The following is a 183,220-nucleotide window of genomic DNA, read 5'->3' as shown; positions in this document are numbered from 1 at the left end:
TCAGTTGTAAGTGTCTACCATGTCCCCGAACAAGTGTTCACTATGTCCCCGGACCGTACACCCTGTGGGAGAGGGGAAGCAGAACCCCTTCTCCCTATGGGAGAAGGAGGGCCGATCACCGACGACGATAGTTTTTCTGCGCCGTATTCACCTTATACAGGTATCGGCGGGATTCCGCAGACGGGTGGCGGGTGGTGAGGGTGGAGTAAACATCCCCCGGCGCCATGCTGTTGATGATGTTCGCAGCCTGCACTTTGTCATTCGAGAAGACGCGCAGCACGCTGCCCGCGCCGCCGTTATAGGCGGTGATCACCGCATAGCGACGCGACGTCGGGTTATCAATTCCGCCGAGATAGACATTGTTCAGCATCGCCAGATAGGCCGTGCCGGTATCAATGTTGCTTTGCGGATCGAACAGATAGCTGCGGCTCGGCGTGCCGGATTTCCCCTGCGAGCGGAAGACGTCTTTACCGGCGCTGTGCTGGACAACCTGCATCAGCCCCAGCGCGTCGGAACGGCTCACCGCGTACGGGTTGAACGAGGATTCGGTCTGCATAATCGCCAGGATCAGCGACTCGTCCACGCCATACTTACGCGACGCCTGACGCACCATGCCCAGATACTTATGCGCACGCTTGTCGAGGTGGTTCGGGACAAGGTTAATGGTAACGCTGTAGATAATCTTCAGGCCGTTAGAGCGGCTCTTCAGGCGCGTCTGCAGCAGGTAGTCGGCAAATTTCGTGGCGCGACCTTCCCAGCGGATCGGCTGTCCGGTCTGGTCGACAACCTGACCGTACAGGAACGGCTCTTTCGAAATGGTGATGTCGTCCGCATCGGAGTAGAGATCGATAGATCCCGGATCGTCACCCATCAGCAGGGTTTTGACGATCGCCTGACGCAGCCGTGCCGCAGGGTCGGTGCCTGCGATGGTCTCAATGGTGATCGTACCCTCATCAAAGTTGATGTGGCTACGGGTCAGATAGGCGTCGGTGTACTTAACGTAGTCCTTCGGTCCGGCAATAAGAACTTCGTTAAATCCCCATATGTTCTCGATGTTATGGGCAAACTGCCCCATCAAAATGTCAAAACCGTTGGTGTCCTTGACCCAGGCTTCATTGTAATCATCGCCTTTTTTGGACGAGCACGAGACCAGCAACGGCGCAACAAGGGCTAGCGCTAAAAGTTTTTTCATCATTCCGGGAGTGCGTGTTGTGTTTGCTTTAACGGCGGGGTTTCACCCGCACGCTGTTATTTTTCCGGCGGCGTATAGCCTTCGATGTGGACGTCTTTGCCCTCGAACAGGAAGTTCACCATCTCCTGCTCCAGCAGCTTGCGGTGCTCCGGGTTCATCATGCTGAGCTTTTTCTCGTTGATCAGCATGGTCTGTTTTTTCTGCCACTGTCCCCAGGCTTCTTTGGAGATCTCGTTATAGATGCGCTTGCCCAGGTCGCCCGGGTAGAGCTGGAAATCCTGGCCTTCAGCGTCGCGCTGCAGGAAAGTACAAAAAATGGTTCTGGCCATACGTATTCCTCTTTGTGTTGCCGATGCTAAACCATTGCACCGGCACGTAATTGCTGTAACAGGCGCTCCACGGGAGCCGCCAGCCCGACTGATGGCGGTTGCGCTAAGTTATACCAGAGAGCGGTGCCTTCATCCATGCAGGAGGTGAATGAGGACACGGGAAGCCACATCGGTACTATATCCAGATGGAAATGGCTGAAGGTGTGGCGAAACGCGGTCAGCTGCGTCAGGGTATCTGCCGCAATGCCGCGCTGTTTAAGCCATTCACGCAGCAAGTTTTCATCTTCAAACTGTGGGAAGCAGTATAGACCACCCCACAGACCGCTCGGCGGGCGCTGGGAGAGGAAGACCTCGTCACCGTGCTGCATCAGCAGCATATAGCCGGTGCGCTCCGGCAGCGTCTGTTTGGGTTTCTTACCCGGATACTGCGCCCATGACTGGTTGGCATACGCTACGCAGAGGTTGTTCACCGGGCAGAGTTCGCACTTCGGTTTTGAGCGCGTGCAGACCATCGCGCCGAGATCCATCATCGCTTGGTTAAAACGCTCTACGCCCTTCGCCGGGGTGACCGCTTCAGCGATCTCCCACAGGCGTTTTTCAACGTCTTTCTTACCCGGCCAGCCGTCAACGGCGTAGCAGCGTGCGAGCACGCGCTTCACGTTGCCGTCGAGGATCGGGAAATGCTTGCCTAATGAAAGGGAGAGGATCGCGCCTGCGGTTGAACGTCCGACGCCGGGTAAATCGGCCACCTCGTCGAAGGTTTCCGGGAATTTACCGTTGTGGCGGGTGGCGACCTGCTGCGCGGCCTTGTGCAGGTTGCGCGCGCGGGCGTAATAGCCCAGCCCGGTCCACAGGTGCAGCACTTCGTCCAACGGCGCGTTTGCCAGGTCGGTGACCGTCGGGAAGCGTGCCATAAAACGCTCGAAGTAAGGGATCACGGTGGCGACCTGCGTTTGTTGCAACATCACCTCGGAGAGCCATACTTTGTAGGGCGTTTTTTCAATTTGCCAGGGCAGGGTTTTACGCCCGTATTTGTCGTACCAGTCCAGCACCTGGGCTGAAAATTGAGAGGCTTGCATGGTCATCGATTCGCATAATCAGGGACGCAGATTGCAGCACAGCGTCAATCTGCTGTAAACCGGATCTTTCCCATGCTTGCATAGAAGCCTTAACTTTGGATAATGCCCGTTTCCCGAACATTCTCACAAGCAGACAACTCTTTTATGAAAAACGACGTCATTTCACCGGAATTTGATGAAAACGGTCGCCCGCTGCGCCGTATTCGCAGCTTTGTCCGCCGTCAGGGCCGCCTGACCAAAGGGCAGCAACACGCGCTGGACAACTACTGGCCGGTGATGGGCGTTGAGTTCAGCGAGCAGCCGCTCGACTTTACCGAGCTGTTTGGCCGCGACGCGCCCGTCACGCTGGAGATCGGGTTTGGTATGGGCACCTCGCTGGTCACTATGGCGAAAGCGCGCCCGGAGCAGAACTTCCTCGGCATTGAAGTACACTCCCCGGGCGTCGGTGCGTGCCTGGCAACGGCCCACGAAGAGGGCGTTGAGAACCTGCGCGTGATGTGTCACGACGCGGTGGAAGTGCTGCACAAAATGATTCCTGACAATTCTTTGAACATGGTTCAGCTCTTTTTCCCTGACCCATGGCACAAAGCGCGTCATAATAAACGCCGTATCGTTCAGGCACCGTTTGCCGAGCTGGTGAAAAGCAAGCTCAAGCTGGGCGGCGTTTTCCACATGGCGACCGACTGGGAACCTTATGCGGAACACATGCTGGAAGTGATGTCGTCGCTGGACGGGTACAAAAATCAGTCCGAGAGCAACGACTACGTACCGCGTCCGGAATCGCGTCCGGTGACAAAATTTGAACAGCGTGGCCATCGTCTTGGTCACGGCGTATGGGACTTAATGTTCGAGAGGGTGAAATAATGGCAAAGAATCGTAGCCGTCGTCTGCGTAAAAAGATGCACATCGAAGAATTCCAGGAAGTGGGCTTCTCCGTCGCCTGGCGTTTCCCGGAAGGCACCAGCGTTGAGCAGATCGACCAGGACGTTGATGCGTTCATCAACGAGGTGATCGAGCCTAACAAGCTGGCCTTCGACGGTAGCGGCTACCTGGCATGGGAAGGTCTGATCTGCACCCAGGAAGTGGGCAAATGCACCGAAGAACATCAGGCCCTGGTTCGCAAATGGCTTGAAGAGCACAAGCTGGAAGATGTCCGCGTGAGCGAACTTTTCGACGTTTGGTGGGACTAATAAAGCAGTAAGCGGGCCAGCATTAGCTGGCCCATTTTGTCTGAGGGAGTGTTTAAGATGCGCAAAACGTTGCTGGCTGTTGCTTTGATGGCAACCGGATTCACCGCCCATGCGGATTATCAATGTAGCGTCACCCCGCGTGATGACGTGGTGTTAAGCCCGCAAACCGTGCAGGTCAAAGGCGAGAACGGCAATCTGGTGATTACGCCGGAAGGGAACGTCACCTTTAACGGCAAACAGTACAACCTGACTGCCGCACAGCGTGAGCAGGCGAAAGATTATCAGGCCGATTTGCGTACCGCGCTGCCATGGATTAATGAAGGCGCCCTGACGCGCGTCGAAAAGAGCCGCGTCGCGCTGGACAAAATCATCACTAAAGAGGTGGGGGAGAGCAGTAATATGCGCTCCCGCCTTACGGAGCTCGACAAGCAGCTCAAAGAGCAGATGAACCGCATTATCGAGACGCGCTCTGATGGCCTGACGTTCCACTATAAGGCGATCGATCAGGTCCGTGCTGACGGCCAGCAGCTGGTGAACCAGGCGATGGGCGGCATCCTGCAGGACAGCATCAACGAGATGGGCGCCAAAGCCGTGCTGAAAGGCGGCGGTAACCCGCTGCAGGGCGTGCTGGGCAGCCTGGGCGGCTTGCAGACTTCCATTCAGAACGAGTGGAAGAACCAGGAAGATGATTTCCAGCAGTTCGGCAAAGACGTGTGTAAACGCGTGGTGTCGCTGGAAGACAGCCGGAAGGCGCTGGTGGGGACGCTGAAGTAAGTTCCCCTCACCCTATCCCTCTCCCTTTCAGGGAGAGGGCAGGAGTGAGAGTTGCAGCATTTGCAGCGTCTCAAAGATCCTCTCTAGCCCACCTCTTCGTATCCCAGAGTTCGTTGTTCCAGAAAACGAATAATTTCCATCCCCATACTCTGCCAGCCTTTCCCTTAGCCGGCAGAACGGGATGCGAAATCCTGAATCAGCCTTCAGGAATCTTCGGCGAGGAACAGCTCAAGAAGGGAGTTTAAGAACAGCTTGCCCTGCTCGGTGATCTGCCAGCATTCCTCACTCTCGGTGAGATACCCCTTTGCCAGCGCTTCGTCAATCTGCGGACGAATCACCGATTCCGCCAGGCCAGTGTACAGCGAAAACTCCGCGCGCGGCGCGGCTTCCAGCAGGCGGAAACGGTTCATAAAGAACTCAAACGGCTTATCCGCCGCCTCAACGTCGTGCTGACGCTCAAGGTAGCGTCCTTCCATAAATCCGCGCGGGTGGCGGGTTTTGGCGGTGCGAAGGATGCGACCATCCGGGAAGGTCACCTTGCCGTGGGCGCCGCAGCCAATCCCCAGATAATCACCAAAACGCCAGTAGTTCAGGTTGTGCTGACACTGGAAGCCCGGCTTCGCGTAGGCGGACGTTTCATACTGCTGATACCCGGCAGCGGTCAAAAGCGTGTGGCCCTGCTCGAAGATATCCCACAGCGCGTCGTCATCCGGCAGCACCGGCGGGCGCGAGCCAAACAGCGTGTTCGGCTCAATGGTGAGCTGATACCACGACAGGTGCGGTGGATTCAGCGCAATGGCCTGGCGCAGATCGTCCAGCGCCTCTTCCAGCGACTGATCCGGCAGGCCATGCATCAAATCGAGGTTAAAGCTGCGCAGCCCAAGCCCCGTTGCCAGGTTCGCCGCGCGCTTCGCCTCTTCCGGGCCGTGAATGCGACCCAGACGCTTCAGCTTCGGCTCGCTAAAGCTCTGCACGCCGATGGAGATGCGGTTCACGCCCGCGCGCTGATACTCGACAAAACGGTCGGCCTCAACGGTGCCAGGGTTGGCTTCCATCGTAATTTCCGCATCCGCCGCCAGGTTCAGGCGCGCACGCACGCCGTCCAGCAGCGTCTGCATTGCCGGGCCTGACAGCAGGCTCGGCGTACCGCCACCAATGAAAATGGTCTTAACTTCACGTCCCTGTGCGTACGGCACATCGGCGTCCAGGTCGGCCAGCAGATGCGCGACGTAGTCATCGTGCGGCACTTCGCCCTTCAGCGCGTGCGAATTGAAATCGCAGTACGGGCATTTCTGCACGCACCACGGGATATGAATATAAAGACTCAGAGGCGGCAAATTAGCCATTACGCAGTGCTTCCAGTAACAGTTTCAGCGCGCGTCCACGGTGGGAAATCGCACTTTTCTCTTCGCGGGTCAGTTCCGCAGCGGTTTTGCCCTCGGTCGGGACAAAGAAAATCGGGTCGTAGCCAAAGCCGCCGTTGCCCGCCGCTTCACGGGTAATCACGCCCGGCCAGCTGCCGTGACAGACGATCGGCGTCGGGTCTTCTGCATGACGCATGTAGACCAGCACGCAGTGGAACTGCGCGGTACGCTGTTCGTCGGGAACGTCCTTCAGGGCCACGAGCAGCTTTTCCAGATTCTGCTGGTCGGTGGCGTCCACCCCGGAATAGCGGGCGGAGTAAATCCCCGGCGCACCGCCGAGAAAATCCACGGCCAGACCGGAGTCGTCGGCAATCGCGGGCAGGCCGGTTACCTGCGCCGCATGGCGCGCTTTCAGAATGGCGTTTTCGATAAACGTCAGGCCCGTCTCTTCGGCGGACTCCACGCCCAGCTCGGTCTGAGCCACCACGTCCAGCCCAAAATCATTTAATAGCGAGGCCAGCTCGCGCACTTTACCGGCGTTACCGGTCGCGAGAACAACTTTCTGCATGGTTTAGTCCTGTTCTGTCAGAGCCGCGACTTCCGTCGGGATAGATTGCGGATTAAGGATTTTTACCTGTTTATGCCGCCCAAGTTCACCTTTTTCAATGATGACCTGGCTTTTGGCGACGCGAAACTGTTTTGCCAGATATTTGGTCAGATGCGCGTTCGCCTGGCCATCGACCGGTGGGGCGGTGATGGCGACCTTTAGCTCGTCGCCATGCAGCCCAACAATACTGTCACGGCTGGCTTTCGGCTGAATATACAGCCGTAAAACCAGCCCGTCGGTGCAGGTGCTTACTGCACTCATAGCGCCATCCACAGCCCCGGCAGCAGCATATCGCCCGTAGACTGGAGCAGTTCGGCGATCCCCATGTTGATCACATAGAGCAGCAGCACCAGGATCATCGGGGAGAAGTCGATGCCGCCCATGGACGGAAGCAGGTTACGGATCGGACGCAGCAGCGGCTCGGCCAGCTGAATCAAGGCATACTCTACCGGGCTACGTCCCTGGCTTACCCAGCTCATGATCGCCATCACCAGCAGTACCCAGAAGATCAGCAAACCGACGGTTTTGATCAGAATCAGGACGGCGGCAATCCAGATAATCGGCTGGAAGGTGATAACCATAAACAGCACGATGGCTTTGAGCACGCTCAGAATAAACGCCACCAGCAGCGAAGCGCTGTCGATGGGGCCCATGGCCGGGATAATACGGCGCAGCGGTCCGACAACAGGTTGCGTGATTTTCACGACAAACTGGGAGAACGGATTGTAAAAGTCACAGCGGGCCCACTGCATCCAGACGCGCAGCAAAAGCGCCATCGTGTACAGCTCAATGACCGTTGAGAGCAGGAAAGTCAACGTCTTCATGGCGTTCCTCAGGTTTCCTTATTATTTGGTGTAGTCGCGCGCACCGAAAATGGCTGTGCCGATGCGCACCATAGTGCTGCCTGCCGCGATGGCGGCTTCCATATCATCCGACATGCCCAGTGAAAGCGTGTCTACCGTTTCATAGCGCGCTTTAAGCGCCTCAAATGCTACAGCCATTTGCTGTGCCACGGCAAACTGCCTTTCATAACTTGACTCAGGTGCCGGAATGGCCATCAGCCCGCGCAGGGTTAAGCGCGGCAGGGCGGCCACCTCTGCGGCCAGCGCATCCAGCTCGCTCAGCGCAATGCCGGACTTGCTGTTTTCATCACTGATGTTGATTTGAATCAGCACGTTAAGCGCAGGCATCTCCGCCGGGCGCTGGTCGCTCAGACGGGAAGCAATACGCAGACGGTCGATGGTATGGCACCAGTCAAAGTGCTCTGCTACCAGACGGCTTTTGTTCGACTGCAGGGGACCAATAAAGTGCCATTGCAGATCGGACGTCTCCTGCTCCTGGAAGTAGCGAATTTTATCCACTCCTTCCTGCACGTAGTTTTCGCCAAACGCCCGGTGACCTGCAGCAATCGCTTCTGCGATGGCGCTCGCAGGCTTGGTTTTGCTGACTGCAAGCAACGTAATTTCTTCTGAAGCACGGCCGCAACGCGTTGCAGCGGCTGAGATTTTGTCCCGGACCTGTGCCAGGTTATGCGCAATGTCGTTCATTTTCCGAGGAGTAGTCTATGGATGTGGAAGAAATTGTGGCCCTTAGTGTAAAGCATAACGTCTCCGATCTACACCTGTGCAGTGATTCACCACCGCGCTGGCGCAGATTGGGCCGCCTTGAGCCGGCCCCGTTTCCGCCGCCGGATGTCGGGGCGTTGCTAAAGGCGTGGCTCAACGACGAACAGCAGGGCGCATGGTGGGCAAACGGGCAGGTCGATTTTGCCGTGACGGTCGCAGGAGACCAGCGTCTGCGCGGCAGTGCGTTTAAGCAGATGAAGGGCATCTCCGTTACCCTGCGGCTGTTGCCGCGTTCCTGTCCGCAGCTCCCTTCGCTTGGGGTGCCGCGCGCTATTCCCGAACTGTTGTCCAGCGACAACGGGTTGATTCTGGTAACGGGAGCGACCGGCAGCGGTAAATCCACCACGCTGGCCGCAATGGTCGACTTCCTCAACCGCCATACTGACGGCCATATCCTCACGCTTGAAGATCCGGTGGAGTTTATGTACCAGAGTGAACGTTGCCTGATTCAGCAGCGGGAGATAGGCCAGCACAGCCCGTCATTTGCAGAGGCGCTGCGCAGTGCGTTACGCGAGGACCCGGACGTTATTTTGCTGGGGGAGCTGCGCGACAGCGAAACGATCCGCCTGGCGCTGACGGCGGCGGAGACCGGGCATCTGGTGCTGGCGACGCTGCACACGCGCGGGGCAGCACAGGCGATTGAACGGCTGGTCGATACGTTCCCGGCGCAGGAGAAAGATCCGGTGCGTAACCAGCTGGCTGGCAGCCTGCGGGCAGTGCTGGCGCAAAAGCTGCTTCCCGATCTTCAGGGCGGGCGCGTCGCGCTGTACGAGCTGCTGGTAAACACCGCGGCGGCGGCGAATCTGATTCGTGAGGGGAAGACGTGGCAGCTGCCCGGCATCATTCAAACCGGCCAGCAGGCGGGAATGCAGAACTTTGACCAGAGCCTGGCGGAGAGACGGGCACAGGGGCGGCTGTAGACCCCTGCGTTAAAAGCCCTGTTCGAAGTAGCTTTCAAGGATTATAACGGCTGAAGCGGAGTCTACGCTGCCTTTGTTGAGCGCCCGGAAGCCACCGTGTTCAAACAGGCCTGCACGCGCTTCGACGGTGCTGAGACGCTCGTCGTGAAGCTTCACGGAGACGCCAAAGCGGCCATGGATTTTATTGGCGAATTTACGCGCGCGGGCGGTAAGCGGTTGCTCGGTGCCGTCCATGTTCAGCGGCAGGCCGACAATCACGTCGTCCGGCTGCCACTCTTTGAGCAGGCGCTCAATCAGGTTCCAGTCCGGCGTGCCGTCGTTAGCTTTCAGCGCCGTGAGCGGGCGAGCGGTGCCCGTGATCCGTTGACCCACGGCGACGCCGATGCTTTTGGTGCCGAAGTCGAAGGCGAGAAGGGTGCCGCTCATTACGCGTGCCCCGCTACGCCAGGCATGGTCAGAATATCAATGCCAATCAGCTTTGCCGCGTCACGCCAGCGATCGGCAATAGGGGTTTTAAACAGAATATTCATGTCCGCAGGTGCGGTAAGCCAGGCGTTATCGAGGATCTCTTGCTCAAGCTGGCCTTTCTCCCACGACGAATAGCCCAGCGCCACCAGCACTTCGGAAGGCTGCTCAGCGGTGCCCAGCGTTTCAAGCACGTCGCGCGAGGTGGTGATCACGGTGTTATCGGAGATGCGAATGCTGGAAGAGAATACCGGCGGGGTATGCAGGATAAAGCCGCGATCTTCGGCAAGAGGTCCACCCAGCATCACCGGTTTATCAAGCCGGATTTCCGGCAGGCGCGCTTCAGCCGAGATTTTCAGCTTGTCCAGAATCCCTTCAACCTGCAGGTTTTCCAGCGGTTTGTTGATGATAATACCCATCGCGCCGTCTTCATTGTATTCACAAATATAAACCACGGCGCGGCGAAAAATCGGATCCTGGAGAGCAGGCATGGCAATAAGAAAGTGATGCTGTAAATTCATTGTCAGAGGTACTGTTTCCTGGTTTAAAAAGCGACAGCGCCCAGTATGGGGATAAACCCAGGCGCTGTCACAGTTTATTTCTGTAAACGTTTTTCGATAGCGTCCATCAGCATTCCGGTGATCGAGATCGGGAACTCCGCTTCGATTTCGCGAATGCAGGTTGGGCTGGTGACGTTAACTTCAGTCAGGCGATCGCCGATGATATCCAGGCCAACGAAGATCAGGCCTTTGGCTTTCAGCGTTGGGCCAACGCGGCGGGCAATTTCCCAGTCGCTTTCGGTTAGCGGGCGCGGCTCGCCGCGGCCACCTGCCGCCAGGTTACCGCGGGTTTCGCCACCCTGTGGGATACGCGCCAGGCAGTAAGGCACCGGCTCACCGTCCACGACCAGCACGCGCTTATCGCCATCTTTGATCGCTGGAATATAGTTTTGCGCCATGCAGTAACGCGTGCCCAGCTCGGTCAGCGTTTCGGCAATCACGCCAATGTTCGGGTCGCCTTCCTTCACGCGGAAAATAGACGCGCCGCCCATGCCGTCCAGCGGCTTCATGATGATGTCGCCGTGCTTCTGCCAGAATTCTTTCAGCTGCGTTTTGCTGCGGGTGACCAGCGTTTCCGGCGTCAGGTCAGAGAACCAGGCGGTGTAAAGCTTCTCGTTGCAGTCGCGCAGGCTCTGCGGCTTGTTGACGATCAGCGTCCCTTTCTCTTCGGCACGCTCAAGGATGTAGGTGCTATAGATGTATTCGGTGTCAAACGGCGGATCTTTACGCATCAGGATGACGTTGAGGTCGGCCAGGGCAATGTCCTGCTCGGTGCCGAATTCGTACCATTTATCGTAGTTCTGCTCGACGTTAACGATGCGGGTGCGTGCGCGGGCTTCACCGTTGATCAGATAAAGATCGTTCATCTCCATATAGTGGAGCTCATAGCCACGACGCTGCGCTTCCAGCAGCATGGCGAAGCTGGAATCTTTCTTGATGTTAATGTTTGCGATGGGATCCATCACGATGCCGAGCTTTATCATGTTCTTCTCCGTTAATACTTCAACCCAGATCGCCAAACCGTACCTGTAGCGCGGTTATGGCCGTGAGTGCCGTTGTCTCAGTGCGCAGAACGCGAGGTCCCAACAGAATATCAGTAAACTGGTAGCGCGCCGTCATCGCAATTTCGTCCGCCGACAGGCCGCCTTCGGGGCCAATCAGCAGGCGTACGCGCTCAACGGGCAGCGGCAGCGTATTGATGCTGGCGCTGGCGCGCGGATGAAGATTGAGCTTCAGCCCGCTATCCTTTTCTGCACACCAGTCCTCCAGATCCATCGCCGGGCGGATCTCCGGAATACGGTTGCGGCCGCTCTGTTCGCAGGCCGCAATGGCGATTTTCTGCCACTGCTGGATCTTTTTGTTCAGACGTTCCGCATCCAGTTTAACGCCACAGCGCTCGGAAAAAAGTGGCGTAATGAGGCTTACACCCAGCTCAATGGATTTTTGAATGGTGAACTCCATCTTTTCTCCGCGCGACATCACCTGCCCAAGGTGGATGTGCAGCGGCGATTCACGGTCGTCCACTTCGCCGCGCAAGACATTCACATGCACGCTTTTTTTATCCGCCCGCGTGATTTCCGCGTCGAAAACCTGATTAGAGCCGTCGAACAGCTGTATTGCCTGGCCAGCCCCCATGCGCAGCACGCGACCAACGTGGTTAGCGGCGTCGTCAGACAGGACGATCTCGCGGCCTGCGGTAATCAGTTCTGGGTGGTAAATGCGGGGAATGCGCATAGTCAAAAATTCCATATGTCATGCGGTATAAGCGAATTGCCGTAGTGTAGGTTAGCTCTTTTGCGCCTGGCAAGCCCGCTGGACGTAAGGGTTATGATTCCCCTGGACCCTGGCAATGCGTTCGTCGCGCTGGCACTCCCACTCCGTCACCGGGTACTGCTTGTCCCAGGCGTTGAATAACTGCGTCTGCTGGCGGGAGAGGTTGAGGTCGTAACGGTCGCGCATATAGAAATAGGTGCGGGCAATGCTGCCGCGCGCGCGGGCAGGCGGCTCGGCGACTTTCTCTTTAAAATCCACCTTCATTCCACACTGGCCGTACTGGCCTTCGCCACCGTTCCACTGGCTGTACATGAAATTGCCGCGGTCACCGTTCACTTCACCCACGGCGGGCTGCAGGTTATGCATATCGCTTTCCATCTGACGGTAGACAGGATCTTTAGAACAGTTTTTACGTCCGCCATCCTGCCAGCACTGGCGCTGGTGGCCAAACTGCCAGGCCGGAACGACATGCTCCCACTCGATGCGGCTGGCGCGGTTTTCGTTTTTACGCACCTTATAGCCGCAGGATTCGAGGTCAACGACCCCTTTTTTGCCCTGCCAGTTAATTTTGCAGCCGCAGTAGAAATCGCCCGGCACATCGGCGTTCACCTTCACGCCTGCTGCCTTGGCCTGGGAAAAACTGTTGATACCGTCGGCCAGGGCCTGACCGGAAAGCGCCGTCGCCAGAAAAGCGACCGCGAGAGAAACATTACGGGACATCTTACACTCCGTGTCAAAACGAGCCCGCAACGTAACGAATGTTGTTCCTGTATGCAATCAGTCAGATCAGGAAAGTTCCTGAAAGTTCAGGTGATTACTCTGCAATCAGCGGTTCGCCGCATTTGAGGCAGCGGTAGGTCGCCTCGCCGCGCACCACGCGGTTATGGCGGCGGACGGTAAGCTGGTGCTGCTGACACTGGCAGCGATAGGGGAAGGTATTGCGGCGTACCGATTCCAGCTCGAACTGATGGGTACGGCGCGCCGGAACGCCGAGCACCGCCTCCATCATCCATTTCCACTCTTTTCCATGCGGCGCGACGCGGCCAAAATGCTTCCATACCAGAAGGTGCGCCAGCTCGTGCGGCACCACTTCTTCAATAAACGCCTGCTGGTTTTCCATCATCAGCACCGGGTTCAGGCGGATCTCGTACGATTCCAGCCAGGCGGTGCCGGCTGCGGTGCCGCGCTGCTGATAGACCAGCTTCGGTTCAGGGTAATTGCGGCCGAGTTTCAGATTCGCCTGGGCAAGTTTTTCCCGCAGGCTGCGCATAACGGCTTGCTGAATGGCGATGGGGAGACGGGGAGCTTTCATAGGGGCAGAGCATAAAGCGGGAAGCGGGGAGGCGCAAGAGGCGCCTCCCGCAAGAGGATTAGTCGTGGGCGCCGATTTCGCGCAGCGGACGACCTTTCATCAGGTTACGTTCAATATGTTCCAGAGAAACATGTTTGGTTTCTGGAACCAGCCAGATGGTCAGCACAATAAAGAAGATATTCAGACCGGCGTAGACCCAGAAGGTGTTGGCATTGCCCAGGGTGTTGAGCATGGTCAGGAACGTTGCGCCGACGATCATGTTGGCAATCCAGTTGGTTGCGGTAGAGCAGGTGATACCAAAATCACGCCCTTTCAGCGGCTGGATTTCAGAGCACAGTACCCAAATCAGCGGACCGGCGCTCATCGCAAACCCGACGATAAACATCAGCAGCATACCCACCGCGAAGTACTGGGCGGTTGGGGAGTGGATGCCCACATGCATCATCGTACCGAGAACGCCCATACCCGTCGCCATCACCAGGAAGCCCAGGGTCAGGGTTGGCTTACGACCCCAGCGGTCCACCAGGCCGATGGCGATAAAGGTCGCCAGCACGTTGGTCAGGCCCACAATAACGGTGCCCCACATCTGCTCGGTGGTGTTGGTGTAGCCCGCCAGTTCAAAGATTTTTGGCGCGTAGTACATGATGACGTTCATCCCGGTGAACTGCTGCATCACCTGCAGCAGCACGCCGAGGAACACCGCCCGACGGAAGTTGCTGTTCTCTTTAAACAGCGCCCAGCCGGACTGTTTTACCTTCAGGCTTTCGCGGATCTCTTCCAGCTCGTTTTTCGCTTCCGCGCTGGTATCGCGCAGGCGGAGCAGCACGCGTTCGGCATCAACGAAGCGACGTTTGGCGGCAAACCAGCGCGGGCTGTCCGGCAGGAAGAAGACGCCAATCAGCAGCAGAATAGCCGGGATGATGATCACGCCGAGCATCCAGCGCCATGCGCCGCTGTAGCTGAACGCGGTATCGGACAGGTAAGCGCCGAGAATACCGATGGTGATCATCAGCTGGTACATGGAAATCATGCTGCCGCGGATTTTCTCCGGCGCTATTTCGGAGAGGTAGAGCGGGGCGGTGTAAGACGCCACGCCCACCGCAAGGCCCAGCAGCACGCGGGAAAGAATAAGCACTTCAACGTTAGGGGCGGCAGCGGAGAAGAGCGAACCGGCGACGAAGAGGATCGCACCGATCATCAGGCTCTTTTTGCGTCCGAGCTTGAAGGAGAGCCAGCCGCTGCCGACGGCCCCAACGGCCGCACCGAACATCATGGAGCTAACCACCCATTCCTGGGTATGCGCGTTAATCTGGAATTCGTCTGCGATAAAGGGAAGAGCGCCGGCAATGACGCCGATATCCAGGCCAAAGAGTAATCCTGCCAGGGCGGCGAGGAAGCAGACGAAGAAAGTCATCGCCTTGTTGGACGTACGCCCCTGTTTTTTATTGTCAGGCATTATGCCCTCCAGTTGGGTTATCAGTTTTATTGATGATAAGGGTAGGTGAGCGACCCGTAAAAATATGTGAGATTAATCACAATAGTGTAATCGGTTACACTAACGTGCAACCGTAAAAATTATTAAAGCTTTGAAAATATAGAGGTAAACGAGGTGATGCGCATCGCGTTTGTTTGAATTTCAGACTTAACTGAAAGGAAATGTAACAGCAGAAGAAAGGCGAACATGCAAAGAGATTATTCTGAAAGCGGAGTGGTGCCGGTGCGGTGTAATCGCTTTCAGTTGTGCGGCTTTAGCCGCCACCCGACATAAAAAAAGCCAGCACAAAGGCTGGCCTGTTTAATACTCTCGGCTGTCGATTACTTCAGACCGGCAGCCTCACGCAGCAGAGCGGCTTTGTCGGTTTTTTCCCATGGGAAATGTTCACGACCAAAGTGACCGTATGCAGCGGTTTCCTGGTAGATTGGGTGCAGCAGATCCAGCATCTGAATCAGGCCGTATGGACGCAGGTCGAAGAACTCGCGCACCAGCAGGGTCAGCTGTTCTGAAGGCACTTTCTCCGTGCCGAAGGTTTCCACCATGATGGAGGTTGGCTCAGCCACGCCGATAGCGTAGGAAACCTGAATTTCACAGCGGTCAGCCAGGCCGGCAGCAACGATGTTTTTCGCCACATAACGTGCAGCATACGCGGCAGAACGGTCAACTTTAGACGGATCTTTACCGGAGAACGCGCCGCCACCGTGACGCGCCATGCCGCCGTAGGTATCAACGATGATTTTACGACCGGTCAGGCCGCAGTCGCCCATTGGGCCGCCGATAACAAAGCGTCCGGTTGGGTTGATGAAGAATTTGGTTGCTGAGCTCAGCCATTCGGTTGGCAGAACCGGCTTGATGATCTCTTCCATCACTGCTTCCTGCAGGGATTTCTGATCGATCTCTTCGGCATGCTGGGTAGACAGCACCACCGCATCAATACCGACGATTTTGCCGTCGTCGTACTGGAAGGTGACCTGGCTTTTCGCATCCGGGCGCAGCCACGGCAGGGTGCCGTTTTTACGCACTTCAGCCTGACGCTGCACCAGACGGTGTGCGTAGGTCACAGGTGCTGGCATCAGCACGTCGGTTTCGTTGGTTGCATAACCGAACATCAGGCCCTGGTCGCCCGCGCCTTGTTCCAGCGGATCGGCACGGTCAACGCCCTGGTTGATGTCCGGAGACTGTTTGCCAATCGCGCTCAGTACCGCGCAGGAGTTGGCATCAAAGCCCATATCAGAATGTACATAGCCGATCTCACGCACCGTGTTACGGGTGATCTCTTCGATATCAACCCATGCGCTGGTGGTGATCTCACCGCCAACCAGAACCATGCCGGTTTTGACATAGGTTTCACACGCTACGCGCGCTTTAGGATCCTGCGCCAGGATCGCATCCAGCACCGCATCGGAGATTTGGTCAGCAATTTTATCAGGATGTCCTTCTGATACGGACTCGGACGTAAACAGGTGTTTTGCCATGTTTTATTTCACCTAAGAGGAATTTGGTTAGCTCAAGCTGCTGTGTGGAATAGCCAAAGGAGATAATTCTACCAAGGCCTGCAGGTTTTTGACACTGGCAGTATGAGTGTTAATCAGTATAGATGGATTAACATCTGGATGGCTATTTTAGGTCACTTCTTCGCCCGATTTCCAGTTTTTTTTGATTCATCTCTCACTGCGTTGAAATGGCTGCTGGAAATTTTTCCTGACGCTGCTGGCAACACGCGTATTTTTGTTTTGCTTTTTAGCCCCCTTCTCGGTATAAAACGCGGCGCGCGGCTCATATAAAATCAGCGCTCGATGAATACATCGTGTCGCCACTTCCAGCCGGGTTAAGCAGTGAACTTTTAGCTTTGGCTTGGGGTCCGTTTCATCAGAGGCGGCCGTGGAGGTGATACGAGATAATGAACCATCGTTTTCCGCTAATTCAGCGCTGCCGTTCTGGCGCGCCATTGATTCCCGCAACCCGCATTTCTAGTCTGCAAACCTGCCGATGTTATACCCATCTCGGCGCTTCTCAGGATTCAAGGGCCGGTTACGCTCTGTGAAAACTGAACAAGGGCGCTCTTGTTAATACAAGAGTTTTCTCGTGGTTTCGCCGAACCTTGTCATACAGAGTTCGGATACGTGTTTTACAATGATATGAATAAGAAACCGGTCGCACGGTCTGGATTTCAGCATACTCTGCTGGGAAACGGAGCCGTTTATGGGTTGTTATCGCCGTATAACGCTGCGATAGTAGTCAACTGTTTTACACTTAATACAAAGAGTTGAGGTTCGCTATGTCTGACGACATGTCTTCTTTTTCGCCTTCGTCAGCGGGCGAACAGGGTGTACTACGTTCTATGCAGGAGGTTGCGATGAGCTCCCAGGAAGCCAGCAAGATGCTGCGCACCTACAATATTGCCTGGTGGGGCAATAACTACTACGACGTCAACGAGCTGGGCCACATCAGCGTCTGCCCGGACCCGGACGTCCCTGAAGCGCGCGTGGATCTCGCTAAGCTGGTGAAGGCCCGTGAAGCTCAGGGCCAGCGTTTGCCTGCACTGTTCTGCTTCCCGCAGATCCTGCAACATCGCCTGCGTTCGATTAACGCCGCCTTCAAGCGCGCGCGTGAATCCTACGGCTATAAAGGCGACTACTTCCTGGTTTACCCGATCAAGGTGAACCAGCACCGCCGCGTAATCGAATCCCTGATCCACTCCGGCGAACCGCTGGGACTGGAAGCAGGCTCCAAAGCGGAGCTGATGGCGGTTCTGGCGCACGCGGGCATGACCCGGTCGGTGATCGTCTGTAACGGCTATAAAGACCGCGAATACATTCGTCTGGCGCTGATTGGCGAGAAGATGGGCCACAAGGTCTATCTGGTTATCGAGAAAATGACCGAAATTGCCATCGTGCTGGAAGAGGCCGAGCGTCTGAACGTTATTCCACGCCTTGGCGTGCGTGCGCGTCTGGCGTCGCAGGGTTCCGGTAAATGGCAGTCCTCCGGCGGTGAAAAATCCAAGTTCGGCCTCGCGGCGAACCAGGTGCTGCAGCTGGTGGAGATCCTGCGCGAGCGCGGTCGTCTGGACAGCATTCAGCTGCTGCACTTCCACCTCGGCTCGCAGATGGCCAATATCCGCGACATCGCCACCGGCGTGCGTGAATCCGCGCGTTTCTACGTTGAGCTGCACAAGCTTGGCGTTAATATTCAGTGCTTCGACGTGGGCGGCGGCCTGGGCGTGGACTACGAAGGGACCCGCTCGCAGTCCGACTGCTCGGTGAACTACGGCCTGAACGAATACGCCAACAACATCATCTGGGCGATTGGCGATGCCTGTGAAGAGCACGGCCTGCCGCACCCGACGGTGATTACCGAATCTGGCCGCGCGGTTACCGCGCACCATACGGTGCTGGTGTCTAACATCATCGGCGTCGAGCGCAGCGAAATCACCGAAGCGACGCCTCCGCAAGATGATGCCCCGCGTTCCCTGCAAAGCATGTGGGAAACCTGGCAGGAGATGCACGAGCCGGGCACGCGCCGTTCCCTGCGCGAATGGCTGCACGACAGCCAGATGGATCTGCACGATATTCACGTCGGCTACTCGTCAGGCACCTTCAGCCTGCAAGAGCGCGCGTGGGCGGAGCAGCTCTATCTGAACATGTGCCATGAAGTGCAGAAACAGCTCGACCCGAGCAACCGCGCGCATCGTCCGATTATCGACGAGTTGCAGGAGCGTATGGCGGACAAAATGTACGTCAACTTCTCCCTGTTCCAGTCGATGCCGGATGCCTGGGGTATCGACCAGCTGTTCCCGGTTCTGCCGCTGGAAGGGCTGAACCACGCCCCGGAACGTCGCGCGGTGCTGCTGGACATCACCTGTGACTCTGACGGCGCGATTGACCATTACGTTGACGGTGACGGTATCGCAACGACGATGCCAATGCCGGAGTACGATCCGGAGAACCCGCCAATGCTGGGCTTCTTTATGGTGGGTGCGTATCAGGAGATCCTCGGCAACATGCACAACCTGTTCGGCGATACCGAAGCGGTTGACGTGTTTGTCTTCCCTGACGGCAGCGTCGAGGTTGAGCTGTCCGATGAAGGGGACACCGTGGCGGATATGCTGGAATACGTGCAGCTGGATCCGAAAAAACTGCTCACCCAGTTCCGCGACCAGGTGAAAAACACCGGTCTGGACGATGCCTTGCAGCAGCAGTTCCTGGAAGAGTTTGAAGCGGGTCTGTACGGGTACACCTACCTGGAAGACGAGTAGTAAAACCTCCCTCTCCCGGTGGGAGAGGGTTGGGGTGAGGGCATCAGACCGCACAATGCCCTATACTCACTTGAACCCGTATGAATTAACGGCGATAATTCGCCCCAATATGCGATTTACGAATCAATCCCTTCCTCGTCGGGTTTAACGACGCGGAGGGGATTTTTTTTCATCTGTTTTTAATGTATCGACGTTAAAAGAGGTCAGGACATGAGCACTTTAGGTCATCAGTACGATAACTCTCTGGTATCTAACGCGTTTGGTTTTTTACGCCTTCCAATGAACTTCCAGCCGTACGACAGCGACGCGGACTGGGTGATCACCGGCGTGCCGTTCGACATGGCAACCTCCGGTCGTGCGGGTGGACGTCACGGCCCGGCGGCAATCCGTCAGGTTTCCACCAACCTGGCCTGGGAGCACAACCGCTTCCCGTGGAACTTCGACATGCGCGAGCGCCTGAACGTGGTGGACTGCGGTGACCTGGTGTACGCCTTCGGCGACGCGCGTGAGATGAGCGAAAAGCTGCAGGCGCACGCCGAGAAGCTGCTGGCGGCCGGCAAGCGCATGCTCTCCTTCGGTGGTGACCACTTTGTCACTCTGCCGCTGCTGCGCGCTCACGCGAAGCACTTCGGTAAAATGGCGCTGGTGCACTTCGATGCGCATACCGACACCTACGCGAACGGCTGCGAGTTCGACCACGGCACCATGTTCTACACCGCGCCGAAAGAAGGCCTGATCGATCCGAACCACTCCGTGCAGATCGGCATCCGTACCGAGTTCGACAAAGACAACGGTTTCACCGTGCTGGACGCTGGCCAGGTGAACGATCGCGGCGTGGACGATATTCTGGCTCAGGTTAAGCAGATCGTCGGCGATATGCCTGTATACCTGACCTTCGATATCGACTGCCTGGATCCGGCGTTTGCACCGGGTACCGGTACGCCGGTTATTGGCGGCCTGACGTCAGACCGCGCCATCAAGCTGGTGCGTGGCCTGAAGGATCTGAACATCGTTGGAATGGACGTGGTGGAAGTGGCGCCAGCCTATGACCAGTCCGAGATCACCGCGCTTGCCGCGGCGACCCTGGCGCTGGAAATGCTCTACATCCAGGCCGCGAAAAAAGGCGAATAAGCCTTACGCGCTGATTGCTGCTGCGCGACGCATGCGCAGCAGCAACATTCCCCCGGCAAGCAGGGTGATTACCTGCGAGACGACCAGCACCGAAAAGCCTGAGCTGACCGACCCTACCGACCTCATCACCATCCCCATCAGCAGCGGAATAAACGCCGCGCAGATATTGCCGATCCCGTTGATAATGCCGTAAGCGCTGCCCACCGCTTCCCGCGCGGCGTGATGCTGGATCACCGCCGGAATAGCCGCCCCCTGTAGCCCCCAGAAGATATTCGCCGAGAGCATAAACAGCGCCAGCCAGGCAGGCTGATGGCTGAGCATCAGCGCGACCACGGACAGCGCCGTCAGCGCGCCGCCCACCACAAACAGCATTGGCGCCTGTTCCGGGCGCATTCTGTCGAGCAGCACCCCGCCGAGGAACTTCGAGCCCAGACTCAGCAGGAAGGGAATGGCCGCAAGCATGCCCGTGGCGTGCAGCGAGAAATGATGCTCGTCGCGCAGCCACGCGGGCAGCCAGGCGCTGCTCCCCCAGAGATAGCTCAGAGTGGCAATCTCCACCAGCAGGATCCACCCGAGCAGCGGCGTTTGCCAGGCCAGCGAAAACGTCTCTGTAAAGCCCGGTTTTTTGATTTTCTCCGCACCCCGCGGCGCGGGCAGGAAGCGCCAGACAAGGCCGCCACCCAGCACCAGATTTAATACCGCCAGGGCATAAAACGATCCGGCCCAGCCGAGATGCGCCATCAGCCACGTCACCAGCGGAAAGCCCACGGCCAGCCCGAGCGAGACGCCCAGCGCGGTCACGGCGTTGGGTTTGCCGATCTCCTGCGCGCTAAAGTGATCGCTGATGAAGCGCGTTTTCAGCGAAAAGAGCGGCCCCTCAGCGATCCCCAGGATCGTGCGCGCGACGAGCATGCCCATCAGCGATCCGAGCAGCGGTGAAATGGCGCATACCGCTGCCCACATCGCTATGCTGCTCAATAATCCCTGTCGATAATGGAGTCTGCTTTCAATAACTGGAGTTAATAATAAAGCTGAAAATCCATAACCCAGCAGAAAACAGGTCATAAGCATTCCCTGTAACATTCTGTTTTCATTTAGCTGAAAATGCTGAGCAAATTCCGGGTTTAAAATCATTACAGAAATATTCACCCGGTCAACGTAGGAAATAATAATCAGTAATAACAATGCCACTGTGCCTTGCCATCTTGCCGTCATAACGCCTGCCTTATGTTTTCGCTTATTTCTATTTTTATGCGCGTGATTGTCACGTGGGTAAAATGGTTCACCTGTGAAACTCATTGTTTATTAAAGAAAAAATAAAATTAAGTTTCACAGATGAAACACCATGTTTTTCACTTCTTTTATTTTTAAGGAACAAAAAGAAAAGAAGTCAATCACTGTTTATTAAATTTTAAGGCCATCTATAAATCGTATTCTTTCACACCGAAATAATGAAAATTTCATATCGCTGCATTTTTTCGTGATCCTTTGCACACTTAGTTAATTAATTGCCGTTTGATTAACAAATTCGTCACATTACGGCTTGACGAAACATTCATCGCTTTTATATTGACCGTATTAAATAAGAAACAGAGTTTCATATATGAAACAAAAGCCTGGAGGATCGTGATGAGCTGGATAGGCGTATGTGACGCAGAACAAGTACAGGAAGATTTCCCTTTTAGCGGCAACGTCGACGGTAAAGAGATCGGCGTGTATTTGATTGACGGTGAATATTACGCGCTGGAAGACGTATGCCCCCACGCCTATGCCCTGCTGAGCCAGGGCTTCGTGGAAGACGGCAAGGTGGAATGCCCGCTGCACGAGGCGGTATTCGACGTCAAAACCGGTCAGTGCCTGCACGGCCCCGGCGGGCGCAACCTCAAACGCTACCCGGTTCGGGTTTTTGAAAACCAGATTCAGATTACCTTCGTCGAGGAGACCGTGGCATGAGCGACACCCTGAACTACAACCCGGCGCTGCCGGAAAGCCGTCAGTTTGCCCCACCGGCTGAGGGCGGTAACGGTGCGATCCATAAGCCGGGTGATTACCAGAACCTTATCTGGCAGACCCGCAGCCGCGAGCCGGAAAGCTGGGAAGTGAACCTCATCGCCACGCTGGAAGATCTCTTCGAGCAGGGAGTTGAAACTTTACCGGAGCTGGTGAACGGGCTGAACGCGGTGCGCATGCACGATCAGCAGGGCGAGCCGTGGAGCGAGGCCAGCTTCCAGGCATTCTTACAGGTTAACGGCTACTGAGGGCAACGCGATGACGACTACCGTACAACACTATCTCGATAAAGGTCTGCGCGGCCTCTGGTATCCGGTGCTGGCGAGCTGGGAGGTGCAGTCTGCACCGGTGGGCATTACCCGCCTGGGCGAACAGATTGTGGTCTGGCGCAACAAAGACGGCCAGGTGCAGGCGCTGGAGGACCGCTGTCCGCACCGCGGCGCGCGCCTGTCGATGGGCTGGAACCTTGGGGACCGCATTGCCTGCTGGTATCACGGCGTGGAGGTCGCGGGCAACGGCGAGGTGAAAGACGTGCCCGCCGTGGACAAATGCCCGCTGGTCGGCCAGCAGTGCGTGCGCAGCTACAACGTGCAGGAGGCGCACGGCGCAATTTTCCTGTGGTTTGGCGTCACCGCGGACCAGCAGCCGGACGAGCTGACCTTCCCGGACGAGCTCGCCGATACGGACAGCTTCAGCAACTTCCTCTGCACCGCCGCGTGGAAATGCAATTACCAGTACGCGCTGGAAAACGTGATGGACCCGATGCACGGCACCTATCTGCACTCCTCGTCGCACTCGATGGCGGAAGGGGATCGCAAGGCCGACATGGTGCTCCAGCCGACCAAAACCGGCTTTATCTTCGAGAAGAAAGGGCAGAGCGGCGTCAACTTTGACTGGGTGGAGCTGGGCAACAGCGGCACCTGCTGGATGCGCCTCTCCATTCCGTATAAGAAGCGTTTCGGGCCGGGCGGCCACTTCTTTATCGTCGGCATGGTGGTGCCGGAAGATAACGACAACTGCCGCGTCTTCTTCTGGCGCATTCGCCGGGTGCAGGGCTGGCAGCGCGACATGTGGCGCTTCATGTACCGCAACCGTCTGGAAAAACTGCACTGGGAAGTGCTGGAGCAGGATCGCGTGGTGCTGGAAAGCCTGGCGCCAAACGCCCGCGACCATGAATACCTGTATCAGCACGACGTCGGCCTCTCGCGCCTGCGCCGCATGATGCAAAAGGCCGCCAAAGAGCAACTGGCGATGCGCGAAGAACAGCAGGGAGCCGCCTGATGAACGGGCTGCTGAGCGGCAAGCGCATCGTCATAACCGGCGCCGCGCGCGGGCTGGGCTTTCACTTTGCCAAAGCCTGCGCGGAGCAGGGCGCGGCGGTGGTGATGTGCGACATCCTCAAGGGCGAGCTGGCCGAAAGCGCCCACGCCCTGAGCGAGCGGGGCTATGCGATCGAATCGCATGTTATCGATCTGGCCGATCCACAGTCCATTGAGCAGGTGTTCAGCGCGATTGGCGAGCAGGGTCAGATCGATGGCCTGGTGAACAACGCGGCGATGGCGACGGGCGTCGGCGGCAAAAATATGCTCGATTACGATCCGGATCTCTGGGATCGGGTGATGAGCGTCAACGTCAAAGGCACCTGGCTGGTGACGCGCGCCGCGGTGCCGCTGCTGCGCGAGGGCGCGGGTATCGTGAACGTTGCGTCCGACACCGCGCTGTGGGGCGCGCCGCGCCTGATGGCCTACGTCGCCAGCAAGGGCGCCGTGATTGCCATGACACGCTCAATGGCGCGCGAACTGGGAGAAAAGCGTATACGCATTAATGCCATCGCGCCGGGGTTAACCCGCGTCGAGGCGACCGAATATGTTCCGGCCGAGCGCCATCAGCTCTACGAGAATGGCCGCGCGTTAACCGGCGCGCAGCAGCCGGAAGACGTTACCGGCAGTATAGTCTGGCTGTTAAGCGATCTGTCGCGGTTTATCACCGGGCAGCTGATCCCGGTCAACGGCGGTTTTGTCTTTAACTAAGGTGTAGCGATTATGGCAAACGATCAGGAAGTGAAGTATCTGGTGCCGGGGCTGGAGCGCGGTTTACAGCTGCTGTTGGCCTTTGGCGAGCAGCATCGCGATCTGACCTTTGCCGAGCTGCACCGGCTGGTGGATATGCCGAAGGCGACCGCCTATCGCGTGGTGCAGACGCTGGAGTACATGGGCTTTCTGGAGCGCAACGCGCGTACCAATACCTTTTCGCTGGGCATGAACGTGCTGCGTCTCGGCTTTGAGTACATCGCCTCGCTGGACGTGGCGCAGGTCGGCCAGCCGGTGATTGAGCAGCTGCGCGACGTCAGCCAGTGCAGCAGCCATCTGGCGATCCGCGACGGGCGCGACATTATCTACATCGCCCGCGTCAGCGCCGCCGGGTCGCGCATCAATCAGGTCAGCATTGGCACCCGCCTGCCGGTGCACTGCACCTCGCTGGGCCGCATGTTGCTGACCGATATTTCCCGCGCCGATTTCGAACAGTTGTTCCCGCACGAGCGCCTGCCGGGCAACACGCCGGGGCAGCTTCACGACCGCGAGGCCCTGTGGCAGATGGTGCAACAGGACAAAGCCCGCGGGTTTGTCATCGGAGAATCCTTCTTCCGCCACGGCATCTCCTCCATCGTCTACCCGGTGTATGACCGAAGCGGACGCGTGGCGGCGGTGGTCAGCATTCTGGTGCCGTCGGAAGAGATCCCGCAGACCGACCGCGAGCGTCTGCAAAACGAGGTTCGCCTCGCGGCGGATAAAATTTCTGGCTTCTTAGGCTATTTGTCACAGGCCAGCTAAATCAGTGAGTTAACGTCAGGCGCTTGACTGCGTCGGGCATGTTTTACGCCCAATTTGGGCCAGATGAGGCAACGAACGATGAGTGTAACCGGAATTGAAAAGCTGGAATTTGGCGTGGAAGACCTGACGCACTGCGCCAAATTTATGCGTGATTTTGGCCTGACGGGCGATGCCAGCGGCCAGCGTTTTACCACCCTGAGCGGCGCGCGCGTGGAGCTGAACCCCATCGACAGCCCCGACCTGCCGCCGGCGTTTGAAGCGGGCAACACCCTGCGCCGCATGACCTGGGCGGTGGCCGCACAGTCCGATCTCGACGCGCTGCGCCCGAAGCTGGCGAGACAGCCCGGCTTTCGCGAAGTGGGCGACGCGCTGGAATGCCTCGATCCGAACGGCATGACCCTGCGCGTGCAGGTCAGCCAGCAGACCGACGTGGAGCTGAACGTTGAGCCGATCAACCAGTGGGGCGATGCCCGCCGTATCGACACGCCCAGCCCGGTTTACGATCGTGCGCAGCCGATCAACGTCGGGCACGTGGTGTTCTTCGTGGAGGAGCTGGCGGCGGTGGAGAAATTCTACCGCGAGGTGCTCGGCTTCCAGGTTTCGGACCGCTACATCAACCGCGCCGTGTTCCTGCGCTGCGGGGCGCGCGGCGGACATCACAACCTGTTCCTGCTGCAACTGCCGAACCGCAAGCGCGGCCTCAACCACGTGGCCTTCACCGTGCGCGACATCCACGAGGTGATCGGCGGCGGTATCGCGATGAATAAAAATGAATGGAGCACCTTTATCGGGCCGGGCCGCCATCCAGTGTCGTCGGCCTATTTCTGGTACGTCAATAGCCCGACCGGCGGCGCGTTTGAGTATTACACCAACGACGACTATCTGACGGAAAACTGGCAGCCGCGCGAGCTGGAGCACTCCCTGGTCTCCTTTACCGAATGGGCGGTAGAAGGCGGGATTGACCACGACACCCGCCGCCAGCAGAAAAAGCCGGAGGCGGTATGACGTCGCGCATTGTCATTATCGGTGGCGGTCAGGCGGGCGGCTGGGCGGCGAAAACCCTGCGCGACGAGAGCTTCGACGGCGAGATCTGCGTGGTGGCGGAAGAGGAGTGGGATTTCTACGAACGTCCGCCGCTGTCGAAAGCGTCTCTGCTGGAGCCGGACGCGGCGCTCCCGCGGCTGTTTAGCGAAGAAGCACAGCAGGCGCTGAACCTGACCTGGTACCGCCCGCTGCGTGCTGAATCAATCGATCGTGAAGCGAAAACCGTGCGTTTAAGCAACGGCGAACGCCTTAGTTACAACATTCTTCTAATGGCCACCGGCGGGAGGGCGCGCCTGCCTTCACCGGCGTGGGCGGCGCATCCGCAGGTCTACACTCTGCGCCACTGGCAGGATGCGCAGCGCCTGAAGGCGCGTCTGGCGGAAAGTAAAAAACTGGCGATTGTCGGCGGCGGCTGGATCGGCCTTGAGATTGCAGCTTCCGCGCGCAAAAGCGGCGTAGCGGTCACGCTGTTCGAACAGCAGCCCGCGCTGTGCATGCGCTCGGTGAGCGGCGAGGTGTCGCAGCGCTTAGAGGTCATCCACCGCGAGCAGGGGGTGGCGATCCGTACCGGCTGCGGCGCGCTGGAGCTGGAGGACGATAACGGCCTGCCGGTTATCCACTGCGACGGCCAGCGTGAAACCTTTGATGCGGTGGTGGTGGGGATCGGCGTCGATCTCAATCTGGAGCTGGCGCGCGATGCGGGACTTCGCACCGTGCGGGGGATCGTGGTGGATGCCCAGGGACGGACGTCCGATCCGTTCATCTTTGCCGCAGGCGACGTGGCTCAGCACCATCACTACGGCCTGTGCATTCAGTCCTGGGCCTTCGCCCAGAATCAGGCGGTGGCGACGGCGAAAGCCATGCTTAACCCCGATGCGCCAGGCTACGACGACGCGCCGTGGCTGTGGTCGGATCAATATCAGCACAACATCCAGATCCTCGGCATTCCGCAGCCGGGCAGCCGAACGATAGTGCGTGAAGAGGCGCTGTACTTCTCGCTGGACGACAACGGTCGGCTAACGCAGCTGGTGGCGTTCAACGATGCGCGCACCGTCAAGCTGGCGAAGCGCTGGATGGCCGCGGAGCGAGATTTATCGAATGTGCCGCTCGCCGACCCGGCTTTTTCACTGATGTCATTGCGATAGCTAACCCGCACCCGTAGGGGGAGACATGACCACATTAGAGACCAACACCGCGCCCGTCGAGGCGAGCGGTGAGGGAACCCGCACGCCTGAAAAAGCGGTGCGCTGGGCCATCCCGCTGTCGCTGCTGGCCTGCGTGCTGCTGGCCTTTTTCGACAAAATCAGCATCGCGGCGCTCTTTTCCGACACCCATTTCCAGCAGGCGATGGGCATCGATTTTGATACCACGCGCCTCGGCATTCTGATGAGCGCCTTCCTGCTGAGCTACGGCTTTTCGTCGGTATTTTTGAGCGGTTTAGGCGACAAAATCGCGCCGCTGCGCCTGCTCACCGGGATGATGGTGGTGTGGTGCGCGCTGATGGTGGCGATGGGCTTTACCCATAACTACACGCTAATGATCGTCCTGCGCATCCTGCTGGGCGTGGCGGAAGGACCGCTGTTCCCGCTGGCTTTCGCCATCGTGCGCCACAACTTCCCGCAGCATTTACAGGCGCGCGCCACCATGCTCTGGCTGCTGGGCACGCCGGTCGGCGCGGCGATTGGCTTCCCGCTCTCCCTGTGGCTGCTGAACACCTTCGGCTGGCAGAGCACCTTCTTTGTCATGGCAATGCTGACCGTGCCGGTGCTTATCTTTGTGCGCGTTGGCCTGCGCGGGATCCGTCTGGAAGCAAAACCCGGTACCTCGCAGGTGTCTCAGGACGAGCGGCGCGCGGCGCGGCGCGAGCTGTTTGTCAGCCCGCACTTCTGGATCATCTGCATCTTTAACATCGCCTTTCTGACCTACCTGTGGGGCATCAACGGCTGGCTGCCGGGCTATCTCATCAAGGGCAAAGGCATTCACCTGGAGCACGCGGGCTGGCTGTCGTCGATGCCGTTCATCGCCATGCTGGCGGGAGAGGTGATTGGCGCGTGGCTCTCTGACCGGGTCGATAAGCGCGCGGCGGCCTGCTTTATCTCGATGGCGGGGGCGGCGGTAGGCCTGGCGGCGGTGATGCACCTCGACACCCCGCTTGCCATCATCGCGGCGATGAGCTTCAGCACCTTTATGTGGGGCACCGGCGCCCCCAACATTTTCGCCCTGCTGGCGAAAGCCACCCATCCCCGGGTGAGCGCCACGGCGGGCGGCATCTTCAACGGGCTGGGAAACTTTGCGGGCGCGCTGTCGCCGGCGGTGATGGGCGCGCTGATCGCTTTCACCCACAGCATGGATTCCGGGCTGATTTTTCTGGCGGTGATGGCGGCGGTGGGCTGCGTCCTGTTACTGCCGCTGCTGAGACGTTACTGAGGAGAGTGTCATGACTGATTCAACCGTAACCAACAAAACAGGCATCAAACCCGACCACCTGACAATGGAAGAGTGGGTCGAGTCGCGCATCGCGCGCTTCGAAGGCCGTAAATACGACTGGAACGCGCTGAAGTTCCAGGCCGATTTTGACCCGAAATACCGCCGGGCGCAGATGCGCTACATCGGCACCGGGGCAACCGGCGTGGCGAACGACACCAATACCGTGCAGGCGGACCATTTTACCTTCTCTACCATGGTGCTGCCGTCGAAGTGCGAAGGGCCGCTGCACCTGCATGACGACGTGGAGGAGGTGTTCTTCATGCTCAAAGGGCAGATCACGCTGATGATCCAGGACGGCGACAACTACACCGAAACCGTGCTGCGCGAGCGTGACCTGATCTCCGTCCCGCCGGGCATCTATCGCGGCCTGTTTAACCACGGGGAAGAAGAGGCGCTGATGTGCGTCATGCTGGGAACCAACAAGCCGGAAATCCCGACCTATCCCTCCGATCATCCGCTCTCAAAAGTGAAGCGGAACTAAGGGGGCGACATGACGGCTTTTCGTGAACAGGGAAGCGGCATCCCGCTGATGCTGCTGCACGGGATCAGCTCTGGCGCTGCGTCCTGGCATAAGCAGATGGCGCTGAACGGTTTTCGCGTGCTGGCGTGGGACATGCCCGGTTACGGCGAAAGCCCGATGCTGGCGGTTGAGCGGGCAAACGCCGGAGATTACGCCGACGCGCTGGCGGCGATGCTCGACCGCGCAGGCGTCTGGCAGGCGGTACTGGTGGGCCATTCCCTGGGGGCGCTGGTGGCCAGCGCGTTTGCGGCGAAGTTCCCTGAACGCGTCATTCATCTGGTGCTGGCGGACGCCGCGCAGGGCTACGGTAATGCCGCGCCGGAGCAGCGAGAGCAGGTCTGGCGTAATCGCGAGCAGCAGATGGCGCTCGGTGGCGACATCCTCGCCCAGACCCGCGCCGCGAAGCTGCTGCGCCCCGGCGCGCGCCCGGACGATATCGCCACCGTCGCGGCGGGCATGCGCAGGCTGCGCCCCGAAGGCTACCTCGCTGCCGCGTGGATGCTGGCGCATGACGACATTCACGGCTGGCTTAAGCGTTACGCCGGTCAATTTGAAGTCTGGTGCGGCGAGCAGGACGCGATAACGCAGCCCGAGCTGGTACAGGGGCTGGCGCTGCGCTACGGCATGCCGTTTACCGCGATTCCGCAGGCCGGACACGCGAGCTATCTCGATAACGACGCGTTTTTTAATCAACAGCTTTTACGCATTAACGAAGAGGTGCGCGATGAATGCACACATTGACGGCCGCGTAGCGGTCGTTACCGGCGGTTCGTCCGGCATTGGCTTTGAAACGCTGCGCCTGCTGCTGGGCGAAGGGGCGAAAGTCGCCTTCTGTGGCCGCGACCCGGACCGGCTCGCCAGCGCCCATGCGACGCTGCAAAACGACTATCCCGACGGGGAAATTTTCTCATACCGCTGCGACGTGCTGAACGCCGACGAGGTGCAGGCCTTCGCGGATGCGGTGAAGGCGCGCTTTGGCGCGGCGGATATGCTGATCAACAACGCCGGTCAGGGCTACGTGGCGCACTTCAGCGACACGCCGCGCGAGGCGTGGCTGCACGAAGCCGAACTTAAACTGTTTGGCGTCATTAATCCGGTGCAGGCGTTTCAGCCGCTGCTGGAACGGTCCGATATCGCCTCCATCACCTGCGTGAACTCCCTGCTGGCGCTTCAGCCGGAAGAGCACATGATCGCCACGTCGGCAGCCCGCGCCGCGCTGTTGAACATGACGCTGACGCTCTCGAAAGAGCTGGTAGGCAAAGGGATTCGCGTCAATTCCATACTGCTCGGTATGGTCGAGTCCGGCCAGTGGCAGCGCCGCTTTGAAAGCCGGGCGGATAAAAGCCAGAGCTGGCCGGAGTGGACGGCGGAGATCGCGCGCAAGCGCGGCATCCCGATGGCGCGCCTCGGCAAGCCGCAGGAGCCTGCGCAGGCGCTGCTGTTTCTCGCCTCACCGCTGGCCTCATTTACCACTGGCGCGGCGCTGGACGTTTCCGGCGGCTTTTGCCGCCATCTGTAAGGACGCATCATGAAAAAGGTAATGTTAATTGGTTATGGCGCCATGGCGCAGGCGGTGATTGAGCGTCTGCCCGCCGGCGTGGCTATCGGCTGGATCGTGGCGCGCGCGTCTCACCATGCCGCCATTCGCGACCAGTTTGGCGATGCGGTCGAGGCGCTGACCTCGCCGATGGCGTGCGCACAAACGCCCGATCTGGTGCTGGAGTGCGCCAGCCAGCAGGCGGTTGCGCAGTACGGCGAAGCGATTCTGCGCCGCGGCTGGCATCTGGCGGTTATTTCCACCGGCGCGCTGGCGGACAGCGCGCTGGAGCAGCGCCTGCTCGCGGCGGGCGGAAAACTGACGCTGCTTTCCGGGGCGGTGGCCGGCATCGACGGGCTGGCGGCGGCGAAGGAGGGCGGGCTTGAGCGCGTCACCTATCAGTCGCGTAAAAGCCCGGCCAGCTGGCGCGGCAGCTACGCCGAGCAGCTTATCGATCTTAACGCGGTCTCAGAGGCGAATGTCTTTTTTGAAGGGAGCGCCCGCGAGGCGGCGCGCCTGTTCCCGGCGAACGCCAACGTGGCGGCGACCGTGGCGCTCGGCGGCGTCGGGATGGATGAAACCCGCGTGCAGCTGATGGTTGACCCGGCAACGAAACGTAACACCCACACGCTGCACGTAGAAGGGCTGTTTGGCGAATTCCATCTGGAGCTGAGCGGGCTGCCGCTGGCGTCTAACCCTAAAACCTCCACCCTGGCGGCACTCAGCGCGGTGCGCGCCTGCCGCGAACTGGCCCTGAGCTGAGGAGTGACGATGGACGATCTGAAGATTTTTATCGGCGGCCAGTGGCGACGCGGCGGCGGTAACCCGATGCAGAGCCACTTCCCGGCTGACGGGTCGATCAATGCGACGCTGAACGCGGCAAACCTTGACGATCTGTACGACGCGATCGAGGCAGGCGAGCGCGCGTGGCGCGATCCCGTCTGGCGCAACAGCCTGCCGCACGTGCGGGCGAAGATCCTGCACAAGGTGGCGGATCTGATTGAGTCCCGCGCGGACGAGCTGGCGCAGATGCAGAGCCGGGATAACGGCAAGCCGCTGGCGGAGGCGCGCGGGCTGGTGATGAGCGCGGCGGGAACGGCCCGCTACTTCGCCGCCGCCTGCGAGCTGCTGGAAGGGGAGTTGCCCACGCCGCGCCAGCCGGATCTGCTGACGCTAAGCCGCTATGAGCCGCTCGGCGTAGTGGCGGCCATCACGCCGTGGAACTCGCCCATTGCCAGTGAGATGCAGAAGGTCGCCCCGGCCATCGCCGCCGGGAACGCGGTGATCCTCAAGCCTGCCGAAGCCACGCCGCTGATGGCGCTGGAGCTGGCGCGCATTTTTGAACAGGCCGGGCTGCCCGCCGGGCTGCTGAGCGTGCTGCCGGGCAAAGGCTCGGTGATTGGCGACGCGCTGGCGCGCCATCCCCGCGTGCGAAAAATTTCCTTTACCGGCGGCACCGCCACGGGCCGCCATCTGGCGCACGTGGCCGCGGAAAAGCTGATCCCAGCGTCGCTGGAGCTGGGCGGTAAATCCCCGATCATCGTGCTGGAGGATGCCGACGTTGAGCAGGCCGCGCGCGGGATCTGCTACGGCATTTTCAGCTCAGCAGGGCAGGCGTGCATCGCCGGGTCCCGGCTGTTTATCCACGAAAGCCTGTACGCGCCACTGATGGCGCGGCTGCTGGAATTAACTCGCGGGCTGCGCGTAGGGCACCCCTTCACCGACGGCGTTCACGTTGGGCCGCTGATCAATGAGAAACATCGCCAGAGCGTGCAGGAATACGTCGAGCTGGCGAAGCGCGAGGGGGGCCGGGTGCTGTGCGGCGGGGAGATCCCGGCGGATCCTGACCTCGCAAACGGCAGCTTCTTCCAGCCGACCATTATCGAAGGGCTGACGAACGGCGCCCGCGCCTGCCAGGAGGAGATCTTCGGCCCGGTGCTGGTGGCGATGCCGTTTCGCGATGAAGCGGCGTTGATCCGCGAGGCGAACGACTCGGTTTACGGCCTGGCGGCAGGGATCTGGACCCGCGACACCGGGCGGGCGCTGCGCCTGAGCGAGCAGCTGGAGGCCGGTACGGTGTGGATCAACACCTACAAAGTTTTTGCGATTTCGACCCCGTTCGGGGGCTTTAAAGAGAGCGGTCTGGGCCGCGAAAAGGGCATTCAGGGGCTGAAAGCCTGGATGCAGCAAAAGAGCATTTATCTGGCGACGGGTAACAGCGTCAACCACTGGTGCGACTGAGAAAGGGTGAGCAATGAGCGAAATGATAACCGTCGGCGACGCCATCGCCAGAACGCTGGAGCAGTATCAGGTTGAGGCCATCTACGGCGTCATCTCCATTCACAACCTGCCGATCGCGGACGCGATAGGGCAGCGGGGCAAAATCCGCTTCGTGCCCGCGCGCGGCGAGGCGGGTTCCGTCACCATGGCCGACGCCCACGGGCGGTTTTCCGGCCTCGGCGTGGCGCTGACCAGCACCGGCGCGGGGGCGGGGAACGCGGTAGGCGCGCTGGTGGAGGCGATGAACGCCTGCACGCCGCTGCTGCATTTAACCGGACAGGTTGAAAAGGCCTGGCTGGATGCCGACACCGGTTTTATCCATGAAACTCGCGACCAACTGACCTTCCTGAAGGCCAGTTCAAAACGGGCGTACCGCATCAGCAATGCCAGCCAGGCGATAGCGATTCTGCATAAAGCGATTCAGGAGGCGCAGACGCGGCCGTGCGGGCCGGTCTCCGTGGAAATCCCGATTGATATTCAGGGAGCTAAAATTCCGCTGTCTCTGGTGACCGCACCGGTGAAACCAGCTTCGGTTGCAGCCGTGGATCCCGCGATCGTGGATGCTTTATGGGCGCAGCTCAGGCAGGCTAAACAGCCGCTGCTGTGGCTGGGCGGCGGGGCGCTGGGAAGCGCTGACGCGGTGAAAAAACTGGCGGATGCGGGCGTGACGGTGATCTCCAGCACCCACGCGCGCGGCGTGCTGCCGGACGACCATCGTGCCAGCCTGCGGGCGTTCCACAATTCGCCGTCGGTAGAGGCGCTGATTGCGCAGTGTGATTTTACGCTGGTCGCCGGTTCACGCCTGCGCAGCAACGAAACCCGCTCCTGGACGCTGGAGTTGCCGTCTCCACGCGTGCAGATAGATATCGACCCGGCGGCGGCTAGCCGTAACTATCTGATGGATAACACGCTGATAGCCGACTGTTCAGCGCTGCTTGGCGCGCTGGCTGAAAAAGCGCAGGGCCGCGAGTGGGGCAACGCCCAGTGGGACGCGCAGGTGCAGCTGGTGGTCTCGCAGGCTGAACAGGGCCTGCGCGAGCAGTGCGGCGCCTATGCGAAGCTCAACGACGCCATTGAAAAAGCCCTGCCGCAGGACGGCCTGCTGGTGCGCGATATCACCGTTTCCGGCAGCCTGTGGGGCAGCCGCCTGTTCAGGGCTAACGGCCCGCTGATGAACATTCACTCTCTGGCCGGGGCGATTGGCATGGGGCTGCCAATGGCGATTGGTACCGCGATTGCTAACCCACAGCGTAAGGTGGTGGGGCTGGTGGGCGACGGTGGCCTGAGCCTGAATTTAGGCGAGCTGGCGACGCTGGCGCAGGAGAAAGCCAACGTGACGCTGCTGATCATGAACGACGGGGGCTACGGCGTGATGCGCGGCATTCAGGATAAGTACTTCGGCGGGCGACAGTATTATAACGAACTGCATACGCCGGACTTTACCCTGCTGGCACAGGCAATTGGCCTGCAGGCGTGGAGCGTTGAGCGGGCAGAGGATTTTGAAGCCGTGATGACGGAGGCGCTGGCGATGCCGGGACCGTCGGTAGTGGAAGTGCGGATGGGTCAGATTGGCGCGCTGAAGTTTGCCGGGCCGCCGCAGAAAACGCTTTACTAGCTGTTTTCCCTCTCCCACGGGGAGAGGGAGAAAACAGTAGTCCGGGTAAGGCGAAGCCGCCACCCGGCTTGTTTTATCAGAACACGTTAAACGGGTATTCCACGTAAGCGCGGATCTCGTCCCCGCCCACGTTATAGTCGCTGGCGTTGCTGGAGACGCGCAGCACGGAGTAGCGCAGTTTCAGCTTCAGATCTTTCGCCGGGCCGTCCTGCACCTGGTACTGGATCTGGTTAAACCACTCGTGCTCTTTGCCGTTGCTGGTTTCAGACGTCTTAATGTTGTCGCCGCGCACGTAGGCGGTGGTCCAGCTCAGGCCCGGCAGGCCGAGTCCGCCGAAGTCCAGGCCGTAGGATGCCTGCCATGAGCGCTCGTCTTCACCGTTAAAGTCAGACCAGTAGGAGTTCGCCAGCCAGATGGTGTTGCCGCCGTCACCCACGCCGCCCTTGTCGCGATAGCCGCCGTAGTTATAGCCGGTGCTGCCGCTGCTCTGCTGGTACGCCACTTTGAACGTGTGAATATCCCAGATGTAGCTCGCCGCCAGGCTCCAGATGGTGTTGCTGCGGCCCGTGTCGAGGCTGTCAGCGTAGCCCTGATCCAGACGCGAGTTATAGCCGTTAAAGTCGAGCACCAGCTGCTGCCCGGTGCTGAACGGCTGTTTGTAATTCAGCCCCAGGTACTGTTTGTTCATCACCTCTTCGTTATGAGAGGCGTATAGCGCGCCGCTGAACTGGTCGTTGAACTGGTAGCTTGCGCCACCGAAAGTCAGGCTTTTCAGGCCGCTGTCGTGGCGGTCGTCGCTTTTACGCTGCTCGTCGGTGAAATAACCGGCGTTCACTTCCAGGCCGTCGAGCTCTTTCGAGGTCAGCATGGCACCGGTGTAGCTTTCAAACAGCAGGCGGGAGCTGTCGGCGTTAACGATAGGCAGTTCAGGACGCTGGTTACCGTAGCTCAGCACGGTATTCGAGATCCGCATTTTGGCGGTAGCGCCAAATTTCGCTAAATCGGATTTGGCCCGGCCATCGTCTTCCTGTTTAAAGAAGTCGATACCGCCCGCGCCGCTCTTGCCGCGACCGCCGTCCAGGCGCACGCCGTACTGCGCGATGCCGTCCACGCCAAAGCCCACCAGCCCTTCGGTATAGCCGGATTCAAAGGTGGCGATGATGCCCTGACCCCATTCGGCTTTATCCTGCTGGCCCTGATGGTAGTCACGGCTGATATACGCATTGCGTAAAAACAGGTCTAAATGACTGTCGTCGATAAAACCCTTGCTGTCAGATTGCTGGCTTGCAGCGGCGGGTAATGCGGCGAATAAACTTAAAGCAATTAACGATAATTCTTTTTTCACGGAGGGAACGTCTCTGTCTTAATATATTAAATTGAATTACTGCGCGTTTGATAATTACCGGAAAGATTAACGATTGCAATAAATATGTGACCAGACGTTTCAGCCGGAAAGGGTAGATTTGACGGGGCTTTCAGAGGTGTTACCGATACGTGCGATTTAGTTAGCAATTCATGCGAAATAAAAAGGAGGCAAAATTGCCTCCTTCCAAAATTATTTAATTCCGTCAGCGGCCATTCGGTCGCGAATATGCTGTGCGCGCGCTTCTGAGGCCGGGTGATCGTCAAACATGGAGCTCTGGCGACCCGCTTCCAGTTTTGCCAGCTTTTCGAAGCTGGTGGCTAAACCGGATGGATTAATACCGCGTTTGCGCAACAGATCGTAGGAGTAGTCGTCCGCTTCGGACTCCTGACGCTGCGAGAACTGGGAGTTAACCAGTTTTTCACCTACGTCACCAAGCTGCGACTGGGACAGGCTGCCAACGATGCCGCCCGCAGAGGCTGCCGCCGCGCGAATGGCGTTGGTGCCTAAGGCAACCTGCATCCCTTTCTTCACGTGGCCGAGCGCAACGTGACCCATTTCATGGCCGATAACCGCTTCCACTTCGTTGTCGGTCATCATATCCATCAGCCCGCTGTAGACGCGGATACAGCCGTTAGCCATCGCGAAGGCGTTGACGTCTTTCGCCATGTAAACCTTGTAGTTCACCGGCTGGCCGTTGATGTTATCGCCGAGCGCGGAAGCAATCTTATTCAGACGCTGTGTGTAGGTACTGTCAGCCGGCGCAAGCGTGGCTTTTCCGTCCATATCTTTACAGGCCTGATCGCTCAGCGCTTTAACCTGCGCGTCGCTCAGGGAGTAGGCCTGAAAGGCTTCTGCACCTGAGGTCATCAGACCGTTAGAGTCCATATTCTGACAGCCGCTCAGCACGAGCGTTGTACCCAGGGCCAGCACTATTGCACGCATTTTCATGAGGTTGCTTCCGTACTCGTTAAACTGAATAAAATCCGAAAAGTGCCCCCGCAACGAAGCCGGGGCGGGATAAGTATAAGGAATATCTACAGGCGCGGGCGAGCAGATTGCGCAACATGCGAGCATGATCCAGAGATTTCTTAAGCTGCAAAAGAATGGTCCATGTACATGCCCTGCGGCTTGGGTTACATTGTTGGCACTTTTTTCCGGCGTAGCCCAAAACGCGCTGTCGTCAAGGGCATGGCCTTTAACAGTCCGATCTGGAGTTAAAATGTCCTCACGTAAAGAGCTTGCTAATGCTATTCGTGCGCTGAGCATGGACGCAGTACAGAAAGCCAAATCCGGCCACCCGGGTGCCCCTATGGGTATGGCTGATATCGCCGAAGTCCTGTGGCGTGATTTCCTTAACCACAACCCGCAGAACCCGGCATGGGCTGACCGCGACCGTTTCGTGCTGTCTAACGGCCACGGCTCTATGCTGATCTACAGCCTGCTGCACCTCACCGGCTACGATCTGCCAATCGAAGAGCTGAAAAACTTCCGTCAGCTGCACTCCAAAACTCCAGGTCACCCGGAAGTGGGCTACACCGCTGGCGTAGAAACCACCACCGGCCCGCTGGGTCAGGGCATTGCTAACGCTGTGGGTATGGCGATTGCCGAGAAGACCCTGGCGGCGCAGTTCAACCGTCCTGGCCATGACATCGTTGACCACTTCACCTACGCTTTCTTGGGCGACGGCTGCATGATGGAAGGCATTTCTCACGAAGTGTGCTCCCTGGCTGGTACCCTGAAACTGGGCAAACTGGTGGCGTTCTACGACGACAACGGTATCTCCATCGACGGTCACGTTGAAGGCTGGTTCACTGACGACACCGCCGCACGTTTCGAAGCCTACGGCTGGCACGTTGTGCGTGGTGTTGACGGCCACGATGCTGACTCGATTAAACGTGCAGTAGAAGAAGCTCGCGCAGTCACCGACAAACCGTCCCTGCTGATGTGCAAAACCATCATCGGCTTCGGTTCTCCGAACAAAGCGGGCACCCATGACTCCCACGGCGCACCGCTGGGCGACGCGGAAATCGCACTGACCCGTGAAGCACTGGGCTGGAAACACCCTGCCTTCGAAATCCCGTCTGAGATCTATGCTCAGTGGGATGCTAAAGAAGTGGGCCAGGCGAAAGAAGCGGCCTGGAACGAGAAATTCGCTGCCTATGCGAAGGCGTTCCCACAGGAAGCGGCTGAATTCACCCGTCGTATGAAAGGCGATATGCCGTCTGACTTCGACGCGAAAGCCAACGAATTCATCGCGAAGCTGCAGGCGAACCCGTCTAAAATCGCCAGCCGTAAAGCATCTCAGAATGCGATTGAAGCGTTCGGTCCGCTGCTTCCGGAATTCCTGGGCGGCTCCGCTGACCTGGCGCCTTCTAACCTGACCCTGTGGTCTGGTTCTAAGCCAATCAACGAAGACAGTGCCGGTAACTACATCCATTACGGTGTACGTGAGTTCGGTATGACCGCTATCGCGAACGGTATCGCTCTGCACGGTGGTTTCCTGCCGTACACCTCTACCTTCCTGATGTTCGTGGAATATGCACGTAACGCCGTGCGTATGGCTGCGCTGATGAAACAGCGTCAGGTGATGGTCTACACCCATGACTCCATCGGTCTGGGCGAAGATGGTCCAACTCACCAGCCGGTAGAGCAGGTAGCTTCCCTGCGCGTAACCCCGAACATGAGCACATGGCGTCCATGTGACCAGGTTGAATCTGCGGTGGCGTGGAAATACGGCGTTGAGCGTCAGGACGGCCCGACCGCGCTGATCCTCTCCCGTCAGAACCTGGCGCAGCAGGAGCGTACCCCTGAGCAGCTGGCAAACATCGCCCGCGGTGGCTACGTGCTGAAAGATTGCGCGGGTCAGCCTGAGCTGATCTTCATCGCGACCGGTTCTGAAGTTGAACTGGCTGTAGCAGCATGGGAAAAACTGACTGCCGAAGGCGTGAAGGCGCGCGTGGTTTCCATGCCGTCTACCGATGCGTTCGACAAGCAGGATGCGGCTTACCGTGAATCCGTACTGCCTAAAGCGGTTTCCGCTCGCGTGGCGGTGGAAGCGGGTATCGCTGACTACTGGTTCAAATACGTGGGCCTGAACGGCGCTATCGTTGGTATGACCACCTTCGGTGAGTCTGCTCCGGCAGAACAGCTGTTCGAAGAGTTCGGCTTCACCGTTGAGAACGTTGTCGCTAAGGCGAAAGAATTGCTGTAATCGCCGTTTTGCCCGGTGGCGCTTACGCTGACCGGGCCTACAAATGGCTCAAAAGTAGGCCGGGTAAGCGCTAGCGCTTACCCGGCTTTTTTTGCGTCATTATTCCAACGAAAATGTGACGCAAGTCATATAGCTCGCTTATTCATCTGGACAGACATTCCTTTTATTCCCCGATTCGCTTATTCTTGCTGAAGCGTTTCAGTCGATTAAATGTTCGACAATTGACCAATCAATCGCAGTTTGTGATAGCAAAGATTCCCCTTCGGGCGTCGCTGGATTACTCTTTCAGCCACCTCAAACTCAGGGATTGCTTTGCAGGAGATCTATGACCGTACGCGTAGCGATTAATGGCTTCGGTCGCATCGGGCGTAATGTGGTTCGTGCTTTGTATGAATCCGGACGTCGGGCGGAAATCACCGTGGTGGCAATCAATGAACTGGCGGATGCTGCTGGCATGGCGCATTTATTGAAGTATGACACCAGCCACGGACGCTTCGCCTGGGATGTGCGCCAGGAAAGAGATCAGCTTTTTGTGGGTGATGACGCTATTCGTGTGCTGCATGAGAACAGCATTTCCGGGCTACCCTGGCGTGAACTGGGTGTGGATATCGTGCTTGACTGTACCGGTGTGTATGGCAACCGCGAACACGGCGAAGCGCATCTGACAGCAGGCGCGAAAAAAGTCCTGTTTTCTCATCCCGGAAGTAACGACCTCGACGCGACCGTCGTGTTTGGCGTCAACCAGCATGAGCTGCAAGCCGAACACCGCATTGTTTCCAACGCCTCCTGCACCACCAACTGCATTATTCCGGTCATCAAACTGTTAGACGATGCGTATGGCATTGAATCCGGCACCGTAACCACGATTCACTCCGCCATGCACGATCAGCAGGTTATCGACGCCTATCACCCGGATTTACGACGCACTCGCGCGGCGAGCCAGTCAATCATCCCGGTGGACACGAAATTGGCAGCAGGGATCACCCGAATTTTCCCGCAGTTTAATGACCGTTTCGAAGCGATTGCCGTGCGTGTTCCGACGATAAACGTCACCGCAATCGACCTCAGCGTGACGGTGAAAAAACCGGTAAAAGCCTGTGAAGTCAACCTGTTGCTGCAAAAAGCGGCACAGGGAGCATTTCATGGTATAGTTGACTATACGGAATTACCGTTGGTCTCAGTAGATTTTAACCACGACCCGCACAGCGCCATCGTGGATGGCACGCAGACGCGAGTCAGTGGTGCGCACCTTATCAAGACGCTGGTCTGGTGTGATAACGAATGGGGCTTTGCTAACCGAATGCTCGACACCACGTTAGCCATGGCCGCAAAAGGTTTCAGGTAGAGCGCACCTTGCGCTTGCAAAACTTTAAGAATCAACGAGAGGATTCACCATGTCTGTAATTAAGATGACCGATCTGGATCTGGCAGGTAAACGCGTTTTCATCCGTGCCGATCTGAACGTACCGGTTAAAGATGGCAAAGTGACCAGCGACGCGCGTATCCGTGCATCTCTGCCAACCATTGAACTGGCTCTGAAGCAGGGCGCTAAAGTGATGGTCACCTCCCACCTGGGCCGTCCAACTGAAGGCGAGTACAACGAAGAGTTCTCTCTGCTGCCGGTTGTTAATTACCTGAAAGACAAACTGTCCAACCCGGTTCGCCTGGTGAAAGATTACCTGGACGGCGTAGACGTTGCCGAAGGTGAGCTGGTTGTTCTGGAAAACGTTCGCTTCAACAAAGGCGAAAAGAAAGACGACGAAACCCTGTCCAAAAAATACGCTGCACTGTGCGACGTATTCGTGATGGATGCATTCGGTACTGCGCACCGTGCGCAGGCATCTACCCACGGTATCGGTAAATTCGCAGACGTCGCGTGTGCGGGTCCTCTGCTGGCTGACGAACTGGAAGCACTGGGTAAAGCACTGAAAGAACCTGCTCGCCCAATGGTCGCTATCGTTGGTGGTTCTAAAGTGTCTACCAAACTGACCGTTCTGGATTCCCTGTCTAAAATCGCTGACCAGCTGATCGTTGGCGGTGGTATCGCGAACACCTTCGTTGCCGCTCAGGGCCACAACGTGGGTAAATCCCTGTACGAAGCAGACCTGGTTGACGAAGCCAAACGCCTGCTGGGTACCTGTGATATCCCGGTTCCAACTGACGTTCGCGTGGCGACCGAGTTCTCCGAAACCGCAACCGCGACCCTGAAATCAGTAAACGACATCAAAGACGAAGAGCAGATTCTGGACCTGGGCGACGTTTCTGCACAGAAACTGGCTGAAATCCTGAAAAACGCAAAAACTATCCTGTGGAACGGTCCTGTTGGCGTGTTCGAATTCCCGAACTTCCGCAAAGGGACTGAAATCGTGGCTAACGCAATCGCAGACAGCGAAGCGTTCTCTATCGCAGGCGGTGGTGACACCCTGGCAGCAATCGACCTGTTCGGTATCGCTGACAAGATCTCCTACATCTCCACTGGTGGCGGCGCATTCCTCGAATTCGTGGAAGGCAAAGTACTGCCAGCAGTAGCAATGCTCGAAGAGCGCGCTAAGAAGTAAGCCATTCAAGGGCAGGGAAACCTGCCCAATTTTCAGCGCGCTTTTAAGAGCTCGCACCTTTTCTAACGGCCGAAGATACAGGACTAAGCAACATGTCTAAAATTTTTGATTTCGTAAAACCTGGCGTTATCACTGGTGATGACGTACAGAAAGTGTTCCAGGTAGCTAAAGAAAACAACTTCGCTCTGCCAGCAGTTAACTGCGTAGGTACCGACTCCATCAACGCCGTACTGGAAACCGCTGCAAAAGTTAAAGCACCGGTTATCGTTCAGTTCTCTAACGGCGGCGCTGCGTTCATCGCAGGTAAAGGCGTGAAAACTGACATTCCTCAGGGTGCTGCTATCCTGGGCGCTATCTCTGGTGCGCACCACGTTCACCAGATGGCTGAACACTACGGTGTTCCAGTTATCCTGCACACTGACCACTGCGCGAAGAAACTGCTGCCGTGGATCGACGGTCTGCTGGACGCGGGTGAAAAACACTTCGCGGCAACCGGTAAGCCACTGTTCTCTTCTCACATGATCGACCTGTCTGAAGAGTCACTGCACGAAAACATCGAGATCTGCTCTAAGTACCTGGCGCGCATGGCCAAAATGGACATGACCCTGGAAATCGAACTGGGTTGCACCGGTGGTGAAGAAGACGGCGTGGACAACAGCCACATGGACGCTTCTGCCCTGTACACCCAGCCAGAAGACGTTGATTACGCTTACACCGAGCTGAGCAAAATCAGCCCGCGCTTCACCATTGCAGCGTCCTTCGGTAACGTGCACGGCGTTTATAAGCCAGGTAACGTGGTTCTGACCCCGACCATCCTGCGCGATTCTCAGGAATACGTTTCCAAGAAACACAACCTGCCGCACAACAGCCTGAACTTCGTCTTCCACGGCGGTTCCGGTTCTTCTGCTCAGGAAATCAAAGACTCCGTAAGCTACGGCGTAGTGAAAATGAACATCGATACCGACACCCAGTGGGCAACCTGGGACGGTATCCTGCAGTACTACAAAGCGAACGAAGCTTACCTGCAGGGCCAGCTGGGCAACCCGAAAGGCGAAGACCAGCCGAACAAGAAATACTACGATCCACGCGTATGGCTGCGCGCTGCTCAGACGTCCATGGTGACCCGTCTGGAGCAGGCTTTCAAAGAACTGAACGCAATCGACGTTCTGTAATTTGAGCTGCTAACAGCATCAGAAGGCCCGCAAATGCGGGCCTTTTTTTATGCTTTTTCAATATCCTGCAATACCTGTTTTTGTGATCTGTTTGGCAAAGCCGGTGCTTTTTGTTTACCCTTTACTGACCTGCCTGTCTCCATGGGGGATGGATTTTGTGTTTTGGTTTAACAAAAGGAAGAATAAATGGAACAACTCGATGTTGTAGACAGCATCAATAACGCCGGCAACTGGCTGGTGCGCAACCAGGCCCTGCTGCTGAGCTATGCCGTGAACATTGTCGCGGCGATTGCCATCATCATCGTCGGGATGATCGTGGCGCGTATCGTGTCGAACGCCGTCAACCGTGTGATGGTCGCACGACACATTGACGCCACGGTGGCTGACTTCCTCTCCGCACTGGTGCGCTACGGCATTATCGCCTTCACGCTGATTGCCGCGCTGGGCCGTGTTGGGGTGCAAACCGCCTCCGTGATTGCCGTTCTCGGTGCCGCCGGTCTGGCCATTGGTCTGGCACTGCAGGGCTCGCTTTCAAACCTGGCGGCGGGCGTACTGCTTGTGACTTTCCGTCCGTTCCGCTCCGGTGAATATGTTGACCTTGGCGGCATCGCCGGTACCGTGTTGCAGGTACAGATTTTCTCTACCACCCTGCGTACCGTCGATGGTCGTATTGTGGTGGTACCGAACGGGAAAATCATTGCGGGGAATATCATTAACTTCTCCCGCGAGCCGGTGCGTCGTAACGAGCTCATCATCAGCGTGGCGTATGATTCCGATATCGATCAGGTGAAGTCGCTGATCGCAAATATCATCGCCTCTGACGACCGCATTCTGAAGGACCGCGAGCAGACGGTTCGCCTGAATGAACTGGGTGCTTCCTCTATTAACTTCGTGGTGCGTATCTGGAGCAAAAGCAGCGATCTGCAAAACGTTTACTGGGATGTGCTGGAGCGCATCAAGCTCGATTTCGACGCCAACGGCATCAGCTTCCCTTACCCGCAGATGGACGTAAACGTCAAAAAAGTCAAAGAAGCAGAATAACGTCACCCGTAGGCCCGGTAAGCGCTCGCGCCACCGGGCTTTACTTTCATAAGCTCCGCTAATACCCAATTAATATTATCCATTTCCTCTAATGTGATTCGCGCAGTATAGTCAGCCTCCAGAACAACACTGCGAGAAAATCGTCATGCTATCTTATTATTTTCAAGGGCTTGCCTTAGGTGCGGCCATGATTTTACCCCTCGGCCCGCAAAACGCCTTCGTGATGAATCAGGGCATTCGTCGCCAGTATCATCTGATGATTGCCCTGCTGTGCGCGGTGAGCGATCTGCTGCTGATTTGCGCCGGCATTTTTGGCGGCAGCGCGCTGCTGATGCAGTCCCCCTGGCTGCTGGCGCTGGTGACCTGGGGCGGCGTGGCGTTTCTGCTGTGGTACGGATTCGGTGCCCTGAAAACGGCGATGAGCAGCAACATTGAGCTGGCAAGCGCCGAAGTGATGAAGCAGGGCCGCTGGAAGATTATCGTCACCATGCTGGCGGTCACCTGGCTTAACCCGCACGTTTATCTCGATACCTTCGTAGTGCTGGGCAGCCTGGGCGGACAGCTGGACGTTGAGCCGAAACGCTGGTTTGCGCTCGGCACGGTTAGCGCCTCTTTCCTCTGGTTCTTCGGTCTCGCCATTCTGGCGGCATGGCTGGCGCCTCGTCTGCGGACTGCCAAAGCCCAGCGCATTATTAATACCCTGGTGGGGCTGGTGATGTGGTTTATTGCTTTTCAGCTGGCAAAAGAGGGCATTCACCACGTCCAGGAATTGTTCAACTAATCCTTGTCTTATGGACAACTGAGCAAGACCCGCTAAGCTTGCTGGCATGAGCCCTGTTGTTAGGGCACTCTTCGCAACATGGAGGAATGACAGTGAAGTTTAAAGTGATGGCCCTCGCGGCATTAGTAAGTTTCGGTGCGGTGTCGGCGCAGGCAAGTGAACTGCCGGATGGCCCGCACATCGTCACGTCAGGCACCGCAAGCGTGGACGCGGTACCGGATGTTGCAACCCTCGCAATTGAAGTGAATGTGGCGGCGAAAGATGCCGCTTCCGCCAAAAAACAGGCAGACGATCGTGTTGCGCAATATCTCTCTTTCCTGGAACAGAACGGTGTTGCTAAAAAAGACATCAGCTCTGCGAACCTGCGTACCCAGCCCGATTACGACTACCAGAACGGCAAAAGTATCCTGAAAGGCTATCGCGCCGTGCGCACTGTGGAAGTGACCGTGCGTCAGCTGGACAAGCTGAACTCTCTGCTGGACGGCGCGCTGAAGGCCGGCCTGAACGAAATCCGTTCCGTGTCGCTGGGCGTTGCGCAACCGGAGAAATACAAAGACGAAGCGCGTAAAGCGGCGATTGATGATGCCATTCATCAGGCGGAACAGCTGGCGTCTGGCTTCAAGAGCAAGCTTGGCCCGGTATACAGCGTGCGTTACCACGTCTCTAACTACCAGCCAAGCCCGATGGTTCGGATGATGAAGGCGGACGCCGCGCCGGTTTCTGCTCAGGAAACCTACGAGCAGCCAACGATTCAGTTCGACGATCAGGTTGATGTGGTGTTCCAGCTGGAACCCGTTGCAGCACAGCCGAAACCTGCACAATAATCAATAAGCCGGGTAAGGCGTAGCCGCCACCCGGCTTTTCATTTTAATCCTGTCTCAACACCTTATGTCCAAATGCCAGCAGCGCATCAGTCACGTTGCGCATCATGCGGCTTTCCGGCGCAAAACGGTGCCAGTAGAGCATCCGGCGCTGATACAGCCCCGGCGTCAGGTCAATCAGCTCACCGCTTTTCAACTCTTTCTCAATCTGTAAATGCGGGATCATGCAACAGGTGGTGCCCTGACGCGCCAGCTGCACAAAGGCTTCGGACGAGTTAACGATATGACACGGCACGCTGCCCGGCGGCAGATCGAAGTTTTGCTGCAAAAACGCCTGGTGCATATCGTCCAGATGGTCGAACGCCACGGCAGGGGCTTTCAGCAGCGCGGCGCGGGTGACGCCATTCGGGAAGTAGCGCTCCGCAAAGGCTTTTGAACCGACAAACAGGTAGTCGAGCGCGCCCAGCTGATCGACAAGACAGCTTGGCAGGGCCTGAGGCTGGATACTGACCGCCCCAACCACTTCGCCGCGACGCAGGCGCTCCTGGGTGCGGGTTTCATCTTCGACCTGAAGATTCAGGCGGATAGGGGAGTCGGCCAGCACCGGCGCAAGAGCCGGCAGCAGCCAGGTCGCCAGACTGTCGGCGTTCACCGCCAGCGAGAGCAGCAGCGGCGTGGAACCCGTTTGTTCGTCACCCAGCCACTCGTCTTCCAGCAGTTCAACCTGACGCAGCAGGGCGAGAAGCTTTTGACCTTGCTCCGTTGGGCGCGGCGGTACGGTACGCACCAGCAGCGGCTGCCCGAACATGTTTTCAAGCTGTTTGATACGTTGTGATACGGCGGACTGGGTGATGCACAGCTTTTGCGCTGCGCGCTCAAAGCCGCGTTCACGAATAACTGCATCAAGTGCCTGTAGTGTTCTGTAGTCCGGACGTTTCATTGCTCTGGCTGGCTCCTAAATTTTGCTTAATCTGCACTATGACACAATTTTCCCTTCCTGACAGACGAAATCCATTCGACGTGTTCTATAATGCGCCCTGAGTTTTCACACCACAGGCAAAACGATCATGACGCAGGATGAACTGAAAAAAGCAGTAGGATGGGCCGCTCTCCAGTACGTACAGCCAGGGACCATTGTCGGTGTTGGTACGGGGTCAACGGCGGCGCACTTTATCGATGCACTGGGCACGATGAAGGGGCAGATCGAGGGCGCGGTTTCCAGCTCCGATGCGTCCACGGAAAAGCTGAAAAGCCTCGGCATTACCGTTTTCGATCTCAACGAAGTGGATCGTCTGGGCATTTACGTTGATGGCGCGGATGAAATCAACGGCCATATGCAGATGATCAAAGGCGGCGGCGCGGCGCTGACCCGTGAAAAGATCATCGCCTCCGTGGCGGACAAGTTCATCTGCATCGCGGATGCCTCCAAGCAGGTCGACATTCTGGGTAATTTCCCGCTGCCGGTTGAAGTGATCCCGATGGCGCGCAGTGCGGTTGCCCGTCAGCTGGTGAAGCTGGGCGGCCGTCCGGAATACCGTCAGGGCGTGGTCACCGACAACGGTAACGTCATCCTCGATGTTCACGGTCTGGAGATTCTCGACGCGATTGCGCTGGAAAACGCCATCAACGGCATTCCAGGCGTCGTCACCGTAGGGTTATTTGCCAACCGCGGCGCGGATGTGGCGCTGATCGGTACGGCTGACGGTGTGAAAACCATCGTAAAATGATCTGATGGGGGGAGTGCTCCCCCCGCTAAAAAATTTTTGAAAAGCTAAATTTGGTGACTTGTGTCACGCTTTTCCGCCTCTTTTGCCGATCCTGCCACGTTTGTAAATTTCCTCAGCATTTTACTCTGTCATTTTGCCCTGTATGACTTTTCTTCAGAGTGCCGACGCAAACGTTCATATTGCTGCAATAGTTTTTTTTGATATGTTGGCTACAGCGGATTTCAATCCAGCACAACATCAGTTCAGATAAAAACAGGGTCGGGGAAATGGCAAAGGTATCACTGGAGAAAGACAAGATTAAATTCCTGCTGGTCGAGGGCGTGCATCAGAAAGCGCTTGATAGCCTTCGTGCGGCGGGTTACACCAACATCGAATTTCACAAAGGCGCGCTGGACACGGAAGAGCTGAAAGCCGCCATCCGTGATGCCCACTTCATTGGCCTGCGATCCCGTACCCATCTGACTGAAGACGTGATTGCCGCGGCAGAAAAGCTGGTTGCTATTGGCTGTTTCTGCATCGGCACCAACCAGGTCGACCTGAACGCTGCCGCAAAACGCGGTATCCCGGTCTTTAACGCCCCGTTCTCTAACACCCGTTCCGTGGCGGAGCTGGTAATTGGCGAGCTGCTGCTGCTGCTGCGCGGTATCCCGGAAGCTAACGCCAAAGCGCACCGCGGCGTGTGGAACAAACTGGCCGCGGGCTCATACGAAGCCCGTGGTAAAAAGCTGGGTATCATCGGCTACGGCCACATCGGTACCCAACTGGGGATCCTGGCGGAATCGCTGGGGATGCACGTCTACTTCTACGATATCGAAAGCAAGCTGCCGCTGGGTAACGCGACGCAGGTACAGCATCTGTCTGACCTGCTGAACATGAGCGACGTGGTCAGCCTGCACGTGCCGGAAAACGCCTCCACCAAAAACATGATGGGCGCGGAAGAGCTAGCGCTGATGAAACCGGGATCTCTGCTGATCAACGCCGCGCGTGGTACGGTGGTCGATATCCCTGCGCTGTGCGATGCGCTGAAGCGTAAGCATCTGGCGGGGGCGGCCATCGACGTGTTCCCGACGGAACCGGCCACCAACAGCGATCCGTTTAACTCTCCGCTGTGCGAATTCGACAACGTGATCCTGACGCCGCACATCGGCGGTTCTACTCAGGAAGCGCAGGAGAATATTGGTCTGGAAGTGGCGGGTAAGCTGAGCAAATACTCCGACAACGGTTCTACGCTCTCTGCTGTGAACTTCCCGGAAGTGTCTCTGCCGCTGCACGGCGGTCGTCGTCTGCTGCACATCCACGAAAACCGTCCTGGCGTGCTGACCGCAATTAACCAGATTTTTGCCGAGCAGAGCGTCAACATTGCCGCCCAGTATCTGCAGACCAACTCGCAGATGGGCTATGTGGTCATTGATATCGAAGCGGATGAAGACGTGGCTGAAAAAGCGTTGCAGAGCATGAAGGCCATTCCGGGAACGATTCGCGCGCGTCTGTTGTACTGATGGTGCGATCTGTGGTGTCGGGTGGCTGCTACGCCTTACCCGACCTACGTTGAGTTTTTGTTGGCCGGGTAAGCGTAAGCGCCACCCGGCTTTATTCTACCAGACCCAGATTTTGCTGGGCGTCACCACCGCCGGCAGCGGCACATCCCATTTCTCCACCGGCAAGGCTTCTACAGCCTGGCAATCATGCGCATACCCTACCGGCTGCAACCCATACTGCTGCCAGTTTTGCAGCGTTCTGTCATAGAACCCCCCGCCCATGCCTAATCGCTGGCCCTGTTCATCAAACGCCACCAGCGGCGTAATCAGCACGTCCAGCTGTGACAGCGGTAATACGTCGCGCACGTCGAGTTTCGGCTCGGTAATTTTCAGACGATTCACCACCAGCTCGCTGTGCGGATGGTAGTGCAGAAACAGCAGATTGCCCCGGCTGAACGGATGCAGTACCGGCAGGTAAACTTTTTTCCCGGCGCGCCAGAGCTGGTCGATAAGCGGCTGTGTGTCCAGTTCGCCGTCAAACGAGAGAAAGAGCGCGACGGTGTTTGCCATCACCACGGGCGGATAGGCCATCATGCGGGCAGCGGCTTGCTGCGCAAAGTGTGCTTGTTGTTCAGGCGTCAGGGCGCGACGACGCTGGCGAATGAGCTGACGGATATCCTGGCGTGAAGCAGAAACTTCAGGGAATTGAGTCATGGTAGTCGGTAGAAGAAGAGAGAGGGAATCTCCGAGATGCCGCCGCAGGCTGTAACCCTTGAACCCTTGGTTCAAGGTGAATGTGTCGTCATAGTTTTAAGGCTTCTCGGACGAACCGAGCATGCTCACCAACCATGGAGCGCCACATTCTTGTGGTATGAAATATCGGCTCAGGGGACTGGCCCGCTTGCAAACATCTCAGAGAAATTTTGTCTTCACAGTTACTCTACCATAGTCAACTGCGAAGTGTTATTCAAACTTTGGTCCCGGTCTTTCGGGATTGCGACCTTGATCAAGCAACGCCTGTTCAATGGTCTGCTGGAGCATTTTAATGCGCTGCTCCATGCTAGCCGCGTAATCGCGGGTCTTCGCTTTTTCCTGAGTCAGTTCATAGCTGATGTTCAACGCGGCGATGAAAACCAGCTGCTCAGTATTTGTGACTCTAGTGCGTTCTTTTAGATCTTGCAACCGCTGATTCAAATCGTCCGCAGCCTGATTCAAAGCATCCCTTTGTTCAGGTGGACAATTCACTCGCAGTGAACGGCCAAAAATCTGGAGATCGACGGGTTGTGCAGACATGCCACCTTCCTGCTGATTGACTGCGCTGCCTTCGCTTACTGCCCCGGGGGCTGCGAAGGGGCGACACTATAGCTACCCTGATGTGAAGATACAAGCCCTTTTCTGGTATCACCAGGGTCCAAAGTGGTAGCATATCATGAATATCCTCCCTTTGATGACGAATGCGTATGTCTATACAGAACGAAATGCCTGGTTACAAAGATTTAAACCAGTTACTTAACCAGCAGGGAGTCGGTCTTACCCCTGCCGAAATGCACGGTCTGATCAGCGGCATACTGTGCGGCGGAAACAGCGACAGCTCATGGCAGCCGCTGATCCACGACCTCACCAACGAAGGGCTGGCGTTTGGCCACGAACTGGCGGAAGCGCTGCGAAAAATGCACGCGGCAACCAGCGATTCGCTGGAAGACGATGGCTTCCTTTTTCAGCTTTATCTGCCTGAAGGCGACGATGTCAGCGTCTTCGATCGCGCCGATGCGCTCGCGGGGTGGGTAAACCACTATCTGCTTGGCCTGGGCGTCACCCAGCCTAAGCTTGATAAAGTCACCGGCGAAGCGGGTGAAGCGATTGACGATCTGCGCAACATCGCCCAGCTTGGCTACGATGAAGAGGAAGATCAGGAAGAGCTGGAAATGTCTCTCGAAGAGATCATCGAGTACGTGCGCGTGGCGGCGCTGTTGTGCCACGACAACTTTACGCGCTCGCAGCCGACCGCGCCGGAAGTTCGCAAGCCAACCTTACATTAAGAAAAATAACGCACAGGAGGGTGTCATGGTTATCTCGCAACAAGAGTATTTGCGCCGTCGTCAGGCGCTGCTGGCAAACATGCAGCCGGGAAGCGCGGCGCTGATTTTTGCCGCGCCGGAAGTGACGCGCAGCGCCGACAGCGAATACCCCTATCGCCAGAGCAGCGATTTCTGGTACTTCACCGGCTTCAACGAGCCGGAAGCGGTGCTGGTGCTGATTAAGAGCAATGACACCCACAACCACAGCGTGATTTTCAACCGCGTACGAGACTTAACCGCTGAGATCTGGTTTGGCCGCCGCTTAGGGCAAGAGGCCGCCCCGGAAAAGCTGGGCGTTGACCGCGCGCTGGCGTTTAGCGAAATCAACCAGCAGCTCTATCAGCTGCTTAATGGCCTCGACGTGCTCTACCACGCGCAGGGCGAATACGCCTACGCCGATGAGATTGTTTTCAACGCGCTGGAAAAACTGCGTAAAGGCTCGCGGCAGAACCTGTCCGCGCCCGCCACCCTCACGGACTGGCGTCCGGTGGTGCACGAGATGCGTCTGTTTAAATCTGAAGAAGAGCTGAACGTGCTGCGCCGTGCGGGCGAAATCAGCGCTCTGGCGCACACCCGCGCGATGGAAAAATGTCGTCCCGGAATGTTTGAATACCAGCTGGAAGGCGAAATTCACCACGAATTTAACCGCCACGGCGCGCGTTATCCCTCCTACAACACCATCGTTGGCGGCGGGGAAAACGGCTGCATTCTGCACTACACCGAAAACGAAAGCGCGCTGCGCGACGGCGATCTGGTGCTGATTGACGCCGGTTGCGAATATCAGGGCTACGCGGGCGACATCACGCGTACCTTCCCGGTGAACGGCAAGTTTTCGCCAGCGCAGCGGGCGATTTATGACATCGTTCTCGAATCTCTCGAGACGGCGCTGACGCTGTATCGCCCGGGCACCTCCATTCAGGAGGTGACCGGTGAGGTGGTGCGTATCATGATTACCGGGCTGGTTAAGCTTGGGATCCTCAAAGGGGATGTCGACACCCTGATTACCGAGAATGCTCACCGCCCGTACTTTATGCACGGCCTGAGCCACTGGCTGGGGCTGGACGTGCACGACGTGGGCGCGTACGGCCCTGAACGTTCGCGCGTGCTTGAACCGGGCATGGTGCTGACCGTCGAGCCGGGGCTGTACATCGCGCCGGATGCCGACGTGCCAGAGGAATACCGCGGAATTGGCATTCGTATTGAAGACGACATCGTCATCACCGAAACCGGCAACGAAAACCTGACCGCGAGCGTGGTGAAAAAAGCGGACGATATCGAGGCGCTGATGGCAGCGGCGCGCGTATGAGCGTGATTATCGTTGGCGGCGGCATGACTGGCGCCACGCTGGCGTTAGCCATCTCGCATTTGACGAAGGGGCAGCTTCCGGTGCATCTGGTTGAAGCCGTCGCGCCGCAGGCGAAGAATCACCCTGGGTTTGATTCCCGCGCCATTGCCCTGGCGCAGGGCACCTGCCAGCAGCTATCCCGCATTGGCATCTGGCAGGCCATCGCCGACTGCGCTACCGCCATTAATACCGTGCACGTGAGCGATCGCGGTCATGCCGGGTTTGTGACGCTGGATGCCCATGATTACCGTATTGACGCGCTGGGTCAGGTCGTTGAACTGCACGATATTGGCCTGCGCCTGTTCCGCCTGTTGCAGGACGCGCCGGGCGTTACGCTGCACTGCCCGGCACGCGTTGCCAGCTTCACCCGCAGTGAAGACGCGGTCAGCGTAACGCTGGACAATGGCACCGTGCTTGACGGACAGCTTCTGGTGGCGGCTGACGGGTCGCGCTCGGCGCTCGGCACCCAGTGCGGGGTAGAGTGGCGGCAGCAGCCTTACGGGCAGGTCGCGGTCATCGCGAACGTCTCGACCGCAGCAGAACACAACGGCCGGGCGTTTGAGCGCTTCACCCAGCACGGCCCGCTGGCGATGCTGCCGATGACGGGCGGGCGCTGCTCGCTGGTCTGGTGCCACCCGCAGGAAAAGGCCGAAGAGGTTAAATCCTGGTCCGACGAACGTTTTTGTACCGAGCTGCAGAAAGCCTTTGGCTGGCGGCTGGGGCGTATTACCCATGCCGGGAAACGTGCGGTCTATCCACTGTCGTTAACCACGGCATCACAGTCTGTTTCTCACCGCGTGGCGCTGGTCGGCAACGCGGCGCAAACCCTCCACCCCATCGCCGGGCAGGGCTTTAACCTCGGCCTGCGAGATGTGATGAGCCTGGCCGAAACGCTTTCGCGGGCGTGGAGCGAACAAAAAGACTGTGGCGCTTACCCGGTGCTAAGCCATTACCAGGCGCGACGTCAGGCCGATAAAGAGGCGACGATTGGCGTCACCGATGGTTTAGTCCATCTCTTTGCCAATCGCTGGGCGCCGCTGGTTGTTGGTCGCAACCTCGGGCTGATGGCGATGGAACTGTTCATTCCGGCACGTGACGTGCTGGCGCAGCGGACCCTGGGTTGGGTCGCGCGTTAAGGAGTTATCACTGTGCAAAATGTTGATGTTGCCATCGTTGGCGGCGGAATGGTTGGGCTGGCGCTGGCCTGTGGATTACAGGGCAGCGGCCTGCGCGTGGCCGTGCTGGAGCAAAAGCAGCCCCAGCCTGTCGCATCTGATGCCCCGCCGGAACTCCGCGTGTCGGCGATTAACGCGGCCAGCGAAAAGCTTTTAACGCGTCTCGGCGTCTGGTCAGATATCGTCGCCCAGCGCGCCAGCTGCTATCACGGAATGGAAGTGTGGGACAAAGACAGCTTTGGCCATATTGCCTTTGATGATGAAAGCATGGGCTATAGCCATCTGGGGCATATCATAGAGAATGCGGTGATCCACCACGCGCTGTGGCAGAAAGCAGAGCAGTGCAGCGACGTGACGCTGGTTGCGCCTGCGCAGATCCAGCAGGTGGCATGGGGCGAAAACGAGGCGTTTATCACCCTGCAAAGCGGCGACATGCTGACCGCGCGTCTGGTGGTCGGTGCCGACGGCGCTAACTCCTGGCTGCGCAACAAGGCTGATATCCCGCTGACGTACTGGGATTACCGCCATCATGCGATGGTGGCAACGATCCGCACCGAAGAGATGCACGGCGGCGTTGCGCGGCAGATTTTCCACAACGACGGCATACTGGCGTTCCTGCCGCTTGCCGATCCGCACCTGTGCTCGATTGTCTGGTCCCTGGTGCCGGAGAAAGCGCAGCAGATGCAGGATGCGACGCCGGAGGCCTTTAACCAGGCGCTGTGCGTGGCGTTTGATAACCGCCTTGGCCTGTGCACGCTTGAAAGCGAGCGGCTGGTTTTCCCGTTAACCGGCCGCTACGCGCGTCAGTTTGCCGCGCACCGTCTGGCGCTGGTGGGGGATGCGGCCCATACCATTCATCCGCTGGCCGGGCAGGGCGTTAACCTCGGCTTTATGGACGCGGCGGAACTGGTGGAAGAATTGCGTCGCCTGCACCGTGAAGGTAAAGATATCGGCCAGCATCTGTATCTGCGGCGCTACGAGCGCAGCCGCAAGCACAGTGCGGCGATGATGCTGGCAGGAATGCAGGGCTTCCGCGAGCTGTTTGCCGGGGCAAATCCGGCGAAAAAACTGCTGCGCGATATCGGCCTCAAGCTGGCCGACACCCTTCCCGGCGTCAAACCTCAACTTCTTCGTCAGGCAATGGGTCTTAACGATCTTCCCGACTGGTTACGCTAACCTCGATCCCCGTCACACTTTATTTTCCCGGCCTCTGCGCCGGGAAAATCCCCTCGTTTGAAATATTCTAATTCCACGCCATTTTTCGCATTAGTTATTCTCATGTCGTGATTTTTACGTGACGGAAATTCGGCCCGTTTTTCCGCACGAAATATCACCATGTGCTAAATCCTGTTAGATCATTGTTAATTTTGTGCGGGGTTAATCGCATTTTTCCAGTGAATAACTCTGTAGGCTTTTCAGCGTTTTTTGGTCATAAGCTAATGTGATGACCCGTTTTACCTTATGGTTAACCGCCGGTTTCGGTGGTAAGTTCAGGTAAAAGAGAACGTTTGCGTCGGCATTCGGGAACGAGGCCGATACCGGGTTTCACGGTGAATTTTTCAACGAGGACAAGATGGCTCAACAGACTCCTTTGTACGAACAACACGTGTTATGCGGCGCCCGCATGGTGGACTTCCATGGCTGGATGATGCCGCTGCACTACGGCTCGCAGATTGATGAGCACCACGCGGTGCGCACCGATGCCGGTATGTTCGACGTGTCCCACATGACGATTGTCGATCTGCGCGGTAGCCGCACCCGGGAGTTTTTGCGTTATCTGCTGGCAAACGACGTCGCCAAACTGAAGACGCCGGGTAAAGCGCTCTATACCGGCATGCTGAATGCCTCGGGCGGCGTGATTGACGACCTTATCGTCTACTACTTCACTGAAGATTTCTTCCGCCTCGTTGTAAACTCCGCCACCCGCGAAAAAGACCTCTCCTGGATCACCCAACACGCCGAACCTTATGCCGTCGACATCACCGTCCGTGACGATCTGTCGCTGATCGCCGTGCAGGGACCAAACGCGCAGGCAAAAGCCGCCTCTCTCTTTAACGACGAGCAGCGCACCGCCACCGAAGGCATGAAGCCGTTCTTCGGCGTGCAGGCGGGGGATCTGTTTATCGCCACCACCGGCTATACCGGTGAAGCGGGCTACGAAATTGCGATGCCGAACGAGAAAGCTGCCGATTTCTGGCGTGCGCTGGTAGAGGCGGGCGTGAAGCCTGCGGGCCTGGGCGCGCGCGATACGCTGCGTCTGGAAGCGGGCATGAACCTCTACGGTCAGGAAATGGATGAAGGCGTCTCTCCGCTGGCGGCTAACATGGGCTGGACCATCGCGTGGGAACCGGCTGACCGTGATTTTATTGGCCGTGAAGCGCTGGAGATGCAGCGCGAGAAGGGCACCGAACAGCTGGTGGGACTGGTGATGAAGGAAAAAGGCGTGCTGCGCGGCGAGCTGCCGGTGCGCTTTACCGATGCTGACGGCAATCATCGCGAAGGCGTGATCACCAGCGGAACCTTCTCCCCGACGCTGGGCTACAGTATTGCACTGGCACGCGTGCCGGCAGGCATTGGCGAAACGGCGGTGGTGCAGATCCGCAACCGCGAAATGCCGGTCAACGTGACCAAACCGATTTTTGTTCGCGCCGGTAAGCCGGTCGCCTAACTATTTTTATCAGGAGAACTTCAATGAGCAATGTGCCAGCAGAACTGAAATACAGCAAAGAACACGAGTGGCTGCGCAAAGAGGCGGACGGCACTTACACCGTAGGGATCACCGAGCACGCGCAGGAGCTGCTGGGCGACATGGTGTTTGTTGACCTGCCTGACGTGGGCACGACCGTTAGCGCGGGCGACGACTGCGCCGTGGCGGAGTCCGTAAAAGCGGCGTCTGACATCTACGCACCGGTAAGCGGTGAGATTGTTGCGGTCAACGACGCGCTGAGCGATTCGCCAGAGCTGGTCAACAGCGAGCCGTATGAAGGCGGCTGGATCTTCAAGATCAAAGCCAGCGACGAATCGCAAGTTGCCGCGCTGCTGGATGCAACCGCGTACGAAGCACTACTGGAAGACGAATAACGTTGTGCCGGATGGCGCTGCGCTTATCCGGCTTACAGGGCCCGGTAAGCGGTAGCGCCACCGGGCAACAGCGTTACAGATAACTACGATTCACTGCACGTATCAGGAACCATCGCTCATGACACAGACTTTAAGCCAGCTTGAAAACCGTGGCGCCTTCATTGAACGTCACATTGGGCCGGATGCTCAGCAACAGCAGGAGATGCTGAAGACGGTTGGCGCGGATTCATTAGACGCACTGATCGGCCAGATTGTGCCAAAAGACATCCAGCTTGCCACGCCGCCTCAGGTAGGGGAAGCCACCACGGAGTTCGCCGCGCTGGCGGAGCTGAAGGCTATTGCAGGCCTCAACAAGCGCTATAAGTCTTACATTGGCATGGGCTACACCAACGTGCAGTTACCGCCGGTTATCCTGCGCAACATGCTGGAAAACCCGGGCTGGTACACCGCTTACACCCCTTATCAGCCAGAAGTCTCCCAGGGGCGTCTGGAAGCGCTGCTGAACTTCCAGCAGGTGACGCTGGATCTGACCGGTATGGATATCGCTTCCGCCTCTCTGCTGGATGAAGCGACCGCCGCTGCCGAAGCGATGGCGATGGCAAAGCGCGTAAGCAAGCTGAAAAATGCTAACCGCTTCTTCGTGGCGGCGGACGTGCATCCCCAGACGCTGGACGTGGTGCGCACCCGTGCAGAAACCTTCGGCTTTGAGGTGATCGTCGACGACGCCGACAAAGTGCTGGATCACCAGGACGTCTTCGGCGTGCTGCTGCAGCAGGTGGGCACCACCGGCGAAGTTCACGACTACGGCGCGCTGATTGCCGAGCTGAAATCCCGCAAAGTGGTTGTCAGCGTTGCCGCCGATTTTATGGCGCTGGTGCTGCTGACGGCGCCGGGCAAACAGGGCGCGGATATTGTATTCGGCTCTGCGCAGCGCTTCGGCGTGCCGATGGGCTACGGCGGCCCGCACGCGGCGTTCTTCGGCGCGAAAGATGAATTCAAACGCTCCATGCCAGGCCGTATCATTGGCGTGTCAAAAGATGCTGCCGGTAATACCGCGTTGCGCATGGCGATGCAGACCCGCGAGCAGCATATCCGCCGCGAGAAAGCGAACTCCAACATCTGTACTTCCCAGGTACTGCTGGCAAACATCGCCAGCCTGTATGCGGTATTCCACGGTCCGGCTGGCCTGAAACGCATTGCCAGTCGCATTCACCGCCTGGCCGATATTCTGGCCTGCGGCCTGCAGCAGAAGGGCCTCAAGCTGCGCCACGCGCACTACTTCGACACCCTGTGCGTGGAAGTGGCAGACAAAGCCGCCGTGCTGGCGCGCGCGAATGCAGCAGAAATCAACCTGCGCAGCGACATCCACAACGCGGTCGGCATTACGCTGGATGAAAGCACCACTCGCGACGATATCCTGAACCTGTTCAGCGTGTTGCTGGGCGACGCTCACGGTCTGGACGTTGATACGCTCGACAAAGAGGTCGCGCTCGACAGCCGCTCCATTCAGGAAAGCATGCTGCGCAATGACGCGATCCTGACTCACCCGGTGTTCAATCGCTATCACAGCGAAACCGAGATGATGCGCTATATGCACTCTCTGGAGCGCAAGGATTTGGCGCTTAACCAGGCGATGATCCCGCTGGGCTCCTGCACCATGAAGCTGAACGCCGCGGCAGAGATGATCCCGATTACCTGGCCTGAATTCTCCGAACTGCACCCGTTCTGCCCGCCAGAACAGGCGGAAGGCTATCACATGATGATCAACCAGCTTTCAGACTGGCTGGTGAAGCTGACCGGTTACGACGCGCTCTGCATGCAGCCGAACTCCGGCGCGCAGGGTGAATACGCGGGCCTGCTGGCGATCCGTCACTATCACGAAAGCCGTAACGAAGGTCACCGCGATATCTGCCTGATCCCAAGCTCCGCCCACGGCACCAACCCGGCCTCAGCCCAGATGGCGGGCATGGAAGTGGTGGTGGTCGCGTGCGATAAGAACGGCAACATCGATTTGGCCGACCTGCGTGCGAAAGCCCAGCAGGCGGGCGACAAGCTCTCCTGCATCATGGTGACCTACCCGTCCACCCACGGCGTGTACGAAGAGACCATCCGTGAAGTGTGCGAAGTGGTGCACCAGTTTGGCGGTCAGGTATACCTCGACGGCGCGAACATGAACGCTCAGGTGGGCATTACCTCTCCGGGCTTTATCGGCGCGGACGTGTCGCACCTGAACCTGCATAAAACCTTCTGCATTCCGCACGGCGGTGGCGGCCCGGGCATGGGACCAATCGGCGTGAAAGCGCACCTGGCGCCGTTTGTGCCGGGGCACAGCGTGGTGCAGATTGAAGGCATGCTGACCCGTCAGGGCGCGGTCTCTGCGGCACCGTTCGGCAGCGCATCAATCCTGCCAATCAGCTGGATGTACATCCGCATGATGGGCGCGGAAGGGCTGAAGCAGGCGAGCCAGGTGGCTATTCTGAACGCCAACTACATTGCGACTCGCCTGAAGTCTGCCTTCCCGGTGCTCTATACCGGCCGCGACGGTCGCGTGGCGCACGAGTGCATTCTGGATATTCGTCCGCTGAAAGAGCAGACCGGCATCAGCGAGCTGGATATCGCCAAGCGTCTGATCGACTACGGCTTCCACGCACCAACCATGTCGTTCCCGGTTGCGGGGACGCTGATGGTGGAGCCGACCGAGTCTGAAAGCAAAGCCGAGCTGGACCGCTTTATCGACGCGATGCTGGCCATCCGCATGGAGATCGACCGCGTGCAGGACGGCGAATGGACGCTGGAAGATAACCCGCTGGTCAACGCCCCGCACACCCAGCACGAGATGGTGGCAGAGTGGAACCACGGTTACTCCCGCGAGCTGGCCGTCTTCCCGGCAGGCGTGGCAAACAAATACTGGCCGACCGTGAAGCGTCTTGATGACGTTTACGGCGACCGTAATCTGTTCTGCTCCTGCGTGCCGATGAGCGAATACCAGTAAGTATTTGCCATACTGTAGGCCGGGTAAGCGTAAGCGCCACCCGGCTTTTTTTTATCTGGAGGTTGTGAATGGCAATTGCACTGGTCACCGGCGCGAGCCGGGGCATTGGGAAAGCCACCGCGCTGCAGCTGGCACGTGAAGGCTACACCGTGGCGGTGAACTATTACCACAACATTAAAGCCGCGACGGACGTTATCAATCAGATCGTTGAGGCCGGCGGTAAAGCGTTTGCCGTGCGTGCGGACATCAGCGATGAAGCTCAGGTGCTGGCGATGTTTGACAGCATCGATCGTGAAGGTGAGCCGCTTCGCGCGCTGGTCAATAATGCAGGCATTCTGTTTGAGCAATCCACCATTGAGAATCTCTCCGCAGAGCGCATTAACCGCGTGCTGGCGACCAACGTCACGGGCTACTTTCTCTGCTGTCGTGAAGCGGTGAAACGCATGTCCATCAAGCATGGCGGCAAGGGCGGGGCGATTGTGAATGTCTCTTCCGCCGCGTCTCGTCTGGGCGCGCCGGGTGAATATGTCGATTACGCTGCTTCTAAAGGCGCGGTAGATTCGCTGACAACCGGGCTATCGCTGGAGGTGGCGGCGCAGGGTATTCGCGTGAACTGCGTGCGGCCTGGGCTGATTTATACCGATATCCATGCTTCCGGCGGAGAGCCGGGGCGAGTGGATCGCGTAAAATCGTTACTGCCGATGCAGCGCGGCGGCCAGCCGGAAGAGGTCGCGCAGGCGATTGTCTGGCTGCTGAGCGAGAAGGCGTCTTACGTGACGGGCAGTTTTATTGAGCTGGCTGGTGGGAAGTAACCCTCTCCCAAAAGGGAGAGGGAACGGCACCCGGCGTTAAAGTTTCTCGCCGTTGCTGGCAATCACGCCTTTATACCACTCGAAGCTCTTCTTACGGGAGCGAGACATGTCGCCCGTGCCGTCGTCGTGCTTGTTGACGTAGATAAAGCCGTAGCGCTTGCTGTACTGGCCGGTGGTGAACGACACGCAGTCGATACAGCCCCATGGCGTATAGCCCATCAGATCCACGCCATCGTGCGTGACGGCTTTGATCATCTCCTCCACGTGGGCACGCAGGTAGTCGATGCGATAGTCATCGATGATGCTGCCGTCTTCTTCCACCTTGTCGTAGGCACCGAAGCCGTTTTCAACGATAAACAGCGGCTTCTGATAACGCTCGTACAGTTCGCACAGGGAATAGCGCAGGCCCACCGGGTCAATCTGCCAGCCCCAGTCGGACGCCTTCACGTGCGGGTTCGGCACGCTGCCTTCAAAGCCGGAAATGGCGTCACCTGTGCCGCCTTCCGCCTTCACCGCGTTGGTCATGTAGTAGCTGAAGCCTAAGTAGTCGCAGGTACCTTCACGCAGGATCTGCTCGTCGCCCGCCTCCATTTTGATGGAAAAGCCGCGGCGCTCCCACTCGTTCAGCACGTAGGACGGGTAGTAACCACGCAGCTGGACGTCGGTAAAGACATAGCGCTCGCGCATGGATTCCTGGGCGAACATCACGTCTTCCGGCTTGCAGGAGAACGGATAGAGCGCCACCATCGCCAGCATGCAGCCGACTTTCATCTCCGGGTTGATGCGGCGCGCGGCTTTCACCGCCAGGGCGCTGGCCACAAACTGGTGGTGCAGCACCTGGTACATGGTCTCTTCCGGGTTGTCATGTTCGGTGTAGACCACGCCCGAGCAGCAGTAGCCGAACAGCGGGGCGCGCCAGTTGCGCTGGTTGTTGATTTCGTTGAAGGTCATCCAGTATTTGACCTTGTGCTTGTAGCGCTCAAACACCACTTCCGCGAAGCGCACGAAGAAATCGACCACTTTGCGGTTGGTCCAGCTACCATACTCCTGCACCAGGTGCAGCGGCATTTCGAAGTGGGAGAGAGTGATCACCGGTTCGATGTTGTACTTCAGCAGCTCATCGAACATGTCGTCGTAAAACTTCAGCCCTTCTTCGTTTGGCTGCGTTTCGTCACCTTTCGGGAAGATGCGCGTCCAGGCGATAGAGGTACGGAAACACTTGAAGCCCATCTCGGCAAATAGCTTGATGTCTTCTTTATAGTGGCCGTGGAAGTCGATGGCTTCGTGGTTTGGGTAGTATTTACCCGGCACCACCTCCTGCGTGATTTCGCGCGGCACGCCGTGTGCGCCGCCGGTCAGCACGTCGCAAATGCTTGGCCCTTTGCCGCCTTTGTTCCAGCCGCCTTCAACCTGATGAGCGGCAACCGCGCCGCCCCATAAAAAATCTTTCGGTAAGGTTATTTTTTTCATCGCTGCTATTCTCAATAAATGGCTTATTGGCATTGAGTCTAGCAAAGCGAAATTGAATGTCACGATATAACAATTTGCGAAAATTGTGATTTGTCACATCGAAAAAACAGGATGTTTTATTCCGTCAGTTTTTTCGCCAGCTTGCGTCCGAGAGATTCCAGAATATAAATGACGGGAATTTGCGTGGTGATATCGTAGACGCCGCCAATTCGCGTCTGGGGAACATGCCAGGAGAGATTAAAGTCCGCCAGTTTTGCCAGGCGCGAGTGCTCGTGGCTGGTGATAGAGAGCACCTTGCAGTGATGCAGGCTGAACTGGCTGGCGAAGCGCAGGATCTCCTCGGTTTCGCCCGAGACGGAGAGCACAATCGCCAGCGCATTTTTCGCCATATCATTGGTGACCGGGAAATAAGGGTCATCAATATGATTACTGAATTTACCAATATTTGAAAAGAAGCGTGCGCCATATTTGGCCAAAGAGCCTGACGTGCCCGCCCCGACAAATATAATTCGCTCGGAAGACAAAATGATATTTACCGCGTCATTTAATAGCGCGTCGAACTCTTCATTATTCACGCTTTTAAAGAAACTGATAATTTCGCTGGCGCCGAAATTCGCCTGCTGGGGCTCGTTCTGCTCAAGATAGAGCTTAAAGCGCACGCGAAATTCAGAATACCCTTCGCAGTTGAGCTTGCGGCAAAAGCGCAGGATAGTGGTGGTTGAGACGTCGGCCGCATCCGCCAGCTCGCGGATGGTCATGTACATCACTTTGTCCCGGTTTTTGATGACATAGTTGTAGACCATCATTTCCAAGTTATTGAGACTGGCAATGGCGGAGTGGGTGAACATACTCACAGTGGCAAAACTCTCATTCAGACCTCATTTATCCATCATATCATGCAGCCAGACGGCAGGAGCCAATTTTATGCCATTGATTAGTAACGCTTAAATTTTTATGTGAACAAATGCCAGGTGAATTTTCCGTTTATGTTTTTGATTTTTATTATAAAAATTTACTTTAAAATTATTTTAGCTAACAGGTGTTCACTGGAATCATTCTCAGTTAGCATAGGCATGCGATGAATAATCATCTTTAGTTTTCCCGGAGTTTAGTATGGCGAGCAGACCATTAATCGCACAGGGATATTCGCTGGCTGAGGAAGTAGCCAACAGCATCAGCCACGGCATTGGCCTGGTGTTTGGGATTGTCGGTTTAGTGTTATTGCTGGTACAGGCGGTGGATACCAATGCCAGCGCGATGGCCATTACCAGCTATAGCCTGTATGGCGGAAGTATGATCCTGCTGTTCCTGGCCTCGACGCTCTATCACGCGATTCCGCATCAGCGGGCCAAAATATGGCTTAAGAAATTTGACCACTGCGCTATCTATCTGCTGATTGCGGGTACCTATACGCCTTTCCTGCTGGTGGGGCTAAACTCACCGCTGTCGCGCGGCCTGATGATTGTTATCTGGAGCCTGGCGCTGCTGGGGATCCTGTTTAAGCTGACCATTGCGCACCGGTTTAAAGTGTTGTCGCTGGTCACCTATCTGACGATGGGCTGGCTGTCGCTGATTGTGGTGTATCAGCTGGCGATTAAGCTGGCGGTCGGCGGGGTCACGCTGCTGGCGGTGGGCGGTGTGGTCTACTCGCTGGGCGTTATTTTCTACGTCTGCAAGCGCATCCCATATAACCATGCCATCTGGCACGGCTTTGTGCTGGGCGGCAGCGTGTGCCACTTTTTGGCGATTTATTTGTACGTGGGGCAGGTTTAGTTTGTTGTCGGGTGGCGGCTTCGCCTTACCCGACCTGGATTTGCACCCGTAGGCCCGGTAAGCGCAGCGCCACCGGGCGATAGAGCATCACTCTTCCAGTGAATACGGTAGCGGCTCAATACTCAACGTATTCGCGTCGTCGCGCACGCGGAACACGCTGTCCGCTTCCATGTCGTTGTTCATTACAGCCTGTACCAAAAGACGGCCATCGTCCAGCTGGACTGCGGCTAACACGGTACCGGTGCGGCGCCAGTTGTCGCCCATCTTCAGTTCTAAGTCTTCACCTGCTTCCGGTACGCGGCTGGCATGACCTGCCAGTGTCCACAACGCGCGTTTGTTTGCCCCACGGAATTTTGCACGCGCGACCATTTCCTGACCGGTGTAGCAGCCTTTTTTAAAGCTGATTCCCCCCAGCGCCTGCAGGTTAGTTGCCTGAGGAATAAACTGCGCGCTGTTGGCTGCGTCAATTACCGGCAGACCCGCTTCGATGTTCAGCGCCAGCCACTGCTGGCTGTTGTTGAGCTGCGCTTCGCCGCGCAGCGCCTCGGTCACACGTTCGGCTGTTGCGGCATCCGTGACTAACAGGAAGCGCTCTGCCGGGTGTTCAAACCACAGGATGGAAGTTGCGCCCTCGCTGACCACCTGTTTTTCTGCATCCGGCAGTTCAGCAAACAGATTTTTCAGCGCCGCACGCGCCTGGAAGCCCGCCACGCCCAGCAGAACATGTTCATCGTCCGGGGCGATGGTGACTTTGGAAAAGACCGCGTATTTTTTCAGTTCTTTGAGCTGCGCATCGCGCAGGCTGCGGCGCTCAATAAAGGCAAAACCGTCCTGACGGCGGAAGAGACGCAGGTTGCTCCACATTTTGCCCTTAGGATCGCAGTGCGCGGCCAGCAGATGCTGGTGTTCAGTCAACTGCGCAACATCCGCAGTCACCTGACCCTGCAAGTATTTTTCGGCGTCGGCGCCGGAGAGGGTTGCCAGCGCCCAGTCATCAAGAGAAATAAGCGTCAGCGGCAGACGCGCAGAGGCGGCGGGCTGGCGAGGAGAAAATGGTGTAAAGGCCATAACGGTATCCTGAATTGCTTAACGCTTTGATAATGCCTAATGGTAAAAGAGCCTGCAGGCATTGCAAGCGCTTTCAGCAGACCATTTGTGCCATAAACGGGTTATGCGTAGCGCTACGCAAAATAGTGTAATCCGCTGTCTATGTAGGGATTATTCTGGAAGCCAGCTCGTCAAACGCAATATTCCAGTAATGAAACGGTCAAAAACACGTTACACTAGCTGGTGTCCCCGTAGAGAAATTAAGAACAGAAAACGGGGTACCGACTGTGCCAAACGTAATGCAGGAAACTGAACATGGATATTAACAACAAGGCCCGTATTCACTGGGCATGCCGACGCGGAATGCGTGAACTTGATATTTCCATCATGCCTTTCTTCGAATATGAGTACGACAGCTTAAGCGATGATGATAAGCGTCTGTTTGTTCGCCTGCTTGAGTCTGACGATCCGGATTTATTCAACTGGCTGATGAACCACGGCAAACCCGCCGACACCGAGTTGCAACGGATGGTGCAATTAATTCAAACACGGAATCGGGAACGTGGTCCTGTGGCAATCTGATCTTCGCGTCTCGTGGCGCTCGCAGTGGATGTCTTTATTGCTCCACGGGCTGGTTGCGGCCATCGTTTTACTCATGCCGTGGCCGCTCAGCTATACGCCGCTGTGGCTGCTATTACTTTCGTTTGTTGTTTTTGACAGCGTACGCAGCCAGCGTCGCATTAACGCGCGTCAGGGCGAGATCAAGCTGCTGATGGATTCCCGCCTGCGCTGGCAGGGAAAAGAGTGGGATATTCTCGGTGTGCCCTGGATGCTTAACGCCGGGATGATGTTACGGTTACGCAAAGTGGGGGGCGGACGTTGCCAGCACCTGTGGCTGGCGGCGGACAGTATGGACGCATCAGAATGGCGGGATCTGCGCCGGATGTTGCTGCAACAGCCGACGCAGGAGTAACGCGCGTTAGCTGAATTTTTCTGCCATTTCGCCGAGGATCTGCTCGCACCAGGCCTGCAGGCGCTCGTCGCTGAGATCGTACTGATTGGTTTCATCCAGCGCGAGCCCGACAAACAGCTCGCCGTCGGCAATAATCGGCTTTTTACTGGTGAATTCATACCCTTCGGTTGGCCAGTAGCCGATAAATGCCGCCCCTTTTGGTGCCAGCTTATCGTGCAGCATGCCGAGTGCGTCCAGGAACCATTCGCCGTAGCCTAACTGGTCACCCATGCCGTACATCGCAATAATTTTACCGTCGAAATTGACTGAATCGAGCTGATCCCAGATGGCTTCCCAGTCTTCCTGTATCTCACCAAAATCCCAGGTTGGGATGCCCAGAATCAGCACATCATACTGCTCCATCAAGGCGACCGAGTCATCTTTCAGGTTATGCAACGTCACCAGTTCCGGGCCAATGATGTCGCGAATTTTCTCCGCCGCCATTTCGGTGTAGCAGGTGCTGGAACCATAGAACAGACCAATATTCATCGCGTAACTATCTCAATTCTTGCTATGACTTTGCGCGTAGTGTACCAGAAACCGGTCGCAATCAGGCATAATGGCCTGACTGCAAAATCAAAGGGGCTGATGTGGAAAAGGATCTCGCACTCGTTGAACAGTTTCTCGACGCGCTGTGGCTGGAGAAAAATCTGGCCGAGAATACCCTCAGTGCCTACCGGCGCGATCTCTCCATGCTGGTGGAGTGGCTGGCGCGTCGGGAGCTATCGCTTGCGAGCGCGCAAAGCGACGACCTGCAGGCGCTGCTCGCTGAACGCGTAGAAGGAGGGTACAAAGCCACCAGCTCTGCACGCTTGCTCAGCGCAATGCGTCGGCTTTTCCAGCATCTTTATCGGGAGAAGATTCGCGAAGACGATCCCAGCGCGCTGCTGGCGTCCCCGAAACTCCCGCAACGGCTGCCGAAAGATCTCAGCGAAGCACAAGTTGAGAGATTATTACAGTCACCGGCTGTTGACCTGCCGCTGGAGTTACGCGATAAAGCCATGCTTGAGCTATTGTATGCTACCGGCTTGCGCGTTTCGGAACTGGTTGGCCTGACGATGAGCGACATCAGCCTGCGTCAGGGCGTGGTGCGCGTCATCGGTAAAGGAAACAAGGAAAGGCTGGTTCCGCTGGGAGAAGAGGCGGTTTACTGGCTGGAGACGTATCTTGAGCATGGCCGCCCCTGGCTGCTCAATGGCGCGTCTATCGACGTCCTGTTTCCGAGCCAGCGCGCGCAGCAGATGACGCGACAAACGTTCTGGCATCGCATCAAGCATTACGCCACACTGGCGGGTATCGACAGTGAAAAGCTTTCGCCGCACGTATTGCGTCACGCCTTCGCGACGCATCTGTTAAACCACGGCGCAGATTTACGCGTGGTGCAGATGCTGCTGGGACACAGCGATCTTTCAACGACGCAAATTTACACCCATGTCGCGACGGAACGCCTGCGGCAGCTACACCAACAGCACCACCCTCGTGCGTGAGTGCCGACAAATTGTAACAGGATCAATTATGAAAAAGTCTTTCGTGCTGTTCACCCTGCTGGCAGCCTCATTTACCGGCTTCGCCCATGCGGATGACGCCGCCATCAAACAGTCTCTGGCTAAGCTTGGCGTCACCAGCAGCGACATCCAGCCTGCGCCGGTTGCCGGTATGAAAACCGTACTGACCAACAGCGGCGTGCTGTACGTCACCGAAGACGGCAAACACTTTATTCAGGGACCGCTGTACGACGTGAGCGGCGCGCAGCCGGTGAACGTCACCAACCAGCTGCTGATGAAAAACCTGAACGCGCTCGAAAAAGAGATGATCGTCTATAAAGCGGCGCAGGAAAAACATGTGATTACCGTCTTCACCGACATCACCTGTGGCTACTGCCACAAGCTGCATGAACAGATGAAAGACTATAACGCGCTGGGCATTACCGTGCGTTACCTGGCCTTCCCGCGCGCAGGCGTACAGAGCAAGCCAGAGCAGGACATGAAAGCGATCTGGTGTGCCAAAGACCGCAACAAAGCGTTTGATGACGCGATGAACGGTAAAGACGTTAAGCCTGCTTCCTGCGACATCGACATTGCTAACCACTACGCGCTGGGCGTGCAGTTTGGCGTGAGCGGTACGCCAGCGATTGTCCTGAGTAACGGGTATGTCGTTCCGGGTTATCAGGGACCAAAAGAGATGAAAGAGTTCCTCGACGCGCACCAGAAACAGTTTGGTGGTAAATAATTCGCGTGAAAGCCCCCATCAAATTGCGCCGCCGCGAGGCGGTTGAACACGTTGATTTACCGGACGATCTCCCGCCGCTGCTAAGGCGCCTCTACGCCAGCCGCGGCGTGCGTCGCGCAGAGGATCTTGAGCGCAGCGTGAAAGGGATGCTGCCCTGGCAGCAGCTGAACGGTATCGAAAAAGCCACTGAAATGCTCTACAACGCGCTTCGTGAGGGAACGCGCATTGTGGTGGTAGGGGATTTCGACGCCGACGGCGCAACCAGCACCGCCCTGAGCGTACTCAGCCTGCGCGCGCTGGGCTGCGATAATGTCACCTATCTGGTGCCGAACCGCTTTGAAGACGGCTATGGCCTCAGCCCGGAGGTGGTCGATCAGGCCCATGCCCGCGGTGCGCAGATGATCATGACCGTCGACAACGGGATCTCCTCCCATGCGGGCGTCGATCATGCTCACGCTTTGGGGATCCCGGTGCTGGTCACCGATCATCACCTGCCCGGCGATACGCTCCCCGCAGCAGAAGCGATTATTAACCCCAACCTGCGCGACTGCGATTTCCCGTCGAAATCCCTCGCCGGCGTGGGCGTGGCGTTTTATCTGATGCTGGCGTTGCGTACTCTCTTACGCGATAAGGGCTGGTTCGAATCCCGCGGCATTGCCGTTCCAAACCTGGCCGAATACCTCGACCTGGTGGCGCTGGGCACCGTGGCGGACGTGGTACCTCTTGATGCCAATAACCGCATTTTGACCTGGCAGGGCTTAAGCCGTATTCGCGCGGGCAAGTGCCGTCCCGGAATTAAGGCGCTGCTGGAGATTGCCAACCGCGATCCGCTTAAGCTGGCGGCAAGCGACCTGGGCTTTGCCCTCGGGCCGCGTCTAAACGCTGCCGGAAGGCTGGACGATATGTCCGTCGGCGTGGCGCTGCTGCTGTGCGACAACATCGGCGAAGCGCGCGTGCTGGCCAACGAGCTGGACGCCCTGAACCAGACCCGTAAAGAGATTGAGCAGGGGATGCAGGCCGAAGCGCTGACCCTGTGCGAAAAACTTGAGCGCAGTGGCGATACGCTGCCGGGCGGGCTGGCAATGTACCACCCCGAGTGGCATCAGGGCGTGGTCGGCATTCTGGCGTCGCGCATTAAAGAGCGCTTCCACCGCCCGGTGATCGCGTTTGCGCCTGCGGGTGACGGCACGCTGAAAGGCTCTGGCCGTTCGATTCAGGGGCTGCACATGCGCGATGCGCTGGAGCGTCTGGATACGCTTTATCCCGGTCTGATGATCAAGTTCGGCGGCCACGCGATGGCGGCAGGCTTGTCGCTGGAAGAGGCAAAGTTCGACGAGTTCCAGCGCCTGTTTGGCGAGCTGGTCACCGAGTGGATTGACCCGGCGCTGCTGCAGGGCGAAGTGGTCTCTGACGGTGAGCTGTCCGTCTCCGAAATGACGATGGAGGTCGCGCAGATGCTGCGCGATGCCGGTCCATGGGGGCAGATGTTCCCGGAACCGCTGTTCGACGGGCGATTCCGTCTGCTGCAGCAGCGTATCGTCGGCGAACGTCACCTGAAAGTGATGGTTGAGCCGGTGGGCGGCGGACCGCTGCTGGACGGCATCGCCTTCAACGTTGACACCTCCATCTGGCCGGACAACGGCGTGCGCGAGGTCGAGCTGGCGTACAAACTGGATATCAACGAGTTTCGCGGTAACCGCACCCTTCAGATCATCATCGACAATATCTGGCCAATTTAGCGGCAGTAATCTCTATAAAAAAGGGCGTGGATTCGGTACAATCCCGCTCTTATCACCGCATTTTGACAAGTCCATAAAAGAAAACAGACCATGTTTGAAATTAATCCGGTAAAAAACCGTATTCAGGACCTCACGGAGCGCTCTGACGTTCTTAGGGGGTATCTTTGACTACGATGCCAAGAAAGAGCGTCTTGAAGAAGTAAACGCCGAGCTGGAACAGCCGGACGTCTGGAACGAACCTGAACGCGCACAAGCGCTGGGTAAAGAGCGTTCCTCTCTCGAAGCTATCGTAGATACGTTGGATCAAATGGCCCAGGGGCTGGAAGATGTTTCCGGTTTGCTGGAGCTGGCCGTCGAAGCCGACGACGAAGAAACCTTTAACGAAGCCGTGGCAGAACTCGACGGGCTGGAAGAGAAGCTGGCACAGCTGGAATTCCGTCGCATGTTCTCCGGCGAATACGACAGCGCTGACTGCTATCTCGATATTCAGGCAGGTTCTGGCGGTACCGAAGCGCAGGACTGGGCCAGCATGCTGACGCGTATGTATCTGCGTTGGGCGGAAGCGCGCGGCTTCAAAACCGAAATTATCGAAGAGTCTGAAGGTGAAGTGGCCGGTATTAAATCCGTCACTATCAAGATCATTGGCGACTACGCCTACGGCTGGCTGCGTACCGAAACCGGCGTTCACCGCCTGGTGCGTAAGAGCCCGTTTGACTCCGGTGGTCGTCGTCATACCTCCTTCAGCTCCGCGTTTGTTTACCCGGAAGTTGACGAAGATATCGATATCGAAATTAACCCGGCGGACCTGCGTATTGACGTTTACCGCGCGTCCGGCGCGGGTGGTCAGCACGTTAACCGTACAGAATCTGCGGTGCGTATTACCCACATTCCAACCGGGCTGGTAACACAGTGCCAGAACGACCGTTCCCAGCATAAGAACAAAGACCAGGCCATGAAGCAGATGAAAGCGAAGCTTTATGAGCTGGAGATGCAGAAGAAAAATGCTGAGAAACAGGCGATGGAAGACAACAAGTCCGACATCGGTTGGGGCAGCCAGATCCGTTCTTACGTCCTTGATGACTCCCGCATCAAAGACCTGCGTACCGGGGTTGAAACCCGCAACACGCAGGCGGTGCTGGACGGCAGCCTGGACCAATTTATCGAAGCAAGTTTGAAAGCAGGGTTATGAGGAACCAACATGTCTGAACAACAAGCACAGGGCGCTGACGCGGTAGTCGATCTTAACAACGAACTGAAAACCCGCCGCGAGAAGCTGGCAGCGCTGCGCGAGCAGGGCGTGCCGTTCCCGAACGATTTTCGTCGTGACCACACCTCAGACCAACTGCACGCTGACTTCGACGGTAAAGAGAACGAAGAGCTGGAAGCGCTGAACATCGAAGTGGCCGTTGCAGGCCGTATGATGACCCGCCGTATCATGGGTAAAGCCTCCTTCGTGACCTTGCAGGACGTGGGCGGCCGTATTCAGCTGTACGTTTCCCGTGACGACCTGCCGGAAGGCATCTACAACGAGCAGTTCAAAAAGTGGGACCTGGGCGATATCCTGGGCGCGAAAGGTAAACTGTTTAAAACCAAAACCGGTGAACTGTCTATCCACTGCACCGAGCTGCGCCTGCTGACCAAAGCCCTGCGCCCGCTGCCGGACAAGTTCCACGGCCTGCAGGATCAGGAAGCGCGCTACCGTCAGCGTTACCTGGATCTCATCTCTAACGATGAATCCCGCAAGACCTTCAAAATTCGCTCCCAGATCATGGCCGGTATTCGCCAGTTCATGGTCAACCGCGACTTTATGGAAGTGGAAACCCCGATGATGCAGGTGATCCCTGGCGGCGCGTCTGCGCGTCCGTTCATCACCCATCACAACGCCCTGGACCTGGACATGTACCTGCGTATCGCGCCGGAACTGTACCTGAAGCGTCTGGTGGTCGGTGGTTTCGACCGCGTGTTTGAAATCAACCGTAACTTCCGTAACGAAGGTATCTCCGTTCGCCATAACCCAGAGTTCACCATGATGGAACTCTATATGGCGTACGCGGACTACAAAGATCTGATCGAGCTGACCGAATCCCTGTTCCGTACCCTGGCGCAGGATATTCTGGGCACCACGCAGGTTCCTTACGGTGAAGAAGTCTTCGACTTCGGCAAGCCGTTCGAAAAACTGACCATGCGCGAAGCGATCAAGAAATACCGTCCGGAAACCAACATGGCGGATCTGGATAACTTCGACTCTGCGAAGGCCATCGCTGAAAGCATCGGCATCAAGGTTGAGAAGAGCTGGGGTCTGGGCCGTATCGTGACCGAGATCTTCGAAGAAGTGGCCGAAGCGCACCTGATTCAGCCGACCTTCATTACCGAATACCCGGCGGAAGTCTCTCCGCTGGCGCGTCGTAATGACGAGAACCCGGAAATCACCGACCGTTTCGAATTCTTCATCGGCGGCCGTGAAATCGGTAACGGCTTTAGCGAGCTGAACGATGCGGAAGACCAGGCGCAGCGTTTCCAGGATCAGGTTGACGCGAAAGCAGCAGGCGACGACGAAGCGATGTTCTTCGATGAAGACTATGTGACCGCGCTGGAGCACGGCCTGCCGCCAACTGCAGGTCTGGGTATTGGTATCGACCGTATGGTGATGCTGTTCACCAACAGCCACACCATTCGTGACGTGATCCTGTTCCCGGCAATGCGCCCGGTGAAATAAGGCGTTACGTTGCTAAAAAAGCCCCGAAAGGGGCTTTTTTATTGCGCCGCGAACGCTCTCAATGCGTCTCGCGCGACCGTTGCTTCCTGCACCATCCACGGGCTAAAGCTCCATGGGGCGGCGTCCAGCGCGCGGAATAACGACTCCAGCGTCACCCATTCAAATGCCATCACTTCATCATGGTTAATTCGCAGTTCGCTGGTGACGCGGGCAGCGAAGACCGGGCAAATCTCGTTTTCCACGATCCCGGAAGGATCCGTTTCGCGGTAGCGGAATTCTGAGGCGACAGGCGTAATCGCGGTAATTTCTGCGCCAATCTCATCGCGGCAGCGACGGATAATTGCCTCTTCCGTCCGTTCACCAGATTGAGGGTGACCGCAGACGGAGTTCGTCCAGACGCCCGGCCAGGCTTTTTTACTTAGTGCGCGTCGGGTTACCAGACACTCGCCTTCGGCGTTAAACAGCCAGGATGAGAACGCCAGATGCAGCGGGGTTTGGGCAGTATGCGCGGCGTATTTTTCCTGAGTGCCAATTACCATTCCCTGGTCATTAACCAAAATAACGTGTTCTTGAATACTCATTCATGCTCCAGTGCCAACGATGCGGATGGTTCTGCACCATCAACAGGGAGCATTATACGGCAATCTTATACGAACGGTTTGTTTCCAGGAGCGGAAAAGGGCTGACCCATATCTCTCCGGGCTGGTATCATAGTGCGCCATTCACGCTGACCGAGGATCTGTTTTGTTTGCAGGAAGCCTGACGAGAAACCCCATCATCGCCATCTTTTGCCTGACGCTGACGCTATTCCTGGCTGGCTGTTCAGGAAGCAAATCGTCGGATATGGGTAGCTATTCCGGTTCGGTCTATATCGTTAAGCGCGGGGATACGCTGTACCGGATTTCGCGCGCAACGGGGACCAGCGTGAAGGATCTGGCGCGCCTGAATAACATCTCTCCGCCGTACACCATCGAAGTGGGACAAAAGCTCAAGGTGAACGGCAGTTCGTCCTCGGGCAAAAAATCCTCATCGAAAGGCAAAACCGCCAAAGTGACGCCGTCCTATCAGGTACCGCAATCGTCATGGCCGCCGGTTGGACAGCGCTGCTGGATTTGGCCTGCCAGCGGTAAAGTGGTCGCCCCTTACTCACTCTCTGAAGGTGGCAACAAGGGTATTGATATCGCCGCTGCGCGCGGTACGCCGGTTTATGCCTCCGGGGCAGGGAAGGTGGTTTATGTGGGTAACCAGCTTCGCGGCTACGGTAACCTCATCATGATTAAGCATGGCGAAGATTACATCACCGCCTACGCGCATAACGACACGATGCTGGTCAACAACGGGCAGAACGTGAAGGCGGGGCAAAAGATTGCCACCATGGGCAGTACCGGTACCGATTCGGTGAAGCTGCACTTCCAGATCCGCTATAAGGCGACGGCCATCGATCCGCAACGCTATCTTCCTGCGCCCGGCAGCAAACCGAAGTGCTAAGTGATTATTTAATCGCCGGTTAGTTGTGAAGAGGCTTGTATGAAGGTGCGTAAGGTCTATAATGCCTTACGCACCTCAAAGCGGGCGTAGTTCAATGGTAGAACGAGAGCTTCCCAAGCTCTATACGAGGGTTCGATTCCCTTCGCCCGCTCCAGATCTCCTGAAAAAGCAATAAGTTATAACTTATCAGTTAGTTACGTAGCCCTGCTTTAGCAGGTACAACTTAAACTACCCATTGTTCTACGCCCGTACCTGTCGCATGATTGGTCTGTGGTACAAGGGAGCATATCTTCACGCTGGCGGTGGTTCCTGGTTCTTAACGCGACAGCACAACAACGAACAAAAAGCCGCATACCTGGCATAACTCCCGAACAGATTGATCATACGCATTTAAGCCCGATGAGTGGCCTTTTGGCTGCTATTGTCTGAAATCTGATACATTGCACAAACATCATGTGGATTGCTGTAAAGTTCATCAGTATGATTGCTAGCACAATCAGCGATTGGGAAAGCACTTCTGGAAGATAAGGGACGAGACGATATGAAAGTGACTGATGAAGCTTTGTTACGTTCAGGGTTTACGCAGCCCGAATTGCAGAAGATAAAAAGCAATATTGAAAAATATGGAGGAACGCTTGGAGAGGCTATAAATGACCTTGCCAGGCGATTTGTTACCTTGGCGGGAGTGGTGGCTGTGTGTGCCTTAATCCTACTGCTACTTATCGTCTTCAGCTCACCTGATAGAGCATTTGCATGGGGGCTGGCGATGATCTTTGGGGTTGCCATTATGTCCTTCGCACAGCCGCCGGTAATTTCCTATAAATCCTGGCGTTACCGTAAAACTATCAAGGATTAACTGGTTCCATTTTCTGTTGTTAGTAGATCGAAAATCACTTTTGCTTTAACACCATAACCGACAATCTTCATTGTTAGTTTAGGAGTGCTCATTGTGCTGACTTTGCGATAGTAATCGTGTGGAAGCCAGCGGAATAATCTCCAGGCTCCAGTTTTTCGTGCGAATCCCACAATGCTGTACACACTGGCACCAAGAGTAACACCATTATAGAGAGCCAGGCCCGTGTTAGGATTAAATCCCATAAACTGGGCCGTATGCATCGCGGAGTCAGCAATGATACCTTGTGAGGGTTTATGTCCTGCTGGCTGATTAAAGTTGAGCACTTCTTTCGTTAATCCGTTCATTCCATCGGCAATCAGGACTGCCCCAGCCAGCATACCAATCGGCCCCATAGTGGATAACATCATAAAGCCACCAAAGAGAACCACGCCTGATAGCACCACATTCACAGCGGATATAACATAACCGACGATTTTATTATTTTCCTTAACAAATTCGACTTTCGCGTAAAGCTGTGCGGCTCTGGTTCTTAACAGGTGTTCTTGTTCTTGTAAATTATCTGTTTCGGCACGTAGATTTTTGATGCATGCAATGCATTCTTCATCGGTTTTAGCTCGTCGTGCTGTTTCAAATTCTTTATCTACAACCTGTTTTATCTCTTCGACAAACTTGATGCGTGTAAGACCATCTTGCAAATAGAATGCTGACAGCCGATTTGCTGTTTCGACGAGTTTCCGGGCTTCAAGATTCACCATGGTATCTGACCATGTTCTGTTCCAGCCCCTGTTGAGCAGCGCAATATCCATTAAAGACTCCTTCCCAAAATGTGTCTGGTCATTTTACGTGCAATAAGGTCGAAGACAACAGAAAATATTTTCACAACCCGCCCCCGTGGGGGGCCCGTTGCTTTATCCTTCCAGTTTACATTCTCCTGTTCAAAATATCCCCAGCTCTGTTGGTGATCTGCTAGACCGTCAGCCCAGGCCCTCGGTGGAAAGCGCTTTTCTTCGCCAAATATCGCTACTTGATGCCTTCAGCGACACGCCTCACTGCAACAAGCAGTGCAGTTACACAATGCTGCTTTGGGCTGACGCAAGGGAGATAACTTGATGTTTTGAAGTGCATCTATTCACTAATTGTACAGCTATTTAACATATTCTTTGTTAAACGCACCAGGTTTGTAGTGGCTAAATTGAGATGTCCGTCTCTGACCAAATAGACATGTCCGCGTTACAGTCTCACCACCGTGATCACTGTTTTCAAAAAATGAGACTTATGACGGCATTCGGAACGGAGTTTTTCTAAATGAACAGTGCAAAACGACTCAGGACCCTTCAGAGGCTCCTTTAGGATGTTATCGACCTGCATTTCTGACGTTATACTGAATATGCGATTACGGATAGATTTTCACAGGGGCGTATCGAATGCGCCCCTGTGAGTTTTTATGCAAAATTGATCAACCAGACAAGTACTCTAAAACCGCTGCGACAGCTGCATTACGCATCCTACGAGCTCTTACATCACCAACATAATTGGCTTCTTTTAATTTTTCCTCTGTTGCATCTAAAACTTCACGGACTGTATGAAGGCCCAATTCTCTTAATTTCTCTAACTGCCATGCTGTTAGGTCAAGAACAGTAGAGGGCCTGTCTAACTGAATATTGAGCGTGTTAGTCATGCTCTCATCTGTAATGAGTGGTGCCTGATCCATAAGACTTCTGAATGAAGGGTGGTTCAAACCGTACTCAGTCATTCGTTTAGGAGTCAGTTCTCTTGCAATTTCAAATGATGAAGTGGTTGGAGTTGCTTCTAATGCAAATATGCAACCTAAATTAATAATATAGCGTGTGCCGACCTCTGCGCGGGTTGCTTTGATGCCAGTTGCATGTTCAATTACAATTCCCGTATACGCTAAAACTCTTAAAGACTCTTTTATAATTTCAGGCGCATCTCTATGCACCCAAAAGAAGGCTGAAGTATTTTTATCTGATAAAAGATATTGATCATTTTTTGCTTTAATATCAGGAATAACTCTGCCTTCAATGAATTCTCTACCCCAGTCAATTAATGGTTTATGACCAAGATATTTTTCAGAAAGAGTTGAATGTTCTGACCAAATGTCTGTTCTATAGAACTCTCTTATAGTCTCATTAACTTGTTGAGAATTAACCTTTGGACATTTAGCTATAGTCTTGAGAAGAAGTCGCGGATTCCCCGTAGATGCATAAGCTAAGGTTGCAAAGTTTCTACCATTTTGTGCTATATTTGTCAGAGTTCCACTATCTGATTGCTTTTCAACTATTTCCCTCATATTCTCAACGTAGTCATTAGATAGAATATCGCGATCTATCGTCAACATTGTTGCATCGTGAACTGGTTGAAAAGTTTCACCAAAAGTTGTGACTCCGGGATAAACTGCAGCATTACAGGTAATGAAGTGAGCCCGCAGATCTCTAAACAAAGTGAAAAATTGACGCTGTTGCTCTGGTAAGAAAATATGAGCAGCCTCATCAAATAGGAGTGAAAATCGAGATATATTTAGGAATTCACTTAAATCTTCAAGAGCATCTTTAAATTCATCGACAGTAGGCAAGCCATCAGAATCAACATTGCTATTAGGGGACTTCCACGAAGTTTCATAGGAGTTGGCAATTTGTTCAACTTTCGTTTGCTCAATATTTGATGTTACCATTCCACCCGCTAGCAAATTTATGCTATTTGGCACCCCACCCAATAAACCTGCTCTTGTTAAACCCCTTACAATTGACGAGCATATTCTTGCAAGCATCCAGTGTTTGAACTGGTTGGGGTCTGGTGAATGAAGTAATGAGCTTCTAACGAAGCTAATATAAACTGGGAATACTCGGTCATCCTCGAAAGAGTCCATTAATTCTTTTTGCGCGACGCGGAGTAAAAATGATTTACCGACACCTCGACTCCCAACAAGAACTACTGGGTTTCTATTTTTCAGTGCATCGACAACCTGCCGATCTTTTGATGTCTCTACAAAATAATTAAGAACCTCATCTGGTCTAATATCCTCAGTTCGAAAGAAAAAGTCAGCCATAATTATAATTCCTTATGTGATTTCGAGAAGGCATCTTGAATGGGCTGTAAATGCCCAAGCACTTCCATGATGACAGGCTCAATAATTAACATTTTTTTTGGTGCAATATGATTTAAATATCTAGAGGTAAAGGCAAAAATAATAGCTATACGCATAATTGAAGCTTTTGTATGCCATGCGCTAAAGGCCTCTTCATTAAACGAGATGTTATTTGGAAGATTATGATGTGTAAAGGCGTTTCCGTGGACAAATTCTGAACACTCACGATAAACAGATTCAGCAATAGCTGAATATTGCTTTCCTCTATCGGCCAACTCTGGATTAAAAGCACGTATGAAATTAGTCGAAAAAATGCCTGTCTCTTGGTTTTTAAGTGCTGTCCAGTTTAAGTCCTTTTTGTCTTTATACCACAAATGATAATCAATTTCATGTGCCGAAAATTGGACAACAGATAACATTAACTCAAAAAACAATCTTAGACCGCCAAAGGCATATCTATATTGACCAGAGCATAGTGCGTAAAGTGCGAATTGATATTCTTTTACCGCCAAGTTTAAAACCGTGACCTCTGGCCTGTCATCGATAGCAACCATTAATTTATCATAATCAAGTAAATAATTATGTGATGTAACTAACGGTTGAGGTCCGAGCTTATTAAGCATGGTGTCAAAGACTACCTTTGACTGGTCAAAAAGAAAATTGTAATTCCCGACAACATCCATTTTATCTCTCTCATTTAATTAATTAAACGTCAATGTATTTGAGTAATTAAAGTCAAAAACTGCTTTAAAGGAATACCTAAAGTTATTAGTTATGCTAATTGAATTTGTTCTGGGTTGAAGTTTATACCTTGAATGGTTTTACATCAAGCTGGCAAACAGCTTAGGGGCATGTCAGAGTGACAATGTATCTCCTCTGCCCACGATATCTGCTCTTTGCTCTACTTTGTTGTATTTACCAAGCACAAAATTGTCTGATTCTTCATTAAATAGTTCTACTTATTAAAATGTACCTTTGAAAAGTAGACACTTTGCGGTACGCTTTTCGGTATCACTTACCTCGGTATTTCACGCAGCGCGCCGGAGGACTTCCGCCCCGGACGGGGCCCTGAATGCCCCTGATATCTGATGCTCCGGAGCTTAACCTGTCGCCAGTTGTCATTCTGCCCAATGAGAATTTCATGCCGATGCTGCCCGGAGGTAAAGGCCCGGTTAATCCTGCCCGGGCCTACCTGCTTTCCCTCAACTCCGCCCGTAGTTGGCAGACCATGGCCTCGTTCCTTAGCATTCTCGCCGACATGCTAGAGGCCGCTTCCCTGGAGTCCAACCGCAGGGGTAGCCTGCGGCGCCATTACGTAATGGCCGTCACGGAACTCCTGCGCGAGATCGGCCGTGCCACTGCCGCCATCTGCGGCAGCCCAGGGCATTCCGCAATCTCAGTAAGCCGGGCAAGTGCAGAAGTTGTTGACATCGGAAAGGTATAATTAATTAAATATTTGAGGGCGTAGGTTGCATGCTCTCACTCTGTCAAAGCAAAAAAGGCCGCATCCTGCAGCCTTTCCTCTCACACTCACCCTTTCGGGAACACCCAAACATGCTTCTCCGGCAGCGAAAGATGGCAGTGCTGCGGATCCCGCACCTCATGCCCATACGCACGAATGACAAAATCATCTCCCGGCGTGCGGAACAGGTACTCCCAGCGGTCGCCAAGATACATGCTGGTGAGCAGCGGCAGCTCAAGCTGATTTTCCCCTGGCCCCTCAACCACCGCCACGCGCTCGACCCGGATCACCGCCGTAGCGTCATTACCGCTCTGTACCCCTTCGCCCGCCTGGCCCCACAGCACCCAGCCTTTCCCTTCGATACGCGCTCTGCCGTCGCGCACTTCGGTGACCTTGCCGTGCAGGCGGTTGTTGCTGCCCATAAACTCTGCGGTAAACAGCGTTTTCGGCGAGCCGTACATCTCCTGCGGCGTGCCCTGTTGCTCAATTTTGCCGTTGTTAAGCAGCAGGATGCGGTCGGATATGGACATCGCTTCGTTCTGGTCGTGCGTCACCATCAGCGCGGATAACCCGAGTTTGATAATCAGCTCGCGCAGGAACACGCGGGCCTCTTCGCGCAGCTTGGCGTCGAGGTTGGAAAGCGGCTCGTCCAGCAAAATCACCGGTGGGTTGTACACCAGCGCCCGGCCAATCGCCACGCGCTGCTGTTGCCCGCCGGAGAGCTGGTGCGGGTGACGTTTGCCAAGATGGCCCAGACCCAGCTGGTCCAGCACGTCCTGTACGCGCTGCTGGATCTCTTTGGCCGGAACTTTACGCAGCTTGAGCGGATAGGCCACGTTCTCAAACACGGTTTTGTGCGGCCACAGGGCATAGGACTGGAACACCAGCCCCAGGTTACGCTCTTCTGCCGGGATCTCACTGCGCGGCGTGCCGTCGTAAACTTTATTGTTGCCAATGACAATCGACCCCTGCGTCGGTTTTTCCAGACCCGCGACGGCACGCAGCAGGGTGGTTTTACCACTGCCGGAGGGGCCTAACAGGGAGACCACTTCGCCGCGTTTCAGGTTCATGGAGACACCTTTTAAAACAGGATTGTCGCCGTAGGTTAAGTGCAGATCGTCAACCGCTAATTCAATCATGTATTTTCACTCCGAAACGAAGGGCAATGCCCAGACCTACCACGACCAGCAGGATGTTAATGAAAGAGAGCGCCGCCACGATATCAATGGCACCCGCGGCCCAGAGGGAAACCAGCATTGAACCGATGGTCTCCGTGCCGGGGGAAAGCAGATACACACCCGTTGAGTATTCGCGCTCAAAGATCAGAAACATCAGCAGCCACGAACCAATAAGACCGTAGCGGGAGAGGGGAATGGTCACATGACGGGTGATCTGCCCGCGCGTCGCCCCGGTGCTGCGCGCGGCTTCTTCAAGCTCTGGCCCCACCTGCAGCAGCGTGGAAGAGATAAGCCTCAGCCCGTAAGCCATCCACACCACGGTATAGGCCAGCCAGACGCTGAAAATGGTGCTGCGCAGCGAACGCAGCCAGACGATGACGTTCTCGCGCATCCAGTCGGTCCAGGCGAACCCGGAAAGCCAGCCGGATTTCAGCGAGTTGTCCAGCCACATCGGCAGGAACAGGAACACCCACAGGAACGCCAGACCGGCAAGCAGGCCAGGCACGGCGCGCGGCACCAGCACGCTGTAGTCCAGGAAGCGCGTGGTATTATCCGGTTTACGGTGCATCGCAATCCCGACGAACAGGTAGCACGCCACGGCCAGCGCGCCGCCAATCACCCCAATTGCCATGGAGTTGACGATGGCGCGCAGCAGGTTGGGCTGTGCCCAGATGGTGCGGAAAGTGCTCAGCGAAAGCTCATCCCACAGCGAAACGCCCACACCCCAGTTGGAGATAAACGCGCGCAGCACCACGCCGAGCAGCGGCACGCCGATGGTGACGGTGAGCCAGAAGGCAACCACCGCCCCGGCAACCCAGCGCCATTTGCCCAGCGGTAACGCGCGAGCCTGTGAGGCTTTCCCTTTCATCGTGACGAAGCGGTTGGCGGTGCGCATCAGACGGCGCTGGAGCATCACCAGCGGGATGGTGATGCAGATCAGCACCACGGCAACCGCCGCCATCAGGTGATAGGAAGGCGTGCCGAGCTTGTTCGTCAGCTGGTACAGGTAGGTTGCCAGCACCATATTGCCTTCCGGATCGCCGAGCACCAGCATCAGGCCAAATACTTCCAGCCCGAGGAAGAACAGCAGCACGATGGCGTACAGGATCGACGGGCGCACCATCGGCAGGCTGACGGAGGTCATCACCTGCAGCGGAGAGGCACCCGCAATGCGCGCGGCTTCTTCCACATCAGAGCCGACGCTGCGCAGCGCAGATGAAATATAGAGATAGGCATGCGGCACGTGCGTCAGGCCAGCAATGACCACGATGCTCGACATATCGTAGATGTTCCACGGCACAAAGCCAATCAGCGCCTGCGCCCACAGGGACAGAAAGCCCACGGGACCGGCAGCCACCACATAGCCAAAGCCGAGCACCATCGGCGATACAAAAATGGGGACCAGGATCAGCGGTTCAATCAGGCGGCGGCCGGGCAGATCGGTGCGAACCATCAGAAACGCCAGCACGCCACCCAGCGGAATGGCGATGATGACCAGCCCGAAGGCGAGAATAAAACCGCTTCTCAGGGCCTTATAGAAATCAGGGTCGGTGAAGATAAAGCCAAATGATTCAAGGCTCCACTCTTTTGCCGGAGAAAAGAACGGAGCGGACAGGAAGCTCTGTATCACGATAAACGACAGCGGCGTGTAGATAACCAGAGCGGTTATCAGCACGACGATGCCGCGCGGCAGGCTTTGCCACTTTCTGCGTAATGTATTCATGGGGTATCCCTGGTGTTGCAGCCCAATAAAACGAACTCAGTCGACAGGGAGCGCGACGGCGTGCGCCGCGCCCGAACGCTTATTTGGCGGCGGCTGCACGCCACTCTTTGATGTACTCCAGGCGTTTTTTCGGCTGCAGGTACTCCAGCAGCGTTTCATCAACCGGGATCGGCTTCAGCGCGTTACCGAGGATTTTGGTCAGGCCGTCAATATCATTTTTGCCTTCGATATCGTTACGGATGGAGGGAATATCCGCCTGACTGGCCAGAATGCTTTGCCCTTTTTCAGACAGCACATAGTCCAGCCACAGTTTTGCCGCATTGCTGTTTTGCGCCTGCTGGCTGATGAACGACACGCGCGAGAGCACCAGCGTGTAATCTTTCGGGTACGAAATGCCGAGAGAAGGATCGTTCTTCGCACGGGCTTCAGCATAGGATCCGAGGATGTTAAAGCCGATCAGGTTTTCACCGGAGGAAACCCTCTCCATCATGGTGCCCGTTGATGACTGCACCGCTAAGCCGCCTTTGGCGACGTCGGCCAGGGTTTTAAAGTAGTTTGGATCGGCCTTGTGATCCTGCACGGAAAGCATAAAGCCAAGACCCGATTTTTCGATGTCGTAGGTGGTGACTTTGCTCTTGAATTTGTCCGTCTGGCTGGCAATCAGCTTCGCCAGCGCGGCGTGAGAATCCGGCACGTCGCCAGCCGGGATCAGGCGCTTGTTGTAGATAAATACCACTGGCTCATAGGTGGTGCCGTATGCTTTATCTTTCCAGACTGCCCATTTCGGCAGCTGACTTTGCTCCGGCGATTTGTACTCCATGGCGTAGTCGGTGGCGAGTTTCAGCCCGGTGTCCATCGAGGAGCTCCAGACCACGTCGCCGCTCACGCCGCCGGAGGCCTGTTCGCTGATGAAACGGTTGTACAGCTCGGTGCTGTTCATGTCGTTGTATTCGACCTTAATGCCCGGGTAAGTTTTTTCGAAGCCCTGGATCAGCGGTCCCGCAGCTTTGATGTCGGTGGTGGAGTAGATAACAACCTTGCCCTCTTTCGTGGCGGCATCAACCACTTTTTGGTACTCAGCGGGATAGCCCTGCGGCAGGGCAGAGAGTGCAGAGGCAGAGAACAGGACGGTAGCGGTAAGCAGAGAAATTCGGAACGTGTTCGACATTATAGTTAACCTTTTAGTTACATTTGAGGAACTAATTGTCAACATAGCGTAAAGCGCGACTCCGACAATAGGGAGGCGCGGGCAATGATTCCGAAGTGTGATTGTCGCCGTCGTTTCAGCAATTAACACCATAAAATCCGCGAACGTTAGCCTGTGAACGATTTCGGATTACGGTTTTTCGGGGGCTTTGCGGTATAACCGGCGTGGGTGACCAATATTGCCGTACAGCATTTCAATGCTGATTAATCCGCTCTCCACGCAGTATTCAAGATAGCGGCGCCCCGTGGTTTTGCTGATCCCCACGTTTTCTACCACCTCCTCAACCGACATCGCACTGTCGGGATATTCGGCGAACAGGCGTTTAATCCGCTCCAGCGTCTGGGGTTCAATGCCCTTTGTGGACGGCGTCACGGAGGCTTCTGCGGCAGGCAGATGAAACAGGCGATCCAGCGCATGCTGGTCGACCACCTTCACCTGCTGCACGGTGTGGATGAAGCGCATAAACCGCTCCAGCGAGGCGTGCAGGCGCTGGAAAAAGACGGGCTTGATCAGGTAGTCAAACGCGCCGCTGCGCATGGCGTGGCTGCAGGTCTGCATATCGCTGGCGGCGGTGATGAAGATCACTGAGCACTCATAGCTTTTCAGCAGCGGGTTATCGATGAGCTCTACGCCTTTACCGTCCGGGAGATAGTTGTCCAGCAGGATAAGCCGCGGCTGATGCTGACGAATCAGGCTGCATGCCTGCTCAATCGACGCGGCGATGCCCACCACGCGCACGTGAAAATTCTGCTCGATATACTCGCGATGCAGCTCCGCCAGGTGCGGCTCATCCTCAACGATCACAACATCAAGTGCTCGGGTCATGCTTTAGCCCATTTGGAATAAACACGGAAAAAATAGTCCCCTGTGGCGTGTTGTCGGCAATCTCAATGGTGCCGCCAGCCTTGTCGATATATCCTGCCACCAGAAACAGGCCAATACCGTGCTCGGTGCCCACAATGTCGTTTTCACGTTCCGGTTTGCTGCTGAATCCCTGGCGGAAAATATGCGGCTTCATCGCATCCTCCACTCCGCAGCCCCGATCGGCCACCTCGATCACCAGCTCCTGGTTTCGGTCAGAAATGTAGAGTTCTACCGGCGCGGGGACCGGAGCCTTAAGGGTCGCGTCCACCGCGTTATCCAGCAGGTTACCCATAATGGACATCAGCTCCGTTTCGTTGAGCGTGGCGGGCATGCGGGTGAGCTGGCAGGCGGGATCAAACAGCAGTTCGATGCCTTTTTCGCGCGCGCTGACGTATTTTCCAAGCAGCAGCCCACACAGCGCGGGAGAGGAAAAACGGGCGGAGACAAAGTCCAGCACCCGCTGCGCGCCTTCGGACTGTACCTGGATGTAACGGATCGCCTCGTCATAGTGCTTCATCTGCAGCAAGCCCACCAGCGTGGCGGTCCAGTTCAGCTGCTCGTGGCGCATAATGCGCAGGTTATCGGCATAGCGTTTGATCTGACTGAGCTGGCTGCTGAGGGTGTTGATGTCGTTTTTGTCGCGGAAGCTGTAGACCCAGCCGCTTTCAACGCCGGGTTCGACCTCAATCGCCACGCGGTTGACGATCACCTCGCGCTGGTTTAGCACGGCAATCTGGTCGTGGCGGCCAGCGCTCACCGAGGCGTAGCGCTGGGATAAAAATCCCGGCGACGTCTGCAGAACGTCTTCCAGCGGTTTGCCGATAAGGTCTTTCTCACTTTGCCGAATATCCAGCATTTCGCGTGCGGCGCGGTTAATTAAGATCAGCTGCTTCTCTTCATTGACGGCAAATATCCCCTCATACATGGCTTCTAAAAGCGCGCGCTGCTGCAAAACCAGCTGAGCGATATCTTTCGGCTCCAGTCGGAACATCTGTTTTTTGAGATTGCGGGTAAACAGCCAGGAGAACATAAACAGCAGCAGCAGAAGAGCCGCGCCGTACAGCCCGGACTGCCAGAGAATGCGGGCATTAATATTGGCAATATAGGAGGTCAGATAGCCGACCGAGACAATACCAATCACCTGGTGCTGCGCGTTAAAGATCGGCGCTTTGCTGCGCAGTGAAACCCCAATTCCGCCCTGGCGCACGGAAATAATGGTTTTGCCCTTTAATACCTCCGTATTATCTCCGCCGATCATCGGTAAATTAATCCGCTCCGGGGATTCCGAATGATAAAGGTGCTGTTCCCCGCTATCGCCAATCACAATGTAGCTGGCATCGCTTTCGGCGCGCAGCGGCTGAATTAACCGGGCGATGCCGGGGATATCTCTGGCCGCGACCAGGGCCGCCAGACCCGGCATCAGCGCGATCTGGCTGGCCTGCACCCGGGCGCGCTGGCCGAGATCGTGATGGAGCTGCCGGTCAATAAAATGGAACAGGATCGTTCCCAGCAGAACTAACAGCAGGCAGGAGAAGCACACCAGCGCTAAAAACAGCTTTACCTGAAAAGAGAGTCTGCGTTTCATTCAACCTGTGGACGTTAGGTAAAAGTGACATTTGCCGAGCCTGACATGGGCCAATAGCGGACGCAATCTGGCACTAAAAGAGTTGTGACCTGGCTTTTCGTTTTCGGCGTTATAGCCATCAGGATCCCTTCAGGCTATTCTTCATTCAGCACGATAATAATTACAGAGGCAATGTCATGGATAAAGCGCTACTGGATGCGGGTTACCGGGCCTATACCGGCGAGAAAATTGACGTTTACTTCAACACCGGGATCTGCAAACACTCCGGTAACTGCGTGCGCGGCAGCGCAAAGCTGTTTAATCTGAAACGTAAGCCGTGGATCATTCCCGATGAAGTGGACGTTGAAACGGTTGTACGCGTTATTGATACCTGCCCGAGCGGTGCGCTGAAGTATCGCCAAAAATAAGCGAGGAACCATGGATATTCTGGAAGGCCATAACAAGTTTTACGTGAATGATGAGAACGGCAACCAGGTCGCGGAGATTGTCTTCGTGCCGACCGGCGAGCACCTGAGCATTATCGAGCACACTGATGTGGATGAGAGCCTGAAAGGGCAGGGCGTCGGTAAACAGCTGGTGGCGAAAGTGGTGGAGAAGATGCGCGGTGAGAACCGCAAAATTATTCCGCTGTGCCCGTTTGCGAAGCATGAGTTTGATAAGACGCGGGAATATGACGATATTCGGGCGTAAATAACGGCCCGGCAGCACGCCGGGCACGAGTACGTCTAGCCAACAAACATCACCGACACGCACAGCACGCCGACGACCAGCGTCAGCAGGCTGCCAATGGAGCGGTACGGTTTCAGGGAAGGGATCAGATACGTCGACAGCGTCGGCATGATAAACAGGATCATGGCGATAAGCGGGCCGCTGATGGCGTAAATCATCGAGATGGCGTTCGGGTTAATGCAGCAGACCGCAAAGGTGATTAACGACACTCCCATAATGGAAATCGCGCGGTTAAAGGCGCGGCTCTTTTTAATCCCCACTTGATTTAGCGACGACTTCACGATCTCCGTCGCCCCTTCAATCACCCCAAAATAGGTGCCGAGGAACGATTTCGACATCGCTACGATCGCCACGATAATCCCGGAAATGCCGAGCCAGGCTGGGGAAGACGGCATCATCGACAGCGCTGACAGAATCGTCACCCCCTGCTCTTTGGCGGCCATAATATAGGATGGTGGAATCGAGAGCAGGCAGCTGAAGACAAAGAACAGCACGCTCAGGCAGATAATCAGGTACGCCACCTTCATGATCTTCTTGCATTTATCCATGGCACCGTCGGCAAACTTCTCGCGACGGTCAACGGCAAACGTTGAGATAATCGGGGTATGGCTAAAGGCAAACACCATCACCGGAATTGAAATCCATACCTGATGCAGCGTTTGGCGATCGAAAGCCATCTGGCTGGTGAGCAACGAGGGCTGCCAGCTTCCGGTGAGATAGATCGAGACAAACAGGAAATAGGCAATCAGCGGAAACACCAGGAAGCCCATCACTTTTATCGTGATATGCCGTCCCATCAGGAAAATCAGATTCAATACCAGCACCACCCCCAGGCTGACCAGCACGCGAACGGTGGTGTCCACCGTCAGGTGTTTTGCCAGCTGCTCGGTTAACGAGTTGGTAATGGCCACCGCATAAATCTGCACCACCACAAAAAAGGCGATGAAATAGAGCGTGGTGATCAGATTGCCAATCTTCTTACCATAGTAGTGGGAGACGGCGCCAGTGATCCCTTCATTACCTTTTGTGTTTGACGAGAGAATAAATTGCGCCAGCGCCCGGTGCGGCCAGTAGGTTAACGGATAGGCCACGAGGGCGGTGATAAACAGGACAATAGCGCCTGCGGAGCCCAGCTGAATGGGCAAGAACAGCGTTCCTGCGCCCACGGCCGTGCCATAGAGAGCGAAACTCCAGAGAGTCTCATCTTTTGACCAAATTTTCGACATTAGAGCAACGTTTCAACTAACAAACCATCAGAATGGCGTGCAATTTACCATAGTTATGCCTGAAGAGCGCAGTTGCTTCGACGGAGTTTGGCCGGAACAGGCGTCCGGCCAGCGAGGGTTTAGCCTGCCAGAGCGCGTCGTTGCTGGCGACGCTTAAGGAATTTCTCACGCAGGTTATCGTATGCCCAGTTATAGAACATGGTGTATGGCAGGAAGAACAGGAAGAAACCAATTTCTAACGTGAATGCCTCAAGCAGGGTCACGCCCAGCACGGCGGCGACAATCGACACGCCGATTACAATAAACCCGCATTCGAACCCCAGGGCGTGCAGCGCGCGCACTTTTGCCGTACGTTTTACGCGCTGGACAGGCCAGAAACGGTCGAAGCCGAAGTTATAGATAATGTTCCAGAGCATGGCGGTGGTAGCCAGGATAATGGTTAACCCACCCATCTCCACCACCGAGCGCTGCATCAGCCATGCCGCCGTGGGGGCGAGAATTGCCGTGGCAATCCCTTCGAAACAGACAGCATGAAAGATCCGCTCCGGCAGCTTACGTTGGAGTGCATCCTGATGTTGCATAGTGTAGACCTCATTTATTCACCGGTATGGGCGTTGATGCAGCCTATTTTTATCGCTAAAGCTGATATATTAAAGATAGTATCCATCGATAAAGTAGATAGTTTATGCGCTATTCACCTGAAGCTCTTACCGCGTTTGTTGAGACCGTTGCGGCAGGCTCTTTCTCTGCTGCCGCGCGCAGGCTGCGTAAAAGCCAGTCGACGATCAGCACCTCCATTGCCAACCTTGAAGCCGATCTGGGTTTCGAACTGTTTGACCGCTCGGCGCGCCAGCCGGTGTTAACGGTCCAGGGAGAACAGGTGCTGGGCTATGTGCAGGCCATCCTCGCCGCCAGCACGCGGCTGGATGAACTGGCGGTGTCGTTAACGGCACAAACGGAGGCGCGTCTGACGTTTGTCCTCTCCGATACCCTCAACCCCGACGTGCTTGAAGATCTGATGAAGCAGTTTGACGCTCGCTTTCCCCACACGGAATTCGAATGCCTGATTGGCGAGGAAGAGGACGTGATCGATCTGCTACAAAAGGAGCGCGCGCAGGTGGGGCTGACGGAAGCGCGAGACGGTTATCCTACGGATATTGGCGCTACCCGGCTGCCGGTGCAGACCCGAATGGCGATATATGCCGCGACCACGCATCCGCTCGCCGGACAATACGAGGTGCAGAGCGACGAGCTGCACGGCTGGCGGGAGCTGAGGCTCAGCACCTACCTTGAGCGCGAGGCTGAGATCGCGCGCGGGCCCGTCTGGTCAGCGCCGAACTACCTGTTACTGCTGAGTATGGCCGTCCAGGGGTTCGGCTGGTGCGTGCTGCCGTGCGCGCTGGTGGCTGAATTCGCCGCCGCGAAGTCGCTGGTACAGCTCAATGTTCCCGGCTGGCCACGGGCGATCGGCATCGATCTGCTGTGGAATAAACGATCCCCTCCCGGCGTGGCCGGAAGCTGGCTGCGGCAGTATCTGCAGGATGCACGCTAATCCTTGTGATTAAACTCACTATTTTTAAACAATTAAGATAATTGCCAGTAACAATCCTCTACTATCGTCATGTCATTTAACACAGAGGTCGTGATGAAAGATGTCGTAATAGTGGGTGCGTTGCGTACGGCTATCGGCTGTTTTCAGGGAGCGCTTGCGCGTCACTCGGCGGTTGATCTGGGCAGCGTGGTCGTTAAAGCGCTGGTGGAACGTAGCGGGATCGCAGCCCATGAAGTTGATGAGGTGATCCTGGGGCAGGTTCTCACGGCCGGTGCCGGGCAAAACCCTGCGCGTCAGGCGGCGCTGAAGGGTGGGCTGCCCAACACCGTCTCCGCCATTACCATCAACGACGTCTGTGGTTCAGGGTTAAAAGCGCTGCATCTCGCCACCCAGGCCATTCAGTGCGGTGAAGCGGATGTGGTTATAGCTGGCGGACAAGAGAACATGAGCCGCGCGCCGCACGTTCTCACCGATAGCCGAACCGGCGCGCAGCTGGGTAACAGCCAGCTGCTCGACAGCCTTGTGCATGACGGGCTGTGGGATGCGTTCAACGACTATCATATGGGCGTGACGGCAGAAAACCTGGCGCGCGAGTACGGCATTAGCCGCGAATTGCAGGACGCCTATGCGCTCAGTTCGCAGCAAAAAGCGCGTGCCGCGATTGATTCCGGTCGCTTTCGCGACGAGATTGTCCCGGTCAGCACGCAGCGTCAGAACGGCGAGGCGATCGTCGTCGATACCGATGAACAGCCGCGCACGGATGCCAGCGCAGAAGGCCTGGCGAGACTGAATCCCGCGTTTGAAACACAGGGCTCGGTCACCGCAGGCAATGCCTCGTCCATTAACGACGGTGCCGCCGCCGTGATGATGATGAGCGAAAGTAAAGCCCTTGAGCTCGATCTCCCCGTGCTGGCCCGCATTAAGGCGTTTGCCAGCGTGGGCGTGGATCCAGCGTTGATGGGGATTGCGCCGGTCTACGCTACCCGTCGCTGCCTGGAGCGCGCAGGGTGGCAACTTTCGGATGTCGATCTGATCGAAGTGAACGAAGCCTTTGCCGCGCAGGCGATCTCGGTCGGCAAAATGCTGGAGTGGGATCCGCTGCGGGTCAACGTGAACGGCGGTGCAATTGCGCTGGGTCATCCCATCGGCGCGTCCGGCTGCCGAATCCTGGTTTCGCTGGTCCACGAAATGAAAAAGCGAAACGCGCGCAAAGGGATCGCTACCCTCTGTATAGGCGGCGGACAGGGCGTGGCGCTCGCCATCGAACGCTAATTTCTCCTCCCTTAAAAAACCTCCTTCGGGAGGTTTTTTTTATCGTTTTCTTCTCTTCATGGGAAGTAATCGTGATCCGCGCGTCATTTCTGTTATAAACAAAAATAAAAAATGAAACGTTGTTTTAATTGCAATTGAAAACCCTATTTTATGCCGCTAGTATGTGCTCATCATAAAACGAAACGTCGTTTCGTTTAATTTCTGCCTTCGGGCATGACCACATCTGGAGGTTACCGTGGACGTCAGACAAAGCATCCACAGCGCGCACGCCAAAACGCTGGATACTCAGGAACTGCGCAGCGAGTTTTTAGTTGAGCAGGTGTTCGAAGCCGATAAGTACACCATGGTCTATAGCCACATCGACCGCATTATCGTGGGCGGCATTATGCCGGTGGCGAAAACCGTCTCCGTGGGCGGTGAAGTAGGCAAGCAGCTGGGCGTAAGCTACTTCCTGGAGCGTCGTGAACTGGGGGTGATTAATATTGGCGGGCCGGGCACGATTACCGTGGACGGCCAGTGCTACGAGATTGGCCACCGCGACGGGCTGTACGTCGGCAAAGGGGCGAAAGAGGTGGTCTTTGCCAGCATCGACGGCGGTAAACCCGCAAAGTTTTACTACAACTGCGCCCCGGCGCACACCGCTTATCCAACCCAAAAAGTAACGCCCGCGGACGTTGCGCCCGTGACGCTGGGCGACAACCTCACCAGCAACCGCCGCACCATCAATAAATACTTCGTGCCGGATGTGCTGGAAACCTGCCAGCTCAGCATGGGTCTGACCGAACTGGCCCCGGGCAACCTGTGGAACACCATGCCGTGCCATACCCACGAACGCCGCATGGAAGTCTACTTCTACTTCAACATGGATGAAGACGCCTGCGTGTTCCACATGATGGGACAGCCTCAGGAAACTCGCCATATCGTCATGCATAACGAGCAGGCGGTGATTTCACCCAGCTGGTCTATTCACTCCGGCGTGGGGACGAAAGCCTATACCTTCATCTGGGGGATGGTTGGAGAAAACCAGGTCTTCGATGACATGGACCACGTCGCGGTTAAGGATCTGCGCTAGTCGCGGGCAGTTAAGCATACATCTGCCTGTTGATGACAGGCGCTGAAAGAGTAAGGAACAAACATGATTCTGGATGCATTTTCTCTGCAGGGTAAAGTGGCCGTGGTTTCCGGGTGTGACACCGGACTGGGCCAGGGGATGGCGTTAGGCCTGGCGGAAGCGGGCTGTGATATCGTCGGGATTAACATCGTTGAGCCCACGGAAACCATCGAACGCGTAACCTCTCTGGGCCGCCGTTTTCTCAGCCTGACCGCCGACCTGCGTAAAATCGACGCTATTCCGGAGCTGCTGGATCGCGCGGTGGCGGAATTTGGCCATATCGACATTCTGGTCAACAACGCGGGGCTGATCCGCCGTGAAGACGCGATTAACTTCAGCGAGACCGACTGGGACGATGTCATGAACCTGAACATCAAGAGCGTATTCTTTATGTCCCAGGCGGCGGCGAAGCACTTCATCGCGCAGGGCAAGGGCGGCAAGATCATTAACATCGCGTCGATGCTCTCCTTCCAGGGCGGCATCCGCGTGCCGTCTTACACCGCGTCGAAAAGCGCGGTGATGGGCGTGACCCGCCTGCTGGCGAACGAATGGGCGCAGCACAACATCAACGTCAACGCGATTGCGCCGGGCTACATGGCCACCAACAACACCCAGCAGCTTCGTGCTGACGAAGAACGCAGTGCGGCGATCCTGGAGCGTATTCCGGCGGGCCGCTGGGGGCTGCCGAGCGATCTGATGGGGCCGGTAGTGTTCCTGGCTTCCCCGGCATCGGACTATATCAATGGTTATACCGTCGCGGTTGATGGCGGCTGGCTGGCGCGATAACCTAACTTATGACAAATACCTCTGCTCTTCGGCGGAGGTTTTTTTTGCTTAAATTTGTCAAAGTCCATATTGATAAACACGAAAAATCCATACTTAAAAATCATAGATGACTGCCATCACATTTTTATTATTTAAAAATTAAGGTGTTAGTAAAATTAGGTGATTATCCAGCATTAGTTGAAATTGTAATGTCCATCACAGATCGCTATGCCATAGCGAAATAATCCATATCTTCACGAATTCCGGCCTGACACTTTTCCCCGCTATCTCGTAATTTCATTTAACGAATTTTGCTGTTGAGGCAGGAAAAATATGACATCTATAAATGACTCTACCCTGATGCCCGCCGCGCTGCGCGATACCCGCCGCATGAACCAGTTTGTCTCCATTGCGGCAGCCGTGGCCGGTTTGTTGTTCGGCCTGGATATCGGCGTGATCGCCGGGGCGCTGCCGTTTATTACCGATCACTTTACGCTGAGTAACCGCCTGCAGGAGTGGGTGGTGAGCAGCATGATGCTCGGCGCGGCCATCGGTGCGCTGTTTAACGGCTGGCTTTCGTTCCGCCTTGGGCGTAAATACAGCCTGATGGTCGGGGCGGTCCTGTTTGTTGCCGGGTCCATTGGTTCGGCGTTTGCCACTAACGTTGAAGTGCTGCTGCTCTCCCGCGTGCTGCTGGGCGTGGCGGTGGGGATTGCCTCCTACACCGCGCCGCTGTATCTCTCCGAAATGGCGAGCGAGAACGTGCGCGGCAAGATGATTAGCATGTACCAGCTGATGGTGACGCTGGGCATCGTGCTGGCGTTCCTGTCCGATACGTACTTCAGCTACAGCGGTAACTGGCGGGCGATGCTCGGCGTGCTGGCGCTGCCTGCGGTAGTGCTGATTGTTTTAGTGATCTTCCTGCCCAATAGTCCGCGCTGGCTGGCGCAAAAAGGGCGTCACGTGGAAGCGGAAGAGGTGCTGCGCATGCTGCGCGACACGTCTGAGAAAGCGCGTGAAGAGCTGAACGAGATCCGCGAAAGCCTGAAGCTGAAGCAGGGCGGCTGGTCGCTGTTTAAGGCTAACCGCAACGTGCGCCGCGCGGTGTTCCTCGGGATGTTGCTGCAGGCGATGCAGCAGTTCACGGGGATGAACATCATCATGTATTACGCCCCGCGCATCTTCAAAATGGCCGGTTTTACCACCACGGAACAGCAGATGATCGCCACGCTGGTGGTGGGGCTGACCTTTATGTTCGCCACCTTTATTGCGGTGTTCACCGTCGATAAGGCCGGTCGTAAGCCTGCGCTGAAAATTGGCTTTAGCGTGATGGCGCTCGGCACCCTGATCCTCGGCTACTGCCTGATGCAGTTTGATAACGGCACGGCGTCCAGCGGCCTCTCCTGGCTCTCCGTGGGCATGACCATGATGTGTATTGCTGGCTACGCGATGAGCGCCGCGCCGGTGGTGTGGATCCTGTGCTCTGAAATTCAGCCGCTGAAATGTCGCGATTTTGGTATCACCTGTTCCACCACCACCAACTGGGTGTCGAACATGATCATCGGTGCGACCTTCCTGACGCTGCTGGATGCGATTGGCGCGGCGGGAACCTTCTGGCTCTATACGGTGCTGAACGTGGCGTTTATTGGCGTGACATTCTGGCTAATTCCAGAAACCAAAGGCGTGACGCTGGAACATATTGAACGCAAGCTGATGAGCGGGGAGAAACTGCGAAATATCGGCGTGTAAGGGTTAATGCCGGGTAAGCGCAGCGCCACCCGGCGTTTTGTTAGCGTGATGCTGAATAACTACCAACTTTGATAGCAATTCCTCAGATAGTCCATTCTCGCGTTCAGATTATTCTTATTTTCTTGTATTATCGGGCAACTGAACTCACCCGGCAGGAATTTACTGCACCCGAAACAGAAGAACGGCTATGTCAGCAATGGATTTCAAAAAAAATACGGACCTCGATTTTTCCTCATATGCTCCTCCAGCAGTCAGTTCAAAAGAGATCGATCTTCTGGGCCTGTTAGATATTCTGATTACCGCGAAAAAACGCATTGCCACCATTATCTTTGTTTTCGCGCTGGCAGGTCTGGCAATTGCGCTTCTACTGCCGCAAAAATGGACCAGTAAAGCGGTGATCACTCCGGCGGAACAGACACAGTGGAACCCGCTGAGCCAGATGATGGTTGCGCTGCAGGTTCTTGATGTGAAGGTGCCGGTTACCCGTCAGGAAGTCTTTGACCTGTTTATTAAAAAATTCCAGTCGCAGTCATTGCTTGAAGAGTATATGACCTCTTCCCCTTACGTGATGGCGCAGCTCAAGAATGCGCAAGTGGACCCGCTTGAACTGCACCGTGCGGTTGTCAATATTGCAGACAAAATGAAAGCGGTGAATGATGTTCAGGGAAAAGATGCGGATAAAGCGCCTTTCGTCTCCTGGACATTGAGCTTCACCGCGCCGACCGCAGCCGATGCCCAATCCGTTCTGGAGGGGTATATCAACTATATCTCGGCGATTGTTGAGAAAGAAACGGTGCAGAATATCCGCAACCAAATCGCCCTCAAAACGAACGAGGTAGAGCAGCAGCTGACGCTCGACCGCGTTCGTCTGACCAATGTGCATAACACCAACCTGCAGCGGCTGAACTATTCGCTGGAAGTGGCGAATGCGGCGGGCATTAAGAAGCCTGTTTATAGCAACGGACAAGGGATAAAAGACGATCCGGATTACTCCGTTGCGCTCGGGGCTGACGGTATCGCGGAAAAGCTAAGGATTGAAAAAAATCTGAAGGATGTGACGGAGCTGAACGCGGACTTCCAGAACCGGGAATATTACCTGGCGCAGCTGAAAAAACTCTCCTTCGCAGACGTTAAGCTTGAGCCATTCAGGTATCAGCTTTCGCCATCGATGCCGGTGAAAAAAGACGGCCCGGGCAAAGGCATGATTGTCATTCTGGCGGCGATCCTTGGCGCTCTGTTTGCCTGCGGCAGCGTATTACTCCGTGAGGCCATGCTCAGCCGAAACCCATTGCCAGAGCCGGTAACGGAATAAATTCTGCACACATGAAGGCGCTGCTACAGCGCCTTTTTTATTTCAGGAAATCCTCGCGCACAGGCGTAAAGGTGTCCAGCAGCGTGCCGGCCCTGAGGCAGACGCAGCCGTGCATCACATGTGGTTGTTTGTAGAGGGTATCTCCCGCCGTTACGACATGCTTCTCTTCACCAATGGTAAACTCAAATTCACCAGAGAGAACATAGGTTAACTGTTCGTGCGGGTGGTTATGCAGTGGGCCAATCGCGCCCTGCTCAAACTGTACTTCAACCGCCATCATCCTGCCGCCGTGGGCCAGCACGCGACGCGTAACGCCGTTCCCCAGATCTTCAGACGCGGTCTCTTTGTGGAACATAAACATGGCTTTGCCCTTCATAATAAAACAGTGTTTTATTTAATTTACATTGGCCAGCTTAAAAAGAAAACGACGTAATAAAGAACTGGAAACAGGATCACAAGTTTGCTTCACTGGCTTAAACAGATAAGGAGCGATGATGAAAACGATTGGCCTGATAGGTGGGATGAGCTGGGAATCGACAATCCCTTATTACCGCCTGATTAACGAAGGCGTAAAGCAGCGTCTGGGCGGCCTGCACTCCGCGAGCCTGCTGCTGCACAGCGTTGATTTTCATGAAATCGAAGCCTGCCAGTCGAGCGGCGAATGGGATAAAGCCGGAGAAATCCTGGCTGATGCCGCGCTGGGGCTGGAGCGTGCGGGGGCGCAGGGCATTCTGCTGTGTACCAACACGATGCACAAAGTGGCCTCGCACATTGAAGCGCGCTGTTCGCTGCCGTTCCTGCACATCGCGGACGCCACCGGACGCGCCATTCGCGCTTCGGGAATGTCGCGCGTGGCCTTGCTGGGCACACGTTACACCATGGAGCAGGATTTCTATCGCGGGCGCTTGCACAGCGAGTTTGGGATTGAAAGCCTGATCCCGGATGAGGGGAACCGGGCGCGCATCAATCAGATTATCTTCGACGAGCTCTGCCTCGGAACCTTCAGCGAAACCTCCCGCGCATATTACGTCAGCTTAATAGATAAACTGGCGCAGCAGGGGGCTGAAGGGGTGATTTTCGGCTGCACGGAGATCGGTTTGCTGGTGCCGGCCGAACGAAGCCCCATCCCGGTGTTTGATACCGCGGCCATTCACGCGGCAGATGCCGTGGAATTTATGCTGTCATAACGGGTTTTGCAGGTCAGGTAAGCGAAGCGCCACCTGACGCGCATGCTCAACTAAGTGTTCGGTGAATGCGTCCACCAGCGCGGAAGCCGGACGGTGCAGCGGGCGGATAAGGCTTACGGTGAACGGGACGGAAACGCTAAAACGGCGGATGACGATCCCGCTTCCTGCATAGTCCAGCGCCGTAAGCGGATTGACGACCGCAACGCCAACGCCCGCGCGCACCATCGCGCATATTGACGCCGCGCTGTGGGTTTCAACGACCATCCGCCGCTTCACCTGATGCTCAGAAAAAAGCGTATCCAGCAGTTGCCGGTAGCTGTCCGTTTGCGACAGGCTAATGTAGTTTTCACCATGAAAATCCGCGGGTGTCAGCACTGCTTTGTGGGCAAGCCGATGCCCGGCGGGCAGAACGCACACTTCATCCAGCGCGAGCAGTTCCGTGCGCGCCGTTCCTGCGGGTGTCGAGAGGGTTTCGGTTAACCCGAGATCGTGCCGCTGTGCCGACAGCCACTCTTCAAGCAGAGGCGACTCCTGCGGGACGATGGTGAGATTGACCTCAGGATAGCGGGCCAGAAAAGGCTGGAGCAGCGTCGGTAAGAAGGACTGAGAGAAGACGGGCAGGCAGACAATCGACAGCTCGCCCTGACGAAACTCGCGCAGGCTTTCCGCCGCGCTGACGATTCTGTCCAGCCCGTACCATGAGCGCTGCACTTCCTCAAACAGGCGCAACCCCTGCACCGTCGGGTGAAGCCTGCCCCGGGCGCGTTCGAACAGCTTCAGCCCCAGCACTTTCTCGAAGCGCGCCAGCTCGCGGCTGACCGTCGGCTGCGAGGTATGCAGCATCTGCGCGGCTTCGGTGAGATTGCCGGTGGTCATCACGGCGTGAAAAATCTCGATGTGGCGTAAATTGACGGCGGGCATAGGGCACCTGAAGGCAAGGAACTGTCCATATCATTTTTGCATAGACTCGCGATAAAACGATATTTTTTATTCTGCTTCCGCTGTGGCGTAATCATTAAAAATGAATTGAACCGGAGAAGACCATGCCACGCCCGCTCAACCAGACGGATACCGATTTGAACGCTGAAAACCTGCTGCGCCTGCCCGCCGAGTTTGGCTGCCCGGTATGGGTCTACGACGCGCATATCGTTCGCGAGAAGATCGCCGCCCTGCATCAGTTTGACGTGGTGCGTTTTGCCCAGAAGGCCTGCTCCAATATTCATATTCTGCGCCTGATGCGCGAGCAGGGCGTGAAGGTTGACTCCGTGTCGCTGGGTGAAATCGAGCGTGCGCTGACGGCAGGCTTTGATCCGAAAACCGATCCTGACGCGATCGTCTTTACCGCGGATGTGATCGACGACGCCACGCTTGCGCGCGTGCATGAACTGCAGGTGCCGGTGAACGCCGGTTCTGTGGATATGCTGGAGCAGCTTGGGCAGGTTTCACCCGGCCATCGCGTCTGGCTGCGCGTCAACCCGGGCTTTGGACATGGCCATAGCCAAAAAACCAACACCGGGGGCGAAAACAGCAAGCACGGGATCTGGTATGCCGATATGCCTGCCGCGCTTGAAGTACTGCAGCGCTACAGCCTGAAGCTGGTCGGTATTCATATGCACATTGGCTCCGGCGTCGATTACGGGCACCTGGAGCAGGTGTGCGGGGCGATGGTGCGCCAGGTTGTCGACTTCGGTCAGGATCTGGAGGCGATCTCCGCCGGTGGCGGTCTTTCCATTCCTTATCGTGAAGGGGAAGAAGCGATCGACACCGATCACTATTACGGCCTGTGGAGCGCCGCGCGCGATCAAATTGCCGCGCATCTGGGCCATGCCGTGAAGCTGGAAATTGAGCCGGGTCGTTTCCTGGTAGCCGAAGCCGGCGTGCTGGTGGCGCAGGTACGCAGCGTCAAAGAGATGGGCTCCCGCCACTTCGTGCTGATTGATGCGGGCTTTAACGACCTGATGCGTCCGTCCATGTACGGCAGCTACCATCACATTACCGCCCTGGCTGCCGATGGCCGCGATTTAACGCACGCGCCGCGCCGCGAGACGGTTGTCGCAGGCCCGCTGTGTGAATCCGGTGATGTGTTTACCCAGCAGGAAGGTGGCAAAGTTGAAACCCGTGCGCTGCCCGAGGTGAAGCCGGGCGATTACCTGGTGCTGCACGACACCGGGGCGTACGGGGCGTCTATGTCCTCGAACTACAACAGCCGTCCGCTGCTGCCGGAAGTGCTGTTTGATAACGGCAAGGCGCGGTTGATCCGTCGTCGCCAGACCATTCAGGAACTGCTGGCGCTGGAACTCGTTTGATTAAAGTACGGCCCCGTTGTGACCGAATCGCGTAATACCAGCGTGCCGGTAAACGGCGGGATCGCATCGACCGGCTGGTTCTTCGCCAGCCGGATCGCCTGATCGATAGCCGTGACGATCATGTTATCTATCGGCAGATAAACCGATGACAGCGCAGGCTCCAGCCACTTTGCGCTTGGGGCATCGTCAAAGCCGAACAGGGAGATATCCTGCGGGATCTTAAGCCCTGCCTGATGCAGCGCTTTGGACGCGCCCAGCGCCATATCATCGTTACAGGCAAACAGCGCGCTGAACGACACCCCTTCAGCAATCAGCTCCTTACACAGCTCATAGCCCCGCGTCATTCCCGCATCACCGTACTTTATTCGACGCTCGTCCAGACGAATGCCGTGCTTTTCCAGCGCCTTACGGTAGCCCATCAGCCGCGCTTTACCCGTGGGGGTGTGGATCGGAACGGTAATGCAGGCGATCTCCCGGTGGCCCTGATTGATCAGGTAATCCACCGCCTTAAACGCGGCATCCTGTTGTTCGAAGAACACGCAGCGCTCCGGTGCCTGGCTGACTTCACGGTTGATGACCACCAGCGGCGTTTGCACGGTATTAATCAGCTTGATGATCGCTTTTTCGCTCATATAGCGCGTGTAAAGCACGATGGCATCGCACTGGCGGTCGGCCAGCATTTGCACCGCCTGCTCTTCCTGCTCTGGCGCGTCGTGACCGTCGGTGACGATCAGCTGTTTCCCGTGGGTTTCGGTCTGCCGCGACGCCTGCTGCAAAAGACGACCAAAGTAAAAGCCGTCGAAGGTAGAGACGACCAGACCAATGCTGTTGCTGGTCTGGTTAGCCAGCGAACGCGCGAGAAAGTTTGGGCGGTAGCCCAGCTCTTCCATCGCAGCAAAGACCTGCTGACGCGTGCTCTCTTTAACCTGACCTGTGCCGTTCAGCACGCGCGAGACGGTAGCCTTCGACACGCCCGCGCGCAGTGAGACATCCAGCATTGTTGCCATTCTACATTCCTGCTTCCACGTAATGGTTTGCAGTTTAACACAGACCTGACAGCGTATAAGCGATGCGGGAAGCGCAAAACTTCTGCCACGATCACGCTTTTTGGTCACGATTCGCCTGGCCTGCCGGAAGTAAAACTAAATAGTCTGACTCTGGTAAAATAATCGCCAAACCGGGCTGGAGGCGTCAGGCCAGCATATTCATTAAAAACGCAGGTGAAACGTGAAAAAGACCGTCATTCTCCCGCTTTACGAGGCACCGCGCTATGCGGAGCAGGTCACCGACTGGCTCTGGCAGGCCTTTGGCGAGGGGCTTGCGCGGGATTTTTTCCATAGCATCGTCGAGCACAGCCAGACGCCGGGTGCCCTGCCGCTGACCTTTATCGCCGTAGAGGATGAACGGCTTCTCGGGACGGTGGGACTCTGGCGCTGTGATTTGATTACCCGTCAGGATCTCTGTCCGTGGCTGGCGGCGCTCTACGTTGACGACGCGGCGCGCGGCAAGGGGCTGGCAGGAAAGTTACAGCAGCATGTTATACGCTTCGCCGCACGGGCCGGGTACGAGGAACTTCATCTCTGGTCTGCCTGCCGCGACTTCTATGAACGTTACGGCTGGCAGTATATTGGCGATGGGCTGGAGTATCCGGATAAAACGGTACACCTGTATCGCTATTCGCTCTGCGCGTCAGCGGGCGCAGCAACGGAGTGACGGCGCACTAACGTTGGGCTGAAGAGATGGGTAATCTCCGGCGGCTGGCGTTGTTCGGCCAGCGCCAGCGCCAGCTCTGCGGCCTGGGTGGCCATCGTGATGATGGGGTAGCGTACGGTGGTCAGGCGCGGGCGCACGTACCGGGAGACCAAAACATCGTCGAAGCCAATTAGCGAGATTTCCGCCGGCACCTCGATCCCGTTGTCATTCATGACGCCCATTGCCCCGGCGGCCATCGAATCGTTATAGCTGGCGACCGCGGTGAAATTCCGTCCGCGACCCAGCAGCTCCGTCATGGCCTGTTCGCCGCCGCTCTCATCCGGTTCACCGTAGGCCACCAGACGGTCATTGCACGGCAGACCGTTTTCGCGCAGGGCGTCGTAGTAGCCCTGCAGGCGGTCTTCCGCATCAGAAATGGGGTGATTGGAGCAGAGATAGCCAATCCGGGTATGACCCTGTTGAATCAGATGACGGGTCGCAAGCCAGGCGCCGTAGCGGTCGTCGAGGGCTACACAGCGTTTTTCAAAGCCGGGGATAATACGGTTGATAATCACCATGCCGGGCATTTGCTTCATCAGGTGAATTAGCTCGGCATCCGGGATCATTTTGGCGTGTACCACCAGTGCAGCGCAGCGGTGGCGGATCAGCTGCTCGATGGCCTGGCGTTCTTTTTGTTCGTTATGATAGCCATTGCCGATCAGCAAAAAATTGCCTGTCTGATAAGAAACCTGTTCAACGGCCTTCACCATAGCGCCGAAAAAGGGGTCAGAAACATCGCCCACCACCAGCCCAATCGTTTCTGTGGACTGCTGGGCGAGCGCCCGGGCATTGGCATTAGGATGATAATTCAGGGATTCCATGGCGCTTTGTACCGCCTGACGTGATGCGTCACTGGCTTTAGGTGAATCATTAATCACGCGCGAGACGGTTGCCACCGACACGCCTGCCAGACGGGCCACATCCTTTATTGTCGCCATTCATTACCTTCTTATTGGGGGTAAGCGTTTACACACCAAATAGTGTTGCGGAAAAGCGCCGTGCATTCAAGGGGGGCGGGTTTCCGCTCTCCACAAACGTGACGCAGCACACCCCTGGTGGTGTAATCGTTACACGCCCAGTCATGTCAGAAAAATGTGAATCTGAACCTTTAGTTACACTTTGCCTCAGGCTGTTGCGATTGTCCGATAGCAAGGGCGTTAAGGAGGTTGATACAGTTGAGATCCCAGAGGTATTGATTGGTGAGAATTCTTAGTACGGATTCGTACTCATCTCTTGCACCAACCTGCGCGGATGCGCAGGTTTTTTTTCGCCTCCACTTTTGCTGTCGCTCCCTTACCACTTCTCGTGTAATCTGCCACCATTTACTATCGACCCTCCACACTGGCTGGCAAAGGGAGTTGAGATGCTATTTGGGTTCTTCCGTACGCTTTTCCGTATTCTGTTTCGCATCCGCATCACCGGCGATGCCCGGGCGCTTCGCGGCGAACGCGTGCTCATCACACCAAACCATGTTTCCTTTATAGACGGCATCCTGCTGGCGCTGTTTTTGCCCGTGCGCCCGGTGTTTGCGGTGTATACCTCCATCAGCCAGCAGTGGTACATGCGCTGGCTCACGCCGCTGATTGATTTTGTACCGCTCGACCCGACAAAGCCGATGATGATTAAGCATCTTGTACGTCTGGTCGAGCAGGGGCGTCCGGTGGTCATTTTCCCGGAAGGACGAATCTCCGTGACCGGTTCACTGATGAAAATCTACGACGGCGCGGGATTTGTCGCGGCGAAGTCAAAAGCGACCGTGGTGCCGCTGCGTATTGAAGGCGCGGAGCTTACTCATTTCAGCCGTCTCAAGGGACTGGTGAAGCAGCGCCTGTTCCCCAAAATTACGCTGCATATCCTGCCGCCAACGTCGTTAGCGATGCCCGACGCGCCGCGTGCCCGCGATCGCCGTAAAATCGCCGGGGAAATGCTGCATCAGATTATGATGGAAGCGCGTATGGCCGTGCGCCCGCGCGAAACGCTGTACGAATCCCTGCTTTCCGCGCAGTACCGCTATGGCGCGAAGAAAAACTGCATTGAAGACATCAACTTTACTCCGGATACCTATCGCAAACTGCTGACCAAAACCCTGTTTGTGGGCCGTATTCTGGAGAAGTACAGCAAAAAGGGCGAAAAGATAGGCCTGATGCTGCCTAACGCGGGCATCAGCGCGGCGGTGATTTTTGGCGCGGTTTCCCGGGGCCGTATTCCGGCGATGATGAACTACACGGCGGGCGTGAAGGGGCTGACCAGCGCCATTACTGCCGCGCAGATTAATACCGTTTTTACCTCCCGCCAGTTCCTTGACAAAGGCAAGCTCTGGCATCTTCCCGAGCAGCTTACTCAGGTGCGCTGGGTCTTCCTCGAGGATCTGAAAGCGGACGTGACCACCGGCGACAAGCTGTGGATTTTTGCGCATCTGCTGATGCCGCGTCTGGCCCAGGTCAAGCAGCAGCCGGAAGATGACGCGATTATCCTCTTCACGTCGGGATCGGAGGGCAACCCAAAAGGCGTCGTCCACAGCCACAAGAGCATTCTGGCGAACGTTGAGCAGATTAAAAGCATCGCCGACTTTACTGCGAATGACCGCTTTATGTCGGCGCTGCCGCTGTTCCACTCCTTTGGCCTGACGGTGGGGCTGTTCACGCCGCTCCTGACCGGCGCAGAAGTGTTCCTCTACCCGAGCCCGCTGCACTACCGCATCGTGCCGGAGCTGGTGTATGACCGTAACTGCACCGTGCTGTTCGGGACCTCAACGTTCCTCGGCAACTACGCGCGTTTCGCCAATCCGTATGACTTCTATCGCGTGCGGTATGTGGTGGCCGGTGCGGAAAAGCTGCAGGAGAGCACGCGCCAGATCTGGCAGGACAAGTTTGGCCTGCGCATCCTCGAAGGCTATGGCGTTACCGAGTGTGCGCCCGTGGTCTCGATTAACGTGCCGATGGCGGCGAAACCGGGTACGGTTGGCCGAATTCTGCCGGGGATGGACGCGCGTCTGCTGGCCGTGCCGGGCATTGAGGACGGGGGACGTCTGCAGTTAAAAGGACCAAACGTGATGAACGGGTATCTGCGCGTGGAAAACCCGGGCGTGCTGGAAGCGCCGACGGCGGAAAACGTCAACGGCGAGATTGAAACCGGCTGGTACGACACCGGTGATATCGTCCGTTTCGATGAACAGGGCTTTGTTCAGATACAGGGACGCGCGAAACGCTTCGCCAAAATCGCCGGTGAAATGGTCTCGCTGGAAATGGTGGAACAACTGGCGACGGCCGTGTCCGCCGAGAAGATGCACGCCACGGTCGTAAAGAGCGATGCCAGCAAAGGCGAGGCGCTGGTGCTGTTTACCACTGACGCAGAGCTTAAGCGCGACAGGTTACTGAGCTATGCGCGTGAACACGGTATTCCTGAACTGGCCGTGCCGCGCGATATTCGCCACCTGAAGCAGCTTCCGGTACTGGGAAGCGGGAAGCCCGATTTCGTGACCCTGAAAGGTATGATTGAAGAGGCGGAACAGCAAAATGCGTGAGTCAGTACACACTAACACCTCCCTCACGTCGAAAGGCATGATGGCCGTCATCGCCGCGCAGTTTCTCTCTGCGTTCGGTGATAACGCGCTGCTGTTTGCCACGCTGGCGCTGCTGAAAGCCGAGTTTTACCCCGACTGGAGTCAGCCGATCCTGCAGATGGTGTTTGTGGGCGCTTACATTATATTTGCTCCCTTCGTGGGACAGGTGGCGGACAGCTTCCCGAAAGGCCGGGTGATGATGTTTGCCAACGGTCTCAAGCTGCTGGGCGCTGCCAGTATTTGCTTTGGCTTCAACCCGTTTATTGGCTACACGCTGGTGGGCATTGGCGCCGCCGCCTACTCCCCGGCGAAGTACGGCATCCTCGGAGAGCTGACCACGGGGGATAAGCTGGTCAAAGCCAATGGCCTGATGGAGTCGTCAACCATTGCCGCTATCCTCCTCGGCTCCGTCGCGGGTGGCGTGCTGGCCGACTGGCATGTTCTGGTGGCCCTGGGCGTGTGTGCAGTGGTGTATGGTGGGGCGGTCGTGGCTAACCTGTTTATTCCGAAGCTGCCGGTGGCTCGCCCGGGCCAGTCCTGGCGCTTTAAACCAATGACCGGCAGTTTCTTTACCGCCTGCCGCGTGCTGTGGCGTAACGGTGAAACGCGTTTCTCCCTGATGGGGACCAGTATGTTCTGGGGCGCGGGCGTTACGCTGCGCTTCCTGCTGGTTCTGTGGGTACCGGTGGCGCTGGGGATCACCGACAACGCGACGCCGACCTATCTGAATGCGATGGTGGCGATCGGGATTGTGGCTGGGGCGGGCGCGGCGGCGAAGCTGGTGACGCTTGAAACGGTTGCACGCTGCATGCCAGCGGGGATCCTGATTGGCCTCGTGGTGCTTATTTTCTCGCTGCAACATGCGTTATTGCCCGCTTATGCTCTGCTGATCCTGATTGGTATTCTGGGGGGCTTCTTCGTGGTACCGCTGAATGCGTTACTCCAGGAGCGTGGCAAGCAGACCGTCGGGGCGGGGAATGCCATTGCGGTTCAAAATCTCGGTGAAAACCTGGCCATGCTGTTAATGCTGGGGCTCTACTCGCTGGCGGTAAAAGTGGGTGTCCCGGTGGTGGCGATTGGCGTCGGATTTGGTGGGCTGTTCGCGGCGGCGATTGCGGGATTGTGGATCTGGCAGCGTCGCCGTTAATAAGTAGCCGGGTGGCGGCTTCGCCTTACCCGGCAAAAGCATCAGCTACGGCGCAGGATAGGTATAAACCTGATGGACCGCTTCAATCTCGGCTAACACCTCTTCACTCAGGTTCAGATGGAAACTCTCAATGTTAGTTTTCAGCTGTTCCATAGTCGTCGCGCCAAGCAGGGTACTGGCAACAAACGGCTGACGGCGCACGAAGGCCAGCGCCATCTGCGCCGGATCCAGGCCGTGGCGCTTCGCGATATCCACATAGGCAGCAACGGCTTTTTGCGTCTGCTTGCCGCTGTAGCGGGTAAAGCGGCTAAAGAGGGTATTACGCGCCCCGGCCGGTTTCGCACCGTTCAGGTATTTCCCCGTCAGGGTGCCGAAACCGAGGCATGAATAGGCGAGCAGTTCCACTTCCTCATATTGCGTCACTTCAGCCAGCCCCACCTCGTAGCTGCGGTTAAGCAGGCTGTACGGGTTCTGGATGGTGACGATGCGCGGCAGATCGTGTTTATCCGCCAGGTGCAGATAGCGCATTACGCCAAAGGCCGTTTCGTTGGACACGCCAATGTAGCGGATTTTTCCCGCGCGCTGGCATTCGGTCAGCGCCTCCAGCGTTTCCAGCAGCGTAACGGCGGGGGCGCTCTCATTCCAGCTGTAGCCGAGCTTGCCAAAACAGTTGGTTGGACGCTGCGGCCAGTGGACCTGGTAAAGGTCGAGATAGTCGGTTTGCAGGCGCTTCAGGCTCGCGTCCAGCGCGGCGCGGATATTTTTGCGATCGAGGATCTGGTTTGGGCGGATCCCGGCATCGTTGTTTCGCGCGGGGCCACTGACTTTCGAGGCAATAACCAGCTTTTCACGGTTACCGCGTTTTGCCAGCCAGTTACCGACGTAGGTTTCGGTAAGTCCCTGCGTTTCAGGGCGTGGAGGCACAGGGTACATCTCTGCGACATCAATCAGGTTAATCCCCTGGCTGACGGCATAATCGAGTTGTGCATGGGCATCGGCTTCGCTGTTTTGTTCACCAAATGTCATCGTGCCCAACCCCAATTGACTTATCTCCAGAGCGCTGTGGGGGATACGGTGATAATGCATAGCCGGCTTCCTTCAATAGACATGTAGAGCGCGTCAGGAACCTCCCGACAAAGGAATATAAACATGGCAGAGGGGAAGCAAAAGGGGAAGAAAAAAATCAAAAAGGCCAGTAGGCTACTGACCTCCGACTGTTATCGCTCAATAATTTGCGAGACTTCGTCGCGATTGATCTGCATTTTATTGCCTGCCTGGTCGTGGTAGCTGACCAGACCGGTATCATCGTCGACTTCAGGTTTACCGTCAGTCAGGATCATCCGGCCGTCTTTCGTCGCCATGACGTAATCGCTGCTACAGCCCGAAACGGCAAACGCCAACCCGACTGCTGAAATTAACACCGCCCATTTTTTCATCGTTATCGTCCTCATCTGGCTCGTATCAAATCATAGTGTAGTATTAACCCGTTATAGCTACAGGGTGAAGCGGTAAAATCTTAAAAACCAGGCGATTATGTTTGTGAGCTCGCAAAATAAGTAAAAAACTATGTTTTAAGTAAGAAATGACGAGCAAGCAGCGCGCCGGTGAAATTTTTTTTGAGATAAAAACCGCGCGGCAGCGTCAGTATGGGTTCGCCCATCGCGCCGATCGCCTCGGTAAGCGCTTTGCTGTTTGCCGCTTTCGGGCGCAGCTGTAACACTTCTCCGTGCCGGGCGGTAATTCGCTCGACCTGACCGAGCACAATCATGTCCATCAGTTCCTCCCAGTCCAGGCGCAACTGATGCTCCTCTTCTTCATCCGGGCTCCAGAGCAGCGGCGCGCCAACGCGGCGTTCAGCTAACGGGATCTGCCGTTCGCCTTCAACCGGAACCCAAAGCACGCGATTCAGCTTATGGCGCACGTGGCTGGTTTCCCACGTTACGCCGGTATTGCCGGTTAAGGGCGCAACGCAGACAAAGGTAGTCTCCAGGGGCCGACCCTGGCGGTCGATAGGAATGGTTTTTAACTCTACGCCAAGGGCCGCGAAATCTTGCTCTGGCTTGCTCCCGGCGCTTGCCCCCAGCCACAGCTCCAGAAGCATGCCGATCCAGCCCTTATCTCGTTTCAGATCCTTCGGGATCTGTAGCCCTGCCATCGCCGCCAGTTCGCCCAGCGAGAAGCCTGCAAGGCGCTGAGCCTGATGTAGCAACTGGCTTTCGCTCGAAGGCGGTGAGAGCAAGGGTGAAAGCGGATGCATGACGATAACCTTTTGATTAAAAAATAAACGAAGAAACAGTCCCCTGTGGATAGAGTTTAACTTTTTCTGTGCCAATATTCCATGTGCATGATTTATAAGTTTTTTTATGAATTTTTCACGGTTTCATCAGGGACGCAAAACGGGTTGTTCAAATCTGGTCACTGACAATAAACAGGATCTTACACCATGTTATCCACAGAAAAATGGGATAACTGGGCATAACCCTGACTACTGTTTCAATTTACAGCCTTGACGTGCGACGAAAATCCAAATTTCAGACAAATTGTGCCTAACTTATTGGCACAATCTGTGGATAAAACCGACGCTGTTCGATCTTTCATCAGCACGACGATCCCTGCTGTGACGATCGTCACGCTATTCTGCATTTTGTTTGTCGATATGAATATAAAATCATGAAAAATATAGCTTTATGTTGAAGGTGAGAAACGGGAGGGCAGAGGCCATTTCAGGTTGTTCATCGGTAATCAGACACTTCTTCACAACTATATCCACAGAAAAGGTGAATAAAATTGCCCTTGAGACCGCACATCTGTTTATAACTCTGCGCTTATTTGTGAGTTATTCAAATGTTATTAGGTTGCAGGCCTGTAAGAGAGTGGTTTACCGCCTCACTGTAGTGTGAAACAATCATTCATATATAAGGTTTAGTTTGGGGTAGTCCGGTGATTGATGACGATGGCTACCGCCCGAACGTAGGAATAGTAATTTGTAATCGTCAGGGCCAGGTCATGTGGGCCCGTCGATATGGTCAGCACTCCTGGCAGTTCCCGCAAGGCGGGATCAATCCGGGGGAGTCCCCAGAACAAGCGATGTACCGGGAGCTTTTTGAAGAGGTCGGTTTAAGCCGAAAAGATGTTCGCATCCTTGCCTCGACCCGCAACTGGTTGCGTTACAAGTTACCGAAACGTTTGGTGCGTTGGGACACAAAGCCGGTTTGTATCGGCCAGAAACAGAAGTGGTTTCTTCTGCAGTTGGTGGGCAACGATTCGGACATCAATATGCAAACCAGCAGTACGCCGGAGTTCGATGGCTGGCGCTGGGTGAGCTATTGGTATCCTGTTCGTCAGGTCGTGTCATTTAAGCGCGATGTTTACCGTAGGGTGATGAAAGAGTTTGCAAGTGTGGTGATGCAGCTTCAGGAGGTCCCGCCTAAGCCGCAGAGCGCACCTGCCTGGCGACGTAAAAGAGGTTAAGCTACGCAAATCATGCTCACCCGCTTGCGAGAAATAGTCGAGAAGGTGGCCAGCGCTCCGCGCCTCAACGAGGCGCTGAATATTTTGGTCACTGACATCTGTCTTGCGATGGAGACCGAGGTCTGTTCGGTGTATCTGGCCGACCACGATCGGCGCTGCTATTACCTGATGGCGACCCGCGGTTTGAAAAAGCCGCGGGGGCGCACCGTAACGCTCGCATTTGATGAAGGTATCGTCGGTCTGGTTGGGCGGCTGGCTGAACCTATCAACCTTGCCGACGCGCAAAAACACCCCAGCTTTAAATACATCCCTTCCGTAAAAGAAGAACGCTTCCGCGCGTTTCTGGGTGTGCCGATTATTCAGCGTCGTCAGCTACTCGGTGTGCTGGTCGTCCAGCAGCGCGAGCTGCGTCAGTATGATGAAAGCGAAGAGTCTTTCCTCGTCACGCTGGCGACACAGATGGCGGCGATCCTCTCTCAGTCTCAGCTTGCTGCGCTCTTTGGTCAGTACCGCCATACGCGCATTCGCGCCCTTCCGGCATCGCCAGGGGTGGCGATTGCGGAAGGCTGGATGGACGCCACGCTGCCGTTGATGGAGCAGGTCTACGAAGCCTCTACGCTTGATGAAGCGCTGGAGCGCGAGCGTCTTACCGCCGCGCTGGAAGAGGCGGCCAATGAGTTCCGTCGCTACAGCAAGCGCTTTGCCGCTGGTGCGCAAAAAGAGACGGCGGCCATCTTCGACCTCTACTCGCACCTGCTTTCCGACGCGCGTCTGCGCCGTGAGCTTTTTGCTGAGGTTGATAAAGGCGCAGTCGCGGAGTGGGCGGTTAAAAAGGTCATCGAAAAATTTGCCGAGCAGTTCGCTGCCCTGACCGACGGTTATCTGAAAGAGCGGGCGGGAGATCTCCGCGCGCTGGGACAGCGCCTGCTGTTCCACCTCGATGATACCATTCAGGGGCCGAATGCCTGGCCAAAACGGTTTGTGCTGGTGGCCGATGAACTTTCAGCAACAACGCTGGCCGAGCTGCCGCAGGACAGACTCGCCGGGGTTGTCGTACGTGATGGTGCAGCGAACTCCCATGCCGCCATTATGGTGCGCGCGCTCGGTATCCCTACCGTTATGGGGGCGGATATTCAGCCCTCGGTGCTGCACCGCCGCACGCTGGTGGTTGATGGTTACCGCGGTGAACTGCTGGTCGATCCTGAGCCGGTTCTGCTCCAGGAATATCAGCGTCTCATCAGCGAAGAGAATGAATTAAGCAAGCTGGCGGAAGATGACGTTAACCTGCCCGCGCAGCTGAAAAGCGGAGAGCGGATCAAAGTCATGCTCAACGCCGGCTTAAGCCCCGAGCACGAAGAGAAGCTTGGCAGCCGAATCGACGGGATCGGTTTATACCGCACTGAAATCCCCTTCATGCTGCAGAGCGGTTTCCCCTCCGAAGAGGAGCAGGTGGCGCAGTATCAGGGGATGTTACAGATGTTCAACGACAAGCCTGTCACCCTGCGAACCCTGGATGTCGGGGCGGATAAACAGCTGCCGTATATGCCCATCAGCGAAGAGAACCCGTGTCTGGGCTGGCGCGGGATCCGTATTACGCTCGATCAGCCGGAGATCTTCCTGATCCAGGTGCGCGCAATGCTGCGCGCCAACGCCGCGACGGGCAATCTCAGTATCCTGCTGCCGATGGTCACCAGCATAGATGAAATCGACGAAGCGCGGCGCCTGATCGAACGTGCTGGTCGTGAAGTGGAAGAGATGATTGGCTATGCGATCCCGAAACCACGGATCGGCGTCATGCTCGAAGTGCCATCTATGGTCTTTATGCTGCCGCAGCTGGCAAATCGCGTTGATTTTATCTCTGTCGGTACCAACGACCTGACGCAATATATTCTGGCCGTCGACCGGAACAACACCCGCGTCGCCAGTATCTACGATAGCCTGCACCCGGCGATCATTCGCGCGCTGGCGATGATTGCCCGTGAGGCGGAACAGTACGGTATTGATCTCCGCCTGTGCGGTGAAATGGCCGGAGACTCTATGTGCGTCGCGATCCTGATTGGTCTGGGGTATCGCCATCTGTCAATGAACGGCCGCGCAGTAGCGCGCGTGAAGTATTTGTTGCGGCATATCGACATCAATGATGCCCGCGAGCTGGCTGAGCGCAGCCTTGAGGCGCAGCTGGCCGCAGAGGTTCGTCACCAGGTGGCGGCATTTATGGAACGGCGCGGTATGGGCGGCCTGATCCGCGGTGGTCGCTAATCGTCTTTCGTCCTCTCCTTGTGGAGAGGGCGCCAGTGCGCACAAAAACCTATACACATCTTTTACATCTCTGGCGCATCCTCCGCGCCCGCCTTATGCTATGATTCGCAACTTTGGAGCCTCTGCTTAAGGCAGAATCGCATGTCTACCGCTGTCCACTTTCAGCGGAATAACAACATCTTGTGGTGACAGATGAACAGTGGTTATCTGCATTTTCCGGAATTTGATCCGGTCATTTTCTCAGTAGGACCTGTTTCGCTTCACTGGTACGGTCTGATGTACCTGGTGGGCTTTATTTTTGCCATGTGGCTCGCGGGCCGTCGCGCCAGCCGTCCTGGCAGCGGCTGGACCAAAAACGAAGTTGAAAACCTGCTGTACGCGGGCTTCCTCGGCGTGTTCCTCGGTGGCCGTATTGGGTATGTACTGTTCTATAACTTCCCGGTGTTCCTGAACGATCCCCTCTACCTGTTCCGCGTCTGGGACGGCGGCATGTCCTTCCACGGCGGCCTGATTGGGGTGATCCTGGTGATGGTGATTTTTGCCAAACGCACCAAACGCAACTTCTTCCAGGTGTCAGATTTTATCGCACCGCTGATCCCGTTTGGTCTGGGGGCGGGTCGTCTGGGCAACTTTATTAACGGTGAACTGTGGGGCCGCGTTGACCCAAGCGTACCGTACACGATGCTCTTCCCGGGCTCCCGCGCGGAGGATATCGCGCTGCTGCCGTCGCACCCGGAGTGGCAGTCCATTTTCGATACCTACGGCGTGCTGCCGCGTCATATGTCCCAGCTGTATGAACTGGCGCTGGAAGGCGTGGTGCTGTTTATCATCCTCAACCTGTTTATTCGCAAGCCGCGCCCGATGGGAGCTGTTTCCGGACTGTTCCTGATTGGCTATGGCGCGTTCCGCATCATCGTTGAATTCTTCCGCCAGCCGGATGCGCAGTTTACCGGCGAATGGGTACAGTACATCAGCATGGGGCAGATCCTCTCCATTCCGATGATTGTCGCGGGTGCCATTATGATGATTTGGGCGTATCGTCGTCGTCCACAGCAACAACTTTCCTGAGGAACCATGAAACAGTATCTTGAATTGATGAAAAAAGTGCTCGATGAGGGCACGCCGAAAAACGACCGTACCGGTACCGGTACGCTCTCCATTTTTGGCCACCAGATGCGCTTCAATCTGCAAGAAGGCTTCCCTCTGGTGACGACGAAGCGCTGCCACCTGCGCTCGATCATTCATGAACTGCTCTGGTTCCTGCAAGGCGACACCAACGTTGCGTATCTGCACGAAAATAACGTCTCCATCTGGGACGAATGGGCAGATCAAAACGGCAACCTGGGCCCGGTTTACGGCAAGCAGTGGCGCGCATGGCCAACGCCTGATGGCCGCCATATTGACCAGATCACCACCGTGATGAACCAGCTGAAAAACGATCCGGACTCGCGCCGAATCATCGTTTCCGCCTGGAACGTGGGCGAGCTGGACAAAATGGCGCTGGCTCCGTGCCATGCGTTCTTCCAGTTCTATGTCGCAGACGGCAAGCTCTCCTGCCAGCTCTACCAGCGCTCCTGTGACGTGTTCCTCGGCCTGCCGTTTAACATTGCCAGCTATGCGCTGTTAGTCCACATGATGGCGCAGCAGTGCGACCTGGAAGTGGGTGATTTCGTCTGGACAGGTGGGGACACCCATCTTTACAGCAATCATATGGAACAGACGCATCTTCAGCTCACTCGTGAACCGCGCGCGTTGCCGAAGCTGATTATCAAACGCAAACCGGAATCGATCTTCGATTACCGCTTTGATGATTTTGAGATTGAGGGCTACGACCCGCACCCTGGCATCAAAGCGCCTGTCGCTATCTGATGCGGTAAAGCGTGACATAACCGGTGCTGTTTAGCGCCGGTTTTTTTTCGTCTTTATTTCGTTTTCCGAGGCGTTATCCAGAAAACGTGCAACGCGCTGCAACTCTCCTGATATTTCGGATAACGCCTCGTAAAAACATTATTCACCGCTCGCCACGCCCAAGGCGAATCGCCACACTTCCCGCATGAAAAAAGAGAACGGCTTTACGCTTATCGAAACGCTGGTGGCAGTCTCGCTGGTTGTCATACTCAGCGCCTCAGGTCTGTACGGCTGGGACAGCTGGCAGCGGCAGCAGCGGCTGTGGCAAACCGCCGGCCAGGTGCGCGACTATCTGGTGTTTCTGCGAAATGATGCCAACAGGTACAACCGCGATCATCACATAACCCAGCTGCGGGTTGGGGGTCTGGAGTGTCTGGTGAGCGCTGCCGTACAAGGCTGTGAGAAGGGCAGCCCCTTTGTTCTGATTCCACTCTGGCCAGAGGTCGCGGTGAGCGAGGTCACACCTTCATTAGGGTTCTATGGGTTAAGGGATACGGCATGGGCAGGGCGGATACGCCTGCAAAGCCGTGCCGGAGAATGGCTTATCCTGGTCTCAGACGGAGGGCGCATCAGAATGTGTAAGGTCTCACAAGGAGGTTCATGTCGATGAGACAACGCGGTTTCTCGCTGACAGAAGTTCTGATTGCTACGGCCATCAGTAGCCTGTTGTTGATTGGCGCATCGCGCTTTCTACCCGGATTGCATCAGGCGGTATTACTGCAATCCGGCCAGAGAGAGCTGGAAGAAGAGGTCTGGCAGCGCCTGTTTGCTCTCGGCAAACAGCTTCAGCGTGCGGGTTACTGTGCGGGGAACTGCCAGGGGCAAGGGCTGGCGATCGCAAGGCAGGGCAGCTGCGTCATTGTTCGGTGGGATGCCAACAGTAACGGTCGCTGGGATCGCAGTGCATCAGAAAACGACAGCACCGGTTTTCGTCTGGAATCGGGCGCGCTGGAAACGCTTCGTGGGGCAACCTCGTGTGAAGGTCAGGGATGGGAAAAGCTCACGAACCCGGACAGGCTCGCCATCGCGCATTTTGTGGTGAGGAAAGTAACACACGCCGGGTTTGCGCCGGAGTTGAATATCGAACTGTCCGCCCTGCGCAACGGCGATCAAGGAGAGCCTTATCAGGCTTTGTATACGGTCACGGGGTACAACCTGTGAACCGTCAACGCGGTATGTCTTCGCTGGCGCTGGTTCTACTTTTACTGGTGCTTGGTACGCTGATCCTCACCGGCCTTAACCAGCAGCTGACAACGTTCAGCGCGCTCGTTGGCGGTGAGAGCCGTTCGCTGCAGCAGCAGGCTTCTGTACAGTCAGCGCTTGAGTGGGGGCGCGTTCAGAGCTGGTCACCCGCTCCTGAAGTCCAGTGCAAAAAGGCACCCGCCTGGCAAGTGTGTTTGCGGCGGCTGAGTGAGACCACTGTTTTACTGATTGCCGGAGTCAACGACCTGCTGCTCTGGCGTTCAGGAGAGATTATTGACGGTAATATTCGCTTTTCGCCTCACGGCTGGAGTGATTTTTGCCCGCTAAAGGAGCGTTCGCTATGCCAGCTGCCGTAAGCAAAGAAAAAGGATTTAGCATGGTTGAGGTCCTGCTGGCGATGATGCTGCTGGTCATCATCGTCACGGCACTGGCCGGCTATCATCGGGCGCTGGCGGCGCGGTTTACGCTGTTTAACCAGTATCGTCAGCTCTGGCACCATGCCTGGAATCAGGCTCAGCTCTCAACAAATGTTCTGCCCGCAGGCTGGCAGGTCAGTCGGGTGCAGACAACGCACGCAGGATGTGTCAGCATCACGGTTACACTTATTTCTCCTCTGGGGCGACGCGGTGAAATAACGCGTCTGCATTGCCCGGTTAGCCAGTAGTCGGGAGCGTCTATGTTAAGGGTCTACCACTCAAATCGTCTGGATGTGCTGGAAGCACTGATGGAATTTATCGTTGAGCGCGAGCGGCTCGACGATCCTTTTGAGCCTGAAATGGTGCTGGTGCAGAGCACCGGTATGGCACAGTGGCTGCAAATGTCGCTTTCCCGTAAGTTTGGCATTGCCGCGAATATTGATTTCCCGCTGCCCGCGAGCTTTATCTGGGAGATGTTTGTTCGCGTGTTACCGGACATCCCCGAGCAGAGCGCCTTCAACAAGCAGGGCATGAGCTGGAAGCTGATGGCGCTGCTGCCGGAGATGCTCCAGCATGATGAATTCGCCATGCTGCGCCACTACCTCAATGACGATACCGATAAGCGCAAGCTGTTCCAGCTGGCGTCGCGCACCGCCGATCTCTACGACCAATATCTTGTTTACCGTTCTGACTGGTTAATTCGCTGGGAAGCGGGCGAACTGGTTGAAGGGTTACCGGAGGCGCAAATATGGCAGGCACCGCTTTGGAAAGCGCTGGTCGAGCATACGGAGAAACTTGGGCAGCCTAAGTGGCACCGTGCCAACCTGTACGATCGGTTTATCTCAATACTCGAAAATGCGTCGGCGCGTCCAGCCCGACTGCCGTCACGCGTTTTTATCTGTGGGATATCCGCATTACCGCCTGTTTATCTGAAAGCGTTGAATGCGCTGGGTAAACATATCGATATTCATATTTTGTTCACCAACCCTTGCCGACAGTATTGGGGGGATATCCTCGACGAACGTTGGCTTGCGCGGCTGGTGACTCGCCAGCGAAAGCGCCTTTTTGAAGAACGATCCGTCCCGCTGTTTAAAGACGGCTCGACTGCCGGGCAGCTTTTTGATGAAGACGGCATCCAGAACCTGCCCAATCCACTGCTTGCCTCATGGGGGAAGCTGGGGCGTGATTACATTCACATGCTCTCCGATATTACGTCATCAGGCGAAGGTGACGTTGACGCCTTTGTCGAGATCGCCCCGGATAGTCTGCTGCATAATATTCAGTTAGATATTCTGGATCTGGAGAACCGCGCCGTCATGGGCGTGACGGCGAAAGAGTTTGAGCGCAGCGACAGCAAGCGGAAGCTGGATGCTGAGGATCGCAGTATCACGATCCATGTTTGTCATAGCCCGCAGCGTGAGGTCGAAGTGCTTCACGATCGGCTGCTGGCGATGCTGCAGGACGACCCTGAACTGACGCCGCGCGATATCGTGGTGATGGTGGCGGACATCGACAGCTACAGTCCCTTTATTCAGGCCGTATTCGGCAGTGCGACGGGTGAGCGATATCTGCCTTACGCCATCTCTGACCGTCGTGCCCGTCAGTCTCACCCGGCATTGCAGGCATTTATCACCCTGCTTTCACTGCCGGATAGCCGGTTTATCTCCGAAGATGTTCTGGCGTTACTGGATGTTCCCGTGCTGGCAGCCCGCTTCAACATCAATGAAGAAGGGCTGCGCTACCTTCGCCAGTGGGTAAACGAATCAGGCGTTCGCTGGGGCATCGATGACGATAACGTCCAGGAATTCGAGCTTCCCCCAACCGGCCAGCATACCTGGCGGTTTGGCCTGACGCGTATGCTGCTGGGCTACGCCATGGAGAGCAGCCAGGGCGAGTGGAACGAAGTGCTGCCTTACGATGAGTCCAGCGGTTTGATTGCTGACCTGGTAGGGCATTTAGCTTCTTTGCTGATGCAGCTTAACCGCTGGCGCCGTGAGCTAATGCAGCCGCGTCCTCTTGAAGAGTGGCTCCCGGTGTGCAGGGCGTTACTTAATGATTTCTTCCTGCCAGACAACGACACCGAAGCGGCGATGGCGCTCATTGAAACGCAGTGGCAGGCTATCGTTGACGAGGGCGTGAATTCCCACTATCGCGAAGTGATTCCTTTGTCGCTGCTGAGAGATGAGTTGACGCAGCGCCTTGACCAGGAGCGAATCAGCCAGCGTTTCCTGGCAGGCCCCATCAATATCTGTACCCTGATGCCAATGCGCTCAATTCCCTTTAAGGTGGTCTGCCTGCTCGGCATGAACGACGGTATTTATCCTCGGGCCCTGGCACCGCTGGGGTTCGATTTGATGAACGCAGATCCAAAGCGGGGGGACCGTAGCCGTCGTGATGATGACCGCTATCTCTTCCTTGAAGCGCTCATCTCCGCTCAAAGTAAGCTCTATATCAGCTATATCGGTCGTTCCATTCAGGACAACAGCGAGCGCTTCCCCTCCGTTCTGGTGCAGGAACTGGTGGACTATATCGGCCAGAGCCACTATCTGGCTGGGGATGAGGCGCTTAACTGCGACGAAAGCGAGCAGCGGGTGAAGGCGCACATTACCTGTATCCACAGCCGCATGCCGTTTGACCCGGTAAACTATATTGTCAGCGAACAGCAGAGCTATGCCCGCGAATGGCTGCCAGCAGCGAAAAAAGAGGGGAGAGCCCATACGGATTTTATTCAGCCGCTTGATCCGCTGCCCATCAACACTCTGACTTTCGAACAGCTTCAGCGGTTTTGGGCGCATCCGGTGCGCGCCTTCTTCCAGCAGCGATTACAGGTCAACTTCCGCTCTGAAGAGAGCGAAATTCCTGATGCAGAACCCTTTACTCTGGATGGGCTGGAGCGCTATCAGCTAAACCTTCAACTGCTTAATGCGCTGGTTGAAGAGGAAGATGCAGACAAACTTTACCGCCGCTACCGTGCCGCAGGGCAACTACCTTACGGTGCGTTTGGGGAAATCGTCTGGGAGGCGCAGTGCCAGGAGATGACCGCTCTGGCGGAGCGCGTCAGGGAGCACCGCCAGCCCGGACACAGCATCGAAATCGATCTCAGCTGCAAGGGCATACAGCTCACGGGCTGGCTAACCCAGGTTCAGCCAGATGGGCTACTGCGCTGGCGGCCTTCTCTGCTCAGCGTTTCACAAGGATTGCAACTCTGGCTGGAACATCTTGTCTACAGTGCGGGTGGGAATAAAGGTGAAAGCCGGATCTTCGTGCGCAAAGAGGGCGAATGGCGCTTCCCACCTATGGAATCAGAACAGGCGTTACGCTATCTGTCCTTGTATATTGAGGGCTATCTTCAGGGAATGAACAAACCCCTCCTGTTACTGCCCGAAAGTGGCGGTGCGTGGATAAAAGCCTGTTATGACGCGCAGAATGATGCGATGTTAACGGATGAGGCTTCGCTGCAGAAAGCACGCAGTAAATTTATGCAGGCCTATGAAGGAAACATGATGGTACGCGGTGAAGGTGAGGATGTCTGGTATCAACGTCTATGGCGAACGCTTGAGCCAGAATACTTCGAGGCTATTAAGGAAGAGGCACAGCGCTACCTGTTACCGTTGTTTAAGTTTAATCAGTCCTGAGTGCTGTATAAAAATTGCGCAGTATGGGGTGTTCATTTATGATGCACTTCTTATCACGGACTGATGTACCCAAAGAATGAGATGTTGGCGTGTCCAGCACGCAGTTTGTTAATGATGTAGCCGTGATAAAGAGGTCGTAATGCCAGGCAGCACCTTGTTTAAAGCGTTTGTTTTGTTTTTCGCCCTCTGGGCACCCGTCACTCACGCAGACTCCGGTTGGCAACCCGTTCAGGAAACTATCCGTAAGAGCGAAAAAGATACCCGTCAGTATCAGGCTATCCGCCTTGATAACGGTATGACCGTGCTGCTGGTTTCCGATCCGCAGGCGGTGAAATCCCTCTCGGCGTTAGTGGTGCCGGTTGGATCGCTGGAAGATCCTGAGGCGCATCCGGGGCTGGCGCATTACCTCGAACACATGACGCTGATGGGCTCTAAAAAATATCCGCAGCCGGATAGCCTTTCTGAATTCCTGAAAATGCACGGCGGCAGCCACAACGCCAGCACGGCACCGTACCGCACGGCCTTTTATCTCGAAGTCGAAAATGACGCGCTGGCAGGGGCGGTTGATCGTCTTGCCGATGCTATCGCCGCGCCGCTGCTGGATAAAAAATACGCCGACCGCGAGCGCAATGCCGTCAATGCGGAGCTGACCATGGCCCGTACCCGGGACGGTATGCGTATGGCGCAGGTCAGCGCCGAGACCATCAACCCGGCGCATCCGGGCTCACGTTTCTCGGGCGGTAACCTGGAGACGCTGAGCGATAAACCGGGAAGCCCGGTCATTGACGCCCTGCATGCGTTTCGTGACAAATACTACTCCGCCAACCTGATGAAGGCGGTTATTTACAGCAACAAACCGTTGCCGGAGCTTGCCGGACTGGCGGCACAAACGTTTGGCCGGGTGCCGAATAAAAATATTGACCTGCCGAAGATAGACGTACCGGTTGTCACGGACGCGCAAAAAGGGATCGTCATCCACTACGTTCCTGCCATGCCCCGCAAAGTGCTGCGCGTTGAGTTCCGCATTGATAACAACACAGCCCAGTTTCGCAGTAAAACCGACGAGCTGGTGACCTACCTGATTGGTAACCGCACCCCGGGAACCTTATCTGACTGGCTGCAAAAACAGGGGCTGGTGGAAGGGATCCGCGCCGATTCCGATCCCGTGGTAAACGGCAACAGCGGCGTGCTGGCGATCTCCGCCACCCTGACCGACAAAGGTCAGGCCAACCGTGATGAAGTGGTGGCGGCTATCTTTAGCTACCTCTCTTTACTGCGCGAGAAAGGCGTCGATAAGCGCTATTTTGATGAACTGGCGCACGTGCTGGATCTCGATTTCCGTTACCCGTCCATTACCCGCGATATGGATTACGTGGAGTGGCTGGCGGATACCATGATCCGCGTGCCGGTGGCGCACACGCTCGACGCGGTCAATATTGCCGATCGTTATGATGCCGAGGCGGTAAAAGCGCGCCTGGCGATGATGACGCCGCAAAATGCCCGTATCTGGTACATCAGCCCGAACGAACCGCATAACAAGACGGCATACTTTGTTGATGCCCCTTATCAGGTCGACAAAATCAGCGACCAGACCTTCGCCGACTGGCAGAAGAAGGCCGGTGAGATTGCGTTGAAGCTGCCGGAGCTGAACCCCTATATCCCGGATGATTTCTCGCTGATCAAAACGACTAAGGATTATCCGCACCCGGAGCTCATTATTGATGAACCGACGCTGCGCGTGGTGTATACCCCAAGCCGTTATTTTGCGAGCGAGCCAAAGGCCGATGTCAGCGTGGTCCTGCGTAACCCGAAAGCGATGAACAGCGCCAAAAATCAGGTGATGTTCGCGCTCAATGACTATCTGGCCGGTATCGCGCTCGATCAGCTCAGCAACCAGGCGGCCGTGGGCGGGATCAGTTTCTCCACCAATGCCAACAACGGTTTGATGCTTAATGCAAATGGCTATACTCAGCGTCTGCCTCAGCTTTTCAAGGCACTGCTCGAGGGTTACTTCAGCTACACTCCAACGGAAGAGCAGCTTGAGCAGGCTAAATCCTGGTATGCGCAGATGATGGATTCTGCAGAAAAGGGCAAAGCTTACGATCAGGCGCTTATGCCGGCGCAAATGCTGTCGCAAATACCTTATTTCCAGCGTGAAGAACGCCGTGCCTTGCTGCCATCAATCTCATTAAAAGAGGTGCTGGCTTACCGTGACTTGCTAAAAACCAACACGCGCCCGGAGTTTCTTATCGTCGGCAACATGAGCGAAGATCAGGCCAAAACGCTGGCAGAAAATGTTCGCACGCAGCTCGGTTCGAAAGGGGACGAGTGGTGCCGTAACCAGGACGTGCTGGTTGAGAAAAAACAGAATGTGATCTTTGAAAAAGCGGGGAGCAGCACCGATTCCGCGCTGGCCGCGGTGTTTGTGCCAACGGGCTATGATGAATTCGCAAGCTCTGCGCAGAGCGCCGTTCTGGGTCAGATTATTCAGCCGTGGTTCTATAACCAGCTGCGCACAGAAGAGCAGCTTGGCTATGCGGTATTTGCTTTCTCAATGAACGTGGGGCGTCAATGGGGGCTGGGCTTCCTGCTGCAAAGCAGCGACAAACAGCCAGCCTATCTCTGGCGCCGCTATCAGGCGTTCTTCCCGCAGGTGGAAGCAAAACTGCGGGCCATGAAGCCGGAAGAGTTTGCTCAGATCCAGCAGGCCGTCATCGCGCAGGTGATGCAGCCGCCGCAGACGCTGGGCGAAGAGGCGTCGCAGCTGAGCAAAGATTTCGATCGCGGTAATCTGAAATTTGATTCGCGTGATAAAGTAGTGGCTGAGATAAAACAGCTGACGCCGCAGAAGGCTGCCGATTTCTTCCATCAGGCCGTGATTAAGCCGCAGGGCATCACTATCCTGTCTCAGGTATCCGGTAGCCAGAACGGGAAAACGGACTACGTGAACCCGAAAGGCTGGAAAGTCTGGAAGAGCGTCAGCGCGTTGCAGCAATCTATGCCCTGGAGTAAGAAAGAATGACCGATACCGCTGAGTCCCTTGATCCCTTACGTTTACCTCTGCAGGGTGAACGATTGATTGAAGCCTCAGCGGGAACGGGAAAAACCTTCACCATCGCCGCGCTCTATCTGCGCCTGCTGTTAGGGCTTGGCGGTAACGCCGCTTTTCCTCGTCCTTTGAGCGTTGAAGAGCTGCTGGTTGTTACCTTTACCGAGGCCGCCACCGCTGAGCTGCGCGGCCGTATTCGGACCAATATCCACGAACTGCGCATCGCCTGTCTGCGCCAGAGCACGGATAACCCTCTTTACGCGAGCCTTCTGAAAGATATTGCCGATAAGCAACAGGCAGCCCAGTGGCTGCTCCTCGCAGAAAGACAGATGGACGAAGCGTCCGTCTTCACCATTCACGGTTTTTGCCAGCGCATGCTGAGCCTGAATGCGTTTGAATCCGGCATGCTGTTTGAGCAACAGCTTATTGAAGATGAATCCGTGCTTCGCTATCAGGCCTGCGCGGATTTCTGGCGTCGACACTGCTATCCGTTACAGCGGGATATTGCGGAAGCGGTACATGCGTTGTGGAAGGGGCCCGAAGCACTGCTGCGCGCCATCGATCGTTATCTGCAGGGTGAGGCGCCGGTCATCAAATCCCCGCCGCCAGCAGATGAAACCCTGGCCTCGCGGCATGAAAAAATCATCGCGAAAATTGCTGACATCAAACAAAAATGGATTGAGTCAGTCGGCGAGATTGACGCGATCATCGAGAATTCCGGGATCGATCGACGTAAGTTCAATCGCGGCAACCAGGGCAAATGGATCGAGAAGATCAGCGCGTGGGCGCAAGAAGAGACGCGCGGTTACCAGCTCCCGGATGCGCTGGAGAAATTCTCCCGGCGTTTCCTGGTTGAGCGGACCAAAGCCGACGGTATCGTGCCTGAACATCCCCTGTTTCAGGCGATTGAAACCCTGCTGGCGGAGCCCCTGACGCTCAACGATCTGATGATCACTCGCGCCATGACGGAGATCCGCGACGCCGTCGCGCGTGAAAAGCGTCGCCGGGGCGAACTGGGGTTCGACGATATGCTGAGCCGACTTGATGCGGCGCTGTGCAGTGAGAATGGCGAAGCGCTTGCCGCCGCGATTCGCACCCGCTTTCCGGTCGCGATGATTGACGAATTTCAGGACACCGACCCACAGCAATACCGCATTTTCCGCCGTATCTGGCGCCAGCAGCCCGGCACCGCGCTGTTGTTAATCGGCGATCCTAAGCAGGCCATTTACGCCTTCCGCGGTGCGGATATTTTTACCTACATGAAAGCCCGCAGCGAGGTTGACGCACACTACACGCTCGACACCAACTGGCGCTCTTCTCCCGGCATGGTGGAAAGCGTCAATGCGCTCTTCAGCCGCATGGATACGGCGTTTATGTTCCGGGAGATCCCTTTCCAGCCGGTCAAGTTCGCCCCTAAAAATACCGCGTTGCGCTTCGAGGTTAATGGCGAAACTCAGCCAGCCATGAACTTCTGGCTACTTGATGGGGAAGGCTGGGGCGTCGCGGACTATCAAAATGCTATGGCCCAGCACTGTGCGGCGCAAATTAGGGACTGGCTCAGCGCAGGCGCGCGCGGCGATGCGTTGCTGTGGAAGGAGGATAAACCAGCCCCGGTAAAGGCATCCGATATCACGGTGCTGGTGCGCAGCCGTCAGGAGGCCGCGCTTATCCGCGACGCCCTGACGCTACTGAATATACCTTCCGTCTACCTCTCCAACCGCGACAGCGTTTTTGAAACGCTGGAAGCCCTCGAGATGCTATGGCTGCTGCAGGCTGTGCTGGCCCCGGAGCGTGAAAGCACGCTCCGCAGCGCCTTAGCGAGCGCGATGCTCGGGCTGAACGCGCGTGACATTGATGCGCTTAATACTGACGAATCCGCGTGGGATGCTGTGGTAGAAGAGTTTGTGCGCTACCGTGAAAAATGGCAGAAGCGCGGCGTGATGGCGATGGTGCGCGAGCTCATGGCACATCGTCACATTGCGGAAAACATGCTGGCGACAGCGGGCGGCGAGCGCCGTCTGACCGATATTTTGCACATCAGCGAGCTGCTCCAGGAAGCGGGTACGCAGCTGGAGAGCGAGCATGCTCTGGTGCGCTGGCTGGCCCAGCAGATTGCCGACCCTAACAGCAATTCTTCCAGCCAGCAGATGCGCCTCGAGAGCGATAAACATCTGGTGCAAATCGTCACCATTCACAAGTCGAAAGGCCTGGAGTATCCGCTGGTCTGGCTGCCGTTTATCGCCAATTATCGCGTACAGGACCAGGCTTTTTACCACGATCGCGAGTCGTTCGAAGCGGTACTCGACCTCAGCAACGCGGAGTCCAGCGTCGAGCTGGCCGAAGCCGAGCGTCTCGCGGAAGACCTGCGCCTGCTATATGTGGCGCTGACCCGTTCGGTCTGGCACTGTTCCCTGGGCGTCGCGCCGCTGTTCCGTCGCCGTGGCGAAAAGAGCGGCGAGAGTGATTTTCATCTGAGCGCGCTGGGGCGGCTTATTCAGCGCGGCGAGCCTAAAGATGCCGCAGGGCTGCGCCAGTGCATCGAATCACTTTGCTCAGAGCATGTTGCCCTGCATATTCCCTCCCAGCCCGACAGCAGCCGCTGGCAGACGCCGGAGCAGGGAGAGTCAGCGCTGCATGCCCGCGAGGTGGCTCGCACAATCGCTGACGACTGGCGCGTTACCAGTTACTCCGGTTTACAGCAGCACGGACAGAGTATTGCGCAGGATCTGATGCCAAAACTGGACGTGGATGCCGCTGGGGCCGGGAGCGTGCCCGTCGAGCCGGCGCTCACGCCGCATCAGTTTCCGCGCGGCGCCTCGCCGGGCACGTTTTTGCACAGCCTGTTTGAAGAGCTGGATTTTACCCAGCCGGTATCAGAAGAGTGGGTGCTGAAGATGTTACAGAGCGGCGGCTACGACGCACAGTGGCAGCCGGTTCTCACTGAATGGATCCGCGCTGTTCTGCACGCGCCGCTCACGGCGCAGGGGATCTCGCTGAGCCAGTTGACCGCCAAAGATAAGCAGGTGGAGATGGAGTTTTACCTCCCCATCGCCAGCCCGCTCAGGGCCGAGGCGCTTGATGCGCTGATCCGCGAGTACGATCCGTTATCCGCCGGGTGTCCGCCGCTGAATTTCCGCCAGGTGCAGGGGATGCTGAAAGGCTTTATCGACCTGGTTTTCCGCCACGAAGGGCGCTACTACCTGCTGGATTACAAATCGAACTGGCTGGGGGCAAACAGCGAAGCTTATACCCAGCAGGCGATGGCCTCAGCGATGCAAATGCATCGCTACGATCTGCAGTATCAGCTTTACACCCTGGCGCTGCACCGTTACCTGCGCCATCGCATGGCCGATTATCGCTATGAAGATCATTTTGGCGGCGTCATTTACCTGTTCCTGCGCGGCGTGGATGCTAACGACCCGCGTTCGGGTATCTTCAGCACCCGCCCGGCTGTGGAGTTGATTGAAAAGATGGATAACCTGTTTGCTGCAAGCACGGAGGAGGTAGCATGACGATGCAGGCGCTACTGCTGGACGCAATTGAACAACGTGCACTTCGCCACCTGGACGTACAATTTGCCATGATGGTGGCGGGTGAAGAGCCTGCCGTTATGCTTGCCGCGGCGATCCTGAGTAAAGATGCGGGAGAAGGGCATGTCTGTCTGCCGCTTTCACGTCTGGTGGTGGATGAGAAAATGCCGCCGGCTTTACAGGCGTGTTTCGCGCTTCTGGGTGAGGCAGTGGACTGGCAAGAAATATTACTCCGCTCGCCCGCCGTCAGCAGCGCCGATACCGGTACGCCAATGATTTTGACGGCTGAACGTTTGTATCTGAACCGGCTGTGGCGTAACGAACTGACGGTGGCGCGCTTCTTCAGCGAGACCAATGCTCCGCTCCCGTGCGATGAAGCACTGCTCCGGCAAACGCTGGATACGCTGTTTACCTCTGACGACGAGACAGACTGGCAGAAAGTGGCGGCAGCAGTGGCGTTAACGCGGCGGATATCGGTGATTTCGGGCGGGCCGGGCACCGGTAAAACGACCACCGTGGCTAAGCTGCTTGCCGCGCTGATTCAGTTATCGGGTGAGCAAAAGTGTCGTATCCGCCTGGCGGCACCCACCGGTAAAGCGGCTGCACGTCTGACGGAGTCGTTAGGCGGCGCGCTGCAAAAACTGCCGCTTACCGGGGAGCGGCTTGCGCTTTTCCCTAACGAAGCCAGCACGCTGCACCGCTTGCTCGGCGCGCAGCCGGGTAGCCAGCGTCTGCGCTACCATGCCGGTAACCCGCTGCATCTGGACGTGCTGGTGGTGGATGAAGCGTCGATGATTGACCTGACGATGATGTCGCGTTTGATTGATGCGTTGCCGCCGCACGCGCGCGTCATTTTCCTCGGCGACCGCGATCAGCTTGCCTCCGTGGAGGCCGGGGCCGTGCTGGGCGATATCTGCACCTATGCCAGCCTGGGGTATACCGCTGAACGCGCTGAGGAGCTGGCGCGCCTGACCGGATGTTCGCTCGCGGCTGAGAACCATTTACTTGCGGGGGCGCTGCGCGACAGCCTGTGTTTACTGCAAAAAAGCTACCGTTTTGGCAGCGACTCCGGCATTGGTCAGCTTGCGGCGGCGGTGAACCGGGGCGACCGGCACGCTACCTGTGCGGTATTTGACGGTACCTTTACCGATATTGAGAAAAAATCGCTGCAAACCGGGGAAGAGTATCAGGCGATGCTGGATGACGCCCTGCTGGGGTACCAACATTTTCTGACGGGCGTACAGCAGCAAAGCACGCCGGAGCAGGTCATTGCCGCGTTTGGCGAATACCAGCTGCTCTGCGCGTTGAGGGAAGGGCCCTTTGGCGTCAGCGGCCTGAACGACAGGCTGGAACAGCTGCTGGCGCAAAAGCGTAAAATCAACCGTACTCCGCACTCGCGCTGGTATGAAGGCCGGCCGGTGATGATCTCCCGCAACGACAGCGCGCTGGGGTTGTTTAACGGGGATATCGGGATTGCGCTCGATCGTGGGCAGGGGCTCCGCGTCTGGTTCCAGATGCCGGACGGTAGCGTGAAGTCCTTCCAGCCGAGCCGTTTGCCCGAGCATGAAACTGCCTGGGCGATGACGGTGCATAAATCCCAGGGTTCTGAGTTTAACCATGCGGCACTTATCCTGCCCACACAGCTTTCCCCCGTCGTTACCCGCGAGCTGATCTATACCGCCATTACGCGCGCGCGTCAGCGCCTGTCGCTGTATACCGATGAACGGGTGCTGGTACAGGCGATTGCCACCCGCACGGAACGCCGAAGCGGGCTGAGCGCGATATTTGACTCCCTCTGAACGATGCCGGCAAAGAAAGGATTACCCCAGGTCGGCCATCAGCACTTTCGAACGGCGCTGATAGTTGTACATCTCTTTCTTCGTTTCCGGCAGAGAATCAATATCCACCGGCGTGAACCCGCGCTCCTGGAACCAGTGAATGCTGCGCGTCGTCAGGACGAAAAGCTTGCTCAGCCCCATCTGACGCGCCTGTGCCGCCACGCGCTCAAGCAGCATTTCGCCGCGTGAAGAGCTGCGGTAATCCGGGTGCACCGCCACGCAGGCCATTTCTCCGATTTTCTCTTCCGGGAACGGATAGAGGGCGGCGCAGGCAATGGTCAGGTTATCGCGCTGGATAATGGTGAATTTGTCGATCTCCATCTCCAGCTGCTCGCGGGAGCGACGAACCAGAATACCCTGCTGTTCCAGCGGACGGATCAGCTCCAGAATGCCGCCGATATCGTTGATGGTCGCGCGGCGAATCTGCTCCGCACTTTCCATCACAATCTGGGTGCCAATACCGTCGCGGGAGAACAGCTCCTGCAGCAGAGCTCCGTCTTCCTGATAGCTGATCAGGTGACTACGGCGCACGCCGCTGCGGCAGGCCTTCACGGCGCCACGCAGGAAGCGGACGGTGCCGGAGTGGTAATCCCCTTCGGCTTCCAGCGCTTCAACGCGGGCCTGCGCTTCATTCGGGAAGAGTTCCGGCACAATCACCCCTTCATCGTTTACGACGCCCTGGGAGGAGCAAAACCCAATCATTTTTTCCGCCTTCAGCTTGATCGCCAGCTGGGTGGCAATCTCTTCGGACGTCAGGTTAAAGCTTTCACCGGTTACGGAAACCGCCACCGGCCCCATCAGCACAATGGCACCGCTGTCGAGCTGACGGTGAATGGCCTCTTCATCAATACGACGAATGCGGCCGCTGTGGCAGTAATCCACGCCATCGTCCACGCCGAGCGGCTGGGCAATGATAAAGTTGCCGCTCACGACGTTGATATGCGCGCCCTGTAGCGGCGTGTTGTTCAGGCTCATCGACAGGCGAGCGGTGATATCCAGCTGCAGCAGACCCGCCGCCTGCTTCACCAGCTCCAGGGTTTTGGCATCCGTGACGCGGGTATGTTTGTGGTAAATCGGCTCGTGGTGGTGAGCGGCCAGGTTGGCGTCGATCTGCGGGCGCGCGCCATAGACCACCACCAGGCGGATCCCGAGGCTGTGCAGCAGGCCAATGTCATTGACGATGCTAGAAAAATTTTCATGCTCAATGGCTTCGCCGCCCAGCATGATGACAAACGTTTTTCCCCGGTGGGCGTTGATATAGGGAACAGAATGGCGGAATCCCTGGACCAGTTCGGTTCTACGTTCCTTCACCATGGCACAACCCTTAATGAATGTTTATTCGTAATTTATGTATTTTTATTCGATTGTGGGCGCGTGTGCAAGTGCAAATTTTCTGCGACCTACAGAAATTAATAAGTAATCCGTGCGTTAACGTATGATTGTTTACCCTTTTATAGATGACAGTTTATGCGTCATTCGTTAAAGTTTTCGGTCAATCTGCACTTTTGTATATCAGTTTGTTTTCTTGCTCGGGAGAAGCATGTCGGGATCCAATTCAGCAATAAGCCGCCGCCGTTTGTTAAAAGGGGCCGGGGCAATGTGGTTGCTTAGCGTCAGCCAGGTCGGTCTTGCCGCCACGAGTCAGGTGGTGGCGGTGCGCGTCTGGCCGTCGTCGACCTATACGCGCGTGACGGTTGAATCCAATCGCGTGCTGAAATATAAGCAATTTGCCCTCAGCAACCCTGAACGCGTGGTGGTGGATCTCGAAGGGGTGAACCTCAACTCCGTGCTGAAAGGCATGGCGGCGCAGATCCGCGGTGACGATCCGTTTATTAAATCGGCGCGCGTCGGTCAGTTTGATCCGCAAACCGTGCGCATGGTGTTTGAGCTTAAGCAGAACGTTAAGCCGCAGCTGTTCGCCCTGGCGCCCGTCGCGACGTTTAAAGAGCGTCTGGTGATGGATCTTTACCCGGCGAATGCGACGGATATTCAGGATCCGCTTCTCGCCCTGCTGGAGGATTACAACAAAGGCGATCTTCAGCGTCAGGTGCCGCCTGCGCAAAGCGGCCCGCAGCCGGGGAAAGCAGGGCGCGATCGTCCGATTGTGATCATGCTCGATCCCGGCCACGGCGGCGAAGACTCCGGTGCGGTGGGGAAATACCATACGCGTGAAAAAGATGTGGTGCTGCAAATTGCCCGTCGTCTGAAGGCGTTAATTGATAAAGAGGGCAATATGCGCGCCTACATGACGCGCAATGAGGATGTCTTTATCCCGCTGAAGGTGAGGGTGGCGAAAGCGCAGAAGCAGCGTGCCGATCTGTTCGTCTCGATCCATGCGGATGCCTTTACCAGCCGCCAGCCGAGCGGCTCGTCGGTGTTTGCGCTCTCAACCAAGGGCGCGACCAGTACCGCGGCGCGATACCTTGCGGACACCCAGAACGCCTCGGACCTGATCGGTGGCGTGAGCAAAAGCGGCGACCGCTACGTCGACCACACCATGTTCGACATGGTGCAGTCCCTGACCATTAACGACAGCCTGAAGTTTGGTAAAGCGGTGCTGGGCAAGCTGGGGAACATCAATAAGCTGCACAAAAACAGCGTTGAGCAGGCCGGGTTTGCGGTGCTGAAGGCACCGGATATCCCGTCCATTCTGGTAGAAACCGCGTTTATCAGTAACGTTGAAGAAGAGCGTAAGCTCAAGACGGCAAAGTTCCAGCAGGAGGTGGCGGAGTCGATTCTGGCGGGGATACGGGCGTATTTCTCAGACGGGGCGACGCTGGCGCGGCGCGGGTAGGTTTTTAGCCGGGTGAAATGCCCGGCAAATTCACAAACGACAGATACAAAAAAACACCCTTAAGGGTGTTTATTGTTTTTAGAAGTGTTGGTTGCGGGGGCCGGATTTGAACCGACGACCTTCGGGTTATGAGCCCGACGAGCTACCAGGCTGCTCCACCCCGCGTCCGTGGAAGCGCACTATACTCGGATAGGTTTGTGATGCAACCCCTTTTTCACATAAATCATTAACTTTGTATGTAAAGTGAACGGCATTGCGACATTTAGACTATTTTTTGCTCTGAATTTGCCAAAGGGCATGCGATCGCATTTCATTCGCTTTGTCGGTTTGTTATCTTCATCACGCGGAAATGGGCAACTTAAAGACGAGATATAATGAAAGGACGTTGGGCGAAGTATCTGATGGCGGGCGCAATGGTAGCGATTCTTGCGGCCTGTTCTTCCAAACCGACCGATCGCGGTCAGCAGTATAAAGACGGGAAGTTATCCCAGCCTTTCTCTTTAGTTAATCAGCCTGACGCCGTTGGCGCGCCGATCAACGCCGGTGATTTCTCCGAGCAGGTCTACCAGATCCGCAATGCGTCGCCGCGTCTGTATAGCTCACAGAACAATGTTTATAGCGCGGTACAGGACTGGCTGAAGGCGGGCGGCGATACGCGCAACATGCGCCAGTTTGGTATTGATGCCTGGCAAATGGAAGGGGCGGATAACTACGGCAACGTCCAGTTCACCGGCTATTACACGCCCGTGGTTCAGGCGCGACACACGCGCCAGGGCGAGTTCCAGTACCCTATCTACCGTATGCCGCCAAAACGCGGCCGTCTGCCGTCCCGCGCCGAAATCTACGCCGGTGCGCTGAGCGAAAACTACGTCCTGGCCTACAGCAACTCCCTGATGGATAATTTCATCATGGACGTGCAGGGCAGCGGCTACATTGATTTTGGCGACGGTTCACCGCTCAACTTCTTCAGCTATGCCGGGAAAAACGGCCATGCCTACCGCAGCATCGGTAAGGTGCTGATTGACCGCGGCGAAGTGAAAAAAGAAGATATGTCGATGCAGGCGATCCGCGAGTGGGGCGAAAAGCACAGTGAAGCCGAGGTGCGCGAGCTGCTGGAGCAGAACCCATCGTTCGTCTTCTTCAAGCCGCAAAACTTCGCCCCGGTGAAAGGGGCCAGCGCCGTGCCGCTGATTGGCCGCGCGTCGGTGGCATCGGATCGTTCTATCATTCCTGCGGGTACCACGCTGCTGGCGGAAGTCCCTCTGCTCGACAACAACGGCAAGTTCAACGGCAAATATGAGCTGCGTCTGATGGTAGCCCTGGATGTGGGCGGAGCGATTAAGGGCCAGCACTTTGATATCTATCAGGGCATTGGCCCGGATGCCGGTCACCGTGCAGGCTGGTATAACCACTACGGACGCGTATGGGTGCTGAAGGCCGCGCCGGGCACCGGAAACGTATTCAGCGGCTGATTGTGGTATTCTGAGCGCAATACGGATTACTGTTCAGGGTGAGGAAAACCTCACCCTTTTTACATCTGAGGTTTTATGTCTGTGGTAATCAGCGATGCCTGGCGCCAGCGTTTTGGCGGCACGGCACGTCTCTATGGTGAAAAAGCCCTGCAGCTGTTTGCGGATGCGCACGTCTGCGTCGTGGGCATTGGCGGTGTCGGCTCCTGGGCGGCGGAAGCGCTGGCGAGAACCGGGATTGGCGCAATCACGCTGATTGATATGGATGACGTTTGTGTGACCAACACTAACCGTCAGATCCACGCCCTGCGTGATAACGTCGGTCTGGCGAAGTCCGAGGTGATGGCGGAGCGCATTCGCCTCATCAATCCGGAGTGTCGGGTGACGGTGATCGACGACTTTGTGACGGCAGATAACGTCGCGGAGTACATGAGCAAAGGCTACAGCTATGTGATTGACGCCATCGACAGCGTGCGGCCTAAAGCGGCGCTGATCGCATACTGCCGTCGTTACAAGGTGCCGCTGGTCACGACCGGCGGCGCGGGCGGGCAAATCGATCCCACGCAGATCCAGGTTGCCGATCTGGCGAAAACCATTCAGGATCCGCTGGCTGCCAAGCTGCGTGAACGCCTGAAGAGCGACTTCAATGTGGTGAAGAACAGCAAGGGCAAGCTGGGCGTCGACTGCGTGTTCTCCACCGAAGCGCTGGTCTACCCGCAGGCGGATGGTTCAGTTTGTGCGATGAAAAGCACGGCGGAAGGGCCAAAACGCATGGACTGCGCGTCAGGCTTTGGGGCGGCCACCATGGTAACCGCCTCTTTTGGCTTTGTGGCGGTCTCTCACGCCCTGAAGAAAATGATGGCGAAGGCGGAACGTCAGGCCTGAGCCTGACGTGCGGCGTCCAGCACCGCGTCGCTGAGCGCGATCAGGCCCTGACCGCGCGAGGCGCTAAGCTGCGCGCGCAGCCCCAGCTCGTCGAACAGCGCCAGCGGCGAGTGCGTTAACAATTCCGCCGCGCTTTTCCCCTCAATGGCGGTTAACAGGACCGCCAGCAGGCCCCGGACGATGCGCCCTTCGCTGTCGCCGAAGAAATGCAGCTTCTCGCCGGAGACGCTCACGCCCAGCCAGACGCGGTTTTCACAGCCCGCAATCTCTTTCGCCTGCGCTTTAAGATCGTCGGAAAGAGCTGGGAGCTGTTTACCCAGCAGGATCAGCTGACGATATTTATCTTCCCACTGCTGGAGCGGGGCGAAGGTCTGTTTTAAGGTCTCTTCAGTGATGACCGTGCCAAACGGATGTCCGGCTAAAGCAGCGCTAGTCATTAATCCACCAGTATTTCAAGGGCGCGGTCAACGGCGCTAACCAGCGCGTCGACATCGCTTTGGGTATTATACGGCGCAAACGAGGCGCGCAGCGTACCGCTTACGCCGAGCGCCGCCAGCAGCGGCTGGGCGCAGTGCTGTCCGGCGCGCAGGGCAATGCCGTACCCGGCCAGCAGCGTCACCATATCGCTATGATGCACACCAGCAAAATCAAAGGCGAGCAGGCTGGAATCCTGAACGCGGAACGAGCGGAAACCCGGGCGTTTTTTCAGTTCTTCCTCAGCCAGCGTCGCCAGCCCTCGGCTCCAGCTTTCCGCCTGAACCACGTCCGTTTCCGCCAGCCATTCAAGTGCGGCGCTGAGGCCGATGACCCCGGCCACGTTCGGCGTGCCCGCTTCCAGACGGTAAGGCACCTCCTGCGTTTTAAAACCGTCGAAGGTCACCTCGGTAATCATTTTGCCGCCGCCGAGCCACGGCGTCATTTTTGCCAGCAGTTCTGGCTTACCGTACAGCGCGCCAATCCCGGTTGGCCCGTAGAGTTTGTGCCCGGAGAAGGCGTAGAAGTCGATATCCAGCGCCTGCACATCAGCGGGGAAATGAACCACGCCCTGAGCACCGTCGACCATCACCACCACGCCGCTGGCATGGGCAATCTCAATGGCGCGAGCCAGATCCGGACAGCCGCCGGTGACGTTGGACATCTGCCCCAGCGCCAGAATACGGCTGCGGGGGGTAATCAGCTCAGGGAGACGGGCCACGTCAGGCAGAAAGTCTGCACTCAACGGGAGCTTAATAACGCGCGCGCCCGTTTGCTCAGCCACCATCAGCCACGGCACCAGGTTAGCGTGGTGCTCTGCTTCGCTGACAATGATCTCGTCCCCTGGCTGCAGCAGCGGGCGGGCATAGCACTGGGCCACCATATTGATGGCTTCAGTCGTACCGCGCGTCCAGACGATATTTTTCCCGCTTTCGGCATTGATCAGGCGTGCAACCTGATCGCGTGCGGCTTCATAGCGCGCGGTCAGGCGCTGCGCTTCGGCAAACTGGCTGCGATGTACGTTGCCGGCGCTCAGGCTGTAGAACTGCTGCGTGGCCTCGATCACCGCCAGGGGCTTCAGGGCCGTGGCGGCGCTATCAAGATAAATACCGGCATCGGCCAGCGCCGGAAACTGTGCGCGAAACTGCGCAGGACTGAAAGCGTTCATGGAATTCCTCGTGTCGATAGAGAGATCGTCGCGCAATTTAAGCGGCAGGGCAAGGAGGTTGATATCTATCAGATTTGTCTGCTTATCCTGGCGACCTCGAAAAAGCAGGTTATGCTAAATAGTGTTAGGCGGATGTTTTAGCCTGTTATAAATCGAGGTTTGAATAGCATTAATTGCTAAAGGAGAATAATCATGAATAAGACAGCTGCAATCATTTCTGCCTGTGCGTTTACTTTTGCCCTGAGCGCCTGTTCTGGTAACAACTACGTGATGCACACAAACGATGGTCGTTCTATCGTTTCGGAAGGGAAACCGACTACCGATAACGATACCGGGATGATTTCGTACAAAGATGCTAACGGGAACAAGCAGCAGATCAACCGCACGGACGTGAAAGAGATGAAAGAGATCGAGCATTAACCGATCGCAGGCGAAAAAAAAGCACCGCAAATTGGCGGTGCTACATTAATCACTATGGACAGACAGGGTAAATGTACAGGAAGTGAAAAATTGGTAGCGTTGCTACCGTGGTCTGAATCGCAGACCAATTGCAAACACAACAACACAACATCACAACCGTAAGCCAAAAGCCCTTCAGAACACGCATTCCGAAAAAAGCTCTTCGTTCCGGCTCAGGAAGTGCCGCCACTATAGGTATTTGCTGGTAGTTCCTCAACGGACAAATTATAATGGCTCAGATAAAAAAAACTAATAGGTTAAACGTTGTTTCCTGTTTGTTAAATTCCGTTAACATCTAAGCCAGATAACCATGTCAAAGCGATTGCCACCCCTTAATGCATTACGCGTTTTTGATGCAGCAGCACGTCACCTGAGCTTCACCCGTGCGGCAGATGAGCTTTTTGTGACACAGGCCGCAGTAAGTCACCAAATCAAGTCCCTGGAGGATTTCCTGGGCCTTAAGCTGTTCCGCCGACGCAATCGTTCCTTGCTGTTGACCGAAGAGGGGCAGAGCTATTTTCAGGATATTAAAGAGATTTTTTCCCAGCTCACGGAAGCCACGCGTAAGCTGCAGGCCCGCAGTGCAAAAGGTGCCCTGACTGTTAGTTTATTGCCCAGTTTTGCCATTCAGTGGTTGGTGCCAAGACTCTCAAGCTTTAACTCAGCTTATCCGGGGATCGACGTTCGAATCCAGGCGGTGGATCGTCAGGAAGACAAGCTGGCCGATGATGTGGATGTCGCCATTTTTTATGGTCGCGGCAACTGGCCGGGCTTGCGTGTCGAGAAATTATACGCAGAATATCTGCTGCCGGTCTGTTCGCCTCTGCTATTAACAGGCGACAAGGCGCTGAAAACACCCGCTGACCTGGCGCAGCATACGCTTTTACATGATGCCTCTCGCCGCGACTGGCAAACTTATACCCGTCAATTAGGTCTTAGTCATATAAACGTGCAGCAGGGCCCCATTTTTAGCCATAGTGCGATGGTGCTACAGGCTGCCATTCACGGACAGGGCGTGGCGTTGGCGAACAACGTGATGGCGCAGTCCGAAATTGAGGCAGGCCGTCTGGTTTGCCCTTTTAATGATGTACTGGTCAGCAAGAATGCATTTTATCTGGTTTGTCATGACAGTCAGGCAGAACTGGGTAAAATAGCCGCCTTCCGGCAGTGGATACTGGCGAAAGCGGCAAGCGAGCAAGAAAAATTCCGCTTCAGGTATGAACAATAACGTTTGTGTGCCGGGCACGCATTAATTCAGGACTTAAACATGACCAGCCGATTCATGCTGATTTTTGCCGCGGTGAGTGGCTTTATTTTTGTTGCACTGGGCGCCTTTGGCGCGCACGTATTGAGCAAGTCTTTGGGCGCCGTCGAGATGGGCTGGATCCAGACCGGCCTTGAATACCAGGCGTTTCATACGCTGGCTATTTTTGGGCTGGCGGTAGCGATGCAGCGCCGGATAAGCATCTGGTTTTACTGGAGTAGCGTATTTATGGCGCTGGGTACCGTGCTGTTTAGCGGCAGCCTTTACTGTCTGGCCCTCTCGCATTTGCGCCTGTGGGCGTTTGTTACACCTGTCGGCGGCGTGAGCTTCCTGGCGGGTTGGGTATTAATGTTTATCGGAGCTATCCGTCTGAAACGCAAGGGCGTTGTTCATGAATAAGGTTGTTTTATATTGTCGCCCGGGGTTTGAGAAAGAGTGCGCCGCGGAAATTACCGATAAAGCGGCGAAGCGCGAAGTCTTCGGCTTTGCTCGCGTAAAAGAAAATGCGGGCTATGTGGTATTCGAATGTTATCAGCCTGAAGACGCCGATAAGCTGGCGCGCGAGCTGCCGTTCAGCTCGCTGATCTTCGCCCGCCAGATGTTCGTCGCGGGTGAGTTGCTGAAAGATCTTCCGCCGGAAGATCGCATCACGCCGATTGTGGGCATGCTGCAGGGCGTGGTGGAGAAGGGCGGCGACCTGCGCGTTGAGGTTGCCGATACCAACGAAAGCAAAGAGCTGATGAAGTTTTGCCGTAAGTTCACCGTGCCGCTGCGCGCAGCGCTGCGTGACGCGGGCATACTGACAAACTACGAAACGCCGAAGCGTCCGGTGGTGCATATCTTCTTTATCGCACCGGGCTGCTGCTATGCGGGCTATTCGTACACCAATAACAATTCGCCATTCTTTATGGGCATCCCGCGCCTGAAGTTCCCGGCAGATGCGCCGAGCCGTTCAACCCTGAAGCTGGAAGAGGCGTTTCACGTCTTTATCCCGGCAGATGAGTGGGACGAGCGTCTGGCTAACGGCATGTATGCCGTCGACCTTGGCGCGTGCCCGGGCGGCTGGACCTATCAGCTGGTGAAACGCAACATGTGGGTGTCGTCTGTGGATAACGGTCCAATGGCGCAAAGCCTGATGGACACAGGGCAGGTCACCTGGCTGCGAGAAGACGGTTTCCGCTATCGCCCAACCCGCAACAACATCTCGTGGATGGTGTGCGACATGGTGGAGAAGCCGGCGAAAGTGGCCGCGCTGATGGCCTCCTGGCTGGTGAACGGCTGGTGCCGTGAGACCATTTTCAACCTCAAGCTGCCGATGAAAAAGCGCTACGAGGAGGTATCCCAGAACCTGGCCTATATTCAGGCACAGCTGGATGAGCACGGTATTAACGTGGAGATCCAGGCGCGTCAGTTGTACCACGACCGCGAAGAGGTAACGGTACACATCCGTCGCTGGTGGGCGGCTGTAGGCGGACGTCGCGACGAGCGATAGTGCGTGCTTTGTTTTGCCCGGTGGCGCTGCGCTTACCGGGCCTACAAAACCGTGTTGACGTTTTAACGTTCTAACCGCAACTGCTGTAAATTCCCGTCCAGCTGTAAATCTGTCTGTAGCGTCGCCACCTCGCGGCAGATAAACGCCATCTCTTTATGCGCCTCCAGCTTCTTGCGCCACTTTTCTGGCACCTCATCCAGACGGGCGTAAATCCCTTCCAGACTCTGAAAATCGGTCAGCAACTGGGCGGCGCTCTTTGGTCCAATACCGGCGACACCCGGAACCTTAGAGCTGCTGATGCCTGCCAGACCCCAATAATCCGGCAGTTGCTCAGGCAAGACGCCGAACTCGCTGGCAATAAACGGCGCGTCCAGCCAGCGTTTTTGAAAATAGTCGCGAATGCGGATAGTTGGGGAGAGCAGCTGGCAGTAGCCTTTGTCAGTTGAAACGATAGTGGCCTGATGCCCGGCACTTGCCACTTTTACGGCCAGGGTGGCCGCGAGATCGTCGGCTTCATTGCCCTGTGCACCCCAGCAGGGGACGCCACGCTGCTCAAAGGCGGCACGCAGAGCGGGCATTTCGGCATGGAGATCGTCCGGCATCGGCGCGCGTCCAGCCTTGTAGTCGGGCAGGCGCTGATGTCGCCAGCCGCTGTTGCGCGCTTCGTCATCAAACACGGCCACGACGTGCGTCGGCTCGCTGTGGCGAATAAGCTGCTCCAGCGCGTGCAGGCAGGTGTCCTTGCAGGGCGTGCCTTGTACCGCATGGATTCGGCGAATCAGATTGAGCGCGTCGACGATAAGCAAATGAACAGCCACAGATATTCTCCCTTAAATCTAATGGGTAAAGGGTATCACTGTCGGCAGGATGAAACGAATAGCGTGAGGGAAAACAGGAAGAAGCCTCGCAAAACGAGGCTTCCTGAGAGGCTTAATCGCAGGTTACGATCTTCATCGCCAGGCCGCCGCGAGAGGTTTCGCGGTATTTGGCGTTCATATCTTTACCGGTTTCGTACATGGTTTCGATAACTTTATCGAGACAGACGCGTGGCTCACTGGTGCGGCGCAGCGCCATACGCGCCGCGTTCACCGCTTTGACGGAGGCGATGGCGTTACGCTCGATGCACGGCACCTGTACCTGTCCGGCAACCGGATCGCAGGTTAGCCCCAGGTTATGTTCCATGCCGATTTCCGCAGCGATGCAGACCTGCGCCGGGCTTGCGCCCAACAGTTCCGCCAGGCCCGCTGCCGCCATGGAGCATGCCACGCCGACTTCGCCCTGACAGCCTACTTCCGCACCGGAAATGGAAGCGTTCATTTTATACAGAGAACCAATCGCGCTGGCGACCAGCAGGTAGCGCGCCAGGGAGTTAGCGTTCACTTCACGGATAAACTTGTCGTAGTACGCCAGCACGGCCGGAACGATACCGCAGGCACCGTTGGTTGGCGCCGTGACGACGCGGCCCCCTGCGGCGTTCTCTTCGTTCACCGCCAGGGCGAACATGTTGATCCAGTCGACGACGGCCATCGGGTCCGTTGTCGTTTTGTCGGTGCTCACCAGCATACGACGTAGCGCCGCCGCACGACGCGGTACGCGAAGCTTGCCCGGCAGAACGCCTTCGGTGGTGATCCCGCGCTCAATGCCGCCGCGCATCACTTCCCAGACGCTAGCGAAATGCTGTTCCAGCTCCTCTTTGCTGTGAAGGGCCAGCTCGTTTTTCATCATCAGGCCGGAGAGGGAAAGCCCCGTCTCCTGGCAGTGGCGCTGGAGATCTGCCGCGGTTTTGTACGGATACGGGACCTCAACAGAAGAGGTGGTGGTTTGACCAAAGTGGTCTTCATCGACGATAAAGCCGCCGCCGATGGAGTAATACGTCTGGCTGTAAACCGCTTTGTCGCCGGCCAGCGCGGTAATGCGCATGCCGTTTTCGTGCAGCGACAGGTTGTCCGCATGGAAATTCATGCAGTGGTCAACCGGGAATTCAACCTCATGCTCACCGTTTGCCAGCAGCAAACGACCGTGGGTGTTCACGTCCTGGATGAAGCCAGGGATCGCGTCAATATCAACGGTATCCGGCAGATTTCCCGCCAGGCCCATGATAATGGCGATATCGGTATGGTGGCCTTTCCCGGTCAGGGAAAGCGAGCCGTACACATCGACAACCACGCGGGTGATGTCGTGCAGAATGCCGCGTGCAATCAAGTCATCCGTGAACTGCTTACCGGCTTTCATTGGTCCGACGGTGTGAGAGCTGGAAGGACCAATACCGATTTTGAAAATATCGAATACGCTAATCATGATGCGTCCATTGCTTTCAGTCAGAGGGGGAGGAGTGCGCCGCCCGAAGGCGGCGCGGGCGTTCATCAGAACATGGTGTACAGGGAGTAGAAGATCGCAGAGATAGCGATAAGGCCCATGATAACCACAAACACGTTGCTGACCTGGCCGCTGTACTTGCGCATGGCAGGCACTTTCTGAATCGCGTACATCGGCATCAGGAACAGAATCATCGCGATAACCGGGCCACCCAGGGTTTCAATCATGCCCAGGATGCTTGGGTTCAGGGTCGCTACCGCCCAGGTGGTGAGCAGCATGAACAGTGCAGTGATTTTGTTCAGCTTGTTGATTTCAATGCTCTTGCCTTTACCGCGCAGAGATTTAATCACCATACCGTTGAAGCCTTCACGCGCGCCCAGGTAGTGGCCCAGGAAGGATTTGGTGATGGCGATCATCGCGATGATCGGTGCCATCCACGCAATCAGCGGTGCGTTAAAGTGGTTCGCCAGGTAAGACAGAATAGAGATGTTCTGTTCTTTCGCTGCCGCCAGGTCCGCCGGGGAGAGGCTCAGTACGCAGCTGAAGACGAAGAACATCACGGTCAGCACCATCATCACGTGAGCGCGGGCCAGGATGCTGGAGCACTTCTTCTCTGCACCATTACCGTACTCTTCGCGTTTCGCCACGGCGAAAGAGGAGATGATTGGGGAGTGGTTGAAGGAGAAGACCATTACCGGGATCGCCAGCCACAGGGTCATCAGCAGGCCGTTACCGGTCGCAGACGCGCTGCTCAGGGACAGGGTTTCCAGCGCTGCACCGTTCCACTGTGGGATCAGGTAGCAGGCCAGCAGCATCAGCGCAGCCACAAACGGGAAGACCAGCACGCTCATGGCCTTAACAATCATCTGCTCGCCGAAGCGCACGATGGTCATCATGCCGACGATCAGGATCAGAGACAGAATGGCACGCGGTGGCGGCGTCATGTGCAACTGGTGCGTCATGAAGCTTTCTACGGTGTTGGTGATCGCCACGCTGTAGACGAGCAGGATTGGGTAAATCGCGAAGAAGTAGAGCAGGGTAATCAGTTTACCTGCGCCAACGCCGAAATGTTCTTCAACCACTTCGGTGATGTCTTCGCCCGGGTTTTTACCGGACAGCACGAAGCGGGTCAGACCGCGGTGTGCGAAGTAGGTCATCGGGAAGGCGATGATGGCCATGATGATCAGCGGAATCAGACCGCCGACGCCTGCGTTGATAGGAAGGAACAGTACACCAGCGCCGATTGCCGTGCCGTAAAGGCCCAGCATCCACATGGTATCCGTTTTGCGCCAACCACTTCGGGATTCAATCGAAGCAACGGTGCTGGTTTGAGTGGTTTCCATCTGTATCTCCTGGAGGAAGCAAATTGTCAGGTTTTTAGTCAAATCCGATGAAAAAGTGCCTGACGGTAATATGAAATTCGTTCAGTGACGGTTTTTTAATAATTTTCGCCCGTAACTATTGGCGGGCGGAAAGATACATTCTCGTTATGAATCTATCAGTGATCGCGATCCCAAATGCAATAATCCACTTATGATGTGGGCATCTTTAGACCATTTATCTGTTAAAAAAACATCAAATAGAATTTACGGGCGCGAAGGCTACCACCAACGACATGTGGGCTAAAAGAGCGGCCCGCAATATAGGTGTCTTCCGCTGTAAAGATATGGCTTTTTAGGATTTTCTTGCGGGTAATTTAGTTTAAGGCTGATAAATTACGGTTGTTAAATGGAGGTAATCGATTGCGTTCGCCGTAAGTTTGTTAAAGTTATAAGTGAGGCCTATGAATTGATTCGCTAATAAAAAAGCCGGGACCCGCTACAGGGTGCCCCGGCTTTGAGAAGAAGAAACTGAGCGTTACGTGCAGATTTCGTAGCACGGAATGTAGGCTGAACCCGGCAACTTCATGCGGTGTTGAGCCACAAAGCCCTGAAGCATGTCGTCCATACGGCGCATCATCTCCGGGTCGCCGTGGATCTTGTACGGACCATACTGCTCAATCGCGCGGATGCCCATCTCCTTCACGTTGCCCGCCACAATCCCGGAGAAGGCGCGACGCAGGTCGGCGGCCAGCACTTCCACCGGCTGGTCCGGGTAGAGTTTCAGGTTCGCCATATTTTCATGGGTCGGCTCGAACGGGATCTGCAGGTCAGGCGCAATGCGGATTGACCAGTTAAAGCTGTACGCATCACCGGTATCACGACGATTCTCTTTCACCAGCGGCATCGCTTTTTTCATCTGGCGCGCCACTTCCGCCGCATCATCAATGATGATGCGATAGTGACGACGCGCGGCTTCTCCCAGCGTATGCACGATAAACTCGTCCAGCACGCGGAAGTAGTCGGCGCTCTCTTTCGGGCCGGTCAGGATCAGCGGCAGAACCTGATCTTTGTTGGCCGGGTTCATCAGAATCCCCAGCAGATAGAGCAGCTCTTCCGCCGTTCCCACGCCGCCCGGGAAGATGATAATCCCGTGAGCGATACGAACAAACGCCTCAAGACGCTTCTCGATATCCGGCATGATAATCAGCTCATTGACCAGCGGGTTAGGCGGCTCAGCGGCGATGATTGACGGCTCGGTCATGCCGATAAACCGCCCCTCTTTGTAACGCTGCTGCGCATGACCCACGGCTGCACCTTTCATTGGTGCTTCCATTGCACCCGGACCACAGCCGGTACAGATATTCAGCTCGCGCAGGCCAAGCTGCGTTCCGACCCGACGGGCATAGAGATATTCGGTTTCGTTAATCGAGTGGCCGCCCCAGCAGACGACCATGTTTGGTGCTTCGCCAACGTGCAGGGCGCGGGCGTTGCGCAGAATAGAGAACACCAGGTTGGTGATATGAACGGAGCTTTCCAGGTCGAGATGCTGGAAGCGGCCCGCGTTGTGAATCTGCCCGTTAACAAACAGGATGTCGCGCAGGACGGCAAACAGGTTGGCCTGAAGGGAACGAATGATACGTCCGTCGACAAAGGCCTCTTCCGGCGGGTTGATCACTTCCAGTTTCACGCCACGCTCGCGGCGCAGCACGTTAATATCAAAGCTTTCGAAGCGGGACAGCAGTTCTTTACTGTTATCTGTCAGGCTTCCGGAGTTCAGTACGGCAAGTGAACAGTTACGAAACAGTTGATAAAGATCGCTGCTGGCCGTGCGTTTAAGCATGTCCACTTCCAGCTGCGACAACATATCCATTGAGCCAAGCGGGCTAATATGTGTAATCAAGTGAGCTCCTTATGGGACGATTATCGTCATTCCCTTTGATTACAATAGCCCTGGCGCGTGACGTTTCACAACACTTCGGAGGAATACCGCACGCATATTGTGAAAATATTTATATTATTGACGCACCAGCCGGCCCGTTGCCGGCACAAAATCGGTGTTAGTGCGCCACGGGTTAATGTCCAGCCCGCCACGGCGGGTATAGCGCGCGTAAACGCTCAGTTTCTCCGGCTGGCAGAAACGCTGAATATCGTTAAAAATACGCTCCACGCACTGCTCGTGAAATTCGTTGTGATGGCGGAACGACACCAGATAGCGCAGCAGTTTTTCCCGGTCAATTTTCGGGCCTCGGTACTGGATCTGCACCGAACCCCAGTCCGGCTGGTGGGTAATCAGGCAGTTGGACTTCAGCAAATGGCTGACGAGCGTCTCTTCAACCACTTTTCCGCTCGCCGCGTTTTCGAGGTAATCGGCGCTGAATTCATAATTCTCCACCTCGATGTCCTGCTCGTCGATGCAGGTTCCGTGGAAATGGGCAATGGGCTGTCCTTCCAGCTCGTGCAGGCGGTATAACGAGACGGACACGTTCCCCTGCGCGCAGGCGGCTAAATCCCGCTCCAGCGTTTGCTGAACCTCGTCCCAGCTGTTGAATCGGGTCTGGTTGAAGCTGTTGAGATAGAGCTTAAAGCTTTTGGATTCCACCAGGTTCACGCTGGCATAGTCCAGCTCAACGTGGCCCGCGGCCACCTGCGGCAAACCGCGCGCGTTAAGCCAGGAGAGTTCGTACAGCGTCCAGATATCGCCGCCGACAAACGGCAATGCGTCCGCATGCAGTCCAAGAGGATCGCGGTTCAGGCTGCGCGGCACGCCCTGCAGCAGGCTTGCATCGTAGGTATCGCGGTAATCGGTCGATTTACCCAGCGTTAGGCCGGTTAACGCCTGATGATTTTCGTAAGACATGTTTCATAGCCACTTTACAGGTACACTTATGGGCAGAGTTTATCCTGTCTTACAAGAAGAGAGAAATCGGTGGACATCGAAACTGCAAATGCCCTTACTACCTTCACAACCCGCTATTGCGACGCGTGGCATGAAAAGCACGGAACATGGCCGCAAAGCGCTGATTTATATGGCGTGCCGTCGCCGTGCATTATCTCTTCGCAGGATGACTATGTTATCTGGCAGCCGAAGCCTAATACCGCTGAGCAAAATGTAAATGCGGTTGAACGGGCTATGGACCTTGTGGTACAACCAGCGGTTCACGCGTTTTATGCCACGCAGTTTGCAGGGGATATGCTCGCGCGCTTGGGTGATTTGACGCTGACGCTGTTGCAGACCTGGAGCGAAGACGATCTGCAGCGTGTTCAGGAAAACCTGATTGGTCATCTGGTCACGCAAAAACGCCTTAAGCTTTCTCCGACGCTCTTTATTGCCACGCTGGACAGCGAACTGGATGTGATATCCGTCTGCAACCTGTCCGGGGAAGTGATTAAAGAGACCATCGGTACCCGCAATCGCGAAACTCTCGCCCCCTCTCTTGCGGATTTCCTTACCCGGCTTGAGCCACTTCTGTAATCCATGATGCTACGACGCGTGTGAGAGATCTCTTACAAGGTTTGTGAGAGATCGCTGGATCATTCAGTATTGCCTTATTTAATTCAGATTAATATCACTCTGTTTTTCAAAGAATTAGTTGTTCATCGCATCTTTTTTAGGGATTTCTTACGGCTTACAGTGCTGCAAGGGTGGGTTGTAAGACGAAGCGGAATAGCGGATTCTATCTCCGTCGACAGGACGCCGACACGAGAAACGAACATCAGGATGATGGCGTTTCTTACTCAGGACACGTCAGGATGGCGCTGCAGGAAGGCTTCAGGATGAAGCAAAAGGATAACGCAGGACGCGTAAGGGACACCTCCAGGAAGGAGAACGAGAACCGAACAGGATGGTCGGTGGGTCAGGAAGGCCAGGACGTTTCAGGACGAAACAAACACGTCAGGAAGATGTGTGCAGGATGCAAAAGGTATAAGGATGACCAGGCCTTCGGGCATCAGGAAAAGTTGTCACGGAAGAGCAGGGAGCACGAATTGTAGCTGGAATGCTGCGAAACGAACCGGGAGCACTGTTTTTACAGTGCTCCCTTTTTTATTTCTGTCTTCCGCAATGCTATGCTGCGCGCCGTTCACTTTTTCAGTTGAGGTTACTATGACGCAACACGATAGCGTTCGTGCTCAGTTGCACGCCATCGAAGCCCTTTTGCGCCAGCATCAGCTGTGGCAGGAGACCGCGCCGAATCCGGAAGCGTTTGCCAGTACCCAGCCATTCTGCCTGGATACGCTGGCACCGTTCGAGTGGCTCCAGTGGGTATTAATTCCGCGCATGCACGCGCTGCTGGAAGGCGGTCACCCTTTGCCGCAGGCGTTCGCCGTTTCTCCCTACTATGAAATGGCGCTTGAGGCGACGCACCCTGCGCGCGATGTGACGCTGGTTGAGCTGGAAAAACTGGACGCCCTGTTTGCCGGTGAAGAGGCATGACGCTGGAAATCCTCTATCAGGACGAGTGGCTGGTGGCGGTGAATAAACCGTCTGGCTGGCTGGTGCACCGCAGCTGGCTGGATCGCGATGAGAAAGTGGTGGTGATGCAAACCGTGCGCGACCAGATTGGTCAGCATGTGTTTACCGCGCACCGCCTCGACAGACCGACTTCCGGCGTGCTGCTGATGGGGCTTTCCAGCGAGGCGGGCCGCCTGCTGGCGCAGCAGTTCGAACAGCACCAGATCCAGAAGCGCTACCACGCGATCGTTCGTGGCTGGCTGACCGAATCCGCCACGCTGGACTATCCGCTGGTGGAGGAGCTGGACAAAATCGCCGATAAATTTGCCCGCGATGACAAAGGCCCGCAGCCCGCGGTGACGGATTATCGCGGCATGGCGACAACGGAAATACCGGTAGCAACCAGCAAATTCCCCACCACGCGCTACAGCCTGGTTGAGCTTTTGCCCAAAACCGGACGCAAGCACCAGCTTCGCCGTCATCTTGCGCACCTGCGCCACCCGATTATTGGCGACAGCAAGCACGGCGATCTGCGCCAGAACCGCAGCGCGGCAGAGCATTTTGGCTGTAACAGACTGATGCTGCACGCCAGCGAGCTTAGCCTGATTCACCCGTTTACCGGTGAACCACTGATTATTCGTGCCGGGCTGGACGACGTCTGGATGCAGGCGCTGTCACAGTTTGGCTGGCGGGGACAACTCCCCGAAAATGAAAGGGTTGAGTTTGTATCAGGCAACGTTCAGGATGAACGGTAAGCGCAATAATTACGGGAGCAAAGCATGGCTGAAGTAGGCATTTTTGTCGGCACGATGTATGGCAACTCGCTGCTGGTAGCGGAAGAGGCTGAGGCGATTTTGACAAGCCAGGGCCATAAAGCCACGGTCTGTGAAGACCCGGAGCTGGCGGACTGGGAAAAGTATAAAGATAAATACATTCTGGTAGTGACCTCCACCACCGGTCAGGGCGATCTCCCGGACAGTATCGTGCCGCTTTTCCAGGGCATTAAAGATCGGCTTGGCTACCAGCCGGGCGTTCACTACGGCATTATTGCCCTCGGCGATAGCTCTTACGCCAACTTCTGCGGCGGCGGCAAGCAGTTCGATGCGCTTCTTCAGGAACAGAGCGCCCAGCGCGTCGGCGAGATGCTGTTGATTGATGCCGGTGAGCATCCTGAACCCGAAAGCGAGTCGAACCCGTGGGTTGAACACTGGGCAACGCTTCTTAAATAGTTTCGTAGGCCGGGTAAGGCGTAGCCGCCTCCCGGCAACAAAGCCGCATCAAATCCTCAATTCCGTGAAGTATCTTCCACTGCTTTGGGCTTATGCCTCAAACCACGTTCCCCACACTCCTCAATGTTGTGTTTCTGCACGGTGAGCGAACCTGTCACTCCTTCATATACTTTTCCGGTCACAATAAAACGGCTCCAGGCCGTACTAAAACGACAAAACTTATCTCATTCTGATTACCCTACCGGTGCTGTACAGAATGAACAGGCGAAAGCTATGTTTCAGGAGTGCAACAATGAGTACATTAAGCCACGCAGCGAGCAGCGCTGAAAAGCGCACTAACGCCCGCTACTGGATAGTGGTGATGCTGTTTATCGTCACGTCCTTTAACTATGGTGACCGCGCCACGCTGTCGATTGCCGGCTCGGAAATGGCAAAAGACATCGGCCTTGATCCGGTGGGCATGGGTTACGTTTTCTCTGCATTCTCGTGGGCCTACGTCATCGGCCAAATTCCTGGCGGCTGGCTGCTGGACCGTTTTGGCTCTAAACGCGTCTATTTCTGGTCCATCTTTATCTGGTCTGCTTTTACCCTTTTGCAGGGTTTCGTCGATATCTTCAGCGGCTTTGGCATTATCGTGGCGCTCTTTACGCTGCGCTTTCTGGTAGGCCTGGCGGAAGCCCCTTCCTTCCCGGGCAACAGCCGCATTGTCGCGGCCTGGTTTCCTGCGCAGGAGAGGGGAACAGCGGTGGCAATTTTTAACTCCGCCCAGTATTTCGCAACGGTGATCTTTGCACCCATTATGGGCTGGCTGACGCATGAGGTGGGCTGGTCGCACGTCTTCTTCTTTATGGGCGGGCTTGGGATCGTCATCAGCTTTATTTGGCTGAAAGTGATCCACGAACCGAATCAGCACCCTGGCGTGAACAAGAAGGAGCTGGAATACATTGCTGAGGGCGGGGCGCTGATCAATATGGATCAGAAATCTGACAAAGCAAAAGTCCCCTTCAGCCAGAAATGGGCGCAGATCAAGCAGCTCGTCGGCTCGCGCATGATGATCGGTATCTATCTCGGCCAGTACTGTATCAACGCTTTAACCTACTTCTTTATCACTTGGTTCCCGGTTTATCTGGTGCAGGCGCGCGGCATGTCGATCCTCAAAGCGGGGTTTGTTGCCTCGGTCCCGGCAATCTGCGGCTTCATCGGCGGCGTGCTTGGCGGGGTCATTTCCGACTGGCTGATGCGCCGCACGGGTTCGCTGAACATCGCGCGTAAAACGCCGATTGTGCTCGGCATGCTGCTTTCCATGACCATGGTGTTCTGTAACTACGTCAGTGCCGAGTGGATGATTATCGGCTTTATGGCGATGGCCTTCTTCGGCAAAGGGATTGGCGCGCTGGGCTGGGCGGTGATGGCGGATACGGCACCGAAAGAGATCAGCGGCCTGAGCGGCGGTCTGTTCAATATGTTCGGCAACGTTTCCGGGATTGTCACGCCTATCGCTATCGGCTACATCGTCGGCACCACGGGGTCTTTCAACGGCGCGCTGATCTACGTTGGTGTGCATGCCCTGGTGGCGGTGCTGAGTTACCTGGTGCTGGTGGGCGATATTAAACGCGTCGAACTTAAACCTGTCGTGGAGCGCGGATGATGACAACACAATCAAGCCCTATCGTCACGGAAATGAAAGTTATCCCGGTGGCCGGTCAGGACAGCATGCTGCTCAATATTGGCGGCGCGCATAACGCATGGTTTACCCGCAATATCGTGGTGTTGACCGATAGTGCAGGCAATACCGGGGTAGGTGAAGCCCCCGGCGGGGAAGTGATCTACCAGACCCTGGTAGAGGCTATTCCACAGGTCGTGGGTCAGGAAGTGGCTCGTCTGAACAAGGTGGTTCAGCGGGTGCATAAGGGCAATCAGTCGGCGGACTTTGATACCTTCGGCAAGGGCGCGTGGACGTTTGAACTGCGCGTCAATGCGGTCGCCGCCCTGGAAGCGGCGCTGCTGGATTTACTCGGTAAAGCCCTTAACGTTCCGGTCTGCGAACTGCTGGGGCCGGGCAAACAGCGCGATGCGGTCACCGTGCTGGGCTATCTGTTCTACGTTGGCGATCGCAATAAAACCGATCTCCCCTATCTGGCTCGTTCACCGGGTGACCACGACTGGTATCAGCTGCGCCATCAGGAAGCGCTCTCCAGCGAGACGGTTGTGCGCCTGGCTGAAGCTGCGCAGGATCGCTACGGCTTTAAGGATTTCAAGCTGAAAGGCGGCGTGCTGCCCGGCGAGCAGGAGATTGAAACGGCCCGGGCGCTGAAAAAACGCTTCCCGGAGGCGCGCATCACCGTTGACCCGAACGGCGCCTGGCTGCTGGATGAGGCGATTAGCCTGTGTAAAGGTCTCGGTGACGTGCTGACCTACGCGGAAGACCCGTGCGGCGCGGAGCAGGGCTTCTCTGGCCGCGAGGTGATGGCGGAATTCCGCCGCGCAACCGGGCTGCCGGTTGCGACCAATATGATCGCCACCAACTGGCGCGAAATGGGCCACGCGGTGATGCTGAACGCCGTCGACATTCCGCTGGCAGATCCGCACTTCTGGACGCTCTCCGGCGCGGTGCGCGTGGCGCAGCTGTGCGATGACTGGGGCCTGACCTGGGGCTGCCACTCCAACAACCATTTCGATATCTCGCTGGCAATGTTTACCCACGTTGGCGCGGCGGCGCCGGGTAACCCGACCGCCATCGACACCCACTGGATTTGGCAGGAAGGCGAAGCTCGCCTGACGAAAAATCCGCTGGAGATCAAAAACGGTAAAATTGCCGTACCCGATGCGCCGGGGCTGGGCGTGGAGCTTGACTGGGATCAGGTTCATCAAGCCCATGAGGCGTATAAAAAGCTACCAGGCGGCGCGCGTAACGACGCGGGCCCGATGCAGTACCTTATCCCCGGCTGGACATTTGACCGTAAGCGCCCTGTTTTTGGACGTCACTAATAAAAGGATTACACGATGAGTACTTTTACGACCCCTGTCGTCACCTCCATGCAAATCATTCCGGTCGCAGGTCATGACAGCATGCTGATGAACCTGAGCGGGGCGCATGCGCCGTTCTTCACGCGCAATATTGTCATTATCAAAGACAATGCCGGCCATACCGGCGTGGGTGAAATTCCGGGCGGGGAGAAGATCCGCAAAACGCTGGAGGATGCCATTCCGCTGGTGGTGGGCAAAACGCTGGGTGAGTACAAAAATGTCCTCAACACCGTGCGCAATACCTTTGCCGATCGCGATGCCGGCGGCCGCGGCCTGCAAACCTTCGATTTGCGCACCACTATCCACGTGGTGACCGGCATTGAAGCCGCGATGCTGGATCTGCTGGGCCAGCACCTGGGCGTTAACGTCGCGTCGCTGCTGGGCGAGGGCCAGCAGCGCAGTGAAGTGGAGATGCTCGGCTATCTGTTCTTTGTCGGCGACCGCAAGCTGACGCCGCTGCCGTATCAGAGCCAGCCGGATGAGCAATGTGACTGGTACCGCGTTCGTCACGAAGAAGCGATGACCCCGGATGCGGTGGTGCGGCTGGCAGAAGCCGCGTATGAAAAATATGGCTTCAATGATTTCAAACTGAAAGGCGGCGTGCTGGCGGGGGAAGAGGAGGCGGAAGCCATTACCGCGCTGGCAAAACGTTTCCCGCAGGCGCGCGTGACGCTGGATCCGAACGGCGCGTGGTCGCTTGATGAAGCGATCGATATTGGCAAGCAGCTGAAAGGCGTGCTGGCGTACGCGGAAGATCCGTGCGGGGCTGAGCAAGGCTTTTCGGGCCGCGAAGTCATGGCGGAATTCCGTCGCGCTACGGGGCTACCGACCGCGACCAATATGATCGCCACCGACTGGCGTCAGATGGGGCACACGCTCTCTCTGCAATCGGTGGATATCCCGCTGGCGGACCCGCACTTCTGGACAATGCAGGGCTCGGTGCGCGTGGCGCAGATGTGCCACGAGTTTGGCCTGACCTGGGGCTCGCACTCCAACAACCATTTTGACGTGTCGCTGGCGATGTTTACCCACGTCGCCGCCGCCGCGCCGGGCACCATTACCGCTATCGATACGCACTGGATCTGGCAGGAGGGTAATCAGCGCCTCACCAAAGAGCCGTTTGAGATCAAAGGTGGCATGGTGCAGGTGCCGTCCACGCCGGGGTTGGGGGTTGAAATGGATATGGATCAGGTAATGAAAGCACACGAACTGTATCAAAAACACGGTCTGGGCGCGCGCGACGACGCGATGGCGATGCAGTACCTGATCCCTGACTGGACATTCGACAATAAACGTCCGTGCATGGTACGATAAACGCATTGGGACCGCTCCCACGAGCGGTTTCCTACGTGGTGTATGCTTAACGTAACGACTATGCGTAAGGATGGCTTATGAAAATTGTTATCGCACCGGACTCGTATAAGGAAAGTTTGAGTGCGCTTGAGGTTGCGACAGCGATCGAGCGCGGTTTTCGCGAGATTTTCCCTGAGGCGGAGTACGTCAAACTGCCGGTCGCTGATGGCGGTGAAGGCACGGTTGAGGCGATGATCGCGGCAACCCGGGGACGCATTGTGCACGTTCCGGTGACCGGTCCGCTGGGCGAGCGCGTGGACGGGTTTTATGGGATATCCGGTGACGAGCAGAGCGCCTTTATTGAAATGGCGGCGGCAAGCGGTCTGGAACTGGTAGCCCCTTCACTGCGTGACCCTCTGAAAACGACCTCCTGGGGCACGGGGGAACTTATCCGCCACGCGCTGGATGCGGGCGTTAAGCATATCATCATCGGTATCGGCGGCAGCGCCACCAATGACGGCGGCGCCGGGATGGTGCAGGCGCTGGGGGCGAAGCTGCTGGACGACAATGAACAGCCGCTGGGGCAGGGCGGGGGCGAGCTGGATAAGCTTGCGCGGATCGACCTGAGCGGCCTCGACCAGCGTCTGGCGGAGTGCCGGATAGAAGTCGCCTGCGATGTGACGAATCCGCTCACCGGTAAGGATGGCGCGTCAGCGGTATTTGGCCCGCAAAAGGGCGCCACACCCGAGATGATCGTCACCCTGGACAACGCGCTTGCGCACTATGCGAGAGTCATTGCCCGGGATCTGGACATTGATGTGCTCAACCTTGCTGGCGGCGGTGCGGCGGGTGGTATGGGCGCGGCGCTGTACGCTTTTTGTGGTGCGCAGTTGCGCCAGGGCATTGAGATTGTGACCGATGCGCTACACCTGGCCGACCAGGTGGCCGATGCGGATCTGGTGATCACCGGGGAAGGCCGCATCGACAGCCAGACGATCCATGGCAAAGTGCCGGTAGGGGTGGCGAAAGTGGCGAAACGCTTTAATAAGCCCGTTATCGGCATTGCAGGTAGCCTGACGGCGGATGTTGGCGTGGTACACGATCACGGCTTAGACGCGGTGTTTAGCGTGATCTACACCATCTGCTCGCTGGAGGACGCGCTGGAAAATGCCAGCGCGAATGTACAGATGGCCGCAAGGAATATCGCGGCGGTGCTGAAAGTAGGGCAGGCATTTTAACTGTGATTGCCGGGTGGTGGCTTCGCCTTACCCGGCCTACGTTAGCGCACCTGTAGGCCCGGTAAGCGTAGCGCCACCGGGCTTTTCCCTCAGCTCCCCAACACCTTCATCGCTTCCCGCGTCACGTTATCCATCTCATCCAGCAGTTCCAGGAACTCCGGTTCAAGCTCCGATTCCGGCGTACCCGCGCGCAGCTGCTGCTCCAGCAGCTGGCAGAGGTTTTTCAGACGCGGTACGCCGCTGTAGCCGCAGCTGCCATGCAGCTTGTGGATCGCTTCCAGCAGCTCTTCCGGGTTCTCGCCCACCAGCTGTTCTTCAACCTTATTACGGATCTCCGGCAGAAACGCGACCAGCATTTGCAGCATCTCTCGTGCTAAATCGGGTTTCCCTGCCGCCTGGCGCAGCGCCAGCTGCCAGTCAAAGGTCGCATTTTGATTAACGCTTACCTCAACCGGCTCGCTGAAAACCGTATATGTTCCGCCAATGTGCCCCGGCTTATAGCGTAACAGCAGGTTATGAAGCTTCTCTTCGTCGATAGGTTTCGCCAGGTAATCATTCATCCCGGCGCTCAGCAGCTTCTCTTTCTGACCGGCCATCGCATGCGCGGTGACCGCAATCACCGGGGTTTGCTGCTGATGCGGGAGCTGGTGGATCAGCTCGCAGGCACGAATGCCATCCATGCCCGGCATCTGAATATCCATCAGAATTAAGTCGAACTGCATCTGTTTAGCCAGTTCAACCGCCTGGGCGCCGCTGGTACACAGCTCAACATGCTGAACCTGGTCTTCCAGCAATACGCCGATTAGCTTCAGGTTTGCCGGATTATCATCCACCGCCATCACGCTCATGGGCAGTTTTTGCTCGTCGTTAATCAACGGCAGTGCGTGCTGGCTAAGACGGCAATACTCCGTAAGGGCGGGCAGCAGGCGGGTCGCGGTGAGTGGTTTAAGCAGGCACGCGGCCGCACCGTCGTTTTTCAACTCTTCCGCATTAAGCTGAGCGTGGCAGGGCAGCGCCAGCAGCAGATAGTCGGTCATCGACGCGGCTTTCGCCAGCCGCTCCTGCTGCATGGTCAGCTCGCCGGTGAAGGTCACCGGGATCCCCATCAGCAAAATGTCGTAATGATCAATGGCCAGGGCTGAGAAGGTTGGACTGTAAACCACCTCCAGCGGCGTGGTGCTTAAAATATCCAGCGCGCACTGCGCCGCTGCCGCGTTAGGCTCGACGTAGGCCAGGCGCTTACCTTTCAGACAGTCCGTCACCGGGCCGTCGGTCAGCACGTTCGGATTGAGGTCGAGGTTAATATGGAACCAGAAGGTTGAGCCGCGGTTTGGCTGGCTGTGGAAAGAGATATCGCCGCCCATCTCGTTTACCAGCCTCTGCGTGATCACCAGCCCCAGTCCGGTACCGCCATGGCGGCGGGAGATGCTGGCGTCTGCCTGGCGGAAGGCCTGGAACAGACGCGACTGATCCCGCTCCGGAATGCCGATACCGGTATCGCGGATTTGAACCTCAATCTGCACCTTGTTATTACTGATGGCGCGTTTTTCTACCAGGATGTCGATGTTGCCGCTTTCGGTGAATTTAATCGCATTCCCGACAAGATTGGTAATGACCTGCTGCAGGCGCAGCGGATCGCCAATAACGTTGTCCGGCACGTCGTTTTTAATATTGAGCGTTAGCTCAAGGCCCTTGTCGTGCGACGAGTGCGCGAGCAGCGTCACGACTTCATCGAGCGTGCTGCGCAGCGGGAACGGGATGCTCTCCAGAATCAGTTTACCCGCCTCCAGCTTGGAGAAGTCCAGCACGTCATTAATGATCGCCAGCAGGTTATTGGCCGAACGTTCAATGGTGTGCAGGTGATCCCGCTGAGTAGGATTCAGCTCGCTTTTCAGAGTTAGGCGGGTAAAGCCGATCACGCCATTGAGCGGCGTACGCAGCTCGTGCGACATATTGGCCAGAAACTCAGACTTAATACGCGCCGCTTCCTGAGCGCGCTTTTTCGCCAGATCCAGCTCAACGTTCTGAATCTCCATCTGCTCCAGCGTTTCGCGCAGATCAGAGGTGGCCTGGTCAACGTTATGCTGCATCTCTTCGTGATAGGCCGCCAGCGACATCGCCATCGAGTTAATGCCGTTTTTCAGCATATCCAGCTCGCCCAGCATAAACCCTTCCACGCGGCTGTCGAGCTGTCCCCGGCGGATGCGGTCAACGGTATTAACCATGTTGCGGATGGGGCCCGTGACGTCACGCATCAGACGCCAGCCGAAGATCAGCGCGATACCAATGCAGAACAGCATCATCACGCCGGAGATAAAAATTTCTTTGTACTGCTGCAGCCGTACCGACTTGAGATCCAGCTCAAGCGCTACATATCCCAGCATGTTATTGCTGGATTTGGCATCGGATTGCGCAGACTCATCGGGTGAATAGCTTTCCGACACGATCGGCGTGCGCAGGATCATGATATCGCCGCGCCGCAGTACTGTGAGGTGGCGCGGGAAGGGCGTTCCGTCCGGGATTTTCAGGGCCGCCGGATCGAGATGAAAGTTTGAGGTGACAAACAGGCGGTTATGTTCGTCGTAGACGGAAATGGCACGGACGATATCCGAGTGGCGACGATGAAGCACGCTGATTAATTGCCCAATGGATTCGCGGTTTTGCAGGTTCATGCCGTACTCGCTGGAGACGGCAAGCGGTTCGATAATGCTGGCGCCCGCGTCCTCCAGCTGTCGCTGCAAATCGTTATAGCGGTGCACCACAAAGAAGATACTCAGCAGCAAACCGATGAGAACGGTGGGGGCGAGGATCAAAATCATCATGCGCGCGCGCAGGCTGTAGTTGGTCATGGCGTTCCGTTATGGGACAATTAAGATAATTATGTTTATGTGAGAAAAATCTCGGCGATGGCGCAATTCTACTCTGCAAAGCGACGCGTGACGACGCGTCAAATCATTACTGTTGAAGCCACGGACCTTGATCCGTTTGGTCAGGGAGTGGCTCGTCACAACGGTAAGACTCTGTTTATAACAGGTTTGCTGCCAGGAGAACGAGCAGAAATTACGCTGACGGAAGACAAGCGTCAGTACGCGCGCGGACAGGTGAAGCGTCGCCTCAACGCGAGCCCGGAGCGCGTGGAGCCCCGCTGTCCCCATTTTGGCGTGTGCGGAGGCTGCCAGCAACAGCATGCGAGCACAGAATTACAGCAAAAAAGTAAAAGCCGCGCGCTGGCGCGCCTCCTTAAACACGAAGTTGACGAGGTTATCGCCGATGAGCCCTGGGGCTATCGCCGCCGCGCGCGCCTGAGCCTGAGCTATCAGCCCAAAACGGAGCGGCTGGAGATGGGTTTTCGCAAAGCGGCCTCCAGCGATATTGTTGACGTGAAGCGGTGCCCCATTTTGGTGCCCCATCTTGAGGCGTTACTTCCGGACGTGCACCGCTGTCTTGCATCGCTCGACGGGGTGCGTTCATTGGGCCACGTTGAACTGGTGCTGGCGAACAACGGCCCGCTGATGGTGCTGCGCCATACCGTGCCGCTGTCGAAAAAAGATCGCGAAAAACTGGAACGCTTTTCGCATTCTCATGAGCTTGCGCTTTTCCTCGCGCCGCAAAGCGAGATACTTGAACAGGTATCGGGCGAAGCTCCCTGGTATGCGTCAGACGGGCTACGCTTAACGTTCAGTCCGCGTGATTTTATCCAGGTCAACGACGGCATAAACCAGCAAATGGTGGCGAAGGCCCTGGAATGGCTTGACGTACAGCCCACTGACCGTGTGCTCGATCTGTTCTGCGGCATGGGTAACTTTACCCTGCCGCTGGCGCGCAGAGCGGCAAGCGTGGTCGGGGTGGAAGGCGTTGAGGCGCTGGTGGTCAAAGGCCAGGAAAACGCAGAGCAGAACGGCTTGCAAAATGTGACATTCTTTCATCAAAATCTTGAGGAAGATGTCACTCAACAGCCGTGGGCAAAGCAGGGTTTCGACAAAATCCTGCTCGACCCGGCGCGTGCAGGTGCCCCAGGCGTCATGGCGCATATTATTAAACTCGCGCCCAGGCGCGTGGTCTATGTTTCCTGTAACCCGGCAACGCTTGCCCGTGACAGTGAGGCGTTAATCAGCGCGGGTTACCAGATTCGGCGTCTGGCAATGCTGGACATGTTCCCGCACACTGGACATCTGGAATCGATGGCGTTGTTCGAGCACATCTAATTTGTTTGGCTTGTCGACTTCGACAGGCCCTGGTCCCTAAAGGAGAGGACAATGGTTGCGGTAAGAAGTGCACATCTCAATAAAGCTGGGGAGTTTGACCCACAAAAATGGATCGCAAGTCTGGGAATTTCCAGCCAGCAGTCGTGTGAACGCTTAACCGAAACCTGGGCCTACTGTCTGCGCACCACGCAGGGACACCCGGATGCCGATCTGCTCTTGTGGCGCGGCGTGGAGATGGTTGAAATCTTGTCCATGCTGAACATGGACATCGAAACGCTGCAGGCCGCGCTGCTGTTCCCCCTCGCGGATGCGGATGTGGTCAGCGAAGATGTGCTGCGCGACAGCGTCGGCAAATCCGTCGTTGCGCTGATCCACGGCGTGCGCGATATGGCGGCCATTCGCCAGCTAAAAGCCGCGCATACCGATTCCGTCTCCTCTGAGCAGGTTGATAACGTCCGCCGGATGCTGCTGGCCATGGTGGATGATTTTCGCTGCGTGGTCATCAAGCTGGCCGAGCGTATTGCCCATCTGCGTGAAGTGAAAGATGCGCCGGAAGACGAGCGCGTGCTGGCCGCCAAAGAGTGTACGAACATCTATGCGCCGCTGGCGAATCGCTTAGGTATTGGTCAGCTGAAATGGGAGCTGGAAGATTACTGCTTCCGCTATCTGCATCCGGCAGAATACAAGCGCATTGCCAAACTCCTGCATGAGCGCCGTATCGATCGTGAGCATTACATCGACGAGTTTGTCAGCGGGCTGCGCCAGGCTATGAAAGAAGAGAACGTCCGTGCCGAAGTTTACGGTCGGCCTAAGCACATCTACAGCATCTGGCGCAAAATGCAGAAGAAACACCTCGCCTTTGACGAGCTGTTTGACGTGCGCGCCGTGCGTATCGTGGCGGAGCGTCTGCAGGACTGCTACGCCGCGCTGGGGATAGTACATACTCACTTCCGCCACCTGCCGGATGAATTTGACGATTATGTCGCGAACCCAAAACCGAACGGCTACCAGTCCATACATACCGTGGTGCTTGGCCCCGGCGGCAAAACGGTCGAGATTCAAATCCGCACCAAACAGATGCACGAAGACGCCGAGCTGGGCGTAGCCGCGCACTGGAAGTACAAAGAGGGCACTTCTGGCGGGGCACGCTCCGGCCACGAAGACCGCATCGCCTGGCTGCGCAAGCTGATTGCGTGGCAGGAGGAGATGGCCGACTCCGGCGAAATGCTCGACGAGGTGCGCAGCCAGGTCTTTGATGACCGCGTCTACGTCTTTACCCCGAAAGGGGACGTTGTCGACCTGCCGGCTGGCTCCACGCCGCTCGATTTTGCCTACCACATCCACAGCGACGTGGGGCACCGCTGCATCGGGGCGAAGATCGGCGGACGTATCGTGCCGTTTACCTATCAGCTGCAGATGGGCGACCAGATTGAAATCATTACCCAGAAGCAGCCAAACCCGAGCCGCGACTGGCTTAACCCGAACCTCGGTTACGTCACCACCAGCCGCGGGCGCTCCAAAATTCACGCCTGGTTCCGCAAGCAGGATCGTGACAAAAACATTCTTGCCGGTCGCCAGATCCTTGACGACGAGCTGGAGCATATAGGGATCAGCCTGAAAGAAGCAGAGAAATTCCTGCTGCCGCGCTACAACTTCAACGAGCTGGACGAGCTGCTGGCGGCGATTGGCGGCGGTGATATCCGTCTGAATCAGATGGTCAACTTCCTGCAGGCCCAGTTCAACAAGCCTAGCGCGGAAGAGCAGGACGCGGCGGCGCTGAAGCAGCTGCAGCAGAAAACCTATGCCCCGCAGCAGCGCAGCAAAGACAACGGCCGCGTGGTGGTCGAGGGTGTGGGCAACCTAATGCACCACATTGCCCGCTGCTGCCAGCCGATTCCGGGGGACGATATCGTCGGCTTTATCACCCAGGGGCGCGGGATCTCGATCCACCGCTCCGACTGCGACCAGCTTGCCGAACTGCAGTCCCACGCGCCGGAGCGTATCGTGGAAGCGGTCTGGGGTGAGAGCTATTCCGCCGGTTACTCGCTGGTGGTGCGCGTCACCGCCAACGATCGCAGCGGGCTGCTGCGCGACATCACCACCATTCTCGCCAACGAGAAGGTCAACGTGCTGGGCGTTGCCAGCCGCAGCGATACCCGCGAGCAGCTTGCCACCATCGATATGACCATCGAAATCTACAACCTGCAGGTGCTCGGCCGCGTGCTGGGCAAACTGAACCAGGTGCCGGATGTGATTGACGCACGTCGTCTGCACGGCGGCTAAACATCCTCTTCCGTAGGCCGGGTAAGGCAACGCCGCCACCCGGCATTTTTACATCAGGACAGAACTATGACTCAAATCGACCGCCTGCTCGGCATCATGAAACGCCTGCGCGACCCGGAAAACGGCTGCCCGTGGGACAAGGAGCAGACTTTCGCGACCATCGCACCTTATACCCTCGAAGAGACCTATGAGGTGCTGGACGCCATTTCACGTGAGGATTTCGATGACCTGCGCGGTGAACTCGGCGACCTGCTGTTCCAGGTAGTGTTCTACGCCCAGATGGCGCAGGAGGAAGGGCGCTTTAACTTTGACGATATCTGTGCCGCTATCAGCGACAAGCTGGAGCGCCGCCATCCGCATATCTTTGGCGATGCCACCGCAGGAAACAGCGCAGAGGTGCTGGCCCGCTGGGAGCAGATTAAAAGCGCCGAGCGCGCTGAAAAGTCCCAACACTCTGCGCTGGACGACATCCCGCTGAGCCTGCCCGCGCTGATGCGCGCCCACAAAATTCAAAAGCGCTGCTCGGCGGTAGGATTTGACTGGGATTCCCTGGGACCCGTGCTGGATAAAGTGCATGAAGAGATCGACGAAGTGATGCACGAAGCGCAGCAGGCGGTGGTCGATGAAGCAAGGCTGGAGGAAGAGATGGGCGACCTGCTGTTCGCCACCGTCAATCTTTCTCGCCATCTAGGGGTAAAAGCGGAAACCGCGCTGCAAAAAGCCAACCTGAAATTCGAACGACGCTTTCGTGAAGTCGAGCGGATTGTGGCCTCGCGCGGCCTGGAAATGACCGGAATTGACCTCGACGCGATGGAAGAAGTCTGGCAGGAAGTAAAACGCCAGGAATCTGATCTCTAACGGAATTTTGCGATCAAGCGCAATTTGTGTGATTTTTTAAATGACAAGCGCTTGATTTGCGTCAAAAACATTTACCCAAAAGGGGCTATTTTCTCACTCCTTATGTTTGTCATGGCCTGGAATGGAGACGGAGAATGAAAGTTTGTGGCGCTCGCCGTGTTCGGGTATACTACTTTCCCGTCCTGGTTATTCCATCGTTTCACCCTAACTTCTCAGGTTCAGCATGACAACGAACTATATTTTTGTGACCGGCGGGGTCGTATCCTCTCTGGGTAAAGGCATTGCCGCAGCCTCCCTCGCAGCCATTCTTGAAGCCCGTGGCCTCAATGTGACCATGATGAAACTGGATCCGTACATCAACGTCGATCCTGGCACCATGAGCCCAACCCAACACGGGGAAGTGTTCGTTACTGAAGACGGCGCTGAAACCGATCTGGATCTTGGCCACTACGAGCGTTTCATTCGTACCAAAATGACCCGTCGTAACAACTTTACGACTGGCCGCATCTACTCTGACGTTCTGCGTAAAGAGCGCCGCGGTGACTACCTGGGCGCGACCGTGCAGGTTATCCCACACATCACTAACGCCATCAAAGAGCGTGTCCTTGCCGGTGGCGAAGGGCATGACGTTGTGCTGGTTGAAATCGGCGGTACCGTGGGTGATATCGAATCCCTGCCGTTCCTCGAAGCGATTCGTCAGCTGGCGGTAGACATTGGTCGTGAACACGCGCTGTTCATGCACCTGACGCTGGTGCCTTACATGGCGGCGGCAGGTGAAGTGAAAACCAAACCGACTCAGCACTCCGTTAAAGAACTGCTCTCCATCGGTATTCAGCCTGACATCCTGGTTTGCCGTTCCGATCGTGCCATTCCAGCGAACGAACGTGCGAAAATTGCATTGTTCTGTAACGTGCCTGAAAAAGCCGTTATTTCAATGAAAGATGTCGATTCCATTTATAAAATCCCGGGCCTGTTGAAATCACAGGGTCTGGACGATTATATTTGTAAACGATTCAGCTTGAACTGTCCGGAAGCTAACCTGTCTGAATGGGAACAGGTTATTTATGAAGAAGCGAACCCGGCAGGCGAAGTGACTATCGGTATGGTCGGCAAGTACATCGAACTGCCGGACGCCTATAAGTCCGTTATCGAAGCGCTGAAGCACGGTGGTCTGAAGAACCGCGTCTCCGTGAACATCAAGCTGATTGATTCGCAGGATGTTGAAACACGTGGCGTTGAAATTCTGAAAGATCTGGATGCTATCCTCATCCCTGGCGGCTTCGGCTACCGTGGTGTTGAAGGCAAGATCGCCACTGCACGCTATGCGCGTGAAAACAATATTCCATACCTCGGCATCTGCCTGGGTATGCAGGTTGCGCTGATCGAATTTGCGCGCAACGTAGCGGGAATGGAAAACGCGAACTCTACGGAATTTGTGCCAGACTGTAAGTACCCTGTCGTGGCGCTGATTACGGAATGGCGCGACGAAGACGGTAACGTCGAAGTCCGTACCGAGAAGAGCGATCTGGGTGGCACTATGCGTCTTGGCGCGCAGGCCTGCCAGCTGTCCGACGATAGCGTGGTTCGCAAGCTGTACGGCGAGCCGGTCATCACCGAGCGCCATCGTCACCGCTATGAAGTCAACAATATGTTGTTGAAACAAATTGAAGCCGCGGGCCTGCGTGTTGCGGGTCGCTCCGGGGACGATCAGTTAGTCGAGATCATCGAGGTGCCAAACCATCCGTGGTTTGTTGCCTGCCAGTTCCACCCGGAATTTACTTCAACGCCGCGTGATGGACATCCGCTGTTTGCAGGCTTCGTGAAAGCCGCCAGCGAGTACCAGAAGCGTCAGGCGAAGTAAAAAAGTTAGAACGGCAACGCGTACCAACGGTACGCGTTGTTTGTCTGGAGTTTTAGTTTAACTTGTACTGAGGAAAATCTAATGTCCAAAATCGTTAAAGTCATCGGTCGTGAAATCATCGACTCCCGTGGTAACCCGACCGTTGAAGCCGAAGTTCATCTGGAAGGTGGTTTCGTCGGTATGGCAGCTGCTCCATCAGGTGCTTCTACGGGTTCCCGTGAAGCGCTGGAACTGCGTGATGGCGACAAATCCCGTTTCATGGGCAAAGGCGTACTGAAAGCGGTTGGCGCTGTTAACGGTCCTATTGCTCAGGCTATCGTTGGCAAAGATGCCAAAGATCAGGCTGGCATCGACAAGATCATGATCGATCTGGACGGTACTGAAAACAAATCTAACTTCGGTGCGAACGCAATCCTGGCCGTTTCCCTGGCGAACGCCAAAGCAGCAGCCGCTGCTAAAGGTATGCCACTTTTCGAGCACATCGCTGAACTGAACGGCACCCCAGGCAAATACTCTATGCCTGTACCAATGATGAACATCATCAACGGTGGTGAGCACGCAGACAACAACGTTGATATTCAGGAATTCATGATTCAGCCAGTTGGCGCGAAAACCCTGAAAGAAGCGGTTCGTATGGGTTCTGAAGTGTTCCACAACCTGGCTAAAGTTCTGAAAGCTAAAGGTATGAACACTGCTGTTGGTGACGAAGGTGGCTACGCGCCAAACCTGGGTTCTAACGCAGAAGCACTGGCTGTTATCGCTGAAGCGGTTAAAGCAGCAGGCTACGAGCTGGGCAAAGACATCACCCTGGCGATGGACTGTGCAGCATCTGAATTCTACAAAGACGGTAAATACGTTCTGGCTGGCGAAGGCAACAAAGCGTTCACCTCCGAAGAGTTCACTCACTTCCTGGAAGATCTGACCAAACAGTACCCGATCGTTTCTATCGAAGACGGTCTGGACGAGTCTGACTGGGATGGTTTCGCATACCAGACCAAAGTACTGGGCGACAAAATCCAGCTGGTTGGTGACGATCTGTTCGTAACCAACACCAAGATCCTGAAAGAAGGCATCGAGAAAGGCATCGTTAACTCCATCCTGATCAAATTCAACCAGATCGGTTCTCTGACCGAAACGCTGGCTGCGATCAAAATGGCGAAAGACGCTGGCTACACCGCTGTTATCTCTCACCGTTCTGGCGAAACTGAAGACGCGACCATTGCCGACCTGGCTGTTGGTACCGCTGCTGGCCAGATCAAAACCGGTTCTATGAGCCGTTCTGACCGTGTTGCTAAATACAACCAGCTGATTCGTATCGAAGAAGCGCTGGGTGAAAAAGCACCTTACAACGGTCGTAAAGAGATCAAAGGTCAGGCATAATTGCTTAAGCCTTAACATGAAAATGCCAGTCGAATGACTGGCATTTTTTTTGATTATTTAAAATCGACCGCCATCTGCTCGGGAATGGTCAGTCCCCGGGTGGTTTGCACGCAGCGGGCGATATAATCCGTAAAACGAGGTGGCTTCGGCATCCCCATGCTGAGCAGCTTATCGTTGCTGAAGCGCACGTTCAGCGTGGCAAAGGCACCGTATAAGCGCATCGCTCTCAGCATCAGACGTTCGTTGCACGGACCAAAAATGGTTTTCAGTTCACGGCGCATTTTGACCAGCGTTTCGTAGCTGACCTGCGCGTACTTATCGCCAACGGGCGCTTTCTCCAGCGCCTGCGCCATTGCCCGATCGATATCCGCAAAGCGAACGCTGTTCTCTTCCCCGGCTGAAATGTGTACCACTTCCCCCGGACGCGCGTTGCTGCTCAGCAGCATTAACATTGCGTCGGCGCAATAATCTACCGGGACAACGTCGATCCGGTCTTCCATCGAGCACATAAACTTCTGCAGCATCAGGCCCATGCTGAAGACCCAAAAGATACTGCTCGACGGCGTGCAGCCGTGGCGGGTATGGCCGACGACGATGGACGGACGGGCGATGAGCAGCGGCAGGTTAGGACATTCCTGGCGCATCAGCTGTTCGATGGTTGACTTCGAATACGTATATTCCACCAGGTGCTCAGCGTTTTCTCTGAATTCCGCACTTTCGGCGACCAGCGAATCCTGCTCCGGCGTGCATGACATTGCGGTGCCTACATGCAGGAAACGCTGCAGCCCTGCGACCTGCTCCATGCGGCGCGCCAGCGCTAGCGTACCCTCTACGTTCACCTTCCAGATCAGCGGGTTATTGCCAAAAGACGCAACTGCCGCGCAGTTAACGACATGCGTAACCTGATCCAGACGGGGATCGTTCAGAAAGGCTTCCGGCTGGCTGAGGTCGCCGATGAGGATATTATCCACGCTCAGGGAGGCCAGTTTCTCCTCAGAAATGTTGAACTTACGCATGTTCTCCTGCACGCGCGCCAGCCCGCTTTGCGGATCGCCGGCACGGGCAAGCAAAAGGAGTTTTACGGATTGATCGCTGGTCAGGATTTTTTCAAGTACTGCACCGCCCAGAAACCCGGTCACGCCTGTAATTAATAACATCTTCATTATTACCGTCTCATTATGATTGATGAGGCGGATTGTAGGCGCGCAAAAGTAAACGGCGTTTAAATAATAAAACGTCGGGACCGACAGCGTCTTAAGCTTATTTTAAGGAAAGGAAATCAGGTGAAAATATTGGACATTGCAGAAAGCGTAAAAATTCAATTTATTCATGTTTTTATTTTAACTTGATGATTTTAATCTGTTTTTTCATCTTGGGGTAGCGCATGAAAAATAATTCAAACTGTAATAAATAAAATAATTTGTTACACCAAGCATTTATCATATAAATGAATTGAGCCCTGCTTAAGTTAAATTGAGGAAAAATAAAACGCAGGCTATTTTATTTAGCCTGCGAATGGTTTTCAGAGCAGAAGAGGAAGCGTGGCGCTGGCCGTTTGCTGGCTGACGTCAGCGTAATGACCATCCAGCGCAATCATGGATGTCGTAAGTAATTCGACCAGCAGCATCACCCCAACTTTGGCATTGAGCGCGCCCGCGCTAAGAGGGCCTTCTGGCTTGGCGGCCACCAGCAGCATATCGCTAAGAGACGCCAGCGGGCTGCGGGGCGTGTTGCTGAGCGCCAGAACCTTCACCCCGCGCTTGCGGGCAAGTTTCACCACGTGAAGTAAATCTCGCGTTGAACCGGAACTGGAGATCGCCACCACCAGCGTCTCTGCCGAAAGCGTGGTCGCATTCATGGCTGCGCGGTGCATATCGCTAAACAGCTGTGCGGATTTACCCAGCCTTAATAACTTGTAATGCAGATACTCCCCGAGGATCGCGCTGGCCGCGACGCCATAAATCTGCACGGACTGCGCCTGATGCAGCGCCAGTGCGGCTTTTTCAAGCAGCGCGCGGTCAAGGAGTCTCGCGGTATCCTGCAAAGCCTGCACCGATTCATCCACCACGCTGTCAATCTCATCCCCCGCCTGACGCGCGGGCTGGCCCTGCTGAATATCCAGCGCCAGCGCCATTTTGAATTCGTTATACCCCTTGCACCCCAGCGTCCGGCAAAGACGCGTCACGCTGGCCTCGCTGGTGTGGCTCTCTCGCGCCAGTTCGGTGATGGTCAGGTAGAGCACCCGGGCAGGGTCGCTGAGGACAAACTCACCGAGTTTTTGTTGCGTTGGGCTGTACCCGGAAGCCTCCTGGCGGAGCTTCAGCAGCAGGTTTTCATGGTCCGACATGCCACGTCCTTAATGTGTTTCACTGCGACTAGTGTGGCGGAAAGCGGGGGAAAGATGCCAGTCATTTTAAAAAAGTATGATCGGCCTCCTGGTTTGTGATGATAATTTTCACTATAAATATTTATATGGTAAAAATTTTCATCTTTTAATGGGGGGATGAAAAAATGATGCAAATATTCAGTGGCGCTTCGTCGGGTGGATGGTTTGAAAAAGCGCAGCGCTTTGGCAAATCCTTTATGTTGCCTATCGCCGTATTGCCCGCGGCGGGTCTGCTGCTCGGTATCGGCGGGGCGTTATCGAACCCCAATACGCTGGCGGCCTATCCGTTTTTAGATGTGAGCTGGCTGCAGGCCATTTTCACCATCATGAGCAGTGCGGGTTCGATTGTGTTTGCGAACCTCTCGGTGCTGTTTGCGGTTGGGGTGGCCGTCGGGCTGGCAAAAAACGATAAGGGCACGGCGGGGCTGGCAGCGCTACTCGCGTTTCTGGTGATGAATGCCACCATCAACGCGCTGCTGATCCTCACAGGCAAACTGGCGCACGAGAACCCGGGCGCTGTAGGGCAGGGCATGACGCTGGGTATTCAGACGCTGGAAACCGGGGTGTTTGGCGGCGTGGTGATTGGTCTCGTGACCTGCGCGCTGCATCATCGGTTTAATAAGATAGCGCTTCCGCAGTTCCTGGGCTTTTTTGGCGGCTCGCGCTTTGTCCCGATTATCAGCTCGCTGGCGGCAATACTCGTTGGCGCGATCATGACCGTGGTCTGGCCGCATTTCCAGAAGCTTATTTTTGGTCTGGGCGGGCTGGTGGATGCCACCGGTTATCTTGGCACGCTGCTGTACGGCTTTATTTTGCGCATGCTTGGCCCGTTTGGTCTGCACCACATCTTCTATCTGCCGTTCTGGACCACCGCGCTCGGCGGCAGCGAGATCGTCAACGGCCACCTGGTTGAGGGCACGCAGCGGATCTTCTTCGCTCAGCTCGCCGACCCGAACACGCAGCATTTCTATGAAGGCACGTCACGCTTCATGTCCGGGCGCTTTATCACGATGATGTTTGGCCTGCTCGGCGCGTGTCTGGCGATGTACCACACGGCGAAACCGGAGAACAAAAAGCGCGTTGCCGGGCTGCTGCTCTCCGCGGCGTTAACCTCATTCCTGACGGGAATTACCGAGCCCATCGAGTTCTCCTTCCTGTTCATTGCCCCGGTGCTCTACGTCATTCACGCGCTGTTTGACGGGCTGGCGTTTATGCTCGCGCACATGCTGCACATCACCATCGGGCAGACCTTCTCCGGTGGTTTTATTGACTTCGTGCTGTTCGGCATTTTGCAGGGGGAGGCCAAAACCAACTGGATGTTCGTTCCGCTGGTCGGCGTGCCGTGGTTCTTCCTCTACTACTTCACTTTCCGCTACCTGATTAACCGCTTTGATTTCGCCACGCCGGGCCGTGAAAAGGAGGCGATGGTTGATGACGTCAGCCTGCCGCAAAGCGAGCGCGCTGCGGCGGTGATCGCCGGGTTAGGCGGAAAAGACAATCTGGAAGAGGTGGACTGCTGCGCCACGCGGCTTCGCGTGACGGTCAAAGACGGCAGCAAAGTGAATGACGCGGCGCTGAAAGCCACCGGCGCGCGCGGCGTTATCGTGCGCGGTAACGGTGTACAGGTCATTTATGGCCCGCACGTCACGATTATCAAAAACGAAGTGGAAGAGATCTTATCGTAATGAAAAATGTACTGGATAACCTGAAGGGAAAACTGGTCGTCTCCTGTCAGGCGCTGGAAAACGAACCGCTGCACAGCCCGTTTATCATGTCGCGAATGGCGCTGGCGGCGGCACAGGGCGGAGCCTTCGCCATTCGCGCCAACAGCGTGGTGGATATCGAGGCCATTAAGCAGCAGGTGTCTTTACCGGTTATCGGCATCATCAAACGGGACTATCCAGGGAGCGAAGTATTTATCACCGCTACGATGAAAGAGGTGGATGAGCTCATGGCCGTCTCTCCGGAAATCATTGCCCTTGATGCGACGGCGCGGGAACGTCCTGGCGGTGAATCCCTGGAAACACTGGTCACGGCCATCCGCTCACGTTACCCCTCGGTACTGCTGATGGCAGATATTTCCACCGTAGACGAAGCCGTGACGGCGCAGACGCTTGGCTTTGACTGCGTTGGCACCACGCTGTACGGCTATACGGCGGAAACGGCAGGCCATACGCTTCCGGAGAATGACAGTGCGTTCCTGAAAGCGGTGCTGGCGGCCGTGACGGTCCCCGTGGTTGCCGAAGGCAACGTGGATACGCCCGAGCGCGCGGCCCGGTGTCTGGCGCTGGGCGCGCATACTGTCGTTGTCGGCGGGGCGATCACCCGCCCACAGCAAATTACCGCGCGCTTTATGGCGGCGATTAGCGCGCAAAGCACCGATGGAGCATGACCATCCGACGGGGATCTGCGATACTTATCGTTTATCCCCTTTACTGAGATGACTATGCAGTACCCGATTAACGAGATGTTCCAGACCCTGCAAGGCGAGGGTTACTTTACCGGCGTTCCCGCTATCTTTATTCGTTTACAGGGTTGCCCGGTTGGCTGTGCCTGGTGTGATACCAAACATACGTGGGATAAGCTCGCAGATCGGGAAGTGTCGCTGTTTAGCATTCTGGCGAAAACCAAAGAGAGCGATAAGTGGGGCGCGGGCAGTGCAGAAGACCTGCTGGCCATAATTGGTCGCCAGGGCTGGACGGCTCGCCACGTCGTCATCACCGGCGGCGAACCCTGCATTCACGATCTGACGCCGCTGACCGAGCTGCTCGAAAAGAACGGCTACAGCTGCCAGATTGAGACCAGCGGCACCCATGAAGTGCGCTGTTCACACACCACCTGGGTGACGGTATCGCCAAAAGTGAATATGCGTGGCGGGTATGACGTGCTGTCTCAGGCGCTGGAGCGCGCGGATGAAATTAAGCATCCGGTAGGACGCGTACGTGATATCGAAGCGCTGGATGAACTGCTGGCAACGCTGACGGATGAGAAGCAGCGGGTAATCGCCCTGCAGCCGATCAGCCAGAAAGAGGATGCGACGCGCCTGTGCATTGAAACCTGCATTGCGCGCAACTGGCGCCTGTCGATGCAGACGCACAAGTATCTGAATATTGCCTAAAAAAAAGCCCGGTTTTGCCGGGCTTTTTTTACTCTCCGCGATACACGCAGCCTGCCGTGCAGGTTTCTTTGATCATCACCGCGCTCAGCAGCGGTACCAGCGGCTTCATCTGATCCCAGATCCATTTTGCCAGCACTTCGCTGGTCGGGTTTTCCAGACCCGGAATATCGTTGAGATAGTAGTGATCCAGACGATCGTAGGTCGGCTTAAACGCGGCCTTCAGCTCGGCAAAGTCCATGATCCAACCGGTATGCGGATCAACTTCACCGGTGATCTCAAGACGCACCATAAACGAATGCCCGTGCAGGCGGCCGCATTTATGTCCTGCAGGAACGTGCGGAAGGTGGTGGGCGGCTTCGAAGGTGAAATCTTTAAACAGTGTGGTGGACATGATCGCTCTCAGTAATGCGGAAAAAACCGCCGCATAGTACCGGAAAGCACAATTTTTAGCATTAACTAAAACGGCTCTGAACGATTAACGCCCGGCATTCAGGGTGATTATTGGTTTTTATTCTTTTATTTCAAATGTTTATTCAATCGTTTTTATCGCTAAGAACGATAACTAAAACAGGTTAGTCCATTTGGTTATTTATTATTTCCATCCCTTCTTTAATTGTTATTATCCACGCCGTTAACCTTATCTTCAGTTTGGATTTATTCGCTTAAAGTCCGCTTGGCTACTGGAACATAACGACGCATGACAACACAGGCCCCACCTTCAAATTTGCTTCCCCTTAACCCGGAGCAACTGGCGCGCCTTCAGGCTGCCACCTCTGATTTTTCTCCCACTCAGCTTGCCTGGGTCTCCGGTTATTTCTGGGGAATGCTCAACCAGCAGCCTGGCGCTGTGGCTGGCGCACCGGCAACGGCCGTGGAAATTCCTGCCATTACGCTGATAAGCGCCTCGCAGACGGGCAACGCCCGCCGCGTGGCCGAAGCGCTGCGTGATGATCTGCTGGCCGCCAAACTGAACGTGAACCTGGTCAACGCCGGGGATTATAAATTCAAACAAATCGCGTCAGAAAAACTGCTGGTGATGGTCGCCTCGACACAGGGGGAAGGTGAACCCGCTGAAGAAGCGGTGGCGCTGCATAAGTTTCTGTTCTCGAAAAAAGCGCCGAAGCTGAACGGCACGGCGTTTGCCGTCTTTGGCCTGGGCGATACCTCCTATGAATTCTTCTGCCAGTCCGGTAAAGACTTCGACAGCAAGCTGGCGGAGCTGGGCGCGGAGCGCCTGCTGGACCGCGTGGACGCGGATGTGGAATACCAGACTGCCGCCGCTGAATGGCGTGCGCGCATCGTTGAGGTATTGAAAGCCCGCGTCCCGAAAGAGACGCCAGCGCAGGCCGCGGTGACCGCTGCGGGCACCGTCAATGAGATCCACACCAGCCCGTACACCAAAGAGTCGCCGCTGACGGCGAGCCTGTCGGTGAACCAGAAAATTACGGGCCGCGACTCGGAAAAAGACGTGCGCCATATTGAAATCGATCTTGGCGACTCCGGCCTGCGCTATCAGCCTGGCGATGCGCTGGGCGTCTGGTATCAGAACGATCCGGCGCTGGTGAAAGAGCTGGTGGAACTGCTGTGGCTGAAGGGTGACGAGCCCGTCACCGTTGACGGCAAAACCCAGCCACTTTCAGAGGCGCTGCAGTGGCATTTCGAGCTGACGGTGAACACCCCGAATATCGTCGAGAATTATGCCACCCTAACGCGCAGCGAATCCCTGCTGCCGCTGGTGGGCGATAAGGCGAAGCTGCAGCATTACGCCGCGACGACGCCGATTGTCGATATGGTGCGTTTCTCTCCGGCACAGCTGGATGCCGATGCGCTGATCGGTCTGCTGCGTCCGCTGACCCCACGCCTGTACTCTATCGCCTCTTCCCAGGCGGAAGTGGAAAGCGAAGTTCACGTTACCGTCGGCGTGGTGCGCTACGACATCGAAGGCCGCGCCCGCGCGGGTGGGGCATCAAGCTTCCTGGCGGACCGCGTGGAAGAAGAGGGCGAGGTGCGCGTCTTTATCGAGCACAACGACAACTTCCGCCTGCCGGCGAACCCGGAGACGCCGGTGATCATGATTGGCCCGGGCACCGGCATCGCGCCGTTCCGCGCCTTTATGCAGCAGCGTGCCGCGGACGACGCGCCGGGTAAAAACTGGTTGTTCTTCGGCAACCCGCACTTTACCGAAGATTTCCTCTACCAGGTTGAGTGGCAGCGCTACGTCAAAGAGGGCGTACTGACCCGCATCGATCTGGCCTGGTCCCGCGATCAGAAAGAAAAAGTATACGTACAAGACAAACTGCGCGAACAGGGCGCAGAGCTGTGGCGCTGGATCAATGACGGTGCCCACATTTATGTCTGCGGCGACGCCAATCGCATGGCGAAAGACGTTGAGCAGGCACTGCTGGAAGTGATTGCCGAATTCGGCGGTATGGATGCCGAAGCGGCGGATGAATTTTTAAGTGAGCTGCGCGTTGAGCGCCGTTATCAGCGAGATGTCTACTAATGAGCGAAAAACATCCAGGGCCACTGGTGGTCGAAGGTAAACTGACAGACGCCGAGCGCATGAAGCTGGAAAGCAACTATCTGCGCGGCACCATTGCTGAAGATCTGAATGACGGCCTGACCGGCGGTTTCAAAGGCGACAACTTTCTGCTGATCCGTTTCCACGGCATGTATCAGCAGGACGACCGCGATATCCGCGCCGAGCGTGCAGAACAGAAGCTGGAGCCGCGTCACGCGATGCTGCTGCGCTGCCGTCTGCCGGGCGGGGTGATTACCACCAAACAGTGGCAGGCGATCGACAAGTTTGCCGGTGAAAACACGATCTACGGCAGCATCCGCCTGACCAACCGTCAGACCTTCCAGTTCCACGGGATTCTGAAGAAGAACGTCAAGCCGGTGCACCAGATGCTCCACTCCGTGGGTCTGGACGCGCTGGCGACCGCCAACGACATGAACCGTAACGTGCTCTGCACCTCGAACCCGTACGAGTCCGAGCTGCACGCCGAAGCGTATGAGTGGGCGAAGAAAATTTCCGAGCACCTGCTGCCGCGTACCCGCGCCTATGCGGAGATCTGGCTCGATCAGGAGAAAGTCGCCACCACCGACGAAGAACCGATCCTCGGTCAGACCTACCTGCCGCGTAAGTTCAAAACCACGGTGGTGATCCCGCCGCAGAACGACATCGATCTGCACGCCAACGACATGAACTTCGTGGCGATTGCCGAAAACGGCAAGCTGATTGGCTTTAACCTGCTGGTGGGCGGCGGCCTGTCTATTGAGCACGGTAACAAGAAAACCTACGCCCGCACCGCGAGCGAGTTCGGCTTCCTGCCGCTGGAGCACACGCTGGCCGTGGCGGAAGCAGTAGTGACCACCCAGCGCGACTGGGGCAACCGTACCGACCGTAAAAACGCGAAAACCAAGTACACTCTGGAGCGCGTGGGCGTTGAAACGTTCAAAGAGGAAGTGGAGCGTCGTGCGGGGATCAAATTTGAGCCGATCCGCCCTTACGAATTCACCGGTCGCGGCGATCGCATCGGCTGGGTGAAAGGCATCGACAATAACTGGCACCTGACGCTGTTCATTGAAAATGGCCGTATTCTGGATTATCCGGGCCGCCCGCTGAAAACCGGTCTGCTGGAAATCGCGAAGATCCACAAAGGCGAGTTTCGTATCACCGCTAACCAGAACCTGATCGTCGCCAGCGTGCCGGAAAGCGAAAAGGCGAAAATTGAGGAGCTGGCGCGCGAGCACGGGTTGATGAATGCGGTGAAGCCACAGCGTGAAAACTCCATGGCCTGCGTGTCGTTCCCGACCTGTCCGCTGGCGATGGCCGAAGCCGAGCGTTTCCTGCCGTCATTTACTGACAAAGTGGAAGCGATTCTGGAAAAACACGGTATTCCGGACGAGCATATTGTTATGCGCGTGACGGGCTGCCCGAACGGCTGCGGTCGTGCGATGCTGGCCGAGCTGGGGCTGGTGGGGAAAGCGCCGGGTCGTTATAACCTGCACCTGGGCGGTAACCGTATCGGCACGCGTATTCCACGTATGTTCCGCGAGAACATCACCGAGCCGGAAATTCTTGATTCCATCGACGAGCTTGTCGGGCGCTGGGCGAAAGAGCGCGAAGCGGGTGAAGGCTTCGGCGACTTTACGGTGCGTGCGGGCATCATTCGCCCGGTGCTCGATCCCGCCAGGGATTTCTGGGAGTAACCACGAGAGGTAATTATGTCCGTACTCGATCTAAACGCCCTTAATGACCTGCCAAAAGTCGAACGCATTCTGGCCCTGGCAGAAACTAACGCTCACCTTGAAAAGCTGGACGCCGAAGGGCGCGTGGCGTGGGCGCTGGAAAACCTGCCGGGAGAGTATGTGCTCTCATCAAGCTTTGGTATTCAGGCGGCGGTCAGTTTGCATCTGGTGAATCAGATCCGTCCGGACATACCGGTGATCCTCACCGATACCGGCTACCTGTTCCCGGAAACCTACCAGTTTATCGACGAGCTGACGGACAAGCTCAGGCTGAACCTCAAAGTCTACCGCGCAACGGAAAGCGCGGCCTGGCAGGAGGCGCGCTACGGCAAGCTGTGGGAGCAGGGCGTTGAGGGCATTGAGAAATACAATGAGATCAACAAAGTTGAGCCGATGAACCGGGCGCTGAAAGAGCTGAACGCCCAAACGTGGTTTGCCGGCCTGCGCCGCGAGCAGTCCGGGAGCCGCGCAACCTTACCGGTACTGGCGGTACAGCGCGGCGTGTTCAAAGTGCTGCCGATTATCGACTGGGATAACCGCACGGTGTATCAGTATCTACAAAAACACGGGCTCAAGTACCATCCGCTGTGGGACCAGGGCTACCTGTCCGTGGGCGACACCCACACCACGCGCAAATGGGAACCGGGAATGGCGGAAGAAGAGACGCGATTCTTCGGGCTGAAGCGCGAGTGCGGGCTGCACGAAGGGTGATCCTTTATCCTCCCTCTCCCTGTGGGAGAGGGTTGGGGTGAGGGCATCAGGCCCCGCTATACTTAAAAACCTCAGGCTTTGCCCGCTTTCGCCAGCTCCTTCACCAGCGGTAGCATCACTTTCACGACATCCCGGCTGCGGTGCTCAATCCGCTGCGGCAGCGTTTTATCAATGTGCTGCTGATTATCCAGCCGCACGTCATGCCAGCTGGTCCCGTCCGGGAACGCTTTCGATTTAGCGCGCTGCTGATAGCCATCCTTTTTGCCCAGCGCCCAATTCGTCGCCTCGACGTACAGCACCGGAATGCCTGCCTTATCAAACACTTCCCCGTCGTTACAACAGCCAGTGCCTTTTGGATAATCCGGGTTACCGCCTGGGTTTGTTGCGGCATAGACGCCATGCGTACGGGCAAGCGCCAGCGCACGGTCGCGGGTGAGTTTACGCACGCTGCTCGGCGTGCTCTGTCCACTATTAAAATAGAGCTTATCGCCCACGATCAGGTTATCGAGGTTAATCACCAGCAGCGTATTTTTCTTCTCCTCAGCGCTCATCCGTTTAAGGAGATTCTCAGCGCCGAGTTTTCCTTCTTCTTCGCCGCTGGTCGCCACAAAGCGAATACCGTATTTCGTCGGAATATTTTTAAGGCGTTCAGCCAGTTCAAGCATCACGCCGAGACCCGCTGCGTTATCGTCCATGCCCTGCAGCGTCAGTCCACCGAGGTTATTATCAATATCGGCGTCGCTCATTGGCGCATAGGTATCCAGGTGCGCCATGATAATAATCTGCTCAGCTGCTTTCCCCTCATGCGCCGCAATCACCGTGCTGCCGGTCACGTTATGCCAGTTTTGCGTTTTATTGCGTGAGGTATAGATGTAGCGGCTGTGAAACGAGCGTATGTCACTCTGGTAGCCCATCAGTGCAAACTGCTGGCGAATATAGTCGGCGGAGAGCATCTCCGCGGGTGAACCGGTCATGCGGCCAGGGAAAACCGTCGCAATATGTCGCGCCTGCATAGTGGCGATTTCACCATAAGGTTGATTTTTTGCCTGAGCCGGAAGGATAAAGCAAACGCCGAGCGCCAGGGCAGCAATACGGTGGCGCGTTGCGGAAAACATAGTGAGTCCTTAAAAACAGAGCAAAATAATAACGTGCATAGTATGAAACTGTGATCGTCCATACACAATTTGAATTGCTCTTAAATGCCCGAAATTTCGCGTGTTAAGCATTTTTTGGTATTTGCTTTTTCACGGCGTTATTCCATTGAGTAACTACTCATTCCAATTCGTAATTTCATTCGATCTAAGCCGCCCCCTATAGTCCCTCTATTCCTCGTTGTTAGTGAGTTGTTGCCTGTGGACTATCTGCCCCTTTTTGCCGCCTTAAAAGACCGACCGGTACTGGTTGTCGGCACGGGAGAAATTGCCGATCGCAAAATCGCGTTTTTGCAGCGCGCAGGGGCACAGGTGCGGGTTGTTGAAGAGGCGGATTTCGACGAGTCACAGATCGACAGCGTGGTGCTGGTGATTGCGGCGACTGAAAATCGGGAACTTAACCGGCGGGTCTCCGACGCGGCCCAGGCCCGTTACCGTCTGGTGAACGTGGTGGACGACCAGCCTTTATGCTCGTTTATCTTCCCGTCGATCGTTGACCGCTCGCCGCTGCTGGTGGCGATCTCCTCCGGCGGCACCGCGCCGGTGCTGGCGCGCGTGCTGCGGGAAAAGATCGAAGCGCTGCTGCCGACCAGCCTCGGGCGCATGGCGGAGAAAGCCAGCTACTGGCGCAACCATCTGAAAAACCGCCTGACCAGCGTGACGGAACGCCGTCGCTTCTGGGAGCGCGTATTTCGCGGCCGCTTTGCCAGCCTGATGCAGGCGGGCAATGAGACGGCGGCGCAGAAAATTCTCGAAGACGAACTGGATAACCCCGGCAGTACGGGCGGGGAAATTATTCTGGTGGGAGCCGGGCCGGGGGATGCCGGTTTGCTGACGCTGCGCGGCCTGCAGGTTCTGCAGGATGCGGACGTGGTGTTCTACGACCACCTGGTCACCGATGGCGTGCGCGAGCTGATCCGTCGCGATGCGGAGCAAATCTGCGTCGGCAAACGGGCGGGGGAACACTCCGTGCCGCAGCACGATACCAACCAGATGCTGATTGACGCCGCGAAAGCGGGCAAAACCGTGGTGCGCCTGAAAGGGGGCGACCCGTTCATTTTCGGTCGCGGCGGTGAAGAACTGCAGGCGGCAGCCGAAGCTGGCGTGCCGTTCCAGGTGGTGCCCGGCATCACGGCGGCGTCAGCCGTGACGGCCTACGCCGGCATTCCGCTGACCCATCGCGATTACGCCCAGAGCGTCACCTTTGTGACCGGGCACTATAAAGCCGACAGCACGCCGTTCGACTGGTCGCACCTCGCCCAGAGCCGACAAACGCTGGCGATATACATGGGCACGATGAAGGCGGCGGACATCAGCGAACAGCTTATTCAGCACGGTCGCGAGGCGACGACGCCCGTTGCCGTCATTTCTCGCGGTACGCGCGTCGATCAGCATGTCGCTATCGGCACATTACAAGACCTTGCAACCCTGGCGAAAGACGCCCCGATGCCTGCCCTGATCGTGGTGGGAGAGGTGGTGCAGCTGCACAGCACCCTCGCCTGGTTCCAACACACAACCGATACAGAAGGCTTTGGTTCTTCTGTTGTAAATTTGGCTTAAGGAACGGTTATGGACCAAAAACGACTTACTCACCTGCGGCAGCTCGAAGCGGAAAGTATCCATATTATCCGCGAAGTGGCCGCCGAGTTCTCTAACCCGGTGATGATGTACTCCATCGGTAAAGATTCCAGCGTCATGCTGCACCTGGCGCGTAAAGCGTTTTATCCTGGCACGCTGCCGTTCCCGCTGCTGCACGTGGATACCGGCTGGAAATTCCGCGAAATGTACGAATTCCGCGACCGTACCGCCAAAGCCTACGGCTGCGAGCTGCTGGTGCACAAAAATCCGGAAGGGGTGGCGATGGGCATTAACCCGTTCGTCCACGGCAGCGCCAAGCATACCGACATCATGAAAACCGAAGGGCTGAAGCAGGCGCTGAACAAGTACGGTTTTGACGCGGCCTTCGGCGGCGCGCGGCGTGACGAAGAAAAATCCCGCGCCAAAGAGCGAATCTACTCCTTCCGCGACCGCTTCCATCGCTGGGATCCGAAAAACCAGCGCCCGGAGCTGTGGCACAACTACAACGGCCAGATCAACAAGGGCGAAAGCATTCGTGTCTTCCCGCTCTCTAACTGGACCGAGCTGGATATCTGGCAGTACATCTATCTGGAAAACATCGAGATTGTTCCGCTGTACCTGGCCGCCGAGCGCCCGGTGCTGGAGCGCGACGGCATGCTGATGATGATTGACGACGATCGTATCGACCTGCAGCCGGGTGAAGTGATCAAAAAACAGATGGTCCGTTTCCGTACCCTCGGCTGCTGGCCGCTGACCGGCGCGGTGGAATCGAACGCGCAGACGCTGCCGGAGATCATCGAAGAGATGCTGGTGTCCACCACCAGCGAGCGACAGGGGCGCGTGATTGACCGCGACCAGGCAGGCTCCATGGAGCTGAAGAAACGTCAGGGTTATTTCTAAGGAGCCGCCATGAACACCACTATTGCTCAACAAATTGCCAACGAAGGCGGCGTGGAAGCGTATCTGCACGCCCAACAACATAAAAGCCTGCTGCGCTTTCTGACCTGCGGCAGCGTGGATGACGGGAAAAGTACCCTTATTGGCCGCCTGCTGCACGACACGCGCCAGATTTATGAAGATCAGCTCTCTTCCCTGCATAACGACAGCAAGCGTCACGGCACCCAGGGCGAAAAACTTGACCTGGCGCTGCTGGTGGACGGCCTGCAGGCGGAGCGCGAGCAGGGCATCACTATTGACGTGGCCTATCGCTATTTCTCCACCGAGAAGCGCAAGTTTATTATTGCCGACACCCCGGGCCACGAGCAGTACACCCGCAATATGGCGACCGGCGCATCCACCTGCGATCTGGCGATCCTGCTGATGGACGCCCGTAAAGGCGTGCTGGATCAAACCCGTCGCCACAGCTTTATCTCCACTTTGCTGGGGATCAAGCACCTGGTGGTGGCGGTCAACAAGATGGATCTGGTGAACTTCAGCGAAGAAAAATTCGAGGAGATCCGCCAGAGCTACCTGACCTTTGCCGAACAGCTGCCGGGCAACCTGGATATTCGCTTTGTGCCGCTCTCGGCGCTGGAAGGGGATAACGTCGCCTCCCAGAGCGCAAACATGCCGTGGTACAGCGGCCCGACGCTGCTGGAAGTGCTCGAAACCGTTGAAATTCATCGCGTGGTCGACACTCAGCCAATGCGCTTCCCGGTGCAGTACGTGAACCGTCCAAACCTCGATTTCCGCGGCTTCTCCGGCACTATTGCTTCCGGTTCCGTGAAGGTGGGGCAGCGCGTTAAGGTGCTGCCATCCGGCGTGGAGTCGGCAATCGCTCGCATCGTGACGTTCGACGGCGACCTGCAGGAAGCCGGGGCAGGGGAAGCGGTCACGCTGGTGCTGAAAGACGAAATTGATATCAGCCGCGGTGACCTGCTGGTCGACGCGCAGGAGACGCTGGCGGCGGTGCAGGGCGCTTCCGTGGACGTGGTGTGGATGGCCGAACAGCCGCTGACCGCAGGCCAGAGCTACGACATCAAAATTGCGGGCAAGAAAACCCGCGCCCGCGTGGACGGCATTCAGTTCCAGGTGGACATCAACAACCTGACCCACCGTGACGTGAGCGAGCTGCCGCTGAACGGTATTGGCCTGGTGGATCTGACCTTCGACGAGCCGCTGGTGCTGGATCCGTATCAGCAGAACCCGGTGACGGGCGGGCTGATCTTTATTGACCGCCTGACCAACGTTACCGTCGGTGCTGGCATGGTGCGCGAGCCTAACGCGCAGGCGAGCGTGACCTCTGAGTTCAGCGCCTTCGAGCTGGAGCTGAACGCGCTGGTGCGTAAGCACTTCCCGCACTGGGGCGCCCGCGATCTGCTGGGAGGCAAGTAATGGCCGCCCATGATGAGAACGTCGTCTGGCATCCTCATCCGGTCACCGTCGCCCAGCGCGAACAGCTTCACGGCCACCGTGGGGTGGTGCTGTGGTTTACCGGGCTGTCTGGCTCCGGTAAATCCACGGTGGCGGGCGCGCTGGAAGAGGCGCTGCATCGGCAGGGAGTAAGTACCTACCTGCTGGATGGCGACAACGTGCGTCACGGCCTGTGCAGCGATTTGGGGTTCAGCGACGACGACCGCAAAGAGAACATTCGCCGGGTAGGTGAAGTCGCCAGCCTGATGGCTGACGCCGGGCTGGTGGTGCTGACGGCGTTTATCTCGCCGCACCGCGCCGAGCGCCAGATGGTGCGCGAGCGCGTGGGTCAGGATCGCTTTATCGAAGTTTTTGTCGATACGCCGCTGGAGATCTGCGAAGCGCGCGATCCGAAAGGGCTGTACAAAAAAGCGCGTGCCGGCGAGCTGCGAAACTTCACCGGAATTGACTCGGTTTACGAAGCGCCTGAATCGCCTGAGATTCACCTGGAAGGTCAACAATTGGTAACAAATTTAGTAAGCCAATTATTAGACCTGCTCAGACGGGACGATATTATCAGATCCTGAGGCGGTATCGTTCGGGAGCTGTCTTCCCGAACGATGAGTCACGGTCACAGGATTAGCTATGCGCAACAGTGAAAACTACATTATCACCACCGGGTCGGAACCGTTAACCACCGACAATGAGACGACCTGGTCCTTCCCTGGGGCGATAGTCGGCTTTGCGTCGTGGTTACTGGCGCTGGGTATCCCGTTTTTGATCTATGGTGGTAACACCCTTTTCTTCTTTCTCTACACCTGGCCCTTCTTCCTGGCGCTGATGCCCGTTGCGGTCGTTGTCGGGGTTGCGCTGCACTCTCTTTTCAACGGCAAGCTCCTGTACAGTACGGTTATCACGATTGCCACCGTTGTCGTCATCTTTGGCCTGCTGTTTTTATGGCTGATGGGCTAACTTGCGACATAATTAAAACCCCGCAGTAGAGTCGAACGGAAAGTTATGGGATGATGATGCCGTTTTTTCAGGGGGCAGGATGGGTAAACTAACGCTGCTGTTGCTGGCTTTACTGGTCTGGCTGCAATATTCGTTGTGGTTCGGTAAGAACGGGCTGCACGACTACAGCCGGGTGAGCGATGACGTCGCGGCTCAGCAGGCAACAAATGCCAAACTTAAGGCGCGTAACGATCAACTCTTTGCTGAAATTGATGACCTCAATGGCGGCCAAGAGGCGATTGAGGAGCGCGCACGCAATGAACTCAGTATGACTAAGCCGGGCGAAACCTTTTATCGTCTGGTTCCGGATGCGTCTAAACGCAATCAGGGCTCAGCACAAAACAATCGATAATCAGGCCCAGGATTACGACATGGCAGCAACTTTTTCGGACGTATGTGCCGTGGTGCCGGCCGCAGGTTTTGGCCGGCGCATGCAGACAGAATGTCCCAAGCAGTACCTCTCAATTGGCGATAAAACGATCCTTGAGCACGCCGTGGCGGCGCTGCTGGCGCACCCGCGGGTGACGCACGTGGTCATCGCCATCAGTCCCGGCGATGCCCGCTTTGCGCAGCTGCCGCTGGCAAACCACCCACAGATTACCGTAGTTGATGGCGGCGCCGAGCGCGCCGATTCCGTGCTGGCGGGCATTCAGGCTGCCGGAAGCGCCCAGTGGGTGCTGGTCCATGACGCGGCACGTCCGTGCCTGCATCAGGACGACCTGGCACGCCTGCTGGCGCTGAGCGAAACCAGTAAAGTGGGCGGCATTCTGGCCGCGCCGGTGCGCGACACCATGAAGCGTGCCGAGCCGGGCAAGCGTGCCATCGCCCACACCGTTGAGCGCGTCGACTTATGGCACGCGCTGACGCCGCAATTTTTCCCCCGCGAACTGCTCCACGACTGCTTAACGCGTGCCCTTAATGAAGGCGCGACCATCACGGACGAAGCCTCCGCGCTGGAGTATTGCGGTTTTCACCCCACGCTTGTTGAAGGGCGCGCTGATAATATAAAAGTGACGCGCCCGGAAGATTTACAGCTCGCGGAATTTTATCTTACCCGTTCGACCCATCAGGAGAAGGCATAATGCGAATTGGACACGGTTTTGATGTACACGCCTTTGGCGGAGAAGGCCCAATTATCATTGGCGGCGTACGTATTCCTTACGAAAAAGGGCTGCTGGCGCATTCTGATGGCGACGTGGCGCTGCATGCGCTGACCGACGCGCTGCTCGGCGCTGCCGCGCTGGGTGATATCGGTAAGCTGTTCCCGGACACCGACCCGGCCTTTAAAGGGGCGGACAGCCGCGAACTGCTGCGCGAAGCGTGGCGCCGCATTCAGGCGAAAGGTTACACCCTCGGCAACGTCGACGTGACGATTATTGCCCAGGCCCCGAAAATGCTGCCGCACATTCCGCAGATGCGCGTATTTATCGCTGAAGATCTGGGCTGCCATATGGACGACGTCAACGTCAAAGCCACCACCACGGAGAAGCTGGGCTTTACCGGTCGTGGCGAAGGGATTGCCTGTGAAGCCGTGGCGCTGCTGGTGAAGGCGGTAAAATGACGGACTTCGATAATCTGACATACCTGCACGGCAAGCCGCAGGGGAACGGGGTGCTGAAAGCCAGCCCGGAAGATTTCCTCGTGGTGGAGGATCTGGGCTTTGAGCCCGATGGCGAAGGCGAACATATCCTGGTGCGTATTCTGAAAAACGGCTGCAACACCCGCTTTGTGGCCGACGCGCTGGCAAAATTCCTCAAAATTCACGCCCGGGAAGTGAGCTTTGCCGGGCAGAAAGATAAACACGCCGTCACCGAGCAGTGGCTCTGCGCCCGCGTGCCCGGCAATGCGATGCCTGATTTAAGCAAATTTGAGCTTGAAGGCTGTAAGGTGCTGGAGTACGCCCGCCACAAGCGCAAGCTGCGCCTGGGGGCGTTGAAAGGCAACGCATTTACGCTGGTGCTGCGCGAAGTGACTAACCGTGAAGACGTTGAAAAACGTCTCAACGCCATTAATGAACGCGGCGTTCCGAACTACTTTGGCGCGCAGCGCTTTGGCATTGGCGGCAGCAACCTGCAGGGCGCGCTGCGCTGGGCGCAAAGCGATGCGCCGGTGCGCGACAGGAATAAACGCAGTTTTTGGTTGTCGGCGGCCCGCAGCGCGTTGTTTAATCAGATTGTGAGCGAAAGGCTGAAAAAACCGGACGCGAATCAAGTTGTTGTTGGCGATGCGCTACAATTAGCGGGACGCGGAAGCTGGTTTGTGGCAACGGCCGAAGAAATGGCCGATGTGCAGTCGCGCGTGGATGCCAAAGCGCTGATGATTACCGCAGCTTTGCCGGGCTCAGGCGACTGGGGCACCCAGGGCGACGCGTTGAGCGCTGAGCAGTCCGCCGTGGCGGATGCGCCGGAATTACAATCCTTGCTGGTGCGGGAAAAAGTCGAAGCAGCGCGCCGCGCGATGCTGCTCTATCCGCAGCAGTTAAGCTGGAACTGGTGGGATGACGTGACCGTCGAGTTACGCTTCTGGCTGCCGGCAGGTAGCTTTGCCACCAGTGTTGTCAGGGAACTAATCAACACCTCGGGTGATTATGCGAATATTGCTGAGTAACGATGACGGGATCCACGCGCCGGGCATTCAGACCCTGGCGAAGCACCTCCGTGAATTTGCGGATGTGCAGGTCGTGGCCCCCGATCGTAACCGCAGTGGAGCGTCTAACTCACTGACGCTGGAGTCGTCGCTTCGCACCTTTACCTTTGAAAATGGCGATATTGCCGTGCAGATGGGCACGCCGACGGACTGCGTGTTTCTGGGCGTGAACGCGCTGATGCGCCCGCGTCCGGATATCGTCGTCTCCGGCATTAACGCCGGGCCGAACCTCGGCGATGACGTGATTTACTCCGGAACGGTAGCGGCGGCAATGGAAGGGCGCCATCTGGGGTTCCCGGCGCTGGCGGTCTCGTTAAACGGCCACACGCACTACGATACCGCCGCCGCGGTGACCTGCTCGATCCTGCGGGCGCTCGGCCGCGAGCCGCTGCGTACCGGGCGCATTCTGAACATCAACGTGCCGGATCTTCCTCTCAATGAAATTAAGGGCATTCGCGTTACGCGCTGCGGAAGCCGGCATCCGGCCGATCAGGTGATCCCGCAGCAGGATCCTCGCGGCAACACGCTTTACTGGATCGGGCCACCTGGCGATAAGTGCGATGCGGGTCCGGACACCGACTTTGCTGCCGTGGATGAAGGCTATGTCTCGGTCACTCCGCTGCACGTAGATTTAACCGCGTATAGCGCGCATGATGTGGTGTCGGGCTGGCTGGATCGCGCAGGAGTGAACGCGCAATGGTAAGCAAACGTGTACAAACTCTTCTGGAACAACTTCGCGCACAGGGGATCCGCGACGAGCACGTGCTTGAAGCGCTCGCTCAGGTCCCGCGTGAGAAATTTGTAGACGAGGCGTTTGAACACAAAGCGTGGGAAAACGTAGCGCTGCCCATCGGGCAAGGCCAGACGATTTCGCAGCCTTATATGGTGGCGCGGATGACGGAGCTGCTGGAGCTCACGCCCGACTCACGCGTGCTGGAGATTGGCACCGGGTCGGGGTATCAGACCGCCATCCTGGCGCATCTGGTACACCATGTCTGTTCCGTAGAGCGGATCAAAGGTTTGCAATGGCAGGCGCGTCGTCGCCTGAAACAACTTGATTTACATAATGTTTCGACACGACACGGTGATGGATGGCAGGGTTGGCAGGCTCGCGCCCCGTTTGACGCTATCATCGTGACGGCGGCTCCGCCTGAAATTCCAGCTGCGCTCTTGGCGCAGCTGGATGAGGGGGGCATTCTCGTTCTGCCCGTCGGGGACGAGCAGCAGCTATTGAAGCGCGTTCGTCGGCGCGGCGGCGAGTATATTATCGACACCGTGGAAGCCGTGCGCTTTGTGCCTCTGGTAAAGGGGGAGTTGGCCTGAGACTCGGATTTATCCAGGGTTATTAAGGCAAATTCAGCGTATGGTGTGGCGCGAAAGATTCGTGTCATCACGGTAAATTTTAAGTCACTGGTAGTTAACACATTCCTGGGGGATAAATGAGCGCGGGAAGCCCTAAATTCACCATCAGCCGTGTTGCGGCATTATCACTGGTTTCGCTCTGGCTGGCAGGCTGTACAAGTTCCAACAACGCGCCTGCGCCCGTCAGTTCCGTCGGGGGAAACAGCGGCTCCGGTAACACGTCCAGCGGAATGTTAATCACGCCTCCGCCTAAAATGGGTACTGCTGCGCCGCAGCAAACACCACAAATTCAGCCTGTGCAACATCCTGTTACACAGCCAACGCAGATTCAGCCAGTTGAACAGCCTGTTCAGACCCAAAATGGCCGCATAGTCTATAACCGCCAGTATGGGAACATTCCGAAAGGCAGCTATACCGGCGGCAGTACCTATACCGTGAAGCGCGGCGATACGCTGTTCTACATTGCCTGGATCACCGGGAACGATTTCCGTGACCTCGCGCAGCGCAACAACGTCCAGGCCCCGTATGCTCTGGAAGTTGGCCAAACGCTCCAGGTGGGCAACGCAACGGGTACGCCACTCACGCCTGGCAATACGGTTTCAGCGGCCGATGTGACGGCTCAAAATAACAGCGTCAAGCCTGCACAAAAATCCACCACGGTGGTTGCTTCACAACCTGTAATTACGTATTCTGAGGATTCAGGTGATCAGACTGCTA

170 protein-coding genes, 2 tRNA genes and 1 other RNA gene (1 of these 173 running past the window's edge) are annotated in these 183,220 nt (G+C 56.5%); 113 read left to right on the top strand and 60 right to left on the bottom strand.

All coding sequences use genetic code 11. The features are described from left to right. Positions 1-115: 115 nt before the first annotated feature. From mltC to mutY, 3 genes are read right to left on the bottom strand one after another with little or no spacing between them, the layout of a single operon-like run. Positions 116-1,192 carry a membrane-bound lytic murein transglycosylase MltC gene (mltC, locus tag IM303_RS07395; protein ID WP_045260773.1) on the bottom strand — a complete coding sequence of 359 codons (1,077 nt, stop codon included), beginning with the start codon at positions 1,190-1,192 and terminating at the stop codon, positions 116-118. Between the two features lie 56 nt (positions 1,193-1,248). Continuing rightward, a complete protein-coding gene (locus IM303_RS07390) occupies positions 1,249-1,521 on the bottom strand; it encodes an oxidative damage protection protein (RefSeq protein WP_003862425.1) in 273 nt (90 codons plus the stop codon). A gap of 26 nt (positions 1,522-1,547) precedes the next feature. Further along, positions 1,548-2,600: an A/G-specific adenine glycosylase gene (mutY, locus tag IM303_RS07385; protein WP_192831215.1), complete on the bottom strand. Its 1,053-nt coding sequence runs from the start codon at positions 2,598-2,600 to the stop codon at positions 1,548-1,550. Positions 2,601-2,744: 144 nt separating this feature from the next. On the opposite strand from mutY, the gene trmB reads away from it, so the two are divergent. Genes trmB through IM303_RS07370 form a run of 3 tightly spaced genes read left to right on the top strand, consistent with a single transcriptional unit; the run spans position 2,745 to position 4,564 of the window. Further along, positions 2,745-3,464, top strand: a complete 720-nt coding sequence (gene trmB, locus IM303_RS07380; protein ID WP_028014376.1) for a tRNA (guanosine(46)-N7)-methyltransferase TrmB — start codon at positions 2,745-2,747, stop codon at positions 3,462-3,464. Then, a complete protein-coding gene (locus IM303_RS07375; protein ID WP_028014375.1) occupies positions 3,464-3,790 on the top strand; it encodes a YggL family protein in 327 nt (108 codons plus the stop codon). Before trmB ends, IM303_RS07375 begins: the two co-directional genes overlap by 1 nt. Before the next feature lie 57 nt (positions 3,791-3,847). Further along, positions 3,848-4,564 carry a DUF2884 domain-containing protein gene (locus IM303_RS07370; RefSeq protein WP_193359767.1) on the top strand — a complete coding sequence of 239 codons (717 nt, stop codon included), beginning with the start codon at positions 3,848-3,850 and terminating at the stop codon, positions 4,562-4,564. Between the two features lie 203 nt (positions 4,565-4,767). On the opposite strand, the gene hemW is transcribed toward IM303_RS07370, so the two are convergent. The 5 genes from hemW to IM303_RS07345 are packed head-to-tail and all read right to left on the bottom strand — an operon-like array spanning position 4,768 to position 8,082. After that, on the bottom strand, positions 4,768-5,910 hold the full coding sequence (hemW, locus tag IM303_RS07365; RefSeq protein ID WP_193359766.1) for a radical SAM family heme chaperone HemW: 1,143 nt from the start codon (positions 5,908-5,910) through the stop codon (positions 4,768-4,770). Further along, positions 5,903-6,496 (bottom strand): XTP/dITP diphosphatase, encoded by a 594-nt coding sequence (locus tag IM303_RS07360; RefSeq protein ID WP_010435473.1) that lies wholly within the window; start codon positions 6,494-6,496, stop codon positions 5,903-5,905. The genes hemW and IM303_RS07360 overlap by 8 nt, the downstream gene beginning before the upstream one ends. Before the next feature lie 3 nt (positions 6,497-6,499). Continuing rightward, a complete protein-coding gene (gene yggU, locus IM303_RS07355; RefSeq protein ID WP_047364545.1) occupies positions 6,500-6,796 on the bottom strand; it encodes a DUF167 family protein YggU in 297 nt (98 codons plus the stop codon). Beyond that, positions 6,793-7,359: a YggT family protein gene (locus tag IM303_RS07350; protein WP_045260768.1), complete on the bottom strand. Its 567-nt coding sequence runs from the start codon at positions 7,357-7,359 to the stop codon at positions 6,793-6,795. The genes yggU and IM303_RS07350 overlap by 4 nt, the downstream gene beginning before the upstream one ends. 21 nt (positions 7,360-7,380) lie before the next feature. After that, positions 7,381-8,082 carry a YggS family pyridoxal phosphate-dependent enzyme gene (locus IM303_RS07345; protein WP_028014370.1) on the bottom strand — a complete coding sequence of 234 codons (702 nt, stop codon included), beginning with the start codon at positions 8,080-8,082 and terminating at the stop codon, positions 7,381-7,383. 17 nt (positions 8,083-8,099) lie between these two features. Between IM303_RS07345 and IM303_RS07340 the strand changes: the two genes are divergently transcribed. Beyond that, a complete protein-coding gene (locus IM303_RS07340) occupies positions 8,100-9,080 on the top strand; it encodes a type IV pilus twitching motility protein PilT (RefSeq protein WP_041908325.1) in 981 nt (326 codons plus the stop codon). Positions 9,081-9,089: 9 nt separating this feature from the next. Here IM303_RS07340 and ruvX read toward each other — a convergent pair whose 3' ends face one another. The 9 genes from ruvX to IM303_RS22320 all read right to left on the bottom strand — a co-directional run bounded on the left by ruvX (position 9,090) and on the right by IM303_RS22320 (position 16,634). Then, positions 9,090-9,506: a Holliday junction resolvase RuvX gene (ruvX, locus tag IM303_RS07335; RefSeq protein ID WP_021242076.1), complete on the bottom strand. Its 417-nt coding sequence runs from the start codon at positions 9,504-9,506 to the stop codon at positions 9,090-9,092. Then, complete coding sequence (locus IM303_RS07330) at positions 9,506-10,066, bottom strand: YqgE/AlgH family protein (protein ID WP_028014368.1); 561 nt, start codon at positions 10,064-10,066, stop codon at positions 9,506-9,508. The genes ruvX and IM303_RS07330 overlap by 1 nt, the downstream gene beginning before the upstream one ends. Before the next feature lie 74 nt (positions 10,067-10,140). Next, a complete protein-coding gene (gshB, locus tag IM303_RS07325; protein WP_041908326.1) occupies positions 10,141-11,088 on the bottom strand; it encodes a glutathione synthase in 948 nt (315 codons plus the stop codon). Positions 11,089-11,107: 19 nt separating this feature from the next. Continuing rightward, a complete protein-coding gene (gene rsmE, locus IM303_RS07320; RefSeq protein ID WP_193359765.1) occupies positions 11,108-11,839 on the bottom strand; it encodes a 16S rRNA (uracil(1498)-N(3))-methyltransferase in 732 nt (243 codons plus the stop codon). 51 nt (positions 11,840-11,890) lie between these two features. Further along, entirely contained in the window at positions 11,891-12,598 is a 708-nt protein-coding gene (gene endA, locus IM303_RS07315; protein ID WP_049001467.1) for a deoxyribonuclease I, read from the bottom strand. A gap of 94 nt (positions 12,599-12,692) precedes the next feature. After that, positions 12,693-13,190, bottom strand: a complete 498-nt coding sequence (locus tag IM303_RS07310; RefSeq protein ID WP_049001463.1) for a SprT family zinc-dependent metalloprotease — start codon at positions 13,188-13,190, stop codon at positions 12,693-12,695. A gap of 58 nt (positions 13,191-13,248) precedes the next feature. Further along, positions 13,249-14,646 (bottom strand): galactose/proton symporter, encoded by a 1,398-nt coding sequence (gene galP / locus IM303_RS07305; RefSeq protein WP_045629996.1) that lies wholly within the window; start codon positions 14,644-14,646, stop codon positions 13,249-13,251. A 359-nt stretch (positions 14,647-15,005) separates the two neighbouring features. Next, the gene (gene metK / locus IM303_RS07300; RefSeq protein ID WP_041908329.1) at positions 15,006-16,160 is read right to left on the bottom strand and encodes a methionine adenosyltransferase; all 1,155 of its coding nucleotides are present in this window, start codon (positions 16,158-16,160) and stop codon (positions 15,006-15,008) included. Between the two features lie 186 nt (positions 16,161-16,346). Beyond that, positions 16,347-16,634 (bottom strand): hypothetical protein, encoded by a 288-nt coding sequence (locus IM303_RS22320; RefSeq protein WP_045260764.1) that lies wholly within the window; start codon positions 16,632-16,634, stop codon positions 16,347-16,349. 189 nt (positions 16,635-16,823) lie between these two features. Here IM303_RS22320 and yqgB point away from each other — a divergent pair, with 189 nt between their 5' ends. From yqgB to speB, 3 genes are all read left to right on the top strand, one after another. Beyond that, complete coding sequence (gene yqgB, locus IM303_RS07285; protein WP_127312443.1) at positions 16,824-16,955, top strand: acid stress response protein YqgB; 132 nt, start codon at positions 16,824-16,826, stop codon at positions 16,953-16,955. An 8-nt stretch (positions 16,956-16,963) separates the two neighbouring features. Beyond that, on the top strand, positions 16,964-18,940 hold the full coding sequence (gene speA, locus IM303_RS07280) for a biosynthetic arginine decarboxylase (RefSeq protein WP_049001461.1): 1,977 nt from the start codon (positions 16,964-16,966) through the stop codon (positions 18,938-18,940). Positions 18,941-19,150: 210 nt separating this feature from the next. Then, positions 19,151-20,071 (top strand): agmatinase, encoded by a 921-nt coding sequence (gene speB / locus IM303_RS07275; RefSeq protein ID WP_017382921.1) that lies wholly within the window; start codon positions 19,151-19,153, stop codon positions 20,069-20,071. A 3-nt stretch (positions 20,072-20,074) separates the two neighbouring features. Here speB and IM303_RS07270 read toward each other — a convergent pair whose 3' ends face one another. Further along, complete coding sequence (locus tag IM303_RS07270) at positions 20,075-21,286, bottom strand: MFS transporter (RefSeq protein ID WP_049001459.1); 1,212 nt, start codon at positions 21,284-21,286, stop codon at positions 20,075-20,077. 414 nt (positions 21,287-21,700) lie between these two features. Here IM303_RS07270 and IM303_RS07265 point away from each other — a divergent pair, with 414 nt between their 5' ends. From IM303_RS07265 to IM303_RS07200, 14 genes are all read left to right on the top strand, one after another. Then, entirely contained in the window at positions 21,701-22,024 is a 324-nt protein-coding gene (locus IM303_RS07265; protein ID WP_193359764.1) for a non-heme iron oxygenase ferredoxin subunit, read from the top strand. Beyond that, complete coding sequence (locus IM303_RS07260; RefSeq protein ID WP_028014353.1) at positions 22,021-22,329, top strand: recombinase-like helix-turn-helix domain-containing protein; 309 nt, start codon at positions 22,021-22,023, stop codon at positions 22,327-22,329. The genes IM303_RS07265 and IM303_RS07260 overlap by 4 nt, the downstream gene beginning before the upstream one ends. Before the next feature lie 10 nt (positions 22,330-22,339). After that, the gene (locus IM303_RS07255) at positions 22,340-23,362 is read left to right on the top strand and encodes an aromatic ring-hydroxylating dioxygenase subunit alpha (protein ID WP_028014352.1); all 1,023 of its coding nucleotides are present in this window, start codon (positions 22,340-22,342) and stop codon (positions 23,360-23,362) included. Next, positions 23,362-24,111 carry an SDR family oxidoreductase gene (locus IM303_RS07250; RefSeq protein ID WP_193359763.1) on the top strand — a complete coding sequence of 250 codons (750 nt, stop codon included), beginning with the start codon at positions 23,362-23,364 and terminating at the stop codon, positions 24,109-24,111. The genes IM303_RS07255 and IM303_RS07250 overlap by 1 nt, the downstream gene beginning before the upstream one ends. A 12-nt stretch (positions 24,112-24,123) precedes the next feature. Continuing rightward, positions 24,124-24,912, top strand: a complete 789-nt coding sequence (locus tag IM303_RS07245; protein ID WP_028014350.1) for an IclR family transcriptional regulator — start codon at positions 24,124-24,126, stop codon at positions 24,910-24,912. Between the two features lie 78 nt (positions 24,913-24,990). Next, positions 24,991-25,917: a VOC family protein gene (locus IM303_RS07240; protein ID WP_049001452.1), complete on the top strand. Its 927-nt coding sequence runs from the start codon at positions 24,991-24,993 to the stop codon at positions 25,915-25,917. Continuing rightward, positions 25,914-27,101, top strand: coding sequence for an NAD(P)/FAD-dependent oxidoreductase (locus IM303_RS07235; protein ID WP_049001449.1), 1,188 nt, complete (start codon positions 25,914-25,916; stop codon positions 27,099-27,101). Before IM303_RS07240 ends, IM303_RS07235 begins: the two co-directional genes overlap by 4 nt. 25 nt (positions 27,102-27,126) lie before the next feature. After that, positions 27,127-28,383, top strand: coding sequence for an MFS transporter (locus tag IM303_RS07230; protein WP_049001447.1), 1,257 nt, complete (start codon positions 27,127-27,129; stop codon positions 28,381-28,383). A gap of 10 nt (positions 28,384-28,393) precedes the next feature. Beyond that, a complete protein-coding gene (locus IM303_RS07225; RefSeq protein ID WP_017382915.1) occupies positions 28,394-28,924 on the top strand; it encodes a cupin domain-containing protein in 531 nt (176 codons plus the stop codon). Between the two features lie 9 nt (positions 28,925-28,933). Next, a complete protein-coding gene (locus IM303_RS07220; protein ID WP_063438561.1) occupies positions 28,934-29,704 on the top strand; it encodes an alpha/beta fold hydrolase in 771 nt (256 codons plus the stop codon). Next, entirely contained in the window at positions 29,688-30,482 is a 795-nt protein-coding gene (locus IM303_RS07215; protein WP_193359762.1) for an SDR family oxidoreductase, read from the top strand. Before IM303_RS07220 ends, IM303_RS07215 begins: the two co-directional genes overlap by 17 nt. Positions 30,483-30,491: 9 nt before the next feature. Continuing rightward, the gene (locus IM303_RS07210) at positions 30,492-31,262 is read left to right on the top strand and encodes an aspartate dehydrogenase (protein WP_049001440.1); all 771 of its coding nucleotides are present in this window, start codon (positions 30,492-30,494) and stop codon (positions 31,260-31,262) included. Positions 31,263-31,271: 9 nt separating this feature from the next. Next, entirely contained in the window at positions 31,272-32,741 is a 1,470-nt protein-coding gene (locus IM303_RS07205; RefSeq protein WP_193359761.1) for an aldehyde dehydrogenase, read from the top strand. Positions 32,742-32,754: 13 nt separating this feature from the next. Continuing rightward, entirely contained in the window at positions 32,755-34,395 is a 1,641-nt protein-coding gene (locus tag IM303_RS07200; protein ID WP_193359760.1) for a thiamine pyrophosphate-binding protein, read from the top strand. A 76-nt stretch (positions 34,396-34,471) separates the two neighbouring features. Here the strand turns inward: IM303_RS07200 and IM303_RS07195 are convergent, their stop codons facing one another. Both IM303_RS07195 and IM303_RS07190 read right to left on the bottom strand, forming a co-directional pair. Further along, positions 34,472-35,740, bottom strand: a complete 1,269-nt coding sequence (locus tag IM303_RS07195; protein ID WP_192971646.1) for an OprD family outer membrane porin — start codon at positions 35,738-35,740, stop codon at positions 34,472-34,474. Between the two features lie 210 nt (positions 35,741-35,950). Next, positions 35,951-36,709 carry a M48 family metallopeptidase gene (locus IM303_RS07190; protein WP_028014340.1) on the bottom strand — a complete coding sequence of 253 codons (759 nt, stop codon included), beginning with the start codon at positions 36,707-36,709 and terminating at the stop codon, positions 35,951-35,953. Between the two features lie 271 nt (positions 36,710-36,980). Between IM303_RS07190 and tkt the strand changes: the two genes are divergently transcribed. The 7 genes from tkt to IM303_RS07155 all read left to right on the top strand — a co-directional run bounded on the left by tkt (position 36,981) and on the right by IM303_RS07155 (position 45,348). Then, on the top strand, positions 36,981-38,972 hold the full coding sequence (tkt, locus tag IM303_RS07185; RefSeq protein ID WP_045260752.1) for a transketolase: 1,992 nt from the start codon (positions 36,981-36,983) through the stop codon (positions 38,970-38,972). 325 nt (positions 38,973-39,297) lie between these two features. Beyond that, positions 39,298-40,317 (top strand): erythrose-4-phosphate dehydrogenase, encoded by a 1,020-nt coding sequence (epd, locus tag IM303_RS07180; protein WP_193359759.1) that lies wholly within the window; start codon positions 39,298-39,300, stop codon positions 40,315-40,317. Positions 40,318-40,366: 49 nt separating this feature from the next. Beyond that, positions 40,367-41,530, top strand: a complete 1,164-nt coding sequence (gene pgk, locus IM303_RS07175) for a phosphoglycerate kinase (protein ID WP_028014337.1) — start codon at positions 40,367-40,369, stop codon at positions 41,528-41,530. A gap of 92 nt (positions 41,531-41,622) precedes the next feature. Next, complete coding sequence (gene fbaA / locus IM303_RS07170; protein WP_008499731.1) at positions 41,623-42,702, top strand: class II fructose-bisphosphate aldolase; 1,080 nt, start codon at positions 41,623-41,625, stop codon at positions 42,700-42,702. A gap of 186 nt (positions 42,703-42,888) precedes the next feature. After that, positions 42,889-43,743, top strand: a complete 855-nt coding sequence (mscS, locus tag IM303_RS07165; protein ID WP_193359758.1) for a small-conductance mechanosensitive channel MscS — start codon at positions 42,889-42,891, stop codon at positions 43,741-43,743. 145 nt (positions 43,744-43,888) lie between these two features. Continuing rightward, positions 43,889-44,524 carry an arginine exporter ArgO gene (argO, locus tag IM303_RS07160; protein WP_047367435.1) on the top strand — a complete coding sequence of 212 codons (636 nt, stop codon included), beginning with the start codon at positions 43,889-43,891 and terminating at the stop codon, positions 44,522-44,524. Between the two features lie 92 nt (positions 44,525-44,616). Continuing rightward, positions 44,617-45,348 carry an oxidative stress defense protein gene (locus tag IM303_RS07155; protein ID WP_028014336.1) on the top strand — a complete coding sequence of 244 codons (732 nt, stop codon included), beginning with the start codon at positions 44,617-44,619 and terminating at the stop codon, positions 45,346-45,348. Positions 45,349-45,391: 43 nt separating this feature from the next. Here IM303_RS07155 and argP read toward each other — a convergent pair whose 3' ends face one another. Beyond that, a complete protein-coding gene (gene argP, locus IM303_RS07150; protein WP_003860089.1) occupies positions 45,392-46,285 on the bottom strand; it encodes a DNA-binding transcriptional regulator ArgP in 894 nt (297 codons plus the stop codon). Positions 46,286-46,412: 127 nt separating this feature from the next. On the opposite strand from argP, the gene rpiA reads away from it, so the two are divergent. Both rpiA and serA read left to right on the top strand, forming a co-directional pair. Continuing rightward, the gene (rpiA, locus tag IM303_RS07145) at positions 46,413-47,072 is read left to right on the top strand and encodes a ribose-5-phosphate isomerase RpiA (RefSeq protein WP_003860091.1); all 660 of its coding nucleotides are present in this window, start codon (positions 46,413-46,415) and stop codon (positions 47,070-47,072) included. 266 nt (positions 47,073-47,338) lie between these two features. Continuing rightward, entirely contained in the window at positions 47,339-48,571 is a 1,233-nt protein-coding gene (gene serA / locus IM303_RS07140) for a phosphoglycerate dehydrogenase (RefSeq protein WP_041908347.1), read from the top strand. A 96-nt stretch (positions 48,572-48,667) separates the two neighbouring features. On the opposite strand, the gene IM303_RS07135 is transcribed toward serA, so the two are convergent. The 3 genes from IM303_RS07135 to zapA all read right to left on the bottom strand — a co-directional run bounded on the left by IM303_RS07135 (position 48,668) and on the right by zapA (position 49,843). Next, positions 48,668-49,264, bottom strand: coding sequence for a 5-formyltetrahydrofolate cyclo-ligase (locus tag IM303_RS07135; protein WP_192971649.1), 597 nt, complete (start codon positions 49,262-49,264; stop codon positions 48,668-48,670). A 24-nt stretch (positions 49,265-49,288) separates the two neighbouring features. Continuing rightward, a non-coding RNA gene (gene ssrS / locus IM303_RS07130) (6S RNA) lies at positions 49,289-49,472 on the bottom strand. 41 nt (positions 49,473-49,513) lie between these two features. Continuing rightward, positions 49,514-49,843, bottom strand: coding sequence for a cell division protein ZapA (gene zapA, locus IM303_RS07125; RefSeq protein ID WP_006811891.1), 330 nt, complete (start codon positions 49,841-49,843; stop codon positions 49,514-49,516). A 167-nt stretch (positions 49,844-50,010) separates the two neighbouring features. Here zapA and IM303_RS07120 point away from each other — a divergent pair, with 167 nt between their 5' ends. The 8 genes from IM303_RS07120 to IM303_RS07085 all read left to right on the top strand — a co-directional run bounded on the left by IM303_RS07120 (position 50,011) and on the right by IM303_RS07085 (position 60,033). Next, the gene (locus IM303_RS07120) at positions 50,011-50,589 is read left to right on the top strand and encodes a YecA family protein (RefSeq protein ID WP_028014333.1); all 579 of its coding nucleotides are present in this window, start codon (positions 50,011-50,013) and stop codon (positions 50,587-50,589) included. Between the two features lie 31 nt (positions 50,590-50,620). Continuing rightward, positions 50,621-51,934, top strand: coding sequence for a Xaa-Pro aminopeptidase (pepP, locus tag IM303_RS07115; RefSeq protein ID WP_028014332.1), 1,314 nt, complete (start codon positions 50,621-50,623; stop codon positions 51,932-51,934). After that, a complete protein-coding gene (gene ubiH / locus IM303_RS07110; protein WP_193359757.1) occupies positions 51,931-53,109 on the top strand; it encodes a 2-octaprenyl-6-methoxyphenyl hydroxylase in 1,179 nt (392 codons plus the stop codon). The genes pepP and ubiH overlap by 4 nt, the downstream gene beginning before the upstream one ends. Before the next feature lie 12 nt (positions 53,110-53,121). Continuing rightward, a complete protein-coding gene (gene ubiI / locus IM303_RS07105; protein WP_193359756.1) occupies positions 53,122-54,324 on the top strand; it encodes an FAD-dependent 2-octaprenylphenol hydroxylase in 1,203 nt (400 codons plus the stop codon). A gap of 397 nt (positions 54,325-54,721) precedes the next feature. Further along, entirely contained in the window at positions 54,722-55,816 is a 1,095-nt protein-coding gene (gene gcvT, locus IM303_RS07100; protein ID WP_192987119.1) for a glycine cleavage system aminomethyltransferase GcvT, read from the top strand. Positions 55,817-55,839: 23 nt separating this feature from the next. Beyond that, a complete protein-coding gene (gcvH, locus tag IM303_RS07095) occupies positions 55,840-56,229 on the top strand; it encodes a glycine cleavage system protein GcvH (protein WP_008499718.1) in 390 nt (129 codons plus the stop codon). Positions 56,230-56,347: 118 nt separating this feature from the next. Further along, positions 56,348-59,221, top strand: a complete 2,874-nt coding sequence (gcvP, locus tag IM303_RS07090; RefSeq protein ID WP_192971652.1) for an aminomethyl-transferring glycine dehydrogenase — start codon at positions 56,348-56,350, stop codon at positions 59,219-59,221. A gap of 68 nt (positions 59,222-59,289) precedes the next feature. Continuing rightward, on the top strand, positions 59,290-60,033 hold the full coding sequence (locus IM303_RS07085) for an SDR family oxidoreductase (protein ID WP_182080243.1): 744 nt from the start codon (positions 59,290-59,292) through the stop codon (positions 60,031-60,033). 36 nt (positions 60,034-60,069) lie between these two features. Here the strand turns inward: IM303_RS07085 and bglA are convergent, their stop codons facing one another. Continuing rightward, the gene (gene bglA, locus IM303_RS07080) at positions 60,070-61,503 is read right to left on the bottom strand and encodes a 6-phospho-beta-glucosidase BglA (RefSeq protein WP_059358111.1); all 1,434 of its coding nucleotides are present in this window, start codon (positions 61,501-61,503) and stop codon (positions 60,070-60,072) included. Between the two features lie 116 nt (positions 61,504-61,619). Then, entirely contained in the window at positions 61,620-62,351 is a 732-nt protein-coding gene (locus tag IM303_RS07075) for a MurR/RpiR family transcriptional regulator (RefSeq protein ID WP_192971726.1), read from the bottom strand. A gap of 265 nt (positions 62,352-62,616) precedes the next feature. On the opposite strand from IM303_RS07075, the gene IM303_RS07070 reads away from it, so the two are divergent. Next, a complete protein-coding gene (locus tag IM303_RS07070) occupies positions 62,617-63,276 on the top strand; it encodes a hemolysin III family protein (RefSeq protein WP_023331242.1) in 660 nt (219 codons plus the stop codon). 87 nt (positions 63,277-63,363) lie between these two features. On the opposite strand, the gene ygfZ is transcribed toward IM303_RS07070, so the two are convergent. Then, complete coding sequence (ygfZ, locus tag IM303_RS07065; RefSeq protein ID WP_028014323.1) at positions 63,364-64,344, bottom strand: tRNA-modifying protein YgfZ; 981 nt, start codon at positions 64,342-64,344, stop codon at positions 63,364-63,366. A gap of 294 nt (positions 64,345-64,638) precedes the next feature. Here ygfZ and sdhE point away from each other — a divergent pair, with 294 nt between their 5' ends. Beyond that, positions 64,639-64,905, top strand: a complete 267-nt coding sequence (sdhE, locus tag IM303_RS07060; protein ID WP_010435322.1) for an FAD assembly factor SdhE — start codon at positions 64,639-64,641, stop codon at positions 64,903-64,905. Continuing rightward, a complete protein-coding gene (locus IM303_RS07055; RefSeq protein ID WP_028014322.1) occupies positions 64,886-65,296 on the top strand; it encodes a protein YgfX in 411 nt (136 codons plus the stop codon). The genes sdhE and IM303_RS07055 overlap by 20 nt, the downstream gene beginning before the upstream one ends. A gap of 6 nt (positions 65,297-65,302) precedes the next feature. Here the strand turns inward: IM303_RS07055 and fldB are convergent, their stop codons facing one another. Next, on the bottom strand, positions 65,303-65,824 hold the full coding sequence (gene fldB / locus IM303_RS07050) for a flavodoxin FldB (protein WP_041908355.1): 522 nt from the start codon (positions 65,822-65,824) through the stop codon (positions 65,303-65,305). A gap of 101 nt (positions 65,825-65,925) precedes the next feature. Here fldB and xerD point away from each other — a divergent pair, with 101 nt between their 5' ends. From xerD to lysS, 5 genes are all read left to right on the top strand, one after another. Beyond that, positions 65,926-66,822 carry a site-specific tyrosine recombinase XerD gene (gene xerD / locus IM303_RS07045; RefSeq protein WP_192971655.1) on the top strand — a complete coding sequence of 299 codons (897 nt, stop codon included), beginning with the start codon at positions 65,926-65,928 and terminating at the stop codon, positions 66,820-66,822. Between the two features lie 28 nt (positions 66,823-66,850). Further along, on the top strand, positions 66,851-67,564 hold the full coding sequence (dsbC, locus tag IM303_RS07040; RefSeq protein ID WP_028014319.1) for a bifunctional protein-disulfide isomerase/oxidoreductase DsbC: 714 nt from the start codon (positions 66,851-66,853) through the stop codon (positions 67,562-67,564). A 5-nt stretch (positions 67,565-67,569) separates the two neighbouring features. Then, entirely contained in the window at positions 67,570-69,303 is a 1,734-nt protein-coding gene (gene recJ / locus IM303_RS07035) for a single-stranded-DNA-specific exonuclease RecJ (RefSeq protein WP_192971656.1), read from the top strand. Positions 69,304-69,393: 90 nt separating this feature from the next. Then, positions 69,394-70,492, top strand: a protein-coding gene (gene prfB / locus IM303_RS07030; protein WP_100170824.1) for a peptide chain release factor 2 whose coding sequence is annotated in 2 segments (ribosomal slippage) — positions 69,394-69,468 and positions 69,470-70,492 — 1,098 coding nt in all. Because the reading frame shifts where the segments join, the coding sequence is not laid out codon by codon here. A gap of 9 nt (positions 70,493-70,501) precedes the next feature. After that, complete coding sequence (gene lysS, locus IM303_RS07025) at positions 70,502-72,019, top strand: lysine--tRNA ligase (protein WP_014885130.1); 1,518 nt, start codon at positions 70,502-70,504, stop codon at positions 72,017-72,019. A gap of 38 nt (positions 72,020-72,057) precedes the next feature. On the opposite strand, the gene idi is transcribed toward lysS, so the two are convergent. Then, positions 72,058-72,600 carry an isopentenyl-diphosphate Delta-isomerase gene (idi, locus tag IM303_RS07020; RefSeq protein ID WP_041908358.1) on the bottom strand — a complete coding sequence of 181 codons (543 nt, stop codon included), beginning with the start codon at positions 72,598-72,600 and terminating at the stop codon, positions 72,058-72,060. 163 nt (positions 72,601-72,763) lie between these two features. On the opposite strand from idi, the gene actS reads away from it, so the two are divergent. From actS to IM303_RS07005, 3 genes are all read left to right on the top strand, one after another. Next, a complete protein-coding gene (actS, locus tag IM303_RS07015; RefSeq protein ID WP_193052897.1) occupies positions 72,764-73,507 on the top strand; it encodes an amidase activator ActS in 744 nt (247 codons plus the stop codon). An 80-nt stretch (positions 73,508-73,587) separates the two neighbouring features. After that, a tRNA-Gly gene (locus tag IM303_RS07010) sits at positions 73,588-73,661 on the top strand. Positions 73,662-74,048: 387 nt separating this feature from the next. Beyond that, positions 74,049-74,363 carry a hypothetical protein gene (locus tag IM303_RS07005; protein ID WP_020882780.1) on the top strand — a complete coding sequence of 105 codons (315 nt, stop codon included), beginning with the start codon at positions 74,049-74,051 and terminating at the stop codon, positions 74,361-74,363. Here IM303_RS07005 and IM303_RS07000 read toward each other — a convergent pair. The 3 genes from IM303_RS07000 to IM303_RS06990 form a co-directional block, all read right to left on the bottom strand. Further along, on the bottom strand, positions 74,360-75,169 hold the full coding sequence (locus tag IM303_RS07000) for a DUF4225 domain-containing protein (protein ID WP_193359755.1): 810 nt from the start codon (positions 75,167-75,169) through the stop codon (positions 74,360-74,362). The two genes, IM303_RS07005 and IM303_RS07000, sit on opposite strands and share 4 nt — an antisense overlap. Before the next feature lie 650 nt (positions 75,170-75,819). Beyond that, a complete protein-coding gene (locus tag IM303_RS06995) occupies positions 75,820-77,430 on the bottom strand; it encodes a hypothetical protein (RefSeq protein WP_193359754.1) in 1,611 nt (536 codons plus the stop codon). Between the two features lie 2 nt (positions 77,431-77,432). Further along, positions 77,433-78,152, bottom strand: a complete 720-nt coding sequence (locus IM303_RS06990; protein WP_193359753.1) for a hypothetical protein — start codon at positions 78,150-78,152, stop codon at positions 77,433-77,435. 389 nt (positions 78,153-78,541) lie between these two features. Here IM303_RS06990 and IM303_RS06985 point away from each other — a divergent pair, with 389 nt between their 5' ends. After that, complete coding sequence (locus tag IM303_RS06985) at positions 78,542-78,913, top strand: hypothetical protein (RefSeq protein ID WP_063943167.1); 372 nt, start codon at positions 78,542-78,544, stop codon at positions 78,911-78,913. A gap of 86 nt (positions 78,914-78,999) precedes the next feature. On the opposite strand, the gene IM303_RS06980 is transcribed toward IM303_RS06985, so the two are convergent. The 5 genes from IM303_RS06980 to IM303_RS06960 all read right to left on the bottom strand — a co-directional run bounded on the left by IM303_RS06980 (position 79,000) and on the right by IM303_RS06960 (position 85,488). Continuing rightward, complete coding sequence (locus IM303_RS06980; RefSeq protein WP_047367452.1) at positions 79,000-80,070, bottom strand: ABC transporter ATP-binding protein; 1,071 nt, start codon at positions 80,068-80,070, stop codon at positions 79,000-79,002. Further along, positions 80,063-81,832 carry an iron ABC transporter permease gene (locus IM303_RS06975; protein WP_045260923.1) on the bottom strand — a complete coding sequence of 590 codons (1,770 nt, stop codon included), beginning with the start codon at positions 81,830-81,832 and terminating at the stop codon, positions 80,063-80,065. Before IM303_RS06975 ends, IM303_RS06980 begins: the two co-directional genes overlap by 8 nt. Before the next feature lie 79 nt (positions 81,833-81,911). Further along, positions 81,912-83,000, bottom strand: a complete 1,089-nt coding sequence (locus tag IM303_RS06970) for an ABC transporter substrate-binding protein (RefSeq protein ID WP_193359752.1) — start codon at positions 82,998-83,000, stop codon at positions 81,912-81,914. A gap of 168 nt (positions 83,001-83,168) precedes the next feature. Beyond that, positions 83,169-83,864 (bottom strand): response regulator, encoded by a 696-nt coding sequence (locus IM303_RS06965; protein WP_193359751.1) that lies wholly within the window; start codon positions 83,862-83,864, stop codon positions 83,169-83,171. After that, positions 83,848-85,488 carry a sensor histidine kinase gene (locus IM303_RS06960; RefSeq protein ID WP_193359750.1) on the bottom strand — a complete coding sequence of 547 codons (1,641 nt, stop codon included), beginning with the start codon at positions 85,486-85,488 and terminating at the stop codon, positions 83,848-83,850. The genes IM303_RS06965 and IM303_RS06960 overlap by 17 nt, the downstream gene beginning before the upstream one ends. A gap of 176 nt (positions 85,489-85,664) precedes the next feature. On the opposite strand from IM303_RS06960, the gene yjdI reads away from it, so the two are divergent. Then, positions 85,665-85,895: a 4Fe-4S mono-cluster protein YjdI gene (yjdI, locus tag IM303_RS06955; protein WP_045353470.1), complete on the top strand. Its 231-nt coding sequence runs from the start codon at positions 85,665-85,667 to the stop codon at positions 85,893-85,895. Between the two features lie 10 nt (positions 85,896-85,905). Continuing rightward, on the top strand, positions 85,906-86,178 hold the full coding sequence (locus IM303_RS06950) for a GNAT family N-acetyltransferase (protein ID WP_028014304.1): 273 nt from the start codon (positions 85,906-85,908) through the stop codon (positions 86,176-86,178). A gap of 35 nt (positions 86,179-86,213) precedes the next feature. On the opposite strand, the gene IM303_RS06945 is transcribed toward IM303_RS06950, so the two are convergent. Together IM303_RS06945 and IM303_RS06940 are read right to left on the bottom strand one after the other, a co-directional pair. Next, complete coding sequence (locus IM303_RS06945; RefSeq protein WP_059358104.1) at positions 86,214-87,443, bottom strand: amino acid permease; 1,230 nt, start codon at positions 87,441-87,443, stop codon at positions 86,214-86,216. 119 nt (positions 87,444-87,562) lie between these two features. Next, positions 87,563-88,024 carry a multidrug/biocide efflux PACE transporter gene (locus IM303_RS06940; RefSeq protein WP_041908370.1) on the bottom strand — a complete coding sequence of 154 codons (462 nt, stop codon included), beginning with the start codon at positions 88,022-88,024 and terminating at the stop codon, positions 87,563-87,565. Between the two features lie 104 nt (positions 88,025-88,128). Between IM303_RS06940 and IM303_RS06935 the strand changes: the two genes are divergently transcribed. The 6 genes from IM303_RS06935 to wzz(fepE) all read left to right on the top strand — a co-directional run bounded on the left by IM303_RS06935 (position 88,129) and on the right by wzz(fepE) (position 95,204). Next, a complete protein-coding gene (locus IM303_RS06935) occupies positions 88,129-88,995 on the top strand; it encodes a LysR family transcriptional regulator (protein ID WP_028014301.1) in 867 nt (288 codons plus the stop codon). A 93-nt stretch (positions 88,996-89,088) separates the two neighbouring features. Then, positions 89,089-90,267, top strand: a complete 1,179-nt coding sequence (locus tag IM303_RS06930; protein ID WP_028014300.1) for an acetyl-CoA C-acetyltransferase — start codon at positions 89,089-89,091, stop codon at positions 90,265-90,267. A gap of 235 nt (positions 90,268-90,502) precedes the next feature. Then, positions 90,503-91,339, top strand: coding sequence for a 5-dehydro-4-deoxy-D-glucuronate isomerase (gene kduI / locus IM303_RS06925; RefSeq protein ID WP_193359749.1), 837 nt, complete (start codon positions 90,503-90,505; stop codon positions 91,337-91,339). A 63-nt stretch (positions 91,340-91,402) separates the two neighbouring features. Continuing rightward, on the top strand, positions 91,403-92,164 hold the full coding sequence (gene kduD / locus IM303_RS06920; protein ID WP_048999238.1) for a 2-dehydro-3-deoxy-D-gluconate 5-dehydrogenase KduD: 762 nt from the start codon (positions 91,403-91,405) through the stop codon (positions 92,162-92,164). 312 nt (positions 92,165-92,476) lie between these two features. Next, on the top strand, positions 92,477-93,892 hold the full coding sequence (locus IM303_RS06915; protein ID WP_028014298.1) for a sugar porter family MFS transporter: 1,416 nt from the start codon (positions 92,477-92,479) through the stop codon (positions 93,890-93,892). Positions 93,893-94,079: 187 nt separating this feature from the next. Further along, complete coding sequence (gene wzz(fepE), locus IM303_RS06910) at positions 94,080-95,204, top strand: LPS O-antigen length regulator Wzz(fepE) (protein WP_048999239.1); 1,125 nt, start codon at positions 94,080-94,082, stop codon at positions 95,202-95,204. Positions 95,205-95,241: 37 nt separating this feature from the next. Here wzz(fepE) and IM303_RS06905 read toward each other — a convergent pair whose 3' ends face one another. Continuing rightward, positions 95,242-95,565, bottom strand: a complete 324-nt coding sequence (locus IM303_RS06905; protein WP_028014296.1) for a cupin domain-containing protein — start codon at positions 95,563-95,565, stop codon at positions 95,242-95,244. A gap of 133 nt (positions 95,566-95,698) precedes the next feature. Here IM303_RS06905 and IM303_RS06900 point away from each other — a divergent pair, with 133 nt between their 5' ends. Continuing rightward, positions 95,699-96,391: an aspartate/glutamate racemase gene (locus tag IM303_RS06900; protein WP_048999240.1), complete on the top strand. Its 693-nt coding sequence runs from the start codon at positions 95,699-95,701 to the stop codon at positions 96,389-96,391. Here IM303_RS06900 and IM303_RS06895 read toward each other — a convergent pair. Continuing rightward, entirely contained in the window at positions 96,386-97,312 is a 927-nt protein-coding gene (locus IM303_RS06895; protein WP_048999241.1) for a LysR family transcriptional regulator, read from the bottom strand. The two genes, IM303_RS06900 and IM303_RS06895, sit on opposite strands and share 6 nt — an antisense overlap. Positions 97,313-97,434: 122 nt before the next feature. Here IM303_RS06895 and lysA point away from each other — a divergent pair, with 122 nt between their 5' ends. Further along, entirely contained in the window at positions 97,435-98,697 is a 1,263-nt protein-coding gene (gene lysA, locus IM303_RS06890) for a diaminopimelate decarboxylase (RefSeq protein WP_048999242.1), read from the top strand. On the opposite strand, the gene IM303_RS06885 is transcribed toward lysA, so the two are convergent. Next, complete coding sequence (locus IM303_RS06885) at positions 98,667-99,704, bottom strand: LacI family DNA-binding transcriptional regulator (RefSeq protein WP_028014292.1); 1,038 nt, start codon at positions 99,702-99,704, stop codon at positions 98,667-98,669. The two genes, lysA and IM303_RS06885, sit on opposite strands and share 31 nt — an antisense overlap. A gap of 220 nt (positions 99,705-99,924) precedes the next feature. On the opposite strand from IM303_RS06885, the gene IM303_RS06880 reads away from it, so the two are divergent. Continuing rightward, complete coding sequence (locus IM303_RS06880; RefSeq protein ID WP_041908378.1) at positions 99,925-100,410, top strand: GNAT family N-acetyltransferase; 486 nt, start codon at positions 99,925-99,927, stop codon at positions 100,408-100,410. On the opposite strand, the gene galR is transcribed toward IM303_RS06880, so the two are convergent. After that, entirely contained in the window at positions 100,371-101,387 is a 1,017-nt protein-coding gene (gene galR, locus IM303_RS06875; protein ID WP_193359748.1) for an HTH-type transcriptional regulator GalR, read from the bottom strand. The two genes, IM303_RS06880 and galR, sit on opposite strands and share 40 nt — an antisense overlap. Positions 101,388-101,812: 425 nt before the next feature. On the opposite strand from galR, the gene aas reads away from it, so the two are divergent. Then, positions 101,813-103,972: a bifunctional acyl-ACP--phospholipid O-acyltransferase/long-chain-fatty-acid--ACP ligase gene (gene aas, locus IM303_RS06870; RefSeq protein ID WP_193359747.1), complete on the top strand. Its 2,160-nt coding sequence runs from the start codon at positions 101,813-101,815 to the stop codon at positions 103,970-103,972. Beyond that, on the top strand, positions 103,965-105,158 hold the full coding sequence (lplT, locus tag IM303_RS06865) for a lysophospholipid transporter LplT (RefSeq protein WP_193359746.1): 1,194 nt from the start codon (positions 103,965-103,967) through the stop codon (positions 105,156-105,158). The genes aas and lplT overlap by 8 nt, the downstream gene beginning before the upstream one ends. A 45-nt stretch (positions 105,159-105,203) precedes the next feature. On the opposite strand, the gene IM303_RS06860 is transcribed toward lplT, so the two are convergent. From IM303_RS06860 to mutH, 3 genes are all read right to left on the bottom strand, one after another. Further along, a complete protein-coding gene (locus IM303_RS06860) occupies positions 105,204-106,244 on the bottom strand; it encodes an NADP(H)-dependent aldo-keto reductase (protein WP_048999245.1) in 1,041 nt (346 codons plus the stop codon). A 131-nt stretch (positions 106,245-106,375) separates the two neighbouring features. Further along, positions 106,376-106,594: a YgdI/YgdR family lipoprotein gene (locus IM303_RS06855; protein WP_014885085.1), complete on the bottom strand. Its 219-nt coding sequence runs from the start codon at positions 106,592-106,594 to the stop codon at positions 106,376-106,378. A 128-nt stretch (positions 106,595-106,722) separates the two neighbouring features. Next, entirely contained in the window at positions 106,723-107,415 is a 693-nt protein-coding gene (mutH, locus tag IM303_RS06850; protein ID WP_048999246.1) for a DNA mismatch repair endonuclease MutH, read from the bottom strand. A gap of 683 nt (positions 107,416-108,098) precedes the next feature. Here mutH and rppH point away from each other — a divergent pair. The 12 genes from rppH to recD all read left to right on the top strand — a co-directional run bounded on the left by rppH (position 108,099) and on the right by recD (position 126,428). Next, positions 108,099-108,629, top strand: a complete 531-nt coding sequence (gene rppH, locus IM303_RS06845; protein WP_045355585.1) for an RNA pyrophosphohydrolase — start codon at positions 108,099-108,101, stop codon at positions 108,627-108,629. Positions 108,630-108,641: 12 nt separating this feature from the next. Beyond that, on the top strand, positions 108,642-110,888 hold the full coding sequence (gene ptsP, locus IM303_RS06840; protein ID WP_028014285.1) for a phosphoenolpyruvate--protein phosphotransferase: 2,247 nt from the start codon (positions 108,642-108,644) through the stop codon (positions 110,886-110,888). A gap of 192 nt (positions 110,889-111,080) precedes the next feature. Beyond that, positions 111,081-111,956: a prolipoprotein diacylglyceryl transferase gene (gene lgt / locus IM303_RS06835; protein ID WP_028014284.1), complete on the top strand. Its 876-nt coding sequence runs from the start codon at positions 111,081-111,083 to the stop codon at positions 111,954-111,956. Positions 111,957-111,962: 6 nt separating this feature from the next. Continuing rightward, the gene (gene thyA, locus IM303_RS06830; RefSeq protein WP_048999247.1) at positions 111,963-112,757 is read left to right on the top strand and encodes a thymidylate synthase; all 795 of its coding nucleotides are present in this window, start codon (positions 111,963-111,965) and stop codon (positions 112,755-112,757) included. A gap of 184 nt (positions 112,758-112,941) precedes the next feature. Further along, positions 112,942-113,406 carry a prepilin peptidase-dependent protein gene (locus IM303_RS06825; RefSeq protein WP_028014283.1) on the top strand — a complete coding sequence of 155 codons (465 nt, stop codon included), beginning with the start codon at positions 112,942-112,944 and terminating at the stop codon, positions 113,404-113,406. Beyond that, on the top strand, positions 113,397-113,957 hold the full coding sequence (locus IM303_RS06820; protein WP_048999248.1) for a prepilin peptidase-dependent protein: 561 nt from the start codon (positions 113,397-113,399) through the stop codon (positions 113,955-113,957). The genes IM303_RS06825 and IM303_RS06820 overlap by 10 nt, the downstream gene beginning before the upstream one ends. Then, on the top strand, positions 113,954-114,355 hold the full coding sequence (locus IM303_RS06815; RefSeq protein ID WP_048999249.1) for a DUF2509 family protein: 402 nt from the start codon (positions 113,954-113,956) through the stop codon (positions 114,353-114,355). Before IM303_RS06820 ends, IM303_RS06815 begins: the two co-directional genes overlap by 4 nt. Then, positions 114,340-114,663 carry a prepilin-type N-terminal cleavage/methylation domain-containing protein gene (locus IM303_RS06810; RefSeq protein ID WP_048999250.1) on the top strand — a complete coding sequence of 108 codons (324 nt, stop codon included), beginning with the start codon at positions 114,340-114,342 and terminating at the stop codon, positions 114,661-114,663. Before IM303_RS06815 ends, IM303_RS06810 begins: the two co-directional genes overlap by 16 nt. Before the next feature lie 12 nt (positions 114,664-114,675). Further along, entirely contained in the window at positions 114,676-118,050 is a 3,375-nt protein-coding gene (gene recC, locus IM303_RS06805; RefSeq protein WP_048999251.1) for an exodeoxyribonuclease V subunit gamma, read from the top strand. A 139-nt stretch (positions 118,051-118,189) separates the two neighbouring features. Further along, positions 118,190-121,072, top strand: a complete 2,883-nt coding sequence (ptrA, locus tag IM303_RS06800) for a pitrilysin (protein WP_048999252.1) — start codon at positions 118,190-118,192, stop codon at positions 121,070-121,072. Then, complete coding sequence (gene recB, locus IM303_RS06795) at positions 121,069-124,611, top strand: exodeoxyribonuclease V subunit beta (RefSeq protein WP_048999253.1); 3,543 nt, start codon at positions 121,069-121,071, stop codon at positions 124,609-124,611. The genes ptrA and recB overlap by 4 nt, the downstream gene beginning before the upstream one ends. Beyond that, a complete protein-coding gene (recD, locus tag IM303_RS06790) occupies positions 124,608-126,428 on the top strand; it encodes an exodeoxyribonuclease V subunit alpha (RefSeq protein ID WP_048999254.1) in 1,821 nt (606 codons plus the stop codon). Before recB ends, recD begins: the two co-directional genes overlap by 4 nt. A 21-nt stretch (positions 126,429-126,449) precedes the next feature. On the opposite strand, the gene argA is transcribed toward recD, so the two are convergent. After that, on the bottom strand, positions 126,450-127,781 hold the full coding sequence (gene argA, locus IM303_RS06785; RefSeq protein ID WP_014885072.1) for an amino-acid N-acetyltransferase: 1,332 nt from the start codon (positions 127,779-127,781) through the stop codon (positions 126,450-126,452). 226 nt (positions 127,782-128,007) lie between these two features. On the opposite strand from argA, the gene amiC reads away from it, so the two are divergent. After that, positions 128,008-129,261: an N-acetylmuramoyl-L-alanine amidase AmiC gene (amiC, locus tag IM303_RS06780; protein ID WP_014885071.1), complete on the top strand. Its 1,254-nt coding sequence runs from the start codon at positions 128,008-128,010 to the stop codon at positions 129,259-129,261. Positions 129,262-129,349: 88 nt separating this feature from the next. Here the strand turns inward: amiC and IM303_RS06775 are convergent. Continuing rightward, a tRNA-Met gene (locus tag IM303_RS06775) sits at positions 129,350-129,426 on the bottom strand. A 209-nt stretch (positions 129,427-129,635) separates the two neighbouring features. Between IM303_RS06775 and mltA the strand changes: the two genes are divergently transcribed. Both mltA and tcdA read left to right on the top strand, forming a co-directional pair. Next, a complete protein-coding gene (gene mltA / locus IM303_RS06770) occupies positions 129,636-130,733 on the top strand; it encodes a murein transglycosylase A (protein ID WP_028014275.1) in 1,098 nt (365 codons plus the stop codon). A gap of 75 nt (positions 130,734-130,808) precedes the next feature. Then, positions 130,809-131,615, top strand: a complete 807-nt coding sequence (gene tcdA / locus IM303_RS06765) for a tRNA cyclic N6-threonylcarbamoyladenosine(37) synthase TcdA (RefSeq protein ID WP_006811804.1) — start codon at positions 130,809-130,811, stop codon at positions 131,613-131,615. On the opposite strand, the gene csdE is transcribed toward tcdA, so the two are convergent. Then, a complete protein-coding gene (gene csdE, locus IM303_RS06760; protein WP_047364461.1) occupies positions 131,606-132,052 on the bottom strand; it encodes a cysteine desulfurase sulfur acceptor subunit CsdE in 447 nt (148 codons plus the stop codon). The two genes, tcdA and csdE, sit on opposite strands and share 10 nt — an antisense overlap. Then, positions 132,052-133,257, bottom strand: a complete 1,206-nt coding sequence (gene csdA, locus IM303_RS06755) for a cysteine desulfurase CsdA (RefSeq protein ID WP_193359745.1) — start codon at positions 133,255-133,257, stop codon at positions 132,052-132,054. The genes csdE and csdA overlap by 1 nt, the downstream gene beginning before the upstream one ends. 192 nt (positions 133,258-133,449) lie before the next feature. Here csdA and IM303_RS06750 point away from each other — a divergent pair, with 192 nt between their 5' ends. The 4 genes from IM303_RS06750 to rlmM all read left to right on the top strand — a co-directional run bounded on the left by IM303_RS06750 (position 133,450) and on the right by rlmM (position 136,472). Then, positions 133,450-133,677 carry a YgdI/YgdR family lipoprotein gene (locus IM303_RS06750; protein ID WP_008499648.1) on the top strand — a complete coding sequence of 76 codons (228 nt, stop codon included), beginning with the start codon at positions 133,450-133,452 and terminating at the stop codon, positions 133,675-133,677. A 349-nt stretch (positions 133,678-134,026) separates the two neighbouring features. Then, the gene (gcvA, locus tag IM303_RS06745; protein ID WP_014885066.1) at positions 134,027-134,944 is read left to right on the top strand and encodes a glycine cleavage system transcriptional regulator GcvA; all 918 of its coding nucleotides are present in this window, start codon (positions 134,027-134,029) and stop codon (positions 134,942-134,944) included. A 39-nt stretch (positions 134,945-134,983) separates the two neighbouring features. After that, positions 134,984-135,379 (top strand): DUF423 domain-containing protein, encoded by a 396-nt coding sequence (locus IM303_RS06740; RefSeq protein ID WP_028014272.1) that lies wholly within the window; start codon positions 134,984-134,986, stop codon positions 135,377-135,379. After that, positions 135,372-136,472: a 23S rRNA (cytidine(2498)-2'-O)-methyltransferase RlmM gene (gene rlmM, locus IM303_RS06735; protein WP_028014271.1), complete on the top strand. Its 1,101-nt coding sequence runs from the start codon at positions 135,372-135,374 to the stop codon at positions 136,470-136,472. Before IM303_RS06740 ends, rlmM begins: the two co-directional genes overlap by 8 nt. A 62-nt stretch (positions 136,473-136,534) precedes the next feature. Here the strand turns inward: rlmM and xni are convergent, their stop codons facing one another. From xni to queF, 5 genes are all read right to left on the bottom strand, one after another. Beyond that, on the bottom strand, positions 136,535-137,290 hold the full coding sequence (xni, locus tag IM303_RS06730) for a flap endonuclease Xni (RefSeq protein WP_028014270.1): 756 nt from the start codon (positions 137,288-137,290) through the stop codon (positions 136,535-136,537). 112 nt (positions 137,291-137,402) lie between these two features. Then, a complete protein-coding gene (sdaB, locus tag IM303_RS06725; protein WP_028014269.1) occupies positions 137,403-138,770 on the bottom strand; it encodes an L-serine ammonia-lyase II in 1,368 nt (455 codons plus the stop codon). Positions 138,771-138,835: 65 nt separating this feature from the next. After that, complete coding sequence (locus IM303_RS06720) at positions 138,836-140,131, bottom strand: HAAAP family serine/threonine permease (protein WP_028014268.1); 1,296 nt, start codon at positions 140,129-140,131, stop codon at positions 138,836-138,838. Between the two features lie 514 nt (positions 140,132-140,645). Then, positions 140,646-142,010 carry a nucleotide 5'-monophosphate nucleosidase PpnN gene (gene ppnN, locus IM303_RS06715; protein ID WP_023309027.1) on the bottom strand — a complete coding sequence of 455 codons (1,365 nt, stop codon included), beginning with the start codon at positions 142,008-142,010 and terminating at the stop codon, positions 140,646-140,648. A gap of 114 nt (positions 142,011-142,124) precedes the next feature. Continuing rightward, positions 142,125-142,967 (bottom strand): NADPH-dependent 7-cyano-7-deazaguanine reductase QueF, encoded by an 843-nt coding sequence (gene queF, locus IM303_RS06710; protein WP_193359744.1) that lies wholly within the window; start codon positions 142,965-142,967, stop codon positions 142,125-142,127. A 69-nt stretch (positions 142,968-143,036) separates the two neighbouring features. Between queF and syd the strand changes: the two genes are divergently transcribed. The 8 genes from syd to IM303_RS06670 all read left to right on the top strand — a co-directional run bounded on the left by syd (position 143,037) and on the right by IM303_RS06670 (position 151,347). After that, positions 143,037-143,582, top strand: a complete 546-nt coding sequence (syd, locus tag IM303_RS06705; protein ID WP_048998513.1) for a SecY-interacting protein — start codon at positions 143,037-143,039, stop codon at positions 143,580-143,582. Positions 143,583-144,212: 630 nt separating this feature from the next. Continuing rightward, positions 144,213-144,542 carry a YqcC family protein gene (locus IM303_RS06700; RefSeq protein ID WP_048998517.1) on the top strand — a complete coding sequence of 110 codons (330 nt, stop codon included), beginning with the start codon at positions 144,213-144,215 and terminating at the stop codon, positions 144,540-144,542. Next, complete coding sequence (gene truC / locus IM303_RS06695) at positions 144,539-145,315, top strand: tRNA pseudouridine(65) synthase TruC (protein WP_048998518.1); 777 nt, start codon at positions 144,539-144,541, stop codon at positions 145,313-145,315. The genes IM303_RS06700 and truC overlap by 4 nt, the downstream gene beginning before the upstream one ends. A gap of 24 nt (positions 145,316-145,339) precedes the next feature. Further along, complete coding sequence (locus IM303_RS06690; RefSeq protein WP_048998520.1) at positions 145,340-145,789, top strand: flavodoxin; 450 nt, start codon at positions 145,340-145,342, stop codon at positions 145,787-145,789. 292 nt (positions 145,790-146,081) lie between these two features. Next, positions 146,082-147,437 carry a galactarate/glucarate/glycerate transporter GudP gene (gudP, locus tag IM303_RS06685; RefSeq protein ID WP_041908405.1) on the top strand — a complete coding sequence of 452 codons (1,356 nt, stop codon included), beginning with the start codon at positions 146,082-146,084 and terminating at the stop codon, positions 147,435-147,437. Further along, the gene (locus IM303_RS06680; protein WP_063155170.1) at positions 147,437-148,777 is read left to right on the top strand and encodes an enolase C-terminal domain-like protein; all 1,341 of its coding nucleotides are present in this window, start codon (positions 147,437-147,439) and stop codon (positions 148,775-148,777) included. The genes gudP and IM303_RS06680 overlap by 1 nt, the downstream gene beginning before the upstream one ends. 15 nt (positions 148,778-148,792) lie before the next feature. Continuing rightward, entirely contained in the window at positions 148,793-150,130 is a 1,338-nt protein-coding gene (gene gudD, locus IM303_RS06675; protein ID WP_193359743.1) for a glucarate dehydratase, read from the top strand. A gap of 77 nt (positions 150,131-150,207) precedes the next feature. After that, positions 150,208-151,347 (top strand): glycerate kinase, encoded by a 1,140-nt coding sequence (locus IM303_RS06670; protein ID WP_028014259.1) that lies wholly within the window; start codon positions 150,208-150,210, stop codon positions 151,345-151,347. A gap of 89 nt (positions 151,348-151,436) precedes the next feature. Here IM303_RS06670 and barA read toward each other — a convergent pair whose 3' ends face one another. Further along, positions 151,437-154,196 (bottom strand): two-component sensor histidine kinase BarA, encoded by a 2,760-nt coding sequence (gene barA / locus IM303_RS06665; protein ID WP_193359742.1) that lies wholly within the window; start codon positions 154,194-154,196, stop codon positions 151,437-151,439. Positions 154,197-154,253: 57 nt separating this feature from the next. Between barA and rlmD the strand changes: the two genes are divergently transcribed. From rlmD to eno, 5 genes are all read left to right on the top strand, one after another. Continuing rightward, positions 154,254-155,552, top strand: a complete 1,299-nt coding sequence (gene rlmD, locus IM303_RS06660; protein WP_193359741.1) for a 23S rRNA (uracil(1939)-C(5))-methyltransferase RlmD — start codon at positions 154,254-154,256, stop codon at positions 155,550-155,552. 51 nt (positions 155,553-155,603) lie between these two features. Further along, complete coding sequence (relA, locus tag IM303_RS06655) at positions 155,604-157,835, top strand: GTP diphosphokinase (protein ID WP_028014256.1); 2,232 nt, start codon at positions 155,604-155,606, stop codon at positions 157,833-157,835. A 66-nt stretch (positions 157,836-157,901) separates the two neighbouring features. Then, positions 157,902-158,693, top strand: coding sequence for a nucleoside triphosphate pyrophosphohydrolase (gene mazG / locus IM303_RS06650; RefSeq protein WP_193359740.1), 792 nt, complete (start codon positions 157,902-157,904; stop codon positions 158,691-158,693). Positions 158,694-158,916: 223 nt separating this feature from the next. Then, entirely contained in the window at positions 158,917-160,554 is a 1,638-nt protein-coding gene (pyrG, locus tag IM303_RS06645; protein ID WP_028014254.1) for a glutamine hydrolyzing CTP synthase, read from the top strand. 81 nt (positions 160,555-160,635) lie between these two features. Then, positions 160,636-161,934 (top strand): phosphopyruvate hydratase, encoded by a 1,299-nt coding sequence (gene eno, locus IM303_RS06640; protein WP_006811784.1) that lies wholly within the window; start codon positions 160,636-160,638, stop codon positions 161,932-161,934. A gap of 53 nt (positions 161,935-161,987) precedes the next feature. Here the strand turns inward: eno and IM303_RS06635 are convergent, their stop codons facing one another. Together IM303_RS06635 and IM303_RS06630 are read right to left on the bottom strand one after the other, a co-directional pair. Then, complete coding sequence (locus IM303_RS06635; RefSeq protein ID WP_041908416.1) at positions 161,988-163,097, bottom strand: SDR family oxidoreductase; 1,110 nt, start codon at positions 163,095-163,097, stop codon at positions 161,988-161,990. A gap of 359 nt (positions 163,098-163,456) precedes the next feature. Further along, the gene (locus IM303_RS06630) at positions 163,457-164,281 is read right to left on the bottom strand and encodes a MurR/RpiR family transcriptional regulator (RefSeq protein WP_028014252.1); all 825 of its coding nucleotides are present in this window, start codon (positions 164,279-164,281) and stop codon (positions 163,457-163,459) included. Between the two features lie 164 nt (positions 164,282-164,445). Between IM303_RS06630 and IM303_RS06625 the strand changes: the two genes are divergently transcribed. The 3 genes from IM303_RS06625 to queE are packed head-to-tail and all read left to right on the top strand — an operon-like array spanning position 164,446 to position 167,438. Then, positions 164,446-166,005 carry a maltose/glucose-specific PTS transporter subunit IIC gene (locus IM303_RS06625; RefSeq protein WP_041908418.1) on the top strand — a complete coding sequence of 520 codons (1,560 nt, stop codon included), beginning with the start codon at positions 164,446-164,448 and terminating at the stop codon, positions 166,003-166,005. Further along, on the top strand, positions 166,005-166,712 hold the full coding sequence (locus tag IM303_RS06620; protein WP_048998529.1) for an N-acetylmannosamine-6-phosphate 2-epimerase: 708 nt from the start codon (positions 166,005-166,007) through the stop codon (positions 166,710-166,712). The genes IM303_RS06625 and IM303_RS06620 overlap by 1 nt, the downstream gene beginning before the upstream one ends. Positions 166,713-166,766: 54 nt before the next feature. Further along, positions 166,767-167,438, top strand: coding sequence for a 7-carboxy-7-deazaguanine synthase QueE (gene queE, locus IM303_RS06615; protein ID WP_028014249.1), 672 nt, complete (start codon positions 166,767-166,769; stop codon positions 167,436-167,438). Positions 167,439-167,466: 28 nt separating this feature from the next. On the opposite strand, the gene queD is transcribed toward queE, so the two are convergent. After that, the gene (queD, locus tag IM303_RS06610; RefSeq protein ID WP_003862700.1) at positions 167,467-167,829 is read right to left on the bottom strand and encodes a 6-carboxytetrahydropterin synthase QueD; all 363 of its coding nucleotides are present in this window, start codon (positions 167,827-167,829) and stop codon (positions 167,467-167,469) included. A gap of 306 nt (positions 167,830-168,135) precedes the next feature. On the opposite strand from queD, the gene cysJ reads away from it, so the two are divergent. The 3 genes from cysJ to cysH are packed head-to-tail and all read left to right on the top strand — an operon-like array spanning position 168,136 to position 172,403. Beyond that, positions 168,136-169,941 carry an NADPH-dependent assimilatory sulfite reductase flavoprotein subunit gene (cysJ, locus tag IM303_RS06605; protein WP_041908421.1) on the top strand — a complete coding sequence of 602 codons (1,806 nt, stop codon included), beginning with the start codon at positions 168,136-168,138 and terminating at the stop codon, positions 169,939-169,941. Continuing rightward, a complete protein-coding gene (cysI, locus tag IM303_RS06600) occupies positions 169,941-171,653 on the top strand; it encodes an assimilatory sulfite reductase (NADPH) hemoprotein subunit (protein ID WP_045261277.1) in 1,713 nt (570 codons plus the stop codon). Before cysJ ends, cysI begins: the two co-directional genes overlap by 1 nt. A 15-nt stretch (positions 171,654-171,668) precedes the next feature. Continuing rightward, on the top strand, positions 171,669-172,403 hold the full coding sequence (gene cysH, locus IM303_RS06595) for a phosphoadenosine phosphosulfate reductase (protein WP_008499616.1): 735 nt from the start codon (positions 171,669-171,671) through the stop codon (positions 172,401-172,403). A 71-nt stretch (positions 172,404-172,474) separates the two neighbouring features. Here cysH and IM303_RS06590 read toward each other — a convergent pair whose 3' ends face one another. Then, a complete protein-coding gene (locus tag IM303_RS06590) occupies positions 172,475-173,518 on the bottom strand; it encodes an aminopeptidase (RefSeq protein ID WP_045261234.1) in 1,044 nt (347 codons plus the stop codon). 246 nt (positions 173,519-173,764) lie between these two features. Between IM303_RS06590 and cysG the strand changes: the two genes are divergently transcribed. The 12 genes from cysG to nlpD form a co-directional block, all read left to right on the top strand. Continuing rightward, positions 173,765-175,114: a siroheme synthase CysG gene (gene cysG, locus IM303_RS06585; RefSeq protein WP_162196524.1), complete on the top strand. Its 1,350-nt coding sequence runs from the start codon at positions 173,765-173,767 to the stop codon at positions 175,112-175,114. Between the two features lie 9 nt (positions 175,115-175,123). Then, positions 175,124-176,032, top strand: a complete 909-nt coding sequence (cysD, locus tag IM303_RS06580) for a sulfate adenylyltransferase subunit CysD (protein WP_008499613.1) — start codon at positions 175,124-175,126, stop codon at positions 176,030-176,032. A 9-nt stretch (positions 176,033-176,041) separates the two neighbouring features. Beyond that, positions 176,042-177,466: a sulfate adenylyltransferase subunit CysN gene (gene cysN, locus IM303_RS06575; protein ID WP_045261235.1), complete on the top strand. Its 1,425-nt coding sequence runs from the start codon at positions 176,042-176,044 to the stop codon at positions 177,464-177,466. After that, the gene (gene cysC / locus IM303_RS06570) at positions 177,466-178,071 is read left to right on the top strand and encodes an adenylyl-sulfate kinase (protein WP_192971675.1); all 606 of its coding nucleotides are present in this window, start codon (positions 177,466-177,468) and stop codon (positions 178,069-178,071) included. Before cysN ends, cysC begins: the two co-directional genes overlap by 1 nt. 58 nt (positions 178,072-178,129) lie before the next feature. Continuing rightward, the gene (locus IM303_RS06565; protein ID WP_028014241.1) at positions 178,130-178,456 is read left to right on the top strand and encodes a DUF3561 family protein; all 327 of its coding nucleotides are present in this window, start codon (positions 178,130-178,132) and stop codon (positions 178,454-178,456) included. 79 nt (positions 178,457-178,535) lie between these two features. After that, positions 178,536-178,847 carry a cell division protein FtsB gene (gene ftsB / locus IM303_RS06560; RefSeq protein WP_003862095.1) on the top strand — a complete coding sequence of 104 codons (312 nt, stop codon included), beginning with the start codon at positions 178,536-178,538 and terminating at the stop codon, positions 178,845-178,847. Positions 178,848-178,866: 19 nt separating this feature from the next. After that, positions 178,867-179,577 carry a 2-C-methyl-D-erythritol 4-phosphate cytidylyltransferase gene (gene ispD / locus IM303_RS06555; protein WP_028014240.1) on the top strand — a complete coding sequence of 237 codons (711 nt, stop codon included), beginning with the start codon at positions 178,867-178,869 and terminating at the stop codon, positions 179,575-179,577. Further along, complete coding sequence (gene ispF / locus IM303_RS06550) at positions 179,577-180,056, top strand: 2-C-methyl-D-erythritol 2,4-cyclodiphosphate synthase (protein ID WP_048959481.1); 480 nt, start codon at positions 179,577-179,579, stop codon at positions 180,054-180,056. The genes ispD and ispF overlap by 1 nt, the downstream gene beginning before the upstream one ends. Further along, positions 180,053-181,102 (top strand): tRNA pseudouridine(13) synthase TruD, encoded by a 1,050-nt coding sequence (gene truD / locus IM303_RS06545; protein ID WP_045261236.1) that lies wholly within the window; start codon positions 180,053-180,055, stop codon positions 181,100-181,102. Before ispF ends, truD begins: the two co-directional genes overlap by 4 nt. Next, the gene (gene surE, locus IM303_RS06540) at positions 181,083-181,844 is read left to right on the top strand and encodes a 5'/3'-nucleotidase SurE (RefSeq protein ID WP_028014238.1); all 762 of its coding nucleotides are present in this window, start codon (positions 181,083-181,085) and stop codon (positions 181,842-181,844) included. The genes truD and surE overlap by 20 nt, the downstream gene beginning before the upstream one ends. After that, a complete protein-coding gene (locus IM303_RS06535) occupies positions 181,838-182,464 on the top strand; it encodes a protein-L-isoaspartate(D-aspartate) O-methyltransferase (protein WP_193359739.1) in 627 nt (208 codons plus the stop codon). The genes surE and IM303_RS06535 overlap by 7 nt, the downstream gene beginning before the upstream one ends. A gap of 116 nt (positions 182,465-182,580) precedes the next feature. Beyond that, a protein-coding gene (nlpD, locus tag IM303_RS06530) for a murein hydrolase activator NlpD (RefSeq protein ID WP_041908436.1) crosses the window boundary here: on the top strand, positions 182,581-183,220 show its 5' portion. The gene runs 485 nt beyond the window's last position; the window shows 640 of its 1,125 coding nt (coding positions 1-640); the start codon lies at positions 182,581-182,583; its stop codon lies off the right edge, out of view.

It is taken from the genome of Enterobacter cloacae complex sp. P38RS (assembly GCF_014930775.1).
In the GTDB taxonomy this organism is placed as follows: Bacteria; Pseudomonadota; Gammaproteobacteria; order Enterobacterales; family Enterobacteriaceae; genus Enterobacter; species Enterobacter bugandensis.
The sequence above is the reverse complement of the archived record's forward strand: the minus strand, read 5'-3'. Positions and strand labels throughout refer to the sequence as shown.

Bases quoted from the DNA above. Each gene is read 5' to 3' on its own strand.
- IM303_RS06750 (WP_008499648.1), top strand. From the start codon at position 133,450: ATGAATAAGACAGCTGCAATCATTTCTGCCTGTGCGTTTACTTTTGCC.
- lysA (WP_048999242.1), top strand. From the start codon at position 97,435: ATGCCACGCCCGCTCAACCAGACGGATACCGATTTGAACGCTGAAAAC.
- IM303_RS06965 (WP_193359751.1), bottom strand. From the start codon at position 83,864: ATGACCCGAGCACTTGATGTTGTGATCGTTGAGGATGAGCCGCACCTG.
- IM303_RS06975 (WP_045260923.1), bottom strand. From the start codon at position 81,832: ATGAATACATTACGCAGAAAGTGGCAAAGCCTGCCGCGCGGCATCGTC.
- rlmM (WP_028014271.1), top strand. From the start codon at position 135,372: ATGAATAAGGTTGTTTTATATTGTCGCCCGGGGTTTGAGAAAGAGTGC.
- IM303_RS06950 (WP_028014304.1), top strand. From the start codon at position 85,906: ATGGATATTCTGGAAGGCCATAACAAGTTTTACGTGAATGATGAGAAC.
- pyrG (WP_028014254.1), top strand. From the start codon at position 158,917: ATGACAACGAACTATATTTTTGTGACCGGCGGGGTCGTATCCTCTCTG.
- argP (WP_003860089.1), bottom strand. From the start codon at position 46,285: ATGAAACGTCCGGACTACAGAACACTACAGGCACTTGATGCAGTTATT.
- IM303_RS07210 (WP_049001440.1), top strand. From the start codon at position 30,492: ATGAAAAAGGTAATGTTAATTGGTTATGGCGCCATGGCGCAGGCGGTG.
- IM303_RS07205 (WP_193359761.1), top strand. From the start codon at position 31,272: ATGGACGATCTGAAGATTTTTATCGGCGGCCAGTGGCGACGCGGCGGC.
- cysH (WP_008499616.1), top strand. From the start codon at position 171,669: ATGTCCGTACTCGATCTAAACGCCCTTAATGACCTGCCAAAAGTCGAA.
- IM303_RS07000 (WP_193359755.1), bottom strand. From the start codon at position 75,169: ATGGATATTGCGCTGCTCAACAGGGGCTGGAACAGAACATGGTCAGAT.
- csdE (WP_047364461.1), bottom strand. From the start codon at position 132,052: ATGACTAGCGCTGCTTTAGCCGGACATCCGTTTGGCACGGTCATCACT.
- ptrA (WP_048999252.1), top strand. From the start codon at position 118,190: ATGCCAGGCAGCACCTTGTTTAAAGCGTTTGTTTTGTTTTTCGCCCTC.
- yjdI (WP_045353470.1), top strand. From the start codon at position 85,665: ATGGATAAAGCGCTACTGGATGCGGGTTACCGGGCCTATACCGGCGAG.
- ftsB (WP_003862095.1), top strand. From the start codon at position 178,536: ATGGGTAAACTAACGCTGCTGTTGCTGGCTTTACTGGTCTGGCTGCAA.
- lysS (WP_014885130.1), top strand. From the start codon at position 70,502: ATGTCTGAACAACAAGCACAGGGCGCTGACGCGGTAGTCGATCTTAAC.
- epd (WP_193359759.1), top strand. From the start codon at position 39,298: ATGACCGTACGCGTAGCGATTAATGGCTTCGGTCGCATCGGGCGTAAT.
- pgk (WP_028014337.1), top strand. From the start codon at position 40,367: ATGTCTGTAATTAAGATGACCGATCTGGATCTGGCAGGTAAACGCGTT.
- IM303_RS06720 (WP_028014268.1), bottom strand. From the start codon at position 140,131: ATGGAAACCACTCAAACCAGCACCGTTGCTTCGATTGAATCCCGAAGT.
- IM303_RS06680 (WP_063155170.1), top strand. From the start codon at position 147,437: ATGACAACACAATCAAGCCCTATCGTCACGGAAATGAAAGTTATCCCG.
- argA (WP_014885072.1), bottom strand. From the start codon at position 127,781: ATGGTGAAGGAACGTAGAACCGAACTGGTCCAGGGATTCCGCCATTCT.
- ygfZ (WP_028014323.1), bottom strand. From the start codon at position 64,344: ATGGCCTTTACACCATTTTCTCCTCGCCAGCCCGCCGCCTCTGCGCGT.
- metK (WP_041908329.1), bottom strand. From the start codon at position 16,160: ATGGCAAAACACCTGTTTACGTCCGAGTCCGTATCAGAAGGACATCCT.
- IM303_RS06960 (WP_193359750.1), bottom strand. From the start codon at position 85,488: ATGAAACGCAGACTCTCTTTTCAGGTAAAGCTGTTTTTAGCGCTGGTG.
- IM303_RS06690 (WP_048998520.1), top strand. From the start codon at position 145,340: ATGGCTGAAGTAGGCATTTTTGTCGGCACGATGTATGGCAACTCGCTG.
- ptsP (WP_028014285.1), top strand. From the start codon at position 108,642: ATGCTCACCCGCTTGCGAGAAATAGTCGAGAAGGTGGCCAGCGCTCCG.
- IM303_RS07245 (WP_028014350.1), top strand. From the start codon at position 24,124: ATGGCAAACGATCAGGAAGTGAAGTATCTGGTGCCGGGGCTGGAGCGC.
- recD (WP_048999254.1), top strand. From the start codon at position 124,608: ATGACGATGCAGGCGCTACTGCTGGACGCAATTGAACAACGTGCACTT.
- cysI (WP_045261277.1), top strand. From the start codon at position 169,941: ATGAGCGAAAAACATCCAGGGCCACTGGTGGTCGAAGGTAAACTGACA.
- recB (WP_048999253.1), top strand. From the start codon at position 121,069: ATGACCGATACCGCTGAGTCCCTTGATCCCTTACGTTTACCTCTGCAG.
- gudD (WP_193359743.1), top strand. From the start codon at position 148,793: ATGAGTACTTTTACGACCCCTGTCGTCACCTCCATGCAAATCATTCCG.
- IM303_RS06820 (WP_048999248.1), top strand. From the start codon at position 113,397: ATGTCGATGAGACAACGCGGTTTCTCGCTGACAGAAGTTCTGATTGCT.
- mltC (WP_045260773.1), bottom strand. From the start codon at position 1,192: ATGAAAAAACTTTTAGCGCTAGCCCTTGTTGCGCCGTTGCTGGTCTCG.
- sdaB (WP_028014269.1), bottom strand. From the start codon at position 138,770: ATGATTAGCGTATTCGATATTTTCAAAATCGGTATTGGTCCTTCCAGC.
- rsmE (WP_193359765.1), bottom strand. From the start codon at position 11,839: ATGCGCATTCCCCGCATTTACCACCCAGAACTGATTACCGCAGGCCGC.
- lplT (WP_193359746.1), top strand. From the start codon at position 103,965: ATGCGTGAGTCAGTACACACTAACACCTCCCTCACGTCGAAAGGCATG.
- IM303_RS07230 (WP_049001447.1), top strand. From the start codon at position 27,127: ATGACCACATTAGAGACCAACACCGCGCCCGTCGAGGCGAGCGGTGAG.
- aas (WP_193359747.1), top strand. From the start codon at position 101,813: ATGCTATTTGGGTTCTTCCGTACGCTTTTCCGTATTCTGTTTCGCATC.
- queD (WP_003862700.1), bottom strand. From the start codon at position 167,829: ATGTCCACCACACTGTTTAAAGATTTCACCTTCGAAGCCGCCCACCAC.
- IM303_RS06895 (WP_048999241.1), bottom strand. From the start codon at position 97,312: ATGCCCGCCGTCAATTTACGCCACATCGAGATTTTTCACGCCGTGATG.
- IM303_RS06930 (WP_028014300.1), top strand. From the start codon at position 89,089: ATGAAAGATGTCGTAATAGTGGGTGCGTTGCGTACGGCTATCGGCTGT.
- IM303_RS06620 (WP_048998529.1), top strand. From the start codon at position 166,005: ATGAAAAATGTACTGGATAACCTGAAGGGAAAACTGGTCGTCTCCTGT.
- yqgB (WP_127312443.1), top strand. From the start codon at position 16,824: ATGAATAAGAAACCGGTCGCACGGTCTGGATTTCAGCATACTCTGCTG.
- eno (WP_006811784.1), top strand. From the start codon at position 160,636: ATGTCCAAAATCGTTAAAGTCATCGGTCGTGAAATCATCGACTCCCGT.
- IM303_RS07340 (WP_041908325.1), top strand. From the start codon at position 8,100: ATGGATGTGGAAGAAATTGTGGCCCTTAGTGTAAAGCATAACGTCTCC.
- IM303_RS07255 (WP_028014352.1), top strand. From the start codon at position 22,340: ATGACGACTACCGTACAACACTATCTCGATAAAGGTCTGCGCGGCCTC.
- IM303_RS06855 (WP_014885085.1), bottom strand. From the start codon at position 106,594: ATGAAAAAATGGGCGGTGTTAATTTCAGCAGTCGGGTTGGCGTTTGCC.
- serA (WP_041908347.1), top strand. From the start codon at position 47,339: ATGGCAAAGGTATCACTGGAGAAAGACAAGATTAAATTCCTGCTGGTC.
- IM303_RS06625 (WP_041908418.1), top strand. From the start codon at position 164,446: ATGATGCAAATATTCAGTGGCGCTTCGTCGGGTGGATGGTTTGAAAAA.
- fbaA (WP_008499731.1), top strand. From the start codon at position 41,623: ATGTCTAAAATTTTTGATTTCGTAAAACCTGGCGTTATCACTGGTGAT.
- ispD (WP_028014240.1), top strand. From the start codon at position 178,867: ATGGCAGCAACTTTTTCGGACGTATGTGCCGTGGTGCCGGCCGCAGGT.
- IM303_RS07265 (WP_193359764.1), top strand. From the start codon at position 21,701: ATGAGCTGGATAGGCGTATGTGACGCAGAACAAGTACAGGAAGATTTC.
- IM303_RS07075 (WP_192971726.1), bottom strand. From the start codon at position 62,351: ATGTTCACCCACTCCGCCATTGCCAGTCTCAATAACTTGGAAATGATG.
- IM303_RS06535 (WP_193359739.1), top strand. From the start codon at position 181,838: ATGGTAAGCAAACGTGTACAAACTCTTCTGGAACAACTTCGCGCACAG.
- gcvT (WP_192987119.1), top strand. From the start codon at position 54,722: ATGGCTCAACAGACTCCTTTGTACGAACAACACGTGTTATGCGGCGCC.
- recC (WP_048999251.1), top strand. From the start codon at position 114,676: ATGTTAAGGGTCTACCACTCAAATCGTCTGGATGTGCTGGAAGCACTG.
- hemW (WP_193359766.1), bottom strand. From the start codon at position 5,910: ATGGCTAATTTGCCGCCTCTGAGTCTTTATATTCATATCCCGTGGTGC.
- rlmD (WP_193359741.1), top strand. From the start codon at position 154,254: ATGGCGCAATTCTACTCTGCAAAGCGACGCGTGACGACGCGTCAAATC.
- IM303_RS07220 (WP_063438561.1), top strand. From the start codon at position 28,934: ATGACGGCTTTTCGTGAACAGGGAAGCGGCATCCCGCTGATGCTGCTG.
- endA (WP_049001467.1), bottom strand. From the start codon at position 12,598: ATGTCCCGTAATGTTTCTCTCGCGGTCGCTTTTCTGGCGACGGCGCTT.
- IM303_RS07085 (WP_182080243.1), top strand. From the start codon at position 59,290: ATGGCAATTGCACTGGTCACCGGCGCGAGCCGGGGCATTGGGAAAGCC.
- ubiH (WP_193359757.1), top strand. From the start codon at position 51,931: ATGAGCGTGATTATCGTTGGCGGCGGCATGACTGGCGCCACGCTGGCG.
- speA (WP_049001461.1), top strand. From the start codon at position 16,964: ATGTCTGACGACATGTCTTCTTTTTCGCCTTCGTCAGCGGGCGAACAG.
- barA (WP_193359742.1), bottom strand. From the start codon at position 154,196: ATGACCAACTACAGCCTGCGCGCGCGCATGATGATTTTGATCCTCGCC.
- IM303_RS07135 (WP_192971649.1), bottom strand. From the start codon at position 49,264: ATGACTCAATTCCCTGAAGTTTCTGCTTCACGCCAGGATATCCGTCAG.
- cysC (WP_192971675.1), top strand. From the start codon at position 177,466: ATGGCCGCCCATGATGAGAACGTCGTCTGGCATCCTCATCCGGTCACC.
- lgt (WP_028014284.1), top strand. From the start codon at position 111,081: ATGAACAGTGGTTATCTGCATTTTCCGGAATTTGATCCGGTCATTTTC.
- amiC (WP_014885071.1), top strand. From the start codon at position 128,008: ATGTCGGGATCCAATTCAGCAATAAGCCGCCGCCGTTTGTTAAAAGGG.
- IM303_RS07370 (WP_193359767.1), top strand. From the start codon at position 3,848: ATGCGCAAAACGTTGCTGGCTGTTGCTTTGATGGCAACCGGATTCACC.
- gshB (WP_041908326.1), bottom strand. From the start codon at position 11,088: ATGATAAAGCTCGGCATCGTGATGGATCCCATCGCAAACATTAACATC.
- kduD (WP_048999238.1), top strand. From the start codon at position 91,403: ATGATTCTGGATGCATTTTCTCTGCAGGGTAAAGTGGCCGTGGTTTCC.
- rpiA (WP_003860091.1), top strand. From the start codon at position 46,413: ATGACGCAGGATGAACTGAAAAAAGCAGTAGGATGGGCCGCTCTCCAG.
- IM303_RS07200 (WP_193359760.1), top strand. From the start codon at position 32,755: ATGAGCGAAATGATAACCGTCGGCGACGCCATCGCCAGAACGCTGGAG.
- trmB (WP_028014376.1), top strand. From the start codon at position 2,745: ATGAAAAACGACGTCATTTCACCGGAATTTGATGAAAACGGTCGCCCG.
- IM303_RS06970 (WP_193359752.1), bottom strand. From the start codon at position 83,000: ATGTCGAACACGTTCCGAATTTCTCTGCTTACCGCTACCGTCCTGTTC.
- IM303_RS07250 (WP_193359763.1), top strand. From the start codon at position 23,362: ATGAACGGGCTGCTGAGCGGCAAGCGCATCGTCATAACCGGCGCCGCG.
- ispF (WP_048959481.1), top strand. From the start codon at position 179,577: ATGCGAATTGGACACGGTTTTGATGTACACGCCTTTGGCGGAGAAGGC.
- mscS (WP_193359758.1), top strand. From the start codon at position 42,889: ATGGAACAACTCGATGTTGTAGACAGCATCAATAACGCCGGCAACTGG.
- IM303_RS07310 (WP_049001463.1), bottom strand. From the start codon at position 13,190: ATGAAAGCTCCCCGTCTCCCCATCGCCATTCAGCAAGCCGTTATGCGC.
- IM303_RS07120 (WP_028014333.1), top strand. From the start codon at position 50,011: ATGTCTATACAGAACGAAATGCCTGGTTACAAAGATTTAAACCAGTTA.
- IM303_RS06900 (WP_048999240.1), top strand. From the start codon at position 95,699: ATGAAAACGATTGGCCTGATAGGTGGGATGAGCTGGGAATCGACAATC.
- IM303_RS06825 (WP_028014283.1), top strand. From the start codon at position 112,942: ATGAAAAAAGAGAACGGCTTTACGCTTATCGAAACGCTGGTGGCAGTC.
- queF (WP_193359744.1), bottom strand. From the start codon at position 142,967: ATGTCTTACGAAAATCATCAGGCGTTAACCGGCCTAACGCTGGGTAAA.
- IM303_RS07350 (WP_045260768.1), bottom strand. From the start codon at position 7,359: ATGAAGACGTTGACTTTCCTGCTCTCAACGGTCATTGAGCTGTACACG.
- IM303_RS22320 (WP_045260764.1), bottom strand. From the start codon at position 16,634: ATGGCGCGCCAGAACGGCAGCGCTGAATTAGCGGAAAACGATGGTTCA.
- IM303_RS06860 (WP_048999245.1), bottom strand. From the start codon at position 106,244: ATGCATTATCACCGTATCCCCCACAGCGCTCTGGAGATAAGTCAATTG.
- IM303_RS07390 (WP_003862425.1), bottom strand. From the start codon at position 1,521: ATGGCCAGAACCATTTTTTGTACTTTCCTGCAGCGCGACGCTGAAGGC.
- IM303_RS06565 (WP_028014241.1), top strand. From the start codon at position 178,130: ATGCGCAACAGTGAAAACTACATTATCACCACCGGGTCGGAACCGTTA.
- IM303_RS06810 (WP_048999250.1), top strand. From the start codon at position 114,340: ATGCCAGCTGCCGTAAGCAAAGAAAAAGGATTTAGCATGGTTGAGGTC.
- IM303_RS06985 (WP_063943167.1), top strand. From the start codon at position 78,542: ATGCCCCTGATATCTGATGCTCCGGAGCTTAACCTGTCGCCAGTTGTC.
- IM303_RS06945 (WP_059358104.1), bottom strand. From the start codon at position 87,443: ATGTCGAAAATTTGGTCAAAAGATGAGACTCTCTGGAGTTTCGCTCTC.
- yggU (WP_047364545.1), bottom strand. From the start codon at position 6,796: ATGAGTGCAGTAAGCACCTGCACCGACGGGCTGGTTTTACGGCTGTAT.
- cysJ (WP_041908421.1), top strand. From the start codon at position 168,136: ATGACAACACAGGCCCCACCTTCAAATTTGCTTCCCCTTAACCCGGAG.
- surE (WP_028014238.1), top strand. From the start codon at position 181,083: ATGCGAATATTGCTGAGTAACGATGACGGGATCCACGCGCCGGGCATT.
- IM303_RS06700 (WP_048998517.1), top strand. From the start codon at position 144,213: ATGACGCAACACGATAGCGTTCGTGCTCAGTTGCACGCCATCGAAGCC.
- IM303_RS07330 (WP_028014368.1), bottom strand. From the start codon at position 10,066: ATGAATTTACAGCATCACTTTCTTATTGCCATGCCTGCTCTCCAGGAT.
- IM303_RS07070 (WP_023331242.1), top strand. From the start codon at position 62,617: ATGGCGAGCAGACCATTAATCGCACAGGGATATTCGCTGGCTGAGGAA.
- IM303_RS06885 (WP_028014292.1), bottom strand. From the start codon at position 99,704: ATGGCAACAATGCTGGATGTCTCACTGCGCGCGGGCGTGTCGAAGGCT.
- IM303_RS07360 (WP_010435473.1), bottom strand. From the start codon at position 6,496: ATGCAGAAAGTTGTTCTCGCGACCGGTAACGCCGGTAAAGTGCGCGAG.
- IM303_RS06995 (WP_193359754.1), bottom strand. From the start codon at position 77,430: ATGGCTGACTTTTTCTTTCGAACTGAGGATATTAGACCAGATGAGGTT.
- mltA (WP_028014275.1), top strand. From the start codon at position 129,636: ATGAAAGGACGTTGGGCGAAGTATCTGATGGCGGGCGCAATGGTAGCG.
- IM303_RS06905 (WP_028014296.1), bottom strand. From the start codon at position 95,565: ATGTTTATGTTCCACAAAGAGACCGCGTCTGAAGATCTGGGGAACGGC.
- IM303_RS07260 (WP_028014353.1), top strand. From the start codon at position 22,021: ATGAGCGACACCCTGAACTACAACCCGGCGCTGCCGGAAAGCCGTCAG.
- galR (WP_193359748.1), bottom strand. From the start codon at position 101,387: ATGGCGACAATAAAGGATGTGGCCCGTCTGGCAGGCGTGTCGGTGGCA.
- IM303_RS07225 (WP_017382915.1), top strand. From the start codon at position 28,394: ATGACTGATTCAACCGTAACCAACAAAACAGGCATCAAACCCGACCAC.
- tcdA (WP_006811804.1), top strand. From the start codon at position 130,809: ATGTCTGTGGTAATCAGCGATGCCTGGCGCCAGCGTTTTGGCGGCACG.
- IM303_RS07190 (WP_028014340.1), bottom strand. From the start codon at position 36,709: ATGAAAATGCGTGCAATAGTGCTGGCCCTGGGTACAACGCTCGTGCTG.
- IM303_RS07005 (WP_020882780.1), top strand. From the start codon at position 74,049: ATGAAAGTGACTGATGAAGCTTTGTTACGTTCAGGGTTTACGCAGCCC.
- gcvH (WP_008499718.1), top strand. From the start codon at position 55,840: ATGAGCAATGTGCCAGCAGAACTGAAATACAGCAAAGAACACGAGTGG.
- truC (WP_048998518.1), top strand. From the start codon at position 144,539: ATGACGCTGGAAATCCTCTATCAGGACGAGTGGCTGGTGGCGGTGAAT.
- IM303_RS07235 (WP_049001449.1), top strand. From the start codon at position 25,914: ATGACGTCGCGCATTGTCATTATCGGTGGCGGTCAGGCGGGCGGCTGG.
- relA (WP_028014256.1), top strand. From the start codon at position 155,604: ATGGTTGCGGTAAGAAGTGCACATCTCAATAAAGCTGGGGAGTTTGAC.
- sdhE (WP_010435322.1), top strand. From the start codon at position 64,639: ATGGATATTAACAACAAGGCCCGTATTCACTGGGCATGCCGACGCGGA.
- galP (WP_045629996.1), bottom strand. From the start codon at position 14,646: ATGCCTGACAATAAAAAACAGGGGCGTACGTCCAACAAGGCGATGACT.
- mazG (WP_193359740.1), top strand. From the start codon at position 157,902: ATGACTCAAATCGACCGCCTGCTCGGCATCATGAAACGCCTGCGCGAC.
- IM303_RS06740 (WP_028014272.1), top strand. From the start codon at position 134,984: ATGACCAGCCGATTCATGCTGATTTTTGCCGCGGTGAGTGGCTTTATT.
- IM303_RS06635 (WP_041908416.1), bottom strand. From the start codon at position 163,097: ATGAAGATGTTATTAATTACAGGCGTGACCGGGTTTCTGGGCGGTGCA.
- thyA (WP_048999247.1), top strand. From the start codon at position 111,963: ATGAAACAGTATCTTGAATTGATGAAAAAAGTGCTCGATGAGGGCACG.
- argO (WP_047367435.1), top strand. From the start codon at position 43,889: ATGCTATCTTATTATTTTCAAGGGCTTGCCTTAGGTGCGGCCATGATT.
- gcvA (WP_014885066.1), top strand. From the start codon at position 134,027: ATGTCAAAGCGATTGCCACCCCTTAATGCATTACGCGTTTTTGATGCA.
- zapA (WP_006811891.1), bottom strand. From the start codon at position 49,843: ATGTCTGCACAACCCGTCGATCTCCAGATTTTTGGCCGTTCACTGCGA.
- IM303_RS06630 (WP_028014252.1), bottom strand. From the start codon at position 164,281: ATGTCGGACCATGAAAACCTGCTGCTGAAGCTCCGCCAGGAGGCTTCC.
- IM303_RS06940 (WP_041908370.1), bottom strand. From the start codon at position 88,024: ATGCAACATCAGGATGCACTCCAACGTAAGCTGCCGGAGCGGATCTTT.
- gcvP (WP_192971652.1), top strand. From the start codon at position 56,348: ATGACACAGACTTTAAGCCAGCTTGAAAACCGTGGCGCCTTCATTGAA.
- dsbC (WP_028014319.1), top strand. From the start codon at position 66,851: ATGAAAAAGTCTTTCGTGCTGTTCACCCTGCTGGCAGCCTCATTTACC.
- mutH (WP_048999246.1), bottom strand. From the start codon at position 107,415: ATGCATCCGCTTTCACCCTTGCTCTCACCGCCTTCGAGCGAAAGCCAG.
- IM303_RS06670 (WP_028014259.1), top strand. From the start codon at position 150,208: ATGAAAATTGTTATCGCACCGGACTCGTATAAGGAAAGTTTGAGTGCG.
- cysD (WP_008499613.1), top strand. From the start codon at position 175,124: ATGGACCAAAAACGACTTACTCACCTGCGGCAGCTCGAAGCGGAAAGT.
- truD (WP_045261236.1), top strand. From the start codon at position 180,053: ATGACGGACTTCGATAATCTGACATACCTGCACGGCAAGCCGCAGGGG.
- IM303_RS06980 (WP_047367452.1), bottom strand. From the start codon at position 80,070: ATGATTGAATTAGCGGTTGACGATCTGCACTTAACCTACGGCGACAAT.
- IM303_RS07270 (WP_049001459.1), bottom strand. From the start codon at position 21,286: ATGACGGCAAGATGGCAAGGCACAGTGGCATTGTTATTACTGATTATT.
- IM303_RS07375 (WP_028014375.1), top strand. From the start codon at position 3,464: ATGGCAAAGAATCGTAGCCGTCGTCTGCGTAAAAAGATGCACATCGAA.
- IM303_RS07240 (WP_049001452.1), top strand. From the start codon at position 24,991: ATGAGTGTAACCGGAATTGAAAAGCTGGAATTTGGCGTGGAAGACCTG.
- IM303_RS06590 (WP_045261234.1), bottom strand. From the start codon at position 173,518: ATGTTTTCCGCAACGCGCCACCGTATTGCTGCCCTGGCGCTCGGCGTT.
- speB (WP_017382921.1), top strand. From the start codon at position 19,151: ATGAGCACTTTAGGTCATCAGTACGATAACTCTCTGGTATCTAACGCG.
- idi (WP_041908358.1), bottom strand. From the start codon at position 72,600: ATGAGTATTCAAGAACACGTTATTTTGGTTAATGACCAGGGAATGGTA.
- IM303_RS06990 (WP_193359753.1), bottom strand. From the start codon at position 78,152: ATGGATGTTGTCGGGAATTACAATTTTCTTTTTGACCAGTCAAAGGTA.
- gudP (WP_041908405.1), top strand. From the start codon at position 146,082: ATGAGTACATTAAGCCACGCAGCGAGCAGCGCTGAAAAGCGCACTAAC.
- bglA (WP_059358111.1), bottom strand. From the start codon at position 61,503: ATGAAAAAAATAACCTTACCGAAAGATTTTTTATGGGGCGGCGCGGTT.
- cysN (WP_045261235.1), top strand. From the start codon at position 176,042: ATGAACACCACTATTGCTCAACAAATTGCCAACGAAGGCGGCGTGGAA.
- ruvX (WP_021242076.1), bottom strand. From the start codon at position 9,506: ATGAGCGGCACCCTTCTCGCCTTCGACTTCGGCACCAAAAGCATCGGC.
- IM303_RS06935 (WP_028014301.1), top strand. From the start codon at position 88,129: ATGCGCTATTCACCTGAAGCTCTTACCGCGTTTGTTGAGACCGTTGCG.
- tkt (WP_045260752.1), top strand. From the start codon at position 36,981: ATGTCCTCACGTAAAGAGCTTGCTAATGCTATTCGTGCGCTGAGCATG.
- IM303_RS06915 (WP_028014298.1), top strand. From the start codon at position 92,477: ATGACATCTATAAATGACTCTACCCTGATGCCCGCCGCGCTGCGCGAT.
- IM303_RS07215 (WP_193359762.1), top strand. From the start codon at position 29,688: ATGAATGCACACATTGACGGCCGCGTAGCGGTCGTTACCGGCGGTTCG.
- queE (WP_028014249.1), top strand. From the start codon at position 166,767: ATGCAGTACCCGATTAACGAGATGTTCCAGACCCTGCAAGGCGAGGGT.
- fldB (WP_041908355.1), bottom strand. From the start codon at position 65,824: ATGAATATTGGTCTGTTCTATGGTTCCAGCACCTGCTACACCGAAATG.
- mutY (WP_192831215.1), bottom strand. From the start codon at position 2,600: ATGCAAGCCTCTCAATTTTCAGCCCAGGTGCTGGACTGGTACGACAAA.
- IM303_RS07345 (WP_028014370.1), bottom strand. From the start codon at position 8,082: ATGAACGACATTGCGCATAACCTGGCACAGGTCCGGGACAAAATCTCA.
- csdA (WP_193359745.1), bottom strand. From the start codon at position 133,257: ATGAACGCTTTCAGTCCTGCGCAGTTTCGCGCACAGTTTCCGGCGCTG.